The organism is Micromonospora sagamiensis (genome assembly GCF_014680085.1).
Lineage (GTDB): Bacteria > Actinomycetota > Actinomycetes > Mycobacteriales > Micromonosporaceae > Micromonospora > Micromonospora inyonensis.
In genome coordinates this window covers 6472996-6703681 of record NZ_AP023438.1, presented here as the reverse complement: position 1 = coordinate 6703681, position 230686 = coordinate 6472996, and the positions used below count along the sequence as shown (strand labels likewise).

General features: G+C 73.3%; 162 protein-coding genes, 1 tRNA gene and 3 pseudogenes (2 of these 166 running past the window's edge). 85 read left to right on the top strand and 81 right to left on the bottom strand.

Annotated elements, in window-relative coordinates; all coding sequences use genetic code 11:
* From IGA62_RS28590 to IGA62_RS28570, 5 genes are all read right to left on the bottom strand, one after another.
* Positions 1-280: the beginning of a condensation domain-containing protein gene (locus IGA62_RS28590; protein WP_145817617.1), read on the bottom strand. It extends 1190 nt beyond the left edge of the window; 280 of the gene's 1470 nt are visible here — the first part of the coding sequence; it begins with the start codon at positions 278-280; the stop codon falls past the left edge of the window.
* A complete protein-coding gene (locus IGA62_RS28585; protein WP_145817619.1) occupies positions 273-1514 on the bottom strand; it encodes a MupA/Atu3671 family FMN-dependent luciferase-like monooxygenase in 1242 nt (413 codons plus the stop codon). The genes IGA62_RS28590 and IGA62_RS28585 overlap by 8 nt, the downstream gene beginning before the upstream one ends.
* The gene (locus tag IGA62_RS28580) at positions 1507-5853 is read right to left on the bottom strand and encodes a type I polyketide synthase (protein ID WP_145817621.1); all 4347 of its coding nucleotides are present in this window, start codon (positions 5851-5853) and stop codon (positions 1507-1509) included. The genes IGA62_RS28585 and IGA62_RS28580 overlap by 8 nt, the downstream gene beginning before the upstream one ends.
* 86 nt (positions 5854-5939) lie before the next feature.
* The gene (locus IGA62_RS28575; protein WP_145817623.1) at positions 5940-12188 is read right to left on the bottom strand and encodes a non-ribosomal peptide synthetase; all 6249 of its coding nucleotides are present in this window, start codon (positions 12186-12188) and stop codon (positions 5940-5942) included.
* Between the two features lie 399 nt (positions 12189-12587).
* Positions 12588-13208 (bottom strand): TetR/AcrR family transcriptional regulator, encoded by a 621-nt coding sequence (locus tag IGA62_RS28570; protein WP_145817625.1) that lies wholly within the window; start codon positions 13206-13208, stop codon positions 12588-12590.
* Positions 13209-13277: 69 nt separating this feature from the next.
* Here IGA62_RS28570 and IGA62_RS28565 point away from each other — a divergent pair, with 69 nt between their 5' ends.
* Positions 13278-13820, top strand: coding sequence for a hypothetical protein (locus IGA62_RS28565; RefSeq protein WP_145817627.1), 543 nt, complete (start codon positions 13278-13280; stop codon positions 13818-13820).
* 129 nt (positions 13821-13949) lie between these two features.
* Here the strand turns inward: IGA62_RS28565 and IGA62_RS28560 are convergent, their stop codons facing one another.
* From IGA62_RS28560 to IGA62_RS28550, 3 genes are read right to left on the bottom strand one after another with little or no spacing between them, the layout of a single operon-like run.
* Entirely contained in the window at positions 13950-14978 is a 1029-nt protein-coding gene (locus tag IGA62_RS28560) for a methyltransferase (protein WP_145817629.1), read from the bottom strand.
* Entirely contained in the window at positions 14975-16102 is a 1128-nt protein-coding gene (locus IGA62_RS28555) for an aminotransferase class V-fold PLP-dependent enzyme (protein ID WP_232624806.1), read from the bottom strand. The genes IGA62_RS28560 and IGA62_RS28555 overlap by 4 nt, the downstream gene beginning before the upstream one ends.
* A gap of 1 nt (position 16103) precedes the next feature.
* Entirely contained in the window at positions 16104-16790 is a 687-nt protein-coding gene (locus IGA62_RS28550) for a tryptophan 2,3-dioxygenase family protein (protein WP_145817630.1), read from the bottom strand.
* Positions 16791-18058: 1268 nt separating this feature from the next.
* Here IGA62_RS28550 and IGA62_RS28545 point away from each other — a divergent pair.
* The 24 genes from IGA62_RS28545 (at position 18059) to IGA62_RS28430 (ending at position 77180) form a co-directional block, all read left to right on the top strand.
* A complete protein-coding gene (locus tag IGA62_RS28545; protein WP_145817633.1) occupies positions 18059-26128 on the top strand; it encodes a type I polyketide synthase in 8070 nt (2689 codons plus the stop codon).
* 20 nt (positions 26129-26148) lie between these two features.
* Positions 26149-32673, top strand: coding sequence for a type I polyketide synthase (locus tag IGA62_RS28540; protein ID WP_145817635.1), 6525 nt, complete (start codon positions 26149-26151; stop codon positions 32671-32673).
* Complete coding sequence (locus IGA62_RS28535; RefSeq protein ID WP_145817638.1) at positions 32666-35458, top strand: type I polyketide synthase; 2793 nt, start codon at positions 32666-32668, stop codon at positions 35456-35458. The genes IGA62_RS28540 and IGA62_RS28535 overlap by 8 nt, the downstream gene beginning before the upstream one ends.
* A 5-nt stretch (positions 35459-35463) precedes the next feature.
* Entirely contained in the window at positions 35464-36213 is a 750-nt protein-coding gene (locus IGA62_RS28530; protein WP_145817640.1) for a polyketide synthase, read from the top strand.
* A gap of 23 nt (positions 36214-36236) precedes the next feature.
* A complete protein-coding gene (locus IGA62_RS28525) occupies positions 36237-37484 on the top strand; it encodes a hydroxymethylglutaryl-CoA synthase family protein (protein ID WP_145817642.1) in 1248 nt (415 codons plus the stop codon).
* 5 nt (positions 37485-37489) lie between these two features.
* A complete protein-coding gene (locus IGA62_RS28520; RefSeq protein ID WP_145817644.1) occupies positions 37490-38299 on the top strand; it encodes an enoyl-CoA hydratase/isomerase family protein in 810 nt (269 codons plus the stop codon).
* Positions 38274-39020: a polyketide synthase gene (locus tag IGA62_RS28515; RefSeq protein ID WP_145817647.1), complete on the top strand. Its 747-nt coding sequence runs from the start codon at positions 38274-38276 to the stop codon at positions 39018-39020. The genes IGA62_RS28520 and IGA62_RS28515 overlap by 26 nt, the downstream gene beginning before the upstream one ends.
* 23 nt (positions 39021-39043) lie before the next feature.
* Positions 39044-39292 (top strand): phosphopantetheine-binding protein, encoded by a 249-nt coding sequence (locus IGA62_RS28510; protein ID WP_145817649.1) that lies wholly within the window; start codon positions 39044-39046, stop codon positions 39290-39292.
* 30 nt (positions 39293-39322) lie between these two features.
* On the top strand, positions 39323-46279 hold the full coding sequence (locus IGA62_RS28505; RefSeq protein ID WP_145817650.1) for a type I polyketide synthase: 6957 nt from the start codon (positions 39323-39325) through the stop codon (positions 46277-46279).
* Positions 46280-51883, top strand: coding sequence for a type I polyketide synthase (locus IGA62_RS28500; protein WP_145817652.1), 5604 nt, complete (start codon positions 46280-46282; stop codon positions 51881-51883).
* Positions 51880-58458: a type I polyketide synthase gene (locus IGA62_RS28495; protein ID WP_145817654.1), complete on the top strand. Its 6579-nt coding sequence runs from the start codon at positions 51880-51882 to the stop codon at positions 58456-58458. The genes IGA62_RS28500 and IGA62_RS28495 overlap by 4 nt, the downstream gene beginning before the upstream one ends.
* On the top strand, positions 58451-63484 hold the full coding sequence (locus tag IGA62_RS28490) for a type I polyketide synthase (RefSeq protein WP_145817656.1): 5034 nt from the start codon (positions 58451-58453) through the stop codon (positions 63482-63484). The genes IGA62_RS28495 and IGA62_RS28490 overlap by 8 nt, the downstream gene beginning before the upstream one ends.
* A 34-nt stretch (positions 63485-63518) precedes the next feature.
* Positions 63519-64646: a type III polyketide synthase gene (locus IGA62_RS28485; protein ID WP_145817658.1), complete on the top strand. Its 1128-nt coding sequence runs from the start codon at positions 63519-63521 to the stop codon at positions 64644-64646.
* Positions 64643-66022 carry a cytochrome P450 gene (locus IGA62_RS28480; protein ID WP_186499825.1) on the top strand — a complete coding sequence of 460 codons (1380 nt, stop codon included), beginning with the start codon at positions 64643-64645 and terminating at the stop codon, positions 66020-66022. Before IGA62_RS28485 ends, IGA62_RS28480 begins: the two co-directional genes overlap by 4 nt.
* Before the next feature lie 25 nt (positions 66023-66047).
* Positions 66048-66803: a DUF4386 family protein gene (locus tag IGA62_RS28475; protein ID WP_186499826.1), complete on the top strand. Its 756-nt coding sequence runs from the start codon at positions 66048-66050 to the stop codon at positions 66801-66803.
* Positions 66796-68139 (top strand): cytochrome P450, encoded by a 1344-nt coding sequence (locus IGA62_RS28470; RefSeq protein WP_145817664.1) that lies wholly within the window; start codon positions 66796-66798, stop codon positions 68137-68139. The genes IGA62_RS28475 and IGA62_RS28470 overlap by 8 nt, the downstream gene beginning before the upstream one ends.
* A gap of 257 nt (positions 68140-68396) precedes the next feature.
* Complete coding sequence (locus tag IGA62_RS28465) at positions 68397-69080, top strand: GntR family transcriptional regulator (protein WP_145817666.1); 684 nt, start codon at positions 68397-68399, stop codon at positions 69078-69080.
* Positions 69077-70039, top strand: coding sequence for a tripartite tricarboxylate transporter substrate binding protein (locus IGA62_RS28460; protein ID WP_145817668.1), 963 nt, complete (start codon positions 69077-69079; stop codon positions 70037-70039). The genes IGA62_RS28465 and IGA62_RS28460 overlap by 4 nt, the downstream gene beginning before the upstream one ends.
* A gap of 2 nt (positions 70040-70041) precedes the next feature.
* Positions 70042-70533 (top strand): tripartite tricarboxylate transporter TctB family protein, encoded by a 492-nt coding sequence (locus tag IGA62_RS28455; RefSeq protein ID WP_145817669.1) that lies wholly within the window; start codon positions 70042-70044, stop codon positions 70531-70533.
* Positions 70530-72059 carry a tripartite tricarboxylate transporter permease gene (locus tag IGA62_RS28450; RefSeq protein WP_145817671.1) on the top strand — a complete coding sequence of 510 codons (1530 nt, stop codon included), beginning with the start codon at positions 70530-70532 and terminating at the stop codon, positions 72057-72059. Before IGA62_RS28455 ends, IGA62_RS28450 begins: the two co-directional genes overlap by 4 nt.
* Positions 72056-73066 carry a sialidase family protein gene (locus tag IGA62_RS28445; protein ID WP_145817673.1) on the top strand — a complete coding sequence of 337 codons (1011 nt, stop codon included), beginning with the start codon at positions 72056-72058 and terminating at the stop codon, positions 73064-73066. The genes IGA62_RS28450 and IGA62_RS28445 overlap by 4 nt, the downstream gene beginning before the upstream one ends.
* Positions 73067-73082: 16 nt before the next feature.
* Entirely contained in the window at positions 73083-73961 is an 879-nt protein-coding gene (locus tag IGA62_RS28440) for a dihydrodipicolinate synthase family protein (RefSeq protein WP_145817675.1), read from the top strand.
* Between the two features lie 73 nt (positions 73962-74034).
* The gene (locus IGA62_RS28435; RefSeq protein WP_145817677.1) at positions 74035-75672 is read left to right on the top strand and encodes a fucose isomerase; all 1638 of its coding nucleotides are present in this window, start codon (positions 74035-74037) and stop codon (positions 75670-75672) included.
* Entirely contained in the window at positions 75672-77180 is a 1509-nt protein-coding gene (locus tag IGA62_RS28430; RefSeq protein WP_145817679.1) for an FGGY-family carbohydrate kinase, read from the top strand. The genes IGA62_RS28435 and IGA62_RS28430 overlap by 1 nt, the downstream gene beginning before the upstream one ends.
* A gap of 281 nt (positions 77181-77461) precedes the next feature.
* Here the strand turns inward: IGA62_RS28430 and IGA62_RS28425 are convergent, their stop codons facing one another.
* A complete protein-coding gene (locus tag IGA62_RS28425) occupies positions 77462-78082 on the bottom strand; it encodes an L-threonylcarbamoyladenylate synthase (RefSeq protein ID WP_145817681.1) in 621 nt (206 codons plus the stop codon).
* A 207-nt stretch (positions 78083-78289) separates the two neighbouring features.
* Between IGA62_RS28425 and IGA62_RS28420 the strand changes: the two genes are divergently transcribed.
* From IGA62_RS28420 to IGA62_RS30695, 3 genes are read left to right on the top strand one after another with little or no spacing between them, the layout of a single operon-like run.
* The gene (locus tag IGA62_RS28420) at positions 78290-78508 is read left to right on the top strand and encodes a hypothetical protein (protein ID WP_145817683.1); all 219 of its coding nucleotides are present in this window, start codon (positions 78290-78292) and stop codon (positions 78506-78508) included.
* The gene (locus tag IGA62_RS28415) at positions 78501-79166 is read left to right on the top strand and encodes a sigma-70 family RNA polymerase sigma factor (protein ID WP_186499827.1); all 666 of its coding nucleotides are present in this window, start codon (positions 78501-78503) and stop codon (positions 79164-79166) included. The genes IGA62_RS28420 and IGA62_RS28415 overlap by 8 nt, the downstream gene beginning before the upstream one ends.
* The gene (locus tag IGA62_RS30695; protein ID WP_186499828.1) at positions 79163-80986 is read left to right on the top strand and encodes a M48 family metallopeptidase; all 1824 of its coding nucleotides are present in this window, start codon (positions 79163-79165) and stop codon (positions 80984-80986) included. The genes IGA62_RS28415 and IGA62_RS30695 overlap by 4 nt, the downstream gene beginning before the upstream one ends.
* A gap of 67 nt (positions 80987-81053) precedes the next feature.
* On the opposite strand, the gene IGA62_RS28405 is transcribed toward IGA62_RS30695, so the two are convergent.
* A complete protein-coding gene (locus tag IGA62_RS28405; protein WP_091461389.1) occupies positions 81054-82013 on the bottom strand; it encodes a golvesin C-terminal-like domain-containing protein in 960 nt (319 codons plus the stop codon).
* On the bottom strand, positions 82013-82183 hold the full coding sequence (locus IGA62_RS28400) for a hypothetical protein (RefSeq protein ID WP_186499829.1): 171 nt from the start codon (positions 82181-82183) through the stop codon (positions 82013-82015). The genes IGA62_RS28405 and IGA62_RS28400 overlap by 1 nt, the downstream gene beginning before the upstream one ends.
* 462 nt (positions 82184-82645) lie before the next feature.
* Between IGA62_RS28400 and IGA62_RS28395 the strand changes: the two genes are divergently transcribed.
* Positions 82646-82915: a GlsB/YeaQ/YmgE family stress response membrane protein gene (locus IGA62_RS28395; protein ID WP_091461393.1), complete on the top strand. Its 270-nt coding sequence runs from the start codon at positions 82646-82648 to the stop codon at positions 82913-82915.
* A 19-nt stretch (positions 82916-82934) separates the two neighbouring features.
* Here IGA62_RS28395 and IGA62_RS28390 read toward each other — a convergent pair whose 3' ends face one another.
* Together IGA62_RS28390 and IGA62_RS28385 are read right to left on the bottom strand one after the other, a co-directional pair.
* A complete protein-coding gene (locus IGA62_RS28390) occupies positions 82935-83948 on the bottom strand; it encodes a LacI family DNA-binding transcriptional regulator (RefSeq protein WP_377465716.1) in 1014 nt (337 codons plus the stop codon).
* Between the two features lie 43 nt (positions 83949-83991).
* The gene (locus IGA62_RS28385) at positions 83992-86475 is read right to left on the bottom strand and encodes a glycoside hydrolase family 3 C-terminal domain-containing protein (protein ID WP_145817692.1); all 2484 of its coding nucleotides are present in this window, start codon (positions 86473-86475) and stop codon (positions 83992-83994) included.
* Between IGA62_RS28385 and IGA62_RS28380 the strand changes: the two genes are divergently transcribed.
* Complete coding sequence (locus IGA62_RS28380; protein WP_186499830.1) at positions 86462-86629, top strand: hypothetical protein; 168 nt, start codon at positions 86462-86464, stop codon at positions 86627-86629. The two genes, IGA62_RS28385 and IGA62_RS28380, sit on opposite strands and share 14 nt — an antisense overlap.
* Before the next feature lie 160 nt (positions 86630-86789).
* Here IGA62_RS28380 and IGA62_RS28375 read toward each other — a convergent pair whose 3' ends face one another.
* Positions 86790-88019, bottom strand: a complete 1230-nt coding sequence (locus IGA62_RS28375; protein WP_145821949.1) for an ROK family transcriptional regulator — start codon at positions 88017-88019, stop codon at positions 86790-86792.
* 276 nt (positions 88020-88295) lie between these two features.
* Between IGA62_RS28375 and IGA62_RS28370 the strand changes: the two genes are divergently transcribed.
* The 3 genes from IGA62_RS28370 to IGA62_RS28360 are packed head-to-tail and all read left to right on the top strand — an operon-like array spanning position 88296 to position 91977.
* On the top strand, positions 88296-89963 hold the full coding sequence (locus IGA62_RS28370; RefSeq protein ID WP_145817694.1) for an extracellular solute-binding protein: 1668 nt from the start codon (positions 88296-88298) through the stop codon (positions 89961-89963).
* Positions 89960-91003, top strand: a complete 1044-nt coding sequence (locus IGA62_RS28365; protein WP_145817696.1) for an ABC transporter permease — start codon at positions 89960-89962, stop codon at positions 91001-91003. The genes IGA62_RS28370 and IGA62_RS28365 overlap by 4 nt, the downstream gene beginning before the upstream one ends.
* Positions 91000-91977 carry a carbohydrate ABC transporter permease gene (locus IGA62_RS28360; RefSeq protein WP_145817698.1) on the top strand — a complete coding sequence of 326 codons (978 nt, stop codon included), beginning with the start codon at positions 91000-91002 and terminating at the stop codon, positions 91975-91977. The genes IGA62_RS28365 and IGA62_RS28360 overlap by 4 nt, the downstream gene beginning before the upstream one ends.
* A gap of 124 nt (positions 91978-92101) precedes the next feature.
* Here IGA62_RS28360 and IGA62_RS28355 read toward each other — a convergent pair whose 3' ends face one another.
* Positions 92102-94450, bottom strand: coding sequence for a TIM-barrel domain-containing protein (locus IGA62_RS28355; RefSeq protein ID WP_145817700.1), 2349 nt, complete (start codon positions 94448-94450; stop codon positions 92102-92104).
* Between the two features lie 157 nt (positions 94451-94607).
* Between IGA62_RS28355 and IGA62_RS28350 the strand changes: the two genes are divergently transcribed.
* From IGA62_RS28350 to IGA62_RS28340, 3 genes are all read left to right on the top strand, one after another.
* Positions 94608-96641 (top strand): beta-galactosidase, encoded by a 2034-nt coding sequence (locus tag IGA62_RS28350; RefSeq protein WP_145817702.1) that lies wholly within the window; start codon positions 94608-94610, stop codon positions 96639-96641.
* The gene (locus IGA62_RS28345; RefSeq protein WP_145817704.1) at positions 96634-98967 is read left to right on the top strand and encodes a glycoside hydrolase family 95 protein; all 2334 of its coding nucleotides are present in this window, start codon (positions 96634-96636) and stop codon (positions 98965-98967) included. Before IGA62_RS28350 ends, IGA62_RS28345 begins: the two co-directional genes overlap by 8 nt.
* A 174-nt stretch (positions 98968-99141) precedes the next feature.
* Positions 99142-100086: an FAD-dependent oxidoreductase gene (locus IGA62_RS28340; RefSeq protein WP_145817706.1), complete on the top strand. Its 945-nt coding sequence runs from the start codon at positions 99142-99144 to the stop codon at positions 100084-100086.
* Positions 100087-100206: 120 nt separating this feature from the next.
* Here IGA62_RS28340 and IGA62_RS28335 read toward each other — a convergent pair whose 3' ends face one another.
* Both IGA62_RS28335 and IGA62_RS28330 read right to left on the bottom strand, forming a co-directional pair.
* Positions 100207-101136 (bottom strand): diacylglycerol/lipid kinase family protein, encoded by a 930-nt coding sequence (locus IGA62_RS28335; protein ID WP_145817708.1) that lies wholly within the window; start codon positions 101134-101136, stop codon positions 100207-100209.
* 244 nt (positions 101137-101380) lie between these two features.
* Entirely contained in the window at positions 101381-104245 is a 2865-nt protein-coding gene (locus IGA62_RS28330; protein WP_145817710.1) for an AfsR/SARP family transcriptional regulator, read from the bottom strand.
* A gap of 239 nt (positions 104246-104484) precedes the next feature.
* On the opposite strand from IGA62_RS28330, the gene IGA62_RS28325 reads away from it, so the two are divergent.
* Positions 104485-104748: a LuxR C-terminal-related transcriptional regulator gene (locus IGA62_RS28325; RefSeq protein WP_145817712.1), complete on the top strand. Its 264-nt coding sequence runs from the start codon at positions 104485-104487 to the stop codon at positions 104746-104748.
* 3 nt (positions 104749-104751) lie between these two features.
* On the opposite strand, the gene IGA62_RS28320 is transcribed toward IGA62_RS28325, so the two are convergent.
* The 16 genes from IGA62_RS28320 to IGA62_RS28245 form a co-directional block, all read right to left on the bottom strand.
* The gene (locus tag IGA62_RS28320) at positions 104752-106023 is read right to left on the bottom strand and encodes an MFS transporter (protein ID WP_145817715.1); all 1272 of its coding nucleotides are present in this window, start codon (positions 106021-106023) and stop codon (positions 104752-104754) included.
* Positions 106020-106670, bottom strand: a complete 651-nt coding sequence (locus tag IGA62_RS28315; RefSeq protein WP_145817717.1) for a PadR family transcriptional regulator — start codon at positions 106668-106670, stop codon at positions 106020-106022. The genes IGA62_RS28320 and IGA62_RS28315 overlap by 4 nt, the downstream gene beginning before the upstream one ends.
* Before the next feature lie 80 nt (positions 106671-106750).
* Positions 106751-107563 carry an enoyl-CoA-hydratase DpgD gene (gene dpgD / locus IGA62_RS28310; protein WP_222433312.1) on the bottom strand — a complete coding sequence of 271 codons (813 nt, stop codon included), beginning with the start codon at positions 107561-107563 and terminating at the stop codon, positions 106751-106753.
* A gap of 25 nt (positions 107564-107588) precedes the next feature.
* Positions 107589-108914 carry a (3,5-dihydroxyphenyl)acetyl-CoA 1,2-dioxygenase DpgC gene (dpgC, locus tag IGA62_RS28305; RefSeq protein ID WP_198501140.1) on the bottom strand — a complete coding sequence of 442 codons (1326 nt, stop codon included), beginning with the start codon at positions 108912-108914 and terminating at the stop codon, positions 107589-107591.
* Entirely contained in the window at positions 108895-109563 is a 669-nt protein-coding gene (gene dpgB, locus IGA62_RS28300) for an enoyl-CoA-hydratase DpgB (RefSeq protein ID WP_145817719.1), read from the bottom strand. Before dpgB ends, dpgC begins: the two co-directional genes overlap by 20 nt.
* 47 nt (positions 109564-109610) lie before the next feature.
* Positions 109611-110750 (bottom strand): 3,5-dihydroxyphenylacetyl-CoA synthase DpgA, encoded by a 1140-nt coding sequence (gene dpgA, locus IGA62_RS28295; protein WP_222433313.1) that lies wholly within the window; start codon positions 110748-110750, stop codon positions 109611-109613.
* A 57-nt stretch (positions 110751-110807) separates the two neighbouring features.
* A complete protein-coding gene (locus tag IGA62_RS28290) occupies positions 110808-114716 on the bottom strand; it encodes a non-ribosomal peptide synthetase (protein WP_186499831.1) in 3909 nt (1302 codons plus the stop codon).
* Positions 114713-115534, bottom strand: coding sequence for a methyltransferase domain-containing protein (locus IGA62_RS28285; RefSeq protein ID WP_145817724.1), 822 nt, complete (start codon positions 115532-115534; stop codon positions 114713-114715). Before IGA62_RS28285 ends, IGA62_RS28290 begins: the two co-directional genes overlap by 4 nt.
* Positions 115535-115557: 23 nt before the next feature.
* A complete protein-coding gene (locus IGA62_RS28280) occupies positions 115558-121845 on the bottom strand; it encodes a non-ribosomal peptide synthetase (protein ID WP_145817726.1) in 6288 nt (2095 codons plus the stop codon).
* Between the two features lie 58 nt (positions 121846-121903).
* Entirely contained in the window at positions 121904-123202 is a 1299-nt protein-coding gene (locus IGA62_RS28275) for an aminotransferase-like domain-containing protein (protein ID WP_145817728.1), read from the bottom strand.
* A gap of 2 nt (positions 123203-123204) precedes the next feature.
* On the bottom strand, positions 123205-123423 hold the full coding sequence (locus IGA62_RS28270) for an MbtH family protein (protein ID WP_232624805.1): 219 nt from the start codon (positions 123421-123423) through the stop codon (positions 123205-123207).
* A gap of 143 nt (positions 123424-123566) precedes the next feature.
* Positions 123567-123992: an ATP-binding protein gene (locus IGA62_RS28265; RefSeq protein ID WP_145817732.1), complete on the bottom strand. Its 426-nt coding sequence runs from the start codon at positions 123990-123992 to the stop codon at positions 123567-123569.
* Positions 123993-124115: 123 nt separating this feature from the next.
* Positions 124116-125462, bottom strand: a complete 1347-nt coding sequence (locus tag IGA62_RS28260; protein ID WP_145817734.1) for a coiled-coil domain-containing protein — start codon at positions 125460-125462, stop codon at positions 124116-124118.
* A gap of 183 nt (positions 125463-125645) precedes the next feature.
* Positions 125646-126251, bottom strand: a complete 606-nt coding sequence (locus IGA62_RS28255; protein ID WP_145817736.1) for a DUF4291 domain-containing protein — start codon at positions 126249-126251, stop codon at positions 125646-125648.
* 91 nt (positions 126252-126342) lie between these two features.
* A complete protein-coding gene (locus IGA62_RS28250) occupies positions 126343-126867 on the bottom strand; it encodes a winged helix-turn-helix transcriptional regulator (RefSeq protein WP_145817738.1) in 525 nt (174 codons plus the stop codon).
* 194 nt (positions 126868-127061) lie between these two features.
* Entirely contained in the window at positions 127062-127715 is a 654-nt protein-coding gene (locus tag IGA62_RS28245) for a Tat pathway signal sequence domain protein (protein WP_145817740.1), read from the bottom strand.
* A gap of 454 nt (positions 127716-128169) precedes the next feature.
* Here IGA62_RS28245 and IGA62_RS28240 point away from each other — a divergent pair, with 454 nt between their 5' ends.
* Both IGA62_RS28240 and IGA62_RS28235 read left to right on the top strand, forming a co-directional pair.
* The gene (locus IGA62_RS28240) at positions 128170-128805 is read left to right on the top strand and encodes a DUF6230 family protein (protein ID WP_145817742.1); all 636 of its coding nucleotides are present in this window, start codon (positions 128170-128172) and stop codon (positions 128803-128805) included.
* Positions 128806-128807: 2 nt separating this feature from the next.
* A complete protein-coding gene (locus tag IGA62_RS28235) occupies positions 128808-129398 on the top strand; it encodes a DUF6114 domain-containing protein (RefSeq protein WP_222433314.1) in 591 nt (196 codons plus the stop codon).
* An 18-nt stretch (positions 129399-129416) separates the two neighbouring features.
* Here the strand turns inward: IGA62_RS28235 and IGA62_RS28230 are convergent, their stop codons facing one another.
* Positions 129417-130487: a GHMP family kinase ATP-binding protein gene (locus tag IGA62_RS28230; protein WP_198501139.1), complete on the bottom strand. Its 1071-nt coding sequence runs from the start codon at positions 130485-130487 to the stop codon at positions 129417-129419.
* Positions 130488-130675: 188 nt separating this feature from the next.
* Here IGA62_RS28230 and IGA62_RS28225 point away from each other — a divergent pair, with 188 nt between their 5' ends.
* Positions 130676-131740: a methyltransferase gene (locus IGA62_RS28225; protein WP_145817743.1), complete on the top strand. Its 1065-nt coding sequence runs from the start codon at positions 130676-130678 to the stop codon at positions 131738-131740.
* A gap of 56 nt (positions 131741-131796) precedes the next feature.
* Here the strand turns inward: IGA62_RS28225 and IGA62_RS28220 are convergent, their stop codons facing one another.
* Positions 131797-132795, bottom strand: a complete 999-nt coding sequence (locus IGA62_RS28220) for a methylenetetrahydrofolate reductase (protein WP_145817745.1) — start codon at positions 132793-132795, stop codon at positions 131797-131799.
* Positions 132796-132924: 129 nt separating this feature from the next.
* Between IGA62_RS28220 and IGA62_RS28215 the strand changes: the two genes are divergently transcribed.
* On the top strand, positions 132925-133467 hold the full coding sequence (locus tag IGA62_RS28215) for an RNA 2'-phosphotransferase (protein ID WP_145817747.1): 543 nt from the start codon (positions 132925-132927) through the stop codon (positions 133465-133467).
* Between the two features lie 70 nt (positions 133468-133537).
* On the opposite strand, the gene IGA62_RS28210 is transcribed toward IGA62_RS28215, so the two are convergent.
* From IGA62_RS28210 to IGA62_RS28200, 3 genes are all read right to left on the bottom strand, one after another.
* Positions 133538-134131: a nitroreductase family protein gene (locus tag IGA62_RS28210; RefSeq protein WP_145817749.1), complete on the bottom strand. Its 594-nt coding sequence runs from the start codon at positions 134129-134131 to the stop codon at positions 133538-133540.
* Positions 134132-134167: 36 nt separating this feature from the next.
* On the bottom strand, positions 134168-134932 hold the full coding sequence (locus IGA62_RS28205) for a pirin family protein (protein WP_145817751.1): 765 nt from the start codon (positions 134930-134932) through the stop codon (positions 134168-134170).
* A 73-nt stretch (positions 134933-135005) separates the two neighbouring features.
* Complete coding sequence (locus IGA62_RS28200) at positions 135006-135566, bottom strand: YceI family protein (protein ID WP_145817753.1); 561 nt, start codon at positions 135564-135566, stop codon at positions 135006-135008.
* A 110-nt stretch (positions 135567-135676) separates the two neighbouring features.
* Here IGA62_RS28200 and IGA62_RS28195 point away from each other — a divergent pair, with 110 nt between their 5' ends.
* Complete coding sequence (locus tag IGA62_RS28195) at positions 135677-136138, top strand: MarR family winged helix-turn-helix transcriptional regulator (protein ID WP_145817755.1); 462 nt, start codon at positions 135677-135679, stop codon at positions 136136-136138.
* On the opposite strand, the gene recD2 is transcribed toward IGA62_RS28195, so the two are convergent.
* The 11 genes and pseudogenes from recD2 to IGA62_RS28140 all read right to left on the bottom strand — a co-directional run bounded on the left by recD2 (position 136128) and on the right by IGA62_RS28140 (position 148078).
* Positions 136128-138359: an SF1B family DNA helicase RecD2 gene (gene recD2, locus IGA62_RS28190; RefSeq protein ID WP_145817757.1), complete on the bottom strand. Its 2232-nt coding sequence runs from the start codon at positions 138357-138359 to the stop codon at positions 136128-136130. The two genes, IGA62_RS28195 and recD2, sit on opposite strands and share 11 nt — an antisense overlap.
* Positions 138360-138464: 105 nt before the next feature.
* Positions 138465-139232 (bottom strand): GntR family transcriptional regulator, encoded by a 768-nt coding sequence (locus IGA62_RS28185; RefSeq protein ID WP_145817759.1) that lies wholly within the window; start codon positions 139230-139232, stop codon positions 138465-138467.
* Between the two features lie 79 nt (positions 139233-139311).
* A complete protein-coding gene (deoC, locus tag IGA62_RS28180) occupies positions 139312-140019 on the bottom strand; it encodes a deoxyribose-phosphate aldolase (protein WP_145817761.1) in 708 nt (235 codons plus the stop codon).
* 37 nt (positions 140020-140056) lie between these two features.
* Entirely contained in the window at positions 140057-140512 is a 456-nt protein-coding gene (gene rbsD / locus IGA62_RS28175) for a D-ribose pyranase (RefSeq protein WP_145817775.1), read from the bottom strand.
* Positions 140509-142053 carry a sugar ABC transporter ATP-binding protein gene (locus IGA62_RS28170; protein ID WP_145817776.1) on the bottom strand — a complete coding sequence of 515 codons (1545 nt, stop codon included), beginning with the start codon at positions 142051-142053 and terminating at the stop codon, positions 140509-140511. The genes rbsD and IGA62_RS28170 overlap by 4 nt, the downstream gene beginning before the upstream one ends.
* Positions 142054-142057: 4 nt before the next feature.
* Positions 142058-143080, bottom strand: a complete 1023-nt coding sequence (locus tag IGA62_RS28165; protein WP_145817778.1) for a substrate-binding domain-containing protein — start codon at positions 143078-143080, stop codon at positions 142058-142060.
* 106 nt (positions 143081-143186) lie between these two features.
* Positions 143187-144164 (bottom strand): annotated as a pseudogene (locus IGA62_RS28160) (ABC transporter permease); the annotation flags it as partial.
* Positions 144165-144169: 5 nt separating this feature from the next.
* The gene (locus IGA62_RS28155; protein WP_145817780.1) at positions 144170-145084 is read right to left on the bottom strand and encodes a ribokinase; all 915 of its coding nucleotides are present in this window, start codon (positions 145082-145084) and stop codon (positions 144170-144172) included.
* A gap of 261 nt (positions 145085-145345) precedes the next feature.
* Positions 145346-146230 (bottom strand): ABC transporter substrate-binding protein, encoded by an 885-nt coding sequence (locus IGA62_RS28150; protein WP_186500270.1) that lies wholly within the window; start codon positions 146228-146230, stop codon positions 145346-145348.
* 61 nt (positions 146231-146291) lie between these two features.
* Positions 146292-147254, bottom strand: a complete 963-nt coding sequence (locus IGA62_RS28145) for a sensor histidine kinase (RefSeq protein ID WP_145817782.1) — start codon at positions 147252-147254, stop codon at positions 146292-146294.
* Positions 147251-148078, bottom strand: coding sequence for an MEDS domain-containing protein (locus IGA62_RS28140; protein ID WP_232624804.1), 828 nt, complete (start codon positions 148076-148078; stop codon positions 147251-147253). The genes IGA62_RS28145 and IGA62_RS28140 overlap by 4 nt, the downstream gene beginning before the upstream one ends.
* 171 nt (positions 148079-148249) lie before the next feature.
* Between IGA62_RS28140 and IGA62_RS28135 the strand changes: the two genes are divergently transcribed.
* Positions 148250-149692 (top strand): M28 family peptidase, encoded by a 1443-nt coding sequence (locus IGA62_RS28135; RefSeq protein ID WP_145817785.1) that lies wholly within the window; start codon positions 148250-148252, stop codon positions 149690-149692.
* Positions 149693-149767: 75 nt separating this feature from the next.
* On the opposite strand, the gene IGA62_RS28130 is transcribed toward IGA62_RS28135, so the two are convergent.
* A complete protein-coding gene (locus IGA62_RS28130; RefSeq protein WP_145817787.1) occupies positions 149768-151342 on the bottom strand; it encodes an FMN-binding glutamate synthase family protein in 1575 nt (524 codons plus the stop codon).
* Between the two features lie 116 nt (positions 151343-151458).
* Between IGA62_RS28130 and IGA62_RS28125 the strand changes: the two genes are divergently transcribed.
* Complete coding sequence (locus IGA62_RS28125) at positions 151459-151872, top strand: type II toxin-antitoxin system Phd/YefM family antitoxin (RefSeq protein WP_145817790.1); 414 nt, start codon at positions 151459-151461, stop codon at positions 151870-151872.
* A gap of 1750 nt (positions 151873-153622) precedes the next feature.
* Positions 153623-153934: pseudogene (locus IGA62_RS30410) on the top strand (tryptophan 2,3-dioxygenase family protein); the annotation flags it as partial.
* Positions 153935-154288: 354 nt separating this feature from the next.
* Here IGA62_RS30410 and IGA62_RS28115 read toward each other — a convergent pair.
* From IGA62_RS28115 to IGA62_RS28100, 4 genes are read right to left on the bottom strand one after another with little or no spacing between them, the layout of a single operon-like run.
* On the bottom strand, positions 154289-155500 hold the full coding sequence (locus IGA62_RS28115) for a VWA domain-containing protein (protein ID WP_232624803.1): 1212 nt from the start codon (positions 155498-155500) through the stop codon (positions 154289-154291).
* Entirely contained in the window at positions 155497-157728 is a 2232-nt protein-coding gene (locus tag IGA62_RS28110; protein WP_145817792.1) for a DUF5682 family protein, read from the bottom strand. The genes IGA62_RS28115 and IGA62_RS28110 overlap by 4 nt, the downstream gene beginning before the upstream one ends.
* Entirely contained in the window at positions 157721-158782 is a 1062-nt protein-coding gene (locus tag IGA62_RS28105) for an ATP-binding protein (protein WP_145817794.1), read from the bottom strand. The genes IGA62_RS28110 and IGA62_RS28105 overlap by 8 nt, the downstream gene beginning before the upstream one ends.
* A complete protein-coding gene (locus IGA62_RS28100; protein WP_145817796.1) occupies positions 158779-161658 on the bottom strand; it encodes an SWIM zinc finger family protein in 2880 nt (959 codons plus the stop codon). Before IGA62_RS28100 ends, IGA62_RS28105 begins: the two co-directional genes overlap by 4 nt.
* 199 nt (positions 161659-161857) lie before the next feature.
* Between IGA62_RS28100 and IGA62_RS28095 the strand changes: the two genes are divergently transcribed.
* From IGA62_RS28095 to IGA62_RS28085, 3 genes are all read left to right on the top strand, one after another.
* Positions 161858-162685, top strand: coding sequence for an SAM-dependent methyltransferase (locus tag IGA62_RS28095; RefSeq protein WP_145817798.1), 828 nt, complete (start codon positions 161858-161860; stop codon positions 162683-162685).
* A 97-nt stretch (positions 162686-162782) separates the two neighbouring features.
* The gene (locus IGA62_RS28090; RefSeq protein ID WP_232624802.1) at positions 162783-163388 is read left to right on the top strand and encodes an acyl-CoA-like ligand-binding transcription factor; all 606 of its coding nucleotides are present in this window, start codon (positions 162783-162785) and stop codon (positions 163386-163388) included.
* A gap of 67 nt (positions 163389-163455) precedes the next feature.
* Positions 163456-165045: an MDR family MFS transporter gene (locus IGA62_RS28085; protein WP_145817800.1), complete on the top strand. Its 1590-nt coding sequence runs from the start codon at positions 163456-163458 to the stop codon at positions 165043-165045.
* Positions 165046-165067: 22 nt separating this feature from the next.
* Here IGA62_RS28085 and IGA62_RS28080 read toward each other — a convergent pair whose 3' ends face one another.
* From IGA62_RS28080 to IGA62_RS28050, 7 genes are all read right to left on the bottom strand, one after another.
* Positions 165068-166297 (bottom strand): DUF2786 domain-containing protein, encoded by a 1230-nt coding sequence (locus tag IGA62_RS28080; RefSeq protein WP_145817802.1) that lies wholly within the window; start codon positions 166295-166297, stop codon positions 165068-165070.
* A gap of 128 nt (positions 166298-166425) precedes the next feature.
* Positions 166426-167631: a helix-turn-helix domain-containing protein gene (locus tag IGA62_RS28075; protein ID WP_145817804.1), complete on the bottom strand. Its 1206-nt coding sequence runs from the start codon at positions 167629-167631 to the stop codon at positions 166426-166428.
* On the bottom strand, positions 167618-167788 hold the full coding sequence (locus IGA62_RS28070; protein ID WP_186499833.1) for a hypothetical protein: 171 nt from the start codon (positions 167786-167788) through the stop codon (positions 167618-167620). Before IGA62_RS28070 ends, IGA62_RS28075 begins: the two co-directional genes overlap by 14 nt.
* A gap of 176 nt (positions 167789-167964) precedes the next feature.
* Complete coding sequence (locus IGA62_RS28065) at positions 167965-169113, bottom strand: helix-turn-helix domain-containing protein (RefSeq protein ID WP_232625159.1); 1149 nt, start codon at positions 169111-169113, stop codon at positions 167965-167967.
* Positions 169114-169252: 139 nt separating this feature from the next.
* Positions 169253-169471, bottom strand: a complete 219-nt coding sequence (locus IGA62_RS28060; RefSeq protein WP_145817808.1) for a hypothetical protein — start codon at positions 169469-169471, stop codon at positions 169253-169255.
* Positions 169472-169488: 17 nt separating this feature from the next.
* Positions 169489-170070, bottom strand: coding sequence for an RNA polymerase sigma factor (locus tag IGA62_RS28055; protein ID WP_145817810.1), 582 nt, complete (start codon positions 170068-170070; stop codon positions 169489-169491).
* Complete coding sequence (locus tag IGA62_RS28050; RefSeq protein ID WP_145817813.1) at positions 170063-170299, bottom strand: hypothetical protein; 237 nt, start codon at positions 170297-170299, stop codon at positions 170063-170065. Before IGA62_RS28050 ends, IGA62_RS28055 begins: the two co-directional genes overlap by 8 nt.
* A 254-nt stretch (positions 170300-170553) precedes the next feature.
* Between IGA62_RS28050 and IGA62_RS28045 the strand changes: the two genes are divergently transcribed.
* The 8 genes from IGA62_RS28045 to IGA62_RS28010 all read left to right on the top strand — a co-directional run bounded on the left by IGA62_RS28045 (position 170554) and on the right by IGA62_RS28010 (position 177624).
* Positions 170554-170970: a TOBE domain-containing protein gene (locus tag IGA62_RS28045; RefSeq protein ID WP_145817815.1), complete on the top strand. Its 417-nt coding sequence runs from the start codon at positions 170554-170556 to the stop codon at positions 170968-170970.
* On the top strand, positions 170967-171722 hold the full coding sequence (gene modA, locus IGA62_RS28040; protein ID WP_145817817.1) for a molybdate ABC transporter substrate-binding protein: 756 nt from the start codon (positions 170967-170969) through the stop codon (positions 171720-171722). The genes IGA62_RS28045 and modA overlap by 4 nt, the downstream gene beginning before the upstream one ends.
* The gene (locus tag IGA62_RS28035; protein WP_145817819.1) at positions 171722-172537 is read left to right on the top strand and encodes an ABC transporter permease; all 816 of its coding nucleotides are present in this window, start codon (positions 171722-171724) and stop codon (positions 172535-172537) included. Before modA ends, IGA62_RS28035 begins: the two co-directional genes overlap by 1 nt.
* The gene (locus tag IGA62_RS28030; RefSeq protein WP_145817821.1) at positions 172519-173601 is read left to right on the top strand and encodes an ABC transporter ATP-binding protein; all 1083 of its coding nucleotides are present in this window, start codon (positions 172519-172521) and stop codon (positions 173599-173601) included. The genes IGA62_RS28035 and IGA62_RS28030 overlap by 19 nt, the downstream gene beginning before the upstream one ends.
* Before the next feature lie 58 nt (positions 173602-173659).
* On the top strand, positions 173660-174394 hold the full coding sequence (locus IGA62_RS28025; protein ID WP_145817823.1) for a Clp protease N-terminal domain-containing protein: 735 nt from the start codon (positions 173660-173662) through the stop codon (positions 174392-174394).
* A gap of 303 nt (positions 174395-174697) precedes the next feature.
* Positions 174698-175891, top strand: a complete 1194-nt coding sequence (locus tag IGA62_RS30405; protein ID WP_145817826.1) for a hypothetical protein — start codon at positions 174698-174700, stop codon at positions 175889-175891.
* A gap of 196 nt (positions 175892-176087) precedes the next feature.
* The gene (locus IGA62_RS30400; protein ID WP_232624801.1) at positions 176088-176702 is read left to right on the top strand and encodes a response regulator transcription factor; all 615 of its coding nucleotides are present in this window, start codon (positions 176088-176090) and stop codon (positions 176700-176702) included.
* Positions 176703-177042: 340 nt separating this feature from the next.
* Positions 177043-177624 carry a response regulator transcription factor gene (locus IGA62_RS28010; RefSeq protein WP_145817828.1) on the top strand — a complete coding sequence of 194 codons (582 nt, stop codon included), beginning with the start codon at positions 177043-177045 and terminating at the stop codon, positions 177622-177624.
* A 155-nt stretch (positions 177625-177779) separates the two neighbouring features.
* Here IGA62_RS28010 and IGA62_RS28005 read toward each other — a convergent pair whose 3' ends face one another.
* From IGA62_RS28005 to kynU, 5 genes are all read right to left on the bottom strand, one after another.
* Positions 177780-179708 carry an ATP-binding cassette domain-containing protein gene (locus IGA62_RS28005; protein ID WP_232624800.1) on the bottom strand — a complete coding sequence of 643 codons (1929 nt, stop codon included), beginning with the start codon at positions 179706-179708 and terminating at the stop codon, positions 177780-177782.
* Complete coding sequence (locus IGA62_RS28000; protein WP_145817830.1) at positions 179705-181429, bottom strand: ABC transporter ATP-binding protein; 1725 nt, start codon at positions 181427-181429, stop codon at positions 179705-179707. The genes IGA62_RS28005 and IGA62_RS28000 overlap by 4 nt, the downstream gene beginning before the upstream one ends.
* A 69-nt stretch (positions 181430-181498) precedes the next feature.
* The gene (locus tag IGA62_RS27995) at positions 181499-181612 is read right to left on the bottom strand and encodes a SapB/AmfS family lanthipeptide (RefSeq protein ID WP_145817832.1); all 114 of its coding nucleotides are present in this window, start codon (positions 181610-181612) and stop codon (positions 181499-181501) included.
* The gene (gene lanKC, locus IGA62_RS27990) at positions 181609-184272 is read right to left on the bottom strand and encodes a class III lanthionine synthetase LanKC (RefSeq protein WP_145817835.1); all 2664 of its coding nucleotides are present in this window, start codon (positions 184270-184272) and stop codon (positions 181609-181611) included. Before lanKC ends, IGA62_RS27995 begins: the two co-directional genes overlap by 4 nt.
* A gap of 217 nt (positions 184273-184489) precedes the next feature.
* Positions 184490-185752, bottom strand: coding sequence for a kynureninase (gene kynU, locus IGA62_RS27985; RefSeq protein ID WP_145817836.1), 1263 nt, complete (start codon positions 185750-185752; stop codon positions 184490-184492).
* 218 nt (positions 185753-185970) lie between these two features.
* Here kynU and IGA62_RS27980 point away from each other — a divergent pair, with 218 nt between their 5' ends.
* The 4 genes from IGA62_RS27980 to IGA62_RS27965 all read left to right on the top strand — a co-directional run bounded on the left by IGA62_RS27980 (position 185971) and on the right by IGA62_RS27965 (position 190619).
* Positions 185971-187194, top strand: coding sequence for a D-alanyl-D-alanine carboxypeptidase family protein (locus tag IGA62_RS27980; protein WP_145821960.1), 1224 nt, complete (start codon positions 185971-185973; stop codon positions 187192-187194).
* A gap of 146 nt (positions 187195-187340) precedes the next feature.
* Positions 187341-188288, top strand: coding sequence for a thiamine pyrophosphate-dependent dehydrogenase E1 component subunit alpha (locus IGA62_RS27975; RefSeq protein WP_145817838.1), 948 nt, complete (start codon positions 187341-187343; stop codon positions 188286-188288).
* Positions 188285-189274, top strand: a complete 990-nt coding sequence (locus tag IGA62_RS27970; protein ID WP_145817840.1) for an alpha-ketoacid dehydrogenase subunit beta — start codon at positions 188285-188287, stop codon at positions 189272-189274. The genes IGA62_RS27975 and IGA62_RS27970 overlap by 4 nt, the downstream gene beginning before the upstream one ends.
* 55 nt (positions 189275-189329) lie before the next feature.
* Positions 189330-190619, top strand: a complete 1290-nt coding sequence (locus tag IGA62_RS27965; protein WP_145817842.1) for an aminotransferase family protein — start codon at positions 189330-189332, stop codon at positions 190617-190619.
* Between the two features lie 64 nt (positions 190620-190683).
* Here IGA62_RS27965 and IGA62_RS27960 read toward each other — a convergent pair whose 3' ends face one another.
* The 5 genes from IGA62_RS27960 to IGA62_RS27940 form a co-directional block, all read right to left on the bottom strand.
* Positions 190684-192033, bottom strand: a complete 1350-nt coding sequence (locus IGA62_RS27960; RefSeq protein WP_190289227.1) for an MFS transporter — start codon at positions 192031-192033, stop codon at positions 190684-190686.
* 29 nt (positions 192034-192062) lie between these two features.
* Complete coding sequence (locus IGA62_RS27955) at positions 192063-193262, bottom strand: cytochrome P450 (protein WP_145821961.1); 1200 nt, start codon at positions 193260-193262, stop codon at positions 192063-192065.
* Positions 193263-193291: 29 nt separating this feature from the next.
* Positions 193292-193867, bottom strand: a complete 576-nt coding sequence (locus tag IGA62_RS27950; protein WP_145817846.1) for a DUF5825 family protein — start codon at positions 193865-193867, stop codon at positions 193292-193294.
* 2 nt (positions 193868-193869) lie between these two features.
* Positions 193870-195714 (bottom strand): RiPP maturation radical SAM C-methyltransferase, encoded by a 1845-nt coding sequence (locus IGA62_RS27945; RefSeq protein ID WP_145817848.1) that lies wholly within the window; start codon positions 195712-195714, stop codon positions 193870-193872.
* Positions 195715-196007: 293 nt separating this feature from the next.
* Positions 196008-196766 carry a ferritin-like domain-containing protein gene (locus IGA62_RS27940; RefSeq protein WP_145817850.1) on the bottom strand — a complete coding sequence of 253 codons (759 nt, stop codon included), beginning with the start codon at positions 196764-196766 and terminating at the stop codon, positions 196008-196010.
* A 493-nt stretch (positions 196767-197259) separates the two neighbouring features.
* On the opposite strand from IGA62_RS27940, the gene IGA62_RS27935 reads away from it, so the two are divergent.
* Positions 197260-200178 (top strand): ATP-binding protein, encoded by a 2919-nt coding sequence (locus IGA62_RS27935; protein WP_145817852.1) that lies wholly within the window; start codon positions 197260-197262, stop codon positions 200176-200178.
* A 27-nt stretch (positions 200179-200205) separates the two neighbouring features.
* Positions 200206-201624: an RtcB family protein gene (locus IGA62_RS27930; RefSeq protein ID WP_145817854.1), complete on the top strand. Its 1419-nt coding sequence runs from the start codon at positions 200206-200208 to the stop codon at positions 201622-201624.
* Positions 201625-201718: 94 nt separating this feature from the next.
* Here IGA62_RS27930 and IGA62_RS27925 read toward each other — a convergent pair whose 3' ends face one another.
* A complete protein-coding gene (locus IGA62_RS27925) occupies positions 201719-202141 on the bottom strand; it encodes an archease (RefSeq protein WP_145817856.1) in 423 nt (140 codons plus the stop codon).
* 121 nt (positions 202142-202262) lie between these two features.
* Here IGA62_RS27925 and IGA62_RS27920 point away from each other — a divergent pair, with 121 nt between their 5' ends.
* From IGA62_RS27920 to IGA62_RS27885, 9 genes and pseudogenes are all read left to right on the top strand, one after another.
* A complete protein-coding gene (locus tag IGA62_RS27920) occupies positions 202263-202868 on the top strand; it encodes an MBL fold metallo-hydrolase (protein WP_145817858.1) in 606 nt (201 codons plus the stop codon).
* Between the two features lie 137 nt (positions 202869-203005).
* Positions 203006-204496, top strand: a complete 1491-nt coding sequence (locus tag IGA62_RS27915) for a flavin-containing monooxygenase (protein ID WP_145817860.1) — start codon at positions 203006-203008, stop codon at positions 204494-204496.
* A complete protein-coding gene (locus tag IGA62_RS27910) occupies positions 204489-205340 on the top strand; it encodes an SDR family NAD(P)-dependent oxidoreductase (protein WP_145817862.1) in 852 nt (283 codons plus the stop codon). Before IGA62_RS27915 ends, IGA62_RS27910 begins: the two co-directional genes overlap by 8 nt.
* The gene (locus IGA62_RS27905) at positions 205337-206170 is read left to right on the top strand and encodes an alpha/beta fold hydrolase (RefSeq protein ID WP_145817864.1); all 834 of its coding nucleotides are present in this window, start codon (positions 205337-205339) and stop codon (positions 206168-206170) included. The genes IGA62_RS27910 and IGA62_RS27905 overlap by 4 nt, the downstream gene beginning before the upstream one ends.
* 197 nt (positions 206171-206367) lie before the next feature.
* A complete protein-coding gene (locus IGA62_RS27900; protein WP_145821962.1) occupies positions 206368-207453 on the top strand; it encodes an S-(hydroxymethyl)mycothiol dehydrogenase in 1086 nt (361 codons plus the stop codon).
* A complete protein-coding gene (locus IGA62_RS27895; RefSeq protein WP_091461549.1) occupies positions 207453-208082 on the top strand; it encodes an MBL fold metallo-hydrolase in 630 nt (209 codons plus the stop codon). Before IGA62_RS27900 ends, IGA62_RS27895 begins: the two co-directional genes overlap by 1 nt.
* Before the next feature lie 133 nt (positions 208083-208215).
* Positions 208216-208395: pseudogene (locus IGA62_RS30395) on the top strand (DUF3626 domain-containing protein); the annotation flags it as partial.
* 10 nt (positions 208396-208405) lie between these two features.
* A complete protein-coding gene (locus IGA62_RS30390; RefSeq protein ID WP_332838478.1) occupies positions 208406-208888 on the top strand; it encodes a DUF3626 domain-containing protein in 483 nt (160 codons plus the stop codon).
* Between the two features lie 193 nt (positions 208889-209081).
* Positions 209082-209861, top strand: a complete 780-nt coding sequence (locus IGA62_RS27885) for a hypothetical protein (RefSeq protein ID WP_145817866.1) — start codon at positions 209082-209084, stop codon at positions 209859-209861.
* 61 nt (positions 209862-209922) lie between these two features.
* On the opposite strand, the gene IGA62_RS27880 is transcribed toward IGA62_RS27885, so the two are convergent.
* The 3 genes from IGA62_RS27880 to IGA62_RS27870 form a co-directional block, all read right to left on the bottom strand.
* Positions 209923-211551, bottom strand: a complete 1629-nt coding sequence (locus IGA62_RS27880) for an alkaline phosphatase D family protein (protein WP_145817868.1) — start codon at positions 211549-211551, stop codon at positions 209923-209925.
* Positions 211552-211685: 134 nt separating this feature from the next.
* Positions 211686-213101 carry an MFS transporter gene (locus IGA62_RS27875; protein WP_232624799.1) on the bottom strand — a complete coding sequence of 472 codons (1416 nt, stop codon included), beginning with the start codon at positions 213099-213101 and terminating at the stop codon, positions 211686-211688.
* Between the two features lie 74 nt (positions 213102-213175).
* Positions 213176-213412, bottom strand: a complete 237-nt coding sequence (locus IGA62_RS27870) for a hypothetical protein (protein ID WP_091463698.1) — start codon at positions 213410-213412, stop codon at positions 213176-213178.
* Between the two features lie 134 nt (positions 213413-213546).
* Here IGA62_RS27870 and IGA62_RS27865 point away from each other — a divergent pair, with 134 nt between their 5' ends.
* The 3 genes from IGA62_RS27865 (at position 213547) to IGA62_RS27855 (ending at position 215999) form a co-directional block, all read left to right on the top strand.
* Positions 213547-214695 carry a geranylgeranyl reductase family protein gene (locus IGA62_RS27865; protein ID WP_145817869.1) on the top strand — a complete coding sequence of 383 codons (1149 nt, stop codon included), beginning with the start codon at positions 213547-213549 and terminating at the stop codon, positions 214693-214695.
* A 93-nt stretch (positions 214696-214788) separates the two neighbouring features.
* A complete protein-coding gene (locus IGA62_RS27860) occupies positions 214789-214983 on the top strand; it encodes a hypothetical protein (protein ID WP_145817871.1) in 195 nt (64 codons plus the stop codon).
* Between the two features lie 119 nt (positions 214984-215102).
* Entirely contained in the window at positions 215103-215999 is an 897-nt protein-coding gene (locus tag IGA62_RS27855) for an SDR family oxidoreductase (protein WP_145817873.1), read from the top strand.
* Positions 216000-216041: 42 nt separating this feature from the next.
* Here IGA62_RS27855 and IGA62_RS27850 read toward each other — a convergent pair whose 3' ends face one another.
* Together IGA62_RS27850 and IGA62_RS27845 are read right to left on the bottom strand one after the other, a co-directional pair.
* Entirely contained in the window at positions 216042-216701 is a 660-nt protein-coding gene (locus tag IGA62_RS27850) for a nucleotidyl transferase AbiEii/AbiGii toxin family protein (protein WP_232624798.1), read from the bottom strand.
* On the bottom strand, positions 216698-217039 hold the full coding sequence (locus IGA62_RS27845) for a hypothetical protein (RefSeq protein ID WP_145817877.1): 342 nt from the start codon (positions 217037-217039) through the stop codon (positions 216698-216700). Before IGA62_RS27845 ends, IGA62_RS27850 begins: the two co-directional genes overlap by 4 nt.
* 420 nt (positions 217040-217459) lie before the next feature.
* On the opposite strand from IGA62_RS27845, the gene IGA62_RS27840 reads away from it, so the two are divergent.
* The 10 genes from IGA62_RS27840 to IGA62_RS27795 all read left to right on the top strand — a co-directional run bounded on the left by IGA62_RS27840 (position 217460) and on the right by IGA62_RS27795 (position 228706).
* A complete protein-coding gene (locus tag IGA62_RS27840; RefSeq protein WP_145821964.1) occupies positions 217460-218053 on the top strand; it encodes a hypothetical protein in 594 nt (197 codons plus the stop codon).
* 213 nt (positions 218054-218266) lie between these two features.
* Positions 218267-221515 carry a formate dehydrogenase gene (gene fdh / locus IGA62_RS27835; RefSeq protein ID WP_190289225.1) on the top strand — a complete coding sequence of 1083 codons (3249 nt, stop codon included), beginning with the start codon at positions 218267-218269 and terminating at the stop codon, positions 221513-221515.
* Entirely contained in the window at positions 221508-222479 is a 972-nt protein-coding gene (locus tag IGA62_RS27830; protein ID WP_145817883.1) for a 4Fe-4S dicluster domain-containing protein, read from the top strand. Before fdh ends, IGA62_RS27830 begins: the two co-directional genes overlap by 8 nt.
* A 104-nt stretch (positions 222480-222583) precedes the next feature.
* Positions 222584-223576, top strand: coding sequence for an NrfD/PsrC family molybdoenzyme membrane anchor subunit (gene nrfD / locus IGA62_RS27825; RefSeq protein WP_232625156.1), 993 nt, complete (start codon positions 222584-222586; stop codon positions 223574-223576).
* 47 nt (positions 223577-223623) lie between these two features.
* Positions 223624-223716 (top strand) — tRNA-Sec (locus IGA62_RS27820).
* A 35-nt stretch (positions 223717-223751) separates the two neighbouring features.
* Positions 223752-225038 (top strand): L-seryl-tRNA(Sec) selenium transferase, encoded by a 1287-nt coding sequence (selA, locus tag IGA62_RS27815; RefSeq protein ID WP_377464303.1) that lies wholly within the window; start codon positions 223752-223754, stop codon positions 225036-225038.
* Position 225039: 1 nt separating this feature from the next.
* Complete coding sequence (selB, locus tag IGA62_RS27810; RefSeq protein WP_190289224.1) at positions 225040-226797, top strand: selenocysteine-specific translation elongation factor; 1758 nt, start codon at positions 225040-225042, stop codon at positions 226795-226797.
* Positions 226798-226860: 63 nt separating this feature from the next.
* The gene (locus tag IGA62_RS27805; RefSeq protein WP_145817887.1) at positions 226861-227058 is read left to right on the top strand and encodes a hypothetical protein; all 198 of its coding nucleotides are present in this window, start codon (positions 226861-226863) and stop codon (positions 227056-227058) included.
* A gap of 30 nt (positions 227059-227088) precedes the next feature.
* Complete coding sequence (locus IGA62_RS27800) at positions 227089-228468, top strand: hemolysin family protein (protein WP_186499835.1); 1380 nt, start codon at positions 227089-227091, stop codon at positions 228466-228468.
* A gap of 52 nt (positions 228469-228520) precedes the next feature.
* A complete protein-coding gene (locus IGA62_RS27795) occupies positions 228521-228706 on the top strand; it encodes a hypothetical protein (RefSeq protein WP_145817889.1) in 186 nt (61 codons plus the stop codon).
* Positions 228707-228757: 51 nt separating this feature from the next.
* Here the strand turns inward: IGA62_RS27795 and IGA62_RS27790 are convergent, their stop codons facing one another.
* Positions 228758-229414 carry a hypothetical protein gene (locus tag IGA62_RS27790; RefSeq protein WP_145817892.1) on the bottom strand — a complete coding sequence of 219 codons (657 nt, stop codon included), beginning with the start codon at positions 229412-229414 and terminating at the stop codon, positions 228758-228760.
* Between the two features lie 184 nt (positions 229415-229598).
* Between IGA62_RS27790 and IGA62_RS27785 the strand changes: the two genes are divergently transcribed.
* Positions 229599-229802, top strand: coding sequence for a hypothetical protein (locus IGA62_RS27785; protein ID WP_145817894.1), 204 nt, complete (start codon positions 229599-229601; stop codon positions 229800-229802).
* Here IGA62_RS27785 and IGA62_RS27780 read toward each other — a convergent pair.
* From IGA62_RS27780 to IGA62_RS27770, 3 genes are all read right to left on the bottom strand, one after another.
* Positions 229799-230266 (bottom strand): hypothetical protein, encoded by a 468-nt coding sequence (locus IGA62_RS27780; RefSeq protein ID WP_145817896.1) that lies wholly within the window; start codon positions 230264-230266, stop codon positions 229799-229801. The two genes, IGA62_RS27785 and IGA62_RS27780, sit on opposite strands and share 4 nt — an antisense overlap.
* Positions 230263-230472, bottom strand: a complete 210-nt coding sequence (locus tag IGA62_RS27775; protein ID WP_091461589.1) for a phosphatidylethanolamine-binding protein — start codon at positions 230470-230472, stop codon at positions 230263-230265. The genes IGA62_RS27780 and IGA62_RS27775 overlap by 4 nt, the downstream gene beginning before the upstream one ends.
* Positions 230473-230622: 150 nt before the next feature.
* Positions 230623-230686, bottom strand: partial view of a universal stress protein gene (locus tag IGA62_RS27770; RefSeq protein ID WP_145817898.1) — the final stretch only. It continues 818 nt past the right edge of the window; the window shows 64 of its 882 coding nt (coding positions 819-882); its start codon lies off the right edge, out of view; its stop codon occupies positions 230623-230625.

Below are 230686 nucleotides of genomic sequence, written 5' to 3'. Positions count from 1 at the left end.
GCCGGGCCATCACGGCGTGCACCGCGCGGGTGAGGGCGTCGAGGTCCAGCCGGCCGCGCAGCCGCCACGCCGACGGCACGTTGTGTGCCGGGTCGTCCGGCTGGCGCTGGCGGTGCAGCCAGATCCGCTCCTGGGCGTCGGTGAGCCGGGCCCGGTCACGCCGGGCGCGGCGGGGGATGGCACCCACCGACGTCGCGCGCTGCCGGTCGGCGAGCCGACGGTCCAGCAGGGCCCGCTGCGCGGGGGTGAGCCGCTCCAGCCGGGCCGACAGGTCAGTCATCCGTGGGTTCCTCCGAACTCTGGTAACGGTTGCGCAGGTCGTCGAGGTGGTCCAGACCGTCGCGCACGGTGTCGGGCGACAGGCCGAAGTCGACCAGGCAGGCGATCTCGTCGACGCCGACGTCGACCAGGTCCTCCACCAGGGCCTCGCACTTGTCGGGCGTGCCGAGCAGCGCCAGCGACTGGAAGTAGCGTTCGAAGGTGGCGTCGAGCATCGCCGCCCTCGCGTCGTCGTCGAGCGCGCCGAACCCGCCCTCGATGCCTTGGTGCTGCCGCAGGAACGTGCCCAGGTAGTCGATCAGCGGCTCCCGCACCAGCGCCCGGACCTCCGCGTCGCTGGGGCCGAGGAAGGTGTGCACCATGGCGGTGACCGTGCCGGCGGCCGGGTCGTGCCCACCCGCCGCGCGGGCCGCCCGGTAGGCGGTGATCTTCTCACCCAGCTCGCTGAGCCGGTGCCCGATCACGCCCGTCAGCACGTTCGCCCCGATCGCGCCGGCCCGCTCGAACGTCTCCACCGAACCCGCCGCCGAGACCCACACGGGAAGCTCCGGCTGCAACGGCCGGGGCAGCGTACGGACCGCGCGGACGCTGCCGTCCGGGCGCGACACGTCGATCGTCTCCCCGGCCCAGAGGCGCTGGATCGTCTCGATCGCCGCGAACATGGCGTCCTTGCGCCCCGGAAAGCCAGCCGGCCCGTCCGGTGCGAGGACGAAGTCGTCCGGATGCCACCCGGAGGCGGCCGAGATGGCCGCCCGCCCACCGGAGAGGTTGTCCACCACCGCCCACTCCTCGGCGACCCGCACCGGATGGTGCAGCGGCAGGACGACGCTGCCGGCCCGCAACTGCACCCGCCGGGTGGTCACCGCCAGTGCCGCCGCCAGCAGCGACGGGTTCGGGTACAGGCCACCGAAGTCGACGAAGTGCCGTTCGGGCACCCAGACCGCGGCGAAGCCCCGCTCGTCGGCGAACCGGGCGCAGTCCAGCAGGAGCCGGTACTTCTCCCCGTCCCGCGTCGAGCCGTCCCCGGAGAAGAAGAACAGGCTGAACGCCATCCGGCTGGTGGGGCGTCGCCGCCGGCCCGGCTGGGCCGCCGTCGCGCGGGTCGGTGACGCGGCCAGCTCGGGCGGCAGGCTGACGGCACGGGCCCGCATCGCCTGCTCCAGGGCCGCCCGACGCTCGGGGGAGAGGGCGGCGAGCCGCCGGTTCAGGTCCGTGACCGAGGGACGCTCAGACATGGTCGCCGCCTCCGATGCCACCCGCGGCCGGAATGGCCTCGATCTCCGCCAGCAGCGCCTCGAACTCGTCGAGTCCGATGCCCTCGCCCTGCCACGCCCGGATCGCCGCCGCCAGGCCGCTCACGGTCGGCGCCTCGAAGATGACGCTCATCGGCAGGTCGCCGAAGCGTTGCCGCAGCCGGGCGATGATCTGCATGGCGAACAGCGAGTTCCCGCCGAGTTGGTAGAAGTCGTCCTCCGGACCGAATCCCGACACGCCCAGCACCTCCTGCCACACCTCGGCGACGGACCGCTCGACCTCGTCGTCGATGTCGGCGGCGGCCAGCAGCGGTTCGTGCGGTTCCGTCCGGTCCGGTACCGGCACCGCGGCGCCGGCCACGTCCGTCGGCGGCCCGGTGACGACCACCTGCGGCACGCCGCCGCCGAGCGCCGCCCGGAGGACCGCCACCGGCCCCGCCGGGCCGTCCGGATCGGCCCCGGAGCGCAGGCGTACGGCGGTCGTGGCCGGTCCCTCGGCACAGCGCTGCTCGGCGAACGCCCCCACGGCGGTGGCGACCGCCTCCTCCACCAGCGGGTCGCCGCCGCCCGCACCGGTGACCAGCAGCAGCACGTCGAGGTCGTCACCGGCCAGCAGGTCGGCCAGGACGCGGATCCGGTCGATCGACCGACCGACCGCGACCGGCTCGGACGGTGCGTCCACGACGTGCACGACGCCACGGAGCGGACCGACCCGGTCCCGGGCCGTGTCGACCAGCCGGCGCAGCCCGTCGGCGTCGGTCGGGTCGGCCGGCACCCAGCTCACCGCCTCCGGCCGGGAGTCGAGCAGCTCTGCCAGCTCAGCGGCGAGGGGACCGGTGGCGTCCGGGCCGGTCGGATCGGGCAGTTCCGGACCGCCGGCCAGCACCACCCGGGCACCCGAGCGCGCCAGTTCCGCCCCGAGCCGCAGCCCGGTCTCCCGGTCGGCCCCGGTCACCAGGTAACCCCCGTCCGGCACCACACCGGCCGGGCCGGTCGGCGCGGGCACGAGGGCACGCCGGAACCGCCGCGTGCCCCGGTACGCCACGTGGGTGTCCGGTGTCTCCGCCGCCAGTTCGGCGAGGAGCAGGGCGCGCTGACGGTCGCGGTCCGCGTCGCCGGTCACCGCACCGACGTCCACGAAGTGGAAGCGCACCGTCGGGTACCGCCCGGCGAGCACGGCGGCGACCCCGTCCAGCGCGGCCCGGTGCGGTGCCCGGACGCGGGAGCCGACGACCTCCCGCAACTCCTCGGTCAGGACGTCCACGCGGACCGGGCGGCCCGGTGCCGCCGCGTGCAGGGCCCGCGCGAGACCCACCAGCGCCGCCACCGCGACGTCCACGTCCTCGTCCCCGCTGTCCCAGGCGTGCAGCACCCGGTCCACCGGCCCGTCGGCCGGGCGATCCCGGAAGAGGCGTTCCCAGGTCTCCGGCCGTGCCGCGTCGACGCCGTCCGGCCCGTCGGCCCGCGCGATCCGGCGCACCGGGTGGCCGGCCGCGCGCAGCGCGTCGGCGACGTCACCACCCCACCCCGGCTCGTCGCCGAGCACCAGCCAGCCGCACCGGTCCGGCACGCGGGCCCCGTCGCGGGGGAGCGCCGCCGGGAACCAGACCGGCGTCCGGGCCGGCGGGTCGGTCGGCCGCACCGTCGTCGCCCGGGGCAGCAGGAACCCGGTACGGGTGAACGGGTACGTGGGCAGCGGGGTCCGCCGCCGGGGGACACCACCGTGCAGGGCGGCCCAGTCCACCTCGACGCCGTGCTGCCACAGCTCGGCCAGGGCGGCGAGCACGCTCCGCTGCTCGTCGTGGACGCCCGTGCCGTCGGGCCGCTCCGCCGAGCCGGGCGACGGCGCCAGCATCGCCACCACCGGTGGCCGGCTGTCGTACGCGCCGGCCCGCACCAGGTTGCCGAGCCCGCGGCCCGGACCCACCTCCACGAAGAGCGGGTTCGGGCACGCCGCGGCCACCGTGACGCCGGCCGCGAACCGCACCTGCCCACGGACGTGGGCCACCCAGTACTGCGGGTCGGTGGCCTGTTCGTCGGTGATCCACGTCCCGGTCAGGTTGGACAGGAACCGGACCGTCGGCGGACGCAGCCGGACGGTGCGCAGCACGTCGGCGAACGCGCGCAGCGCCGGTTCGGTGTGGACGGTGTGGAAGGCCCGCCGGACCGGCAGGACACGGGTCACCGCGCCGACCTCGGCGAGTCGCCGCTCGACCACCGCCATCTCCGCCTCGTCACCGGCGACGACGCAGGAGGAGTGTGCGTTGACCGCCGCGATGGTGCCGTGTCCGGCCAGCACCGCCCGCAACCTGTCCTCGCCGAGGGCCACCGAGACCATCCGCCCCGGCGGCAACTCCTGCATCAACCGGGCGCGGGCCGCCACCACCCGCGCCGCGTCCGCCAGGTCGAACACCCCGGCCAGGCAGGCGGCGACCAGCTCGCCGAGGCTGTGGCCGACCATCGCGTCCGGCTCGACCCCCCAGGACCGCAGCAACTGGGCGCAGGCGTAGTCGAGGCAGAACATCGCCGGCTGCGCGTAGCCCGTCTCCGCCGACGGATCGTCGGACAGCCCCGACCCGTCCCGGCCGACGAGCAGCGCCCGCAGGTCCCAGTCCAGATGCGGGGCGAAGGCGGCGACGCACTCCTCCACCGCCGCGCGGAACACCGGCTCGCTGTCGTAGAGCCGGGCGCCGACACCGGCGAACCGGGTGCCCTGGCCGGGGAGGAGGAACACCACGTGCGGCGTCCCGTCGACGATCGTCCCGGTCGAGGTGGACCGCAGCGCCGCCACGGCGTCGACCGCGTCGGTGGCGACGACGGCCCGCCGGTGCCCGAACCGGGCCCGTCCGACCTGGAGCGTCCACGCCGTGTCGGCCAGGACGGCCGGTCCGGGTGCCGTCCGGGCCAGGTGGTCGGCCAGGCGCGCGGCGGCGGCGGTCAGCTCGTCGGCCGTCCGGGCCGCCAGGGGCAGCAGCTGGACGGGACGGTTCGGGACGGCGGCCGGGTGCGACGGGGCCGCCTCCAGGATCAGGTGCGCGTTGGTGCCGCCCATGCCGAAGGAGCTGATGCCGGCTCGGGGCGGATGGTCGGCGACCGGCCACGGTTCGCCGTCGGCGCTGATCCGGAAGGGGCTGTCGGGCTGCTCCAGCGCCGGGTTGAGGCGCTGGAAGTGCAGCGTGCCCGGGACGAACCGGTGCTCGAGCGCCAGTGTCGTCTTGATCAGGCCGGCGACCCCGGCGGCGGCGTCCAGGTGACCGATGCTGGACTTGACCGCCCCGACCCGGCAGGAGCCGGCGGGCACCGGGCCGAGCGCCTCCGCCAGCGCCCGCAGTTCGATCGGGTCGCCGAGCGCGGTTCCGGTGCCGTGTGCCTCGACGTAGTCGACGGTCTCCGGGGCGACCCCCGCGACGGCCAGCGCGTCCCGGATCACCGCCACCTGACCCGTGGTGGACGGTGCGGTGATGCCCACCTTCGCCGACCCGTCGTTGTTGACCGCCGAACCCCGGATCACCGCGTGCACGTGGTCACCGTCGGCGAGCGCGTCGGCGAGGCGCTTGAGCACCACCACCCCGACGCCGTCACCGGCCACCGTGCCGGTGGCGTCGGCGTCGAAGGGCCGGCACCGCCCGTCCCGGGACAGGATGCCGCCCTCCTCGTGCCGGTAGCCGGTGGGGTCGAGCTGCCGGACCGTCGCGCCACCGGCGAGCGCCGCGTCGCACTCGTGGGTGAGCAGGCTCTGACAGGCCAGGTGCACCGCCACCAGCGACGACGAGCAGGCCGACGAGACGGTCAGGCTCGGACCGGTGAGGTTGAGCTTGTACGAGACCCGCAACGCCAGCATGCCGGCGTCGTTGCCGACCGACATCTGCAACGGGTGGGCGATGCGCGCGGCCCGTTCGGAGGGGAGTACCCGCTCGGCGAGGTGACCGCTCGACGAGGTGGCGGCGAAGACCCCGACCCGGCCGTGGTCACCGCCCGGGGCCCGCCCGGCGTGCTCCATCGCGGTCCAGCAGCACTCCAGGAAGAGGCGGTGCTGCGGATCGGTCACCTCCGCCTCGGCCGGACCGACGTCGAAGAAATCGGCGGCGAACAGACCGGGCGCGGTGAGCGGGAAACCGGTACGCACGTACGCCGGATCGGCGAGGTCCGCCGCCGGGACGCCCGCCGCGAGCAGCTTGTCGTCCGGGTACGTGGTCGAGCCCTCGGCACCGGTCACCAGTCCCCGCCAGAACTCGTCGACGGAGTCGAATCCGGCCAGGCGGCCACTCATGCCGATGATGGCCACGCTGTCGTGGATCGTCGACTCCACGTCGTCGCTCATGTCAGGCCCCTCGTTGTGTGTGAGTAGGTGGGTGGGCCGGTGGCTGTCGACACGGTCGGTGACGGCAGGTCCGGCGGGGTGGGAGGTCAGGTGTGCGCCGGCAGCCGGGCGTCCAGGGCGGCGACGGTGGGGTTGTCGACGAGCAACTGGGCGTCCATGTCCACGCCGAGGATCGAGCGGACCCGGGTCGCCAGCCGCCCGGCGAGCCGCGCGTGACCACCGAGGTCGAAGAAGTCGTCGTCGGTGCCGACCTCGGGCAGGCCGAGGACGGCGGCGAAGAGTTCGCAGAGCACGTCCTGCCGGGCGCTGCGGGTGGAAGGGTCGGCCGGTTCCGGCAGGGCGTTGCGGTCGAGCTTGCCGTTGGCGGTGATGGGCAGGGTGTCCATGACGACGTAGGCGGTGGGGACCATGTAGTCGGGTAGCTGCGCGCCGAGGTCCTGCCGAAGGGCGGCCACATCCACGGTGGCGTCGTCGACGGGGACGAGGTAGGCGGCGAGGCGTTTGTCGCCGGGTTGGTCTTCGCGGGCGATGACGGCGGCGTGGCGGATGTCGGGTCGTGCGGTGAGGGTGGTTTCGATTTCGCCGAGTTCGATGCGGTAGCCGCGGATTTTGACCTGGTCGTCGGTGCGGCCGAGGAAGTGCAGGTTTCCGTCGGTGTCCCAGCGGGCGAGGTCGCCGGTGCGGTACATGCGGCTGCCGGGTGGGCCGTAGGGGTTGGCGACGAAGCGGCTGGCGGTGAGGTCGGGGCGGTTGACGTAGCCGCGGGCGGTGCCTGCTCCGGCGAGGTACAACTCGCCGGGTACACCGGTGGCGACGGGTTGCAGGTGTTGGTCGAGGACGTGGAGGTGGGTGTCGTGCAGCGGGTGTCCGAGGGGGACGGTGGCGTCGGCTTGTTCTCCGTGTCGCCAGGGGTACTGGGTGACGCAGAGGGTCATTTCGGTGGGGCCGTAGGTGGTGCGGACGATGGTGGTGGGGCAGTGGGCCAGGGTGTGGTTCACCGCCCGCGCGGAGATCACGTCGCCGCCGGTGGTGACCTCGGTCAGCCCGGTGAAGGCGTCCACTAGTTCGTCGGCGACGACGCGGAAGAGGCCGGCGGTGAGGCTGAGCCGCGTGACGTCGTGTTTCCTGAGGAGCATCCGGAACCCGGCGGCGTCGAGTTCGCGGGGTGGGGCGACGACGACCTGTCCGCCGGCGAGGAGTGGTCCCCAGAGTTCCCAGGTGGAGGCGTCGAAGGCGTGGGGGGAGTGGAGGAGGACGCGGTCGTCGGGGTGCATGGTCCAGCTGGGGTCGCGGACGAGGTCGACGACGCCCTGGTGGGTGATCTGGATGCCCTTCGGCTCCCCGGTCGAGCCCGAGGTGTACATCACGTAGCAGAGCTGCTGCGCATGCACCACCGGCAGCGGCACGTCGTCCGCCGTCGGATCGGCCGCGCAGCCCAGCACCCGACGCCCGGCGGCGACCTGGTCGGCGACCAGGTCGTGGTCGCGGAACGCGTCGTCGACGAGGATCACCGGAGAGCCGGACGCCGCGACCACCGCCCGCATCCGGTTCAGCGGGTAGGCGGTGTGGATGGGCAGGTAGGCGCCGCCGGCCTTGAGGACGGCGAGGATGCCGACGACGAGGTCGACCGACCGTTGCATCAGCATCGGCACCGGCGTCTCGGCGGTCACCCCGGCCGCGCACAGCGTCCGCGCCAACAGCTCGGCCCGCTCCCGCAGTTCGGCGTACGTCAGGACGGTCGACCCGTCGGTGACCGCGACGGCGTCCGGGCGGCGCGCGGCCTGGGCGTCGAACGCCTCGACGACGCTGCACACGGCGGTCTGGGCTGACACCTGCGGCAGTAGCCGTTTCCGCTCGTCGTCGACCAGGATGTCGATCCGGCTGATCGGGGTGGCGGGTTGCCGGGCGACCTGGCGCAGGATCGCGGTGAGGCGCTGCCCGATCAGCTCGACGGTCCGGTGGACGAAGAGGTCCGTGGCGTAGCCGATCGTGATGTCCAGATCCCCGTCGACCGGCTCGTCCATGATCGTGAACTCCAGGTCGAACTTCACGATTCGCAGGCGGGTCGGTTCCGGTGTGCACTCCAGCCCCGGCAGGGGAGTGGTGGTGGGGGTGCGGTCGGCGCGCGACAGGGCGATCTGGAACAGCGGGTGACGGCCGAGCGACCGGGGCGGTTGCAGGTGTGTGACGAGCCGGTCGAAGGGGAGGTCCTGGTGGTCGTAGGCGGTGAGGTCGGTGTCGCGGACGCGGTGGAGGAGTTCGTTGAAGGTGGGGTTGCCGGTGGTGTCGGTGCGGAGGACGAGGGTGTTGACGAAGAAGCCGATGAGGTGGTCGAGGGTGTCGTCGGTGCGTCCGGCGACGACGGTGCCGAGGGGGATGTCGGTGCCGGCGCCGAGTCGGGTGAGGAGGGTGGCGATGGCGGTTTGGACGACCATGAAGAGGGTGGCGTCGTTGTTGCGGGCGGCGGTGCGCAGGGCGTCGTGGGTGACCGGGTCGATGGTGAGGTCGACGCGTCCGGCCCGGTAGGACGCCTGCGGCGGCCGGGGGTGGTCGGTGGGTAGTGGCAGTTCCTCCGGTAGCCCGGCCAGGGCTTCACCCCAGTACGCGAGCTGGCGGCTGACATCGCTGTCCGGGTCGTCCTCGGAGCCGAGCAGGGTCCGCTGCCAGTGGGTGTAGTCGGCGTACTGGACGGGCAGGGGTTCCCATTCGGGTGCGTGGCCGGTGGTGCGGGTGGTGTAGGCGGTGGCGAGGTCCTGGGCGAGGGGGGCCATGGAGGCGCCGTCGCCGGCGATGTGGTGCAGGTTGACCAGGAGCAGGTGGTCCCGGTCGCCGGTGGTGATGAGGTGGACGGCGAGGGGCGCTTCGCGGGCGAGGTCGAAGGGGTGGGCCGAGGCGGTGGCGAGGATGGTTTCGGCCTGGTCGACGGGAATCTGGTGGTGGGTGAAGGTGGCGATTCCGGGGGCGGGGTCGTGGATGCGCTGGGCGGGTTCGCCGTCGATCTCGGTGTAGGTGGTGCGGAGGATCTCGTGTCGGGTGACGAGGTCGTCGACGGCGGCCCGGAGGGCGTCGACGTCGACCGTGCCGTGGAGGCGGGTGGTGACCGGCACGTTGTACGTCGCCGACGGACCCTCGATCCGGTGCAGCACCCACAGGCGGCGCTGGGCGAACGACACGGGCAGCGGATCCGGTCGGGCAGCGACGGTCAGCGCCGCGCGTGCGGTCCCCGCCGTCAGGTGGGGTTCGAGGGTGGCGACGGTGGGGTTCTCGAAGAGGTCGCGGACGCCGAGTTCGACGCCGAGGGTGGTGCGGATGCGGTTGACGAGGCGGGTGGCGAGGAGGGAGTGGCCGCCGAGGTCGAAGAAGTTGTCGCTGGTGCCGATGTCGGGGAGGCCGAGGACGGCGGCGAAGAGCCGGCAGAGGACGTCCTGGCGGGCGGTGCGGGGGGCGGCGTGCGCGCTGCTGGTGGTGTGGGCGGGGGCGGGTAGGGCCGCGCGGTCGAGCTTGCCGTTGGCGGTGATGGGCAGGGTGTCCATGACGAGGTAGGCGGTGGGGACCATGTAGTCGGGTAGCTGCGCGGTGAGGTCCCGGCGGAGGTGAGCGACGTCCACCGTGGTGTGGTCGGTGGGGACGAGGTAGGCGGTGAGTCGTTTGTCGCCGGGTTGGTCTTCGCGGGCGATGACGGCGGCGTGGCGGATGTCGTGGCGTGCGGTGAGGGTGGTTTCGATTTCGCCGAGTTCGATGCGGTAGCCGCGGATTTTGACCTGGTCGTCGGTGCGGCCGAGGAAGTGCAGCTGTCCGTCGGTGTCCCAGCGGGCGAGGTCGCCGGTGCGGTACATGCGGCTGCCGGGCGGGCCGTACGGGTCGGCGACGAAGCGGGACGCGGTCAGGTCGGGGCGACGGAGGTACCCACGGGCGAGCCCTGGGCCGGCGACGAAGAGTTCGCCCGGCACACCGACGGGAACCGGCCGAAGGAAGTCGTCGAGGACGTAGAGGTCGGTGTTGGCGACCGGGACGCCGATGGTGACCGGTTCACCGGCGGGCAGTGGTCCGCCGCTGGCGCAGACGGTGACCTCGGTGGGCCCGTAGGAGTTGACGAGGCGGTATTCGACGGACCAGGTGTCGACCAGCCACTGGGGGCAGGCCTCGCTGGCGGTGATGACCATCGCCCCGGTGGGGATGGTGCCGGCGGGCAGGGACGCCAGTAGTGACGGGGTGACGGTGACGTGGGTGGTCCGGCGGACGAGGTCGTGGCCGGTGCCGGCGGTGAGGAGTTGCTCGGGGGCGAAGGGGATGACGGTGCCGCCGGCGAGGAGGGCCATCAGCATCTCCCAGACGGAGCCGTCGAAGCCGATCGAGGCGATCTGGAGGATGTGGCTGCCGGGCCGGACCTCGAAGTCACGTTGGTAGCGGTGGGCCAGTCGGCTGATGCCCCGGTGGGTGACCGTGACGCCCTTCGGCGCGCCCGTCGACCCCGACGTGTAGATCACGTACGCCGCGTTGTCCAGAAACGGCGTCGGGAGCCGGTAGCCGGTGGGCGGGTCTGCGGGCCCCTCCCACGCCTCGCCGCCGGCCACGACGATCGCCGCCGACGTTGGTGCGGGCTGGGCTGCGGCATCGTCGACGATCAGGACGGCCGGTGCGGCGTCGCGGAGGATGAACTCCTGGCGGGCGGTCGGGTACGCCGGGTCCACCGGCACGTAGCAACCACCGGCCATGCTCACGGCGAGCAGGGCGACGACCAGGCCCGCCGACCGTCGCATGGAGACCGCCACCGGCACGTCCGGCCCGACCCCGAGCCCGATCAGGTGGTACGCCAGCCGTCCGGCCCGCCTGTTCAGCTCCCGGTACGTGATCTCCGCGCCACCGTGCACGACCGCGACGGCGTCCGGGTGCTGCCGTACCTGCCGCTCGAAGAGCGCCGGAAGGGTCTCGGACGGCACGCGGGGCGTGGCGGCGTTGAAACCGGTGAGAACCTGACGACGCTCCTCGGACGTCAGGATGTCCACCGTGCCCACCCGCAACCTGGGGTCGGCCGCGACCTGGGCGAGCAGGGCGATCAGGCGTCGCCCCAGCGCCTCTGCGCCGGTCCGGCTGAACAGGTCCTCCGCGTAGATGAGGCCCAGCGTGAGTTCCCCCGAACGGGGCTGCGGGACGAAACCGAAGTACAGGTCGAACTTCGCCGTCTCGAACGGCGGCTTCTCCGCGACGACATCCAACCCGTTCAGATCGAGCACGAGTCCGCCGTCGACCGCGAAGGCCACCTGGGCCAGCGGATTCCGACCGGGAGACCGAGCCGGTCGAAGGTGTTCGACGAGGCGTTGGAAGGGGAGGTCCTGGTGGTCGTAGGCGGTGAGGTCGGTGTCGCGGACGCGGTGGAGGAGTTCGTTGAAGGTGGGGTTGCCGGTGGTGTCGGTGCGGAGGACGAGGGTGTTGACGAAGAACCCGATCAACTGGTCGAGGGTGTCGTCGGTGCGTCCGGCGACGACCGTGCCGAGGGGGATGTCGGTGCCGGCGCCGAGTCGGGTGAGGAGGGTGGCGATGGCGGCCTGGACGACCATGAACAGGGTCGCGTCGTTGTTGCGGGCGACGACGCGCAGCGCGTCGTGGGTGACCGGGTCGATGGTGAGGTCGACGCGTCCGGCCCGGTAGGACGCCTGCGGCGGGCGGGGATGGTCGGTGGGCAGCGGCAGTTCCTCCGGCAGCCCGGCCAGGGCGGTTCCCCAGTAGGTGAGCTGACGGTTGATCTCGCTTGCCGGGTCGTCCTCCGCGCCGAGAAGTTCGTGCTCCCAGAGGGCGTAGTCGGCGTACTGGACGGGCAGGGGTTCCCACTCGGGTGCCCGGCCGGCGGTGCGGGCGGCGTAGGCGTGGGAGAGGTCCCGCGCGAGCGGGCCGAGCGACCCACCGTCCCCGGCGATGTGGTGCAGGTTCAGCACCAGCAGGTGCTCCCGCTCCCCGACGCTGAACAACCGCACCCGCAGCGGCGGCTCGGTGGCCAGGTCGAACGCGTACCGGCAGGTCTCCACCACCGCCGTGTCGACCTCGTCGGGCGCGGCCACCACGTGGGCGGCGTCAACGGGCACCCCGGCAGCCGGCAGGACACGCTGTGCCGGTTCCCCGTCGGCCTCCACGTACACGGTGCGCAGGATCTCGTGCCGGCCCACCACGTCCCGTACCGCCATGAGCAGCGCGTCTGCGTCCACCCGGTCGCGGATGCGCGTGACGATCGGGATGTTGTACGTGGCCGACGGGCCTTCCAGCCGGTACTGGAACCACAACCGACGCTGCGCCGACGACAGGGGGAACTCGGTGCTCTCGTCGGATCCAGCGGGGTCCATCGGCGGAAACACCTCGTACTCTCCGTGAGTGGCCAGCTTCACTGCGCCATCGGAGTAAGGATCGAGGTGGCCTCTCACCGGCAGCTTCCCGGATCCTTCCCGCCGAACCACTGGGCGGTCACGCCACTGGTCAGGGTGGGAGTGGTCAGCCGCCGTGCCGGTCGAGCCTCGCTCGTAACGTGCCGGCGAAACCCTCGGCGACGGCGAGCCCCGTCCGCTGGCACCCCTGATGCGTCTGAATCTTGGACACCTACCGTCCTTATCCAACGCTAAGTGTCCAAGATCCGGCCGAGCGGCGACGAGCGGTGACGGCGGGCGGGCGGTGGCGGTGAGCGGCGGGCGGTGGCGGCGGGCTGATTGTCGGGTGGGTGTAGGGCATGCGCAGGTGGGCGCAGCAGCTCAGGAGGTGTCCGCCGCTGGCGGCCGGGTCGCGCGGCGCAGGTCGTCGAGGTGGTGGGCGAGGGCGGCGCGGACCCGGTCGGGGGGCATCAGGTCGGGGTGCAGCAGGGCGTGCAGGGCGAGCCCGTCCAGCAGGGCGTGCAGCCGGGTCGCCTCGGTCGGTACGTCCCGGTCGGGCGCGACCAGTCCGGCATCGGCGAGCGCGGTGACGGCGAGTTCGGTGGCCCGCCGTACGCCGTCGTCGGCCTCGGCGACGCGGGTCCGCGCGAGCGGGTCGGCCGGGACGCGGGCGGCGAGCAGCAGCCACACCTCCATCTCCCGGACGCGCTGCTGGTCCAGGGGAAGCAGCTCCTCCAGCAGCCGCTGGACGGTGTCGCGGACCGGCCCGTTCCAGTCCCCGGCGTGAAAGCGCTCGGTCGCCTTCGCCATGACGTGTTCCAGGGCGAAGGCGAGCAACTCGGTCTGGGTGGTGAAGTAGTGCCGTAGTGCGCCGGGTGACCAGCCCGCCTCGGTCGCGATGCTACGGACGGTCGCCGCGGCGGCCCCGTCCCGGTAGACCACGCGCCACATCGCCTCGGCCAGCTCGGCGCGCCGGGCCTCGTGATCAACGATCTTGGGCAACGACCCCTCCGGCTGCGTGTGCCATGCCCTGCTACGGTTATCGCACAGCGTACTAAAAAGAGGTGGTAGATGCTCGTCGGACTGATCATCGCCTGTGAGGTGGCCTTCTGGGTCGTGCTGGCGGCCGGACTGATCGCCCGCTACCCGCTGCGCCGCCCCCGCGTCGGAGCCGCTCTGCTGCTGGCCGTACCCCTGGTCGACGTCGTGCTCCTCGTCGCCACCATGATCGACCTACGCTCCGGCGGCACGGCCACGCTCGCGCACGGCCTCGCCGCCGCGTACCTCGGCTTTTCGGTGGCCTTCGGCCACAGCATGGTGCGCTGGGCCGACCAGCGCTTCGCGCACCGGTTCGCCGGTGGCCCGCCGCCGGTGAAACCGCCCCGCTACGGCTGGGCCCGGACCCGGCACGAGTGGCGCGAGTGGGGAAAGGCCCTGCTCGGCTGGGCGGTCGCCTGCGCCCTGCTGGTCGGCGGGATCGTCCTGGTCGGCGACCCGGACCGGACGCGGGAGCTGGAGGCGTGGATCGGCCGCCTCAGCCTGGTGATCGTCGTCTGGCTGGTCTTCTGGCCGCTGTACTACACCATCTTCCCGAAGCGTGAGCCGCGTCGCTGAGACGTGGGCGCACGACGCTGGCGGTGTACCGGTACGACACGCCGGCGAAAGGACGCATGCAGCGCGCCACCGTCGCCGCGGACGCGGGGTGAGCCCTCACCCGGACCCACCCCACGGGTCACCGTCCGGTCAGTGCTCCGGCTTGTGGGCGGCGATCAGCTCCCAGCCACCGGGCAGCACCTCGATCTGCTCGAAGCCCGTCTCGGTCAGCAGGCTGGTGTAGAACTCCACCTCCCGCAGCCGGCTGACACAGCTGTCCACCCCGATCAGGAAGTACGACCAGAAGAACTGCATCGCCAGCCGGTCCGGCGTGCGGAACTCCTCGCAGATCAGCAGCATCCCGCCCGGCGGCAGGGCCGCGTACGCCTTCTCCACCAGCATCCGGGCGACGTCGTTCGGCCAGTCGTGCAGCACCCGGACGAAGGAGATCGCGTCGTACCCGGTCGGCAGCGGCTCGGCGAAGAAGTCCCCACCCACGAATCCGAGCCGCTCCGGGTCGGCGCACCCGGCCCGGGTCCGCTCGACCAGCGGCCCGACCGCCGGCAGGTTGTAGACGTCGACCCGCAGCCCCGGCGCGTCCCGCAGCACCGTCGCGGCGAGGGTGCCGTCCCCGCCGCCGACGTCGAGGAAACGGCGACGTCCCGCCCAGAGCCGGTCGGCGTGCTGGCCGAAGACCTCGATCACCGGACCGAGCCCGACCGACATGCTCTGCTCGAACGAGGCCGTCTGCTCGTCGGTCTTCGGCGGCCAGGCGAAGTCGTCGTCGGTCATGCTGACCTCACCGCGCAGGCTCTCGGCCAGCCGACCGTGCAGCTGCCGCCACGGGTACCGGTCCCGGTCCCGTTCGATGGAGCCGGGCCCGCAGACCGCGTGCACGGCGTCGCGGAGTCCGGGCACCGCACGGTAGCGGGCGTCGACGATGTCGTCGCCCTTCTCCTCCCGTTCGACGACGCCCACGCTCTCCAGGCAGTCGAGGAACTTGTAGAGCCGCAGCGGCCGTACGTCGAACCGGGTCGCCAGCTCGCCCAGGGTCACCGGACCGGGCTCCAGCGCGTCGAGCAGCCCCTCGGTGTAGGCGGTCTCCAGCACGTCCACCGCCTTGCTCGCGTTGACCAGCAGGCTCATCAGCGCGCGGGGGGACAACGACGGAGTACTCATCGGCGGGTTCCCTGCCATTCCTGTTCCAGTGCGTCCATGAACTGGTCGATCTCGTCGAGGGTGTTGTAGACGTGCGGACCGATCCGCAGCCAGCCCCGCCAGCTGCACACCATGTTCCGGGCGGCGAGCCGGTACTTGACCGCCTCCCCGTCGGGGACGTCGAGGCAGACCACGCCGCCCCGATCCGGGCCGACCGGACTGACGATCGGGATTTCGGCCGCCTGCGCCCGGTCGATGATCCGTCGCGTGCAGCGCAGCGAGTGCGCCCGGATCGCCTCGGTGCCCACCCCGGCCAGCAGGTCCAGGCCGACCTGGGAGATCAGCGACGTGAGCGGGTACGGCGTGCCACCGGCGAACCGCTGCGCGCCGTCGGCGAAGCCGGTCGACGGCTGGAACGTCAGCGCCCGGTCACCCGCCTGCCAGCCGGTCGCCGCCGGTTCGAGGCCCGGCAGCAGGTCCGGGCGTACGTAGAGGAAGGCCGTCGCCGCCCCGCACATCCACTTGTGTGCGCCGCCGAGCAGGAAGTCGACGCCGAGCGCGGTGACGTCCAGGGGCATGATCCCGACGCTCTGGAAGGCGTCCACCGCGACGAGGGCACCGACCGAGTGCGCGTGGGTCACCAGTCGGGGCAGGTCCAGGACGGCGCCGGAGGAGAAGCTCGCGTGCGGTACGCACACCAGCAGCGTCCGCTCGTCGATCGCCGCCTCCAGGGCGTCCTGGTCGAACCGGGGGCCGCCGGTGCCGACCACCTCGGGCTGCGCCCCGTAGCGGCGGAACGCGTTCCAGACGAACGGCACGGTGGGGAACTCGAGGTCGGTGGTGACCACCCGGTTGCGCGGCGGACGGTAGTCGAAACAGGAGGCCACCCGCACCAGCAGGGTGCTCAGGTTGGCGTCGGTGACCACACTGCCGGCCGGCGCGCCGATGAAGGCGGCGAGGGTGTCGGCGTACCGGTCGAGGCCCTCGTGCCACCCGCCCCAGACATCGTCCCGCCAGGTGCGCAGCGTGTCCCAGTAGCCGGCCAGGACGTCCTGCACGCCCCGGGGTACCGCTCCGGTGGAGTTGCTGTTCAGGTAGACGCAGGTGTCCAGCACCGGGAACTGCGCGCGGAGCGCGCCGTCCACGTCAGTGCTCCCCGCCGAGCTCGGTACGCACCTGCCACAGTTCGGGGAAGAACCGGTGGTCGATCAGCTTGGCGAGCCAGTTCGCCGGGCTGCCCTGGGTGCCGATGGCACCGTGACTGCCGATCCGGATGGCGATCTTGTAGTGGCGTACCCGCCACAGCGCGACCCGCTCGTCCCACTCGACCATCGCCTCGGCCAGCCGGTAGACCGGGTCGGCGGGGTTGCCCGAGTAGATCTTCCGCAGGTCGATCTGCCGGTCGGCGAGGTACGTGCTGAACGCCTGGTCGAGCCGGCGGCTCGCGGCCTGGGCCTGCTTCCAGCCCGGCGACTCGGCCCCGGAGCCGTTGCCGAGCACCGGTACGAGGGCCTGGAAGGTGGCCGGTGGCAGATACCGGAACATGTCGAGCTGGTCGGTGATCAGCCGGACGGCGAGGGCCGACCGGGCCAGCAGGAGTTCCGCCTCCGCCAGCTCGCCGTCGCCGATCCGGGCGGCAGCCTCGGTCAACTCGGCCACCGCCAGCTTGAGCCACAGCTCGGCGGACTGGTGGACCACCTGGAAGAGCAACTCGTCCCGGTGGGTCATCTCCGCCGGATCCCGTTGCAGGGCGAGCAGGGTGTCGGTACGCATGTAGCGGGCGTAGTCCGTGGCACCCTCGCCGGGGAGCACGGGCGAGAAGTCTCGCTTCACAGAATCGTCCCTTCCGTGGGTGTCGGTGTGCCCGATCCCAGGACCGGCCCGGATCAGGGCGCGGCCCATTATCCAGTGACGGCAGACAATCGGAAGATGGCCCCCCGCGCAGGGTTCGCCGTCCGACCGGACAGTGGGGCAGCCGGCGCTGCCGGTCAGTCGGTCAGCCTCCGTTCACCCGTTCGACGCTCGGATGTGGACGATCGTCGTCAGGCCGACCATAGAGGACCGCGCTGTCTTTGTCGTGAATGGATCTCCATAGCGACTGTCGGATACCCGTCCGAACAGGGCGCGCAGGGTGCGGTGTGGTGGGCTTCGACGCCGGCCGGATGCGTGGTGCGCGAGCCGATCCGGGCGGCCCGTCCGGCCCGCCGCCGCGGGAGTGCGGGTTGCCGGAGTCATGGGTGTTTCCAACTGGTGAACCGCCCGGCCGCCCCTTCTGGGCGCGCGTGATTCGGGTGATGAACGCGGACAAGGAGGGTGCGGCGTCGGTGGTGGGGGAGTGGGCGGGGCGCGGCACCGCAACTCCGGTCACCGGCCCCTCCGGGGTCTCCGAAGAATCGAAATGTGGAAGTACGTGACATTGACGACCAGCGCAATCCATCGTGGAGCTCAGGTGCCGCGTAGTGGCACCGATCGTCGGAAGCCTGTCCAAAAGCGACGTTCCGCAGGAGCTTGCGTTCGCAAGGAGAGCCGCTGCTAGCATCCCGGTGCGATCCGCTGGGGGCTACGCCGAGGCGTTGCCGGATCGATGCTGTGGCGAATTCGGTTATGACTGTTCCGGCTGTCCGGCCGGTGGCAGATCGCGTCCTTTTTCGACATGGCAGGTATTCGGTTCGACGTGTCGCTGCGTAGTGGGGTGTGTCGTGGGTGAGGTTGTCGAACGACCGATCATCGGATGGGTCGAACGGATGGGAATCGGTGTTTCCGCGGCGGGTCGCGCCACCGGCGCCACGCCGCGACCACTCACGCCCACCCGTCGCCGCAGTGGTGGTGGCATGACCGGGGGGACGCGCGGCGTCCCCGAGGCGCGCCGTACGGGACAGGTCATCGTCGCCCTGCCCGTCAGGTCGTCCGTGTCCGGCCGGTGTGCTCCACCACCCCGCTGACCTGCTGAAGACCGCGATCGTCGGGGCGGACACCGCTCCCGGCCCGAGTTCCGCATCCGCTCCCCACCGCGTCGGCGCCTCCCGACCGGTCGACCCGCCACCCGCGAGGTGTCGGTGGGTCGCCGGTCGACGGAGCAATCTCCCGTTGAGGACACGTGCATGCAGCAGCAACCCGATCAGGCGGTTCCGCCGCACCATTCGCCCAGCCCGTCCGAGGTGGAGGAGTGGCTGAGGCGGCAGTTGGCCGAACAGCTCGGTCTGGACGCCGTCGGCCTGGACGCGCATGAGCGCTTCAGCCGGTACGGCCTCAATTCGCTGCGTGCCGCGACCCTCATCGCCGGGCTTTCCCGGTTTCTCCGGCGGCCTCTTCCGGCGACCCTCGTCTGGGAACACCCGACCATCGATTCCCTGGTCCGGTTCATCACCGAAGGTGACCGCGCCGCCACGACGGGGAATGCCGGCCTGGCGATGCGCGAATCGGAACCGATCGCCGTCATCGGAATGGCGTGCCGCTTTCCCGGCGCGCCCGGCATCGAGGCCTACTGGCAATTGTTGACCGGCGGTGTCGACGCCGTCACCGAAGTCCCGCCCGGACGGTGGGACGTCGACCGGTACTACAGCCCGGCACCGGACGCGCCGGGCCGGATGAGCACCCGGTGGGGCGGATTCCTCGAGCACGTCGACCGGTTCGACGCCGAGTTCTTCGGCCTCGCGCCCCGCGAGGTGGTCCAGATGGACCCGCAGCAGCGTCTGGTCCTGGAGCTGGCGTGGGAGGCGCTGGAGGACGCCGGAATCGCCCCGAGGAGCCTGAAGGACAGCCCCACCGGCGTGTTCTGCGGCGCGATGTGGCACGACTACGGACAGCTCCTCGGCCGCAGCCCGGAGGACATCTCCCCGCACACCGCGACCGGGCAGGACCTGAGCGTCATCTCCGCCCGCGTCTCGTACCTCCTCGGCCTCCAGGGACCCAGCCTGGTGGTCAACACGGCGTGTTCGTCCGCCCTGGTCGCCGTCCACCTCGCGTGCCAGAGCCTGCGCGCCGGTGAGTCGACCGTCGCCCTCGCCGGTGGCGTCAACCTGACCATCGCCCCGGAGAGCACCGTGGCGATGTCCAAGTTCGGGGCGATGGCACCGGACGGGCGTTCGAAGGCCTTCGACGCGCGGGCCAACGGCTACGTCCGGGGCGAGGGCGCCGGCATCGTCGTGCTGAAGCCGCTCTCCCGCGCGCTCGCCGACGGCGACCCGGTCCACTGCGTGATCCGTGGCTCCACGGTCAACAACGACGGCTTCAGCAACGGGCTGACCGCGCCCAACCCGCAGGCGCAGGTGGCCATGCTCCAGGCGGCCTACCAGCGGGCCGGCGTGGCCCCCGAGCAGGTCCACTACGTCGAGACGCACGGCACCGGCACGTTCCTCGGCGACCCCATCGAGGCCACCGCCATCGGTTCGGTGCTCGGTGTGGGCCGTCCCGCCGACCGGCCCCTCGTGATCGGCTCGGTCAAGACCAACATCGGCCACCTGGAGGCCGCCGCCGGCATAGCCGGGCTGATCAAGACGGCACTCGCGATCCGGCACCAGACCATCCCGCCGAACCTGCACTTCACGCAGCCGAACCCGCACATCGCCTTCGAGCAGTTCCGGCTGCGCGTCCCGCAGACCGTCGAACCCTGGCCGTACCCGGAGGAGAAGCCCCTCGCCGGGGTCAGCGCCTTCGGCTTCGGCGGCACGAACTGCCACGTCGTCCTGGAGGGCGTGACCCCGCAACCGGCGCACCTGCTGGCCCTGTCCGCCCCGGACGGCACCGCGCTGCGTACGGTCGCCGCCGCTGTCCGGGACGCCGCCGCAACCGGTCCGGGCAGCCTGGCCGACCTGTGCTGGACCGCCGCGCGCCCGGCCACCGACCATCCGTACCGGCTCGCCCTGACCGCCCGTACCAGGGAGGAACTGGTGGCGCGGCTCGACCGCTGGCTCGACACCGCCGAACCGACCCCCGCCTCCGGGCCGTCCATCCCCCGTGTGGTGTTCGTGTTTCCGGGTCAGGGTGGTCAGTGGTGGGGGATGGGTCGGGAGTTGGCTCGTCGGGAGCCGGTGTTCCGTGGGGTGTTGGGGGAGTGTGCGGCGGCGTTCGCGGAGTTCGTGGACTGGTCGTTGGTGGAGGTGTTGGAGGGGGAGTCGGTTCCGGAGGGGATCGACGTGGTGCAGCCGGTGTTGTTCGCCGTCGAGGTGGGGTTGGCGGCGTTGTGGCGGTCGTGGGGTGTGGAGCCTGCGGCGGTGGTGGGGCATTCGATGGGGGAGGTCGCGGCGGCGTATGTGGCCGGGGCTCTGTCGTTGTCGGATGCGGCTCGGGTGATCTGTGAGCGCAGTGGTTTGTTGCGGCGGGTTTCGGGTCGTGGGGCGATGGCGGTGGTGGAGTTGGCTGCTGCCGAGGTTGAGGCGGTGGTGGCTCCGTTCGGTGGTGCGGTGGTGGTGGCGGCGCTGAACGGGCCGGTGACGACGGTGGTGGCGGGTTCGTCGGAGGCGGTGGACGCGGTGGTGGCGTCGCTGTCGGGTCGGGGGGTGTTCGCGCGGCGGGTGCAGGTGGATGTGGCGTCGCACAGTCCGCAGGTGGATGAGCTGCGGGATGAGTTGGTGGCGCGGTTGGTGGGGTTGTCGCCGCGTGTGGCGTCGGTGCCGTTGTACTCGACGGTGCGGGGTGCGGTGCTCGGTGGTGGTGAGTTGGATGCCGGGTATTGGTGGGAGAACCTGCGGGAGCCGGTGCGGTTCGCGCCGGTGGTGGATCGGTTGCTGGGTGACGGGTTGACCTGTTTCCTGGAGGTCAGTCCTCATCCGGTGCTGGGTACGGGTGTGGAGCAGAGTTGCCGTCGGCGTGGTGGTGACGCCGTCGTCCTCGCCTCCACCCGCCGCGACGAGGACGAGCGCGCCGCGATGCTCGACACGGCCGCCACGCTCCACCGCCTCGGCCACCCGCTCCACTGGCCGGCCCTCTACCCGCAGGACGTCGTGGCCGTCCCGCTGCCCGCCCTTCCGGCCGCCGACGACCCGGCCCGGCCCAACCCGGTGACCACGCCGACCATGCCCGCCGAGGCGGCTGCGCGACCGGCCGGACCCGACGCCCCGGACGCCGTCCTGGTGCCGCTGTCCGCGCACACCCCGGCCGCGTTGACCGAGCTCACCCGGCGCACCGTGGCGATGCTGCGCCGGCAGCCCAACATCGACCTGTGGGACCTCGCCCACACCGCCGCTGTCCGGCGTACCCACCACGGGGTCCGGCTCGCCGTCGCCGCCACCTCCCAGGCCGATCTCGTCGCGCAGCTCGAGACCCGGCTCACCGACGCGGAGCCGTCGGTCCCGGTACCCGCCGGACCGGCCCGCAGGGTCGTGTTCGTGTTTCCGGGTCAGGGTGGTCAGTGGTGGGGGATGGGTCGGGAGTTGGCTCGTCGGGAGCCGGTGTTCCGTGGGGTGTTGGGGGAGTGTGCGGCGGCGTTCGCGGAGTTCGTGGACTGGTCGTTGGTGGAGGTGTTGGAGGGGGAGTCGGTTCCGGAGGGGATCGACGTGGTGCAGCCGGTGTTGTTCGCCGTCGAGGTGGGGTTGGCGGCGTTGTGGCGGTCGTGGGGTGTGGAGCCTGCGGCGGTGGTGGGGCATTCGATGGGGGAGGTCGCGGCGGCGTATGTGGCCGGGGCTCTGTCGTTGTCGGATGCGGCTCGGGTGATCTGTGAGCGCAGTGGTTTGTTGCGGCGGGTTTCGGGTCGTGGGGCGATGGCGGTGGTGGAGTTGGCTGCTGCCGAGGTTGAGGCGGTGGTGGCTCCGTTCGGTGGTGCGGTGGTGGTGGCGGCGCTGAACGGGCCGGTGACGACGGTGGTGGCGGGTTCGTCGGAGGCGGTGGACGCGGTGGTGGCGTCGCTGTCGGGTCGGGGGGTGTTCGCGCGGCGGGTGCAGGTGGATGTGGCGTCGCACAGTCCGCAGGTGGATGAGCTGCGGGATGAGTTGGTGGCGCGGTTGGTGGGGTTGTCGCCGCGTGTGGCGTCGGTGCCGTTGTATTCGACGGTGCGGGGTGCGGTGCTCGGTGGTGGTGAGTTGGATGCCGGGTATTGGTGGGAGAACCTGCGGGAGCCGGTGCGGTTCGCGCCGGTGGTGGATCGGTTGCTGGGTGACGGGTTGACCTGTTTTCTGGAGGTCAGTCCTCATCCGGTGCTGGGTACGGGTGTGGAGCAGAGTTGCCGTCGGCGTGGTGGTGACGCCGTCGTCCTCGCCTCCACCCGTCGGGATACCCCGGAACGACTGGCCATGCTGGACACCGCCGCCGAGCTTTACCGCCTCGGCGTACCGGTCGACTGGGCGGCACTCGCCCCGGTCCCCGGCGCGGTCGTCCGCCTGCCCGACTACCCGTGGCAGCGCGAACGGCACTGGCCGGACGAGCCCGCGGCCGGCTCGGTCCGCCCCCGCGAGGGCCACCCGCTCCTCGGCGGACACGTCGAGTCCTCACTCGACCGGGACACGCACCTCTGGACCACCGAGATCACCGTCGACCTGCTGCCGTACCTCGCCGACCACCGGGTACGCGGCCAGGTCGTGGTCCCCGCCACGGCGTACGTCGAGATGGCCCTCGCCGCCGCGGCCGAGCTGCTCGGCACGTCGGCCGGCGTGGTCGAGAACCTCGACGTCGTGGCGCCCCTCGCGCCGCCCGACGAGCGCCCCACCACCATGCAGGTGACCCTCACCGCACACCCGTCCGGTGGGTTCGCGTTCCGCTGCGCCAGCCGCCAGCCGGACGAGGACGGACAGCTCGGCTGGCTGCTCCACGCCCGGGGCACCGTCTCCGCCGCCGTCGCACCCGAGCACGACCCCGACGGGGCCACGGCGGTCGGGCCGCTCACCGACGCCGACCACTACGCGCTGATGCGCGCCCGGGGCCTGGAGTACGGCCCCCGCTTCCAGGGCGTCCGGCAGCTCCGGCGCACCGACGGCGAGGCGTCGGCGCGGATCCGGCTCGACGGGGAACCGTCCGGCCCGTACACGGTGCACCCGGCGCTGCTGGACAGCATCCTCCAGGTGGCGGTCGCCGCCCTGCCCGGCCCGCCCGCCGACACGTACGTGCCGGTCGGCATCGCGCGGCTCGACCTGCGCGAGCGGCCCGGGTCGGCGGTCACCTGCCACGCCCGGATCCGCCCGGCGGAGCCCGGCGACACCGCGCTGCACACCGCCGACCTGGTGGTCCGCGCCGACGACGACCGGGTGCTGCTCGTCGTCACCGGCCTGCGGCTGCGTCGGCTGGACCGGAGCGCCTCCGCCGGGGCGGACCTGCTGCACGAGATCCGCTGGCAACCGGCACCCGCCCTCGCCACGCCACCCGGGGACGCCGACTGGCACGGCCGGTGGCTGCTCTTCGCCGACCGGGACACCACCCTGCACACCGCGCTGGCGGCGCGGGGCGGCACCTGCGTGCTCGTCCGGCCCGGACCGGCCTACCGGCGGCTCTCCGCCGAGGCGTACGAGGTCGACCCGACCCGACCCGAGCAGCTCCGCGACCTGCTCGCCGACCTGGTCGGCGCGGACCGGCCGTGCCGGGGGGTGATCCATCGCTGGGCGCTGGACGTCGCCGACCCGAAGCCCGACCCGGCCGCCCTGGACCGCGCCCACCGGCTGGTCGCCGAGAGCGTGCTGCACCTCGTCCGGGCGTTGCACGACCTCCCGCCGGCCGACCGGCCCCGGCTGTGGCTGGTGACCCGGGACAGCCAGGCGGTCGTCCCCGGCGACCGGGTCGGCGCGCCGTTGCAGGCCCCGCTCTGGGGACTCGGCCGGACCATCGCCCACGAACACCCCGACCTGCGCTGCACCCGCGTCGACCTCGGCGCGGACCTGGCCGACGAGGACGCGGCGCTGCTCACCGCGCTGCGCGCGCCGGTCGAGGAGCCGGACCTGGCCCTGCGCGGCGACGACGTCCTGGTCTCCCGCCTGGCCACCCTGGCCGCCGCGCCCGCCGTGGTCGCGGAGCCGGCCGGCGACCGGCCGTTCCGGCTCGGAGTCGACCGGGCCGGCACCCTCGACCAGCTCCACCTGCGTCCCTTCGCGCCGGCCCGGCCGGGCCCCGGCGAGGTGCTGATCGAGGTACGCGCCAGCGGGCTGAACTTCCGCGACGTGCTGAAGGCCCTCGGCGCGTACCCGGGCGTGGACGACACCGAGGTCACCCTCGGCGACGAGTGCGCCGGCGTGGTGACCGAGGTCGGGCCGGACGTCACCGACCTGCGGGTCGGCGACGCGGTGCTCGCCGTCGCCAGCCGCTGCATCGGCAGCCACGTGCTGGCCGACGCGCGACTCGTCGTGCCGAAGCCCGAACGGCTCGACTTCGCGCAGGCCGCCGCCGTCCCGATCGCCTTCCTCACCGCCGCGTACGCCCTGGAGCACCTGGCCAGGATCGAGCCGGGCGAGCGGGTGCTGGTGCACGCCGCGGCCGGCGGGGTCGGGCTGGCCGCCGTGCAGCTCGCCCAGGCCGTCGGGGCGGAGGTGTTCGCCACCGCCGGCAGCGAGGAGAAGCGCGCCCACCTGAGGTCGCTGGGTGTGCGGCACGTGATGGACTCCCGGTCCACGGCCTTCGCCGAGCAGGTGCGCGCCGCGACCGACGGGCGGGGCGTGGACGTGGTCCTGAACTCCCTGGCCGGCGACTTCATCGACCACGGCATCGCCTCCCTCGCCCCGTACGGGCGCTTCGTCGAGATCGGCAAGCGCGACATCTACCGCGACCGGCCCATCGGTCTCGGCGAGTTCCGTCGCAACCTGGCCTTCTTCGCCGTCGACCTGGACCGCATGTTCACCGAGCGGACCGACCTGGTCGCCGCGCTCCTGCGCCGGATCGTCGCCCGGGTCGAGGCGGGGGAGCTGCGACCGCTGCCGACGTGGCGGTTCCCGGTCGCCGAGGTCCGCGACGCGTTCCACCTGATGGAACAGGCCGGCCACATCGGCAAGATCGTGCTGACCGTGCCGGACCGGGCGACGGTGCCGGTCGTGCCGACCCCCGGTGCCGTCGGGATCCACGCCGACGCGAGCTACCTGATCACCGGTGGCTTCGGCGGGCTCGGCCTCGGCGTCGCCCGGTGGCTCGCCGACTCCGGTGCCCGCCAGCTCGTCCTGGTCGGCCGCTCGGGCGCGACGGCTGCCGTCCAGCCGGCCCTCGACGAGCTGACCCGGGCCGGCGTCCAGGTGGTCGCCCTGGCCGCCGACGTCACCGTCGCCGACGAGGTGACCCGGGTGCTGGCGCACGTCCGGGAGCACCTGGCCCCGCTGCGCGGCGTCGTGCACGCCGCCGGGGTGCTCGACGACGGCATCCTGCTCCAGCAGACCGCCGAGCGGTACCGCCGGGTCGCCCGGCCCAAGGTCGACGCCGCGTGGCACCTGCACGACCAGACCCGGACCGACACGCTGGACTTCTACGTCCTGTTCTCGTCGGTGACCTCCGTGCTCGGCTCGCCCGGTCAGGGCAGCTACGCCGCCGGGAACGCCTTCCTCGACGCGCTGGCCCACGCCCGCCGCGCCGCCGGACTGCCGGGCCTGAGCGTCAACTGGTGCCCCTGGTCGTCGGTGGGCATGGCCGCGCGACTGGAACAGGAGGGCCAGGAGGCCCTGCGCGGTCTGCGGGCGATCAGCCCCGAACAGGGCATCGCCGTCCTCGGTGGACTGTTCGGCCGGGACACCGCCCAGGTCGCGGTCATGCCGTTCGACGCGGCCGAGTGGGTGGCGGCCTACCCGACCGCCGGCCGGACCAACCAGTTCGCCCTGCTCGGCACCGACGCGGCCGAACAGCCGGCGACGGGTGGCGTCCGCGCCGGGTTCCTCGCCGTCGAGCCGGGACGCCGCCGACGCGCCGCGATGGAGACGTACGTCCGGGAACAGGCGTCCCGGGTGTTGCGGCTGGCACCGTCCCGCATAGGCGTCGGCACGCCGCTGCGCAGCGTCGGCTTCGACTCGCTGATGTCCCTGGAGCTGCGCAACCGCCTGGAGGCGGGCCTCGGCGTCGCGCTGTCGTCCACCCTGCTCTGGAACTACCCGACGATCGAGGTGCTGGTGCCCTACCTCGCCGAGCGGATGGGGATCCCGCTGGATCCGCCCGCCGAGCCGGTCGACCACGACCCCGCCGGGGTGCCGCCGGACGCCGTTGCGGACGACGACCTCGACCGGCTCTCGGTCGACGACCTGGAGGCGTTGCTCGTGCAAGAACTCAACGACCTCGACTCCTGACGGCGGACAAGGAAACGATCATGTCCTCAGCGGAACAGCCCACGGCGGCGACGCTCCAGCGTGCGTTGACCGCGGTGCGCGACCTGCGCGCCAAACTCGAGGCCAGCGAGCGCGCCCGGACCGAGCCGATCGCGATCGTCGGCATGGCCTGCCGCTTCCCGGGCGGCGCGAACAGCCCGGAGGCGTTCTGGGCGTTGCTGCGCGACGGGGTGGACGGGGTCACGGAGGTGCCCGCCGACCGGTGGGACGCCGGCGCCCTCTACCACCCGGACCCCACCGTGCCGGGCCGCGTCAGCAGCCGCTGGGGCGGCTTCCTCGACCAGGTGGACCACTTCGACGCCGCCTTCTTCGGCATCTCCCCCCGGGAGGCCGACCAGATGGACCCGCAGCAGCGGATCATGCTGGAGGTCGCCTGGGAGGCGCTGGAGAGCGCCGGCCAGACCACCGGGCGGCTCGCCGGCAGTGCCACCGGCGTCTTCGTCGGCGTGCACAGCCACAGCAACGACTACACCTGGCTCCAGTTCGCCGACCCGGAGCAGATCGACACCTACACCGGCACCGGCACCTCGCACAGCGTCGTCGCGGGACGGATCTCCTACCTGCTCGACCTCCGCGGGCCGAGCGTCGCCCTGGACACCGCCTGCTCGTCCTCGCTGGTCGCGGTCCACCTGGCCGTGCAGAGCCTGCGCAGCGGCGAGTGCCAGACCGCGCTGGCCGGCGGGGTGAACCTCGCGTGGGGGCCGCACTTCGCCATGGCCACCACCAAGATGCGCATGATGGCCGCCGACGGCCGCTGCAAGACCTTCGACGCCGACGCCGACGGCTTCGTGCGCGGCGAGGGCTGCGGCGCGGTGGTCCTCAAGCGGCTCTCCGACGCGCGACGCGACGGCGATCCGATCCTCGCGGTGATCCGCGGGTCGGCGGTCAACCAGGACGGCCGCACCAACGGTCTGACCGCGCCGAGCGGCCTGTCCCAGCGGCTGATCGTCGCGCAGGCGCTGGCCAATGCGGGCGTCGACCCGGCGGCGGTCGGCGCGGTCGAGGCCCACGGCACGGGCACGGCCCTCGGCGACCCGATCGAGATCGAGGCGCTGACCGAGGTGTTCGGCCCGGCCACCGAGGACAGCCGGCCGATCACCCTCAGCTCGGTCAAGACCAACATCGGCCACCTGGAGGCCGCCGCCGGCATCGCCGGCCTGATCAGGGTCGTGCTCTCCCTGCGGCACGAGGCGGTCCCGGCGCACCTGCACTTCCGCACCCTGAACCCGAACAGCTCCCTGACCGGGACCCGGTTCGTCATCCCGACGGCGCTGCGCCCCTGGCCCGCCGGCGACGACCCCCGGTACGCCACGGTCAGCTCGTTCGGCTGGTCCGGCACGAACGGCTGCCTGGTGGTCGGGGAGGCACCGCCGGTCGCCCCGGCCACCGCACCGTCGACCGGTGTGCCGGCCACGACGGTGACCGCCGCGCCGGTCGCCGGACCCGCCGACCGGGTCGAGCTGCTGCCGATCTCGGCGCGCAGTCCGCAGGCGCTGCGGGCGCTGGCCGAGGCGTACCGGTCGATGCTGACCACCACCGACGTGCCGCTGCGCGACCTGTGCTGGACGGCCGGCGTGCGGCGCAGCCACCACCCCTTCCGCGCGGCGGTCACCGGCCGCAGCCCCGCCGAACTGGCCGACCGGCTGGCGGCCGTCGCCGACACCCCGGCGGGGGAGGCCACCGCGCCGGGCGCCCCGGCCGGTCCGGTCTTCGTCTTCGGCGGCCAGGGCGCCCAGTGGGCCGGCATGGGTCGGGACCTGATGGCGCAGGAGCCGGTCTTCGCCGAGACCATGCGCCGCTGCGACGAGCTGCTCCGCGAGCACGCCGGCTGGTCCCTGCTGGACGAGGTCCACTCCTACGCCGGCCGGTCCCGGCTGGACCGCACCGAGATCGCCCAACCCGCGCTCGTCGCGGTGCAGGTGGCCCTCGCCGCGCTCTGGCGCTCCTGGGGCGTCGAACCCGAGACGGTGATCGGGCACAGCGTCGGCGAGGTCGCCGCCGCCCACGTCGCCGGGGTGCTCACCCTCGCCGACGCGCTGCGGGTGGCGTACCACCGGGGACGGGTGATGCAGCGGGCCCACGGCCTCGGCCGGATGGCCGCTGTGGCGTTGACGGCGGACGAGGCGGAGAAGACCGTCGCCCCCCACGCCGGCCGGCTGACCGTCGCGGCGGTCAACGGGCCCGCCACCACCGTGCTGGCCGGCGACCCGGACGCGCTGGACGAGGTCCTGGCCGCGCTCGGCGAGCGGGGCGTCTTCACCCGTCCGCTGGCCGTGGAGTACGCCTTCCACAGCCCGCAGATGGCACCGTTCCAGGCCCCGCTGGTCGAGGCGCTGCGCGGGATCACGCCCCGCCCGGCCACCGTGCCGATCATGTCCACGGTGACCGGACGCCCCGCCACCGTCGGGGACTTCGGCCCCGCCTACTGGGGCCGCAACATCCTCGAACCGGTCCGGTTCGCGGCGGCGTTGGCCCAGCTCGACGGCGAGGACGGCCCCTGCACCGTCGTCGAGGTCGGCCCGCAGCCGGTGCTCGCCCGGCCGATCGCCGAGCACTTCGCGCAGCGCGACCGGCCGGCCGTGGTGCTCGCCTCGATGCGGACCGGCGCGGACGGCCGGACCACCCTGCTGACCGCGCTCGGCGGCCTCTACCGCGCCAACCACCCCGTCGACTGGCAGCGCCTGCACCCGACGCCGGGCCGGTCCGTGCCGCTGCCCGCCTACCCGTGGCAGCGCCGCCGGCACTGGCTGCGGAGCACGCCCCGCCCGACCGGCATTCCGGCCCGGTCCTCCGCGCCCGGCGGCCACCCGCTGCTCGGGCGACGGGCCCGCACCGCCGTACCCACCTTCGACACCACCCTCGACGCGGCCGTCGGCTTCCTCGGTGACCACCGGATCCACGGCGCGGCGCTGCTGCCGATGACCGCCTACCTCGAACTGGCCCTGGCCGCCCACGGCGGCGACACCCCGGCCCAGGTCACCGACCTGGTGCTGCACGAGGCGCTGGTGCTCGGCGACGACGCGCCCCGGTCGGTCCAGGTCGTGCTGACCCCGGGCGAGGAACGCGGCACCGTGCAGGTGTTCAGCCAGCCCGTCACGGACCGGGACGACCAGCCGTGGACCCGGCACGCGACCGCCGGGGTGGGGGAGTACGCTCCGCCGCCGGCCGACCGGTGCGACCCGGCCACCCTGCGGTCCCGGCTCACCCCGGTTGACGTCGGGTCGTTCCACCGCCGGCTGGCCGCCGTCGGCATCGGGTACGGCCCGGCCTTCACCGGGCTCCGTCAGCTCTGGCGCGGCACCGACGAGGCGCTCGGCGAGGTCGTCCTCCCCGAACGCCTGCACGCCGACGCCGCCGCGTACCGGTGGCATCCGGCCCTGCTCGACGCGGCCTGCCAGGCCGCCCTGGCCGCGTTCCCCGACGACCCGACCGACGCCTGGCTGCCGATCGGCCTGGACCGGTTCGCTCCGCTCACCCCGCCCGGCCCGCGGGTGGTCAGCCACGCCCGGCTGCGCCGGCACAGCACCGACACCGCCCTCGCCGACGTCGACCTGCGCACCCCCGACGGCGACCTGGCCGCCCGGATCGAGGGACTGCTGCTCCGCCGCGCCGACCGCCACGCGCTGCGCCGGGCCACCGGCCCGGACCTGCGGTACGAGATCGCCTGGGAACCGGCGGTCCTCGACCGGACCGCCCCGTCGGCCGGGGGCGGTGCCTGGCTGGTCCTGCCCGACCGGGGCAGCGCGGGCGCGCTCCTCGCCGACCTGCTGCGCGCACGCGGCGAGCAGGTCGAACTGCCGCCCACCGACGCCGACCCGGTCGCGTGGTTGCGCCACCGGGCCACGGCGACCGGCGGCGTCTGGCGGGGCGTGGTCGACCTCGGCGGCCTCGACGGGCCGGCCGACGAGCCGACCCTCGGCGAGGTGGTGGCCGCGCACGAGCGCGCGGTCCGCCGGACGCTCGACCTGGCGTCCACCCTGACCGGCGACGACGCGCTGGCCCTCCGCCTCTGGGTGGTCACCCGGGGAGCCCGGTCCGTCACCCCCGGCGACCCGGTCACGGTGACCCAGTCACCCGCCTGGGGTCTGGCCAGCGCCGTCAACCGGGAACGGACCGACCTGCGCTGGGGCTGCGTCGACCTCGACCCGACCGACGGCCGGCCGGTGCCCCCGGAACTGCTCGACGTGCTGCTGGCAGCCGGAGGCGAGGACGAGTACGCGCTGCGCGACGGCGTCGTCCAGGTGCCCCGGCTGGTGCCCGCCGATCCGGCCGACGGGGCGACGTCGCCGGCCGGGACGCGACCGGTACGGCTGCGGATCCGCGAGCGCGGCGTCCTGGAGAACCTCACCCTCGAACCGGTGAGTCGGCGGCAGCCGCGCCCCGACGAGGTGGAGATCCTCGTGCACGCCACCGGCCTGAACTTCCGTGACGTACTCAACGCCCTCGGCATGTACCCCGGCGAGGCGGGACCGCTCGGCCTGGAGTGCGCGGGCGAGATCGTCGCGGTGGGTTCCCGGGTCGACGACCTCGCCGTCGGCGACCGGGTCGTCGCCCTGGCCCCGGCCAGCTTCGCCAGCCACGTCACCGTCGCCGCCGACCGGGTCGCCCCGATCCCCGGCTCCCTGGGCTACGCCGAGGCCGCCACCGTCCCGGTCGCGTTCTGCACCGCCGCCTACGGGCTGCGCCACCTGGCCCGGATCGGGCCCGGCGACCGGGTGCTGATCCACGCGGCGGCCGGCGGGGTCGGGCTGGCGGCGGTCCGGCTCGCCCAGGCCGCCGGGGCGGAGGTCCTCGCGACCGCGAGCCCGGCCAAGTGGCCGGTCCTCACCGAACTGGGCGTCCGGCACGTCTTCAATTCCCGCACCTTCGACTTCGCCGACGCGGTCCGCGAGTGCACCGGCGGGGCCGGCGTCGACGCCGTGCTGAACTCCCTGACCGACGAGTTCATCCCGCGCAGCCTCGGCGTGCTGCGCGCGGGCGGCACGTTCCTGGAGATCGGCAAGCGCGGCATCTGGGCTGCCGACCGGGTGGCCGACCTGCGGCCCGACGTCGCGTACCACCCGTTCGACCTGGGCGCGGTCGCCGACGACGACCCGGCCCTGGTCCGGTCGATGCTGCGGGACCTGGTCGACGCCCTCGGCGCCGGCCAGCTGTCGCCGCTGCCGCTGCGCGCCTTCCCCCTGGCCCGGGTCGTGGACGCGTTCCGCCACATGGCCCAGGCCCGGCACGTCGGCAAGGTCGTGGTCACGCACGACCAGCCGCCAGCCGTCCGCCCCGACGCGACGTACCTGGTCACCGGTGGTCTCGGCGGGGTCGGCGTGGCCGTCACCCGCTGGTTGGTCGACCGGGGCGCCCGCCACCTGGTGCTGCTCGGCCGCAGCACGCCCCCGGCGGAGGCCGCCGCCACCCTGCGTGACCTGCACCCGGACGCGCGGATCCACCTCCGGCAGGCCGACGTGGCCGACCCGCGTGCCCTGGCGGACGTGGTCGACGAGATCGGCGCCACCATGCCGCCGCTGCGCGGGATCGTGCACGCCGCCGGAGTGCTCGACGACGGCCTTCTCGCCGGGCAGACCTGGGACCGTTTCGCGGGGGTGCTCGCCCCCAAGGTGGCCGGCGGCTGGAACCTGCACCTGCTCACCCGCGACCTGCCGCTGGACTTCCTGGTGCTCTGCTCGTCGGTGGCCGCGCTGCTCGGCTCGGCCGGCCAGGGCAGCTACGTCACCGCCAACACGTTCCTCGACGCGCTCGCCCACCACCGTCGCGCCCAGGGCCTCGTCGCCACCAGCGTCAACTGGGGTCCCTGGGCCGACGGCGGGATGGCTGCGCGGATGGACGACCAGCAGCGGCACCGCCTCGCCGCGCAGGGCTACCGGCCGCTGCCGGCCGACGAGGCCACCGGGGCGCTCGGCCGGCTGCTGGACACCCCGACCGCGCAGGCCGCTCTGGTCGCCGTCGACTGGCCGACCCACCTGCGTCAGTACGGCGGCGCCCAGCCGGCGTTCCTGTCCCGGCTGCGCCGCACCGACCTGACCCCCGCCGACCCGACCCCCGCCGACCCCGCCCCGGCCGCCGGGGCCCGGGAGCGGATCGAGGCCGCGCACCCCACCGAGCGGCGCGGGCTCCTTCAGGAGTACGTGCAGCGCACCGCGGTCACCATCCTCGGCCTGCCACCCGCCCAACCGGTCAACCCGCAGCAGCCGCTGCGGGAACTCGGCCTGGACTCGCTGATGGCCGTCGAACTGCGCAACGCGCTGGGCCGGCTCGTCGGGCGCAGCCTGCCGAGCACCCTCGCGTTCGACCACCCCACCGTGACCAAGCTGACCGACCACCTGCTGGGCGAACTGTTCCCGGAGCCCACCACACCCGCCCCGGCGGCCCGGACACCGGCCTCCGACGCGCCGGACGACCTGGTGGCGCGGGTCGCCGCCCTGGACGACGCGGACGTCGAGGCGCTGCTGGCCGCGAAACTCTCCGCCCTGGAGGCAAGGAGCACCCATGAGTGACGCCGCACCGACCCCGGCGGAGCTGTCCCCGCTCAAGCGCGCCCTGGTCGCGATCGAGACCCTCCAGGCCCGTCTGGACGAGGTGGAACGGGCCCGCACCGAACCGATCGCGATCATCGGCGTGGGCTGCCGCCTGCCCGGGGGCGCGAACAGCCCGGAGGAGTTCTGGTCCCGGCTGCGCGACGGGGTGGACCTCGTCTCGGAGGTGCCCGCCGACCGCTGGGACGTCGACGCCTACCACGACCCGGACCAGGCCACCCCGGGTACGATGAGCAGCCGCGACGGCGGGTTCCTCGACCAGGTCGACCGGTTCGACCCGGGCTTCTTCGGCCTCTCCCTCGGCGAGGCGGCCAGCATGGACCCGCAGCAGCGGCTGCTGCTGGAGGTCGCCTGGGAGGCCCTCGAACACGCCGGGCAGGTGCCGTCCCGCCTGGCCGGCACGCACACCGACGTGTACGTCGGCATCAGCACCTGGGACTACTCCCTCCTGCTCGGCGGCGCACCGATCCGGGGCCTCTCCGGCACCGCGTTCAGCATCGCGGCGAACCGCCTCTCCTACGTCTTCGACCTGCACGGCGCCAGCATGGCCGTGGACACGGCCTGCTCGTCGTCGCTGGTCGCGGTCCACCTGGCCTGCCGGAGCCTGCGCGCCGGCACCGCCCGGCTCGCCCTGGCCGGCGGCGTCAACGTGATGCTCTGGCCGGAGACCACCGCCGCGTTCTCCCAGGTCGGCATGCTCTCCCCGGACGGGCGCAGCAGGACCTTCGACGCCAGCGCAAACGGCTACGTCCGGGGCGAGGGCGCCGGGATCGTCGTCCTGAAGCGGCTCTCCGACGCGCTCGCCGACGGCGACCGCGTGCTGGCCGTCGTGCGGGGTTCCGCAGTCAACCAGGACGGACACAGCAACGGCCTCACCGCCCCCAACGGCGTCGCCCAGGAGGCGGTGATCCGGGCCGCGCTCGCCGACGCCCGGACCGTCGGGCACCGCGTCGACTACGTCGAGGCGCACGGCACCGGCACCACCCTCGGCGACCCGATCGAGGTGCGCGCGCTGGCCGCCGCCCTGGGCCCCGGCCGCGACCCGGAGCACCCGCTGATCCTCGGCTCGGTCAAGACCAACACCGGGCACCTGGAGGCCGCCGCCGGCATCACCGGCCTGATCAAGGTGGCGCTGGGCCTGCACCACGGCGAGATCCCGCCGCACCTGCACCTGCGGGAGCTGAACCCGCACGTCGAGTGGAGCGAACTGCCGCTGCGGGTGGCCACCACCCGCACCGCCTGGCCGTCCCCGGCCGGGCAGCGGATCGCCGGGGTCAGCTCGTTCGGCTTCGGCGGCACCAACGCCCACATCGTGCTCGGTGACGCGCCGGCCCCCGTCGGCGCGGCCCCGGTCGACCCAGCCTCGGTCGAACAGCGCCCGGTGCGGCTGCTGACCATCTCCGGCCGTAGCGAGGACGCGCTGCGCGACCAGGCCCGCCGGTACGCCGAGCGGCTCGCCGCACCGCCCACCCCGACGCTCGCCGCGCTGTGCCACACCACGAACGCCCGGCGCACCCACTTCGCGCACCGGGCGGCGGTGCCGGTGACCGACCTGGACACCGCCCGCGCCGCGCTGACCGCGCTCGCGGCCGGCGACACCCCCGACGGGCTGCACCGGGGCACCGTCGGCACCGGCACCCGGCGTCGACTGGCGTTCGTCTTCCCCGGCCAGGGCGGCCAGCACCTCGACATGGGCCGGGAGCTGTACCGGACCGAGTCGGTGTTCCGGCGGACCATCGACCGCATCGCCGAACTCTTCGACGTCCACCACCCGTGGCGGCTGCGCGACGTCATGTACCCCGCCGAGGGCGGCCTCCGGTACCCGATCGACGAGACCGAGTACGCCCAGCCGACGCTCTTCGCGATCCAGTGCGCGCTGGCCGAGACGTGGCGCTCCTGGGGAGTCCGCCCCGACGCGGTGATGGGCCACAGCCTCGGCGAGTACGCCGCCGCCTGGGTCGCCGGGGTGTTCAGCCTGGAGACCGGGGTGCGGCTGATCGTGGAACGCGGCCGGCTCACCCAGACCCTGCCGCCGACCGGCATGATGGCCGCCTGCTCGGCCTCCGCCGAGGACGTCACCGCCCTGCTCGACGGGTACGCCGGCCAGGTGGCGATCGCCGCGGTCAACGGACCCGAGCACACCGTCATCTCCGGCGAGAAGACGGCCGTGCAGGCGGTGCTGGAACGGCTGGAGGAGGACTTCGTCCTCACCCGGCCGCTGCGGGTGTCGTACGCCTCGCACTCGCCGCTGCTGGAGCCGATCCTCGACGAGTTCGAGAAGGCCATCGCCGGGCAGGAGTTCGGCGAGCCGCGCATTCCGTTCATGTCCACCTACCGGGCGGCGATGCTCCGCTCGGGGATCTGCCACGACCCGGCGTACTGGCGGCAGCAGCTCCGTGAGCCGGTCCGGTTCCTGGAGGCCACCCGGGCACTGGCCGCCGAGGGGTACGACACCCTCCTGGAGATGGGCCCGAAGGACACCCTGATCGAGATGGGCAAGCGCTGCCTGCCCCGGGGCGCCGGCCGGTGGTTGCGCTCGCTGGACCCGGAGATTGGCAACTGGCAGACCCTGCTGGACAGCGCGGCCAGCCTGCACACCCACGGCGTCGACGTCGACTGGGACGCCTTCGAGGGCGCCGCCCACCCGCCGGTCGACCTGCCGACCTACCCCTTCCAGCGGCGCCGCTGCTGGCTGGACCCGGAGCAGATCCGGGCGCACCGCCTGACCACGGAAGACCAGAGGTGACCGCCATGCCCGACGTACTCGAGGTGACCGCCGACGGGTCGGGGATCGTCCGGCTCGCCATCTGCGACCCGGATCGGGAGAACCGGCTCAGCCACGAGCTGGTCGACCAGTTGATGACCACCCTGGATGGTCTCGCCGCCGACGAGTCGGTGAAGGTCCTGCTGGTGACCGGCACCCGGGAGATCTGGTGTGCCGGCGGCACCTACCAGCTGCTCAAGGAGATGGCCAGCGGCGCGTACGACGAGCGCCGCCTGCTCGCCCTCTCCGACCGCCTGCTGAGCTTCCCGGTGCCGGTGATCGGCGCGCTGGAGGGACACGCGGTCGGTGGGGGCCTGGCGCTCGCGCTCTGCTGCGATCTGACCGTCGCCGCCGAGAGCCGCCGCTACGCGGTCAACTCGGCGAGCATGGGGTTCGCCCCGGCGATGGGCCTGTCGGTGCTGCTGCCCGCCGCGGTCGGTCACCACGTCGCCGCCGAGATGATCTTCACGGGCCGGTACTACAAGGGCCGCGAGCTGGCCGACCGCCGGTTGTTCAACGCGGTCGTCCCCGCCGACGAGGTGCTGGCCCACGCCACCGACCTCGCCGAGCAGATCGCCGAGAAGCCGCGCTACGTGCTGGAACTGCTCAAGGAGACGCTCGCGCTGCCCAAGCGCCAGGCCCTCGGCGAGGCGATCGCCCGCGAGCCGCTGATGAACCGGATCTGCTTCGCCCAGCCCGGCAGCGACGCCCTGCTCGACCAGACGTACCTGAACTGACCCGAGACGAGGAGAACACCCCCATGCGGGTAGGCATTGAGAAGGTGAACCTGTACGGCGGTCGCGCGTATCTCACGATCGCCGACCTCGCCTCGGCGCGCGGCGGCTCCCTGGCCGAGCTGGAGCGCCGCCAGATGGTCCCGTACGAGGCACGGGCCATCGTGCCCCCCTACGAGGACCCGGTCACCCTGGCGGTCAACGCCGCCGAGCGGCTGCTCACCGACGCCGACCGGGAACAGATCGAACTGGTCGTGGTGGCCACCGAGTCCGCGGTGGACTTCGGCAAGCCCATCTCCACCTGGGTGCAGCGGTTCTGCCGGCTCCCCGCGCACAGCCGCAACTTCGAGGTCAAGCACATGTGCTACGGCGGCACCGCCGCCCTGCGGGTCGCCGCCTCCTGGGTCGCCTCCAACGTCCGCCCCGGCAAGAAGGCCCTGGTGATCAACAGTGACCTGAGCCGGACCCGCAACCACGTGCAGACCGAGGACGACGACCTCGGCGAGCTGATGGCCGGCGGCAGCGCGGTCGCCATGCTGGTCAGCGCCGAACCGCAGGTGTTCGAGCTGGAGCTGGAGAAGGCCGGCTACTGGACCAACGAGCTCTCCGACGCGCTGCGCCCCAACTCGCGTACCGAGATCATCACCGGGCAGACCAGCTTCTACTCGTACCTCGACGCGCTCGAGGAGACCTACGAGCGGTACGAGCACCTCGTCGGCGAGGTCGACTTCGAGACGTACTTCCGGAAGAACATCTACCACGCGCCGTTCCCCGGCATGACCAAGGTCGCGCACAAGACCCTGCTCAACCGTCTCGGCGTCTACGACAAGGCGGCCATCGAGGCGAGCTGGCGGGAGCGGGTCGCCGACAGCACCCACTTCGCCCGCCGCATCGGCAGCGCGTACGGCGCGTCCACCTTCATCTGCCTGCTCGGCATGCTGCACGCCGGCACCGGGTTCGCCGCCGGGGACCGGTTCTCCGTCTTCGCGTACGGCTCCGGCTGCCAGGCCGAGTTCTACAGCGGACTGGTCGGCCCGGACGCCACCACGTACGTCCGTGGCCTCGACGTCGACCAGCACCTCGACTCGCGGGTCCGGTTCACCGTCGACCAGTACGAGCAGGTCGAGAAGGCCTGCGAGGTGAACATCGACGAGCGGACGTACCACCCGCTCGGCCAGGACGTCGGCGACCTGTACGCGCAGCGCTACGACGGCCAGCGCCTGCTCGTCCTCGAAGACGTCCGCGACTACCACCGCCACTACCGGTGGAGCTGACCGGGATGACGGGCGCGGTAGGCACCGAGATCACCGACGGCGTCTGCTTCGTCACGCTGGCCGCCGCCGCCAACGGCAACGCGATCAACTTCGACCTGATCGACGGGCTGACCGCGGCGCTCGACGCCGTCGACGCCGACCCGGACTGCCGGGCGATGGTGGTCACCGCCGAGGGGCCGACCTTCTGCCGGGGACTCGACCTCGAGGCGTTCTTCGTCCACGGCACCCTGCCCGACCGCGACCGGCTCCGCCGGCTCCCGGCCTGCCTGGCCCGGATCCGGCGGGCCCGGGTCCCGGTCATCGCCGTCGCGGACGGCGAGGCGATGGGCGGCGGCGTCGGCCTCCTCGCCGCCTGCGACCTCGTGCTGGGCACGACGAACGCCCGGTTCATGCTCTCCGAGCCGATCGTCGGCCTGGTGCCGGCCACCATCGTGCCGTTCCTGCTGCTGCGCACCGGCCCGGCCCGGCTGCGGGCGATGACGCTGAGCACCCGGGGCGTCCCGGCGGCCGAGGCGCACACCTACGGCCTGGTCGACGAGCTGGTCACCGATGGCGTCGAGCCGGCCCTGCGCGCCCAGCTCCAGCGGATCTTCCGCTGCGCGCCGCAGGCCCTCGCCGAGACCAAGCGCTACTACGACCGGCTCAGCGCCGCCGACCTCGACCAGCAGATCGAGATCGGCCTCGACCAGTTCACCGGATGGCTGACCCGGCCGGACGTCGTCGAGGGGGTCACCTCCTTCGGCGAGGGCTTCGCGCCACCGTGGTTCGCACGCTATCGAGGGCGGATGGATGTTCCAGGTCATTCGGGTACGTGAGGTGGAGCCCGGCATCGCCGAGCTGACCCTCGACGACGCCGAACACGACAACCGGCTCAGCGACCGGCTCTGCGACGAGCTGTTGGCCGCCCTGGCGCAGCTCGCCCGGGACCCCCAGCTCAAGGTGCTGCTGCTGCGCGGCCGGCCGGAGGTGTTCTGCGCCGGGGCCACCATGGAGGCCCTGCAACGCGTCCTCTCCGGCACCCTGCACGTCAAGGACCTGCTGCTCTCCCGGCCGATGCTGGACTTCCCGGTGCCGATCGTCGGTGCCCTGGAGGGACACGCGGTCGGCGGCGGCCTGGTGCTGGCGCTCTGCTGCGATCTCGTCGTGGCGGCCCGCAACCGGCGGTACAGCGCGAACTTCGCGCGGATGGGCTTCACCCCGGCCATGGGCACCACCACGCTCCTGCCGGCCGCCGTCGGCGCGGCCACCGCCGCCGAGATGACCCTCACCGCCCGCTACTACAAGGGCGGCGAACTCGATGGACGCGGCCTGTTCAACGCCGTCGTCCCCGCCGACCGGGTCGTCGACACGGCGCTCGACCTGGCCCGCCAGATCGCCGAGAAACCCCGCCACGTGCTGGAGCTGACCAAGGCGAGCCTCGCCCAGCCCCGGCGGCAACTGCTCCGCGAGGCGATGTCCCGCGAGCACCTGATGCACCGGGTCTGCTTCGGCCGGCCCGAGGTCGCGGACATCGTCGCCGCGACCTACCTCACCTGATCAACCCACCAGAAGGAGAAGACATGGAACGCCAGCAGGTCGTGGACGTGGTGACCAAGCACATCCGGCTCAACGCCGAGGGCCTCGACGACGCGCCCGTCGACACGTCGAAGTCGATGAAGGACTTCGGCCTCGGCAGTCTCGACATCGTCGAGATCGTCTCGGCCTCCATGCGGGAACTGCGGATCCGCGTGCCCCGTACCGAACTGGCCAACCTGGCCAACATCGACGAACTGGTCGACCTGTTCCTCAAGGTCAAGCAGGAACAGTAGGCGACACCCCGCGAGGAGAGGTTGAGCCACATGGCTCCGGAGCGCAGCCGCCCGTCGGACCACACGTCCCCGTCCGTCGCAGCCGAACCGATCGCGGTGATCGGTCTGAGCTGCCGTTTCCCCGGCGCCGACGACGCCGACGCCTTCTGGCGTCTGCTCGTCGGCGGCGGTGACGCGATCACCGAGGTCCCCCGGGACCGCTGGGACGCCGACGCCCTCTACGACGCCGACCTCGCCGAACCCGGCACCACGAACAGCCGCTGGGGCGGCTTCGTCGAAGGAGTGGATCAATTCGATCCGCATTTCTTCGGCATCTCACCGGGCGAGGCGGCCAGCATGGACCCGCAGCACCGCATGCTGCTCGAGGTCACCTGGGAGGCGTTGGAACGGGCGGGGATCGTGCCGGCCCGACTGGGCGGCAGCGCGACCGGGGTCTACGTCGGCATCGGCACCGACGACTACGCGCAGGTCGCCTTCGCCGACCCGGCCAACCTCAACGCCTACTACGTCACCGGCAACGCGCTCAGCGTCGCGGTCAACCGGCTGTCGTACCTGCTGGACGTGCACGGTCCCAGCCTCGCCCTGGACACCGGGTGCTCGTCGTCCCTGGTCACCGTCCACCTGGCCTGCCAGAGCCTGCGCTCGGGCGAGACCTCCCTGGCGCTCGCCGGTGGCGTGAACCTGATCCTCGCCCCCAAGGCCACCATCGGGCTCTCCCAGACCTGGATGATGGCCGCCGACGGGCGTTGCAAGAGCTTCGACGCCGCCGCCGACGGTTACGTCCGCGGCGAGGGCTGCGGGATGGTCGTCCTCAAGCGGCTCGCCGACGCGCGCCGTGACGGCGATCCCGTCCTCGCCGTCATCCGTGGCACTGCCATGAACCAGAACGGACGCGGGGAGGCGCTGACCGCCCCGCACGCCGGCTCCCAGGAGGCCGTCGTCCGCGACGCCCTGCGCGACGCCGGGGTCACCCCCGACCAGGTCGACCTGATCGAGGCGCACGGGGTCGGTACCCCGCTCGCCGACGTGGTCGAGGCGACCGCCCTGACCAGCGTCTTCGGCGCGGACCGGGACGCCGATCGGCCCTGCGCGCTCGGCGCGGTCAAGACCAACATCGGTCACCTGGAGATGGCCGCCGGCATCGCCAGCCTGATCAAGGTGGTGCTCTCCCTCCAGCACGGGACCATCCCCCCGCACCTGCACCTCGACACGATCAACCCGCAGACCGGGCTGGCCGACGCGCCCTTCGTCCTCCCGGCCGCGCCGCTGCCCTGGCCGCCCGCCGAGCGCCCCCGCCTCGCCGGGGTCAACTCGTTCGGCCTCGGCGGCGTCAACGTGCACCTGGTGGTCGCCGAACCGCCGGCCGACGTTCCGACCGCGCCGGTCGGGCCCGCGTCCGCCCGGCCGGGCAGCGCCGACGGTGGCAGTGGCGGGCCGCTGGTGCTGCCGCTCTCGGCACGGAACGCCGCCGCGCTGCGCGCCCTCGCCGAGCGGTACGTCACCCTGCTGACCACCCCGGACGGGCCGGACTTCACCACCGTGTGCGCGACCGCCACCACCGGCCGCACCCATTTCGCCCACCGGCTCGCCGTCGTCGCCCCCGACGCGCCGACCGCCGCCGCCCGGCTCACGGCCTGGCTCGCTGGCACCGCCGATCCCGACGTCCACCACGGCGTGGTCGCACCGGTCGACACGGTGCCTGCGGACCCCTTCGTGCCGGAGAACGGTGGCCGGGAACCCGTGAGCGACGCGGTCAGCCAGGCGGTCCGTTACGTCCACGGCGACGACCCGACGGTCCCGGACGCCGGACGGTCGCCCCGGGTGGTCCTGCCGACCTACCCGTTCCAGCGGAAGCGGTACTGGATCGAGTCCCGCCCGGCCGACCGTGCCGAGCGGAGGGCGGAGGTGCCGGAACTGGTCCGGCTGGTCGCTGGGGCCGTACCGGCCGAACGCCGGGACCGGCTCGCCGACGCGGTCGCCGGCCTGGTGGCCGAGACGCTCGGCACCGAGTACGACACCCCGATCGACCCCCGACAGGGCTTCTTCGCCCTCGGCATGACCTCCCTGATGGCGGTGGACCTCCAGAACCGGTTGCAGCGGGCGCTCGGCGACGCGTACCGGCTGCCCCTGACCCTGGTCTTCCAGTACTCGTCGGTCGCCGCCCTGACCGACCATCTCGCCCGCGAGGTGTTCGGGCTGGACACCCCCGCGCCGGCCCGCAGCCTGCCGGCCGTCCCCGCCCTCACCGCCGATGCGCTGGCCGCCCTCTCCGAGGACGAGGCCCTGTCGCTGCTGCGCCGGCACCTGACCGACGCCGCCACCGATCTCTCCCCGGTCAAGCAGGCACTGCTGGCCCTGGGCCGGGACACCGCCACCGCCCGCCCTCCGGTCGCGGAGCCGATCGCGGTGGTGGGTGCGGGCTGTCGTTTCCCGGGTGGGGTGGACTCGCCGGCGGCGTTCTGGGACGTGTTGTCGCAGGGCATGGACACCGTCGGCGTGGTGCCGGCGGACCGGTGGGACGTGGACGGCTTCTTCGATCCGGACCCGGATGCGCCGGGTAAGTCGTACACCCGTGCCGGTCATTTCCTGGCCGGGGTGGACGGATTCGACGCCGGGTTCTTCGGGGTGTCGCCGCGTGAGGCGGTGAGTCTGGACCCGCAGCAGCGGCTGCTCCTGGAGGTCGCCTGGGAGGCCCTGGAACACGCCGGTCAGGTCCCCGACCAGCTCGCCGGTACCCGGACCGGAGTGTTCGTCGGCCTGATCAGCAACGAGTACATGCAACTCCAACTCAAGCTCGGCGACCCCACGATCATCGATACCTACTACGGCACGGGCGGCATCGGCAGCGCGGTCGCCGGACGGCTGTCGTACCTGCTCGGCCTGCACGGGCCCAGCCTGATGGTCGACACGGCATGCTCGTCGTCGCTGGTCTCGGTGCACCTGGCGTGTCGGAGCCTGCGATCCGGTGAGACGGATCTCGCGCTCGCCGGTGGCGTCAACCTCATGATCATCCCGGAGTCGCACATCTTCCTCTCCCGTGCCCGGGCGTTGTCGCCGGACGGCCGGTGCAAGACGTTCGACGCCTCCGCCGACGGTTACGGCCGGGGCGAGGGCTGCGGCGTGGTGGTGTTGAAGCGGTTGTCGGACGCCCAGCGGGACGGTGACCGGGTCCTCGCCGTGATTCGTGGTTCGGCGGTGAACCACGATGGTCCGAGTAGTGGTCTGACGGTGCCGAACGGTCTGGCGCAGCAGGAGCTGATCCGGACGGCGCTCGCCGACGCCGGGGTCGCGCCCGCCGACGTCGACTACGTCGAGGCACACGGCACGGGCACCTCGCTGGGCGACCCGATCGAGGTCGCGGCGCTCAGCGCGGTGCTCGGCGATCGCCGTACGGCCGACCGGCCGCTGCTGCTCGGCTCGGTGAAGGCCAACATCGGGCATCTGGAGGCCGCCGCCGGGGTGGCCGGCCTGATCAAGTCGGTGCTGGCCTTGCGGCACGGGCACCTGCCACCTCAGGTCAACGTCACCACCGTCAACCCGCGCATCGCGCTCACCGACATCCCGGCCGAGATCCCGGTCGCCGGCACGCCCTGGCCGCGCGGTGACCGGCCCCGTGTCGCGGGCGTGAGTTCGTTCGGGATGAGCGGGACGAACGCCCACCTGGTCCTAGGGGAGGCCCCAGAGCCGTCGGACACGTTGGGCTCGGTCGTGGAGCTCGGCCGTTCGGTGTACGTGTTGCCGTTGTCGGCGCGGGACGAGGCCGCGCTGCGGGTGGTGGCGCAGCGGTACGTGGACCTGCTGGATGGTGCCGGTGCTCCGGATTTCGGTTTGGTGTGTGCGGCGGCTGCGGTGACCCGCAGTCACTTCCCGCATCGCCTGGCGGTGGTGGCCCCGGATTCGGCTGCCGCTGTCGTTCGGTTGCGGGGTTGGCTCGCCGGCGAGGAACACCACTCGGTGAGCCACGGTACGGCGCCCACGGGTCGTCGGCCGAGGATCGGCTGGTTGTTCACGGGTCAGGGTGCGCAGTCGGTGGGGATGGCGCGGGTCCTGTACGGGTCGGAGCCGGTGTTCCGGGCGGAACTCGATCGGTGCGCGGAGTTGCTCGATGCCGAGCTTGAGTGGCCGTTGCTGGAGGTGCTCTTTCCGTCCGATGGCACCGATGTGCTGGATCGGACGGGGTTCACGCAGCCGGTGTTGTTCGCGGTGGAGTGGGCTCTTGCCGGGTTGTGGCGGCGCTGGGGTGTGGAGCCGGACGTGGTGCTGGGTCACAGCGTCGGTGAACTGGTCGCTGCCTCTGTGGCGGGGGTGCTCAGCCTGGAGGACGGGCTGCGTCTGGTGGCGGCACGCGGCCGGATGATGCAGGCCCTCCCGGCGGGCGGGTCGATGGTGGCCGTGTCGCTGCCGGAGGAGAAGGTCCGTCCGCTGCTGGACGGCACCGGCCTCGTGGTGGCGGCGGTGAACAGTCCGGTGGAGACGGTGATCGCCGGCCCGGCCGACGTGCTGGACGTGGTGCGGGAGAAGCTCGCGGTCGACGGGGTGAAGACGACGGCGTTGCACGTCTCGCACGCTTTCCACTCGCCGTTGATGGAGCCGATGGTCCCGGCGTTCCGGGAGACGGCCAAGGAGATCAGCGTTCAGGATCCGCAGTGCACGGTCGTGTCGAACGTGACCGGCGCGGTGGCTGATGCCGGCTACGGGTCGGCGGACTACTGGGTGGAGCACGTGTCGGCTCCGGTGCGTTTCGCCGACGGTATGCGGGCGGTCCTCGCGCAGGGTTGCACGGTGGTGCAGGAGGTTGGTCCGCATCCGGTGTTGTTGGCTGCTGGTCGGCAGTGTGTGGACGATGACGGTTCGGTGCGGTGGTTGCCGTCGTTGCGGCGGGGTCGGGACGACTGGCAGCAGCTGTTGACCGCTGTCGCGGGCCTGTACGCGCAGGGTGTGGACCTGGACTGGAAGGCGATCACCGACGGGATTCCGACCCGGGCGGTGGACCTGCCCACGTACCCGTTCCAGCGCCAGCGCTACTGGGTCGACACGTCCCGCCTGCCCCGGTTGCGGGGGAGCGACGACAGCGACTGGCTCTACCAGGTGGACTGGCGGCCTCAGGCGATCACCGCTGCGGAGGACGGAAGCGGTCCCGGCCAGTGGCTGGTCTTCGCGGACGCCGGTGGTGTCGCCGAGGCGGTGGTCGCTGCGCTCCGGGCCCAGGGCGACCGATGCCACCTCGTCCGCGCCGGTGACCGGTACGCTGCCCTGGGCCACGACGTCTGGCAGGTCGCACCCGGCCAGCCGGACCACTTCCGCCAGCTCCTCGGGGACACCGGCGCGATCACCGGCGTCGTCCACCTCTGGAGCCTCGACCACGCGCACGCCGTACCCGAGGACCTGACCGTGGCCCACGAGCGGATCTGCGCCAGCCTGCTGCACCTGGTGCAGGCCGTCGCCCCGCTCGACCTGGCGGTGTCCCCACGGATCTGGGTCGTCACCAGTGGCGCCCAGGCCGTGGCCGGGGAGTCCAGCCCCGCAGCCCCATACCAGGTGCCGGTCTGGGGGCTGGGGAACGTGATCGGACTCGAGCACCCCACCCTGTGGGGTGGCCTGATCGACCTGGATCCCGAGGCCGACGATCCCGCCGCTGCCCTCGTCGCCAGCCTCCGGTCGTCCGGTGGCGAGAGCCAGATCGCCTGGCGGGACGGGCGCAGCCACGTCGCCCGGGTCGTCCGTGCCGGATCCGCACCGTCGGACGACCGCCCGGAGATCAGCGCCGACGGCACCCACCTGGTCACCGGTGGTCTGGGTGCCCTCGGGCTGCTGGTCGCCCGGTGGCTGGTCGACCGGGGCGCGCGGCACGTCGTCCTCGTGGGCCGGCGGGGGCCGTCGGAGGCGGCCGAGGAGACGCTCTGCGGCCTCGCCGAGCAGGGCGCGCAGGTACGCGTGTTCCAGGGAGACATCGGCCAGGCGGACGACGTACGACGGATCCTCGCCGAGATCGAGACGTCGATGCCGCCGCTGCGGAGCGTCTTCCACGCGGCCGGCGTCCTCGACGACGGGGTCCTGCACCAGCAGAGCTGGGATCGGTTCGAGCGGGTTCTCGCGCCGAAGGTGATCGGTGCCTGGCACCTGCACCAGCTCACCCGGGAGCTTCCGCTGGACCACTTCGTGCTGTTCTCGTCGATCGCCTCCCTGCTCGGCGCACCCGGTCAGGGCAACTACGCGGCGGCGAACGCGTTCCTGGACGCACTGGCCCACCACCGGCACGCGCTGGGGCTGCCGGCACTGAGCGTCAACTGGGGCGCGTGGGGCGACTCCGGCATGGCCGCCGCCCTGACCGACCGTGACCAGCAGCGCTGGACCGCCCGAGGCATCGGCATCATCCCGCCGGAGCAGGGGATCCGGACGCTGGAGCGGATCATGGTACGGCCGGTGCCGCAGGTCGGGGTCGTACCGGTGGACTGGACCCGGTACGCCGAGCAGTACCCGCTCGGCGCGGCCCGCCCCCTGCTGGCCGAACTGGTCCGGCGGGAGCCCGCCGCCGACCGGTCGGCGGCGGTGACGGCGAGTGGGCCCCGGCTGCGCGAGCGGTACGAGGCGATGCCGGACGCGAAACGTCGGACGGCCCTCACCGACCACGTGACAGGTGAACTGGCGCGGATCCTCATGCTCGACGAGGCGTCCCTCGACCCGCAGAAGGGGTTGTTCGACCTCGGCCTGGACTCGCTGATGGCGCTGGAGTTCAAGAACCGGGTGCAGGCCACCTTCGACCACGAGATGCCCACCACGCTGCTGTTCAACTACCCGACGGTCGACGCGGTCGTCGGCTACCTCGACACGGTGCTCTTCGGGCAGCGGCAACCCGAACCCGAGAGCCCGCCCCTGACGGAACCGGGTGACGACCTCGAGGCGTTGCTCGACAACCTCGAGCAACTGTCGGACGACGAAATCGACCGGCTGTTCACGAACGGATCGATTGCGGAAGGGCAGGCGTAGATGAGCGAGCTACAGGAGAGGCTGGCCAACCTGCCGCCGAAGCGCCTCGCGCTGCTCGTCCTCGATCTGCAGAAGCGCCTCGAGGCCCAGAAGCGGTCCGCGCCCGAGCCGATCGCGGTGGTGGGTGTGGGGTGTCGTTTCCCGGGTGGGGTGGACTCGCCGGCGGAGTTCTGGGACGTGTTGTCGCAGGGTGTGGACGCGGTCGGTGAGGTGCCGGCGGACCGGTGGGACGTGGCGGCGTTCTTCGACGCGGACCCCGATGCCCCCGGGAAGATGTACACCCGTGCCGGTCATTTCCTGGCGGGTGTCGACGCATTCGACGCCGGGTTCTTCGGGGTGTCGCCGCGTGAGGCGGTGAGCCTGGATCCGCAGCAGCGGTTGCTGCTGGAGGTGGCCTGGGCGGCCCTGGAAGACGCCGGGCAGGTGCCGACCCGGTTGGCGGGTAGCCGTACCGGGGTGTTCGTCGGTATCGGCACCGACGACTACTCGCTGCTGCTGCGGTCCGCCGACCCGGCCAGCATGGACGCGTACACCGGAACCGGTAACGCCTTCAGCGTCGCCGCCGGGCGGCTGTCGTACCTGCTGGGGTTGCAGGGACCGAGCATGGCCGTGGACACGGCGTGCTCGTCGTCGCTGGTGGCGGTGCACCTGGCCTGCCGGAGCCTGCGGTCCGGCGAGTCGGATCTCGCGCTCGCCGCTGGGGTCCACCTGGTCCTGACCCCCGAGGGCACCATCTACCTCTCCCGGACGAGGGCGTTGTCGCCGGACGGTCGGTGCAAGACGTTCGACGCTTCAGCCGACGGTTACGGCCGGGGTGAGGGCTGTGGTGTGGTGGTGTTGAAGCGGTTGTCGGACGCGCGGCGTGACGGTGACCGGGTCCTCGCCGTGATTCGTGGTTCGGCGGTGAACCACGATGGTCCGAGTAGTGGTCTGACGGTGCCGAACGGTCTGGCGCAGCAGGAGCTGATCCGGACGGCGCTCGCCGACGCCGGGGTCGCGCCCGCCGACGTCGACTACGTCGAGGCCCACGGCACGGGCACCTCGCTGGGCGACCCGATCGAGGTCGACGCGTTGGCTGCCGGTCTCGGCAAGGACCGGCCGGCTGATCGTCCGCTGCTGGTGGGCTCGGTGAAGACGAACATCGGGCATCTGGAGGCCGCTGCGGGGATCGCCGGTCTGATCAAGGTGGTGTTGGCGTTGCGACACGAGCAGGTGCCGTCGCACCTGCACTTCCGTACGCCGAACCCGCACATCCCCTGGGACCGGATCCCGATCGAGGTCGCTACCGGAACCCGGGCGTGGCCGCGAGGCGGGAAGCCCCGGGTGGCGGGCGTGAGTTCGTTCGGGATGAGCGGGACGAACGCGCATCTCGTCGTGGCCGAGGCACCCGCCGTGCCCGAGGCCGCCGAAGCACGGACCCCGGGTCGTTCGGCGTACGTGTTGCCGTTGTCGGCGCGGGACGAGGCCGCGCTGCGGGTGGTGGCACAGCGGTACGTGGACCTGCTGGACGGTGCCGGCACTCCGGATTTCGGTTTGGTGTGTGCGGCGGCTGCGGTGACCCGCAGTCACTTCCCGCACCGCCTGGCGGTGGTGGCCCCGAACGCGGCCGTCGCCGTCGCCCGGTTGCGGGGCTGGCTGGCCGGTGCCGACGACCGGTCGGTGGTGCACGGTGTGGTGCCGGTGGGACGCCGTTCCCGCGTGGGGTGGTTGTTCACCGGCCAGGGTGCGCAGTTCGTCGGGATGGCCCGTGCCCTGTACGACTCCGAGCCGGTGTTCCGGGCCGAACTCGACCGGTGCGCGGAACTGCTGGTGGGTGACCTCGATCGGCCGCTGTTGGAGGTGCTCTTTCCGTCCGATGGCACCGATGTGCTGGATCGGACGGGGTTCACGCAGCCGGTGTTGTTCGCGGTGGAGTGGGCTCTTGCCGGGTTGTGGCGGCGCTGGGGTGTGGAGCCGGACGTGGTGCTGGGTCACAGCGTCGGTGAACTGGTCGCTGCCTCTGTGGCGGGGGTGCTCAGCCTGGAGGACGGGCTGCGTCTGGTGGCGGCACGCGGCCGGATGATGCAGGCCCTCCCGGCGGGCGGGTCGATGGTGGCCGTGTCGCTGCCGGAGGAGAAGGTCCGTCCGCTGCTGGATGGCACCGGCCTCGTGGTGGCGGCGGTGAACAGTCCGGTGGAGACGGTGATCGCCGGCCCGGCCGACGTGCTGGACGTGGTGCGGGAGAAGTTCGCGGTCGACGGGGTGAAGACGACGGCGTTGCACGTCTCGCACGCTTTCCACTCGCCGTTGATGGAGCCGATGGTCCCGGCGTTCCGGGAGACGGCCAAGGAGATCAGCGTTCAGGATCCGCAGTGCACGGTCGTGTCGAACGTGACCGGCGAGGTGGCCGATGCCGGCTACGGGTCGGCGGACTACTGGGTGGAGCACGTGTCGGCTCCGGTGCGTTTCGCCGACGGTATGCGGGCGGTCCTCGCGCAGGGTTGCACGGTGGTGCAGGAGGTTGGTCCGCATCCGGTGTTGTTGGCTGCTGGTCGGCAGTGTGTGGACGATGACGGTTCGGTGCGGTGGTTGCCGTCGTTGCGGCGGGGTCGGGACGACTGGCAGCAGCTGTTGACCGCTGTCGCGGGCCTGTACGCGCAGGGCGTGGACCTGGACTGGAAGGCGATCACCGACGGGATTCCGACCCGGGCGGTGGACCTGCCCACGTACCCCTTCCAGCACCAGCGCTACTGGTCGTCGGCTGCTTCCCGTCGGCCCCGGAACCTCCCCACCGAACACGACCATCCGCTGCTCGGACGGAGCCTCTCCTCGCCCGCGCTCACCGGCACGGTCTACGAGACGGTGCTCAACCCGGCGTCCCACCCCCTCCTCACCGAGCACCGCATCTACGACCAGATCGTGGTGCCCGGCGCCCACCACCTGGTGATGCTGGCCGCAGCCGTCGAGGGCCGGAACGCTGCCCCGGCCCTGACGGACGTCGTCTTCCCGCAGCCGCTGCTGCTCGGCGCGGAGGAGGACCGGGTCGTCCAGGTCGTCCTCGCCGCCTCCGCCGACCAGGACGGGCCGGTCCAACTGGTCAGCCGGAGTGCCGGCGAGCAGACGTGGACGACCCACGCCACCGGCACCGTGAGCGAGGTGCCGCAGGTCGGTGCGGAACCGCCGGAGACTCCGGCGGCGATCCGGGAGCGGTGCGTAGCCGACCCGGACTACGTCGACTGGTTCTACGACACGGGTTGGCAGGACGGCCTCGAACTGGAGGCCGGCTTCCGGTGGCAGAGCCGGATCTGGCGACGCGACGGCGAGGCCCTGTGCCAGATGCGCGCGGTGCGGGACACCGACCGTCACGAGCGGTATGCCCTCCACCCGGGCCTGGTCGACGCCAGCTTCCAGATCGTCGGCGCGACCCTGCCGACCGCCGGCCGTGAGTTCAGCGTGTACGTGCCGCTCGGTGTGGACCGGTTCCGGCTGCACCGCACCGTCGAGGGGCAGCTCTGGGGCCACGCCCGACTGCGGCCCGGCAGCGACCCGAACGACGAGACGCTCACCGCCGACGTCCGGCTCGTCGACGACGAGGGTCGCCTCGTCGCCGAGTCGTACGGGCTGCACCTGAAGCGGGCCGAACGGTCCGCGCTGCTGCGTGCCGGTCAGTCCCGCAACGCCGGGCTGTTCCACGAGGTGGTCTGGCGGCCCGAACCGTTGCCGGCCTCCGGAGCGGACGCCCCGGGCCGCTGGCTTGTCTGTGCCGACCGGCCCGGCGTCGGATCGGCCCTGGTGGAGCGACTCCGTGGTCGTGGGCAGGAGGTCGTCCTCGCCCACCCGGGTCCGTCCCCGGAGGCCCTGGACGACGGGACCTGGCAGCTCGACCCGGCCGATCCGACCCGGCTCACGGCGCTGCTCGGCACGGTCACCACCGACCGGGCCGTCCCGTTCCGGGGCGTGGTGCTGCTGTGCGGGTCCGGTACGGGTGGGGCCGAGTCGGAACTGTCCGACCTCACCGCCGACCAGGCGTCGATGTTGCGTACCGCGCTGCACCTCCTACGGGGGCTGGCGACCATCGAGGGCAGCGGTGCGCCGCCGAAGCTCCACCTGGTCACCCGGGGTGCGTGTGCGACCACCACCGCGTCGCCGGTGGCGGTGGCGCAGACACCGCTCTGGGGCCTGGGCAACGTGATCGAGCTGGAGCACCCCGAACTGTGGGGCGGACAGGTCGACCTGGATCCCGCCGCCGCCGACGCGGACGCGGCGAGTGCCCTGCTCGGCGAACTCCTCGCCCCGTCGACCGGAGACCGGGTCGCCGTACGGGGGCCGGAGCGGCTGGTCGCCCGACTCGTACCGCAGCAGAGCACGGCCCCGGCGGACGGCGCGGTGACTATCGACGCCGACGCGACGTACCTGGTCACGGGTGGTCTCGGCGCGCTCGGCCTGACCGTCGCGCGCTGGCTGGTGGCGCGCGGCGCCCGGCACCTGGTCCTCGTCGGTCGACGCGAGCCCACCGGCGACGCCGTGACCGAGCTCGACGGGCTGCGGGAGTCGGGTGCCGAGGTCACCGTCGCGTCGGCCGACGTCGCCCGACCGGACGACGTGGCCCGACTGGTCGCGGCGGTCCCGGCCGACCGACCGCTGCGCGGCGTGGTGCACGCGGCCGGCGTGCTGGCCGACGGCGTGCTGCTCCAGCAGCCCTGGGCGGACTTCGTCAGGGTGCTGGCTCCCAAGGTGGACGGTGGGTGGAACCTGCACCAGGGCACCCGGGACCTGCCGCTCGATTTCTTCGTGCTCTTCTCGTCGGCGGCGTCGCTGCTCGGCTCCACCGGGCAGGCCAACTACGCGGCAGCCAACGCGTTCCTCGACGGGTTGGCCCACCACCGCCGGTCGCAGGGCCTGCCGGCCGTCAGCGTCAACTGGGGGCCGTGGACCGAGGCCGGCATGGCGGCCCGCGCCGGCCAGGCCGAGGGACGGTGGGCCGCCCAGGGCATCGGCGGAATCACCCCCGAGCAGGGCATTGAGGCGTTGGACCAGATCCTGCGCGCCGACCCGGTCCAGGTCGGCGTCCTGCCGGTCACCTGGTCGACGTACCTGCGTCGGTTCGCACCCGACGACACACCGGCGCTGCTGCGGGAACTGGCCCGTACGACGCGTGTCCCGGAGCAGCGTACGGCCGCGTCGCCGCCGGAGGGACGGCTGCCCGAACGGCTCGCCGCGGCCCCGCCGCAGGACCGCCTCGACCTGCTGCGCGGGCACGTACGCGACCAAGTGGTGACGGTGCTCGGCCTCCCGGCGACGTACCACCTGGAGCCCCGGCAGAAGTTCTTCGAGATCGGCCTCGACTCGTTGATGGCGATCGAACTGAAGAACACGTTGCAGGGTCAGCTCGGGCGGACGCTGCCGTCCACGGTCGTCTTCGAGTACCCGACCGTCGAGGCCCTCACCGACTACCTGGCCCGGGACGTGCTCGCCCTGGAACTGGACGTGGCGGAGGAACCGGCACCGGAGCCGTCCCCCCGATCCTCGGAGACCGTCGAACGCCTCAAGGACCTCTCCGAGGACGCCCTCGAAGACCTGTTGGCGAAGAAGCTCGCATCTCTTGCTCAGCGGAGAAGGAAATGACCGAAGACCCGACGCGCGGCGAACAGTCCGCGCTCCTGCGTGCGTTCGTCGCCATCGAGGAACTGGAAGCCGAGCTGGACGAGGTCCGGCGGGTGCAGCACGAACCGATCGCCATCATCGGCGCGAGCTGCCGCTTCCCGGGCGGCGGTGACGGTCTGGCCGCCTTCTGGCGGGTGCTGCGCGACGGCGTGGACGCGGCCGGCGAGGTGCCCCCGGATCGCTGGGACCTGGCGGACTTCTACCACCCGGACCCGGCCCGGCCCGGCCGCATGTACACCCGGGAGGGGCACTTCGTCGACGGGGTCGACCGGTTCGACCCGGCCTTCTTCGGCATCGCCCCGCGCGAGGCCGCCAGCCTCGACCCGCAGCAGCGGATGCTGCTGGAGGTGTCCTGGGAGGCCCTGGAACACGCCGGTCAGGTGCCGGACCGTCTCGTCGGCACGCCGACCGGGGTCTTCGTCGGCATCATGACCAACGACTACCTCCAGTTGCAGACCGGCGCGGGCGACCCCACCCAGCTCGACCTGTACGCCGGCACCGGCAACGATCTGAGCTTCCCGGCCGGACGGCTGTCGTACCTGCTGGGGTTGCAGGGGCCGAGCATGGCGGTCACCACCGCGTGTTCGTCGTCGCTGGTGGCGCTGCACCTGGCGACCCGGAGCCTGCGCGCGGGCGAAACCGACCTGGCCCTGGTCGGCGGGGTCAACGCGATGCTCGCCCCGGACGCGTTCGTCACGCTGTCGAAGATGAAGGCCCTCGCCGTGGACGGCCGGTGCAAGACGTTCGACGCCTCCGCCGACGGTTACGGCCGGGGCGAGGGCTGCGGCGTGGTGGTGCTGAAGCGGCTGTCGGACGCCCAGCGGGACGGCGACCGGGTGCTCGGGGTCGTCCGGGGCACCGCCGTGAACCACGACGGCCCGAGCGGCGGCCTGACCGTCCCGAACGGCCTGGCGCAACAGAACCTGATCCGGACGGCCCTCGCCGACGCCGGCGTCGAGCCGGGTGACGTGGACTACGTGGAGGCGCACGGCACGGGCACCTCGCTGGGCGACCCGATCGAGGTACGCGCCCTCGCCTCGGTGCTCGGCAGGGACCGGCCGGTTGATCGTCCGCTGCTGGTGGGTTCGGTGAAGACGAACATCGGGCATCTGGAGGCCGCTGCGGGGATCGCCGGTCTGATCAAGGTGGTGTTGGCGTTGCGGCACGAGCAGGTGCCGTCGCACCTGCACTTCCGTACGCCGAACCCGCACATCGACTGGGACGGTCTCCCGGTCCGGGTCCCGGTCGCCCCGACCCCCTGGCCCCGGGGCGAGCGCCCCCGCGTCGCCGGCCTCAGCTCCTTCGGCATGAGCGGGACCAACGCCCACGTCATCGTCGGTGAGGCACCGGAGCCGGCCGGGGCGGAGGTTCCGGGTCGTTCGGCGTACGTGTTGCCGTTGTCGGCGCGGGACGAGGCCGCGCTGCGGGTGGTGGCGCAGCGGTACGCCGATCTGCTGGATGGTGCCGACGCTCCGGACTTCGGATTGGTGTGCGCGGCGGCTGCGGTGACCCGCAGTCACTTCCCGCACCGTCTGGCGGTGGTGGCTCCGGACGCGACGATGGCGGTGTCCCGTCTGCGGGGTTGGTTGGCTGGTGAGGAGGACCGGTCGGTCGTCCATGGTGTGGTGCCTGGCGGTCGTCGGCCGAGGATCGGCTGGTTGTTCACGGGTCAGGGTGCGCAGTCGGTGGGGATGGCGCGGGTCCTGTACGGGTCGGAGCCGGTGTTCCGGGCCGAGTTGGACCGGTGTGCGGATCTGCTGGTGGGTGACCTCGATCGGCCGCTGTTGGAGGTGCTCTTTCCGTCCGATGGCACCGATGTGCTGGATCGGACGGGGTTCACGCAGCCGGTGTTGTTCGCGGTGGAGTGGGCTCTTGCCCGGTTGTGGCGGCACTGGGGTGTCGAGCCGGACGTGGTGCTGGGTCACAGCGTCGGTGAGTTGGTCGCGGCGTGTGTGGCGGGGGTGTTCTCGCTGGAGGACGGGCTGCGTCTGGTGGCGGCTCGGGGTCGGTTGATGCAGGCGTTGCCGGCGGGCGGGTCGATGGTGGCGGTGTCGCTGCCGGAGGAGAGGGTCCGTCCGCTGGTGGATGGCACCGGCCTCGTGGTGGCGGCGGTGAACAGTCCGGTGGAGACGGTGATCGCCGGCCCGGTCGTGGCGTTGGACGTGGTGCGGGAGAAGTTCGCGGTTGACGGGGTGAAGACGAACGTCCTGCATGTGTCGCACGCGTTCCACTCGCCGTTGATGGAGCCGATGTTGCCGGCGTTCCGGGAGGTCGCCGCCTCGGTGGTCTTCCGTGGGCCGCAGCGGATGCTGGTGTCGAACGTTTCCGGCGAGGTGGCCGACGATCGGATCGCGTCTGCGGAGTACTGGGTGGAGCACGTGTCGGCTCCGGTGCGTTTCGCCGACGGTATGCGGGCGGTCCTCGCGCAGGGTTGCACGGTGGTGCAGGAGGTTGGTCCGCATCCGGTGTTGTTGGCTGCTGGTCGGCAGTGTGTGGACGATGACGGTTCGGTGCGGTGGTTGCCGTCGTTGCGGCGGGGTCGGGACGACTGGCAGCAGCTGTTGACCGCTGTCGCGGGCCTGTACGCGCAGGGCGTGGACCTGGACTGGACGGCGATCACCGACGGGATTCCGACCCGGGCGGTGGACCTGCCCACGTACCCGTTCCAGCGCCAGCGCTACTGGTCGGCGCCCGCACCGGGCAGCCAGAGCCGCCGCCGGGCGGGCGACCACCCGCTGCTCGGGCAGCGGCTGCGGACGCCGTCGCTGCGGGACACGGTCTTCGAGGCGTCCCTGAGCGCGGCGACCTACCCGCTCCTGGCCGAGCACACGCTGCACGACCAGCTCGTGGTGCCGGGCGCACACCACGTCGCCATGCTCCTGGCGGCGGGAGTCGAGAGCGGCACCCCCGCCCCCGGCCTGCGGGACGTCCTGTTCGCCCAACCGCTGGTGCTGCCGGACCCGGGTGAGCGTCCGGTGCAGACGGTCCTGACGGCGGCGGACGGCACCACCCGCCTGGTCACCTTCGACGACCCGGACTGGACGGAGTACGTCGCGGCCCGGCTCGACCCGGACGGCGAACCGGGACAGACGCCACCGGACCTGGACGCCATCACCTCGCGCTGCGACCGGTCGCTCGACGACATCGACACCTTCTATCGGCGGGTCACCGCCGCCGGGCTGGACCTCGGGCCGAGCTTCCGCTGGCTCGACCGGGTCCGCACCGGCGACGGGGTGGCGGTGAGCGGCATCCGGGTGCCCGGACAGCTCGACCCGACCGTGCCGTACCCGGTGCACCCCGGGCTGTTGGACGCCTGCTTCCAACTGCTGGGCCTGACCCGGCCGCAGCCGGAGGACGGCCTGGCGATCCACGTCCCGTTCCGGATGGAGCGGCTGCGGGCCGTCCCGTCCACCGACCCGGAGCTGCGGGCGTACGCCTGGAGCAGCGAGTCCACCGGAGAGGTCGTCGGGGACGTCGTGGTGGTCGACTGCGCCGGCCGGATGGTCGTGGAACTGCGGGGCCTGCGGCTGCGGCACGTCGATCCGGCCGGGCTGCGCCGCACGTCGGCCCGGACCGACGACCTGCGCTACGAGATCACCTGGCCGGTCGCCGGGCTGGCCGGGGCCGCCGAGGCTCCCGCCGCGCCGGGGGCCTGGCTGGTCTTCGCCGACGCGGGCGGGCTCGGCCGGGACGTGGCGGCACGGCTGACCGCCGAGGGCCACACCTGCACCCTCGTCCAGCCCGGTACGGCGTTCGCCCGCGACGACGCGCAGTCGTACCGGATCGACCCGGCTCGCCCGGAGGACGTCACCCGGCTGCTCGACGCGGTCGGCGCCGTCGACTGGCGGGGCGTGCTGCACCTGTGGGCGCTGGACACGCCCGCCGACCCCGACGTCGACCTGGTGACCCTCCAGGACGCCCAGCGGACCACGCTGCGCAGCACCCTGCACCTGGTCCGGGCCCTGGCGACCCGCAGCCGGTCGCCCCGCACGTACCTGGTGACCCGGGGAGCGCAGGCGGTCGGCGAGCCGGCTGGACCGCAGGCGCTGGCGCAGGCCCCGCTTTGGGGGCTGGCCGGCGCGGTCGCGCTGGAACACCCCGAGCTGCGCTGCACCAGGATCGACCTCGACCCGGCCGCCGACCCCGCCGCCGACCTGGCGTTCCTGACCGCCGAGGTGGGGGCCGACGGGCGGGACGACCAGGTCGCCCGGCGCGGCGGCCAGCGGCACGTGGCCCGACTGGCCCGCTGTGCGGCGGACGACGGCGGCCATGCGCTGGCGCTGCCCAGCGTCGAGTCGTTCCGGCTCGACGTGGCGACCCCCGGGGTGCTGGACCAGTTGGTGTTCCGGCCGGTGGCCCGGCGGGCACCGGAGGCCGGGCAGGTGGAGCTGCGGGTCCGGGCGACCGGCCTGAACTTCCGCGACGTGCTCAACGCGCTCGGCATGTACCCGGGTGAGGCGGGACCGCTCGGCCTGGAGTGCGTCGGCGAGGTGGTGGCGCTCGGCGCGGATGTCCCCGGCCTGACGGTGGGGGACCGGGTGGTGGCGCTGGCCCCGGCGAGCTTCGGCAGCTTCGTCACCGTCGACGCCGACCTGGTGGCCCCGCTGCCGGCGGCGGTCGGGGACGCCGACGGGGCGACGATCCCGGTGACCTTCCTGACCGCCCTGTACGCCCTGGAGCACATCGCCCGGCTCGGGCCGGGGCAGCGGGTGCTGATCCATGCGGCGGCCGGCGGGGTGGGCCTGGCCGCGGTGCAGCTCGCCCAGGCGGTCGGCGCCGAGGTGTACGCGACGGCGAGCCCGGCCAAGTGGCCGGTGCTGCAACGGTCGGGGGTCCGGCACCTGTCGAACTCGCGGACCCTGGCGTTCGCCGACGAGATCCGCGAGTGGACCGGCGGCGCCGGCGTCGACGTGGTCCTCAACTCGCTGACCGGGGACTTCATCGTCGAGAGCCTGCGCCTGCTCCGCCCCGGCGGACGGTTCGTCGAGATCGGCAAGCGGGAGATCTGGTCGGCCGACCAGGTGGCCCGGCTCCGGGACGACGTCACCTACACCGCGTTCGACCTGGTGGAGCTCTCCCGGGACGAGCCGGCGACGGTCCGCGCCCTGCTGGACGAGCTGATGCGGCGGTTCGCCGACGGCACGCTGCAACCGCTGCCGTGCCGGGTGTTCGGGCTGACCCGGGCCGTCGACGCGTTCCGGTACATGGCGCAGGCCCGGCACGTCGGCAAGATCGTCGTCAGCCACGACGACTCCGCCGTGCCAGCCGAGGCCGACGACCTGGTCCGCGCCGACGGGGCGTACCTGATCACGGGCGGTCTGGGCGGGCTGGGCCTGCACGTGGCGCGCTGGCTGGTCGACCGCGGTGCCCGCACCCTGGTGCTGGTGGGCCGCAGCGGCGTCACCGACGCCAACCGGGCGGACGTGGCGGCGCTGCGCGACGCCGGTGCCCGGGTCGAGGTGGTCCGCGCCGACATCGCCCACCCGGACGAGGTCGCCCGGCTGGTCGGCGAGGTCACCGCGACCCTGCCGCCGCTGCGCGGGGTGGTCCACGCGGCCGGCGTGCTGGACGACGGCATCCTGCTCCAGCAGGAGTGGCCGCGCTTCGAGCGGGTGCTCGGGCCGAAACTCGCCGGGGCGTGGAACCTGGACCGCGCCACCCGTGGCCTGGACCTGGACTTCTTCGTGCTGTTCTCGTCGGTCGCCTCGATGCTTGGCTCCGCCGGGCAGGGCAACTACGCGGCCGGCAACGCCTTCCTCGACCTGCTGGCCGCCGAGCGGCGCCGGCAGGGGCTGCCGGGGTTGAGCGTCAACTGGGGTCCGTGGCGGGGCGCGGGCATGGCCGCCGGCGTCGACGACGACCGGCAGTGGGCGCTGCGCGGCATGGGGCTGATCGAGCCGGAGCGGGGTGTCGCCGAGTTGGCGGCGGCCCTCAACCAACCCCGCGCGCAGGTGGGCGTCGTCGCCGTCGAGTGGGGCGCCTACCTGCGGCAGTACCCGACCGGGCTGCGGCCCCCGCTGCTGGACGACATGGCCGCGACCACGGCGGACGCGGGGGCCCCGGCGGCGGGCGGCGCCGACCACCGGGCGCTGCTGACCCTGCTGGCCGACGCGGCCCCCGACGACCGGCACGACCTGGTCGTGGGGCACGTGCGGGACCTGGCCGCCCGGGTCCTCGGCCTGACCGCCGCGCACACCCTGGACACCCGGCGTCCGCTCAACGAACTCGGCCTGGACTCGCTGATGGCGGTGGAACTGCGCAACGCGCTCAGCCTCAGCGTCGACCGGTCGCTGCCCGCGACGGTGCTCTTCGACTACCCGACCGTCGAGGCACTGGCCGGATTCGTCGCCGGGGAAATCCAGCCCACCGCACCGGCCGAACCGACCGCCCCGCCCCCGACCCGGGCGGCGGCACCGGCCGTCGACACGGATCGGGACGCCTGGCTGGCGGAGATCGAACAGCTCTCCGACGCCGAGGTCGAAGCCCTCCTCGAGCAGGAACTCTCCCAGTCACGGAACAGGAACCACCATGAGTGACAGCGCCGCCCGTACGGGCCATCTGACCCCGCTGCAACGGGCGCTGCTCGGCATCCGCGAACTGCGCGCCCAACTGGCCGAGGTGGAGTACGCCAGGACCGAGCCGATCGCCGTGATCGGCATGGGCTGCCGGCTGCCCGGCGGCGCGAACGACCCCGAGTCGTTCTGGCGGTTGCTGCGTGACGGCCGGGACGTGATCCGGGAGATGCCCGCCGACCGGTGGGACACCGACGCGTACTTCGACCCGGACCCGGAGGCGCCGGGGAAGATGAGCACCCGCTGGGGTGGCTTCCTCGACGGGATCGACGGCTTCGACCCGGGGTTCTTCGGCATCTCGCCGTGGGAGGCGGCGAACATGGACCCCCAGCAGCGGCTGATGCTGGAGGTGGCGCAGGAGGCGTTCGACGACGCCGGCCAGCTGCGCGACCAGTTGCAGGGCAGCCGCACCGGCGTGTTCGTCGGCCTGGCGCACAGTGAGTACGGCTGGCTGAACTTCAACAACCCCGACCTGGCGAACGTCTACACCGCCACCGGCTCGTTCGGCTCGATCGTGGCCAACCGGTTGTCGTACGTCTACGACCTGCGCGGCCCCAGCTACACCATGGACGCGGTCTGCTCGTCGTCGCTGCTGGCCGTGCACCAGGCGTGCGAGAGCCTGCGCAGCGGCGACTGCACGATGGCCCTGGCCGGCGGGGCGGGGCTGTTCCTCAAGCCGGAGGGCTTCGTCTGGTTCACCAAGCTCGGTGTGATGTCACCGGACGGCCGGTGCAAGGCGTTCGACGCCCGGGGCGACGGCATCGTGCTCGGCGAGGGCGTGGCGGCGGTGGTGCTCAAGACGCTGTCCCGGGCGATCGAGGACGGCGACCCGATCTACGCGGTGCTGCGCGGCAGCGCGGTCGTCCAGGACGGCCGCAGCAACGGCCTGACCGCGCCGAGCCGGCTGTCGCAGGAGGCGATGCTGCGCGAGGCGTACGAGCGGGCCGGCGTGGACCCGGCGGCGGTGCAGTACGTCGAGGCGCACGGCACCGGCACCATCCTCGGCGACCCGATCGAGGCGCAGGCGCTCGGCACGGTCCTCGGGGCCCGCCGGGACGCCGGGCGGCCGTTGATGATCGGCTCGGTCAAGACCAACATCGGCCACCTGCAGATGGTCGGCGGCCTGGCCGGGCTGATCAAGGTGGTGCTGGCGATGAAGCACCGGCAGTTGCCGGCCAGCCTGCACTACACCCGGGGCAACCCGCACATCCCCTTCGACGACTACCGGCTGCGGGTACAGGCCGAAGCAGGCCCGTGGCCCTACGACGGGCCGCTGCTGGCCGGGGTCACCTCGCTCAGCTTCGGTGGCACCAACGTGCACGTCGTCGTCGAGGAACCGCCACCGCCGGCCGCCGCCCCGACGTCCGGCGACGACGACCGGGCCCGGCTGCTGCCGCTGTCGGCCCACGACCCGGCCGCGCTGCGCGACCTGGCCGGCGTGGTGGGGGAGTTCGCCGCCGACCCGAGCGTCGACCTCGACGACCTCTGCCACACCGCGAGCCTGCGTCGCACCGCGTACGACGAGCGGCTGGCGGTCAGCTTCACCTCCCGTACCGACCTTCAGGGCAAGCTGGCCGCGTTCTCCGACGGTGCGGTGCGGCCCGGCCTGTCCACCGGCGACAAGTCGCAGCACGTCCGCCGTCGGTTGGTCTTCGTCTTCCCCGGCCAGGGGGGCCAGTGGGTCGGCATGGGCCGGCGGCTGCTGGACACCGAGCCGGTCTTCCGGCAGGCGATCGAGGAGTGCGCCGCCGCGCTGGCGCCGTACGTGTCGTGGTCGCTGCTGGACGAGCTGCGCGCCGACGAGGCGACCTCGCAGCTCGACCAGATCGACGTGGTCCAGCCGATGACCTGGGCGGTCCAGGTGGCCCTGGCCGCGCTCTGGCGGTCCTGGGGGATCGTCCCGGACGCCGTGGTCGGGCACTCGATGGGCGAGGTCGCGGCGGCGCACGTCGCCGGCACGCTCAGCCTCGACGACGCGGCCCGGGTGATCTGCCGGCGCAGCGCCCTGGTCCGACGGATCCGGGGCCGGGGCACGATGGCCGTGGTGGAGCTGCCGCTGGACGAGGCACGGGCCGCCATCGCCGGCCTGGAGGACCAGCTCGCCATCGCGGTCAGCAACAGCCCCACCTCGACCGTCCTGTCCGGGGACACCACCGCCATCGAGACGGTGCTGAAGACGCTCACCGAGCAGGACGTGTTCTGCCGCCAGGTCAGGGTGGACTTCGCCTCGCACAGTCCGCAGGTGGACGAGCTGCGCGACGACCTGCTCGCCGAGCTGCGCGACGTGCGGCCCCGCGCGTCGACGGTGCCGATCCACTCCACGGTCACCGGCCGGCCCACCGACGGGCGGGAGTTCACCGCCGACTACTGGGCCGACAACCTGCGCGAGCCGGTGCTCTTCTCCACCGTGCTCGGGCAGTTGCTGGAGAGCGCGCCGACGCTGGTCGTCGAGATCAGCCCGCACCCGATCCTGCTGCCCTCGGTCGAGCAGTGTGCCCGGCACGCCGACCGGCCGGTGGCGGCGCTGCCCTCGTTGCGCCGCGACGAGGACGAGCGGGCCGTGCTGCTCGGCACCCTCGGCGCGCTCTGGACCCTCGGCCACCGGGTGGACTGGCGCCGCCAGCACCCGACCGACCGGCCGGTGCTGCGCCTGCCGTACTACCCCTGGCAGCGGCAACGCTGCTGGCTGGAGTTCGCCCCGACCGGCGCGACGTCGAGCGGCCCGGCCGTGGCCACCGCACCGTCGTCGACCGAGCGGTACTTCCGGGCCGCCGCGCCCGGTGGCGAGCACTTCTGGGAGCTGCCCGTCGACCGGTCCTCCTGGCCGGATCTCGACGGCCAGCCGGTCGTGCCCGAGGCGGTCCACCTGGACCTGGCCCTCACCGCGGCCAGCTCCCTGACCGGTACGCCGGCCTGCGCGCTGACCGACGTGACGTTCGAAGCGACCCTCGCGGGACACGGGAACGTTGCCCAGGTGGCGGTCACCGGTCCGCGTGACGGCGCCGCCGGGTGGGAGGTGTTCGGCCGACCCGCCGGAGCCGACGGGCCGTGGACCCGGCACGCCCGGGGCACCCTGCGCACCGTCGCCGCCGCTGGGCGGCCGTACCTGCTGCCGCAGGAGACCCCGGACGCGATCCGGCAGCGGTGCGCCACCGAGGTGCCGGGCAGCGCGTACCGGAGCAGCCGGATCGCGGCGGGGCTGCCCGACACCGCCGGGACGCGTACCGTGCGGCGGCTGTGGCGGCGCGACGGTGAGCTGCTGGCGCTGCTCGCCGCTCCGGCCGCCGACGGTGGGTCGCCGCTGGACTGGCGGGTGCTGGACGGCGTGTTCGACCTGCTGCCGGTCGTCGCGCCGGACCCGGCCGTCGCCACTGCCGGATACCGGCCCACGGCCGTCGAGCGGCTGCGGGCGCACCGGCGGGCGACCGGCGAGCTGTGGGCGCACGTCCAACTCCGCGAGGTCGGCGACGACACGCTCACCGGCGACGTCCGGCTCCTCGACGCCGAGCTGCGCCCGGTCGCCGAGGTGACCGGACTGCGGTCCACCCTCGGCGTACGCGTGGACGCCCCGGCGGGCGAGCCCACCCCGGCGGTGCCCACGGCCGCCGTGCCCCGGCTCCGCGTCGCCCTGCCCGGCGGGTCGGTCGACGACAGCGCCCCGGCCGGCGCGGCGGGTGGAGCCGGGTCGGGCCCGGGATCCACCGGGACGGCCGACCACGCCGCCACCACGGTGCCACCGACCAGCCGGGCCGTGCTGCTGACCATCGCCCCCGCCCGGCGACGGGCGGTGCTCACCGGCTACCTGCGGGAGCAGATCGCGGCGGTGCTGGGACTCCAGCCGCAGCAACTCGAGGTGGACCAGCCTCTGCTGGCGCTCGGCCTGAACTCGCTGATGGTCTTCGAGCTGCGCAACCGCCTCCGGGTCATGTACGGCACGCAGATCGCCGCCCAGGAGTTCCTCTCCGGGATCACCGTCGACCAGATCGTCGACAACGTCCTGGCCCAGGTCGACCGTCCGGCTACTGCCGGCCCGGCTTCCGCCACCGACGGCCCGGCTTCCGCCACCGACGGCCCGGCTTCTGCCGAAGGGCCGCCGGCCTCGGCCGCCGGGACGGCTGTCCCACAGTCGGCGCGGGTGCCCCGACCGGTGGTGGCGCGCCGGTCGACCGGCCCGGCCCGGCTGGCCGTCGAGGTCAGCACCGATCCCGCGGACTGGCTGGTCCGGGGCACCCCGGACCCGGCCGCCCGGCTGCGACTGTTCTGCCTGCCGTACGCGGGCGGCAACGCGGCGCTGTTCCGCGACTGGCCCGGCGAACTGCCCGACGGGGTGGACCTGTGCCCGATCCAGCTCCCCGGTCGGGAGCAGCGGCACCGGGAACCGGCGTTCACCCAGATGTCCGCGCTGGTCCAGGCCCTCGGGGGAGTGCTGCGGCCGTACCTCGACCAGCCGTTCGCGCTGTTCGGGCACAGCATGGGCGGCCTGGTCGCGTACGAGCTGACCCGGCACCTGCGGCGGCGGGAACTGCCCGCCCCGACCCACCTGTACGTCTCGGCGGCCCGCGCCCCGCATCTGCCCGACCTGGAACCGCCGCTGCACCGGCTGCCGGAGCCCCGGCTGATCGAGAAGCTGCGGGCGATGGACGGCACCCCGGAGGAGATGCTGGGCGACCCGGAGACGATCGCGCTGTACCTGCCGGTGCTGCGCGCTGACTTCGCCCTGGTGGAGACCCGCATCCACCAGACCGAGCCGCCGCTGGACATCCCGCTGACCGCCTTCGGCGGCGAGCGGGACGACAAGGTCACCGAGGAACAGCTCGCCCCCTGGCGCGACCAGACCACGGCCGGGTTCGCCCTGGAGATGCTCCCCGGCGACCACTTCTTCGTCCAGCGGGAGCGCGCCGGGCTGCTGGCCGCGCTCTCCGCCGGACTCACGCACGACCTGGTGCGGCTCGACGCGTCAGCCGAACCGCCGCACCACGACATCCCGTAACCGAAGAAACCCGTATCTCCCAGAAGGAGGACCGGTGCCGTACATCGTCGCCACCGAGACCAGCCTGCCCACCTACTACTACGATCAGCAGACCCTCGCCACGACGCTGAAGAAGTACTGCCAGGCGATCGGGCTGGACATCGACCTGGACATCATCGACAGTCTCTTCCACAACACCCAGATCGACGGCCGCTACTTCGCGATGCCGCTGGACACCTTCTTCGACCCGCCGCCGTTCAGCACCGTCGCCGCCCGCTGCGTCGAGGAGGCCGCGGACCTCTGCGAGAAGACCGTCCAGAAGCTGCTTGCCAGCGCGGGCATCGCCTCGACGGAGATCCACCAGCTCACGTCGATGCTGAGCACCGTGGTGTCGGTGCCCACCGTCGACGCGATCCTGATCAACCGGATCGACTTCGCGCCCACCATGAAGCGGGTGCCGATCAACGGCCTCGGCTGCATGGCCGGCGTCGCCGGGCTGAGCCGGGTGGCCGACTATCTCAAGGGCCACCCCACCGAGGCGGTCATCCTGCTCACCTGCGAGCTGGGCGGCACCGCCTTCTGGCAGGGCGGGGTCCAGGGCTACCTCCAGGAGGCCCTCGACCGCGACCTGACCGAGAGTTCCTTCTACACCGACCTGGTGTCGCAGATCGTCACGGTCGCCCTCTTCGGCGACGGGGTGGCCGCCACCCTGATGGTCGGCGACGAGCACCCGCTGGCGAAGCCGGGGCTGCCCCGGGTGGTGGACACCCGGTCCGGGTTCCTGCCGGACACTTTGCACGTCGCCGGGGTGGACGTGCTGGACAACGGGTTCCGCAACCGGCTGAGCGTGGACGTGCCCGGCCTGGCGAAGACCGGCCTGCGTCCGGTGCTCGACCCGCTGCTGGCTGACCACGGACTCACCGTGGGTGACATCGGGCACTGGCTGATCCACCCCGGTGGCCCGAAGGTGCTCACCGCGACGGCGGAGGAGTTCGGCCTGACCGACGAGAACCTCAAGCTCAGCCAGCACATCCTGCGCACGGTCGGCAACGTCTCCGGGCCGACGGTGCTCTACATGATGGACGAGACCTTCGCCTCGTACGACCTGGAGCCCGGCACCTACGGGCTGGTGGTCGGGATGGGGCCTGGCTTCTCGCAAGAGGCGGTCCTGCTCCAGTGGTGACCGCGAACGAGACCGCACCGCGCCTGGCTCCCGGGCCGCGCGGCACGTTCCTCATCGGCAACCTGCTCGACCTGCGGCGCGACCTGATCGGCTTCCTCGGTCAGGTCAGCGCCGAGTACGGCGACATCGTGCGGTTCACCGTCGCCGGGTTCACCGTGCACCTGGTCACGCATCCCGACCACCTGCGCCACGTGCTCCAGGTCAACAGCCGCAACTACGACAAGCAGTCCCACGAGTACCGGCCCCTCAAGCTCGCCTTCGGCGCGGGGCTGTTCACCAACGACGGCGAGTCGTGGCTGCGGCAGCGGCGGCTGATGCAGCCGGCCTTCCACCGGCAGCGGATCCTCAAACTCGGCGAGTTCATCGTCGCCGACGTGGTCGACCGGATCGCCACCTGGCAGCCGTACGCCGAACGCGGCGAGTCCCTGGACGTCGCCGCGGAGATGGTCAACCTGTCCATGAACGTGGCCACCAAGTCGTTGTTCAGCACCGGGCTGCGCGGCGACGACGAGGTGGCCACGATCGCCCGGGACCTGGACACGGTGATCAACTACTGCCTCTACCGGACGATGGTGCCGTTCGCGCCGCCGCCGAGGGTGCCGACCCGACGCAACCGGGAGTTCACCTCGGCCATGGCCGAGCTGGACGGCATCATCTACCGCATCCTGCGGGAGCGCCGCGAGCAGCACACCGACACCTACGACCTGCTGACCATGCTGCTGGAGGCGCGGGACGAGGAGACCGGCGAGGGCATGTCGGACAAGCAGATGCGCGACGAGATCGCCACCCTGCTGCTCGGCGGCTACGAGACGACCTCCAACCAGTTGAGCTGGACCTGGTACGAGCTGTCCCGGAACCCGGAGATCGAGGCGAGGCTGCACGAGGAACTCGACCGGGTGCTCGGCGACCGGCTCCCGACCGTGGCGGACGTGCCGCAACTGGAGTACACCAACCGGGTGCTGGAGGAGACGCTGCGGCTCTACCCGGTGCCGTGGCTGGAACGGCGGGCGGCCGGTGCGGACACCATCGGCGGGTACCACGTCAAGGCCGGTTCACTGATCTACATCAGCCCGTACCTGACCCACCGGCACCCGGACTTCTGGGCGGAGCCCGAGCGGTTCGACCCCGACCGGTTCCTGCCGGAGCGGTCGGCCGACCGGCCCCGGTTCGCGTACTTCCCGTTCGGGGGCGGACCCCGGTTGTGCATCGGCAACCGGCTCGCCCAGTTGGAGGCGCAGCTGACCCTGGCGACCATCGCCCAGCGGTACCGGCTGCGCATGGTGCCGGGGCACCCGGTCGAAGCCAAGATGCAGGTCACCACCAGCCCCCGGTACGGGCTGCGGATGACCCTCGAGCCACGCCGCCCGTCGGCCTGACAGGCGGTACGAGGAGATGTCCCGTATGGACGACAACCGGATGAACCGACTCGGTGGCACCTGCGCCATCCTGGTGGGTGTCTCGTACCTCGTGGTCACCACGTTCTTCGTGCTCGACCCGACGCAGCTCATCCACGACGACAAACATGCACTGTGGACCGGGCTGGCCGAGAACGGCACGCCCCGGATCCTGTACTACTGGGGTTACGCCCTCGGCGCGGTCTTCGCGTTCGGGGCGATCCCGGCCATCGCCGACCTGGTCCGGGACCGGCACGAGGGCTGGGTGCGCTGGACCACCGGTCTGGCGTACCTCTCCTTCGGGGTGACCGCGGTCGAGACGTTCCGCCTGGTCACCGTGACGCCGCTGTGGGCGGCCGACTACGCCGGCGGCGACGAGACGGTGCGGACCGCGATCGTCACCACCGACCTGCTGCTGCGCCTGGATCCGGCCACCTGGCTGCGCTTCGGCGTGCTCGGCCCGTTCTTCCTGGTGGTGAACATCCTCGCGCTGCGGCACGGCCTGCTGCGCCCGGCGCTGACCTACGTCGGCATCGCGCTGGGCGTGCTGACCACCACGGCGGCGCTCGGAGTGGCCCTGGGGATCGGCCCGATGGTGCTGGTCTCAGCGGTGCTCGGCGGCGCCCTGGCCGCACCCGTCTGGTTCGTCTGGATCGGGGTGACCCTGCGCCGGGGCGTACCCCGGGTGGCCGGACCCGGAGCCCGGGTGCCGGTGGTCGCCACCGGGGTTGCGGCGCGGTCGGGGGAGGGCCGTGATGTCTGACCGTCACCCACCGGGACCGAAGGGCGTGCCGGTGCTCGGCAACCTGCCCGGCCTCGGCCGGGGCATGGTGGAGTTCATGATGGAGGCCGCGACGCACGGCGACATCGCGTCGTTCACCATCGGACCGACCCGCAACTACCTGATCAGTCACCCGGACCACATCCACGACGTGCTGGTGGCTCGCCGGGACAGGTTCACCAAGGACCCGCACGACCTGCGGACCCTGGGGCGCTGGATGGGCCGAGGCCTGCTGACCAGCGACGGCGAGCACCACCGCCGGCAGCGTCGGCTGGTGCAGCCGGCGTTCCGGCACCGGCGGATGACCGGGTACGGCGAGATCGCCGTGGACAGCACCCTGCGCCAGATCGAGGGCTGGCGGTCGGGCGAGGTGCACGACATGCACCACGAGATGATGAAGTTGACGCTCAACGTGGTGTCGCGGTCGATGTTCGGCAGCGGCGTCTCGGACGAGGAGGCGTACAAGGTCCAGCGGGCGGTCGCCGGGCTCCAGGACATCGCCATCAACATCAGCAAGTTCGGGATGCTGGTCTCGCCGTGGCTGCTCCTGCCGCTGCACCAGCTCCTCAAGCGCGGCACCCGGGTGCTCGACGAGGCGGTCATGCGGATCATCGCCGAGCGGCGGGCCAGCGGAGAGGACCGGGGCGACCTGCTGTCGATGTTCCTGATGGCGCAGGACGAGGTCGACGGTGGCGGTATGACCGACCAGCAGGTCCGGGACGAGGCGGTGACCATCTTCGTCGCCGGGCAGGAGACCACGGCCAACGGGCTGACCTGGGCGTGGTACCTGCTGTCCCAGCATCCGGAGGTGGCCGAGAAGCTCGGCGCCGAGCTGGACGAGGTGCTGGGGGACCGGCCGCCGACGGCGGAGGACCTGCCCCGGCTGCGCTACACCGGGATGGTCTTCAAGGAGGCGCTGCGGTTCTGCCCACCGGCCTGGACGCTCAACAAGCGCACTCCGGTGGAGGACGTCGAGCTGGGCGGGTACCGCATCCGTCGGGGCGCCGGGATCTTCATCATGCCGTACGTCATGCACCACCTGGAGCGGTACTTCCCGGAGCCGTTCCGGTTCGACCCGGAACGCTTCGCGCCGGACCGCGAGGCGACCATCCCCCGGTACGCGTTCATGCCGTTCGGTGGCGGTGAGCGGATCTGCGTGGGGGCCGGCTTCGCCGAGATGGAGGCGAAGCTGATCCTGGCGACGTTGGCCCAGCGGTTCCGGTTCACCCTCGAACCGGACCAGAAGGTCGCGCTGAAGCCGCTGGTCACCCTCGCCCCGAAGTACGGCCTGCGGATGCGGGTGAGCGAGCGGGGCTGACCGACGTCGTCCCGGTCGAGGGCCGATCCACCACTGGTGGGTCGGCCCTCGTCGTGTTGTCGGCTCCCTGCGGGGTGGGGTGCATGCAGGGGTCCCCTGTTACCGATTTCTGTACCGCAGGGGGCCCCTCCTACCACCCGGGCGGTACGGCGTGCCTCCCGGCGAACTACCGCTGAGCTGGGAAACTCGTGCTTCGTCAACCGTTGACCGTGCAGGTAACGCGGTGTTAACTGTTAACAGTTTCCAGGAGGTTAAGGGTGTTGAACGTGAGGCCCATCCGGGTGGAGTCGCTCGGCGAGAAGCTCGCCAGCGAGCTGCGTCGCCGCATCATCGTCGGCGACGTCCCGGCCGACACCCGGCTCGTCGAGGAGGAGTTGGCCGATTCGTTCCGGGTCAGCCGGGGCCCGGTCCGGGACGCCATCAAGATCCTCCGCGCGGAGGGGCTGGTCACCGGGACCGGCCGTAACGTGGTGACGCGCTCGCTGAGCAGGGCGGACATCGACGAGCTGATGGCTCTTCGGGAGTCCTTCGAACTGCTCGCCGTCGAGCGGGCCATCGACAGCAACCGGGACGACCTCACCGGCCGGTTGGCCGCCGCCCTGCTCGAGATGGACGCGGCGGCTGCCGCCCGGGACGCCACCGCGTTCACCACCGCCGACATCCGTTTCCACAGTTCCTTCTTCGAGGCCGCCGGCCTGACCCGGCTCGACGTCCTCTGGAACCAGTTCCGGCCCACCATCGAGGGCCTGCTGCACGCGTCCGGCAAGCGCATGGACGACCTCGCCCCGTCGGCGAGGGAGCACCACGACCTCGCGGCGCTCATCGCCGCCGGCAGGGTCGCCGACGTCAAGAACGAACTGCACCGACACCTGCGGAAGACCCGCACGCGGCTCCAGGCCGCGGTTTCCCCACCCCCGTCCCAGAGGAAATCAGACCTATGAAGTCACGGATGGTCCGGATCGCCAGCCTGGCGGTCGTCGGCACACTCGCGCTCGGCGCGTGCGCCAACCGCGGCGGCTCCGAGGAGTCGTCGTCGGAGAACTACCCCGAGAAGAGCCTGACCATGGTGGTCCACGCGGGTGCGGGCGGCGGTTCCGACCTCACCGCCCGTACCCTCGCCAAGGAGCTGGAGGCCGACCTCGGCCAGTCCATCGTCGTGGAGAACCGCACCGGCGGCGGTGGCCGGGTCGGTCTCACCTACCTCAAGGAGCGCCCGGCCGACGGGTACGCGATCGGTTTCATCCCGGTCGAGGTGGCGATGCTGGGCCACCAGGGCGCGGACATCAAGCCCGAGCAGTACACGATCCTCGGTCAGGTGATGAACGCCCCGGCGACGCTGTCGGTGCCGGCGAACAGCCCGTACCGGACGCTCGACCAGTTCCTCGCCGCCGCCAAGGCCAAGCCGGAGAGCATCACCGTCGCCAACTCCGGCGCGGGCGCGATCTGGGAGGCCGCCACCCTCGCCCTCGGCGAGGCGGCCGGCGCGACCTTCAAGCCCGTCCCGTACGACGGCGGTGCCCCGGCGGTCGCGGCCGGTGTCTCCGGCGAGGTCCAGGCGGTCATGGCCGGTGTCAGCGAGTCCGCCACCGCCGCCAGGGACGGCCGGCTGCGGGTCCTCGCGGTGCTCGCCCCCGAGCGGGTCACCTCGCTGCCCGACGTGCCGACCGCCAAGGAACTCGGCCAGGACGTCGTCATCGGCGGTTGGGGCCTGATCGGCGCCCCGGCCGGCCTGCCCGCCGACGTCAAGGAGAAGCTCGCCGCCGCCGTGCAGAAGGCCGCCTCCTCGACGACCTTCAAGGACGTCATGACCAAGGCCGGCAACACCCCGATGGCCACGTCGCCCGACGAGGCCACCACCTTCGCCCGGTCCGAGTACGACCGATTCGGTGAGATCTACTAGTCATGACCGCCGACCAACCGGCCCCCGTCGCGGGTGACCGCAGCGCTGCCTCGCCGTTGCGCGAGGCAGCGCTGGGCGGGATCTTCCTGCTGCTGGGGGCCGTCCTCCTCGTCCTGGCCCGCTCGATCGAGCTGCCGCAGCGGGCCCTGGCGGTCAGTCCGCGGATCTGGCCCGAGGTACTGGCCTACGGGATCATGGGCCTGTCGGTCATCCAGATCGTCAGCAGTTTCGTCCGTGCCCCCCGCGCGGACGAGGACCCGCCGGAGCCGGTCACCCGGATCGGGATCCTCCGGGTCGCCGGCTTCATCCTGGCCACCCTCGCCTTCGGCGTCCTCTGGTACTACGTCCACTTCCTGGTCTCCGCGATGATCTTCGTCGCGGCGCTGACCTGGATCGCGGGCGGCCGGGGAATCAAGGATCTCGTCCTCTTCCCGGCCGGCATCACGGTGGTGCTCTACGCCCTGTTCGCGCTCCTGTTGAAGGTGCCGGTATGAACGCAGTGGCCGAGGGCTTCGGTGCCCTCTTCACCCTCGAGATCGCATTCTGTGTCCTGATCGGCGCGGCCATCGGCATGCTCGTCGGCGCGTTCCCCGGGATCAGCGCCACCATGGCGGTCGCCCTGGCCAGCGCCTTCACGCTGACCATGGACCCGGTGCCCGGCCTGGCGGTCCTGCTGACCATCCTGGTCGCGGCGCAGTTCGGCGACCGGGTGCCGGCGATCCTGATCAACACGCCCGGCACGCCCGCCTCCATCGCGACCACCTTCGACGGGTACGCGCTGGCCCGGCAGGGCAAGGCGGGTATCGCGCTCACCGCCTCGGCGTACGCGTCGGCGATCGGCGGGTTCGTGGGCATCGCGGTGCTGGTGTTCGCGGCCGTCCCGTTGAGCAACCTGGCGGTCGAGTTCGGTTCGCCGGAGATGTTCGCCCTGGTGGTCTTCGGCCTGACCATGATGATCGAGGTGTCCGGCGGCAAGATCGTCAAGGGGCTGATCGCCGGCCTCTTCGGCCTCGCGCTGGGCGCCATCGGGCGCGACCCGCTGGACGGGTCGGACCGGTTCACCTTCGGTATCCCGCAGCTGGTCGAGGGCATTCCGTTCATCGCGGTGATCATCGGCCTCTTCGGCATCGCCGAGGTCTTCGGTCAGATGGTCGAACGTGCCCACGCCAGGGGCCGTGCGGTGGAGACGTTCGGCCGCTGGTGGCCCAACCGCGCCGAACTGCGCGGGATGATCAAGCCCGTCGCGGTCGGTTCGACCGTCGGCACGGTGGTGGGTGTGCTCCCCGCGGCCGGCGGCGACATCGGTGGCATCGTCGCCTGGAACCAGGCGAAGAAGGTCTCCCGGGAGCCGGAGCGGTTCGGCAAGGGCTCTCTGGAGGGGCTGACCGCCGCCGACTCGTCGTCCAACGCCGGGGTGGGCGGATCGGTGCTCACCACGCTCGCCCTGGGCGTGCCCGGCGACTCGGTGATGGCCGTGATGCTCGGCTCCATGATCATCTGGGGGATCCAGCCGGGTCCGATGCTCTTCGCGCAGCAGCCCGACCTGGTCTACTCAATCGCCGGCATCATGCTCTTCGCGACCGTGCTGACCCTGGGGCTCAGCCTGCTGCGCATGCGCGGTGTGGCCAAGCTGCTGGAACTGCCCGACCGGTTCCTCTGGGTGGTCATCCTGACCTTCTGCGTCGTCGGCACGTACGCGGTCAACAACAGCGTCTTCGACGTCGGCCTGATGATCCTCTTCGGTGTCGTCGGGCTGCTGTTCCGCCGCTTCGGCTTCCCGGCCGGGCCGGTGGTGCTGGGGCTGATCCTGGGCCCGCTGGCCGAGCGGAACTTCCGCCGGTCGATGGAGATCGGCGGCCTGGAGACCATCTACACCAGCCCGATCGCCGTCGGGCTCATCGTCGTCGCGATCCTGGCCGTCGCGGTGCCCCGCGTCCGGGCCCGGCTCAAGGCCCGCCGGGGGGAGCCGGCGAAGCACACCCCGGCCGACGACCGCGCCCACACCGGGGTGAACGGTTGACCCGCCGGCACTTCGTCGCACGGGACGTGCCGGGCCAGTGCCACGGCAGCACGGTCTGTGCGCTGGACGGCACCTTCGTGGTCGCCTGGTTCGAGGGCGACCACGAAGGTGCCGCGAACTCCCGGATCCGGCTGTGCGCCGGCACCGGTGACGAGTGGTCCGAGCCGGTCGTGGTCAGTGGCGACCTGGCCCCCTGCTGGAACCCGGTGCTGCACCGGCGGGTCGACGGTGACCTGCTGCTCTACTTCAAGGTCGGGACGACCATCGGCGCCTGGCGGACCTGGCTGGTCACCTCCGGTGACGGCGGGCTGACCTGGTCGACGCCGCGTCCGCTGGTCGCCGGCGGCGAGGGTGGACGCGGCCCGGTGCGCGTCCCGCCGCTCCGGCTGCCCTCCGGGCGGCTGCTCGCCGGTGCGTCCACCGAGTCGTGGGGACAGCGGCCCCGCTGGGACGCGTTCGTCGACATCAGCGACGACGACGGGCTGACCTGGCGGCGCACCCCGGACCTGTCGATCGACCACGACACGTTCCCGGGTGCCGGGGTCATCCAGCCCACACTCTGGTCGACCGGCACCGGCGAGGTGCGCCTGCTGGCCCGCAGCACCGCCGGCCGGCTGGTCGCCTCGACCAGCACCGACGACGGAGAGACCTGGTCGCCCGGCGCGCTCAGCGTGGTGCCGAACAACAACTCGGGCGTCAGCGCCTGCGCCGACGGTCGGACGGTCCACCTGGCGCACAACCCCACCACCGGCGACTGGGCCTCCCGTGCCCCGCTGGTGGTCTCGGTCTCCACCGACGACGGAGACACCTGGCGACCGTGGCTGACCCTCGAGGAGTCCACCCCCGAGTCGGCCGGCCGGGAGGGCTACCGGCCGGCCGACTCGGGGGTGCGGACCACCGGCGCGAACGAGTTCTCCTACCCCTGCCTCATCCGCACCCCCGAGGGGCTCGCGGTCACCTACACCTGGCAGCGGCGCGGCATCGTGCTCGCCCTGCTCCACCCCTGATCCCCGGAGCCGACCCATGACGGCGTACCCCGCCAGCAAACTGATCAGCGCCCTGCCCACCCTCTTCGACGTCCACGGCGAGGTCGACCTCGGTGCCAGCAAGGCCGCGTACGCGCACCTGGCCGAGACGCCCCTGGACGGGGTCTTCGTCGCCGGCACCACCGGCGAGTTCACCACCCTGACCGACGACGAGCGGCTCGCCGTCTGCGCCGTGGCCGCCGACGTCTTCGGTCCGGAACGGACGTACTGGCACGTGGGCGCGGCCTCGGCGTACCAGGCCGTCCGGCTCACCACGACCGCCGTCGACCGGGGCGCCCGCCAGTTGGCGGTGCTGACCCCGTACTACTACCCGGCGACCGAGCCGGCGCTGGTCGCGTACTACGAGGCCGTGGTCGCGGCAGCGGCCGGGGTGCCCGTCTACGGGTACCTCTTCGCGGCCCGGACCACCGTGCCGGTGTCCCCGGCGCTGCTGGCCCGGCTCACCGCGACCGGGCTCGCCGGGGTGAAGATCAGCGGCGAGAGCACCGCCCTGATCGGCGAACACGTCGCCGCGCTCGCCGGCACCGGCCTGCCGGTCTACTCCGGCGCGGACGCCGAGTTCGCCGAGGTCGTCGCGGTCGGCGGAGCCGGGGTGGTCTCCGGGGTCAGCTCGGCCCTGCCGAGGCCCTTCCTGGAGGTCCGCGACGCGCTGCGCCGGGGCGACGCCGACGCGCTCGCCGTGGCCCGCGAGCGCGCCCACCGGGCCGTCGCCGCCACCCGCCAGGGCAACCTCGCCCACCTGAAGGCGGTGCTCGAACTGCGCGGGGTGCCCGCCAGCGGGCTGCGCGCGCCACTCGACCCGATCGCACCGGAGGACCGCCGCGCCCTCGAAGCCGACGTCGCCGACCTTCTCTGACCGACCGACAACGACCCCACCCGACGACCACCCGCCCCGTTCGTCCCGTCCACCCGCGTCCCGGGAGTCCGCCATGAGCAGCACCTACACGTTCCCCGTCCTGGCCGAGCAGGCCCGCGCCGAAGACGGCGTCGTCCACACCGTCGCCAGCGGCGACCTGCGGCTGAGCGCGAACCAGACCTGCTGGCCGGTGCAGGAGGCGTTCGAGGCCGACCTGGAGCGGGCGGTCACCGCGCTGGGCCGGCGGGTCCACCGGGCCCACCCGGTCGACGCCGAGCAGGGGCACGGCTTCATCGCCAGCCAGCGGCAGGGCATCGAGGTCTTCAAGACCATCCCACCGGACGCCCCGGTGATCCTCGCCGAGGCGGTCTGGCAGTACAGCCACCACGTGCTCGCCGGGTTGCGCACCCACCGGGGGCCGATCCTGGTGGTCGCCAACTGGAGTGGCCGGTTCCCCGGCCTGGTCGGGCTGCTCGGCCTGACCGCCAGCCTGACCAAGGCCGGCGTCGCGCACTCCATCCTGTGGAGCGAGGACTTCACCGACGACTGGGCCCGCGCCGGGCTGCGCACCTGGCTGGAGACCGGCACGCTCACCCACGACCAGAGCCACGTCCGCGACCTGCCGGCCCTGCCGGAGACCGAGGAGGTGGCGCTCGGCCGGGCCCTGGCCGCCCAGCTGCAGCGGGAGAAGGCGATCATCGGCGTCTTCGACGAGGGCTGCATGGGCATGTACAACGCCATCATCGACGACGAACTGCTCAACCCGCTCGGCATCTACAAGGAGCGGCTGTCGCAGAGCGCGCTGGTCGCCGAGATGAACCGGGTGTCCGAGGCCGAGGCGCAGGCCGTCCGGGACTGGCTCGACGCCGCCGGGATGACCTTCCACACCGGCACCGACGAGGCCACCGAACTGACCGACGCCCAGCTGCTCAGCCAGTTCCGGATGTACGTCGCGGCGCTGCGCATCGCCGACGACTTCGGCCTCGACGCGGTGGGCATCCAGTACCAGCAGGGCCTGAAGGACACCGTCCCGGCCAGCGACCTGGCCGAGGGACTGCTCAACAACGCCGAGCGCCCGCCGGTACGCAGCCGCGACGGCGCCCGGGAACTCTACGCCGGACAGCCGCTGCCGCACTTCAACGAGGTCGACGAGGGCGTCGCGGTCGACTCCCTGGTGACCAACCGGATCTGGACGGCGATGGGCTTCGACCCGGCCACCACGCTGCACGACATCCGGTGGGGCGAGGAGTACGACGGCCGCTTCGTCTGGGTCATGGAGATCTCCGGCTCGGTCCCGGCCTCGCACCACGGCGGCTACGACAGGAGCTGGAGCATGCGGCAGCCGTCGATGTACTTCCCGCTCGGCGGCGGCACGCTCAGCGGGGTCTCCAAGCCCGGCGAGATCGTCTGGTCCCGGGTGTTCATCATGGACGGCGTCCTCCACGTCGACCTCGGTCGCGGCACCGCCGTCGAACTGCCCGAGGAGGAGACGCGGCGGCGGTTGGACGCCACCACCCCGGAGTGGCCGATCATGCACGCCGTCCTGCACGGCGTCGACCGGGACCAGCTCATGGCCCGGCACAAGGCCAACCACCTCAACGTCGCGTACACCCCCGACGCCGACACGGCCGACAAGGCCCTGCACGCCAAGGCGGCCATGTTCGCGTCCCTCGGCGTGGTGGTCCACCTCTGCGGGGACGTGCGGATCTGATGGGCCCGTTCCTGCTCGGCATCGACCTGGGCACCGGCAGCAGCAAGGGTGTCCTCACCGACCCGGCGGGGCGGGTGGTGGCCACCGCCGTCCGCCCCCGGCCCCGGTCGATGTCCATGCCCCGGCCCGGCTGGGCCGAGGTCGACGCGGAGGGCGTCTGGTGGGGCGACGTGGTCGCCATCGCCCGGGAGTTGGTCGACGCCGCCGGGGGCACTGAGATCGCCGGGGTCTGCGTCAGCGGTGTCGGCCCCTGCCTGGTGCTCTGCGACGCCGACGACGTGCCGGTCCGCCCGGCCATCCTCTACGGCGTCGACATGCGGGCCACCGCCGAGATCGACGAGTTGACCGCACGGTACGGCGCGGACGCGGTGCTCGACCGGTGTGCCACCCCGATCACCACCCAGGCGGTCGGCCCGAAGGCGCTCTGGGTGCGCCACCGGGAGCCGGAGGTCTGGGCGCGTGCCGCCCGCTGGTACAACTCCAGCTCCTACGTGGTCCGGCGGCTCACCGGCGAGTACGTCCTCGACCACCACACCGCCAGCCAGTCGGTGCCGTTGTACGACATCGAGGCCCGCCGGTGGCACCAGCCCTGGTACGACGACATCATGGGTGAGCTGCCCGCACCCCGGCTGACCTGGTCGGCCGAGGTGGTCGGCACGGTCACGCCGACGGCGGCCGAGGCGACCGGGCTGCCGGTGGGCACCCCGGTCTGCGCCGGCACGGTGGACGCCTGGGCCGAGGCGGTCAGCGTCGGGGTACGCCACCCCGGCGACCTGATGCTCATGTACGGCTCGACGATGTTCTTCGTCCAGATCCTGCGCGGCCTGGCCCGGCACCCGCAACTGTGGAACACCGCCGGGGTGGACGCGGACGCGTACTGCCTCGCGGCCGGCATGGCCACCTCGGGCAGCCTGACCGGCTGGCTCCGGGAACTCGTCGGCGACGTGCCCTACGAGACCCTGGTGGCGGAGGCGGCACGGGTGCCGGCCGGTGCCGACGGGCTGTTGCTGCTGCCGTACTTCGCGGGGGAGCGGACGCCGATCTTCGACCCGCACGCCCGGGGCGTGGTGGCCGGGCTGACCCTGCGGCACGGGCGCGGGCACCTGTTCCGGGCGGTGTACGAGGGCATCGCCTTCGGCATCCGGCAGATCCTGGACCTGCTCGACACCGGGGCGAACCCGGTGCGCCGGCTGGTCGCCGTGGGCGGCGGGACCCAGGGTGGGCTCTGGACCCGAGTCGTCAGCGACGTCACCGGTCGGGTGCAGGAGGTGCCGAAGGTGACCATCGGGGCCAGCTACGGCGACGCCCTCATGGCGGGTGTCGGGGTGGGCCTCGTGCCGGCGGGGACGGACTGGACGACGCCCGGGGTCACGGTGGAGCCGGATCCGACGGTGCGGGACACCTACGACCTCCTCTTCGGGCAGTACACGTCGCTCTACCGGGACACCCGGGAGCAGGTGCACGCCCTGGCCCGACTCCAGTCCGACGGGGACCCCCTGGGACGGTGACCCCCCCCGCACCGGGCCACACGGGGGGTCCGGTGCGGGACCGAGGCGACGATCGAATCGACGCCTCTCGTTGACAGGCCGGTGAACCAGGCGTTACGTTCCCGTCGGTAGGAAAGCGATTTCCCGGGCGGGTCGGCCCGGTCGCCGGGGCCGACACCATCCCCTGACGGACCCGGTCGGGGCGGCCCCGTCCCGACCGCGCACGATCCGCTGCCCGTACGTCGGAACGGGCGAGCCGCGACCGGTGCCCGGTCTCCACGACCGGGCACCGGTTCGCCGTCTCACTCGAAGCGTGTCGGGTCCCCGGCGCCCCGGCGGACGATCTCGGCCGTGCCCTGCGAGAAGTCGATGACCGTGGTGGGCTCGGTGCCGCACTCGCCGGAGTCCACCACCGCGTCGACGACGTGGTCGAGCGCCTCCTTGATCGACCAGCCCTGGGTCATCGGCTCGGTCTCGCCGGGCAGCAGCAGCGTGCTGGAGACCAGCGGCTCGCCCAACTCGGTGAGCAGTGCCTGCGCCACGGTGTGCCGGGGGATGCGCACGCCCACGGTCTTCCGCTTCGGGTGCAGCAACCGACGCGGAACCTCCCGGGTCGCCGGCAGGATGAACGTGTAGCTGCCGGGTGTCGCCGCCTTGATCGACCGGAACAGCGCGTTGCTGATCTGCACGAACTGGCCGAGCTGGGCGAAGTCCCGGCAGACCAGGGTGAAGTGGTGGTCGTCGTCCAGGTGGCGGATCTGGCGGATCCGGTCGATGCCGGCCTTGTTGCCGAGTTGGCAGCCGAGAGCGAAGCACGAGTCGGTCGGATAGGCGATCAGCCCGCCGTCGCGGACGATCCCGACCACCTGGCCGATGCTACGGGGTTGCGGATTGTCCGGGTGCACGTCGAAGTACCTCGCCATGCGCCGGAGCATAGAAGCGCACGTCGCCGTCCCGCCAACCAGCCTCGCGACGACGGGCCGCCGGGGCACCCGTGCGGTGCCGCCGACGGCCGGGACCGACCGGCCGCCGGAAAAAAGAGAGCGGAGGGCGGTGAAGAAACCGGCCCCGGGCGGGCTCTACCTGATGACCGGCGCGGCAGTGCCGGTCCGTGGAGAGCGAGGGTGCCGATGGAGAGAACGACGGTCGTCCTGGAGGTGGCCGCCGGCGCGGTGGGGTTGGCGCTGGGCGTGGCCAGGCTGGTGACGGAGACGGTGGACTGGTGGTCGGCCCGCCGCCGGGGCGCCGCTGTCGAGGAGGCGACATTCCGGTGCGGGGCGGTCGGCGATGCTGGGAGGGGCGGCTCCGGTGGGGAGCGGACCGGTACGTGGGAGGACGACGGTGCATGAGTACACCGACTTCGACGACTTCGTCGTCCGGACCCGGTCGGCGATGCTCGCCCGGGCGGTCATGTACTGCGGTCGCCGGCCGGACGCCGAGGACGCGGTGCAGGAGGCCTACCTGGCGGCGTACCTGCACTGGTCGGAGCTGCGCGAGCCACGGGCCTGGGTGGAGACGACGGTGAGGCGGCGGTTCGCCCGGGAGGCCGGACGCTGGTGGTCGCGGTGGCGGCGCACGGAGCTGGAGGTGCCGGTGTCCCCCTCGTCCAGGCCCGACGAGGAGGCTGCCGCCGTGGCCGTGCTGCGCAGCATCGGGCTGCTGCCGCCCCGGCAGCGTCAGGTCCTGATCATGGTCTGCCTGCAGGGCATGACGTACCGCCAGGTCGCCGACGAGGTGGGGATCAGCGTCGGCGCGGTCGGGGCCAACCTCGCCAAGGCCCGGGAGCGGCTGGCAGTCCTGCTCGGTCTCACCTCCGACCCGCACCCGGTGGGCGATCCGCTGGTCGCCGGGGTGCTCACCCGGCCCGGCGGCATGCCGGGACACGGCGACGACGCGCTGGCGGCGGCGTTGCGCCGGACCGAGGCGTGGCTGGTCCGTGGCTTCGACGCCGACCCGGCCCCGATGCGCCGGCTGCGCGCGGCGCTGCGTCGGCAGGAGCACCCGTGATCGCCTCGCTGCGCGCGCTGCTCGCGCTGACCCTGCTGGTCGGCGTCTATCTGTTCACCGGTCTGCTGGTGCTGCTCTGGACCGGGTTCGCGGTCGCCGGAGTCTGGCTGCTCGGCAGCCGGGAGGCCAACCCGCAGTTCAACACGACACCGTTGCTGCTGGCCGCGGCGACCTCCGTCCCGCTGGCGCTGACCGTGCGGGAACTGGTCCGGGCGAGCCGCCCGGCCGGCCCCCGGCCCGACTCCGTGCTGCTCACCCGGACCGACGGGGCCGCGTTGTGGGAGCTGGTGGAGACGTTGGCGGAACAGGTCGGCACCGCCCCGCCGCGGGAGATCCGGCTCACCGGCGAGGCCAACGCGGCGGTGACCGACGACGCCTGGCCGCTGTCCCCGACCGGCCGCCGCCGGCTCTACGTCGGGGTGCCGCTCCTGGTCGGTCTGCGCCCGGACGAGCTGCGGGCGGTCCTCGCCCACGAACTCGGCCACTACGCGCGCCAGCACGCCCGGTTCACCGAACCCGCCCACCGTGCGCACGTCGGGATGGCCATGGCCCGGCAGCGCATCCGGGAGGCGATGGTCGTCAACCATCTGGTGCGCCTCTACGCCGGGCTTCTCCTGCTCACCGTCGCCGGCTGCGCGGCGCTGACCTACCGGCTGGTGCGACCGGTCCGACGGCGACAGGAACTGGAGGCCGACCGGATCGCCGCCGAGGTCGCCGGCACCGCCGCGCTGGCGGACGGGCTGCGGTCCGTGCCGGCGGTCGCCGCCGCGTGGGCCCGGTTCGAGGAGGACCTCGTCGAGCCGGTACGCCGCGCGACCGGCACGGTCCCCGACGCCGCGTACCGGGCGTTCGCGCACCTGCTGGCGGACCCGGAGTACCAACCGGAACTGGCGGCCCTGCGTCGGGCCGCCGAGCGGCTCCCGGCGGACGGGTTCCACCCCGCCCTGCGGTGTCGCCTCGACCGGCTGGGCGGGCTCCCCGACGACCCCCGGCTGCCACCCGCGCCGGAGGTCACCGCCGCGCTCGCGCCCGGCCCGCTGCGCCGGGCGACGACATACCCGGGGCGGAAACGGCCATGGCGGACGTGGCTCGACACGCTCGCCACCCACCGGGCCGGCGAGGCTGCGGACGCGGTGGTCCGGGTGCTGCACCCCGACCCGGAGCGGCCAACCGTGGCGGAGGTGCTCCACCGGGTCGGCTCCGGCCGGGCCGACCGGATCGCCCGGACCCTCGACCCCGATCCGCAGCTGGGCCGACAGCAGCTCATCGAGGGCGTGTCCGCGCTGGTGGGGCTCTGTCTGATGCGCGCGGGCCGGGTCGGGGTGACGGCGCGCTGGACGGGTTGGGGCCGGTTCACCGGTCCGGCCGTCCGCCACGACGACATCACGGCCTGGGTCACGGCGGCCCTCGACGACCCGGACGGGGTGGTCCGACTGCTGGCGCGGCTGACCGCGCTCGGAGCCGATCCCGAGGACAGCGTGGGCGACACGCCGGTCGCCACCGTCCGGGTGCTGACCATCGCGCCCGAACTGAACGAGGACGTCCGACGCCGCCACCGCGACATCGCCAACGTGTCGCTGGCCGTGTTGGTGTGTCTGGCCGTCCTGGGGTTCGCCCGCTGGCTCGGCGACGAGCCGGAGCCACCGTACCGGCCGGGGATCGTCCCCACCCGACTGTCGGATCCGCTGGACCAACGTCCCCTGCCGGGCCTCGACACGCTGCCGGGGTATCCGCTCCGGCCCACGGGTGGCGGGCTCGTGCCGGCCTGGACACCGCCGCCGCTACCGGACCTGGTGCCCCGTCCCGCCACGGGTGGGTGACCCGGAGGCCCGACCCCGCTCGGGGCGCCGCACCCGCCCCGAGCGGGGTACGACGCCCCGGCGCGGCTCAGACCCGGGTGACCCGGATGGCGTCGGCGATGACCAGCCCGCTGGCGGTCGTCCACCGGCTGACGCCGACGCGGTTCGCGTCGCCGGCCGCCAGGTTGAACGTGCCAAGGGTGCGCCACGTGCCACCGGTGCGCTGGTCGACGACGACCGTCTTGTTGCCGGTCGTCGTCGAGACGATGTACGGCGTGGCGCTGTTGTAGCCGGAGACGCCCGGCCACCAGGCGTCCACCCGGTAGTTCGCGGTCGCCGGGATGTTCACCTTGTACCAGGCGACGTCGCTGGCCAGGACGGGGTTGGCGTACCGGTAGTCGGCACCGTACCGCTGGCCGGAGTACGTCGAGACGCCCCAGTTGGCGCTCGCGGTGAACCGGCCGGCGGTGGTGTTGTCGACGATGGTGCTCCACGTGCCACCGCCCGCCATCTTGGCGGCCACGTCGGAGCGCATGACGTTCAGGTCGATGAAGGACGGGTCGATCTTGCCGCTCGTGCTCGTCTCCCGGTGTCCCCGGGCATAGCTGGAGTCCTTGCCCAGCCGGGTGAGGACCGCGGCGGTCGCGGCGATCGAGGCGTTGTACTGCGCCGCCGTCATCTCCTGGCTCACGCCGTTGTAGTCGATCTCCCAGCCGATCAGCATGGTGTTGCCGTCCCCGGCGGGGATCGGCCCGCTGGCCCGGGCGGTGCCCGCGTGGTTGCAGCGGCCGGCCGAGATGACGTGGAAGACGCCGTGGTAGTCGACCAGCGCCTGGCAGAGCGGGCCGGGCAGGTCGGAGCGGCCGTTGATGCAGACGTTGAGCGCGGGGTGCGGGTTGGTGGCGCTGGAGGTGGCCGCGGTGTGGTGCCAGAGCACGCCGATCGGGTTGAAGTCGCCCGGTCGCATCCGGTTCAGCCAGTCGCCCTCGACGACCACCTGCACGCCGGCGGCGCGCAGCACGTCGACGAGCCAGGGAATGGTGGCCATCAGGCCTCCTCGAGGAGATCGGCCAGGCACTCCACCCGCTTGGTGCGGGTGGTGGCCGGCGCGGCGCTCGCCGGGGCGGGCAGGGCGGCGGCAGCGGACGCGGCGACCACGAGGGCCGGGATGCCGAGCAAACCTCGGCGCCGCAGTCGGATGGATCGTGAGGTGGCCACGGCGCTCCTTGGGAACGAGAGGTCCAGGGGTGGGTAACCGGTCGACGACCAGGTTGATCGGCACGCTATAACCTCATGACCATCTATGTCGATAGTCTTCGCGACTGTTTATCTACGTGAAACTCTCCGACGATCACCGGGCGGCCCGGCGGGGGCGTGCCGACTCGATCCGTTGCGTGCACCGTCCGCCGACCGGGCGTGTCCGTCCGGAGGGTCAGACGGAGCGGGATTCCGCCGGATCGACCCGGTACGCCCGGTTCCTGCGTCGCCGACCTGGCGACCGGTGACATCCTCCTGGTCCGCCCCGGTGGCGGTTGCGCCGCGCCCGGCCGGGATGACGGCCGGCAGGCGACGGCGTGACGGTCCATGACGAACCGGCCACCGGCCCTGAACCGGGGTTTCGACCGTCCGGAGCAGCGGGGATGGGTACGTTGACGACAGCCCCGGAAGGGAAGGTGCCCCGTGGAAGTGACCGGCTTCTTCACCGCCATCATCATCGGCCTGATCATCGGTGCGCTCGGCCGGCTGGTCGTGCCGGGCAAGCAGCGCATCCCGATCTGGCTCACCCTGCTCATCGGTGTGGTCGCCGCCGTCCTCGGCACGCTCGTCGCCGGGGCCCTCGGGGTCGACGACACCCGGGGGATCGACTGGATCGAACTCGCCATCCAGGTCGCCTTCGCCGCGATCGGTGTCGCCGTCGTCGCCGGCGCCTACGGCCGACGCCGGTACTGACCGGGTCCGCCGCCGCCCGTCAGCCGGGCGGCGGCGGGGGGCCCGTGCTGCCGCGCACGGTCAGCCGGGGCTCCAACAGGGTGGCGTCCGGCACCGGCTCGCCGGTGAGCTTGCGCATCAGCAGCGACACCGCCTCCCGGCCGGTCTCCTCCGCCGGCACCGGTACCGAGGTCAGCGCCGGGCTGGCCCGCTCGGCGAACTGGTCCGGGCAGACCGCCACCACCGAGACGTCCTCCGGCACCCGCCGGCCCAGGGCCGGCAGCGTGGCCAGGACCGGCCCGACCGCGGCCTCGTTCTGCACCACCAGCCCGGTCAGGTCGGGCGCGCGGGTCAGCAGGTCGACCAGCTCGTCCCGGACGGCGGCCACCTCCTCGGGGCAGGGGCGGCTCTCGGCCGCGACGCCGAGTCGGGCCGCGGCGGTGGTGAACCCGGCCCGGGTCCGGTGCGCGAACCCGGTGCCCCGCTCGTAGACCGCCGTCGGTGCGCCGAGCAGCGCGACCCGGCGGTGCCCGAGCGCGGCCAGATGCTCGACACAGACCTGTCCGGCCCGGTGGAAGTCGAGGTCCACGCAGGTCAGATCGGTCGGGTCGGCCGGAAACCCGATCAGCACGCTGGGTCGGGCCAGCTCCCGCAGCACCGGCACCCGGGTGTCGTGCATCTCGACGTCCATCAGCACGATCCCGTCGACCATCGCGCTGGCCGCGATCCGTTGCAGCCCGGCGGCCCCCTCGTCGGCGGTGAGCAGCAGCACGTCGTGGTCGTGGCGCCGGGCGGTGGTCACCACCGAGGTGGCGTACTGCATCAGCACCGGCACCTGCGCGCCGGTGCGCAGCGGCAGGACCAGCGCGATGACGTTGGCCCGGCGGCTGGCCAACGCGCGCGCCCCGGCGTTCGGGTGGTAGTCGAGCAGGCGGATGCTGGCCAGCACGCGGTTGCGGGTGGCCGCCGAGATGGCCCGCTTGCCGCTGAGCACGTACGACACGGTGCTGACCGCGACCCCGGCGTGCCGGGCCACGTCGGCGATCGTGACCAGGTCGGCCGACTTCACCGGGCGGGACGGGGAGCCGGCGGTGCGGTCACCGGGTGGCGCCGACATCGAGGGGTTCCCGCTCGGGCAGTCGCTCGGCCGCCCCACCGGCCACGGCCAGCACGCCGACCAGCCGGATGTCCCGCGACGAGCGCCCCACCAGGACGCTGTGCCGGGCGTCCTCCACCACCGGCCGCCCCTGGGACTCGTCCCAGTACGCCAGGTCGGCGACCCGCAGCCGCAGCGCCACGACCCGCCGTTCGCCGGGAGCGAGGGTGACCCGGGCGAAGTCGCGCAGTTGGCGCAGTGGCTGCTTGACCCGGGAGCGGCGCTGGCGGGTGTAGAGCTGCACCACCTCCTCGCCGGGGCGGTCGCCGCCGTTGGTCACCGTCACGCTCACCACGACCTCCTTGTCGGCGGTCACCGACGCCGCGCTCAACTGCAGGTCAGCGTAGTCGAACCGGGTGTAGCCGAGCCCGTGGCCGAACGGGTAGAGCGGGTCGCCCCGGTGGTAGAGGTAGGTGGCGTCCGCCTCGATCACGTCGTAGTCGAACAGGTCGGGCAGCTCGGCGGCGTCCCGGTACCAGGTCTGCGGCAGCCGGCCCCCCGGTTCGGCGTCGCCGGCCAGCACCGAGGCCAGCGCCGCGCCGTACTCCTGCCCGCCGTGCGCGGACCAGAGCACCGCCGGCAGGTGCGCGTCGGCCCAACCGACCGCGTACGGGTAGCTGCTGCTCAGCACCAGCACGGTACGGGGGTTCGCGGCGTGCACCGCCTCCAGCAGCCGCTGCTGCCCGGTGGGCAGGGCCAGGTCGGCGCGGTCCTCGGTCTCGCGTCCGTTGACCATCGGGTGGTTGCCCAGCACCACCACGGCCACGTCGGCGGCGGCGGCGCGGGCGGCGGCCGCGCCCACCCCGTCGACGACCAGTTCGACCCGGAACGCGGTGGCCGTGGTGGCGTCGACGGCGTCGGCCCGCAGCAGCCCGTCCGGACCGACGGTGACGTACCGGTCGGTGGCGACGTGGTGTAGCAGCACGGTGCCGGCCGGGCCGGGCCGGCAGCGGAAGGTCTCCCGGACCACCCACTCACCCGGTCCGGGCCGGTCGTTGACGAGCAGCCCCTCCTCGTCGGCGCGGACGTGCCGGCCGTTGGCGACCGCGCGCAGCGCCAGCAGGTCCGCGCCCCAGTCGAAGACGTCCAGGTGGGTCTCGTCGGTGGCGTCGGTGGCGTCGGCGGCCAGCACCGCGCCGCCCGGCGTGCCGGCGCAGCGGACGTACCGGTCACCGACCCGCAGCGCGATCCGGTCCACGCCCTCGTGGGTGGTCACGTCGGCGTACCGCTCGGTCAGCCCGCCGTACGCGGTGACCGCGTACGGCAGCGTCCCGCTGTACCAGTCCTCGTACAGGGTGTCGGCCAGCGGACCGAGCACCGCCACCCGCAGCCCCGGGTCGGGGGCCAGCGGCAGGAGCCCGTCGTTGCGCAGCAGCACGATCGACTGCCGGGCGGCCTCCCGGGCCAGCGTCCGGTGCGGGGGGCAGTTGACCACGCCCGGCGACACCTCGGCGTACGGGTCACCACCCGGTGGGTCCAGTTCGCCGAGGCGGGCCCGGACGGTGAGGACGCGCCGCACCGCGGTGTCCACGTCGGCCTCGGTGACCAGCTCTCGGCGCAGCGCCTCGGTGAGCCGGCCGACGGTCGGCGCGCTGTCCTCGCCGTCCTCGGTGAAGCTGTCGATCCCGGCGCGCAGCGCGGCGGCGAACCCGCGCACGTGGTCGGGCAGGTGGCCCTGCACGCCGGCGATGTTGGTGACCGCCCCGGCGTCGCCGACCACCATGACCCCGCCGGGCGCGTACCGGCGTAGCTCGTCGGCGATCAGTGGGCTCAGGTGCGCCGGCACCCCGTTGACCAGGTTGTACGACGCCATCACGGCGACCGCCGCGTCGGCGGCGAGGGGGGCCCGGAAGGCGGGCAGCTCGTACTCGTGCAGCACCCGGGGCGGCAGGTCGCTGGAGGTGGTGGCCCGGTCGGTCTCGTTGTTGTAGCCGAGGAAGTGCTTCAGGGTGGGTGCGGTGCGCAGCCGCCACGGGTGGTCACCGCGTAGTCCACGCGCGTACGCGGTGGCCAGGTGCCCGGTCAGCCAGGGGTCCTCGGCGAAGCCCTCCTCGTTACGTCCCCAGCGCGGGTCGCGCAGCGGGTTGACCACCGGCGCCCAGACGTTCAGTCCGACCCGCTCCGGGTCGACGTGGTGCAGGGCGCGGACCTCCTCGCCGACGGCGGTGCCGACCGCGCGGAGCAGCTCCGGGTTCCAGCTGCTGCCGAGCCCGACCGCCTGGGGGAAGACGGTGGCCGGTCCGAGCCACGCCACCCCGTGCAGCGCCTCGGTGCCGGTCCGGAACGAGCGCAGGCCGAGCCGGGGCACCGCGGCCTGGTGCTGGTGCAGCAGCCCGATCTTCTCGGTCAGGGTGAGCTGGCCCAGGAGCTGGTCGACGCGGTCGCCCAAGGCGTTCCCGGATCCGGGATCGGTGCTGTTCGTCATGGCGGTCCGTTACCTTTCCTGGCCTGCCTCGGCCCGCTCCGGCCGATCGTCGAAGCGCTTCGACGATCGGCCGGGTCAGGGCGTGCGGGATCGGGATGAAGAGGTGGCCGTCGGCCCGGTCAGCGCGAAGCGCTTCGACGGCATGCGCACGTGAACCGCCCCGGTTGCCCACGTGTTACGGGGCGGTTGTCTGAGGCTTGCACCAGCGCCGTCCTCCGGTCAAGAGGTGGATGGGATCGCTTCCACGCGATTCACCCTCGACGGCGACCCGCAGTGTGCGGCACGGGTCGGCTGCGGGCGGCCGACCGCACCGGTCAGCCGACGGCGGCGACCGCGGGGGTGGGCAGCCGGCCGGCCTCGACGGTCGCCAGAGCGGCGGTCGCGCCGCCGAGCGCCGCCGCCGCGGCGCCGAGGCTGGAGGCGTCCAGCCGGCACCCGCCGGCGTCGGGGGCGAGGGTCCGCCGGGTCAGCTCCGCCCGGGCCGCCGGCAGCAGCCAGGGTGCCAGCGCCGCGAAGTGCCCGCCGACCAGGACGGCCTCCGGGTTGAGCAGGTCGGCCAGGACGGCCACCCCGTGGCCCAGCTGTCGGCCGATCTCGGCCAGGCCGGCAAGGGTGGACCGGTCCTCGGCGCGGGCGAGGGCCCGGATCCGTTCGATCTCGGGGGCGAAGTCGACGACCGCGCCGTCGCTCTCGGCGTCGGGCAGCAGCCGGCGGACCACCGCCGGGAGTCCGACCAGCGCCTCCAGGCAGCCCCGCCGGCCGCACCGGCACGCCGGGCCGGCCGGGTCCAGCGGCAGGTGCCCGACCTGGCCGGCGAAGCCCCGCCCGCCGCGCAGCAGCCGCCCCTCGACCAGGACGCCGGCACCGATGCCGGCGCCGCCGGTGAGGTGGACGAGGTTGGCGGTCCCGGCCCGGTCCCCGTGTCGCTGCTCGGCCAGGACGGCGAGGTTGGCCTCGTTCTCCACGGCCACCGGGAAGCCCGGATCGCGCAACGCGGCCCGCAGTTCGGCGGCGACCGGTGCGTCCCGCCAGTTCAGGGTGGCGGCCAGCGGCACGGTGCCGGTGGTGTCGACCAGCCCCGGTACGCCGAGGGTGAGCCCCAGCACCGTCCGACCCCCGGCGGTGACCCGCCCGACGGCCCGGCGGGCCAGCTTCGCCACGGCGGTGACCGTCTCGGTGGGGGAGGCGTCCAACGCGCCGAAGGCGCGCCGCCAGGTGAGCAGCCGGTTCCCGCCCAGGTCGACCGCGACCACCACCAGCTCGTCGGCGTCGACCTGCATGCCCAACGCCGCGTACGGCTCGCCGTCGAGGACCAGCATGGTCGCCGGGCGGCCGACCCGGTTCTCGGTCAGCCCGGTCTCGCGCAGCAGCCGGCGCTCGATCAGCTCGGTCACCAGGCTGGAGACGGTGGCCTTGTTCAGCCCGGTGTGGGCCGCGATGTCCGCCCGGGAGCAGGGGGAGTGGGTGCGGACGTAGCGCAGCACCACGGCCCGGTTGGTGGCCCGGACGTCGCTCAGGTCGGTCGGCTGCGGCCCGGTCTGCATCGTGATCAACGTTCTCCGCTCCCTGCGCCGACGACGCCCCGACCGGTGCTGTCGTGGGCGGTGATCGCGTCCTCATCATGCCGCACCGACCCGGGCGACTCTGACCGGTGCGCCCCCTCGGTCCGGTGGCGGTCCGCCGGACCCGCTCCCTTGTGGGAGCGGTGGCAGTCGTTTAGTTTGTTCGGCTAGAAGACTAACTAATCCTAACCGGGCCGGGCCGCTTTGCAACCGTGTTCGACAGGTGTCCGGCCGGTTTCGCCATGAAGGGAGTGCGCCGTGCAGCCGTCCCTGCCGGACGTATCCACCGATCGTCGGACCCTGCTCCGCCTGGCCGGTGTCGGCGCCGCCGCGACTGTGGCCGGCGGAACCCTGGCCGGGTGCAGCAAGGAGGCGGGCAGCCAGGGCAGCGCCACCAAGGCCGACGCCATCCGCGCCGTACTGCCCACCCACAAACCCGCCGAGCTGCTCAAGCCGGACATCCCGGGGGAGGGGCCGATCCCGGACGGCTACCTCACCTACCCGCGTGAGCTGGTCGACGCGGTCACCGAGCAGCCCGGGAAGGGCGGCGCGCCGATCGGCACCATGAGCCCGTGGTGGGGCCCCGCCCCGCCGACGCTCGGCCGCAACTCGTACCTGGCCGCGGTCAACGGCAAGCTCGGCGTCGACGTCAACCCGAGCCTCCAGGACGGCAGCACCTACGCCGACAAGCTCAACGCGATGCTCGGCGCCCGCGACGTACCGGAACTGCTCAGCGTGCCGAACTGGGAGGTCGACAAGGTTGCCCGGTTCTCCGACGCGGTCAGGGCGCTCTTCGAGGACCTCACCGACCACCTGAAGGGCGACGCCGCCGCCACCTATCCGTACCTCGCCGCCCTGCCCACCGGGGCCTGGGAGTACTCGGTCTGGGGCGGACGGCTGCACGCCGTGCCGTTCCCGACCGACGGCCCGTTCGCCTACGCCCTCTTCCACCGCAGGGACCTGGCCGTCAAGGGCGGTCTGGGCACCCCGACCAGCCCCGAGGAGCTGTACGAGTTCGGGAAGAAGGCCACCGACCCGGCCCGGGGCGTGTGGGCCTTCGGCAGCGTCTTCGAGATGGTCCAGCAGTTCTTCGGCTGCCAGCAGATCTGGCGCAAGATGGCCGACGGCGGGCTGGAGCACAAGTTCGAGACCGCCGAGTTCCGGGCCGCGCTGGAGTTCACCGCCCGGCTGTTCGCCGAGGGGCTGGTCCACCCGGACACGGTGGCCAGCAAGGGCGCCGACGAGAAGCAGCTCTTCAAGGGCGGCAGGATCCTCATGTACCAGGACGGCCTCGGGGCCTGGCAGGGCATGCAGGGCGAGCAGTCCAAGGTGCTGGCCAGCTTCGACATGCAGCCGCTGCCGGTCTTCGGCGCGAACGGCAAGCCGGCGGTGATCTGGGGCAGCGAGAAGCCGGTCTTCTTCACGTTCGTCAAGAAGGGGCTGGGGGAGGAGCGGACCAGGGAGCTGCTGCGGGTGCTGAACTGGTGCGCCGCGCCGTTCGGCAGCCGCGAGTTCGAGCTGCGCGAGTACGGCGTGGAGGGCCGGCACTTCACCCGTGGCGCCGACGGCAGCCCGGTCCCCACCGACCTGGGCCGCAAGGAGCTGGGCGCGCAGTACACCCACATCGGCGGCCGGGTGCCGGTGAAGGTGCGCAGCGGTGACACCCCCGACTACGTCCGCGACTACCTCGGCTACTACCAGAAGCACATCTCGTTGATGGAGAAGGACCTCTTCGCCGGGATCAAGCTGGAGCTGCCGGCGAACTGGTCGAAGATCATCACCCCGACCGAGGACAAGATCCGGGACATCCTCCGGGGCCGTCGGCCGCTCGGCGACCTCGACCAGGTGCGCAAGGAGTTCCTGTCCACCGGTGGCGAAGAGGGGCGCGCGTTCTTCGAGAAGGCGCTCGCCGACAACGGCCGATGAGCCGGGCGGGCACGGCCGGGGCGGTGGACGTCCCGGCCGGCACCGGCCAGGAGACCACCCCGGCCGGGCGTACGTCGACGCGGGGCCGCCGTGGCGACCGGCCCCGCCCGCGACGGAACCTGCGGGCCCGATTGCGCCGGGACTGGCCGCTGCTGGTGATGACCGCCCCGGCGGCGTGCCTGCTGCTGGTCTTCCACTACCTGCCGACGCTCGGCAACGTGATCGCCTTCCAGGACTACAACCCGTTCGTCGGCGACGACCCGGTCGAGGCGTTCCTCTACAGCGAGTGGATCGGCTTCGGCAACTTCGAGGCGCTCTTCCGTGATCCGCTGTTCTGGGACGCGGTCGGCAACACCCTCACCATCACCGCGTTCCAGCTGGTGTTCTTCTTCCCGTTGCCGGTCCTGCTGGCCATCCTGCTCAACAGCGTGGTCTCCGGCCGGGTGCGCGGGTTCGTGCAGAGCGTGGTCTACCTGCCGCACTTCTTCAGCTGGGTGCTGGTGATCACCTTCTTCGTGCAGATGCTCGGCGGGGCCGGTCTGCTGGCCCAGGAGATGCGTCAGGCCGGCCTGGCGCCGTGGAACGTGATGACCAACCCGGACACGTTCATCGTGCTGGTCACCGCCGAGGCGGTCTGGAAGGACGTCGGCTGGGGCGCGATCGTGTTCCTGGCCGCGCTCGCCGCCATCGACCCCAACCTGTACGAGGCGGCGGCGGCCGACGGTGCGGGCCGCTGGCGACGGCTGTGGCACATCACCCTGCCCGGCCTGCGCCCGGTGATCGTCCTGCTGCTCATCATGCGGTTGGGCGACGCGCTCTCGGTCGGCTTCGAGCAGTTCATCCTCCAGCGTGACGCGGTCGGCCGGGAGGCCGCCGAGGTGCTGGACACCTTCGTGTACTACCAGGCGATCGCGACCCAGCAGTGGGGCCTGGGTGCCGCCGCCGGCCTGTTCAAGGCGGTCGTCGGGCTGCTCCTCATCGTCACCGCCAACCACCTGGCACACCGGATGGGCGAACAGGGGGTGTATTCGCGATCATGACCGCACAGCTCAGTGGGGCCGGACCGGTGCCGGTGGCACCGCCGCCGGCCGACGGTCACCGGAAGCGGCGGGCCCGGTCGCCACGTCCGGTCTGGGAGGAACCGCCCTCGCCGGCCGGCCAGCTCGGCAAGGGCGTGGTGCTGACCCTGATGGTGCTCGCCGTGCTCTTTCCGTTGTGGTCGGTGGTGGTGACCAGCCTCGCCTCCCGGGAGACGATCAACGAAACCGGTGGCATGGTCGTGGTGCCGCGCGAGTTCGACCCGAGCGCCTACGTGACGATCTTCAACGGCGGGCAGATCACCCAGGCGGTCTGGATCAGCACCCTGGTCACCGTGCTCGGGACGGCGGTGAGCCTGGTGCTCACCGTGCTCGCCGCGTACGGGCTCTCCCGGCCGGGCTCGGTGGCGCACCGGGGGCTGCTGTTCTTCTTCCTGCTGACGTTCCTGATCTTCCCGGGGCTGGTTCCCAGCTACCTGGTGGTGACCGGTCTGGGCCTGAAGGACAGCATCTGGTCGCTGATCCTGCCCAGCGCGATCAGCGTGTTCAACCTGGTGGTGATCCGGGCGTTCTTCATGAACGTCCCCGGCGAACTGGTCGACAGCGCCCGGATCGACGGCGCGGGCGAGTTCCGGATCCTCTGGCAGATCATGCTGCCGCTGTCGAAGGCGGTCGTCGCGGTGGTCGGCCTCTTCTACGCCGTCGGGTACTGGAACGCGTACTTCAACTCGGTGCTCTACATCGACGACAACGACAGGTTCCCGATCCAGCGGGTGTTGCAGACCTACATCCTGGGTGGCCAGTCCCCGGCGGTCTCCGGGGCGTCGGTCAACCTCCCCGGGGTGACCGCGTACCCGCCGACGCTGGCGGTCAAGATGGCGGTGGTGGTGGTGACCGTCCTTCCCGCCGTGATCATCTATCCGTTCGTCCAGCGGCACTTCACCAAGGGCGTGATCACCGGCGCGGTCAAGGGCTGACCGGTGCCGGCGTGCGCCGGCACCGGAGCCCGGCCGCCCGGTGGTCCCCGGCCTCACCGAGGAGCGTCCCTACCCGTGCGCTCCGGCGCCCCGATCGGTTCCGGTCGGGGCGCCGTTCGCGGGTTCAGCTGGCCGGGTCGAAGAGTCCGTCGAGGGGCGTCGCCGGCATCTCGGTGCCGTTGAGCAGCACCCGGGCTGGTGCGTCGGCTCCGGCCACCGGGGCGAGGGCCAGCCCGGTGACCCGCAGCGGCCCGTCGGTGGTGACCCGCAGGGTGTCGCCGTCGCGGACCGCCTCGACGACCGTGTCGCCGTCGACGTCGTGCACCACCGTGCGGCTGTCCACGCCACCCCAGCTGACCAGCGTGACGTCGGTGAACGGGCCGTCGGCGATCCGGTCGGCCGGGGGCGCGACCGGCACCAGCGCGCCGTGCCGGACGAACAGCGGGGTCCGCTCCAGCGGCACGTCGACGCGGAGGTGCCGCCCGCCGGGGTGGACCTCGCCGGTGTGCGCGTCGACCCACCGGTCGCCGTCCGGCAGGTAGACGGTGCGCCGGCCGGTCGGGTCGAGCATCGGGGCGACCAGCAGGTCCCGGCCGAGCCGGTACTCCAGGTCGCGGGTCCACGCGGTCGGGTCGTCCGGGGTGTCCACCAGCAGGGCCCGCATCATCGGCGCGCCGGTGCGGGCCGCCTCGGTCGCGGCCGAGTAGAGGTACGGCAGGAACCGGTAGCGCAGCCGCAGCGCCGCCACGGCGTCCCGCTCGGTCTCGGCCGGGAAGTCCCAGGGCAGCCGGCTGGTGGTGCCGTGCAGCCGGACCAGGGGCGAGAACGCCCCGAACTGGGTCCAGCGCACGTACAGGTCGGGTTCCGGGGTGCCGTGGAAGCCGCCGGTGTCGTGGCTCCAGAACGGGATTCCGGAGAGCCCGTGCGACAGGCCGCCGCGCAGCGTGCTGGCCAGCGCCGGCCAGGTGGCGTTGACGTCGCCGCTCCACTGGGCGGCGTGCCGCTGGCCGCCGAGGTAGGACGAGCGGGCCCAGACGGTGTCGTGCCCGGCCACCTCCCGGGTCACGGTGGAGACCGCGTCGTTGAACAGCAACGCGTACACGTTGTGCAGTTCCACGCCGGTCATCCCGTTGGCGGCGACCGCGTCGGCCGGTACCCCCTCGGCGAAGTCGGTCTTGAACACCGCCGCGCCCTGCTCCAGCAGCGGACGCAGCAGCCCGGTGAACCAGTCGGTCGCCTCCGGGTTGGTGAAGTCGACGATCGCGCTGGCCGCGTGGCTGCCGTGCCAGACGTCGGCCACGTAGGTGCCCCCGTCGGGACGGGCCAGGAAGTAGCCGGCCCCGGCCGCCTCCGGGTAGAGGGGGCTGTCGGCGGAGACGTACGGGTTGATCCAGAGGCAGACCCGGAAGCCCTGCTCGGCGAGGGTGGCCATCATGCCGGCCGGGTCGGGGAACTGGTCGGTGTCCCACTGGAGGTCCGACCATCGGCCGTCGACCTGCCAGTAGCAGTCCAGGTGCAGCACGTCGCAGGGGATGCCCCGCTCGCGGATCCGGCGTGCCCGCTCCAGCACCCGCTCCTGGCTGTCCGGGTAGAAACCGGACGAGATCCAGGCCCCGAACGCCCACTTCGGCGGCAGGTACGGCCGCCCGGTGAGCCGGTCGAACCGGTCGAGGACCTCGGTCGGCGTCGGCCCGGCCAGGACGTAGTAGTCGAGCACGTCGTCCGGGACGAGGATCTGGACGCTGCTGTGGGTGGACTGGCAGACGTCGAACTCCACCGGCAGGCCGCTGTCGACCAGTACCCCGTAGCCCCGGTTGGACAGGTAGAACGGCACACACTTGTGGGACCGGTCCGACTCGCTGCCGAAGGCGTCGAAGTTCCACATGAGCGCGCGCTGCCCCCGCTTGTCCAGCGGGGTGAACTTCTCCCCGAAGCCGACGAAGCGCTCGTCGCCGGGGGCCACGAAGCTCTCGTGGTACGCCACCGGCCGACCGTCCGAGCCGGAGCGGCCGAACGGCAGCGTGCGCCGCCGGCCGGAGATGTCCAGGGTGCCGCCGTCCTGGTCGAGCAGCACCCGGCCGTCGGGGGCGAGGAAGCGCAGGTGCCAGGGGTCGAGGTGGATCTCGGCGACGATCGCCCCGGCGTCGACCCGGACGGTGCCGGCGTCGGCGGTCACCCGGGCGGGCCGGGGCTCGGGGGTGACCAGCGGCAGGATCCGCGCGGAGCGGCTGCGGGCCTCGGGGTCCGCAGCGAGACGGACGCGGATCGCCCCGTCGCCCGCGGACTCGATCCGGACGACCAGGGAGCCGCCGTCGGAGGTGCCGCTCTTCAGGGTCACCCCGTGGTCGTCGGTCTCCACCAGCTCGGCCCGGTTGACCACGGCGGGGCCGTCGTCACCGGCGCGGCGGACCGGCAGGTCGGGCGGGTCGGCCACGAAGGTCTCGAACGGAACCAGCGGCGGACGGTACGGCATGGACGTCTCCTCGGGGGTCGGCAACCCCTCTAGTTTCTTTGGATGTCCAACAAAGTGTCAACGAGATGCGGCGCTTGTCGTAGGCGTGATGGCGTTGACATGGGTGTTCGGCGGTCATAATTTAGCTGGAGGCTAAACAAAAGTTGCGGGAGTGTGCATGGTGGTGGACGGTCGGCTCTGCTACGGCGGCGACTACAACCCGGAGCAGTGGCCGACAGAGGTCTGGAAGCAGGACGTCGAGCTGATGCGGGCGGCCCGGGTCACCCTGGTCACCGTCGGCGTCTTCGCCTGGTCCCGCCTCGAACCCGCCCCCGGCCGGTACACCTTCGACTGGCTCGACCGGGTGCTCGACCTGCTGCACGCCGGTGGCATCCGGGTTGCCCTGGCCACCCCCACCGCGTCACCCCCGCCCTGGTTCTCCCTGGCCCACCCGGACGCGCTGCCGGTCACCGCCGACGGGATCCGGCTGCACCACGGCAGCCGGGACACCTACTGCGCCGCCGCGCCGGCCTACCGCGCCGCCGCCCGCCGGATCACCGGCCTGCTCGCCGAGCGGTACGCCGACCATCCGGCGCTCGCCCTCTGGCACGTGCACAACGAGTACGGCACCACCTGCCACTGCCGCCACGCCGAGGTCGGCTTCCAACGCTGGCTGCGGCACCGCTACGGCGATCTCGACGCGCTCAACGACGCCTGGACCACCAGTTTCTGGAGCCAGCACTACTCCGACTGGGCGCAGGTGAGCACCCCCCGGGCCACCCGGTACCTACCCAACCCGGGCCAGGTGCTCGACTTCCGTCGCTACTGGTCCGACGAACTGCTCGCCGCGTACGCCGAGCAGCGGGACCTGCTCCGCGCGGCGACCCCGGCGGTGCCCGTCACCACCAACTACGTGCTCGGCGACTGGGTGCCGGTCGACCACGCCCGCTGGGCAGCCGAGGTCGACCTGGTCGCGATCGACCACTACCCCTCCGCCGCCGGCCCCGCCGCCGAGGAGCAGATCGCGCTCGCCGCCGACCTGGCCCGCGGCTGGGCCCGGCACGGCGCCCGGCACCACGCCCGCGCCACCGACGCGGACCTGCCCGGGGCCCGTGGCTCCTGGCTGCTGATGGAGAGCGCCCCCAACCTGATCTACACCCCCGGTCGGATGCACACCCGGGAGCCCGGCCGGATGACCCGGCACAGCCTGGCCTACGTGGCCCGGGGTTCCCGGGGGGCGATGTTCTTCCAGTGGCGCGCACCGCGTGGCGGCGCGGAACTCTTCCACTCCGCCCTGGTGCCGCACGCCGGACCGGAGAGCCGGATCTTCCGGGAGGCCGTCGAACTCGGCGGGATGCTGGACCGGATCGCCGAGGTCGACGCCGGCACCGTCGAGGCCCCGGTGGCGATCGCCTGGGACGCGGCCAGCGGCTGGGCGTTGCAGCAGCGTGCCCTGCCGTCGGACGGACTCGACCACCACGCCGAGGTGGCGGCCGCGCACCGGGCTCTCTGGCGGGCCGGATACGGCTGCGACCCGGTGCTCCCCGGCGACCCGCTGACCGGGTACGCCCTGCTCGTCCTGCCCGCCCTCTACCTCGCCGCCGAGACCACCGCCGCCTGGGTCCGCGACTACGTCCGGGGCGGCGGGCACGTGGTGGTCGGCTACCTCAGCGGGGTCGCCGACGAGTACGCCCGGATCCGGCTCGGCGGCTACCCCGGCGCGTACCGCGACGTGCTCGGCGTCCGGGTGGAGGAGTTCCACCCGCTCGCCGACGGCGAGGAGATCCCGCTGACCGGCGGCGGCACCGGACGGATCTGGTCCGAGACCGTCCGGCTCGCCGGGGCGGAACCGGTCGACGCGTACGCCGCCGGGGTGCTCGCCGGGCAACCGGCCGTCACCCGCCACCGGTACGGCGAGGGCCTCGCCTGGTACGTCTCCACCCGGCCCGACGGGCCCACCTACCAGCGGCTGCTCGGCGACGCGGCCCGGGCCGCCGGTGCCGCGCCGACCTGCCCGGACGCACCGCCCGGCGTCGAGGCGGTCCGCCGCCGGGGTCCACGGGCGAGCTGGCTCTTCCTGCTCAACCACACCGACGAGCCCCAGCGCGTGCCGACCGCCGGGACCGATCTGCTCACCGGCGCGGTGGTGCAGGAGGCGCTGGTCCTGCCCGCCGGAGGCGTCGCGGTGGTCCGGGAGCACACCGGTGCCTGACCCGACCGCGGCCCGACCGGGCCCCCGGATCCGCTTCCACCGTCCCGCCACGAGTTGGATGGACGCGTTGCCGCTCGGTAACGGCCGGCTCGGCGCGATGGTGCACGCCGGCCGCACGCGGGACCGGATCGCGCTCAACGTCGACACCCTCTGGTCCGGTGGACCCCGCTCGCACGGCGTACCCGACGGCCCCGCCACCCTCGCCGAGGTCCGCCGCCTCCTGCTCGACGAGGGCGATCCGGCCGCCGCCGGCACCGCCTCGCATCGGTTGCAGGGCCCGAACAGCCAGGCGTACCAGCCCCTCGGCGACCTGCTGGTCGACCTGGCCGCCCCGGCCGACGGGGACTGCCGGCGGGAGCTGGACCTGACCCGGGCGGTGGCCACCGCGCGCACCGGCGCGGGTCCGGTGCGCACCGCGTTCTGCTCCGCCCCGGACGACGTCCTGGTGCTCCGGCTGCGTGGCGACGACCCGTTCGACGTCACCGTCGGCCTGCGCCACCCGCACGCCGAGGGCTGGACCCTCCACCCCGACCCGGTGACCCTCGCCGCCGGGGGGCGCGTCCCCGCCCACGTCCCCCCGCCGCACCCGGACCGCAGCGAACCGGTGGTCTACCGGCCGGGCGAGGGCATGTGCTTCGGGTACGCGGTGCGGGTGCTGGCCGGGGCGGGCACGGTGACCGCGGACGGCGGCTCGCTGCGGATCACCGGCACCCGGGAGGCGACGCTGCTGGTGGCGGCGGAGACGGCGTACCGGGGCTGGGACCGGGTGCCGCACGACGACCGGCGACGGCTGCTCGACGCGGTCCGCGCGACCCTGGACGCGGCCGCCGCCGTCGGCCCGTACCGCCTCGCCGCCCGGCACGAGGCCGACCACCGGGCGCTCTTCGGCCGGGTCCAGCTCGACCTGCCGGGCGACCCGGCCCTGGACGCCGTGCCCACCGACGACCGCCTCGCCCGGGTCCGGGCCGGGCAACCCGATCCGGGCCTGGCCGCGACGCTCTTCGCCTACGGCCGTTACCTGCTCATCGCCGCGTCGCGACCGGGCAGCCAGCCGGCCACCCTCCAGGGCGTCTGGTGCGAGGACGTGCAACCGGCCTGGAGCAGCAACCACACCACCAACATCAACGTGCAGATGACCTACTGGGCGGCGGAGACGACCAACCTCCCCGAGTGTCATCAGCCCCTGCTGGACATGCTCGACGAGCTGGCCGTCTCCGGGACGCGTACCGCCCGGTCGCTCTACGACTGCGCCGGCTGGACCGCCCACCACAACGTCGACCTGTGGCGGACGAGCTGGCCGGTGGGGGAGGGCCGGGACGACCCGATGTGGGCGATGTGGCCGATGGGCGGGGTGTGGCTCACCCGGCACCTGGTCGACCACGCCGCGTTCGCCGGGGACGACGACGTCCTGGCCCGCCGGGCCTGGCCACTGCTGCGCGGTCTGGCCGCGTTCTTTCTCGACTACCTCGTCCCGGACCGGACCGGCCGGCTGGTGAGCGCTCCGTCGACCTCGCCGGAGAACACCTACCGGGACCCCTCCGGCCGGGAGGTCTCGCTCGACGTGATGGCCACCATGGACGTCTGGCTGCTGCGCGACCTGTTCCGCGCCACTCTCGCCGCCGCCGACCGCGCCGGCCACGCCGACGACGACCTGATCCGGCGCGTGCGCGCCGTCCGGGAGCGGCTGCCCGCACCGCTGGTGGCCCCGGACGGGCGGCTGTGCGAGTGGTCCGCACCGGTGCCCGAGGCCGATCCCGGACACCGGCACCTGTCCCACCTCTACGGTCTCTACCCCGGGACCGCCGTGGACCCGGTCGACACCCCGGTGTGGGCGGCGGCGGCCCGCCGCTCCCTGCGCGCCCGACTGGACGCCGGCGGCGGCAGCACCGGCTGGAGCCGGGCCTGGACGATCGGCCTGTGGGCCCGGCTCGGTGACGGCGCCGCCGCCGCCGAGGGCCTGCGCGAGCTGTTCACCCACCACACCGCCCCGAACCTGCTCAACCTGCAACCGCCGGCGACCTTCCAGATCGACGGCACCCTCGGCGTCACCGCCGCCATCGCCGAACTGCTGGTGCAGAGCCACAACGGTCGCCTGCGACTGTTGCCCGCACTGCCACCGGACTGGCCCGACGGGGCGGTTCGTGGGCTGCGCGCCCGGGGCCCGGTGCTGGTCGACCTGACCTGGCGGGCGGGGCGGCTCACCTCGGCCACCGTGACCGCCGCCCACGACCGCACGCTCGTGCTGACCCTCCCACCCGGCGTCCCCGGCCCACCGCGCGTACACGTGCGTGCGCACATCCCGACCACCCTGACCTTCCCGCACTGACCCGGGTACGCCGCCACGCACCGGGTCACCGCTTCGTCGGATCCCGGACCGAAGGCTGCGGTGCGGCGGTCGGAGCGACCAGCATGGACCGGCACGGGTGTCGACCGTCGCCGGCGGGTGGCGACCGTGCCCGACGGCAGGGCACGATGCCGGGTGGAAAGAGGGAGGCACATCGTGACGGACGTCATCGTCGTCGGCGGCGGCATCATCGGGTTGACCACGGCCGTCCGGTTGCAGGAGCGGGGCGCGCGGGTCACCGTACTCACCGCCCACGCGCCGGAGCAGCTGGTCTCGACGGTCGCGGCGGCGGTCTGGTATCCCACCCACACCGATCCCGATCCGCGCGTGCTGGCCTGGGCGACCACCACCTACCAGGAGTTCCGCCGGCAGGCCGCCGACGGGGTGCCCGGTGTGCTCCTGCGTCGTACCCGGATGTTCCAGCGTCAGGCCGCCGACGAACTGCCCTGGTGGGCGGTGGCGGCCGGCGAGGTGCAGGCGGTCGGCGCGCCCGCGCCGTATCACCGTGAGCTGCGTTTCGTGGCGCCGTTGGCGGAGATGGCCACGTACCTCGACTGGCTGCGGGACCGGGTGGTCGGCGGCGGCGGCCAGGTGGTGCGGCGGCGGGTGGAACGGCTCGACGACCTCTTCGCCGAGGCGCCGGTCGTGGTCAACGCCACGGGCCTGGCCGCTGGCGCGCTCTGCGGCGACCCGACGGTGTTTCCGGCGCGCGGCCAGGTCGTGCTGGTCGCCAACCCCGGCCTGGACGTGTCGTTCCGCGACGAGGAGAACCCGGACGGCACCACCTACGTGCATCCGCGCAGCCGGGACGTGGTGCTCGGCGGCACCTACGAGTCCGGCCGGGCCGATCTGGAGCCCGACCCGGAGGTGCGGGCCGGAATCCTCGGCCGGGCGGTGGCACTGGTACCCGAACTCGCCGCCGCGCCGGTCGTCGGGGAACGGGTCGGTCTGCGTCCGGCCCGCCAGGGTGGCCCCCGGGTCGAGGCGGAACGCCGTGCCGGGGGACTGCTGGTGCACGCCTACGGCCACGCTGGGGCGGGGATGACCCTGTCCTGGGGCAGCGCCGACGAGGTCTGCGCGCTGGTGCACGCCGGACGGTAGAGCGGCACGGGCGTCCTCAGCCCGGGAAGAGGCGTACCGGCAGGGTCCGGTGTCCGTTGGAGATGAAGGAGCCGTCGGGCGTGGCGCGGGTGTGGTGCCGGGCCGGAGCCGTCGACGGGGTCAGCGGTCCGGGCTGTCGGCGGGGGCCATCACCCGCAGCGCGTTGGCGGCCAGACCGAGCCGGATCGGGGTCCGGCCGTACAGTTCCCCGTCGACCTCGACCCGCGCCGGGCGGTCGGTCTCCAGCCACAGTTCACGGACCGCGAGGAACGGCTCGTCGCCGAGCGTGCGGCGATGCCCGGTGGCCGCGTTGCGCGCGGTGTCGCGCAGCAGGCCACGCCGGGTCGGCCCGCCCACCGGGTACGCGACCAGCAGCCGGTCGTCGGCGTCGGCGTCGGCGGTGATCCGCCGCCCGGCGTGGAACCCGCCGTTGGCCACGTACAGCTGGTGGGTGACGAACTCGTGGTCCACCCCGGCGGCCCGGACGGTGGTCCGCATCGGTCGGTGCCGGGCGAGCAACGCCAACGCGGTCAGCGGGTACGCCAGTCGGCCGGTGATCCGCTTCAACCGGGGCGGGGTGCGGAGCATGATGTCGGCGGAGAGTCCGATCCCGACGTGGTTGGCGAACGGCACGTCCCCGGCCAGGCCGAGGTCGACGTCGATGACCTTGCCGTCGGTGAGGACCGTGACGGCGCCGTCGAGGTCGAGTGGTACGCCGACCGTCCGGGCGAAGTTGTTGGTGGTGCCGAGCGGCAGCAGGCCGAGGGCCATGTCCCGGTGGGCGAGCAGCCGCGCGGCGGCGCTGAGCGTGCCGTCCCCGCCGCCGGCCACGAGCAGGTCCGGTGCCAGGGCGGCGGCGGTGGTGAGGGCCTCCTCGAGCTGGCCGGGGCGGTCGACCGGATACGTGCCGAGCAGGTCGAAACCGGCCGCCCGCAGTCGCGACCGCGTGTGGTCGTAGCGGCGGCGACCCCGCCGGGACCGGGCGTTGACGACCAGTACGGCGCGGCGGTCCCGCCGGATGGCCTCACCCAGTTCCTGCTTGCTCCGCATGGGAACCGACCCTATCGCCCGCCCGCCTAATCGACGTGGTCGGTGCCGCACGGTCGTCCGGGGCCGAGGGCTGGCGGAACCACCGGAATCATGAATCGGTAAGACCGAGATCTGGTTCCGGTGTCCGACCGTCGCGGCGTCTCGCGCACCGACTCAGTGCCACTCCCAATCGTTGCGGTAGGAGGTGGCCTGCGCCGTGAATACCTGCATCGTGACTTCCTTTCGCGTTCTGACGTCATCGACGTTAGTCCACGCGAGGAAGAGTGTCTGCACCACTGTGAACTGTTGACCGGTTCCGGCCACCGGTCGCCGATTCCAGCTCCTCGAGAGCGCGCCGGATGGTGCCCTCCAGCAGCGTCGGGCGCGGCTGCCGGCAGAGCACGAGGGCGGTGTGCAGGGTGGCGCGGGCGCGTTCTGCCTGGCCAAGGCCCTGGTAGCAGAGGCTGAGCCCGTGCAGGGCCTGTCCTTCGCCGGTGAGGTCGCCGAGTTGTCGGCTAGCCGACAGTACCCGGGAGAACAGCGGTTCGGCTTCGGTGAACCGCTCCTGGCGTACCCGGAGCATTCCCTGCCAGAACAGCACCTGCGCTTCCAGCCTTGTCGATCCACCAAGTCGGCACATGTCCAGGGCCTGGCCGAAATAGTGGTCGGCCGTCGAATGATCCTGCTGATTCAGATGTATTTGTCCGATACCTCGGAGTGCGAGCGCGGCGGAACTCCAGTCCCGCGCATCGACCAATTCCGGTAGTACCTCCTTGTACCGGACGAGCGCCTCCCGTTCGTGACCCTTGATACGGCTCAACGACGCGGCAAAGGCATTCACGAGCGCACGTCCGTGCAGGCTGCCCGTGGTGGCGAAGATCTCCAGCGACCGGGCGATGTACTCCTCCGCCCGGCTGAACTCGCGGCGGTCGGTGCTGTGCATGGCGAGGCGGTAGAGCATCGTCGCCTCGCCGAGCCGGTCGCCGGCCGTACGCGCCGCGTCGAGCGCCAGGACGAGCAGGTCGTGCCACTCGGTGAAGTAGCGCCGCATCTGGAACAGCGGCGAGGTGATGTTGACCAGTTCCCAGCACGCCGCCGCGTGTCCCTCCTCGGCGGCCCGCCGGGCGACGACGGCCAGCGCGGCCCGTTCCCCCTCGAACCAGGTGACCGGTTCCTCGGCGGGACGGATCCGCTGGGCGTCGTCGACCGCGTACCGCTCGACGGAGACGCGGACCGTCTGGTACGGCCCACCGTGTATCGCCCGGTAGGCGCCGTCCGCCATGGACAGCCACGCGCCGAACACCCGGGTGCGCGCCGCCGCCAGCTCGCGGCGGTCGTCCTCGGCGTCGGCCCGCTCGCGCGCGAAGAGGCGTACGAGGTGGTGCAGGCGGAACCGGGAGCCGCTCGCCGGATCGGCCTCGGCGACGTCCACCAGTTGTCCGTCGAACAGCTCCTCCAGCAGCGTCTCGCCCCGCGTGGCGCTGACGTCCAGCAGTGCCGCCGCGATCCAGGAGTCGGTGTAGGCCAGGTCGACGTGACCGGTCAGGCGCAGCAGCCGCTGCGCGGCCGGGGAGAGCCCGGCGTAGCTGATCGCCAGGCTCGCCCGCACGTCCAGCTCGTGGTAGCTGAACTGGTCGAGCCGTCCGCTCTCGTCGCGCAGCATCCCGCTCAGCTTCGCCACGCTCCAGTGCGGCTTGGCCGCGAGCCGGGCACCGAGCACGCGCAGTGCCAGCGGGAGGAATCCGCACTGGCGGCATAGCTCGGCCGCGGCCTCCGGCTCGGCCCGCAGCCGGGCGGTGCCGGCTACGTGCCCCAGCAGCTCCACCGCCTGCCCCGGTTCGAAGATCTCCAGCCGTAGCGCGGGTGCGCCGAAGGTCGAGCCGAGGTGGGTACGACCGTTGATGATGACCGCGCACCGGCGTCCGGCCGGCACGAGCGGGGCGATCTGGTCGTCGGAGGCCGCGTTGTCGAGCACCACCAGCACCCGGCGCTCGGCGAGCAGGTCGCGGTAGAGTTCGGCCCGCTCCTCGATGGTCTCCGGCACCGCCGCGCCGTCGACGCCGAGCGCCCGCAGGAAGCGGCCGAGCACCTCGGACGGGTCGATCGGTGTGCGGTGGTCGGGCCCGCGCAGGTTGGCGTACATCTGCCCGTCCGGGAAGTCCGCCTGGAGGGTGTGCGCGACGTGCACCGACAGGGCCGTCTTGCCCACCCCGCCGGGGCCGATCACGGCCACCACCGCCACCCCGGTGCGGGTCGGCGCGGTGAGCAACCGGCGGATCCGGTCGATCTCGGCCGTACGCCCGGTGAAATCGCTCACGTCCGGCGGCAGCAGCCGGGGTACGCCGCCACGGAAGGCCACCCCCGACTGGTCGGCGACGCCTGCCGGCAGGACCTCGTCCGGAGGCTCGACCGGCTCGCCCTCACCCTCGCGCAGGATGGACAGGTGCAGCCGCTGGACGTCCGGCTGCGGGTCGACCCCGAACTCGTCGGCCAGCCAGCGGCGCCACTCGTCGTAGTAGCTGAGTGCCTCCGCGCTGCGGCCGACCCGGGTCAGGGCGAGCATGAGCTGGCCGACGAGCCGCTCCCGGGCGGGATTGACCCGGGCGGTCGCAAGGAGTTCGTCCACGATCCGCTGCTGGTTTCCGAGCCCCAGTTCCAGGTCGAACAGTTCCTCGGTGGCGGTCAGGCGCGCGGACTCCAGCCCCTGGCAGAGGGTCGCGCAGAGGGCGTTGGGCACGTCCCCGCCCAGCACCGGCCCGCGCCACAGGTCCAGCGCCCGCCGCAGGGTCCCGATGGCGGTCGTGCCGTCCCGTTCGGCGCGGGAGGCCCGGACCAGGGTGAGGAAGTGCTGCGCGTCGATCGCCTCGGGCGCGGACTCCAGCAGGTAACCGCTGCTACGGGTGCGCAGGCGCACCGCCGCGTCGACGGGTCCGTTGAGGACGGCACGCAGCTCGCTGACCCGGGTCTGCACGACGGCCCGCGCCTGGCGGGGCGGCGAGTCGCCCCAGAGCAGGTCGATCAGCTGACTGGCCGAGACCAGTTCGTTGGCGCGGAGCGCGAGGATGCCGAGGATCAGACGCTGCTGACGCCGGGCGAGCCGCACCGGGGCGCCGGCGTGCCACACCTCCACCGGCCCCAGTATGCGAACTTCCACGACACACCCCCCACGTTGGAGTTTCCGCGACGATACTCCTCGCGACGGCGTCCCCGCCCTACGTGTCGGGTAGCCGCGCAGTGGGGACCGCTTCCAGCCGGCGTTCGTGAGGTTCGATGGAAGCGGGCGGGAAGCGTTTGGGAAGACCGGCCTTGCGACACTGTGCGCGCCGGCCCCGACGCGCCGGTCCACTGTGATGTCAGGAGGAACGACCCATGCCCGTCCACGACGGACTCGCCACCGCCCCGCCCGCTGGCGATTCCCTGCCCACCCTCGAGGTCAGCAAGCTGGACCGGGACATCCTGCGTCAACTGGCCGCGGGCCATACCGACGAGGCGACGGCGGTGCGGCTGAACGTGAGCCCGCGCACGGTCCGTCGCCGGGTGGCCCTGATCGGCGAGCAGTTGGGGGTGCAGGGCCGGTTCGGCCTCGGCGTCGCCGCCGCCCAGCTCGGACTCGTGTCGGTCCGTCGGCGCTGACCGCTACCGGGACTCCTCCGGCCACCGGGCCTCGCGGATGCGCCGGTCGGTGAAGGCCCATCCGACGGCGAGCGCCAGGACGCCGGCCAGGGTGAGGATCGCGTACGCGGCCGGGAGCCGCTCCAGCAGCTGGCCGGAGGCGAAGAGACCGAGCGACGCCCCGGCCCCGAGCACCGTCATGAACGCGGTGAACGTCCGGCCGCGCTGCTCGTCGGGCACCTGCCGGAAGATCAGGATGTCGACGAGCACCCGCATCGACGGCCCGCCGAGGCCCAGCAGGAACAGCGCGGACGCCAGCCACCAGGCTCCCCAGGGCAGGGCCAGCGCACTGATGAACGCCACCGCCGTTCCGCCGAGAACCAGCATCAGCGTGCCCGGGGAGAACGCGCGGTGCAGCGGGCGGACCAGCAGGGTGCCGGCGAGCCCGCCGACCGCCAACCCGGCCGAGGTCAATCCGATCATGGTGGGGGAGGTCCCGGCGCGGTCCAGCATCACCAGCACGATGAGGAAGAGCGGCGCGGTGACCATGTTCAGCGCCATGGCGAAGAGCGTGCTGTGCCGCAGGGTCGGCACCCGCCAGAGCAGGACGAGTCCGGTGAGGGCCCGGCGGACCGTCCCGCCCTCCTCGACCGGTGCGGCCGGGGTGTCGTCGCGCCGGGGCACCCGGACGAAGACGGCGCAGATCAACGACACCGTGAACGACACCGCGGTCGCGACGAAGGGCAGCAGGGTGGCGACGCTGTAGAGCAGGCCGCCCAGCGGTGGTCCGCCGAGGGCCGCCGCGTGGGTGCGCACCTCCTCCTGGGTCAGCGCGGCGGTGAGCTGCCGGGGTGGCACGACCGCCCGGACCAGGAGCATCCGCGCCGATCCGCCGAGCGGCCCCACCGTACCGACGACGACGGCCACCCCCAGCAGGTGCGGCAGGGTGACGGCGTCGAGGAGGACCGCCGCCAGGACGCTCGCCGAGGCGGTCGCCCGAGCGGTCTCCATCACGATGAGCAGCTTCCGCCGGTCGTAGGTGTCGGCGACGCTGCCGGCGGGGATCCCGACCAGCAGGGCCATGAACAGCTGCACGCCGCCGAAAGCGCCCGCCCAACCGGGGGAGCCGGTGATGGCCAGGACCATCAGGGGGTAGACGAGGTCGGTGATCTCCCGACCGAGGAAGGCGAAGGCCGAGCCGCTCCACAGCAGCTGGAAGTCGCGGTTGCGACGCAACGGACGCTCCGCGGCCACCGCCTCGTCGAGCGCGCCCGACATGCCGGGGTGGACACTCATCGCGGGTCTCCTGTCGGGTCGGGACGGGTTCCGGCGTCGGGGGCGTGGTCGTCGGCGAGGATCCGGTACAGGTCACGTCGGGCCGTGTCCAGCACCCGGACGGCCCGGGTCAGCTGGTCGTCGGTGCCGGTGGAACCGACCTGGGCGACCGCCGAGGTCAGTCCGTCGAGGGCGTGGCGTACGTCGGCCACCCGCTCGGGCAGCAGCCGGGCCGCCGCGCGCCACGGCTCGTGGACGCGGTCCCGGTGGGCGGCGACGAAGGCCCGGCCGGCCTCGGTGAGGTGGCAGCGGCGGTCCGAGCCGGTGCCGGTGACGGCCACCAGGCCCTCCTCCTCCAATTGGGACAGTGCCGGGTAGACGGCACCGGGGCTGGGCCGCCACCGGCCGCCGCTGCGTTCCGCGACGGCCTGGATGAGCTGGTAGCCGTTGCGGGGCTGCTCGTCGAGCAGGGCCAGCAGGGCCGCCCGGACGTCGCCCCGGCGCATCCGGCCCGACCGCCCGCCCGGCGGGACCGGGGCGGCCGGCGGCGGTGGCGGGGCCGGTGGAGGCGGCGGCACCGGCTTCGGCGGCAGCGGCGGGAACGCGGGCAGGTGGTCCGGGTCCCCGCCCGGTCCCACGTGGACGTGGTGCGAAGGGTGCTCGGGCATCGGTCGACCTCCGTCGGGTGTGGACGTACCGCTAACGATATATCGCGATAGCTCGTTAGCGGTACCCCGGGGAGGAAGACTCACCGCCCCCGCCAGACCGGATCACGCTTCTCCGCGAACGCCCGCGGCCCCTCCACCGCGTCCTCGCTGGCCGACCGGAGCTGTTCCCACTCGTACGGCTCGGTGAAGGCCCGCTCCAGCGGCATGTCCACCGACCGCATCGCCGCCTGCTTGATCGCGCGTACCGCCAGGGGAGCGCTCCGCAGCAGGTCGTCGACCCAGCCCGCCACGCAGTCGTCGAGATCGTCGGCGGGCACCACCTCGTTGACCAGCCCGAGCTGCCACGCCCGTCGCGCGTCGAGCCGGCGACCGGTCAGCAGGTGACCCATCGCCGTCTTCAGCGGCAGCTGCCGGGCCAGCCGGAACACCCCGCCCGCGCCGGGAACCAGGCCGAGCCGGGCCTCCGGCAACGCGAACACCGCGTCCTCGGCGGCCACGACGACGTCACAGGCCAGCGCCAGCTCGAAGCCACCGCCCAGGGCGTAGCCGCGCACCCGCGCGACGACCGGCTTGGACAGCTCGAACCGCTCGGTCAGTCGGGGCCAGCCGGGCTGCCCCCGACTGCCGAACGTGGTGGGGCCGGCACCGGAGCGGTCCCGATGGGCCCGCTCCTTCAGGTCCTGCCCGGTGGAGAAGGCGCGCGTCCCGGCGCCGGTCAGCACGGCCACCCACAGCTCGTCGTCGGCCTCGAAATCGTCCCAGACCCGACCGAGCTCCTCGTGCATCCGCAGGTCCATGGCGTTGAGCACGTGTGGCCGGTTCATGGTCACGTACGCGACCCGGCCCCGCTTCTCGTACCGGACCCGGGGCTCGTCGCCGCCGTCCTGTGCCACCGTCGCGCGCTCCTTCTCCGACACGTCAGCCCGTCACCGCCGCCGCCCGGGGGGCCGCGGCGAACCGGGTGACCTTGTGCATGACGTCCTCGCTGTAGAGCCGCCGGGCCTGCTGGACGGCGAACTCCGCGAGGTACGCCCGGAACCACTCCTGCGGCTCCTCGGCGAGGTTGAGCATCCGCCGGTTCGCCACCACCGCCGGGGCGTCCATCCGGGCCACCTCGGCCGCGACCGCCGCGTCCATCTCCTCGGCCCCGACGACCTCGTCGAAGAACAGCTTCCCGTCCGGCTCGCTCGCCGACACCCGCCGCCCGGCGAGGATCACCTGCCGGGACAGCCGGCCGTTGGCGACCCGCCCGAGGCGCAGGTTCCCCACCCCCGGCACGATCCCCTCCTGGGCGGCCGGCAGGCTGAAGAAGGCGTCCCGTTCGGCCACCACCCGGTCGCAGGCCAGCACGAGCTGCGCGCCGCCGCCGATGGCGAAGGAGTCCACCGCCGCGATCCACGGCTTCTGCACCACGTCGCCGTCCCAGGCCCGGTCCCGCTCACCGGTCAACCCGTGGACGATCTTGGCGATGTAGCCCAGCTCCCGCCGGAGCAGGAAGTCCACGTAGGAGATCTGCCCGGCCTGCAGGCAGCGCAGGTTGATGCCCGCGCTGAACACCCGGCGCCCGGCGTACCGGGGATGGGTCATCACCCCGCCGCGCAGCACGCCCACCCGCACCGACGGCGCGAGCAGGGCCAGGTCGACGGCGGTCTCCATGTCCTCGACCTGCGCGTTGTCCTCGGCGTTGAGACAGTCGTCCCGCTGCATGGTCAGGTGGGCCGCGCCGTCGCGGACCTCGATCCGCACCGCGTCCAGCGTCATCACGCCGGTGCGCGCGAACTCCGGCAGCAGGGACAGCGCCCGCGCGGTGGGCCGGCGCATCGCCTCCAGCAGGTGCGGGCCGGCGGTGTCCGACCGGAGCAGGTGGCTGACCAGGATGCTCTGGTCGATGTCCAGGCCCTCCTTCTCCACCGCCGGCAGCCGCAGCTCCGCGTCGACCTGGGCCCGGGTGGGCACGAGACCGGGCACCGCCTCGGCGACGGCGGCGCAGATCTCGTCGAGCCGCAGGAACCGGGAACGGTCCGCGGTCACCTCGTCGTAGAGGCGGTCGACGTGCGAGCGCAGGAACGCGTCGGCGAGATCACGGGCGTGGCGGCGGGCCTCGGTGACGGCCGTCCGCTGCTCCGGCGAGCGCTCCGCCGCTCCGGGCAGGGTGGCGACCAGGTCCTCGACCCGTGCCGCAGCGGCGCTGACCTCGCGGGCGGCGGGCAGCACCGCCATCGGCTCAGACGAGAGCTGCGACATCGCGCACGTCCTCGGTGGTGGTGCGGCGCAGAAGCCGGTCGCAGGCGGCGAGGTGACGGCCGAGCGCCTCCTCGAACGGGGTGGTCGTCGCATCGAGCATCAACTGACGGCGTACGGCGACGTCCGGTCCCACGGTGGCGGTGAGCGCGGCGACCGTGTCCGCGACGGCGTTCGCGACGTCGTCGACGACCTCGTCCACCATGTCCAGGGTGACCGCCCGGTCGGCGGGGATCGGGTCGGGGCGGAGCACCGCGCGCCGCAGGCGGGCGTAGCCGACCTGGTTCGCCAGCCGGTAGAGGCCCATGCCCGGCCAGACGCCGCCGGTGGTGACCGGCAGGTGCAGGCGGGCGTCGGCGGCGGCGATCCGCAGGTCGGTCACGAGCAGAGCCTCGACGGCGATGCCGCCGCAGTCGCCGCGCACCACGGCGACCGTCGTGGTGCTGACCCGTTCCAGACGTCGCAGGACCCGCTCCCACCGGTTCACCACGGCCAGCGGCGGCCGCTCGGTGTCGGTCGGGACGCCGGTGAGTTCGAGGAGCGCCACCGCACCGGCAGGGGCGTCCTCGACCGTGTCGATGAAGGCGTCGAGCGCCGCGACGGTCGCCGGACCGAGCGGCTGGCTGCCGTCGATGGAGTGCTGGAGCTGCATGTCTTCTCCCGTGTGGGGTGGCAGGGGCGGAGGGGACGCCGGGCGGGTCACCAGCGGACCAGGGCGGTCTCGATGGTGGAACCGGGCCCCATCGTCATGAGGACGCCGTACTCGCCGGGGCGGACGGTGCCCTCCTGGAGCAGACGTTCGTAGGAGAAGAGGAACGACCCGCTCGACAGGTTGCCGTAGTCGCGCAGGACACCGGTGGTGTGCCGCAGGTCGTAACGGGTCAGGCCGAGGTTCACGCCGACGGCGTCGATGACCTTCTTGCCACCGGAGTGCACGAGCCAGTGCGCGATGTCGGACTGGCGCAGGCCGGCACGACCCAGCAGCCGGTCCACGGTCATCCGGGCGTGGGCCCCCACGACGTACGGGATGTCGGGGTCGAGGAAGAAGCTGAACGCCCGCTGCGAACTGTCCCAGTCGTAGCGCATCGCGTCCACCGCCTCGGGGATGATGCAGCTGGTGAAGTCGATGACGCGCGGCGTCGGAGGCTGGTCGGTCGCCGCGTCCGGCTCGGTCCCGGCGACCATCGCGATGGCCGCCGAGCCGTCACCGAAGAGGCTGTTCACCACCGTGGTCCGCATGGTGCCGTCGAACACGTACGCGGCCGAGCACGCCTCGATGCAGACCATCAGCGCCAGCTCGCCGGGGTGCGCGCGGGCCCAGCCCGACACCACGTTGAGGCTGTTCAGGCCGGCGTTGCAGCCCATGCCGACGATGTCGGCGCGGCTGGTGTGCCGGTCGAGCCCGAGCTCCCGGATCAGCAGGGCGCTGAACCCCGGGGTGAGGAAGCCGGTGGAGGTGACGCAGCACAGGTAGCGGACGTCGGAGAGGTCCGCCCCGGCCTGCTTGAGGCACTCCTGCACCGCGCGGGTGCCCATCGCGATGCCCTGCGTCTTGTGCTTGGCCAGCAGCTGACCGGTGTCCTCCCGAGGGGGGACACCGCTGCCGTCCGGCTGGGGGAGGGTCAGGAACCGCCGCTCGATGGCGCTGTTGAGGTAGATGCCGGCGATCCTCGGGTCCTGGATGCCGAGGATCTCGACGAGTTCCCGCTGGCTGTAGGCCGTCTCCGGGGTCGCCGTGCCGACGGCCAGGATCCGGGGCATGGCCGTCGATTCGAGCGCTGGCGGCGGTGTGGTGCGCATCAGCCCCGGGTGGGGCAACGGTGCGGTGACTGTCATCATCGGTAGGTCCAACCCCACATCCGTTTGCGGCTCCTGGTCAACCTCTTGACCGTTCGCTCAGTCAACGTCGTGCATCCTTTCCGCGATCATCGGGCCGATCCGGGACATGGCGGTCGCCTTGACGATGTCGAGGTGGCCGCAGTCCACGTCGTGGAACTCCGCCGGCCCGCCGAGGAACGGCTGCCAGAGCAGGTCGGAGTCCTTGTTGTGCCGGGTCGCGACGAATCCGAGGGTCGGACCGTCGAAGTGGCCCGGCGAGTGGACGGACATCGCCCGCACGTTCGCCGCGGTCACCGCGACCAGCCGGTCCAGCGTCGGGTCGTCCAGCGAGGCCAGCGGGCTCTGCGCCGCGACGAGCTGCTCCCGCCGGGCCGGACCCGCGTCGGTGGTCACCCCGTCCAGGGCGACGTAGCGGGCCTCCTCCTCGGTCGCCTCGTACGGGCCGTCGCCACCCGGGCGGGCGTCGAGCAGGACGAGCAGTGCCACCTCCGCGCCACCGGCCCGCAGCGCCACCGCCACCTGGTGCGCCAGGGTGCCCCCGAACGACCAGCCGGCGAGCAGGTGGGGACCGGTGGGCTGGATCGCGGTGATCTGGTCGCGGTACTCGGCGGCCAGGTCGGCCACGGACCGGGGTTCCACCGGCCCACCGGCCAGCCGGGGATCCTGGAGGGCGTGGATCGGGTGGCCCGACGGGACGTGCCGGGGCAGGGCCGAGTAGCCCCAGCCGAGCCCGTTCGCGGGCGGCAGCACGAACACCGGGGTCCGCTCGCCCGAACGGCGGTAGGTCAGCACCGGTTCCAGCCCGGTCGGCTGCTCCTGGTCGAGGAGGCGGTCGAGTTGCGCCACGGTCGGCGCGGCGAACACCGTCCGGACGCCGACGTCGACGCCGAGCACCGCCCTGATCCGGTTCACCAGGCGGGGCGTGAGCAGCGAGTGGCCACCCAGGTCGAAGAAGCTCTCGTCGACCCCCGGGTTGGTCACCCCCAGCACCTCGGCGAACAGGTCGGCGAGGACCTGCTGACGCGGCGTGGCCGGCGGCCTCCCGCCCGTGGGCTTCCGCGGCTCCGGCAGCGCCGCCCGGTCCACCTTGCCGTTGGCGTTCAGCGGCAGCGCGTCCAGCACGACCAACGACGGAGGCACCATGTAGTCGGGCAGCCGGGTGGCCAGGTGCGCCCGGACCTCGTCGAGGTCCGGTTCCGTTCCGGGCCGTCGGGCGAGGTAGCCGACCAGGGAACGGTCACCGTTGCCGCCGGTGTGGACGGTGACCACCGAGGCGGCCACGTCCGGGTGCGCGTCGAGCGCCGCGACGATCTCGCCCAACTCGATCCGGAAACCGCGGATCTTCACCTGGTCGTCGGTGCGGCCCAGGTACTCCAGGTGCCCGTCGCGCGCCCACCGGACCAGGTCTCCGGTGTGGTACATCCGCGCGCCGGGCTCGCCGTACGGGTCGGCGACGAACCGGCTGGCGGTCAACCCCGGCCGTCCCAGGTAGCCGCGGGTCACGCCGGCGCCACCGATGTACAGGTCACCGGCCGTGCCCTCGGGCACCGGGCGGAGGCGCTCGTCGAGGACGTACGCCCGGGTGTTGGCGACGGCATGTCCGATCGACGGCCCTCCGGGCCGGTCGTCGATCACCGCGTCCGTGCAGCTGACGGTCGTCTCGGTCGGGCCGTATCCGTTGATCACCCGGCGTCCGACGGCGCGCATCCGGTCGGCGAGCTGGCGGGACAGGGCCTCGCCCCCGGTGATCAACATGAGGCCCCGCATGGCGTCCGGCGTGGTCGTCAGGAGCACCTGCCAGAGGCTCGGCGTGGTCTGCATGACGGTGACGCCCCGGCTGCGGACCACCTCCGCCAGCGCGGCCGGGTCCGGCACCACCTCCCGGCGGACCAGCACCACCGTGGCCCCGGCGACCAGCGGGGCGAACAGGTCGAGGATCGACATGTCGAACGCCGCCGTGGTGATCGCGGCGAGCCGGTCCGCTTCGGTCAGGCACAGGAAATCGGCGATGGCGATCTGGTAGTTGACCAGGTTGGCGTGGGTCGCGACGACCCCCTTGGGGCGTCCCGTCGACCCGGACGTGTAGATCACGTAGGCGGCGTTGCCGGGTGCCACCGCAGGGCGGACGGCGTCGGCCGCCTGCGGCAGGAGCCCGGTCGCGGCTGCCTCGTCCAGCACGATCCGGGGACACCCGTCGACGTCGGGCAGCGCGTCCGCGGACTCCCGGTCGGTCAGCAGCAGCACCGGCCGGGCGTCGTCGAGCATGAAGGAGATCCGCTCCGCCGGGTGGTCGGTGTCGATCGGCAGGTACGCCCCACCGGCCTTCCAGACCGCCAGGATCGCCACGAGCAGCTGCTCCGACCGGGCCAGGGGAAGGGCGACGAACCGCTCCGGGCCCACCCCGCACCGCCGGAGGATGCCGGCCAGCCGGTCGGCCCGCTCGTCGAGTTCCCGGTAGGTCAGCTCCCGGTCCCCGGCGATCACCGCGACCGCCTCCGGCCGCCGCGCGACCTGCGCGGCGATCAGGTCCAGGATCGAACCGTCCGGCAGCGGACGGGCGGTGGAGTTGGCGGTGTCGAGCAGCCGGTTCCGGGTGGCCTCGTCCAGCAGGTCGATCTCACTGATCGGCTGTCCCGGCGAGGCCGCCACCGTTGCCAGCACGCGGACCAGCTGTGCGACGACGGCCTGCGCCGAGTCCCGGTGGAACAGGTCCTCGGCGTACTCGACGAGGCCCTTGATCCCCGCCGGTTCCCCGGCCGCGTCCCGCTGCTCGGCGAGGACGAAGGAGAGGTCGAACTTGGCCACGTCGTGGGCGGACCGTTGCGGCGCCCCGGCCAACCCGAGCAGCGGCACGTCCTCGGTGCCGCCGCTGGCCAGCATGAAGAAGACCTGGAACAGCGGGTGCCGGGCCAGGGAGCGGGTCGGCTGAAGCTCCTCGATGAGGCGCTCGAACGGCAGGTCCTGGTGGTCGAAGGCGGCCAGGTCCAGCGCCCGGACCCGGTGCAGCAGCTCGACGAAGGTCGGGTCACCGGAGGTGTCGGTGCGCAGCACCAGCGAGTTGACGAAGAATCCGACCAGGTCGTCCAGGGCCTCGTCCGACCGGCCGGACACCACGGTCCCCAGCGGGACGTCGGTGCCGGCGCCGAGGCGGGTGAGCAGGGTGGCGATGGCCGCCTGGACGACCATGTACACGGTCACCTGTTCCGCCTGGGCCAGGTCCCGCAGCCGCCGGTGGGTCTCCGCCTCGACGGTGAACTCGACCGTGCCCCCACGGTGGGACGAGCGGGCCGGGCGGGGGAAGTCCGTCGGCAGCGTCAGCTCCTCCGGCAGCCCTCGCAGGTTGCCCCGCCAGAAGTCCAACTGCCGGTTGAGCTCGCTGGCCGGGTCGTCGTCGGTCCCGAGCAGTTCCCGCTGCCAGAGCGTGTAGTCGCCGTACTGCACCGGCAGCGGCTCCCACCCCGGGGCCGTGCCGGCCACTCGGGCGGCGTACGCCTGCGACAGATCCCGGCCCAGCGGCCCCATCGACGCGCCGTCGGCCGCGATGTGGTGCAGGACCAGCACCAGCACACAGTCGTCCTCGGCGACGGTGAACAGCCGTACCGCCAGCGGAAGTTCCGTGGACAGGTCGAACGTGCGCGCGCAGACCTGGGCCACCCGCGCGTCCACCTCGTGGGCGGACACCGTCTCGTGCGCGATGTCGATCCGCGCCTCGGACGGGGACAGGACCCGCTGCGCCGGCTCGCCGTCGATCTCGACGTAGAGCGTCCGCAGCACCTCGTGCCGGGCGACCACGTCGGCCACCGCCGCCCGCAGCGCGTCCGGATCGACCCGATCGCTGAAGCGGTTGATCAGCGGAACGTTGTACGTCGCCGAGGGGCCGTCCAGTTTGTACAGGAACCAGAGCCGGCGCTGGGCGTACGACAGCGGGAGCACCGTTCCGTCCACCGTGGTCGGGGATGCGGTCACCGCTTGCGCCAGACGGTGACGTGTGACTCGAACCAGTCGTACTCGCGGGGGTTCTGCCGCAGCACACCGGGTTCGTCGACCTCGTCGATGAGCTCGAAACCGTCCCGCAGCAGGGCCTTGAGGGCCTCCTCGCTCGGCGTGGCGGTCGCCGCCGAGCCCAGCCACTCGCTCGGGGCGCTGTACTCGGGGTACCACGACCAGGGGCAGGCGACCATCATCAGGCCACCACTGCGGAGGATGTCCGCCGAGGCGGAGAACTGCTCCAGGCAGGCGGCCGGCTGCTCCACCCGGTCCAGGACGTTGGAGAGGACGACCGCGTCGAACGCCTCCTCACGGGCCCGCAGCGCGTTCGCGTCGCCGACCTCGAAGGTCAGCCCGGCGCGCCGGCCGGGCTCGGCGACCCGGAACGCGACCTCGCGGTAGAAGGGTCCCTGCTCGATGACGCAGAAGGTCCCGCCGCCGTGTTCGGTCAACGTCTGGGCGATCTCGATCGAGCGCTGGCTGACGTCCACGCCGACCACCTCGTCGCGCACCCAGCCGCTGAGCGCGTGCGTCACGCCGCCCACGCTGCACCCGATGTCGAGGGCCCGCGTCACCGTCGTCCCGGTCCGCTCCGCGCACGAGCGCAGCAGGTCGGAGAGGCGCTGACAGTAGCCGTGCGCCATCGCCAGCGGATGCTGGCCACGGTTGAACAGGTCCTGGAGGCTGCCGTAGTGCATCAGCAGGTACTTGGAGAGGTCACGGGAGGCGTCGTAGGGAGCACTGGCGTCGTGCTCGAACAGTTCGTCGCCCTTGAGCAGGGCCGGGGGCAGCGTCACGGGTGTTCCTTCCGCTTGTGGCTTCAGCGGTTGCCCGTCGACCGCGCACGAAGCGTGGGACGGGCAGGCCGAGCCGAGGTCAGGTGGGGTTCGAGAGCGGCGACGGTGGGGTTCTCGAACAGTTGGCGGACGCCGACTTCGACGCCGAGGGTGGTACGGATGCGGTTGACGAGGCGGGTGGCGAGGAGGGAGTGGCCGCCGAGGTCGAAGAAGTTGTCGTTCGTGCCGACGTCCGGGAGGCCGAGCACGTCGGCGAAGAGCCGGCAGAGCACGTCCTGGCGGGCGGTGCGGGGGGTGTCCTGGGCGGTGGTGGTCTGCCGTTCGGGTGCGGGCAGGGCGTTGCGGTCGAGCTTGCCGTTGGCGGTGATGGGCAGGGCGTCCATGACCACGTAGGCGGTGGGGACCATGTAGTCGGGTAGCTGCGCGCCGAGGTCCTGCCGCAGGGCGGCCACATCCACGGTGGCGTCGTCGACGGGGACGAGGTAGGCGGCGAGGCGTTTGTCGCCGGGTTGGTCTTCGCGGGCGATGACGGCGGCGTGGCGGATGTCGGGTCGTGCGGTGAGGGTGGTTTCGATTTCGCCGAGTTCGATGCGGTAGCCGCGGATTTTGACCTGGTCGTCGGTGCGGCCGAGGAAGTGCAGGTTTCCGTCGGTGTCCCAGCGGGCGAGGTCGCCGGTGCGGTACATGCGGCTGCCGGGTGGGCCGTAGGGGTTGGCGACGAAGCGGCTGGCGGTGAGGTCGGGGCGGTTGACGTAGCCGCGGGCGGTGCCGGCTCCGGCGAGGTAGAGCTCGCCGGGTACACCGGTGGCGACGGGTTGCAGGAAAGGGTCCAGCACGTACAGGTGGGTGTCGTGCAGTGGGTGTCCGAGGGGGACGGTGGCGTCGGCTTGTTCTCCGTGTCGCCAGGGGTACTGGGTGACGCAGAGGGTCATTTCGGTGGGGCCGTAGGTGGTGCGGACGATGGTGGTGGGGCAGTGGGCCAGGGTGTGGTTGACGGCTTGGGCGGAGATCACGTCGCCGCCGGTGGTGACCTCGGTGAGGGTGGTGAAGGCGTCGACGAGTTCGTCGGCGACGACGCGGAAGAGGCCGGCGGTGAGGCTGAGCCGCGTGATCTTGTGTTCGTGGATGAGGTTCTGGAGGGCGGCGGCGTCGAGGTTGCCGGGTGGGGCGACGACGACCTGTCCGCCGGCGAGGAGTGGTCCCCAGAGTTCCCAGGTGGAGGCGTCGAAGGCGTGGGGGGAGTGGAGGAGGACGCGGTCGTCGGGGTGCATGGTCCAGCTGGGGTCGCGGACGAGGTCGACGACGCCCTGGTGGGTGATCTGGATGCCCTTCGGTTCCCCGGTCGAGCCCGACGTGTACATCACGTAGCAGAGTTGGTCCGGGTGCACGTCCGGTAGGTCGGTGGTCCCGGCGGTCGGGTCCGGTTCGCAGGTCAGCACCCGCCGGCCGGCGGCCCGCTCCTGGGTGACCAGGTCGTGGTCGCGGAACGCCGCGTCCACCAGGAGGACCGGTGAGGTGCTGTCCGCGGCCACGGCCTGCATCCGGTTCAGCGGGTAGGCGGTGTGGATGGGCAGGTAGGCGCCGCCGGCCTTGAGGACGGCGAGGATGCCGACGACGAGGTCGACCGACCGTTGCATCAGCATCGGCACCGGCGTCTCGGCGGTCACCCCGGCCGCGCGCAGCGTCCGGGCCAGCAGCTCGGCGCGTTGCCGTAGGTCCGTGTAGGTCAGGGCGACCTGTCCGTCCGTGACCGCGACGTGGTGCGGGGTGCGTTCCGCCTGCTCGTCGAAGGCCCGCACCACGCTGCACGCCACGGCCGGGGCGGCGGTGGCGGCGGCCTCGGCCAGCAACTGCCGCCGCTCCGAGGCGGTGAGGATGTCGATCCGGCTGATCGGGGTGGCGGGTTGCCGGGCGACCTGGCGCAGGATCGCGGCGAGGCGCTGCCCGATCAGCTCGACGGTCCGGTGGACGAAGAGGTCCGTGGCGTAGGTGATCGTGATGTCGAGGTCCGCGTCGACCGGCTCGTCCGCCACGGTGATGTCGAGGTCGAACTTCGCGATGGACAGGCGGGTCGGTTCCGGTGTGCACTCCAGCCCCGGCAGGGGAGTGGTGGTGGGGGTGCGGTCGGCTCGGGACAACGCGATCTGGAACAGCGGGTGCCGGCCGGGCGTACGGGCCGGTCGAAGGTGTTCGACGAGGCGTTGGAAGGGGAGGTCCTGGTGGTCGTAGGCGGTGAGGTCGGTGTCGCGGACGCGGTGGAGGAGGTCGTTGAAGGTGGGGTTGCCGGTGGTGTCGGTGCGGAGGACGAGGGTGTTGACGAAGAAGCCGATCAGGTGGTCGAGGGTGTCGTCGGTGCGTCCGGCGACGACGGTGCCGAGGGGGATGTCGGTGCCGGCGCCGAGTCGGGTGAGGAGGGTGGCGATGGCGGCCTGGACGACCATGAACAGGGTCGCGTCGTTGTTGCGGGCGACGACGCGCAGCGCGTCGTGGGTGGTGGGGTCGATGGTGAGGTCGACGCGTCCGGCCCGGTAGGACGCCTGCGGCGGGCGGGGGTGGTCGGTGGGCAGCGGCAGTTCCTCGGGCAGCCCGGCCAGGGCGGTTCCCCAGTAGGTGAGCTGACGGTTGATCTCGCTTGCCGGGTCGTCGTCGGTGCCGAGGAGTTGCTGTTGCCAGAGGGTGTAGTCGGCGTACTGGACGGGCAGGGGTTCCCATTCGGGTGCGTGGCCGGTGGTGCGGGTGGTGTAGGCGGTGGCGAGGTCCTGGGCGAGGGGGGCCATGGAGGCGCCGTCGCCGGCGATGTGGTGCAGGTTGACCAGGAGCAGGTGGTCCCGGTCGCCGGTGGAGATCAGGTGGACGGCGAGGGGCGCTTCGCGGGCCAGGTCGAACGGGTGGGCGGAGAGAGCGGCGAGGAGGGGCTCGGCCTGCTCCGGGGTGACGGTGTGGTGAGCGAAGGTGGCGACGCCGGGGGCGGGGTCGTGGATGCGCTGGGCGGGTTCGCCGTCGATCTCGGTGTAGGTGGTGCGGAGGATCTCGTGTCGGGCGACGAGGTCGCCGACGGCGGCCCGGAGGGCGTCGACGTCGACCGTGCCGTGGAGGCGGGTGGTGACCGGCACGTTGTACGTCGCCGACGGACCCTCCACCCCGTGCAGGAACCACAGCCGGCGCTGGGCCGAGGAGAGCGGCAGCGGATCCGGGCGGTCGGTCACCGCGCCGAGCGGGGGACGCGACGAGCCGGTGTTCAGGTGGGGTTCGAGGGTGGCGACGGTGGGGTTCTCGAAGAGGTCGCGGACGCCGAGTTCGACGCCGAGGGTGGTGCGGATGCGGTTGACGAGGCGGGTGGCGAGGAGGGAGTGGCCGCCGAGGTCGAAGAAGTTGTCGCTGGTGCCGATGTCGGGGAGGCCGAGGACGGCGGCGAAGAGCCGGCAGAGGACGTCCTGGCGGGCGGTGCGGGGGGCGGCGTGCGCGCTGGTGGTGTGGGCCGGCACCGGCAGGGCTTTACGGTCGAGTTTCCCGTTGGCGGTGATGGGCAGGGCGTCCATGACGACGTAGGCGGTGGGGACCATGTAGTCGGGCAGCTGCGCGCCGAGGTCCTGCCGCAGGGTGGCCACGTCGATGGTGGTGTTGTCGGTGGGGACGAGGTAGGCGGCGAGGCGTTTGTCGCCGGGTTGGTCTTCGCGGGCGATGACGGCGGCGTGGCGGATGTCGGGTCGTGCGGTGAGGGTGGTCTCGATCTCGCCCAGTTCGATGCGGAAGCCGCGGATCTTTACCTGGTCGTCGGTGCGGCCGAGGAAGTGCAGCCGTCCGTCGGCGTCCCAGCGGACGAGGTCGCCGGTGCGGTACATGCGGCTGCCGGCCGGGCCGTACGGGTCGGCGACGAAGCGGGACGCGGTCATGGCGGCTCGCTTGACGTATCCCCGGGCCAGGCCCGGACCGGCGACGTACAGTTCGCCGGGTACCCCGACAGGGGTGGGCTGGAGGGATCCGTCGAGGACGTACAGGTCGGTGTTGGCGACCGGGACGCCGATGGTGACCGGTTCACCGGCGGGCAGCGGTCCACCGCTCGCGCAGACGGTGACCTCGGTGGGCCCGTAGGAGTTGACGAGGCGGTATTCGACGGACCAGGTGTCGACGAGCCACTGGGGGCAGGCCTCGCTGGCGGTGATGACCATCGCCCCGGTGGGGATGGTGCCGGCGGGCAGGGACGCCAGTAGTGACGGGGTGACGGTGACGTGGGTGGTCCGGCGGACGAGGTCGTGGCCGGTGCCGGCGGTGAGGAGTTGCTCGGGGGCGAAGGGGATGACGGTGCCGCCGGCGAGGAGGGCCATCAGCATCTCCCAGACGGAGCCGTCGAAGCCGATCGAGGCGATCTGGAGGATGTGGCTGCCGGGCCGGACCTCGAAGTCACGTTGGTAGCGGTGGGCCAGTCGGCTGATGCCCCGGTGGGTGACCGTGACGCCCTTCGGCGCGCCCGTCGACCCCGACGTGTAGATCACGTACGCCGCGTTGTCCAGGTGGAGCGGCGGCCGCGGGTCGGTGTCGGGCAGGGTGGCGACCTCACGCCACAGCTCCTCACCGACGACCAGCACCTTCGTTGCCGGGACCTCGGGCAGGAGACCGGGGTCGTCGACGAGGATCACCGGCGGTGCCGTGTCCCGCAGCACGTACTCCTTGCGGGCCGTCGGGTACGCCGGGTCCAGCGGCACGTAGCAGCCGCCCGCCTTGCTGATCGCCAGCAGGACGGTGACCAGGTCCGCCGACCGGCTCATCGACACGGTCACCGGAACGTCCGGTCCGACCCCCTGACCCGCCAGGTGGTGGGCGAGCCGGCTGGCCCGTGCGTTCAGTTCCCGGTACGTGATCTCCGCGCCGCCGTGCACGACCGCGACGGCGTCCGGGTGCTGCCGTACCTGCCGCTCGAAGAGCGCCGGAAGGGTCTCGGACGGCACGCGGGGCGTGGCGGCGTTGAAACCGGCGAGAACCTGACGACGCTCCTCGGACGTCAGGATGTCCGTGGACCCCAGCCGTCGCCCGGGGTCGGCGGCGACCTGCTCCAGCACGCTGACCAGCCGCCGCCCCAGCGCCTCCGCGCCGGCCCGGGTGAAGAGGTCCTTCGCGTACGTGACGGTCAGCTCGAGCTCGCTGGTCCCCTCCCGCGAGACGAACCCGAAGAACACGTCGAACTTCGCCGTCTCGAACGGCGCCTTCTCCGCCACCACGTCCAACCCGTCCATTTCCAGGACGAGCCCCCGGTCCACCGCGAAGGCGATCTGGAACAGCGGGTGCCGGGCGAGGGAGCGGGCGGGGTGGAGGTGTTCGACGAGGCGTTGGAAGGGAAGGTCCTGGTGGTCGTAGGCGGTGAGGTCGGTGTCGCGGACGCGGTGGAGGAGTTCGTCGAAGGTGGGGTTGCCGGTGGTGTCGGTGCGCAGGACGAGGGTGTTGACGAAGAACCCGATCAACTGGTCGAGGGTGTCGTCGGTGCGTCCGGCGACGACGGTGCCCAGCGGGACGTCGGTGCCGCAGCCGAGTCGGGTGAGGAGGGTGGCGATGGCGGCCTGGACGACCATGAACAGGGTCGCGTCGTTGTTGCGGGCCACGACGCGCAGCGCGTCGTGGGTGGCGGGGTCGATGGTGAGGTCGACGCGTCCGGCCCGGTAGGAGGCTTGCGGTGGGCGGGGGTGGTCGGTGGGCAGCGGCAGTTCCTCCGGCAGCCCGGCGAGGGCCTCACCCCAGTACGCGAGCTGACGGCTGATCTTGCTGTCCGGGTCGTCTTCGGAGCCGAGCAGGGCTCGCTGCCACTGGCTGTAGTCGGCGTACTGGACGGGCAGCGGTTCCCACTCGGGGGCGCGACCGGCGGTGCGGGCGGCGTAGGCGGTGGAGAGGTCCTGGCTGAGCGGCCCCATCGACGTGCCGTCCCCGGCGATGTGGTGCAACGAGATCACGAGCAGGTGGTCCCGCTCCCCGACGGTGAACAACCGCACCCGCAGCGGCAGCTCGGTGGCCAGGTCGAACGGTCGCGCGCACGTCTCGGTCACCGCCGCGTCGGCCTCGTCCGCCGAGAGCACCACGTGGGCGAAGTCCACCCGGGTCCCGGCCAGGGGCAGCACCCGCTGGACCGGCTCCCCGTCGACCTCCACGTAGACCGTCCGCAGGATGTCGTGGCGGCCCACCACGTCGGTGACGGCGGCCTCCAGCGCAGCGGCGTCGATCCGGTCCCGGACGCGGGTCACCACCGGGATGTTGTACGTCGCGGACGGGCCCTCCAGCCGGTCCAGGAACCACAACCGACGCTGCGCGAACGACAACGGGACCATCAGACTGCTCTCTTTCGGGTGTGCGGAGGTGCGGGGAGACGCGCGAGGACGCCGCAGGTCAGGACCGGACGAAGCCGGCGAGCCGGCGCAGGCCCTCGTCGATCTCGGCCGGGCTCAGGTGACTGAAGGACAGCCGGATCTGCCGGCGTGGTCGCCCGTCGCCGTAGAAGTGGTGGATCGGGGTCCACAGCACCCCGTGTTCCCGCGCGGACCGTTCCAGGACGTCGTCACCGGCCTCGAAGGGCACGTTCAGCAGCAGGAAGAACCCGCCGTCCGGGGAGTTCCAGGTGACCTCCGGCTGGCTGCCGGCCGGGAAGTGGGCGGCGAGACCGTCGAGGAGCTGCCGGAGGTTGCGCTGGTAGACGTCGATTTCCCGCTTGTTGGCGGCGCGCATGCTGAACCCGTTCTCCAGCAGCTTTCCGCCGATCACGGCCTGCCCGATCGGAGAGGTGTTGACCGTCAGCATGCTCTTGATCCGGGCGAGCTGGTCGGCCAGCGACTCGTGCCGTCCGTCCCGGTCGACCCGCTGGTCGGCGACGACGTACCCGACCCGCGCTCCGGGGAAGCCGGACTTGGCGAACGAGCCCACGTACACCACCCGGCGGGAGCGGTCCAGCGCCTTCAGCGTGGGCGGGTTCTCCCGCTCCGGGCCGAAGATGCCGTACGGGTTGTCCTCGATCAGGAGGATCCCGGAGTCCTCGGCGGCGCGCAGTAGTTCCTCGCGGGCCGCCCGGCTCAGGCTGTGGCCGGTGGGGTTGGCGAAGTCGGTGTTCAGGTACAGGGCCCGCGGGTTCAGTCCGTCGGTCCGCGCCCGGCGCAGCGTGTCGCCCAGGTCGGTCAGGTCCACGCCCCCGGGGCCGCCGCGCACCGGCAGAACCGGCATGTCCACCAGTTCCGCGGCACCGGTGAGCCCGACGTAACCGGGCTGTACCGCCAGGATCGCGTCTCCAGCCGTCCGGCGCAGGGCGCGCAGCACCAGGTAGAGCCCCTCCTGGGCGCCCACGGTGACCACGATGGAGTCCGGGTCGACCTCGATGCCCTCGTCGACGGAGAGGCTCTTCGCGACCAGGTCGTGGATGAGGCCCTTGGTCCGGCCGTACTGGAGCAGGTCCTGGCACACCCGGGTCTCGTCCCGGTCGTACTCGCGCAGCAGGTGCTCGGTGTACGTGTCGAGGTACCGCCGGATCAGGTCGACGCTGAAGAAGCCCTCGTGCGGCCGGCCGGCGGCGAACGAGACGGCGTCGGGGAACCGCAGCGCGATCTCGTTGAGGAAGTTCATGGTGTCGGCCTGCGGTGAGCTCAGGAACGCGAAGAGCTCGCCGCCGCGCAGGTCGACGTCGGCGGCCGGAGGGCTCATCGTCACCGCGCGTCGCCCGCCCGCATCGCCTCGACCAGGCTACGGGGCCGCATGTCGACCCAGTTCGCCTCCACGTAGGCCAGGCACTCGCTGCGGGGCGAGTCGGCCAGGCACACCGTCCACCCGGCGGGAACCTCCGCGAACGCCGGCCAGACGGAGTACTGACCCTCGTCGTTCACCAGAACCTTGAATGGGGCGTTCTCGTCGTCGAAGGGGTTCACCGGGAGCGCTCCTCGTGTCGTCCGACCCTGTGCAGCCGCCTCCACGAGGCGCCGGGACAAGACTGACGGTCGCCACTCACCGGTCGCTTCCCGCATTCTTACCGTCACCCGTCGCGCCCGGTTCCCACGTCCGCAGCGAGGGTTCAGCGGTCGAACGACGCCCAGATGTGCTTGGCGGTGTCGGTGGCGTACCAGCCGACGTCCAGGGAGAGGGCGAGTGCGATCTGGAGGCCACGGCCGCCCGAGCCGATCGGCTGGAAGTCGGCCAGCTCCGGCACCGTGCTCAGGTCGTGGTCGGCCACGTCCAGGTAGAAGAGGCGCTCCGACGCCGAGAGGGTGACGATCGTCGGCGGCAGCCCGTGCCGTAGCGCGTTGGTCGCCAGTTCGGTGGCGACCAGCACCACCAGCTCCGGTACCTCGTCGAGACGCGCCCCGTCGACCAGGTCGTCACCGGTCAGCGTCTCGTGCAGCGCCGCCCGGAGGACACGCAGGTCCTCCGGGCGGCGCAGCATCCAACGCCGGAGCTCGACCGCCCGGGGCGGTGGTGGTGACGTCCGCAGCGTTCCCATGCCCCAGGTCTACCCACGTCAGGCGTGGTCGAAGCGGATCACCGCCGGTCTGCTGCCCGAGGGGCGGCCCGCCTGGTGACGCGGGACGTGGTGCACGGCGGTCAGGCCGTCCACCACGTTCGCTCAGGCGTCCGCGCCCACCCTGCCGCCGGCCGGTTCGGTGGCCTGGTGGGCGCCGTTGGCCCCCGCCGGGCGGGGTGCCACCTGCGGGTACTCGCTGGTCGGGGCACCGCCCGCGGCGGCTGCCATCACCGCCGCCGCGGCCAGGTCGGCGACCCGCTTCGCCTCGCGCTGTACCCGGGCCCGGACGTCCTTGGCGTGCCGTTCGGCGGACTCAGCCGCCCGCCGCACCTCGTCCAAGCGGGTCAGCTCGCCGGCGAGTTCCTGGCGGGTCTCGGTGAGTCGCTGCTGGAGCTGGGCCATCTCCCGCTCCACCCCACCGGCCTCCTGGCGCGACTGCGCCAGGTGCTGCTGGGCGGCGTCCAGCTCGTTCTGGAGCTGGGCCACGGCCTGTCGCCGCTCGCGGATCTCCTGTTGCACGGCGGTGAGCTGCTGCTGGTGGACGCCGGCCTGCTCGTCGGCGTGCTGGCGCAGCTTGGTCGAGTACTGCTGCGCCTCGGTGACCAGCGTGGCGATCTTCTGCTCGGCGGTGCTCCGCTGGCGGGTGAGCTCCTGCTCGGCCGCCGAGCGGTATTCGGTGAGTTCCTGCTCCGCGGCGGCGCGCCGTTCCTCGATCTCCCGTTCCACGCCGGCCTGCCACTGGGCCAGTTCCTGCTGGGTCTGTGCACGGGCCGCGTGTACCTCCTGCTGGATCTGCGCGCGGGCGGCCTCCAGCAGCGCCTCGGCCTCGGCCCGGGTCCGCTCGACCTGCTGCGCGGTCTGCTCGTTGATCCGCTGGGCCTCCTGCTGGGCGCGTTCGTGTGCGGCCTCGCCCTCCGCGCGCAGGCGTTGTGCCACTTCGCGGGTCTCGGTGAGTTCGGCCTGGGCGGCGGCCCGCAGCTCCTCGTGGGCCTTCTCCTGCTCGGCCCGCCGGGTGGACAGGTCCTCCTCCAGCTCGCGCAGCCGCTGGGTCGCCTGCTCCCGGGCCTCGGTGAGCACCCGCTCCGCCTCGGTCTCCAGCCCGGACACCCGCGCGGTGGCGGCCTCGGTGATCGCCGCGGCCTGCTTCTCCGCCAGGGCCAGGATCTGGTCGACCATCGGACCCAGGTCGCGGAAGGAGGCGCGGTCCACCTGCGCCGGCCGCTGGCGCAGCTCGACCAGCTCCGTCTGGACCTTCTGGAGCTGCGCCGCCAGGGACTGGAGCTGACCGGAGGCCCGGTCCCGCGCGCCCGTCAGCGCCGTGATCTCGGCGTCGACCTGTTCGACGTACCGGTCCACCTGTCGTTTGTCGTAGCCACGCAGCGCGAGTTCGAAACTCGGTCGCGAGATCATGACATCGCGTAGTGCGAACGGCTCCTCGCCGTGGGACATGCGCCACCCTCCGTACGATCGCGGGCGTCACGCCGGTGGATGACCCACGGCATGACGCGGCGCAAGGCTACCGTCGGCCGGGTCAGGGGTCGTCACCGAGCCCCGTACCGGGTCGGGGACGTTCCGGCCGCCGGGTGCGACCGTCGGTACCGGGTGTCGGGGGCGGGTCTCCGGTCCGGCTCCTCAGCGAACCCCCGATGCTCCGATGTGGGCGGCCACGTCGGACGGGAGCGGGTACGGGCGCTCCTCGGGCAGCAGCGCCAGCGCCCCCGCGCGGTCTCTCTCGGCCAGCCGGGCGCGCACGGCGTGGGCGGTGGGCGTGACGTCGTGGACGGCCACGATCCAGTCGTCGACGTAGCGGTCGACGGCCTCACCGGAGAGACCGACCTGGAGCGAGCGGTACGGCAGCGGCCGAAGGTCGAGGTCGCGTTCCGGGTCCCACTGCACCCGCACGGGGCTGCGCCGGAGCCGGTGGGACCAGGCCGCGCGGTCGGCGTACCGGTCGGGGTCGTGGTGGCTCAGGCAGGAGTTGGCCAGCGCCCACTCGAACCCGGTGCGACTGATCTCGATCGCGAGCACGCACTCCTGGTCCGGCTTGGTGCCCCAACCACAGCGGTACATCATCCAGAGGAAGGACGGTTTCACCCAGGTCATCCGGTCGCGCTTGAACGGTGCGACGAACCGGCCGTGGCGCAGCGCCGGTGCGGCGATCGCCGGGGCGTACGCCTGGTAGACGGTGATCGTGTCGGCACCGTACCCGGCCCGGATCTCGCGGAGCGGACGTTCCATGGCGCCGATCATCACCGACCGGTCCGGTCCGGGCGACCGTTTTACCGGGTGCCCGTCCGGCCACCTCGTCGCCACCGGCCCCCACGTCGGCTCACCGGACGCTTGCCGGGGACCGCCACCGGTTGCGGGTGTCCCGGCCGGCCTCCTGCTCCTGCGGGTGGCGGGCAGCGAGGCGGGGGGAGGGATCGCTGCTCACCTCGGTCGGTGCCAGCGGCCGATCGCAGTCGGCGCAGAGGACGGTCGCCCGGACCGGTCCGCCGCACCCCTCGTGTTCGACGAGCCGGGCCGGGTTCTGCGGGCCGGCGAGGTGCCGGTCGCCCCACTGCGTCACGGCCAGCACCACCGGGACCAGTTCCCGGCCCCGGTCGGTGAGGTGGTACTCGTGCCGCACCGGCCGGTCCTGATAGGGCACCCGGTCGAGCACACCGGCTCCGACCAGGGTGTTGAGCCGGTCGGTCAGGATGTTGCGGGAGATGCCGAGGCTGCGGAGGAAGCCGTCGAAGCGGGTGACGCCCAGCAGCGCGTCCCGGACGATGAGCAGCGTCCACCGTTCACCGATGACGTCGAGGGCGCGGGCGAGCGAGCATGCCTGGACCGAACTGAGGCGGTACTGCATCCGCTCAGTCTAGGCACTACAACGTTGGAAATCGATACTCGTCGAAGTTTCGGTGTCTCCGGCCGTCCCGGGTGGACCCCGCCAGCGGACTGGTCGCCCGGTCCGGGTGCCCGCACCGGTTCCCGGCCGGTGCCGACACGTCGCGCGGGTCGACACCGGCCGGGAGGGGGATCACCGCCGGTCGGGCGGGATCGTCAGTTCACGAACACCGTTCCGCCCGGGCCGGTGACCGGAGCGTAGGTCACGCTGAAGTAACCGGTGGCGAAGCAGGTGCCGGGCCCGGAGACCTTGGTGAACGGCTGGTTGACGAAGGTGATGGACGCGTCGGCGTTGTTCGCCGTGCCCACCAGGCGGTTGTTGACGGCCTGGTAGACACAGGTGATCGCGCCGAGCAGGGTGCTGAGCGAGGCGGTCGTCTGGATCGGTCCGGCTGCGCCGCCGGTGATGGTGACGACCTTGCCGCTGGTGACCGAGGCGTTGAAGGGCAGGTTGTTCACGGTGATGCCCCGGACGCCGATCACCCCGATGACGTTGCTCGTGCAGCTGGCGACCGTCTGCGAAGTGACGCTCTCGGTGGCCGTGCCCGGAGCGGCCGGGTTGGTGAGGACCTTCGCCTCGAACCTGGCCTGGCTGCACTTCACGCCGGTGGTGCCGGTGGTGGAGTTGTAGAGGTTGACCGTGGTGCCGGTCTTGTTGGGGGCGTACAGCAGATCGCCGGCGCCGGCCGACGGTCCGGTCGCGCTGTTGTAGGTGAGTACGGTGCCCGCCGCGGCGGCCGGCCCGGCGCTGGCGAGCACTGCCAGCATCGCCGAGGCCGCGGCGAGGGTGAGGTACGCGTACCTGCGCATGACGTCTCCCTGGGTGTGGTGGTGGGGGGGGTGGGGGTGCGGGTGGGAACGGACGGGGTGGTCCGGGCCTCCCTTCTCGGGCGTACGGCACCGTCGACCCGGCCGGCGCGGCGGTGCGGGGCGGGGCGGCGGTGGTGGAGGCGCGACGTGGCCGTCCGCTGGTCGGCCCGGGACGGGGTCGACGCGTGGCGGTCGTCGCGTCGGTGTGGGTCGGACGGATCGCAGAAGGCGACGTCACGACGAGAAGCAATGAATTCTGCCGATGTTATATGCCCATCGCGGTCGCGCCGTCAAGAAACAATTCTGCGGCCCTGTCGCCGGGGTTTTTGACTCTTTTGCCATTGTGAAGACGCAGCTGGCAGACGCCTTGACCGCGAACCGTACCCGGCGGTAACTTGTGCCATCTCCACCGTCGACAGTCCGCCGCGACACCATTCGATCAAGGGAGTCGTTCATGTCGTCCGTCGATATCCCGACCGCCTCCGCAAGTGGGCCCGAAGAAGGCGCGGTCCGCTGGCGCCGGTTCTTTCCGGCGCTTCTCGGCACCGGTGTGCTCAGCGCCGCCATGGTGCTGCTCACCGCCCAGGGCGTCCTGGCGGCACAGTTCTCCATCTCCGGTCTGCCCTTCACGGTGACCGCCGACCGGCTCGACGGCACCGGCTTCGAGCAGTTCGCCGCACTGGACCACATGGTCGAGGGCAGCCCCAACGAGGGGGACACCGGCGGGCAGGTCGTGGTGATCGTCTCGGCCATCGACCGGGCCGAGCTGACCAACCTCTGCCAGAGCGTCGACATGGGCGGAATGGTGTTGAAGATCACCGCCGGTAACGCGGGCAAGCCGGTCAAGGCCCGCACCCTCGTCGTCGACTCCGACAGCATCACCGGTGACGCCGACTTCTCCAAGATTGACATCGGGCAGGACGCCAGCACCCTCGACAAGGTTCCCGGCGTCAAGGGCGGTATCGGCATCTTCGCCCAGCAGGCCGACACCGTCGTCATCGAGAAGCTCCGGCAGAACAACTGGGCCACCACCGCATCCGCCTTCACGCTGCCCAATCTGCGGATGAGCTTCGCGTCGGAGGGTTGCTGACGATGGCCGACGCGGTCCCCGGGCCCGTCGCGACGTCCCGCCGGAACCGGCCCGGCCGGTTCCGGCGCTGGCGTCGGACCCGTCCGTTCTGGGGGGCGCTCCTGGTGATCCTCGGCGGGGCCGAGATCCTGGCCTCGGTCCGTGCGCCTCTGCCGGTCATCCTGCACATCGGACTCCAGGGGATGGCCGGCTACCTCGTTCCGCTGCTGCTGGTGACCTGCGGCGTGCTCCTGCTCGCCACGCCCGCGCAGCGGGCCTTCTACGCCATCGTGTCGATCATCCTGGCGCTGGCGTCCTGGCTCACCTCGAACCTCGGCGGCTTCCTGATCGGCATGCTGCTCGCCCTGGTCGGCGGCTGCCTGGCGCTGGCCTGGACACCGCGCCACCGCCTCCCGGCCGGAGTCGCCCCCGCGCCGGCCGACCCGGAGGCGGCAACCCCCGCACCGGCTGATCCGGCCGACGCAACCCCCGCCGGCGTGGAGTCCGCCGCGCCGACGGCGGTGTCCGGGCCCGCCACGGACTCCACCACCACCGTCGAGACGGCCGTGCGGTCCGAGACCGTCGCCCCGTCGGACGCGAAGCACGCCCGCTGAGGCCGGCCGGTCCCTCGGTCAGATCCCGAAGGACCGGCCGACCCGCAGGCCGTGTGCCGCAAGACCTCCGGCGGCACGGCGCAGCCGGTCGGGCAGGTCGGGAGTGGCCGGGTCGAAGAGCAGCCCGGCCACGTTGCCGCTGTGCGCGACCTGGACACCGGCCGCGCCGGCCCGTCCCGCCACCCGCTCCAGGACGTCCAGTTCCGGTTTGGGCAGCAGGGGCTGGTTGCGTCGGGCGCTCTCACTGCTGACCCGGGCCAGCAGCCCGACGTCGGCGGTGACGATCGCCTGCCGCAGCGCGGCCCGTAGCTCCTCGTACGCCGGCACCGCCCGCACGGGCGGCGCGGGCAGGGCGAGCGTGTCCACCGGGCGCCCCGCGCCGGTGGTGCAGGAGAGGACGACGACGCTGGGCAGCGGGCCGCCGAAGTCCTCCAGCACGCGGGCTTCCCGGGAGGCGAACAGGGCCGCGCTGGTCCCCAGCATCAGCGGGTCGGACGCCTGCTCGGCCCGGACCGCGATCCGGGCCACCGTCTCCGGGGGCAGCCGGACGCCGAAGCTGGCTGCGACCGCGCGTGCCGTGGCGATGACGTCGCTGGTGGAGGAGCCCATTCCGATTCCGACCGGAACCCGGCCGTGCAGCGCCAGCCGCCCACCGCAGGGTTGCTCCCCGGTCCGGCGCGCGCACTCGGCGACCGCCAGGGCGGCGGCGCGCCGGGCCTTGTCCCGGTCGGCGGGGCGGACCGTCAGGTGGCCGGCGGGGCTCTCCAGGTGGCGGACGAAGGTGGCGGTGGTGCCCGTACCGGGAACGGGAAGGGTGACCAGGCCCCGGCACGGGCGTCCGGCGGAGTCCAGGAAGATGCCCTGGAGGATCTCGCCGTGGTGGCACGGGGCGTGCCCGACCCCGGCCGGCCCGTCGCCTCCCACCGGCCCCGGTGGGGCGTCCGACCGGTCGACCCGTGTCCGGGCGTCGACGTCGCGGGGCCCGGCCACCACCCCGGGCGGATGGTCGACGGGCTGGTCGAGGAGGACGTCCGGCTGCGGCGCGGCTGCGCGGCTGCCCTGGCCGACCGTGGGCGGGGTGCGGGTCACGTCGTCGAGTCTGACCCCTGCCGAGATCGGCGGCCGGTCCGCCGTCCGGGCTCGGCGGCCGACCTGCCGGTGTTGTCGCCTTGACCAGGGCGAAGTCCGACTTGCCGCAATAGGCCGTTTGGCTGGTTACTTCGTCCCGTAAGGCGGCTAACGTGCGATTCGTGGCGAAGAAACCATCAGCTCCCCCCATGGTGTTGGTCGATGCGGTTCGCGCGGTCGGCTCCGCCCTGAACGGCACGTCGCGGCGGCTCGCGCCACCACCCGCGAGCCTGCTCGACGCCGCGTCCGGCTTCTGGCGTACGCACGCGCTCGGCGCGGTCGCCCGGCTGGGGGTGGCCGATCAGCTCACCGACGGTCCCCGGGACGTGGCGACGCTCGCCGCCGCCACGGCCGCCGACGAGGACAGCCTCTTCCGGGTGCTGCGGGCGCTGGCCGCCGACGGCATCTTCCGCCGGACCGGGCCCCGCACCTTCGCACTGAACGCGCTCGCCGAACCGCTGCGCAGCGACCATCCGCGCTCGGTCCGGCACACGTTGATCCAGATCAGCTCCGGCTGGAACCAGCGGATCTGGTCCGACCTGACCGCCACGGTCACCGAGGGGCGCCCGGCGTTCCCCCGACAGTACGGCGGGTTCCTCTGGGACTACTTCGCCGAGCACCCCGACGAGGGGGAGCACTTCCATCGCTCGATGCGCGAGCTGAGCCGGCTCGACATGCCGCAGATCCTGGCCGCGCACGACTTCGGCCGGTACGAGCGGATCGCCGACGTCGGCGGTGGCTCGGGGCAGCTGCTGGCCGGGATCCTGGCCGCGCACCCGCACCTGCGCGGGGTGCTCTACGACCTGCCGGCCGCCACCGCCGACGCACCGGCCGTGCTCGGGGCCGCCGGAGTCGCCGAACGGGTGGAGCTGGTCAACGGCAGCTTCTACGATCACGTGCCGCCCGGCTGTGACGCGTACCTGATGCGCAACATCGTGCACGGGCTCACCGACGAACAGGCCCGCCCGGTCCTCGACCGGCTGCGGCCGGCGTTCACCCCACGCGCCCGGCTGCTGGTGCTGGACTGCCTGGTGCCGGAGGGATCGGGCGGCAACCATCCCGGCTTCCTCGACCTGCAGATGATGGTCGGCAGCGGCGGCCGGGAGCGTAGCGCGGCGGAGATGGCGGCGCTGTTCGCCGCGAACGGTTTCCACCTGGTCGAGGTGCGGCGTACCCCCGGGCCGACCGCGATCTTCGTGGGCCGCCTCGCCTGACCCGGCCGCCACGCCCGGGGGAACCGGCGACCGCAGCCCCTGACCGGTGCGCCGGATCAGGCGGACGGCCGGCCGAGCAGGTCGCGGACCCGGGCGGCCAGGGCGACCGACGCGTCGATCTCCAGCTTCCGGTTCGACACGCTCTCCACGTTGAACCCGAACGGCATCCCGAGCCGTCGGCAGAAGGTGACCAGCTCGCGGGCGGTGGCCAGGCACTGCTCGTACGACTCGGCGAGCGGGTCGTCGGCGTGCCGCAGCGCGTTCTCCAGCCAGCGCGGGACGCGGACACCGAGCCACTGGAGGAACGCGAGGGTCCTGAGCGAGCCGCAGACCGAGAGGGTGAAGACCACCGGTCGTGGGGTGACCCCCCGCTCCCGGCAGGCGTAGTGGTAGTCCGACACCATGCTCTTGGACGCGTCGACGTCGTAGATCACCTGGGAGACGAAGAATCCGCAGCCGCGTTCCTGTTTGGTCAGCATCCGCCGGTGCTCGTCCAGGTCACGGGTGTGTCGTTCGGGGATGGCGACGCCACCGACGGCCAGGTCGGGCCGGGTCTCCCGGCGCAGGGCGTGGGCCCGGGGCAGGGTGGTGCGCACCTGCTTGCTGCTGGAGGAGGCACCCACGAAGACGCTGCCCACCCGGCCGGTGTCCACCGCGCGCAGCCAGTCGCGCAGCTCCGGCTCCGGGTACTTGCCGACGCAGCGGTAGACGATCGCCGGGCGACGCCAGCCGGCCAGGTGCGCGGCGTGGAAGACGGCCGGATCCATCGTCGGCAGGTACGGGAAGGGCCGCTCGTCCGGATTGCGGTCGCTCTCGTCGTCGATGTCGTAGAGCACCAGCGCGTCCACGTCCAGCGGGTCGAGTCGGGCCCGGGTCAACCGGGCGATCTCCTGGGCCTGTTCGGCGGTGGCGCTGGCCCGCGGTGGGGTGATCCCGAACAGCAGCAGACCGCGCGTCGCCCCGGCGAGCACGTGCCGCAGCGAGGGACCGGCGCTGGGTGAGCCGGTCGGGGTGGCCGGACCGTCCACAGGGGAGAGCGGGGGAGGGGCCGACATGCGTACCAGGGTAGTCGGGCCCCGGGGCCGGGGCATCCATTGCCGGCGTCGGTCCGCCTGCCGGGACGCGGACCCGGCGCACCGCCGGCCGGTGCCAACCGGCGGGGACCGGTCGGTCACAATGCCGGCATGGATCAGCGGGCCCTGGTGCGGTTGAGTAAACGGATGTCCCTGGCGTTGCGGCACCAGCCCGACCAGTTCGGCCTCACCCTTGACCGGGGCGGGTGGGTGCCGGTCGACGACCTGCTGACGGGGCTCGGGATCGACCGGGCGGCGCTGGAGGCGGTGGTCGCCGACAACGACAAGCAGCGGTTCGCCGTCGAACGGGGCGACGACGGCGTGGAACGGATCCGGGCCAGCCAGGGGCACTCGATCCCGGTCGACCTGGGCCTGACTCCGGCCGTTCCCCCCGACCGGCTCTACCACGGCACGAGCCGGGACGCCCTGGACTCCATCCTGGACACCGGCCTGCACCGGGGGGCCAGGCACCACGTGCACCTCTCGGCGGACGTGCCGACCGCCCGCCGGGTCGGCTCCCGCCGGGGCGGCGAGGTGGTGGTCCTCACCGTGGACGCCGCCGGGATGGCCGGCGACGGGCACGTGTTCTACCGCAGCGCCAACGGGGTGTGGCTGACCGACGCCGTTCCGACCGCCTACCTGACCGGGCCGTGACCGCTGACGGCGGCCACGGCCCGGCCCGGTGGGCGCATGCCCGGACGGCTCGGCCGGGCGGAGGTCCGGCTCAGCCCGTCGCGACCCGGGCCGGTGACAGCAGCAGCGCGTCCAGCGGCTGCCGGACCCGGGGTGCCTCCTCCCGGGCGGCCAGCGGGGCGGGCAGCCGGGTCGCCGCGTCCGCACGGCCGACGGCGAGCACCACCACCGGCTGGAGGTCCCCGTCGAGATCGAAGGCGGCCCGGACGGCGGTGGCGTCGAAACCGCCCATCTGATGGGTGGCCAGGCCGTGCGCCTGGGCCTGGAGGACCAGGTGGGCGACGGCCTGACCGGTGTCGTAGAGAGCGAACGGCCGCTGCTGTCCGGTGTCGTCCACCGTCCGCGCCGCCACCAGGAGCAGGGCGCTGGCCGCGTCGGCCCACACCTGGTTGCCGGGGTTGAGCGTCGCGTGCAGCCGGGTGAAGGCGTCCTCGTCCCGTCGGGTGACCAGGAAACGCCAGGGTTGGCTGTTGTTGGCCGACGGCGCCCAGCGGGCCGCCTCCAGCAGCGGGCGCAGCACCGCGTCGTCGAGGTGGTGCGTGGGGTCGAAGCTGCGGGGGCTCCACCGCCCGGCGAGCAGCGGGTGCAACGGTGCCGGGGTGTCGGCGGACTTGGCGTACGTCATGGTGCGTTTCCTCGCGGGGTGGGGATCCGGTCCGGGTCAGCCGGCGATGGTGGCGTGCATCTCCCAGACCAGGATCTCGGCGGGTTCGGTGGCGGTGACCCGGTGGCCGCCGCCGGCCGTGAACCGGACGGCGTCGCCGGTGCCCAGCGGGCCGGAGCCCTCCAGCTCGACCGCGCCTCGGGCCACGAACAGGTGCAGGAAGGGCGCGTCCGGCAGCGGCACGCTCCGGCCGGGTTCGAGCCGGGCCGCGTACAGGGCGGCGTACCGGTTACGGATCCGGATGGCGGCCTCCCCGTCGTGCCGGTCCATCCCGGACGCGACCGGGACCAGACCGCCACCGAGCAGTTCGTCGTCGATCTCGAGCTGTTCGTAGCCGGGGGCCAGGCCGGTCTCGTCGGGCACCACCCACATCTGGACGAAGTGCACCGGCTCGGCATGCCGTTCGCCCTCGATGCGCCAGGAGTCGTTCTTCTCCGAGTGCAGGATGCCGCGACCGGCGGTCATCCGCTGGGCCAGCCCCGGGTAGATGACCCCGGAGTGGCCGGTGGAGTCCTGGTGGACCAGGGAACCCCGCAGCACCCAGGTGACGATCTCCATGTCCCGGTGCGGGTGGGTCTCGAAGCCGGTGCCCGGCGTGACGATGTCGTCGTTGTTGACCAGGAGCAGCCCGTGGTGGGTGTTGGCCGCGTCGCGGTGCCGGCCGAACGAGAACGAGTGCTTCGAGTCGAGCCAGCCGATGTCGGTGACGAACCGCTCGTCGGCCCGGCGGATGTCGACGCGGGGGGTCAGCAGGGTGCTCACGGGAGGTCCTCTCCACGGGAAGGCGGTCGGTGGGGGAGCGGGGGCGCACCGTCGGCGCGGCGCGCCCCACGGGTCAGGACTGCTTGATCGCGGAGACCTCGAACTCGAGGACGATCTTGTCGCTGACCAGGACACCGCCGGTCTCCAGGGCGGCGTTCCAGGTGACCCCGTAGTCGCGACGGTTGATGGTCACCGCGCCCTCGAAGCCGACCCGCAGGTTGCCGAACGGGTCGGTGGCCGAGCCCTCGTAGGTGAAGGGGATGGTCACCGGGTGGGTGACGCCCCGGACGGTGAGGTCACCGGTCAGGTCGAAGGTGTCCGCGCCGGTCTGCCGGAACGCGGTGGAGACGAAGGTGATCTCCGGGTGGGTCTCCATGGCGAGGAAGTCGTTGCTGCGCAGGTGCTCGTCGCGCTGCGCGTTGCGGGTGTCGATGCTGGCCGCCCTGATGGTGACGGTCACCGCGGTCGCGCTCGGGTCGTCGCCGTCGAAGACCACCCGGCCCTCGAAGTCGTTGAACGCCCCCCGGACCTTGGTCACCATCGCGTGGCGGGCGACGAAGCCGATCCGGCTGTGGCTCGGGTCGATCGTGTAGACGCCGGTGAGCTGGGCGAGTTCGGCGGTCGGTGCGGTCATGACGTCCTCCAGGTGATTTCGATGATGTGTCATTTACGTCTGCCTCAACCTACATGACCCGTCATCCATTCCCTACATGATGTGTCATCGATCACTGGTAGGGTGGAGTCATGACCCGATGGCTCGACGACGACGAACAGCGCGCCTGGCGGGCCTACCTCCAGATGCAGAACCGGCTCACCGCCCGACTGGGGCGGCAGTTGCAGCAGGACTCCGGCCTGTCCCTCGCCGACTACGAGGTCCTCGTGGCGCTCACCGAGGCGGACGGGGGACGACTGCGCCCCTTCGCGCTCCAGGAGCAACTGGAGTGGGAGCAGAGCCGCCTGTCCCACCACCTCAGCCGGATGCAGCGCCGGGGCCTGGTCGACCGCGAGGGCTGCCCCGGCGACCGCCGCGGGGCCTTCGTGGTGCTCACCCCTGCCGGACGGGAGGCCATCGAGGGGGCCGCCCCGGGGCACGTGGCGGCCGTCCGGGAGTTCTTCCTCGACCAGTTCGACCGGGACGGGGTGGCCGCCCTGGAACGTCTCGCCACCCGGGTGCTGCGCCGGCTGGACGCCGACGCTAGCCGGTGATCCGGTGGGTGAGCGCGGTGTGCCGGCGGCCGGTGCCCGCCGTCCGCACGGCGATCGCTAGGGCCCGGCGGGAGCCGGCCAGCACGACCAGCTTCCGGGCCCGGGTGACGGCCGTGTAGAGCAGGTTGCGCTGCAACATCATGTACGACCCCATGGTCACCGGCACCACCACCGCCGGGTACTCGCTGCCCTGTGAACGGTGCACCGTGATCGCGTACGCGTGCTGCAACTCGTCCAGCTCGTGGAAGTCGTACCCGACGTCCTCGTCCTCGTCGGTGCGGACGGTCAGCGTCTGCTCGTCGGGGTCGATCGCGGTGACCATGCCGACCGTGCCGTTGAAGACGCCCGCCGCGCCCTTCTCGTAGTTGTTCCGGATCTGGATGACCTTGTCGCCGACCCGGAACACCCGCGATCCGTGCCGCCGCTCCGGCGCGCCCTCCCGGTGCGGCGCGAGCGCCTGTTGCAGCAACGCGTTGAGGTTGCCCGCACCGGCCGGTCCCCGGTGCATCGGGGTGAGCACCTGGATGTCGCGGGGATGCAGACCGAAGCGGCGGGGAATCCGCCGGGCGACGATCTCCACCACCTGCTCGGCGGTGGCCTCCGGCTCGTCGCTGGGGAAGAGGAAGAAGTCCGGGTACCCCTCGAACGCCGGGGGCTGGCCCGCGTTGATCCGGTGCGCGTTGACCACCACGCCGGACTCCTGCGCCTGCCGGAAGATCCGGGTCAGCCGGACCCGGGGGACGGTCGCGGCGGCCAGGACGTCGCGCAGCACCTCGCCCGCGCCCACCGAGGGCAACTGGTCGACGTCGCCGACCAGCAGCAGGTGCGCCCCCGGCGGTACCGCCTTGACCAGCTTGTTGGCCAGGATCAGGTCGAGCATCGACGCCTCGTCCACCACCACCAGGTCGGCGTCGAGCGGGTTGTCCCGGTCGTGGGCGGCGTCCCCGCCCGGCCGCAGTTGGAGCAGCCGGTGCACGGTGGTCGCCGGCTGCCCGGTCAGCTCGGTCAGCCGCTTCGCGGCGCGCCCGGTCGGCGCGGCCAGCACGATCTTCGCCTTCTTCGCGGTGGCCAGCTCGATCACCGACCGGACCGTGAACGACTTGCCGCAGCCCGGACCGCCGGTGAGCACGGCGACCTTCGAGGTGAGCGCGAGCCGTACCGCCTGCTCCTGCTCCGGGGCCAGGTCCGCCCCGGTCCGGGCCCGCAGCCAGGCCAGCGCCCGGCCCCAGTCCACGCCCGCGAAGGCCGGCATCCGGTCGGCCGGCTCGCGCAGCAGCCGGACCAGGCTCGCCGCGAGCGCCGACTCGGCCCGGTGGAACGGCACCAGGTACACCGCCGGGATGGTGCCCCCGTCGCCGCTCGGGTTCGGCACCGGCTCCCGGACCACCCCCTCGTCGGCGGCGAGCGAGGTCAGGCACTCGGCGACCAGTGGCGCCGGCACGCCCAGGATCGCGGCGGCGTCGGCGAGCAGGTTCGGTTCCGGCAGGTAGCAGTGCCCGTTGTCGGCGGCCTCGGAGAGGGTGTACCGGATGCCCGCCTGCACCCGCTGCGGACTGTCGTGCGGGATGCCCACCGCCTGCGCGATGCTGTCGGCCGTCCGGAAGCCGATGCCCCACACGTCGGCGGCCAGCCGGTACGGCTCGTTGCGCACCACCGAGATCGCGTTGTCGCCGTACTCCTTGTAGATGCGCACGGCGTGCGAGGTGGAGACGCCGACGCCCTGGAGGAAGACCATCACCTCCTTGATGGCCTTCTGCTCCTGCCAGGCGGTGCCGATCGCCGCGGTGCGCTTGCGGCCGAGGCCGTGGACCTCGATCAGCCGGCCCGGCTCGTTCTCGATGACGTCCAGGGTCTGCGCGCCGAACGCGGCGACGATCCGGGCGGCCATCTTCGGCCCGATCCCCTTGATCAGCCCCGAGCCGAGGTAGCGCTCGATGCCCTGCACCGTGGCGGGCAGCACGCTGGTGCAGCTGTGCACCTCGAACTGGCGGCCGTACTTCGGGTGCGACCCCCAGCGGCCGACCATCCGCAGCCGCTCCCCGGGCTGCACGCCGGGCAGGGCGCCGATCACGGTGAGCAGGTCGGTGCCGGAACGGTCGGTGGCGACCCGGGCGATCGTGTACCCGGTCTCCTCGTTGACGTACGTGATCCGTTCCAGCACCGCCTCCAGCGTCGCGCCCCGGGCGGGGGCGGCGGCCGGGGCGGGCGGTACGGCGGTCATCGCAGACGATGATGGCAGACCCGTCCGACACACCGGTGGGCACGGCGCGCCGTCCGCGTCCGCCGTCGCGGGGCCGACCCCGGCAGGTGCGTCCGCCGCCGGGGCTCAGCGACGGCTGAGCAGGGAGGTGACCCGCATCCGCTCGCTGTGGATCCACACGTCGGAGTACTCGATCGCACGGCCGTCGTGGAGGTAGGTGATCTGCTCCAGGTACAGCAGCGGGAAACCCTCGGGCACACCGAGCGCGGTGGCGATCCGGTCGGTGGCGGCGGTCGCGGTGAACGTCCGCCGACCGGTGGTGATCTTCAACCCGTACTCGTTCTCGAGCAGGCCGAACAGGGAACGGTTGGCCAGGTCCGCCTGCTCCAGTCCGGGTGTCAGGTCGGTACGGACGTAGTTGACCAGCCAGGCCACCGGCCCGGTGGAGGCGGAACGGAGTCGTTCCAGGCGCAGCACCGACTGGCCGGGACTCAGGTCGAGCAGGGTGGCCAGCGGTGGCGGGGCGGCCATCACCCGCTGGGAGACCACCTCGGTGGTGTAGGAGACACCCTGCCGGGCGAAGTCCTCGGAGAGGGTGGTCAGCTTCTGCGCGATGGACGGCTCGATGGTGGTGGACGTGACGAACGTGCCCCGCCCGCGTACCTGCACCAGCAGGCCGTCGCGGATCAGCGTCGCCAGCGCCCGCCGTAGCGTGCCCCGCGAGATGCCCAGGTCGGCGGCGAGTTCCGGCTCGCTGCGCAGCCGGTAGTGCGGTGGCCACTCGGCCGACAGGATCTTCGCCCGGATCTGCTCGGACACCTGCGCGTGCAGCGGGGCCGGCGCGTCCCGGTCGAGTTGCTCGGTCACCCCGTCGGGGTGTGGTCGGTCGGACATGGCACCTTCCGTGGGGGCCGTCGCCCCCCGACCGGCGCCGGCCACCGGCCGGGCACGCGTGTCGAGGGGCGACAGACGGTCAGTAGCTCGTCGTGTGTTCGGTGACGTTGTCAGTGACGATAGCCACCCCGGCGCTGGTGCCGAGCAGCACCGCCCCCGCGCGCAGCAGGGACAGCGCCTGCGCGAAGGACTTGATGCTGCCCGACGCCTTGACCTGCACGCCCTCCGGGGCGCGGGCCACCAGGTAGGCGATGCTGTCCGGGTTGGCCACCTCGACCTGGCCGCTGCTGGCGTTCTTCAGGAACGCCGCACCGGCCTCGATGGACAGTGCCACGGCGGCCTCCCGCTCGGCGGGGGTGAGCAGCGGCAGTTCGAGCATCACCTTGACCGGTACGCCGGACGCCTTCACCACGCCGGCGATGTCGTCGCGGAAGGCGTCGAACCGGCCGCTCTTGAGCCAGCCGATCTGCACGCCGATGTCGATCTGGGTGGCGCCGGCCCGGACCAGGCTCTCCGCCTCGGCGGCCTTGCCGGCGCTGGTGGTCACCCCCACCGTCGGGAAGTCCAGGGCCGAGGCGACCTCGACACCGGTGCCGCGCAGCACCTCGGCCACCTCGGCGACCCAGGAGCCGGGCACCATCGCGGCGTTGAAGCCGTACCGGGCGGTCTCCTCGGCGTGGGCGACGATCCGGTCGTAGGTGACGCCGACGTCGATCAGCGTGTGCTGGATGTAGGGAGCCAACGTCGCGGGGCGGAGGTCGACGTCGGTCAGGAAGGCAGTGCTCACGGTTCTCTCCAAATCGGGTTACGTCGCGGCGATGCCGCTACATCCGGTCCCGGTAGTAGTCGGGGACGATCACGCCGGGCTCGTCGAACCAGCGCGGCACGTCCACGCCGCAGACCAGACCGACGTTGCCCCACGGGTTGAACGCGCCGGTCCGGACGATCGCCTTGGCCTGGTGGGCCAGTTCGCCGAGCATCTCGGCGTGCGGGCGGGTGGTCAGCGGTACGCCCGGGAAGCGCTGCCCCAGCCACTGCGCCAGCGGCGTGTTGTGCGTGGTGACGTCCTCGGCGACCACCACGCCCTCGACGATGATCTCGTCGGCGACGAGCGCCAGCACGGTGGTCAGGTCGGGCAGGTCCTCCGCGAGGGCCAGGTCGACGCGGTGGGCCGTACGCGGGATGGGGAACCCGGCGTCGACGACGAGCAGCAGGTCGGTGTGGCCGAGCGTGGCGAGCACCCCGGACAGCTCCGCGTTGAGCAGACCTCGACGTTTCATGCGTTCTCCTTCATGGTGTGGGCGCCGGTGGCCAGGGCCATCACCGTCTCCTCGGTGGCGTCGGCCGCGTCGAGCACACCGACCAGGCGGCCGGCCGCCATGACGGCGATCCGGTCGCTGACGGTGAGCAGTTCGGGCAGGTCCGACGAGGAGACGACGATGGACACACCGGCGCCGGTGAGGCTGCGGAACAGCCGGTAGATCTCCGCCTTGGCGCCGACGTCGACGCCACGGGTGGGTTCGTCGAGCAGCATCAGCCGGGGCTCGATCGACAGCCAGCGGGCGAGCAGGGCCTTCTGCTGGTTGCCGCCGGAGAGCTGGGTGATGCCCTGGGCGGTGGTGGCGGTCTTCACCGTCAGCTCGCGGGCGCGGTCCTCGGCATCGCGCCGCAGGGCCCGCCGCCGCAGCACCCCGAACCGTTGCCGCCGGCCCAGGGTCAGCACGGTGACGTTGTCGGCGACGCTCATCGTCGGCAGGATGCCCTGTTGCCGGCGTTCCCCGGGCAGGTAGGCGATCCGGGCGCGGATGGCGTCGCGCGGGGACCGGGCGGTGAACCGTTCCCCGTCGAGGGCCAGTTCGCCGTCGCGCACCGGGTCGGCGCCGAAGACACCGCGCAGCAGCTCGATCCGGCCGCTGTCGGGCAGGCCGGCCACGCCGACCACCTCACCCGGGGCGACGTCGAGGTCGACGCCGGTGAACCCGGTGCCGGAGACGCCGCGCAGGCGCAGCCGGGGGGTGGCCGTGGCCGCCGGTGGGGGAGTGTCGTGCCGGGCGAACTCGGCGGCGAGTTCCCGCCCGACCATCGCCGCGACCACCTGGTCCGGGGTGACCTGCGCGGTGGGCCAGTGCCCGACGTGTCGACCGTCGCGCAGCACGTGGATGTGCTGGGACAGGGCGAAGACCTCGGGCATCCGGTGCGAGACGTAGAGGAGCGTGACGCCGTCGGCCTGCAACGAGCGGATCACCCCGAAGAGCCGCTCGGACTCCGCCGGGGACAGGATCGAGGTCGGCTCGTCGAGAATGACCACCCGGGCCCGGCGGGCCAGCGAGCGGGCGATGACCACCAGCTGCTGGGACGCCGCGTCGAGGTGCCGTACGGCGCGACGCGGGTCGACCCGCAGGCCGAGCCGGTCCAGCAGGTGCGCGGCCTGCTCCTCCATCCGGCGGCGGTGCGGGAAGGGCCGGGAGCCGGGCTCGGCGCCGAGCAGGATGTTCTCCGCGACGGTGCGGTCCTGGGCGAGGGAGAGTTCCTGCGGCACCAGCGCGACCTGGTGCCGGCTGAGCAGGGTGGCCGGGTGGAAGCGGCGGACCTCCTCGCCGGCCACCCGTACGGTGCCGGTGGTGGGCGTGTCCAGCCCGGCCAGGATCTTCATCAGCGTCGACTTGCCGGCGCCGTTCTCCCCCATGACGGCGGTGAGACTGCCGGTGGGGACGCTCAGGCTGACGTCCTGCAACGCGCGGACGGCGCCGAAGTGCTTCGACAGGCCGGACACCTCGACGGCGGCCGTGGCGGGGGCGAGGATCGTGGCCGGGCTGGTCATCGGCTCAGCCCTCCACCGGCACGGTGGCCACGTTGTCGCGGGTGACCACGAGCGCGCCCGTGTCCACGTTCTTGATCTCGGTGCCGTTCTTCAGGTAGGCGGCGAGCAGCTTGACCGCCTGGTAGCCCTGCTCGGCCGGCCCCTGGCTGATGGTCAGGTCGACCACGCCGCCCTTGAGGTAGTCGACGGTCTGCGGCTGCACGTCGAAGCCCACCGAGTGGATCTTCCCGGTCTTGCCGGACTGCTGGAGCCACTTGGCCCCGGCGGTGAAGCTGCAGCAGTCGAGGGAGACCAGGGCGACCGCGTCGCCCTGCGCGGCCATCGTCGACTCGATGGTGTTGTACGCCGCGCTCGGCTCGTTGCCGGTGTTGACCGGGCCGACGATCTGGAGGCCGGAGTCCTTCAGGCCGGTCTGGAAGCCGGTGAAGCGGTCGTTGGACCAGCCGGCGCCGGAGTCGACCGACACCACCACGACCTTGCCCTTCTTGCCCTTCAGCACGCCGAGCAGTTCCTTGGCGAGCGACTCACCGGAGGCGACGAGGTCCTGCCCGACGAAGCCCATCTGCTTGGACTCCGGGTTGTTCGTGTTGAACGAGATGATCGGGATGCCCGCGTCGTACGCCTGCGCGATGACCGGCTTGAGCGCGTCGTTGCTGGCCGAGGAGACCGCCAGGCCGTGGATCTGCTTCTGGTTGATCAGCGTCTGCAACTCGGCGACCTGGTCGGCGGCGTTGCCGCCGGTCGGGCCGATCATCTGCGCCTCGACGCCGAGTTCCTTCGCGCCGCGCTCCATGCCCTGCCGGATCGGGACGGCGAAGGCCAGCGACGGGTCGTGGTAGCTGAGCCGGATCTTGAGCGGTTGTCCCTTGTCGACGGCTTCCTTGATGTAGTCGGCGAGCTGGAAGGCGCCACTGTCACCGCTGGAGGAGGTGCTGGCCGGAGTGACCGCGCCGCAGGCGCTGCCGGCCAGCAGCGTGAGGCCGAGGGTGGCGGCGACCGCGATCCGGCGCCGGAGGGTGAGCTTCATCGGGGGGTGCTCCTTGGATGTGGGGATGGGGGTGTGGTGCGGGTCGGGGCGGTCAGCGCCGCCCGGAGCGTCGGCGTAGCCAGGTGTCGGCGGCCACGGCCAGGATGATCACCGCGCCGGTCGCCACGGTCTGCCAGAACGAGGAGATGCCGCGCAGGTTCAGGATGTTCTGCAGGACGCCGATGAAGGCGACGCCGATGACGGTGCCGAGCATGGTGCCGGAGCCGCCGAACAGGGCCGCGCCACCGATGATCACGGCGGAGATGGCGGTCAGTTCCATGCCGGTGCCGGTGACGCCCTGCACGTAGGACAGGAAGGAGAGGCCGAGCACGCCGGCCAGGCCGGCGAGCGTTCCGGAGAGCGTGAACGCGGCGACCTTGACCCGGCCGGTGTTGATCCCGCACAGCCGGGCGGCCTCGGCGCTGCCGCCCACGGCGTAGGTGTTGAAGCCGTAGCGGGAACGGGACAGCACGACCATGCCGAGGACGGCGACGAGCGCGAAGATGACCAGCTGCATCGGGAGGAGACCGAACAGCTTGCCCTGACCGAGCAGGTTGAACTCGGCCACGTTCGCCTCGTTGGACGACAGGGAGATCGGTGAGCCGCCGCTGAGCAGCAGCGTGACGCCCCGGTAGACGCTCAGCGTGCCCAGGGTGACGATGAACGAGGGGATGCCGAAGCCCACCGTCATCAGGCCGTTGAGCAGGCCGGCGACCGCACCTGCGGCGATCCCGCCGAGGGCGGCGAGCGGCCAGGCCACGTCGGAGGTCATCAGCAGTCCGCAGACGACCGCGCCGAGGCCGTAGATCGAACCCACCGAGAGGTCGATCTCGGCGTTGATGATGACGAAGGTGACCCCGACGGCCATGATGCCGATCTGCGCGATCTGCTGGCCGACGGTGAGGAAGTTGTCGGTGCCGACGAAGCCCGGGGCGATCAGCGTGCCCAGGCTGAAGAGCACGACGAGGGCGAGGAAGGTGCTGGCCTCGCGGGCGTGCAGGAAACGCTGGAACGGGGAGCGGGTGCGGGGGACGGCGGTCTTCTCCACCGGTGCCGCCGCCGGGGCGGTGGTCATCTGGGCCATTGGTGTCATCTCCTCAGCAGGGCCGCGACGTCGTCCGGGTAGGGCAGGGCGGGGATCACCTCGGCGACTCCGACGGCGTGCGCGCCGGCCGCGGCGGCGAAACGGACCGCATCGGTGAGGGCGTCGCCCCGGGCGAGGGCGACGGCGAGCGCGCCGGTGAAGGCGTCCCCGGCGCCGGTGGTGTCGACCACGCGCGGCACCCGGACCGGGTCGACCCGGACCCGCTGCCCGTCGTGGTCGATCAGCGCACCCTCGGCGCCGAGGGTGAGCACGATCGTGCCGGCGTGACGGGTGCGGATCAGGTCGACCAGCTCGTCGCCGGTGGCCGGGTCCTCCGGGTCGCGGCCGGTGAGCACCCGGGCCTCGCTGGCGTTCGGCGTCACGACGTCGATCCAGCCCCACGCCTCGTCCGGCAGCCGGACGGCCGGCGCGGGGTTGAGCAGCGTCCGGACGCCGTGTTCGTGGGCGGTGCGCAGCGCCGCGACGGCGACCTCCAGCGGAATCTCCAGCGAGACCACCACCAGGTCGGCGGCGGCGATGCGATCGGCGAAGCCGTCGACGTCGGCCGGGGTCAGCTCGTCGAGCGCGCCGGGCGCGATGGCGATCCGGTTCTCGCCCTGCTGGTCGACGAGGATGACGCCGACCATGGTGGCGGCGGCCCCGATCGTCCGGACGCCGGTGGCGTCGATCCCCTCCTCGGCCCAGAGCTGTCGGGCGCCGGTGCCGAACTGGTCCGCGCCGACGGCGGTCAGCAGGCTGACCTCGGCACCGAGCCGGGCGGCGGCCACCGCCTGGTTCGAGCCCTTGCCTCCGTGCCCGGAGGCGAACCGACCCCCGGAGAGGGTCTCCCCGGCGACCGGCACCCGGGGCACCCGCATGGTGAGCCCGGCGCCGTAGCTGCCGATCACTGCAATCTTCATCCTGGGCCTCATGTTCATGGACAACCATGTACAACTGAGGGGACCATAGGGAGCGCGTCAGGGCGGTGTCAATAGCGGCAGGGGTGGTCGCCGGAAACAATCCGGAAATCCCGGGGCCACCGCCGCGTCACCCGGCGTGCTGCTGGCGGACGTCAGCGCGGCGCTGCGCCCACCTCCGGTCGCGGGGCCCGGGGCGCGGGAACAGACGCAGGTCAGGCGGGGGTCACGGCACCCGTGTGGGGGACGGGCGTCGGCCGGGGGTCACGCCACCCGGGCGGTCGCGCCGACGGGGGCGGGCGGTACGGCCTCCGGGTGCAGGATCGCGGCGATCGCCGCGACGCCGTCCACCAGCCGGGGACCGGGGCGCACCACGAGGGCGTCGGCGTCGACGGCCCACACCGTCGCCCCGGGGAAGCGGGAGGCGACCTGTTCCGCCTGTCGGGTAGCGCCGGTCAGGTCGAAGCCGCACGGCGCGACGAGCACGACCTCCGGTGCGGCGTCGGCCAGCCTCGCCCAGGTGGTCGGTGCCGACCGGGCCCCCGGGTGCGCGGTCACCGGTTCGCCCCCGGCGGCGGAGACGAGGTCGGGAATCCAGTGCCCGGCCGCGAACGGCGGGTCGACCCACTCCACCACCACGACCCGGGGGCGGGGCCGCCCGGCGACCGCTGCCGACACCGCCGCGAGCCGGTCGCGCAGCGCGGCCACCAGGGACGATGCCCGATCCGGTACGCCCGCCCGCTGCCCGACCGCGAGGATCGTGTCGAGCACGTCGTCCAGTGTGTACGGGTCCAGCGACAGCACGTCGGCGCGGCAGCCCAGGTGGTCCAGGGCGTCGGTGAGCTGCCCCGACGGGAGTGCGCAGACCCGGCACAGGTCCTGGGTGAGGATGAGGTCCGGGTCCAGCCCGGCCAGTGCGTCGGCGTGCAGGGTGTACAGGTCCGCTCCGGCCGCCCGTTGCGCCCGGACGTAGGCGTCGATCTCGCCCGGGCTCATGCCACGGGTGTCCCGGCCGCCCACCACCACGAGCTTGCCGGCCCGGTCGGCCGGGGGGACGTCGCACTCGAAGGTCACCCCGACCAGGTCGTCGCCGAGGCCGAGCGCGTAGACGATGTCCGTGGCCGAGGGGAGCAGGGAGACGAGGCGCATGAACGCCATCATGCCCGGTGCCGGGACGCCGTACGAGGTGTCGGCGGGTGCGCTGCGCGCCTCAGCTGGTGACGTGTGCGTTTCCACCGGTCAGGCGGACGGTGAAGCCGTCCGTCCCCCGGTGCATCGTCACGTGGTTGCAGGACTGGTGGGTGATCCACAGCCCGAGACCGCCGTTCGCACCGTTGCCGGTGGGCAGCAGACCGGCGAACGGGTCCTTCGGGCCGTCACCGCCGTCGTGGACGGTGACCACAATGCGGTCCGGCCCGCTCCAGAGCCGCAGCGCCACCGGTCGGCGTCCGTGCCGCAGCGCGTTGGTCACCGTCTCGCTCACCGCCACGACCAGGTCCTCGACGTCGTCGGGTGGCAGATGGCCCCGGTCGGCGTCGTACACCGCCGCGCGGGCCCGCGCCGGGCTCGGCTCGACCAGCTCCACCAGGGGCGGCGTGTACTGGATCGGATCGGGCAGCACCGGTCGGGGCTCGGTGAGATAGACCAGCGGATCGGTGTACGTCTCGCTCGGCAGGTGCCGGCCGTCGGGCAGCGCGACCCGCGGGTGGGTCCGCAGCACGTCCGCCAGCACCGGAGCCGGCGTGACCCGCCGGTCGTAGGCGCACATGCTCCACAGGGGGAACTCGTCGTAGGCATGGTTGATCGCCGACTCGTACCGGGCCCACCAGTCCCAGGTCGTGCCGAGGGCGGCCGGGGCCAGCTCACCGACGATCCGGATCTGCCCGGCTCCGGCGGCGACGTGCTCGGCCAGCAGCCGCCGGTACGACCGGATCGCGGCCGTCGGCCGGGCGTAGACGTCGCCGCCGGCGAGGAACTGCACCCCCGAGTCGGCCGGCAACGCCGACCGGACCAGTGCCGCGTGGCGCTCGCCGAAGGAGACCAGCGTCGGCTCGCCCGCCTCGACTCCGCCGAGCAGGAAGGGCAGCACCACGGCGAGCAGCTCCTCGTCGGAGTCGTAGCAGATCGCCTCGTGGAAGTAGCCGACGTGACCGGCGGCGGCACCTGTCCTCAACGGGTCACCTCGACGTCCAGCCCGGGAAGGTCGAGCAACTCGGCGACCCGGGCGGCGGCGGACCGGGAGGTTCGCAGGACGGCCACGGCGCCCCGCGCGCGGGCGTGGTCCCGCAGCTGGATCAGGTTGCGGTGGTCGATGAAGCGCAGGTCGGTCGCCTCCACCACCAGCCGACCGGCGGCCGGACGCGGGTCGGCGCGCTCGAGTGCGGCCCGGAACAGCTCGTGGTTCGAGGCGTCCAGTTCGCCGACGAGTGCCGCGTGACCGTCGCCCGGCGTCTCGGCGTAGAGCCGGAAGAGGACGTCGTCGGCGTTGTTGCCCGGATGCAGGCAGGCCAGTTCCCGGACGGCCTCGTCGCCCAACAGCCGCCGGTCGTAGGCGCACATGGCCGACATCGGTCGGACGCGCATGTACCGGTCGATGAGGTGTTCGTACCGGGCGAAGGCGTCCCGCTGCGCCGGGGTGCGCACCAGCGCGGTGGCGTCGGCGGCCACCCGCAGTCCGGTGTGGCCGGCGGCCAGGGCGTCCTCCGTCGCGGTCGCGTAGGCCCGCACCTGGTCGGCGGGGTCGACGATGTGGTCGTGGGCGTAGGCCGAGCCCAACGGGACGATCCGGGCGGCTTCCCGGCGGATGGCGTCCCGGATCAGGGGCTCCTCCCGCAGCTGGTCGGCGACCGGGTCCGGTTCGGACGTGACGTACCAGATCTGCTCCCCGAGGGCGAGGCCCTCCAGGAGGAAGGTCCGTGCCTGGGCGTGCAGGGCCGCGCGGTCGTCGTACCGCCAGCACACGTGCCGGTACGCCGCCTGCCGCGATCGACCGTTCACCCCGGACACCCCATGGCGACAGTGTAGGCCGGTTCGGAGGCGGGTCATCCTGCCGGGCGGATGCCGCCGGCAGCATCTCCGCCGGACCGGGGGTGGGCCCGTCCGGATCGCCGATTGACCCAATAATCGACGGATGTCATTGTCTGGACACATCCCCACCCAGGAGGCTCCATGAGAGGCAGAACGCTGACCGCAGCCCTGGCGCTCGCCGTCGCGACCGCGCTGACGGTGACGCCCGTCGCGTCGCCGGCCTCCCCGTCCGCGCCCACGCGGACGGTCGTCCCGGCTCCCGTCGTCACCCTCGCCGCCCCGGACATCGCGGTGGCCAACGTCCAGGCCCATCTGACCCAGTTCCAGACCATCGCCCAGCAGAACGGCGGCCACCGCCGGGCCGGGTCCGCCGGCTACACCGCCTCGGTCGCGTACGTCAGGGCCAAGCTCCAGGCGGCCGGCTACACGGTCACCGAGCAGGTCTGCACGACCTGCGTGTACCGCTCCAACAACCTGATCGCCGAGTGGCCGGCCGGTCCCACCGACCAGGTGGTGATGTTCGGCGCCCACCTCGACGGCGTGTCCGCCGGCCCCGGCATCAACGACAACGCCTCCGGCTCGTCCGTCCTGTTGGAGAACGCGCTGGTGCTCGCGCAGCAGCGGCCGACGATGACCAAGCGGGTCCGGTTCGCCTGGTGGACCGACGAGGAACAGGGGCTCAACGGCTCCGAGTTCTACGTCAACTCGCTCAGCGCCACCCAGCGCGGCCACATCAAGGGCTACTACAACTTCGACATGGTCGGCTCGCTGAACGCCGGCTACTTCATCAACCGGATCACCTCGACCACCGCCGCGCCGCTCAAGGCGTACTGGGACTCGCTCGGGCTCCAGCCGGAGGAGAACGTCGAGGGTCAGGGCCGCTCCGACGACTACCCGTTCCAGCAGGCCGGCATCCCCACCTCCGGCTACGCCGCCGGCGCGAGCGCCCGCAAGACCAGCACCCAGGCCGCCAAGTGGGGCGGCACCGCCGGTTCGTCGTACGACCCGTGCTACCACCGTTCCTGCGACACCACCAGCAACGTCAGCGCGACGGTGCTGAACCGCAACGCCGACGGGGTCGCGTACGCCATCTGGCAGCTCGCGGTGGGCAGCGGCACGCCCGGTCCCTGCACCGGCGGAGAGTCGGTCGGCAACGGCTCGTTCGAGAACGGCACCGCGCCGTGGACCGGCTCCACCGGCGTGATCACCAACTCCACCGGGCAGCCGGCGCGGACCGGCGCGTACAAGGCGTGGCTGAACGGGGACGGCACCACCCGGACCGAGACGCTGTCCCAGTCGGTCACCCTGCCGGCCGGGTGTACGAGCTACACCCTCACCTTCCACCTGCACATCGACACGGCCGAGACCACCAGCATCCGGGTCTACGACCGGCTCACCGTGCAGCTCGGCGGGGCCACGCTGGCCACGTACTCCAACCTGAACGCCGCCGCCGGCTACGTCGCCCGCACCTTCGACGTCGCCGCGTACGCCGGGCAGACGGTGACGCTCACCTTCACCGGCACCGAGGACGCCAGCCTCCAGACCAGCTTCGTCGTCGACGACGTGACCCTGCAGGCCAGCTGACCGAGTCGGGGTCTCCCGCCGTCGGGGCGGGAGACCCCCGCTCGTCGCACGACGCCCCGGCCGCCGGCGGTGCGGTCAGTGCTGCGCGGTCGCCGAGGGCGGGGCGCTGCCGCCCTGCGGGACCTCCGCCGTCATCAACCGGATGATCTCCTCGCGGTCGGCCGCCGACGGCAGCCCCCACTCCGGCCGGTAGCCGTGCACCTCGGCCAGGGGCGTGGAGGCGGTCCGGCCGTCGAGCATCTCCACCGCGTCGGTGGCGATCAGCCCCGGGTGTTCGACCCCGCACGCCTCGGCCACCTTCATCAGGTCGCGCCGCAGCGTCCGGATGTAGTTCGCCGCCCGGACCGACTTGAGCGTGGGGTCCAGCCCTCGTGCCAGCCAGGGGTTCTGGGTGGCGACGCCGGTCGGGCAGGTGTCGGTGTGGCACTTCTGGGCCTGGATACAGCCGATCGCCAGCATCGCCTCGCGGCCGACGTTGACCAGGTCGCAGCCGAGCGCGAAGGCCACGATCGCGTTGTCCGGCAACCCGAGCTTCCCCGCCCCGACGAAGACGACCTGCTCGTGCAGGCCCCGCTCGGCGAAGGTCCGGTAGACCCGGGCGAAGCCCTGCTGGAAGGGGAGCGAGACCGAGTCGGTGAAGATCAGGGGTGCCGCCCCGGTCCCGGCCTCGCCACCGTCGACGGTGACGAAGTCGACGCCCCGCCCGGTGTCCCGCATGAGGTCGGCCAGCTCCTCCCAGAAGGTGAGGTCACCGACGGCGGACTTGATCCCGACCGGCAGCCCGGTCTCGGCGGCGAGCAGCTCGACCCAGTCGAGGAGACTGTCGCAGTCGGAGAATTCGGCGTGCCGGGACGGGCTCACGCAGTCGCGGCCCGGCGGGATGCCCCGGGTCTCGGCGATCTCCGCCGACACCTTCGCCCCCGGCAGCAGCCCGCCGAGGCTGGGCTTCGCGCCCTGGCTGAGCTTGATCTCCAGCGCGCGTACCGGTGCGCCCGCCACCACCTCCCGGAGCCGGTCCAGGCTGAACCGGCCGTGCTCGTCCCGGCAGCCGAAGTAGGCGGTGCCGAGCTGGAAGACCAGCTCCCCGCCCCGGCGGTGGTACGGCGACAGCCCGCCCTCTCCGGTGTTCTGGAGGCAGCCGGCCAGCGCCGCGCCCCGGTTCAGTGCCTCGACGGCGTTGCCGGAGAGCGAGCCGAAGCTCATTCCGGAGATGTTCACCACCGAGTCGGGGCGGAAGGCCTTCGGCCGTCCCCGGGCCGCCCCGAGCACCTTCGCGCACGGCAGCCACACCTCGTGTCCGGCCGCCGGGGACGACGGTGGCACGGCCCGACCGAAGGTGCGGTGCTTGATGATCGGATACCCGGGGGTGTACTCGATGTCGTTGTCGGTGCCGAACCCGAAGTAGTTGTTCTCCTTCTTCGCCGACGCGTACACCCAGCGTCGCTGGTCGCGGGTGAAGGGTCGTTCCTCGTTGTTGCCCGCCACGATGTACTGGCGCAGCTCCGGCCCGATGGATTCGAGCAGGTACCGGGCGCGGCCCAGCACCGGAAAGTTGCGCAGCAGGGCGTGGTTGCGTTGGAGGAGGTCGTGTGCGGCGAGGGCCGCCAGCGCTGCTGCGGCGGCGGGTACGGCTCGACGTGCCCAGGTCATGCCGGTCACTCTTTCCGCGATCGGTCGCGCTCAAACTGGGCCGGATTCCCGTCCTCGTTCCGGCACGGCACACAGTCACCGCGTTAAATGTCGTACCCCGGTTGCAGCATGTCCCCATGGCTGTTCCCGCTCTGGCACCTGGCCACGACCGGCCCCGCTCGCTGCCGCTGCGCGAGGTCCGTACCCGGCTGACCCAAGTGGTCGCGATGGCCGAACTGACCGACACGGTCACTCTGGTCACCCGCGACGGCGACCCCCGACCCATCGCCGCGATCGTACCGGCGACCGCCGCCCGGAGTGCCGCCCAAGCCCGGGCCGACGCCGACCGGGTCGCGGCGGTCACCGCCGGCTGGGCCCGTCGCCTCGACGAGACGCACCGGCAGAGTGCCCGCCGGCACGCCGCCGAGCTGCGGGCGGTCACCGACGCGCTCGCCGAGGTGTGGGCCGAACTCGACCGGCGGGTCACGCCGGGCAGCGACCCGATGCTCGCCCGGCTCCGCGCCGCGCACGCCGACCTCCTGCGCGACTGATCACCGCTCCCGCCCGGGACGGGGGCGGCGGGTCCGCCGTGCCCGTCGGCCCGACCCGGTCCGTGGTGTGCGGTCCGGCCCGGAGGCGCACGGTGTGCGGTCCGGCCCGGAGGCGCGCGGTCCGATCGTGGCGCGATCTCCCGGCCGTGGCCTACGCGGGCCCGCGTGTGCCCGCGCGTGGCGTGCGGCTCCCTGCCGGAGCCTGCGGTCGGTCGTGGCGTGCGGTGGCCGCCTCGCGTTCGGTCCTGGCGTGCGGTCCGCGCGTGTGGTCCGGGCGTGCGGCCCTGGCGTGCGGTCCGGTAGTGCCTTCGGCGTGTCGTGGACGGGCAAGGGTGAGGCGTTCCGCTGCCTGTCGAGCTGCCCCGCTTGTGCTACCGCGCCCGCGGACCGGCGATCCCACCGGCGGCATCAAGAAGCTCGGCTGGAACGGCGACGCTCTGGCGTGTGGGCGTGTGGGCGTGTGGGCGCGTGGGCGCGTGGGCGCGTGGACGGGGCAGCTCGACACTGTCCGACCGCCAACTCTGTCCCCCCGCGGCCAGCCGTTCGCCCCGCCAACCGTTCGCCCCGCCAACTCCGTCCGCCCCCTGCCCTCTCCGTGCCCGGTCCACCAGGCCGGTCCGCCCGTCGGCTCTGCCCGCGTCGGCCCGGTCCGCCGGGCGGTGCTGGGCCCGCCGCGACGCCCCGTTCCGTGCAATGGGGTGAATCGCCGGGCGACCACGGGTGAAGTATTCATAACGGACTTAATGATCCACCAAATCGATTGACGTTCTTGCGCGGAGTTCTATTGCTCGGTAAGTTGTCTCGTCGTTGGATCCTGGGCTCCGTGCCGCGTTTTTTCCGGTTCGCGGATGTCCCGGTCTTCGACCCGGTCGGGACGTGTCCCCTGTCACAGAAAGTGGGATCTGTGAAGAGGAAGCACTCGGTCCCCGTGGTGCCCGGTGACGCCCACCACAGTCGTATCCGGTCGTGCCCGGATCCGCTGACCGGTAAGGAATGCGGACGTTCGGCCGGGCCGCCCGCGCCGGGATCCGTGACGGGTCGGGAGGTATTCCCGCTCCGTTGACCGGTGGCCGCTTCTCCGGCCGGTGTTCACGTCTCCGTCGATTCGTGGGCATACGCCTGCCCGGCCGCCGTCCGACTGTCCCTGTCGATTGCTGAGGTGACGTTCGTGCGCGACGTGGAATGCTGGTTGTCCGCAGGGGCCGATCCGGTGGAATTCCCCTATCCGGCGGTCACCAGCGAATATCTGCGGGTCGGTAAACACTTCGTCGACCGGGACGTCCTGCGCTGCCTCGACCGCGCCCGCGCGGCGCTGCCCATCGACCCGCGCCCCGGCGTGACGCGGTTGCGCCGCTTCCTCGACTGCGCCCTGGACAAGTGGGACGGCCGGTACGACTACCACACCTACCTGGCCCTTCCCGTGCTGTCGCTGGCCATCGAGGGGACCGGCGAGATCACCCCGGGCCGGGCCCGGCGGCACCGCGACCGGCGGTACCTGCACCTGTTGGCGGACCTGCTGCGGTTCGAGCTCGACGTCGAGGCGGGTCACACCGACGTGCTGCCCGGGCAGCGTCCGGACCGCGACCGGCTGACCAAACGATTGCGGCTGGCGGTCCGCGCCGCCCAGCCCGCCCTGGCCCGGCTCAGCCCGCTCACCACCATCACTGCCGCCGACCCGCTGGCCGCCGCAGCCGAGGTGTGCGCGGCTGTGGACGCCACCACCGCCGAACGGCGCGACCTGCGACTGTCCATGCTGCCGGTGTACGTGGTCCACGACGAGTACCTCTTCCTCCGGGTGCTCCAGTCGTACGAGACCACCTTCGCCCTGCTCGTCGTGCTGCTGCGCGCCGCTCGGGACGCGCTCGTCCGGGGCACCGCCGAGCCCGCCGCCGCGCACCTCGCCACGGCGACCGAGGCGCTGGCCGGCTCCGGGCTGCTGTTCTCCCTGCTGGCCACCATGCAGCCCGAGTCCTTCCGGACGTTCCGGGCGTACACCGAGGGTGCCAGCGCCATCCAGTCGCACAGTTACAAGCTGGTCGAGTCGCTCTGCCGTACGCCCGACCAGGAACGGCTGGACAGCGCGGCCTACCGGTCCACCCCGGAGGTCCGGCAGCGGGTCCTGGCCGGGCAACCGACCCTCGACCAGGCGTACCGGAGCGCGGTGGAGCGGGGCCTGCTCGACCCGGCCGAGCGCGCGCAGGTCGCCGACCGGATGCGCGCCTTCGCCGGGGCGCTGCTCACCTGGCGGCGCACACACCACCGACTGGCGGTGCGGATGCTCGGAGAGCGTTCCGGCACCGGCTACACCGAGGGCACGCCCTACCTGGCGGCCGTCCGCGCGGTGCCGGTCTTCCGGACGGTGGACGTCGCACCGGCCAGCGCGGAGGTCACCGCGCCGGCCGGCCCGACGTTCGCGTCACCGGTCGGCGAACCGTTCGGCGAAGGCCACCAGATCGCGACGTTCGATGGCGGCGGCCATCAGATCGGGAAAGGCGTCCGGCGTGCAGGCGAAGGCCGGTACCCCGAGGGCGGCCAGCGCGGCGGCGTTCTGCCGGTCGTACGCCGGGGCACCCTCGTCGGAGAGCGCCAGCAGGACGACCACCTGGACCCCGGCGGCGGTCATCTCCGCCACCCGGCGCAGCATCTGCTCCCGTACTCCGCCCTCGTAGAGGTCGCTGATCAGGACGAAGATGCTGTCCCGGGGACGGGTGATCAACTGCTGGCTGTAGCCGATCGCCCGGTTGATGTCGGTGCCCCCGCCCAACTGCGTGCCGAACAGCACCTCCACCGGGTCGCTGAGCTGGTCGGTGAGGTCCACGACCGCGGTGTCGAACACCACCAGTGAGGTCCGTAGCGACCGCATCGAGGCGAGCACCGCGGCGAACACCCCGGAGTAGACCACCGAGGCGGCCATCGACCCGGACTGGTCGACGCAGAGCACCACGTCCCGCTGCACCGCCGTGGTGCGCCGCCCGTACCCCACCAGCCGCTCGGGGATGATCGTGCGGTGCTCCTGCTGGTAGTGCTTGAGGTTGGCGCGGATGGTGCGGTCCCAGTCGATGTCGGCGTGCCGGGGACGGTTGATCCGGGTGGCCCGGTTCAGCGCCCCGGTCACCGCCGCCCTGGTCTGCTGGGCGATCCGCCGCTCCAGCTCCTCGACGACCCGGCGGACCACCTGCCGGGCCGCCTCCTTGGTCTGGTCCGGCATCACCCGGTTGAGGGAGAGCAGCGTGCCGACCAGGTGTACGTCCGGCTCGACCGCGGACAGCATCTCCGGCTCCAGCAGGAGTCGGGTGAGGTTGAGCCGCTCGATCGCGTCGGCCTGCATGACCTGCACGACCGTCGACGGGAAGTACTGGCGGATGTCGCCCAGCCAGCGGGCCACCCGGGGCGCGGAGCCGCCGAGCCCGGCCGAGCGCCGGGACGAGCCGCCGTCGCCGTCGGCGTCGTACAGGGCGGCCAGTGCCCCGTCCATCGCGGCGTCACCGCCGGAGAGACGGCCGCAGGCACCCTCGGCGGGCCCGCCCAGCACCATCCGCCAGCGGCGCAGCCGCTCCCGGTCCGCGTCCGCGTCCGACTGGGGGGAGGGCACGCCGCCCTGCGCGGCGGTGTCCGTGGAGGTGGTCAATGGATCTCCCGTCCGAGCAGGATGCCGAGCGTGGGCAGGACCGCCGTCGCCCGGTCGTGGTCGAGGCCGGCCGCCGGTGCCCGGTGCACCGGCTGGCCACGGTGGGCCACCCGGTCGCCGATGGACCGGCGCTCGCCGGCGGCGAAGCTGCCGAAGGTCCGCCGCAACAGTGGCAGGACCTCGGTGAACGAGTCGGCGGGGATGCCGGTCAGCCACTCGTCCACCAGGGACAGCAACGCGTCGTCGTGCACCAGCAGCAGCCCGCCACCGCCGAGGAAACCCTCCACCCAGGCGGCCCCGTCGGCCGGGGCGACCCCGGTGGTCAACGGCAGGCCCATCCGTCGGCGCACCTCGGCGCGCTCCAGCCGGCCCGCGTCGTGCAGCAGCCGGACCAGTCGGCCGGCGAGCAGGCCGTGCAGGTCCTCCCGGTCGGCGAGCGAGGCGAGGGTGTCCAGCCACGGCTCCCGCGCGCCCTCGTCGAGGAGGTTGACCGCCGCGTGCACCTCGTCGAGATGTCCGCGCAGTTCCCGGGCCGCCTGGTCGGCCAGGCCGACGACCGCGGCGGGCAGGCCGGCGCGGACCCGGGCCAGCAGCCCGGTGGTCACCTCGGCCAGTCCGCCCAGCTCGCTGCGTCGGACGTCGCCGTAGCGCAGCGTGCGGACCAGCGGCGGGATGGCCGCCATCAGGTGCGCCACGTCGGCGTCGAGGGCCGCCCGGGTGTCCAGCGACCGCAGCACCGGGGGGTAGGCGTCGGGCAGGTCCGCCAGCAGGCAGACCTCGACCAGGGCGGTGACCTCGGCGAGGCTGTCCGCGTCCCGGGCGGCGGTGGCCACCGCGCCGGTGGCCGCCGACACCACGGTGGTGCCGTACGCGCTGGCTTCGACCAGCCGCACCGCGAACTCCGGCTGCCAGCGCAGCCGCCACTGTTCCCGGAAGGTGCCGCTGCTCCGCCCGCGCCGGTCCGACTCGCCCCACGGCACGCCCAGCACCCGCAGGCGGTGCAGCAGTCGGCTGCGGGCCAGGTCGTTGTCGCGGCGCAGGTCGAGGTCGAGCGGGCGTTCCAGGGCCTCCGGCTTGAGCCGTAGGCTGCGCTGCTGCGTGGCGAGGTCGCGGGCCAGCGGCACCGCGGGCATGTCCTCGGGTACGCCGCCGAGCCGTTCGCCCACCACCAGCCGCCGACCGATCAGCTCCAGCCGCAGCGGGTCGCCCTCGCAGAGCACCGCCCCGCTGGCGTCGGTCAGCTCGGTCAGCCCGGCCAGCGGCCGGCCGCGCATTGTGGCCAGCGTCTCGGCCAGCCGGGCTGCCTCGATGACGTGCGCGGAGGAGGCGGGCACCCCCTCGTCGCGGAGCACCCCGGCGGCGGCGACCAGCCACCGGGCGACCACCTCGTTCTCCGAGGTGAACAGGTGGTGGTACCAGCCGGGGGAGCGGACCCCCGCCGCGTAGCCCTGCCAGGAGGCCAGCCGCCCGTACGTCCAGGGCACCCAGGTGAAGGTCACCTTCGCCTTCCGGCGTCCCTTGAGCAGGGCGGTGTCGGCGCTGGCCGGCACCTTACGGGTCAGCGCGGGCACGTGCCAGGCGCCGCAGACCACGGCGATGTTGTCGTGGCTGCGCCGCACCTGCCGCAGGACGGTGCGCATGTGCGCCTCGCGGAGCAGGTCGTCGGGATCGTCCGGCACCCCGTCGCGGATCGCGGCCATCGCCTCGGCGATCGCCGGGAACGCCGGGGCGCCCCGGTGCTCGACCACGTCCTCCCACCAGCGTTCCGGGTCGTCGTACCCGGCTGCGGCGGCGAGCTCCCCGATCGGGTCGACCGGACGGCGGGGCTGCGGGACGTCGGTGCCCGCCCCGGCCTCCGCCTCCGGAGCGTCGGTGCCCGCCCCGGCCTCCACCCCCGGGGCGTCGTCCGGCTCGGCGAGGCGGTAGGCGTACGGCAGGTCGAAGAAACGCACCGGCACGTCGTGCGCGACCGCCCAGCGGATCGCCTGCCACTCCGGCGAGAAGACGGCGAACGGCCAGAACCCGGCGCGGCGCGGGTCGTCGGTGGCGTACCCGAGCAGGGCGACCGGCGGCTCCAGCCGCTCGTCGGCCACCCAGCGCAGCAGCTCGTCCGCCTCCGGCGGACCCTCCACCAGCAGGATGTCGGGGCGTTGCTCGGCCAGGGCCGCCACCACCGCCCGAGCGGACCCCGGACCGTGGTGACGGATGCCGTAGAGCTGCTCAGGCATCGCGGGCGGCGCGGTAGAAGGGGCGCCACTCCTCGCGCTCGCGGACCACCGTCTCCAGGTACTCCCGCCACACCACGGCGTCGGAGACCGGGTCCTTGATGACCGCACCGACGATGCCGGCGGCCACGTCGCTCGGCCGCAGCACGCCGTCGCCGAAGTGCGCCGCCAGGGCCAGCCCGTTGGTGAGCACCGAGATCGCCTCGGCGGTGGAGAGGGTGCCGGTGGGGGACTTGAGTTTGGTCCGGCCGTCCTCGGTCAGCCCGGTCCGCAGTTCCCGGAAGATCGTCACGACCCGGCGGATCTCCTCGACGGCGGCCGGCACCTCCGGCAGGTCGAGCGAGCGGCCGAGCTGCGCCACCCGTCGGGTGACGATGTCCACCTCCTCCTCGGCGGAGGCCGGCACCGGCAGCACCACGGTGTTGAACCGGCGACGCAGCGCGCTGGACAGCTCGTTGACGCCCCGGTCCCGGTCGTTGGCGGTGGCGATGATGTTGAAACCGCGCTGGGCCTGCACCTCGCTGGTCAGCTCCGGCACCGGCAGGGTCTTCTCGGACAGGATGGTGATGAGCGTGTCCTGCACGTCGGACGGGACCCGGGTCAGCTCCTCGACCCGGGCGATCGCGCCGGTCTCCATCGCCCGCATCACCGGGCTCGGCACCAGGGCGGCCGGGGAGGGACCCTCGGCGAGCAGCCGGGCGTAGTTCCAGCCGTACCGGATCGCCTCCTCGGCGGTGCCTGCGGTGCCCTGCACCAGCAGCGTGGAGTCACCGCTGATCGCCGCGGCCAGGTGCTCGGAGACCCAGGTCTTCGCGGTGCCGGGCACCCCGAGCAGCAGCAGCGCGCGGTCGGTGGCCAGGGTCGACACCGCGATCTCCATCAGCCGGCGCGGCCCGACGTACTTCGGCGTGATCTTGGCGCCGTCGCCGAGCAGGTAGGTCACCACCGCCTGCGGGGAGAGCCGCCAGCCGGGCGGGCGGGGCCGGTCGTCGGTGGCGGCCAGCTCGGCCAGCTCGTCGGCGTACTGCTGCTCGGCGTGCGGACGTAGCGCGGTCATCGGAACTCCTTGTGCATGTCGGAACGGAAGGCGAGGACGGCGGCCAGCTGCCCGACGGCACGGACCCGGCTGGGATCGACGCCGTCCCGGGCGAGCTCGTCGGTGAGGCGGTGGAACCGGTCGGCCAGGGCGGGCGTCGCGGCGGTGCCGGCCATCCGGCAGAGTTCGGAGAGGTACCAGCCGTTCTGCCCGTTGGTGCGGGACCAGACCCCGACGGCGTCGGCGACCGCGCCGGAGAGTTCGGGGGACCAGTCGTGGGAGAGCATGCCCAGCAGGCGGGTCGCCCGGCCCGAATCGGTGCGCAGGGCGTCGGCGACCAGATCACCGAGACGGTCGGCGGGCAGCACCTCGTGGAGCTGCCAGAGCAGGTGGTCCGGCAGCCTGTCCCGGCGTTGCCGGCCGGCCTGCCGGGAGACGGTGACCAGGGCGTCGGCCCAGTCGGCGGCCCGCTCCTCGGCGGCGGCCCGGGCCCAGCCCCGGTACAGCACCGGACCCCAGTCGTCGGCGGCGGCCAGCGCCACGACCTCGGCCGGAGTCCGGGCGAACGCGGTGGTCCAGGCGGCCAGGGGGGTGCCGGCGACCACCTCTTCGAGCAGCCAGGCTCCCACTCCCGTCCCGCGTGGCGGCTGCGGGTCCACCCCGTCCCGCCGCATCGCCGGGTCGCATTCGCGCGGTGGGTCGACCGTCAGCTCCGTCCCGCCCGGGGCGAGGCGGATGCAGGCCGTGGCCCGCTCGGCCATCCGTCGACGCAGCCCGGACCCGGGCAGCTGGCGCAGCAGGGCGACGGCGGCCTGGCGGACCTCCTTGCGCCGGTCGTCCAGCACACCGTCGAGGAAGGCGTCGTCGGCGGGGGAGAGCCCCACCTCGAGTGCCTCGACGAACCGGGCCCGGTCGGGGGCGCTCTCCGCGGCGAACCCGGCCGCCAGCAGCTCGCGGGCCGCGTCCGGGTCGCGCGACCGCAGGCGGGTCAGGTACGTGAGCCGCTGACCGGCGGTGCCGGTCTCCCAGTCGTCGCTGCCGACCTGCCCGGCCGTCGGGACGGTGTGGTCGAGGGCCTGGTAGAGCAGGTAGCCCCACTCGGAGCACAGACCGGCCAGCCACCGTCCCCGGCGGCCACCGAGCCGGTTGAGCCGGGGGCGCAGCGCCCGGTGACGTCGGCCGACGTCCAGCAACGCCGGCAGCGTGTCGGCCGGGACCAGCCCGCCGTGCCGGTCGGCCAGGCGTAGCCACTCGTCGAGCAGTTCCTGCTGGATCTGGCTGCCGCCGGGCGCACCCCCGTCGGTGAGCAGCGTGCGCAGCCGGACGGTCGCCGCGGTGGGCAGGGGCGGGGCCGACTCGGCGGGCGCGGCGGGCACCGGTCCGAGCCCGGTCGACGGGGTGATCCCGGCCCGCCGGTACGTCAGGGCCACCGCCGCGGCCTCCAGTACGCCGGCCGCGCCCTCCCCGCCCGCGCCGAGGGGCTGGCCGGCCACCGCCACGGCACCGTCCCAGGGGCGGCGGGCGGTGCCGACCAGCGCGGCGGAGAGCAGTTCGGTGGGGAGTTCGGCAGTGTGCCCGTCCGGGCCGACCGGTGCGCCCGCCGGAGCGGTCAGGTAGCGCCCGTCCGACCAGGCGGCCAGCGGCCGCAGTCCGGCCGGGCCGAGCTCGGCGGCGAGATCGACCGGCTGGCCGCCGGCCCCGGCGAGCAGCCACCACGGCTGGTCGTGCCCGACGAGCAGCGGCAACGCGTCCCCGGCCTGGTCGACCAGGTGACCCTCCCGGGTGGGCACGACCCCGGCGAGCAGCACCGGCACGGACTCCCGCCAGGGGTCGGCGGCGAGCCCGGCCGAGTATTCGGCCAGGGCGGTGCGGATGTCGACCGCACCGGTCGGGGCGGTCAGCGGCACCGGGGCGCCGTGCCGGGTGGACACCAGCGCCCGCAGCGGCCGGGAGCCCGGGTAGAAGCACAGGTCCGCGTCGACCTCGGTGCCGGGCACCAGGTCGGCGGGGAACGTCTGCCCGGGTGCGGCGAACGCCAGCACCAGCGCGAACCGGCCGGTGCCCGCCCCGCGTAGCCAGATCCGGCGGGTGGTCACCTTGTCGTCGGCGGAGTCGACCTGCCCGAGAACCTGCCACCGGTCCCGCACCGGCGGGGTGGCCAGCACCTCGTCGGTGGCGACCGGGTAGCCGACCCGGGACCGGACGGTGGCCGCCAGGTCGTCCGGGAGCGCGTCGAGCCGGTCGTGGGCGGTGACCAGCAGCCGGATCAGGCCGAGCTCACCGAGGAGACGGTCGGCCCAGTGCGCGCCGATGCCGGCCGTGCGACCCGCCCGGCGCAGCGTGCCGGCCACCGTCGGGGCCTGCGCGTCGACCAGCCGCGCGGCCACCGTCTCGAACGGCGCCGGTCCGGCCTGCTCGGCCCCGGCGAGCCCCTGGTCCACCTGGTCGTCCAGCCACCGCCGCAGTTCGTCCAGGCCGGCGGCCACCCGGGCGGCGCGCTGCTCGACCCGCTTGGCGGCGGCGGCCGGGTCCGCCGGGCCGGTGGTGGCCGGCGGTTTCGCGGCGCGTTTCGCCCGTCCGGCCTGCCACTCGACGACCCAGTCCGGGGCCTCGGCGTCGCCGGCTCCGGACTCGGCCCAGAGCAGCAGCAGCCCCAGGGCGTGTTTGCAGGGGAACTTGCGGCTCGGGCAGGAGCAGCGGTACGCGGGCCCGGACAGGTCGACGCAGACCTGGTACGGGTTCTTCCCACTGCCCTTGCACAGCCCCCAGAGCACCTCGCCGGTCAGCCCGGAGGCCGACCACTTGGCGGCACCGCTGACACTGCGGGCGGTGCGGGCGGCGGCGGCGTCGGGCGCGACGGCGAGGACCTGCGCGGTGGACCAACGATCAACTGGCACCGGCGCACTGTAGGAGACCTGTACGACACGACCGCCGCCGGCACCCGTCGGCGACGGCGGCGGTGGCGCAGGGCGATCGGGCGGTGACCCGCAGGTGAGGGCCGGTTCGGCCGGTCCGGCGGGGCCCGGTCGGTGCCGGGCGGCACGCGAAGCATCCTCTAGTCTCCTTAGGTCGGACCCGAGACCAGGGGAGGCGACCGTGTCGCACAGTGACGCCGTAACGCGGACCGGCTCCGCGCCGTCCGGAGTGGACACGTCGGTGCCGCACTCCGCCCGGATCTACGACTGGTGGCTCGGCGGCAAGGACAACTTCGCCGTGGACCGGGCCACCGGCGCGGCGATGCTGGAGGCGATCCCCACCCTGCGGATGATGGCCGCCGAGAACCGCCGCTTCGTCCACCGGATGGCCCGCTACCTGGTCACCCACGCCGGTGTCCGGCAGTTCCTCGACGTCGGCACCGGCATTCCCACCCGTCCCAACCTGCACGAGGTCGCCCAGGCCGTCGCCCCGGAGACCCGCGTGGTGTACGTCGACAACGACCCGATCGTGCTGGCGCACGCCCGGGCGCTGATGATCAGCAGCCCGCAGGGGCGCAGCGAGTACATCCACGCCGATCTGCGCCACCCGGAGCGCATCCTGGAGGAGGTGTCCCGACGCGACACCCTCGACCTGACGAAGCCGGTGGCGCTCACCCTGATCGCGATCCTGATGCTGCTCGGCGACGCCGACGACCCGATCGGTCGGGTCCGTGCGCTCACCGACGCGCTGCCGTCGGGCAGCTACCTGGCGATCACCCACCCGACGCCGGACTTCAACCCGGAGGCGGTCGACGCGGCGGTGGCCGCCGCGACCGGCAACGGGATGACCCTGGTGCCGCGTACCCGGGCCGAGGTCGCGCGGTTCTTCGACGGATGGGAACTGGTCGAGCCGGGCATCGTGCCGGTGCCGGCGTGGCGGCCCGACGGGGCGGCGCCGACCGACCCCGAGGCGGTCTACTACTGGGCCGGGGTCGCCCGCAAGCCCTGACCGTGCGCCCGGCCGGGCGCAGGCCACCGACAGGTGGGATGGCGGTCACACGAAACTACGTTGCAGTCTCTGCAAGTTTGCTCGTACCGTCTTCGCCGTGACCATCACGGAGGGGCGTCGTGACCGTCGGAAACGACAGACCCGGGCGACGCTGAGCCTGACCGCGTTGCGCATGGTCGCCGAACACGGCCTCGACCACGTCACCGTGGACGAGATCAGCGAGGCCGCCGGCGTCTCGCCGCGCACCTTCTTCAACTACTTCACCTGCAAGGACGCGGCGGTCATCGGCGACGTGATGGTCGACGAGGAACGGCTCGTGGCGCGGCTGACCGCCGTCCCCGCCGACCTGCCGGTGGTGGCGGTCCTGCGGGCCGCCTTCGCCGAGCTGGTCGAGGACGTCCAAGCCGACCGGGACCTGTGGTGCCTGCGCATGCAGGTCGTCGAACGGAACCCGGCGCTGCTGTCCCGCCTGGTCACCATCGGGGTGCGGAACGAGCGGACGATCACCGCGGCGATCGCCGCCCGGCTCGGCCTTCCCGACGACCATCCCTACCCGTCGCTCGTCGCCGCCGTCACCGGGGCCGCCCTGCGGGCCTGCCTGGGCCAGTGGGCCCGTGGCGACGGCGCGCGTCCCCTCACCACCCTCGTCGACGAGGCGTTCGCCGCCCTCGCCGCCGGCCTTCCGGAACCGCGCCGCCCGTGACCCACCGCTTCCCCCGGCGTTGTCCGACCCGGGGAGACTCTCCCACAACCAGAGTGAGGAAAACTCCATGACCGCTTCCGCCCCGCCAGCCGGCGTCGCCGACGCCGTCGCCGGGCGTATGTCCCGCCGTGAGGTGCTCCAGGCTCTCTCCGGCCTGATGGTCGGCCTCTTCGTGTCGATCCTCGCTTCCACGGTCGTGGCCAACGCGCTGCCCCGGATCATCGCGGATCTCCACGGCAGCCAGACGGTCTACACCTGGATCGTCACCACCGAGCTGCTCGCCATGACGGCGACCGTGCCGCTCTGGGGCAAGATGGCCGACCTCTACAGCCGCAAGCTGCTGATCCAGCTCTCGCTGGGGCTGTTCGTGGCGGGCTCGCTGATCGCCGGTCTCACCCCGAACGTGGAGATCCTGCTGGTCAGCCGGATCGTCCAGGGCGTCGGCGCCGGTGGGATGACCGCGCTGGCCACGATCGTCATGGCGGCGATGATCCCGCCCCGGGAGATGGGCCGCTACGCCGGCATCTTCGGCGCGGTCTTCGGCGTCGGCACCATCGCGGGCCCGCTGATCGGTGGCGTGCTGGTGGACACCTCCTGGCTGGGCTGGCGCTGGTGCTTCCTGATCGGGGTGCCGTTCAGCATCCTGTCGATCGTCCTGCTCCAGCGGACGCTGCACCTGCCGGTGGTCCGGCGTGAGGTCCGCATCGACTGGGCCGGCGCGTTCCTGATCACCACCGGTGTCTCCACCCTGCTGGTCTGGTCCTCGCTGGCCGGTCACAAGTTCGCCTGGGCGTCCGGCTGGACCGCGCTGATGGTGATCAGCGGGCTGGTGCTGCTCGCGGCGGCGGTCTGGGTGGAGTCCCGGGCCTCCGAGCCGATCATCCCGCTGGACCTCTTCCGCAACCGGACCGTCGCGCTCACCACCGTGGCGAGCGTGCTGGTCGGTGTGGCGATGTTCGGCGGCACGGTCTTCCTGTCGCAGTACTTCCAGATCTCGCTGGGCAAGTCCCCCACGGTCGCGGGTCTGATGAGCCTGCCGATGATCTTCGGTCTGCTGGTGTCGTCGACGGTCGCCGGACAGCTCATCACCAAGTACGGCCGGTGGAAGGGTTACCTGGTGGGCGGGGGCACCACGATGACCATCGGGATGCTGCTGCTCGGCACCATCGACGCGCACACCAACATCCTGCTGCTGTCGGTCTTCATGGCGGTGCTCGGCATCGGTGTCGGCATGCTCATGCAGAACCTGGTGCTGGCCGCGCAGAACGACGTGCCCGCGCACGAACTCGGTGCCGCCACCTCCGCGCTGACCTTCTTCCGCAGCATGGGTGGGGCGATCGGGGTGAGCGCCCTCGGCGCCGTCCTGGCGAGCCGGATCACCACCCTGATGACCGAGAAGCTCGGCCCGCTCGCCGCTGGCGGTGCCGACGGCGGGGGCCAGGAGGTGCCGGACATGTCCGCCCTACCCGGCCCGGTCCGGCAGATCGTGCAGGAGGTCTACGGCACCGCCACCGCCGAGCTGTTCCTGGTCGGCGCGCCGATCGCGCTGCTCGCGCTGGTCGCCGTGCTGTTCATCAAGGAGAAGCCGCTGCACAACCTCAGCGGTGACGAGCGGCGCGTCCAGGAGGAGGCGGCCGGGCTCAAGTCCCTGCACTGACCGGGTTGCCGCCGGAGGGCGGTCAGCGTGCTGACCGCCCTCCGGGCCGCCGGCCGTCGCGCAGCCGCCGGGGCGACCCGCCCGCGGCGTCCAGTACGGCCCGGTCGGCGGCGGCGGTGCCGGAGGACCAGCCCTCGGCGTCCCGGACGGTCAGCCGGCCCCGGGTGACGCCGGGGAAGAGCGCCTCCGCCCGCTGCCGGACCGCGTCGGAGCGGCTGGCCAGCACCGGCAGCAGGCGGTCACCGCCGTCGGCCCGCGCCGCCTCCCGGCTGGTGCGTTCGGTGGCCGCCCGCAGCCGTTCCCCGATCCGCAGCGCGTACGCCTGGAGGAACGACTCGTCGTACTCGCGGGTGCGCCGGCTGCTCGTCGCCCGCCGCTCGGCCCGGCCGCGCAGCATCGCCGAGGTCGCCTGCACCAGCAGCGAGGTGTAGAGCACCTCCACCGCGTCGAGGTCGGCCGGGAAGCCCAGCACGGTGCTGAAGCCGAGGTCGTCGGACCAGACCGCCTCGCACCGGTTCGCCGCGGCCACCTCCTGCACCAGCAGTGCCTTCGCCCCCGCGTACGGCGGGTCGGTGCCGAGCCGGACACCGCCCGGCTGGTCGGCCGGCCCGGTGTCGAGCAGTACCCGGTCGATGCTGTGCCGGGCCATCAGCTCCTGGGCCTTCGCGGTCAGCGCCTCCGCCTCGGCCGGGAAGCCGGTCGACTCCGCCTTGGCCAGCAGGGCACGGACCCGGTCGAGCATCCGCGACCCGCGGGGCCCCGGCCCGGCGGTGACCTGGCCTGCGCCGGGCGGCGGGCGCAGCACCGCGACCGGCGGCAGCCCGTCGAGCACCGCCAGCACCTCGACCGCCTCACGCAGCGCGGTCACCCGGTCCAGCCGTTCCCGGGCCATCCAGTCGGCCAGGTGACGGCCGTCGTCGTCCCACCACACCCGGGCGTCCAGGGCGGCGAGCTGCTCGTCCCACCAGGCCGGCGCGGTGGCGTGGCCGCGCCGGTCGGCGGCGAGCACGTCGGTCAGCAGCCGGGCCGGTCGGGCGCCCGCGCGCCGGGCCACGATCCGGGCCACGTCGACCGGCTGCCATCCCCGGGGCCAGAGCCGCCCCACGGCCCGCACCAACCGGGCGACGAGGGCCGCGTCCACCACCGCCGGGTCGCCCACCACCAGCCGGTCGAGCTGCCGCTCCGCGAGGCGTACGTCGGTGCCCCGCGCGGCCGTGAGCGCGTCGCCGATCAGCGCGTCGACGTCCGACACCGCGGGCTCCCTCCGGTACGACCACTTCCGGTCGGCCGGGCCGGCCGTCCCCCCGACACGCTACTGTCGCCCACCAGCCCCACCTGCGGGCGGGCCCTGCGGGGCGAGGCGGGGGACTCGAAGGCCGGTCACCGGGTCAGGCCGACCGCCGCCGCGAGGCGGGCGACGCCGGCCGCTTCCGGGCCGCTCCGGTACACCTCGGCGAGCACCGTACGGGCCACCGGCCGGCACCGGACCTCGGCCGGTGCGGTGCGGTCCGCCTCGACCAGCAGGCGTCCCGCCCCGGGCAGGTCGCCGAGCCGGAGGTACGCGCGGGCGGTGTCGATCAGGTGCGCGGCCCGGTACTCGGCCGGCAGTCGTCGCCACGAGTCCCGTCTCGTGACCGAAGCATGGCGGCGCAGGGCGTCGGCGGTGTCGCCCAACTCAGCGGCCGTCAGCACCCGGGCCAGCTCGATCACGGTGGGCCCGAAGCTGGTCTGGTGGTGGTCGTGTCCGTCGCCGACCCGGTCGGCGAGGTCGGCGGCCCGGTCGAGCAACTCGGCGACGCTGCGGTCGTCACCGCAGTCGACGGCGGCGAGGGCGGCCTGGAGCAGAAGCGCCCCGCACACCACCGACTCTCCCGGCGGCACCTCCCGCGGCACGGCTGGCGCGATCCGGTTCGCGGCGGCGAGGGCCGCGGTCATCGCCAAGCGCCCTCGGCCGAGCGCACGTAGCGCCTGCCCGAGCGGCACCGCTGCGGTGGCCGCCACCACGGGGTCCTCGGCGGCCACCGCCATCGCCCGGTCGGCGGCCAGCCAGGCGAGGCCGGCGTCACCGAGCTTGACCAGGACCGACGAGGTGAGCCGGTACGCCTGCACCAGCAACTCCGCACTCCGCTCCGCGCGTGGGGTGTGGCAGCGTCGGGCGGTGTCGAGCAGGTCGGGCAGCATCCGCACCAACTGCGGGTAGTGGGCGTGCTGGTAGGCCAGCCAGCCGTGACCCACCAGGCGTGCCACCTCGTCCACCGGTGGCAGCGGCGGAGCCTCGACGCCCGTACGGAACACGTCGTGGCGGGCCAGCGCCGCCCGGACACCGTCCACCCCGTCGACCAGACCGGACGTGGTCGCCGCTGCTGGTGGGGTGTCCCGGCCGAGCAGCACCACCGGATCGATCCGGAGCACCTCGGCGATCTCCTCGATCACCGACAACCTGTCCAACGCCCGGACCCCCCGCTCGACCTTGTCCACCCAGCTCTTGGACTTGCCGAGCCGGTCGGCGAAGACCTGTTGGGACATCCGCCGCTGCACCCGCCACTGCGCCACCCGACGACCGATCGGCAGCTCACCCACGGTCACGGCGCCACCGCCGGTCGGGCACCGCGCGTGTGGTCTCCTCGACCGGTATCCGCTCCGCGTCGGCCTGCGCCAGGAGCCGGTCCTTCGCCGCCTCCCGTTCGGCCTGCTCGACCTGTTCGCCCCGGCTCTGTGCCGGATCGCGCCGCGTACCGTCCATCCGCAACCTTTCGGAGGGGGCGCGGCGATGGTTCCTGCGGGGATCGAGACCGCCGCGCCGGTGGAGAGCGCGGCCAGCCCCACCGGTGTCGATGCGTCGTGCCGTCACGCCCGTGGTCAGGACGCTACGGAGCACACCGGTACCTGCTGGAACAGTTACGCACCACTACCGTACGGCTACCCGGAGGTGATGCTCATGCGTTCGCAGAGGCCCCGCAGCTCTGATGAGGTCGCGCCCCTGCGGAGCAGCGATCGCACGGTCTCTCGGGCCGAGATCGACGAGCGGGTGTGCTGCGGGCCGACCCGCTCCGCGGCGAGGAGCATCCGTACGGCGTCCCGGTCCCGACCGGTCCCTTCGGCCGCGCGGCTCATGTCGAGCCAGAAGTACACCTGCCGCACTGCCGGCAACCCGGTCACGTCCACGCCCGCCGCTGTCCCCATGGCCGCCTCGGGACGACCGGTGTCGAGCTGGTACGCCATCCGCCACAGGGCCACGTTCCGTGGCCCCCAGGCGAGGTCCCAGCTCGTGGTTTCGCCGGTGTGCGCGGCGATGCGGGCGGCCTCGGCCAGGTGATCCTCAGCCCTCGCATGGTCCCGCAGGCCGGCGAGGTGGTGGGCCCGCGCGAGGTGGAGGAAGCCGAGCACGTCCAGGGCGCTGTCCGCGCTGCTGCCCTGGAGGTCGGCGCTTGCCGCGTCGCAGAGGGCGCGCGCCGGACCGTACGCACCGGAGTAGGCGGACACCCGCGCCCGGTTGGCGGCAGCCACCCCCGCTGCCACGGGGTCATCCAGCAGCCCCGCTGCCTCGGAGCAGCGCTCCGCCGCGAGCCAGGCATGTGCGGGGTAACCGACGTTGAGCAGGGCACCCATCGCCACCCCGTACACCGGCACCATCTCCACCAGCGCCGTGCGCCGGTCGGTCAGGTCGTGCAGCGCCGGCACCAGGTCCACGAGCCGACGCAGGGCACCGGCGTAGTCGCACCGGCCGTAGAGGTCCCGTACGAGCGCGGCCTCCCGACGAATCTGCTCGGCCGTCACCCCGGCACCGGGTGAGGTGGTCAGCGGCGTGTCCATCATGATCCGCCACACGCGTTCGGCATCGATACGAGCCGCGTCCAGCTGCCGGTCGGCCGGTGTGTACGCCTGCCCGGTCAGGTCGAACACCGAACATTCGAGCGCTGCGGCCAGGTCGACGACCATGTACCGGTCGGTGCGCTGCTGTCCACGCTCGATCCGTGACCACGAGGTGTGGGAGATGCCGGCACGACTGGCGGCGTGTCGGACACTCCACCCGCGCAGTTCCCGGCGGGCACGGATGCGGTCACCGATCGTCGGATCGGCCGGTATGGGGCGACGAGGCATGGGTGGGCGCTCCCCGACAGCGGGACTGGTCGGCGGACACCGAGGGCTGCTGACACGGCAGACCGCCACTTCGGACAGTACACGGACGGCTACCGCGCCACGTCGGTCAGGCGACGTCGACGACATCGGTGCCCACCAGATCCGCCAGGCCGGCCCGGATGTCGACCAGGTCGGCCAGGGCGCCGGCCAGGTCGTCGTACCGGATGGGAAGCAGGATGTCGCGCAGCCCGGCCTCGACGTCGAGCAACGCCGCGACATCCTGTTCGATCGCGCGCAGGCCGATGGGGAACGTGTCGGGCGTGTCCACCGGTACCGTCCGGTCCATGTTTCCTCCCCCACCGGTCATCGCCGGTCCGGCTCCCCGCGCAGCAGCGTGGCCAGCGCCCGCCGGGCCTTCAGCAGGCTGCTCCTGACCGCCTCCGGAGTCATGTTCAGCTGTTCGGCGATCTCGCCCGGTTGGTAGCCCTCCAAGGTCCAGGCCATCACCTGACGCTGCCGGGAGGGCAGGTGACCGAGCAGGCGGAGTTCCTCCTGCCCGGCCTCCCAGGCGGCGATCTCGGAGACGGACGCCCGCAGCAGGGGAGTGCGGTCCGCGAGGTCGTCGGTGGGCAACTCCACCAGCCCGGCCATGCGTCGGGCGTACTCCCGGGAGGCGACCCGGCGGGTCCACGGCCCCGGGCTGCGGATGGTGTCCCACTGCTCCAGGGCCCGGCGCATGGTCTCCTGGGCGACGTCCGCCGCGTCCGCGACGGACGCGCCCTGCCACACCAGGAACGCCACCAGTCTGCCCACCTCGTTGCGGTAGAAGGCGCTGAACGCCGCGACGGTCGCCGGCGACAGGACGTCCCGGTGCCGCTGCGGTGTGGTGCCCGGCGTTGCTCGGTGCTCCGTGGGCCTGGTCGATCCCCCGGGGCGCTCATCCACGACGCTCGTCGTCCTTCCGGGACGGCACGGTCAGGGTGCAGCAGGAGCCGTCGGCCCGCCGCTCACGTACCTGTCCACCGGCGGGTAGTGCCGAGACCAGCGCCACCAGGGTCTCCCCGCGCGCCTGCTCCTGGCGCACCCGCCACTGGAGCCGGATCCACAGCGCAGAAACTGTGCTGGCCTTGGCAACGACCGCCAGACCGATCCACCCCCAGGTCACCATGTCCACCGCACGTCACTCCGTTCGTCCGCGAGGGTTGCGCGTCGTCGTAGTGAAGAGCGACGGCGGGTGGCGTCCGTGAACCGCCGGGCCGGTCTTTTTTCGGGGACGGCCGAGTTGTCTCCCGGACGGGCCGGTGACCGTGGACCGGGCAGACGAGCCCACACCGTGGCGCTTCTGCGAGGACGAGGGCGGAATCATGGTGGCTTCCGCAAGGGGTGACTGGCATGTGGGCTGGTGGATGCGGGCGCTAGGGTGTCCCGGTGACGAGTTACCGGATCGGGGAGGCCGCCGAGCTGCTCGGGGTGAGCGCCGACACCGTACGCCGTTGGGTCGACGGTGGCCGGCTGCCGGCCGGGCGGGACACGCACGGCCACCGGATGATCGACGGGGTCGAGCTGGCCGGGTTCGTCCGGGCCCAGGCCGCCGAGCCCGACGACCGCTCGGAGTTCTCCTCCGCGCGCAACCGGCTGCGGGGCATCGTCACCGCCGTGATCAAGGACGCGGTCATGGCGCAGGTCGACATCCAGGCCGGCCCGTTCCGGATCGTGTCGCTGATGAGCCGGGAGGCGGTCGACGAGCTGGATCTGCGGGTCGGTGCGGTGGCGGTGGCGGTGATCAAGTCGACCACGGTGGTGGTGGAGCGTCCGTCGGCGACGCGGGGGAGGGCGGGATCGTGAGGGTACGCGGCGTCCTGGCCGCTCTGGTGGCGTCGGCCGTGCTGTCCGGGTGCGGCGGCCCCGGCTCCGCCGACGGGGGCACGGAGACGGTCACCGTCTTCGCGGCGGCGTCCCTGACCGACGCGTTCACCACGCTCGCCCGGGACTTCGAGGCCGACCGGTCGGGGACCCGGCTGCGTCTCACCTTCGCCGGCAGTTCGGCGCTGGCCACCCAGATCAACCAGGGTGCCCCGGCCGACGTGTTCGCCTCGGCCGCGCCCGCCCCGATGCGGGCGGTCACCGATGCGGGCAACGGCGACGGCACACCGGTCACCTTCGCCCGCAACCAGCTGGTCATCGCGGTGCCGAAGGGCAACCCGGCCGGGGTCACCGGGCTGGCCGATCTGACCGGGCCCGGGGTGAAGGTCGCGCTCTGTGCCGAGCAGGTGCCCTGCGGCACGGCGGCGCGTACCGCGCTCGACGCCGCCGGGGTGACGCTCACCCCGGTCACCCTCGAACAGGACGTCCGGGGCGCGCTCGCCAAGGTGACCCTCGGCGAGGTGGACGCCGCCCTGGTCTACCGCACCGACGTCCGGGGCGCGGACGACGTGCAGGGAGTCGAGTTCCCCGAGTCGTCCCGCGCGGTCAACGACTACCCGATCGTCGTGCTCACCGACGCGGCGAACCGGTCCGGCGCGCGGGCCTTCGTCGACCACGTACGGTCCGAGCGGGGCCGGGCGGTGCTCGCCGCTGCCGGCTTCCAGTCCCCGTAGTGCCGGCGCGCATCCGTACCCCCGGGGTGGCCACGCGACGGCAGGTGCCGATCGCGCTGCTCGTGCCGGCCGCCCTCGGGTTGCTCTTCCTGGTGTTGCCGCTGGTCGGGCTCCTGGCCCGCGCGCCCTGGGCGGACCTGCCCCGGCGGCTCGCCGAGCCCGGCGTGCTCACCGCGCTGCGGCTCTCGCTGGTCTCGGCGACCCTGGCCACCCTGCTCTGTCTCCTGCTCGGCGTGCCGTTGGCCTGGCTGCTCGCCCGGGTGGAGTTTCCCGGCCGGCGGCTGGTCCGCGCCCTGGTCACCGTGCCGCTGGTGCTGCCGCCGGTGGTCGGCGGCGTGGCGCTGCTGCTGGTCTTCGGCCGGCGTGGCCTGCTCGGCGGCTGGCTCGACGCGACGTTCGGCGTCTCGCTGCCGTTCACCACCGCCGGTGTCGTGCTCGCCGAGTCCTTCGTGGCGATGCCCTTCCTGATCATCGCGGTGGAGGGTGCCCTGCGCGGTGCGGACCGCCGCTACGAGGAGGCGGCCGCGACCCTCGGGGCCAGCCGGTGGACCACCTTCACCCACGTCACCCTGCCGCTGGTGGCGCCGGGGGTGACCGCCGGGGCGGTGCTCTGCTGGGCCCGCGCTCTCGGCGAGTTCGGCGCGACGATCACCTTCGCCGGCAACTACCCCGGCACCACGCAGACCATGCCGCTGGCGGTGTACCTGGCCCTGGAGACCGACCTGGAGGCGGCCATCGTGCTGAGCCTCGTGCTGCTGGCCGTCTCCGTCACCATCCTCGCCGTGCTGCGTGACCACTGGACGGTCGGCCGGTGACCGGGGGACTGGCCGCGCACCTGGTCGTCGAGCGGGTCGACTTCCGGCTGGACGTCCGGCTGCGGGTCGCCGCCGGGGAGGTCGTCGCCCTGCTCGGTCCGAACGGGTCCGGCAAGACCACCGCCCTGCGCGCACTGGCCGGACTGCAACCGCTCACCGCCGGACACGTCACCCTCGACGGTCGGGACCTCGACCGGCCCGCCACCCGGTCGTGGACCCCGCCGGAGCGCCGCCGGGTCGGCGTGGTCTTCCAGGACCACCTGCTCTTTCCCCACCTGAGCGCGGTGGAGAACGTGGCGTTCGGGCCGCGCCGGCAGGGGCTCGACCGGCGGGCGGCCCGCGCGCTGGCCCGGGACTGGCTCGACCGGGTCGGCCTGGCCGACCACGCCGCCCGCCGCCCCCGGCAACTCTCCGGCGGGCAGGCGCAGCGGGTCGCGGTGGCCCGGGCGCTGGCGGTCGGGCCAGCGCTGCTCCTGCTCGACGAGCCGCTCGCCGCGCTCGACGCCCGGACCCGCCTGGACATCCGGGCCGAACTCCAACGGCACCTGGCCGCCCACTGCGGAGCGGTCCTGCTGGTCACCCACGACCCGCTGGACGCCCTGGTGCTCGCCGACCGACTGGTCGTCGTCGAGGCGGGACGTGTGGTGCAGGAGGGCGACGCGACCACCGTCACCGCCCGCCCCCGCACCGACTACGTGGCCCGGCTGGTCGGGCTCAACCTGCACCGCGGGCACGCCACCGGTCACCGGGTCCGGCTCTCCGACGGGCTGGTGCTGGCCACCGCCGACCGGGGCGACGGGGACTCCTTCGTCGCCTTCCCGCCGTCGGCGGTCGCGCTCCATCCCGACCGACCGGGGGAGGGCCGGTGCAACACCTGGGCGGCCACCGTCGCTGGCGTCGAGCGCCACGGCGACAACCTCCGGGTACGCCTGGACGGCGTGCTCCCGGTGGCTGCCGACGTCCCCCCGGTCGACGCCGCCGGGCTGCGACTCTCCACCGGCCAGCCGGTCTGGGCCGCCGTCGAGCCCACCGCGATCCGGGTGTACCCGGCGGCGGTGACCTGACGTCGCGCTTCGTCAACCTCAGGTTGACTTTTGCTGTGCGTCAACCTATGGTTGACGCATGACGAATCCCGTCCAGATGAACAACCCGGTACGCCTCGACGACCTGATCGAGGCGATCAAGCTCGTGCACAGCGACACCCTCGACCAGCTTGCCAGCGCGGTGGTCGCCGCCGACCACCTCGGCGAGGTCGCCGACCACCTGATCGGCCACTTCGTCGACCAGGCCCGGCGCTCGGGTGCCTCCTGGACCGACATCGGCCGGAGTATGGGTGTCAGCAAGCAGGCCGCCCAGAAGCGCTTCGTGTCGAAGGGAGGAGACGCGCCGATGGACCCGAGCGAGGGCTTCAGCCGATTCACCCCGCGTGCCCGCAACGTCGTGATGGCCTCGCAGAACGAGGCCCGTGCCGCCGGCAACCCGCAGATCGGCCCGGAACACCTGGTCCTCGGGCTGCTCGCCGAGCCGGAGGCGGTGGCGGCCAAGGCGATCACCGCGCAGGGGGTCACCCCGGAGGCGCTCCGGGAGGCGGTGACCGCGACGCTGCCGGCGGCGGTGCCGGACGTGCCGGACCTGATCCCCTACAACGCCGAGGGCAAGAAGGCCCTGGAGTTGACCTTCCGGGAGGCGCTGCGGCTGGGGCACAACTACATCGGCACCGAGCACATCCTGCTCGCCCTCCTCGAACAGGAGGCCGGCAGCGGCGTGCTCACCCGCCTCGGGATCGACAAGGCGGCGGTGGAGGCCACCGTCGCGGCGGTCATCGAGGCCATCGTGCGGGCCAGGTCCACCGACTGAGCCGACCCGGCGCGGGCGTCCCCGACCGGGGGACCGGGACGTCCGCGCCGGGTCGCACCGCGAACGCTCCATTACCGGTAAGCGGCAGCGTGCGGGAGGCGGTGGTCGACTTTCCGTCACGTGGCACATCGCTGTGTGCGAGTGCCCGAACACGCCGTTACGATGTGCGGACGTACCCGCCGAAAGGGCCGTCCCCTGTTGCGCCGTGCCGCGATCGTCTCCCCCTCGGCCCCGACCCCGGGGCGTTCCGCCCTGCCCGGGTCGGCGGGGTGGACCCGCCTGGCTCGCGCGGTTGTTCTCGCCGTGGCCGGGGTCGGCGCCGCCCTGCTCGCCGTGGCACTCTTCGACACCCCGGCCCGCGCCGAGACGCGTGCCGGTGGCGGTGACACCGGACGCACCGCCGACCTGATCGCCCACCTGGGCCACCCCGGACGCCTCACGACGTCGGCCCCGTTACGCGAGCCCGCTGCCGCGCCGGCCCACGTTCCGCTGCCGGCGGCTCGCTCCGCCGTCACCGGCCGGAGCCGGCTGCCCGTGGCTCCGGACCGGCCGGGTCCGCAGGCGCCGTCCACCGGCGAGACGCCGTCGCTCCGGCCGCTGGACCGGGAGGGCGCGACGCGGCCCCGAACGGAGCCCCTCGTGCCCCGGGTCGTCGAGCGGGTCCTGCCGTCGCGCCCCGCTCCGCCGGTGCCGGACTCGCCGGTCGTACCGGCCGACGGGCCGCTGCGGCCTCCGGTGGCCGCCCCGCCGGGCACCCCGGGCGGGGTCGTGCCCGCCCCGCCGGGCACCCCGGGCGGGGTCGCGCCCGCCCCGGTTACCACACTGCCCCGGCCGTCCGTCCCCGTCGTGCCGCCCCGGCCCGACGCCGGTCCCGACGGCCCGGTGGAGATTCCCGCCGTGCGTCCCGCGCCGGACCCCGCGTCGCCACCCGGTCGGATCCCGCTGCCACCCCGGCTGGTCGGCGTGGTGGACGGTGCGCTGCGGCCGATCCTCGACCTGCTCACCGACCTGGTCGGCGGGGTGCTCCCGCCGATCCTCGACCTGCCCGGTGGCGTGATCGGCCCGCTGCTCCCGCCGGATTCGGCGACCCCGGCCGTGCCGGTGCCGACGCCCGTCCCCGTGGACCGGGCGGAACAACCGCCGGTCACGGATCCGCAGGTCGATCCCCCCTGGGTCCACAATGGAGTTCCGCTGCCGCCGGGCCTGGCCGGAGGCGGGGGAGCCGGAGGGCCCGTGGCGCCGCCGGTCGTCCCCGTCTGCCGGTCGGCCGCGCCGGCCGCGTCGACCGTTCATTCCGGGCCAGCCCCCGGTGAGGCCCCGGAGGCGCCGGTGGCACCCGGCGAGGACCGGGCCACCGGGGACACTGGCCCCCGCAGCGGTGCGGCCCTGTCGCCGGAGACGTCCGGCCTGGACCGCTCCGACCGTCACGCCCGTGCGGAGGTTCCGCCGGCACCCGCCCGGGGTCGCTCTCCCGCGGTGGCCGCCCGCCCCGGCTGAGTACGCCCTCCCGCCGTCCGCCCCGGCTCCACGAGCCGTCCGGGCGACGACGGGTCACGCGGGCACGCCCGTCCGTCCCGGACATGGCGGAGCCCGAGGGCCGTACCCCTTCCGCGTGCGTACCGGCCCCGCCCTCCCGTACCGGGAGCCGGCCGGGTGGCCGTCGCGACGCGTACCCGAGATCGGAGAGTACGTAGTGATTCGTGTAGTCGTGGTGGAGGAGATGGGACTGTTGCGCGGTGCGCTCTGCGCCGTGCTGTCCCACGAGGAGGACATGGAGATCGCCGCGGCGGTCGCGGACGTCCGTGAGGTGTCCGCGGTGGTGCGTCGCACCCAGCCGGACGTCGTCGTGCTGGATGTGGTGCCGGAGTCCCCCCAGTCGTGTGGCCCGGTCCGAACCATCGAGGAGATCGGCGTGCACGTGCCCAAGGCGGCTGTACTGGCGATGAGCTACCGGTGGAGCCCTGCGGTCCTCGAGGCGGCGGTGTCGGCCGGGGCGCGCGGGTTCATTGGCAAGGACGGCCCGTTGGAGGAACTGGTTCGGATGGTCCGGTCGCTGGCCGCCGGGGAACGGGTCATCGACCCCACGGCGGCGGTCGCCGTGTTGAGCCCGCCGAAGAGCCCGTTCACGCCCCGGGAGCTGGACGTGCTGCGCGCCGCCGCCGAGGGGCTGCCGCTCAAGGAGATCGCCCGTCGCCTCTTCCTGGCGCACGGGACGGTGCGCAACCACCTGTCGGCGATCCTGCGCAAGACCGGGTCCCGTAACCGGATGGAGGCGATCCGCCGCGCCCAGCGCGACGGGTGGCTGTAGACCCTGCCGTCGGTGGGGTCGGCCGGTCGGTGCCGGTCGACTCCAGGCTCCGGCCGGTCGCCGGCCGGTGCTCCGTCCACCGACGGATGTCCGTCAGTCCCGTGCAAGCGACTTTCCGGCCGCATCGGTCATCGCGGAACTCATCCGACTGATCAGCGGTACCGGCCGAACGACCGATTCGGTATTGTCCATTCGGGAGTGACGGTGATCCGTCCGGGGGAATTCATCGATGCTAAACATCCGTCGGCGTGGATTCGTCATGCCGGCCGGACGTTACATCGGTGTAAGGAAACGTCAACCTCTCTGCTTTCCGGTTGGTGTCCAATTCGGGAGGAAATTCGTGATCCGTACCCTGCTTGCCCTCGACGGCACGCTGATCCGCGGCGCGTTGGCTCTGGTGCTCGCCGCTGAGCAGGACATCAGCGTGGTGGCCGAGGTGGATCGCGGCGACGAGGTCCAGCCGATGCTCTGGACGAAGCTGCCCGACGTGGCGGTGGTCGACCTCGACCTGATCGACGACGGGGCCGGTCCCGTCGGACCGTGCCCGATGCTGGTGCTGGCCGACCGGCGCCGGGTCCGGGGACTGCACCACGTGCTCGCCGGCGGGCGCACCGTCGGCGTGCTCGCCAACGATGTCTCACCTCACCGGGTGGTCGACGGCGTCCGTCGGCTCGCCCGGGGAGAGACGGTGGTCGACGCGGAGCTGGTGCTCGCCGCGCTGACCGCCACCAGCCCGCTGACCGGCCGGGAGACCGAGATCCTGGAACTCACGGCGGCGGGAGCGACGGTCGCGGAGGTGGCCGGCTCGCTGGGACTCTCACCGGGCACGGTGCGCAACCACCTTGGCCGGATCACCCGGAAGGCGGGTGCCCGCACCCGGGTGGAGGCGGTCCGCCTCGCACGCGACGCCGGCTGGATCTGACGCTCCGCGCCGGCCGGATCGGCACGGATCCGGCCGGTACGCAGCCGACGATCAACCCGCCCGTCGACCGCTGTCCCGTACCTCGCCGTCGACCGCTGTCCCGTACCTCGCCGGAGGAGGTGCCGCGAGCCGTCGGGGAAGGAGCTGGTCGGGCGTCAGGCCGATCCGCTCCGCGCCGGAGAGCCGGCCGCCGGAGGGGACGCCGGAACGTCGTCCCAGTACCCGACCAGCTCCCGGTAGGTGGCGGACCGGCCGAGCAGGTCCCGGTGCTCGCCGAGCATCGGCCGCTCGCCGTCCAGGACCAGCACCCGGTCGGCCCGTAGCGCGGACGTGATCCGGTGGGCGACCACGATCAGGGCACCGGGCCGTCGGCCGAAGGCCTCCTCGACCAGCGCCTCGGCGGGCGGGTCCAGGTGGCAGGTCGCCTCGTCCAGGATGGCCAGCGGGGCGGGTGCCAGCCAGGCCCGGACCGCCGCGATCACCTGCCGCTCCCCGGCGGAGAGCGTCGTCGGTGCCACCGGCGCGGCCAGCCCGCCCAACCGGTCGGCCAGCGGCCGGGCACCCAGCGCGTCCAGCGCTGCGGTCAGGGCCGCGTCGTCGGCGTCCGGACGCAGGTAGCGCAGGTTGTCCGCCAGGGAGCCGCTGAAGACGTACGCCTCCTGCGGCACCAGCACCCGCAGCCGGGCCAGCTGTTCCGCGGGGAGCTCGCCGACCGGCGTACCGGCGATCTCCACCGAGCCGGACTCCGGCCGCACCAGCCCGGAGGCCAGGGCCGCGAGGGTGGACTTGCCCGCCCCGCTCGGCCCGACCACCGCGAGGTGCTCGCCGGGAGCGAGGGTCAGCGAGAAGTCCGCGAGCACGGGCCGGGCGCGGGGGCCGTACCGGAAGGTCAGCCCGCGGACGCGTAGCGCCGCATCACCGTGTGCCGTATCGCCGTGCGCCGCGTCGTCGGGCATCCCGCGTGACGGGCGGGAGCCGCGTGTCGGGCCGGCGTCGCCGGAGGTGGCCGGCGCGTCACGGGCCACCGCTGACCGGCCGGCGTCGGCCGGCGCACCGGTCCGGTCCGCCGATTCGTCCGACGGGCTGGTCAGCAGGATCCGCTCCAGCGTCACCACGTACCGCAGACCGCCCCCGCCCACCCCCTGCACCAGGGCCCGCAGCGCCGGTTGCAGCCCGGTCGAGATGTAGACCAGCGCACCGAGCACCGCCCCGGCGGTCACTCCCCGCGCCACCAGCCACGGCGCGGCGAGCATCAGCACCGCCAGTGGCGCCCAGCCGCCCAGGCCGAGACTGAGGCTGCGCAACGCGGTCATCCGGGCCACCGTCCGCTCGGCGTCGGCCTGCGCGGTGATCCGGCTACCGACCTCGGCCACGACCCGGTCCTGCGCGCCGCAGGCGAGCACGTCCCGGTGGCCGGCCAGTGCGGTCGCCGCCGCCTCGCCGAGCGCCTCGCCGGCCCGGACGTACCGGCGTTGGTGGGCGACCATCGCCGGCAGCCCGGCGGCGAAGACCGCCAACCCGGCCAGCAGCGGCGCGGCGACCAGGGCGGCGACCAGTGGGGCCAACGCCACCAGGCCGACCAGCGCCGAGACGGCGGCGAAGAGGAACCCGCGGACGACCATCAGCAGGCCGCCGAAGGAGTCCCGGACCACCTCCACCTGCTGGGTCAGCCGGGCCACCGCCGCGCTCTCCGGCCGGGTGCCGCCGGTGGTCGCCGCGCGCAGCGCGCCGCGCACCACCCGGTCGGTCAGCTCGTCGCGGAACGGTTCGACCACCGTGCCGAGCGCCCGGTACACCTGGCCGGTGGCCACCGCGCCGACCAGTACGGCCAGCGCCAGCCCGCCGAGCCAGGCCAGGCCGGTGCCGAACCGCCCGGCCAGGAAACCCTCGTCCACGGCACCGGCGACCAGGTAACCGGAGAGCAGCGCCGGCAGCGACTCGGCGGCCGACCAGCCGGCGAGCCGGCCGAGTTGCCACCGCCGGGCACGCAGCGCCCGCCCGGTCTCCCGGAGCACCCCGACGGGCCGCCGGTTCACCCCGTCCGTCGGTCGCGCGCCGTCGTCGCCGACGGGGGAGGCGGTCACCGCGAACCGTCCCCGGCCTCGAAGACCGCCCGGTAGGCAGGATCCGACCAGAGCTGGCGGTGCGGCGCGAGGGCCCGCAGCCGCCCGTCGTCGAGCCAGGCCACCAGGTCGGCCGCCGCCGCCGTCGCCGCGCGGTGGGTGACCACCAGCCGGGTACGCTCACCGGGCCGTCCGGCCACCGCCCGGGCGATCCGGTGCTCGGTGGCGGTGTCCAGGCTGGACGTCGCGTCGTCGAGGACGAGCAGCCGTTCGGCGGTCAACGCGCGGGCCAGCCCCAACCGCTGGGCCTCGCCGCCGGAGAGCGGCGTCCGGGCCAGCGGGGTGCGGAAGCCCTCCGGCAGGCGGCTGACGCAGTCGTCCACCGCCGCGGCGCGGGTCGCCGCGAGCACCGGGGTGGTGGCCGGGGCGCCGGCCGGCGGGGTCGCCACGTCGGCGGGGAGCGCCAGGGCGACCGCCTCGTGCACGGTCGCGCCGACCAGCACCGGCCGTTCGAAGGCGTACCCGACCGCGCGACGCAACGCCGCCGGGGCAACCCGGTGCAGTGGCACCCCGTCCAGCAGCACCTCACCGGCGTCCGGGTCGTGCAGCCGGCCGGCCAACGCCGCGAGCGTGGACTTCCCGGACCCGGAGACACCCACCACCGCGACCGTGTCGCCGGCCGGCACGGTCAGGTCGACCCGGTCCAGGATCGGGCGGCCGTCGTCGGCGTGGACCGTCGCCCCGCGCAGGGTCAGCACACCCCGCCCGGGCGGCAGGGGCAGCTCGCCGGCCGGGACGACCGGCAGGTCGGTCAGCTCGGCGAGGCGGAGGGCCCCGGCGCGGACGCGGACCAGCCGGTTGAGGGCGGCCACCGCCGCGCCGAGTCCCGCGCCGAGGGCCGCGTACCGGACGGCGGCGACCAGTTCCCCGGGGGTGAGCCAGCCGGCGGTCAGCCCGTACCCGCCGACGGCGATCACGGCCAGGTTCAGCAGTGGCGCCACGGCGGCGGTCCGGGCACCCGCGCGGGCCAGCAGCTCCCAGCCGCGCCGGCCGTGTCCGCCCAGCTCGGGCAGGAGTTCGAGGATCCGGTCGGTTTCCCGGTCGGCGGTGGCGGCAGCGGCGATCGTGCGCGCCCCGCCCATCGACTCCAGCAACCGGCCGGCGATCGTGCCGAGGGCCCGCTGGTAGGCGGTGGTCACCGTGGAGGCGTCGGTGACGAAGGCACGCAGCAGTACGGCCAGCAGGATCAGCCCGGCGAGCAGGGTCGCGCCGAGCAACGGTTCCAGGAGGACCAGCGCGACCACGCTGCCCAGCGGGGGGATCAGCGCGACCACGCCGAGGACCACCGCGTTGCCGGCCTGCCCGGCGTCGGCCGCCTGACCGACCAGCCGGGCGACCAGGTCGCCCACCGGGTGTCGGCGGGCCTGCCGGACGTCCAGACGAAACAGGTGGCGCAGCAGATGGTCGCGGAGCCTGGAGGTGGCCCGGGCCGCGCCGTACCCGGTGGCCAGGTCGCCCAGGGTGTCGGTGGCGATCAGTACCGCCACCAGTGCGCAGGCGACCAGTGTCCACCAGCGGGGGCCGTCGCCGAGCGCGGCGTCGACAGCTGAGCCGAGAGCTGCGGGGAGGAGGAGTCCGGCGGCCGCGCCGAGCAGCGCGACAGCGGCCAGCGTGACGGTCCACCGCCCGCCGTACCGCACCGACCGGCGCACCAGCCGGTCCCCGGCCGATCGCGTCCCCATTCGTCCTCCCGACACGCGCGCGCCCCGGGCGGGTACGTCTACCCGCCCGGGGCGCGCTTGGCGAACTGATCAGTCGCAGCTCGTGACGGACAGCGAGCTGCCGTCGCACATGAGCACGCTCAGGCCGCTGGTGTCGTGGGTACGGTCGGCCATCTCCAGGCCCTGCAGGTCCAGAAGAGTCATGTCAAGTCACCTCCTTCCACGGTCTCGGTCGTCAGGCTCGCCCCGTTGGCCCGGGGGAGATCGGGAGCGCCGGCCAGCGGCGCGAGGAAGGGCAGCGTCAGCGGCTCGTCGTGCCGCGCCGTGCCCAGGGCGAACAGCACCCCGGCGGTGCCGGTGCCGAGGTCCATCGAGAGGCGCAGCAGCTTCTCGCCCGGGAAGGCCACCCCGCCCCCGTACGGCATCACGTGCCAGGCCAGCCGGCGTAGCTGTGCGTCGAGTTCCTGCCGTTGTTCGGGCGTCCGGGCGGTCGCCGCCAGGTAGGCGACGATCCCGGCCCGGCCCACGAAGAGGCCGCTCTGCGCGTACAACGGGGAGCGGGCTGCCCGGTACGCCGCGGCGCTCGCCCGGGCGAACCCGTCGTCGTGCCGGTGGGCGAGGTACTGGTCGAGGACCAGCCCCACGCCGACGCCGCCTTGCCCGAGGTAGGGCATGGTCCGCCAGCCCTCGTTGACCTCCAGCGCGCCGGTCGGGCGTACCACGCACCGACGCAGGTCCTGGCGCAGTGCCGTGGCGGCGTGCTCCAGCAGCGTCGCATCCCCGGTCAGTTCGGAGAGGCGCACCAGCAGCAGTGCCGGTCCGCTCCGGCCGCGCAGCAGCCCGGCGTACGGGTGCGTGCCGCCGCTGATGTCCGGCCCGGGGTCGTCGGCGAGTTGGTCGACCACCCGCTCGGCGGCCCGCCACGCGGCGTCGCGCAGCGCCGACTCGCCGGTGCGCCCGGCCAGGTCGAACAGGTTGAGCGCCACTCCCGACAGCCCGCTGCGCAGGCTGTGGTCCAGCCGGTCCCAGGACTCCCGGAGGCAGATGTCGATGACGTCCAGCGCATCCTGTCGGCGGCCCAGCCGCTCCAGTGCGTACGCCACCCCGTGCAGTCCGTCGTAGAAGCCCAGCCGGGTCCCGGACAGCGGGTTCGTCGCCCGCCGGACCAGCCACTCCTCGTGTTCCGGGAAGCGGCCCGCCCCGGTCTGCGCCAGGGTGTGCAGCACTCCGGCCGCGCCGTGCGCGAGATTGAGCCCACCGCAGCGGAACTGCTCGATGTCACCCGGGAAGAGCCGGTCGTCGCGTTCGGGGGTGGCGCTGGCGAGGATCGCCTTGGCGAGTCGGTCCCGCAGGGCCGGCCAGTCGTCGGCGGCCAGGTCCGGCACCGGCGTGACGGCCGCTGAGGAGCCGGCACCCGTGCCGGACCCGCCCGTCGTGTCGGTCCCCGCGGTTTCCGCGTCGAACGCGGCGGTGATCTCGGCGACCGCCGGGTCGACGAAGGACCGGGGGACCGGGAAGTGCTCCACGATGACGTCGGCCAGGTGCGCCGCCTTCGTCGGGGAGAGCCGGATGAGTTGGGTCAACGGGAGGAACAGCGCCAGGCGGAGACAGGCCAGGGCGTACCGGTCGGCGGCCCTGCCCCGGACGTGGCGGGGTGCGGCGAAGCCCTGGTTGCGCAGGCCCGGCCGCTGGCTCTCGTCATCGGCGACGGCGACCTCGAAGTCGACAAGCGTGATCCGGTCGTCCGGCCGCACCATGATGTTGGCCATGTGCAGGTCGCCGTAGACCACGCCCCGGTCGTGGATCGCCCGCACGGCCGCCTCGACCTGGTCGAAGACGTCCCGTGCCCACCGGGCGTACGCTGCCCGGTCCGCCTCGGTGGCGTCGGCGTCCACCAGCGGGTGCCGGTTGGCCAGCACCTTGTTCAGTGACCGGCCCTCGATGAACTCCAGCGCGATGAACCTGTGCTCGCCGAGGGTGAACTCGTCGTGCAGCCGGGGCACCTGCGGCAGGTCGGCGAGCCGGCGCAGCATCGCCGCCTCCCGCTCCAGCCGGGTGACCGCGTCGGCGCCGTCGGAGTCCAGGCCGGCCAGGGGGCGGGCCTCCTTGAGCACCACCTGCGTGTCGTCGCGGGTGTCCCGCCCCACGTAGAGGCCGCCGCCGTTGGAGAAGTGGATGACCTTCTCGATCCGGTACGGCACCTCGTTCGTGCTGGTCGCGTTCCGGGCGGCCAGGTGGGGGGCGAGGAAGTCGGGCAGGGTCACCCAGGACGGCACGTGGAAGACCGGGTCACGCCGGTCCGGCACCAGCGTGCCGGTGCCGTCGGCGATCGCCGGGACGGTCTGCCCGTCCGGGGTGACACAGTATCGGGCGGTGAAGCTGCCGTAGCGGACGTACACCGGCCCGGCACCGTAGCGCAGGTCGCTGAGGATGTACGGACCGGACTCACCGGCGAGCAACTCGTCCAGCTCCTTGCAGGCGAGCTCCAGCTCCGCCTCGTCCCGCGGGTAGATGGTGACGAACTTGCCGCTCCCGCCGCGGTGGGCGTACTTGGAGTTGCGCAGCAGCACGATGCGTGGGCTGCGGAGGAACTTGAACGCCAGACCGCGCGGCACGCAGTAGGACCAGACCGCGTCGAGCACCCGCTCGGCGTTCTCGACGCCGGCCGAGACGTGGATCTTCCAGCCCTGCGGGGGCAGCGAAGCACCCTCCGGGGCGTAGTTCATCCAGTCGCTGGTCGCCTCGGACGTCCAGCCGGCCGGGGCGGGACGCCCGGCGGCGAAGGTGTGCCCGTCGGTGGCGTTGCCGAGGGAGTCGTAGAACAACCGGTTCGTCACGCAGAAGCTGTCGTAGCCCTCGTCCACCGTCTGGCCTCCCTCCGCGTCCCGGGCCGGTCCTCGTTCCCGGCGATGCAATGAGTCTCGTGGACGGGACGGTGTCGGCTCCAGTGCGCTTAGTCACGACGGTGTATGCGCAGCGCACGGGTACTCATGACAAAAGTCAGCCCGAGGCCGTGCGGACATGCGCGAGCCGCCCGGCGCGGACGCCGGGCGGCTCGGTCGATCGGGGTGTATCCGCAGGTCAGGTGACTCGCGGGGTCTCCTGCGGAAGCTGCTCGTGCCCGCCGCGCGCCACCAGGTCGCGCAGTCGCGCCATACCGTCCCAGACGTCGACGTAGCGGGTGTAGAGGGGCGCCGGGCCGAGCCGCAACCGGTCCGGTACCCGGAAGTCACCCACCACCTTCGCCTCGCTGATCAGCGCCCGGGAGATCCGCAGCGCGTCCGGGTGGGCCAGGCAGATGTGGCTGCCCCGGCGGTGCGCCTCGCGCGGCGAGGCGAGCGTGAAGCCGAGCGGGGTGAGCCAGGCGTCGGCGAGGTCGACCATCAGCTCACCGAGGCCGACGCCCTTGGCGCGCAGCCGGTCGATGCCCGCCTCGGCGAGCACGTCCAGCGCCGGGTCGAGGGCGGCCAGCGACAGGATCGGCGGGGTGCCGACGAGGAACCGGTCGATGTCCGGGGCGGGGTCGTACTCCGGTCCCATCCGGAACTGGTCGCGCTGGCCGAACCAGCCCCAGATCGGCTGGCGCAGCCGGGCCTGCAACTCCTGCCGGACGTAGAGGAAGGCCGGCGCGCCCGGCCCGCCGTTGAGGTACTTGTAGGTGCAGCCGACGGCGAGGTCCGCGCCGGAGGCGGTCAGCTCCACCGGCACCGACCCGGCCGCGTGCGACAGGTCCCACAGCACGTACGCCCCGACCTCGCGGGCCGCCGCGTTCACCGCGGCGAGGTCGAGCAGGGTGCCCGAGCGGTAGGAGACGGCCGAGAGCACCACCAGCGCCACCTGGTCGTCCAGGGACTGCCGTACGTCGGCCGCGCTGAGGCCCTCGTCCAGGTCGGAGGGGAGAGGCCGCACGGTCAGGCCGCGCTGCGCGGCGAGCCCCTGGAGGAGGTAGCGGTCGGTGGGGAACTCCTCCGCGTCGACCAGGATGACGCGCCGGCCGGGGTTGGCGTCCAGGGCGGCGGCGGCCAGCTTGTACAGGTTCACCGAGGTCGAGTCGGAGACCACCACCTCACCGGGGCGTGCGCCGAGCGCGTGCGCGGCGAGCCGGTCGCCGAGGCGACGGCCCCAGTCGATCCAGGACGACCAGGAACGCACCAGGTCGGTGCCCCACTCCTGCCGCACCAGCCGGTCCAGCGCCTGCGGCGTCGCCGCCGGGAGCCGACCCAACGAGTTGCCGTCGAGGTAGATCAGCTCCGGGTCGGTGATCACGAAGCGGTCGCGCAGCCCGGCGAGGGGGTCGGCCGCGTCCCGTTCCTCCGCCGCCTGACGGGAAAGGTCCCCGCGCATCGTCCGCTCCTTTCGTCCACGCCCACGAGCGGGGCCAACATAGCCGATCGACCAGCCCCTCCGTCCAGGCCACCCGCCCCGGGTGGCGGTTCGTGGGGCGGCCGGTGAGTACCCGCCCGTGGGCCACCGGCGTCCCGGTAACGTGGTGCTCCGTGACCGGATGCGTGCTGCGGGGCGCGGCGACCGTCGCCGGGGCCGTCGTCCTCGCCGGGGCCGCGGTGGGCCCCGTGTCGGCCGTGGCCGGGCCGGTTCCCACGCCGGCCACCTCCGTGCCGAGCGCCGCCGGGGTTCCCGCCCCGGTGTCGTCGCCGGTCGGGCCGCCCTGCCCGCGGCAGCCGGCCCCGGCGGTGTCCCGTCCGCCCCGGCCGTCGCCGCCGCCGGTCGGGCCGGGCGAGCGGGCGGTGGGCGGGCCGGCACTGGCCACCCCCGGGCTGGTCGTGCCACCCGGGTCGCCACCACCACCGGCGTTGACCGCCACCTCCTGGCTGGTCGCGGACCTGGACACCGGGGCGGTCCTGGGCGGATGCGGCCCGCACGAGCCGGGCACCCCGGCCAGCGTGCAGAAGCTGCTGCTCGCGGCGACGCTGCTGCCCACCCTCGACCCGCGCCAGGTGGTCACGGTGACCCGCGCCGACCTCGACATCGAGCCGGGTAGCTCCGCCGTCGGGCTGGTCGAGGGCGGCCGGTACCCGGTGGAGCTGCTCTGGCTGGGGTTGCTGCTCCAGTCCGGCAACGACGCCGCCAACGTGCTCGCCCGGCTCGGCGGCGGCGCGCAGGGAGCGGCCGGCGGGGTGCAGGCGATGAACGAGCGGGCCCGCCAGCTCGGGGCGTACCAGACCCACGCGGTGACGCCGTCCGGCCTGGACGGCCCGGGCCAGTTCACCAGCGCGTACGACCTGGCGCTGATCGCCCGGGTCTGCTTCGCCGACCCGACGTTCCGGCGGTACGCGCTCACCGGAGCGGCTCAGGTCCCGGCCCAGGGACGCCTGGCGCGGGGCTTCCAGATCCAGAACGAGAACCCGCTCGTGGGTCGGTATCCCGGTGCGCTCGGCGGCAAGACCGGCTTCACCGACCTGGCCCGGCACACCTACGTCGGCGCGGCCGAACGCGACGGGCGGCGGCTGGTCGTGACGCTGCTGGGGGCCGAACCCCGGCCCCGGCGCGGCTGGGAGCAGGGGGCCGCGTTGCTCGACTGGGGGTTCTCGCTGCCCCGGGACGCCACGGTGGGCCGGCTGGTCGACCCGGGCGAACCGGTGCCCGGTACGCCGCCGACCGGTGTCCCGGCGGCCGCCCCGGCCGTCGTGGCCGCTCCCGCCCCGGCTTCCCGGACCGGCACCCGGTGGTGGGGCATGGCGGGTGCCGGCGTGGTGGTGCTCGGAGCGGCCCTCGCCGTCGTGCTGCTGCGCCGCCGTCGGGGCGGCCGGACGACGCGGCGTCCGTAACGCCCCTGTGGGTGACCCGCGCTTGCCGCCGGCGGATCTTCTATTGACATGTGTCACTGTCGTGGCAGGATTGCAGATCCACGCCGAACAGGCTCCACCACCCGGGGAAACCCGACGGTCCGGCGAAGGCGGAAACGGTTGTGCAGGTGACGACGGCGTACCGGACGATGCTGCGGATCCGGGTCCTCGAGGAGCGGATCATCGAGTCCGCCAACCGGGACGAGATCGCGGGTTTCGTGCACCCGTACACCGGCCAGGAGGCGGTCGCGGTCGGCGTACTCTCGGCCCGCCACCCGGACGAGTGGGTGGTCAGCTTCTACCGCTGCCACGGGCACGCGGTGGCCGCCGGCCTCCCGGTGGACGGGATCGTCCGGGAGATCCTCGGCCGCTCCGGCGGGCTCTGCGGAGGCAAGGGCGGCTCGATGCACCTGGCCGACCGGACCCGGCACTTCCTCGGCGCCAGCTCGATCGTCGGCAGTCAGCTCTCCATCGCCGCGGGCGTGGCGATGGCGGAGAAGGCCACCGCCTCCGGTCGGGCCACGGTCGTCTTCTGCGGTGACGGCGCGCTCGGCACCGGGGTCAGCTTCGAGACGCTCACCATCGCCGCCACCATCGGCCTGCCCCTGGTGCTGGTCTGTGAGGACAACGGCTGGCAGGACCAGACCCGCAGCGACTTGGTCCGGCACCGTACCCCGACGGAACTGGTGGCCGGGCTGGGCATCGACCACCTCGAGGTCGACGGCAACGACGTCGAGGCGGTCCACCGGGCCGCCGGTGAGCTGCTGGCCCGGTGCCGGCGTGACCGCCGTCCCCAGGTGCTGGTGGCCCGCACCTACCTGCGCCACTACCACGCGCAGGTGGGCGGTGCCCGGCCCGCCGAGTACCGGCCCGCCGACGAGGTCGCCTACTGGCTGGCCCGCGACCCGCTCGACATCGCCGCCGCCAGCGCCGGCCTCACCGACGCCTGGCGGGCCGCGCGGCACGCCGAGACGGTACGGGAGATCGACGAGGTCTTCGCCGTCGCCCGGGCGGCCCCGCCGCCGGACCCGGTCACGGCAGCCGGGAACGTCACCACCGTGGCGGTGCCCCGGTGACCCGGCGGCACCCGGTGGGCGCGGCCGTCCGCGCGGCGCTGACCGACCAGCCCGACCTGCACATGTTCTGCACCTACCAGCAGCCCGACCTGATCGAGCTCTTCGGGGGCGACCGGATGGTCCGGTTGCCGATCGCGGAGAACGCGATGGTGGGCATGGCCGTGGGCATGGCGCTGGTCGGGCGGCGCGTGCTGGTCAGCATCGCCCGGGTCGCGTTCCTCTTCACCGCCTTCGACCCCCTGGTCAACCAGGCCACCAAGTGGCGGTACATGTCCGACGGGCAGTTCTCCGTGCCGCTGGTGATCCGGGGGCTGACCCGGGGCGACGAGCACCTCGGTGCCCAGCACGAGCACACCGCCCACTCGATGCTCAGTCAGATCCCCGGTCTGGTCGTCGCCGTCCCGAGTTCGCCCAACACGGCGGCCGGACTGCTCAGCACCGCGCTGCGCCACCCCGACCCGGTGGTGGTGCTCGAGTCACCCCGGCTGTACACGCCGGACTGGGCGGACCTGCCCGAGCCGGAGGCCACGCCGGCGCCCCTGCCGTTCGGGGTGGCCGGCCGGGCCCTGGCCGGACGCGACCTGACCCTGGTGGGTATCGGCAACACGGTCGCGCTCTGCCTCCGTGCCGCCCGTCGGCTCGCCGACCACGGGCTGCGCTGCCAGGTGGTCGACCTGCGTACCGCCGCGCCGCTGGACCGGGACGGCACCGCCGGGCTGGTGGCCGGCGCGGGTCCGGTGGTGCTGGTGGACGAGGAACCACGCGCCTCCTCCCTCCTGTGTGACCTCGGCCTGCACCTGGTCCAGGTGGGGGCGGTCGACCCGGACCGGCTGGCCGTCGTCACCGGCGCGCCGGTGCCCGCTCCCGCGAGCCCGGTGCTGCTGGCACCGCTGCTGCCCACGGTCGACGACGTGATCGGGGCAGCCCTCGCCCTCACCCGGCGGCGGTACGTGGCCACCGGGGGGACGTCCGCCGGGCAGCACTGACCGGCGTCGATCGAATGGCGGCCCACCGGGGCCGGCACCGACTGGGAGGGCTCGGATGGCTTCGGATTTCCCCGCGGACTACGCGGTGTGGCACGGCCTGTCGCCGATGACGGACTTCTTCCGTGACGGGGATCCGGGTCTGTTCCTGGTCTCGGGCTCCGGCAATCACGTCACCGACGCGGCCGGGCGCCGCTACCTCGACGCGCGGTCGTCCATGTGGAACCTCACCCTGGGGCACTCCTGCGAGCCGGTGAAGGAGGCGATGCGACGGCAGCTCGACACGCTCCCCTCGGGCACCGTGATGCGGTACGAGCACCCGCCCGTGGTGGCCGTCGAGTACGCCGCCCGCCTGGCCGCGCTGATGCCGGCGCCGCTGCGGCACGTCCGGTTCGGCAACACCGGCAGCCAGATGACCGAGTCGGCGGCGATGCTCTCCCGCTTCCACCGGCGGATGACCGGAGCTCCGGAGCGGCGGTACGTCGTCGCGGTCCACAACGGCTACCACGGCACCGGGCCGCTGGCCACCGCGCTGACCGGCGAGCCGATCCTGCACGAGTGGTCGGCCCCGGTCGACGACTACGTCCGGCACGTCACCGCGCCCACGGTGCCGGAGATCCTCGCCCTCGTCGACGGGATCGGGGTGGACCGGGTCACCGCGGTCATGGTGGAACCGGTGCTCGGCAGCGCCATCGGCGCGGTCTCGCTGCCGTTCCTGGAGTCGCTGATCGCCGAGTGCCGGGCCCGGGACGTCCACGTGATCGTGGACGAGGTGACCACCGGCGCCGGTCGTACCGGGACCATGACGGTGAGCGAACGGCTCCCGGAGGCCCCGGACATGGTCGTGCTCGGCAAGGGGTTGAGCGCCGGCTACTTCCCGCTGGCCGCGCTGGTGGTGGCCACGCCGATCTTCGACGCGCTCGCCGACCCGCCGCTGCGGCTCGGTTTTCCGAACGGCTCCACCACCGACGGGCACCCGATCGGGATGGCCGCCGGGCTCGCCGTCCTGGACGTGCTCACCGCCGACGGGTTCCTGGCGGGGGTCCGCCGGACCGGGCGGCACCTGGTCGAGCTGATCACCGGGTCGTTGGCCGGCGAGCCGGGGGTCGGGCCGGTGGTGGGCGAGGGCATGATGCTCGGCCTGGAATTGGTCCACGACGACGGCGAACCCTGGTCGGTCGCGGAGGTGAACCGGTTCCGGTTGACCTGCCGTGACCACGGCCTGCTGACCAGCTACGCGCCCGGCTTCCTGCCGCTGATGCCGCCGCTGACCCTGTCCCGTGCCGAGTGCGCCGAACTCGTCGACCGGCTCCGGGCCGCGCTGCGCGCCCACAAGGTCGAGCGCTGAGGGCGGACGGCCCGGTCGAGGTCAGTGCCGGACGGCCTGGTCGCCCGTCGGCTCTCCGGCGAGGTCAGTGCTTGGCGGCCTGGTCGCCCGTCGGCTCTCCGGCGACCGGTCCGGCGGCGGGGTCACCGGTGGGCCCGCCGTCCGGTCCGGTCCGCCGGCGGATCCGTCCGGTGACCGTGGCCGTGCCGGCGAGGGCGACCAGGGCGAAGCCGGTGAGGGTCCCCGGCAGCCCCCAGACGTCGGCGGCGACGCCACCGACGAGCGCCCCCACCGGTACGGCCAGGATCGACACCGTCCGGCTGAACGCGATGACCCGCCCGAGCCGTTCGGCCGGCACCAGCTGTTGCTGGAGGGAGGCCGACGCCACCGACCAGACCGTCGCGCAGTACCCGAAGATCAGCTCGTAGACGACGAAGAGCAGCAGCGGGGCGGCCAGCGACGCGGCCGGGATGAGCAGCAGTGACCCGGCCGCGACCGGGGCGAACAGGGCGATCGAGCGGTCCAGCCCGAACCGGCCGACCACCCGTCGGGCGGTGGCCACGGCGGCCAGCGCCGCCGCGCTGTTCACCCCCCACAGGGCCCCGACCTGGAGCGGGCTCAGCTCCAGCGTCCGGTAGGCGTAGAGGGTGTAGAGGGCCCCGAGACCGGCGCCGCCGACGTTCAGCGCGGCGGTGGCGAGGGCCAGCCGCCCCAGCAGCGGGACCTCCCGGAAGGTGCCCAGGCCCTCCCGCAGCGAGGTCCGCAGGCCAGCCGCCGAGCGGCGCAGCGCGGCGCTTCGGGACACCGGCGCGGTGGCCGCCGGTCGCTCGGGGGTGCGGCGGTGCGCCCCGCGTAGCCGGCTGAACACGACCGCCGAGGCCAGGTAGCTGACCGTGTCGACGGCGATGGCCAGCGCCGCGCCGAGGGCCTGCACCAGCAGCCCGCCGACGGCGGGCCCGGCGATCTGCCCGGCGGCGCGGGCCCCGGCGAGGGCGGCGTTCGCGCCGACCAGCCGGTCGGCGGGCACCAGCCGGGGCAGCACCGCGTTGATCGAGATGTCGGTGACCCCGGAGAGGATGCCGGAGCACGCGGCGACCACCACCAGGTACGGCAGGGAGAGCACGTCGAGCAGGTACATCGCCGGCACCGACGCGACGACGAGCGCGTGGAGCAGGTCGTTGGCGACCAGCAGGCGGCGTGGTGAGCGGACGTGGTCGACGAGGACGCCGACCAGTGGCGCGGTCAGCCCCCGGGCCCCGTACTCGAGGGCGAAGATCAACGCCGCGGCGACCGGCCCGGCGTCCAGCAGCAGAATGGCCAGGGTGGGCAGGGCCAGCGCGGTGACGTGGGTGCCGGTGAGGCTGATGAGCTGGGCGAACACCAGCGGCCGCAGGGGGGACCGGTCGGGCGGCGGGGTCGTCGACGCGGGACGCACCGGACCTCCCGAAGCGGTGGCGGACCCGGTCACCAGGTGACCGGCAGCTCGCGGGGCCCACGCAGGATGGTGCCGGTCTTCCAGTCCACGCTATCGGGTGGTACCGCCAACCGGAGTGTCGGCACGCGCTCCCGCAGCACGGCGATCGCCTCGTGCAGCTCCATCGTGGCCAGTCGGGCACCCAGGCAGCGGTGCGGACCCCAACCGAAGGCCAGGTGGGGCTCCGGCTCCCGGTCCAGCCGGAAGGTGTCGGCGTCCGGGAACGCCTCCTCGTCCCGGTTGGCGGAGATGGTGGAGACGAAGACCGCCTCGCCCGCGCGGACCGTCACCCCGTCGAACTCCACGTCCTCGACCGCGACCCGGGCCAGCCCGGTGCCGCCGTTGAGCGGGACGAACCGCAGCAGCTCCTCGACCGTGGTGGCCATCCGGTCCGCGTCGGTGACCAGGCCCGTCCAGAGTCCGGGCCGGGTCAGCAGCAGGTACGTCGAACTGGCGATGTGGCTGGCGGTGGTCTCGAACCCGGCGGCCAGCAGGGTCACCCCGAAGGAGAGCAGCTCCTGCTCGCTCAGCCGGCTGCCCTCGTCCCGGGCCTGGACCAGGGCGCTGAGAAGGTCGTCGGTGGGCTGTGCGCGGCGCTGCCGGATCAGGTCCCGCAGGTACGCCTCCAGCGCGTCGACCACCGCCCGGAACTCCTCCGCGGTGATCCTGCGCAGTGCGACGAGGGACTCGGTCCACCGGCGGAACTCGGCCCGGTCGGCCAGCGGCACGCCCAGTGTCCGGCAGATCACCGTCATCGGCAGCGGCAGGGCGAGGGCCTGGGTGAGGTCCGTCGGCGGCCCCTGCCGGAGCATGTCGTCGACGAGCCGGTGGGCCACCTCGCGCACGTACGGTCGCAGCCCGTCGATGCGCCGCTCGGTGAACGCCACCGCCACCAGCCGACGCAGTCGTCCGTGTTCCGGCCGGTCGACGTCCATGATGGTGCTGACGAAGGGCGGGTCCGGGGTCTGCCGGGGCACGTCCGGCCCCATCGCCGCCGCCCGGCTGAACCGGGGGTCGGTCAGGACCTTCCGGACGTCGCGGTAGCGGGTGGCCAGCCACGCCTCGCCCGCGTACGGCAGCCGGACCCGGGTCAGCGCGCCGCTGCGCCGCGCCTCGTCCAGCCGGGGGTCGAGGCGCAGCTCGGCGTAGTCGAGGAACGGGTAGGCGGGCACCGGTTCCGTGGTACGCACCACGCTGCTCCTTCGGGGTCGCGGACCGGTCAGATGGCCAGGTACGGAACGGGCCAGTGCCGCAGCCGGTACGGCAGGACCAGCAGTCGCTGGTCGACCCGGAGCAGCAGGCCGGCCCCGGAGACCGTGTCGACCAGCTCCTGCGCGGCCGGCTCCAGGTCCGCCAGGGTGTGCGCCTCGGCCATGGCGAGGAAGTGCTCGGCGCCCTCGTCGATGGTGAGCCGGGCGTCCTCGCTCTCCGGACGGACGTCCTTGATGGCGACGAACCCGGGACCACGCCGGTAGAAGAAGCTGCCGTACCGGTAGTCGGCGGCCCAGGCCGTGGCGTGGGCGGTGCTGTCCGCGTCCACCCCGCCGGAGGGCGCCACCAGGTGCACGTGGGTGTGCAGCGGGAAGCACGGCAGCCCGGCGAGCCGCCACCGCAGCCGTACCGCGTGGCTGGTGACGTCGCGCAGGTAGCGCAGCAGCGCGAGGTCCTCGCCGGGGGAGCGCCCGAAGTGGAGCACGGTGCCGACGTCGACGGGATGGTAGGTGAGGTCCGGGGTGATCGGCGGGAGGCCCTGGGCCGCGACGACGTCGACGGCGGGCGGATTCGAGGTCAGCATGGTCATCCCACCTTGATCGGAATGGCGCTGGTGGCGAGGCCGATCCACTGTCCGTTCTCGACGAAGACCAGCCCCCGGGCGACGAAGCCGGCCAGGATTTCGCGCAGCTCCTCCTCGCCGACCGGGAACCCGGCGGCGGTCACGTCCCGCAGGAGCGCGGCCAGGGACCGCCCCGGTTCCGTGGCCCGGTACACCGCCCGGTGCGACGGTTCGGTGATCCGGTGGTCGGTGGCCGGCCACCCCACCCGGCGGTCGACGAGGACGGTGGCATCCGGTTCGTCGACGCGGACCAGGGTGCTGTCCGGGTAGCCGGCGATCCACGCGTCGAGCAGGTCACGCAGCTCCTTGGCCTCGGCGTCGGAGATGCCGACGGGGTCGGTGTCGAAGAGGTAGACCATGTCGCGCACGTCCTCCTCCGGCAGGGCGTACACGTGTCGGTACGCCCGGGCGGTGCGGCGGTGCGGGAAGCCCAGCGCGGGGTTCTCGAAGTACGGGCTGAAGCGCTCCAGCAGGATCCGGGACGCACCGGCCGGAGGTTGCAGGTGCACCAACGCCGGGACCTGCCGCAGCACGGGCTCGTAGTCCTCGGCGCGTTCCTCCGGGAAGCCGTAGAGCCAGTTCCAGGTGACGGTGAGACCGGCGGACTCGCAGTCGCGCAGGGTCCGCACGTTGCGGGTCCCGGCCACGCCCTTGTCCATGATCTTGAGCACCGGTGACACCAGGCTCTCGATGCCGGGCTGGACGTGGCTGACCCGGGCGGCCCGGAAGATGTCGATCTCGGCGGGCTTCAGGTTGGACTTCACCTCGTAGTGCAGCCGCAGGTCCCAGTCGAGTTCGGCGAGCCGGGGCAGCACGGTGGTGAAGAAGCTGTTGGCGATGATGTTGTCGACCATGATCACGTCGAGGGTCCGGTGCCGACTCGTCAGCTCGCCGAGTTCCCGGATCACCGCGTCCGGATCCTTCGCCCGGAACGTCATCAGCGTGCCGTTGAGCCCGCAGAAGGTGCAGTGGTGCTTCTCGCCCCACCAGCAGCCCCGGGCGGTCTCCAGCACGAGCTTCGGCTCGACGTGGATGTTGACCGGGGAGGTTTCCATCCGGGCGAACCAGTCGTCGAAGTCGGGGACGGGTACCTGCGGCATCGGCAGCGGTGACGACTGCGGGTTCTGGTGCGCGACCCCGGCGTCGTCCCGCCAGCAGAGCCCCGGGACGGTCCGCAGGGCCTCCGGCGTGGCCCCGTCGGCCAGGACGCGCAGCAGCGCCGGGAAGGACTTCTCGCCCTCGCCGCGGAGCACCAGGTCGACGAAGGGGTAGTTCCGGTGCAGGGCGACGCCCATCGGTCCGTCGCAGTTGCCTCCACCGAAGACGATCGTCACGTCCGGGTCGCGGGCCTTGATCCGTCGGGCCACCGCCAGGCTCGGCACGTTCTGCATGAAGGTGGTGCTGAACCCCACGATCCGGGGTCCGCGCGCCAGCAGCTCGTCGGTCACCAGTTCGACGAAGTCCTCGGCGTGTGCGCGCATCCGGGTGACCGGCCCGATGTCCAGGTCCGCTTCCGCCGCGTACGCCCGCAGCGTCTCCACCCCGAACTCGGGGTCGTCGTGCAGGACGCCGGTGAAGACCCAGTCGCCCAGCCCGTCGAAGAGGCCCTCCTCGGCGACCGCCGTGTACTCCCGGGGACCCAGCTCCTCGCCGGTGCGGGCCATCAGGAACTCCGCCCAGCGCAGGTTCGCGTGGTAGGTCTCCGGCGTGGGCAGCCCGGCCCGGGTCACCGCGGCGCGCAGCAGGCCGAGCGGCAGTGAGGGCGACTCCAGCGACTGCCACGGCATCGCGACGAGGCACACGGACACGTCATCGTCCCTTTCTCGTACAGCGGGGTCGGGCAGGCCCGGGTGGGCCGGCTTCCACCCGGGCCGCTCGGTCACTTCTGCGACTCGGTCTGGGGCCGGTTCAGCGGCACCAGGTACTTGCAGACGCCGTGCGTCGGCGCCTTGACCTTGACAACAGTGATCTTCATTTGAATCACCTCCCTCCTCGGTCTCCCTCCGTCACTTGGCCGCGCGGGCGTGCCGGGTCTGGATGGAGTGCGTGGAGACGCCGTGCGTCGACGCCTTCACCTTCACGACGGTGATCTTCATCGGGATCACCTCCCTTCCTCGATCTCGATGTGGATGCCGGCGGCGGCGAGCCGGGCCCGGTGCCGCCGGAGGAACCAGGCCCGGACCACCGCGGGGTCCCGGCCGGTGTGGGTGGCCAGCGCGACCGCGACCTCGTCCAGTCCGGTCAGGCCGATGCCGGTGTCGTGCCACTCGCGGGCGTGTTCGGCCCACTCCTGGCGTCCCCGTGGGGTCCGGGTCTCGCGGGCCAGGAAGTTCAGGCCGATCGCGATGTGCCGGATCTCGTCGCGGCGGACGTGGTGGTACAGCCGCCCCAGCGGGTCGCCGGCGAAGACCTCGCCGAGCAGGATGAACTCGTCGGCGGCCAGCCCTTCCAGCAGCGTGTGCACCAGGGCCCGGCCCAGGTACGGCAGGGCGGCCAGTCCGTCGTCGAGGGGTTGCAGCACCTCGCGGCAGGGCTCCGGCTCACCGCCGACGGCCTTGGCGTACCGGTAGAAGGCGTCGGCGTGCCGGGCCTCGTCGGCGGTGGCGAGGGCGAGGCTGAACCGCAGCGGGGCGTCCTCGGTCTCGGCGGCGAGGGTCGCCGCGGCGACCAGTCCCGCCTGCTCGGCGTAGTAGCCCCGGGAGGCCACCCGCCACGCGCGTTCGGCGCGGACCGGGTCGTCGCTGAACCGTCCCTCGCGGAGCACGTCGTCGATGCGCCAGGGGGTCCGGTCCCGGGTGACCTGGAAGATCCGGTACGCCACCTCGTCGGCGTCGAGGTCGTCCGGTCGCAACAGGCTCATGAACGCCCCCGCGTGGTGCCGGGCGGGCCGGCCGGTCCACCGTGGGCGCCCGCCGGCGCTGCGATGGGGTACGGGCGGACCGGGAGCCGGTGCCGCCGGTCAGGTGGGTCTCCGGTCACCGAGGTCCGCCCCCTTGGGTCGATCGAGCCGGTCCGGATCGTGCGGGCCGGTGGGCGGTCGCTACGTCCTGCCCGTGAGCTTCATCGCTGGGCGCAGGTGGTGGCAGGGCAGCCGGCCACCCATATTCCGGCCCCTTCCGCCGCCGAGGGGGACCGGTGGGACGGCGCGGGCCGGCGGCCCGGCGGGCGTCCGGCCCGAAACCCTGGTGGCCGGCGCTGCCGCGGTGCCGTGGCCGGGTGTCCTCCGGGACGCACAATCTGGGTGGTCACCACCCACCGTCAATCACCGGTCGCCCTCTGCTGTCGCCTGTCGCGGGCGGCTCGTCGCCCGCCGTCCGTGGACGCACCCGAGCAAGATTGATATTTTTCTATCCATGTCGGTGGGGGTGACGCGACTGGTGGGCCGCACCGACGAGCTGCGCACCCTGGCCCGGACGTTGACGGCCACCCGCGACGGGGGTGGCCGGGCGGTGTTCCTGGTCGGTGAACCGGGCATCGGCAAGTCCCGGTTGGTCGCCGCGGCCCGCGACCTCGCCGCCGCGGTCGGCACGGTGGTGCTGCACGGCCGCTCCGGCGTGGTCGGCCCGGCCATCCCGCTGCGACCGTTGCGCGAGGCGCTGCTCTCGGTCACCGGTGTCCTCCCGCCGGACGACCTCACCGCGCTCGGTCCGTACCGGCCGGCGCTGGCCCGGCTGGTGCCGGACTGGGCCGTCGTCGACCCGCCCGGGAATCCACCCGACCACGACCTGCTGGCCCTCGCCGAAGGGGTCCTCCGCCTCACCGGGCTGGCCGGCCGGGACCGGGGATCCCTGCTCGTCCTGGAGGACCTGCACGACGCCGACGGCGGCACCCTGGCCGTGCTCGACTACCTCGTCGACAACGTCGGCCGGCAGCCGACCACGCTGCTCGGCACGCTGCGCGCCGAGGCGGGACCGGCCCTGGACCTGGTCCGTGCCGCGGCCCGCCGAGGCGCCTGCCGCCTCGTCGAACTGGGCCCCCTCGACCCGGACGACGTGCGCCGACTGGCCGGCGCACGTCTGGACGCCCACCCCGACGAGCTGCCACAGCCCGCCCTCGACCTGCTCTGGGCGGGCAGCGGAGGCAACCCGGGGTCCGCCGAGGACACCCTCGACGAACTGGTCGGGGCCGGTGTGCTGCGGTCCACCCCCACCGGATGGCGGGTCGGGCGTGGAGACGCCGACGGTCCGGCGGCCCTGCCCGCCCTGACCCGCCCGGTCGACCGCCTCGACCCGCCCGAGCGCGAGTCGCTGCTGCTGGGGGCCACCATCGGACCGGTCTTCCCGCTCGCCGTGCTGCGACAGGCCACCGGTCGGTCCCACCGGGAGATCCACGACGACCTGGGTGACGCGACGGCCGCCCGGTTCGTCCGGCCGGACGGCCCGGAGCCGGACCGGTACCGCTTCGTCCACCCGCTGCTCGCCGGGGCGCTGCTCGCCCGGCTCGAACCGGCCGAGCGGCGCCGGCTCGCCCGGCGGGCCGCCGACGCGGTGACGGCCGCCCACCCGGGACTGCCCGGTCCGCACTGCCGGACGGCCGCCGACCTGTGGCTCCGGGCGGGGGACCCGGCCGCCGCCGGCCATCTCCTCGCCGAGGCCGGGCGGCGCGCCGTCGACCAGGGTGCCGCCGGCGAGGCCGTGGACCTGCTCGACCGGGCCCGCGACCTGCTCGCCGACGCGGACGCCGTCCGCCGTGCCACCGTGCTGGAGACCCTGATCCGAGCGCTGACCGAGGCCGGGGCCGTCGACCGGGCCCTCGGCCACGCCGCCGCGCTCGCCGACCTCGCCGACCAGCTCGACCCGCGGCACCGGGCCCGCCTGCACACCGCCCTCGCCTGGGCGGCGACCACCGCCGGTCTGACCGGCGACGCCGCGCGCCACGTCGACCTGGCCCGCGCGCTGCTCGGCCCCGACGCCACCGCGCCGGACACCGCCCCGGTCGACGTCGTCGCCGCCCACCTGACGGCCGGCAGCGGCGGGGCGGACCATGTCACCCGTGCCGAGGCCGCCGCCCGGCAGGCCGAGACGGCGGCCGTCGCCGCCGGCCTGCCGGCCGTCGCCTGGCGAGCCGGTCTCCTGCTCGGCGAGCTGACCCGGCCCCGGGACCCGGCCGAGGCCACCGCCCACCTGAACCGGGCCTGGTCGGTCGCGGTCCGGCAGCACGTCCCGGTCTGGGAGATCCACTCCCTGGTCCGGCTCGGCGACGACGACGCGCTGCGCACCGGGGACCTGGAACGGCTGGAGCGGGCCCACCGGACGGCGGCCCGCGCCGGTGCCCAGCACGCCCGGCACGAGGCGGAGACGCGACTCGCCCTGCACGCCGTCCTCCAGGGGCAGTTCGCCGCCGCGGACCTGCTCACCGAGCGGGTGCTCACGGCCGCCAGCCGGCACCGGCTGCCCCGCGCGGCCCGGTACGCCCTGCTGCTGCGCGCCACCGCCGCCGCGCACCAGGGCCGGCACCGGGCGATGACCGACGCGCTCATCGAGTTCCGCCGGCACGGCGGTGACGCCGACCGGTACGCCTCCTGGATACACGGGCTGGCCCGGGTCTTCGCCGCCCTGCTCCGCGAGGACCGCCCCCGGGCGTCGCACGAGTCCCACCGCGCGACCCGGGCCGACCGGGAGCACCCGACGGTCTGCCCGATCGCCGGTCGGCACGGTCTGGACCTGCTGTTGCGGGCGCTCACCGGTGCCGACGACGACGCGCATGCCCCGGACCAGGCGGGCCGGCTCCGCTGGAACGAGCAGTTCCGGCTGTTCGCCCGGGCGGTGCGGCAGGGCCGGGCCGGACGCGGCGACGAGGCGACGGACGCGGTCCGCCAGGCGCTCCGGGTCGCCGCGCCCTACCCGGTGGCCCGGCACCTCGGTCTGCGCCTGGTCGGCGAGGCCGCCCTGACCGACGGCTGGGGCGAGCCGGCCGAGTGGCTGCGCGCCGCCGAGGACCACTTCCACGGCAGCGACGTGCCGGCCGTGGCCGCCGCCTGCCGGAGCCTGCTGCGCCGGGCCGGCTCCCGGCCGTTGCAGCGCCGGGCCGGCGTCGAGGAGATCCCCGCCGCGCTGCGCGTCGCCGGTGTGACCCCCCGCGAGTACGAGGTGCTCCTGCTGCTCGCCGGGCGGCTCAGCAACCGGGAGATCGCCGACCGGCTGCACCTGTCCGCCCGCACGGTGGAGAAGCACGTGGCGAGCCTGATCGCCAAGACCGGCCAGCCGGACCGGATCGCCGTGGGGCGGCTCGCCGCGACCGGCGTTCCGCCGGGCGCCGCCGCCCAGGTGTAGCCGTCGTCCGCGTGGGTAGCCCGGGGCGTGGAACTGGTGGAGGAGTCGCCGTACCGGTTCCGGATCGACCGGCACGGTCCGATGCGGGTGCCCGGGGTGGTCTTCGCCGCGCGGGCGCTCCTGCCCGACCTGGGCGAGGACCGGTCCCTGGACCAGGTGGCGAACGTGGCCACCCTGCCCGGCATCGTCGGTGCCGCCTACGCCATGCCCGACGTGCACTGGGGGTACGGCTTCCCGATCGGCGGCGTGGCCGCCACCGACGTGGCCGCCGGTGGGGTGGTCTCCCCGGGCGGCGTCGGCTTCGACATCTCCTGCGGCGTGCGGCTGCTCGCCGCCGACCTGACCCGCGCCGACCTGCCCCGGCTGCGGGAGGCGCTGCTGGACGGTCTGGACGCGGCGGTTCCCCGGGGCATGGGCCGGGGCGAGGTGTGGCAGCTCACCGACCGCGCCGAACTGGACGCGGTGCTGCGCGGCGGCTCCCGGTATGCCGTGGAGCGGGGCCACGGCGTCGCGGCGGACCTGGACCGCTGCGAGGACCAGGGTGCGGTCGGCGACGCCGACCCGGCCCAGGTCAGCGACCGGGCGGTGCAGCGGGGGCAGGGCCAGGTGGGCAGCCTCGGCTCCGGCAACCACTTCCTCGAGGTGCAGGCGGTCGACGAGGTGTACGACGAGCCGACGGCCACGGCGTTCGGGCTGCGGACCGGCCAGGTCTGCGTGATGGTGCACAGCGGCTCCCGAGGACTGGGCCACCAGGTCTGCACCGACCACGTCCGGGCCATGGAGCGGGTCATGCCCCGTTACGGCATCGAGGTGCCGGACCGGCAACTCGCCTGCGCGCCGGTGGACTCCCCGGCGGGGCGGGCGTACCTGGGGGCGATGGCCGCCGCCGCCAACTACGCGCGCGCCAACCGGCAACTGCTCGCCGAGGCGGCCCGGCGGGTCTTCGCGCGGGTCGCCGGCGCCCGCCTCGACCTGGTCTACGACGTCTCGCACAACCTCGCCAAGCTCGAAACGCATCCGGTCGACGGGTCGCCCCGCCGGCTCTGCGTGCACCGCAAGGGGGCCACCCGGGCGTTCCCGCCGGGGCACCCGGACCTCCCCGCCGACCTGCGCCCGGTGGGTCAGCCGGTGCTGATTCCCGGCTCGATGGGCACCTCGTCGTACGTGCTGACCGGGGTGGCCGGCGCGCCGGCGTTCGCCTCCACCTGCCACGGGGCGGGCCGGGTGCGCAGCCGGCGGCAGGCCACGCGGACGGTCCGGGGCCAGGACCTGCGCCGTGACCTGGCGGCCCGGGGCGTCGCCGTGCGTGGTACCTCCTGGCGGGGCCTGGCCGAGGAGATGCCGGAGGCGTACAAGGACGTCACCGCGGTGGTCGACGCCGCCGAGGGGGCCGGGCTGTGCCGTCGCGTGGCCCGGCTGGTGCCGCTCGGCGTGGTCAAGGGCTGACCCGCCCACCGGCTCACGGTCCCCGGGGAGTGCCCCGGACGGCGTGCACGCTGGCGGTCCCCGGGAGTGCCCCGGACGGCGCGCACCGGGCCGGTCAGACGTCCAGGGTCACCGCGCAGGACCAGCCCGTCGCGTCCCGGTCGAACCGCAGCCCGTGCAGCGACACCGCCTTCGGCACCGCGCCGACCAGCTCCACGGCGTCCGTGCCGACCGTCCGCCACCGCACCCGCAGGCCGCCGTCGCCGGACACCTCGGTCGCCACCGGCAGCGTCCCCTCGGTCTCCAGCCGGAAGACCACCTCGTCGAGGACGCCCACCAGCAGGTCCTCGTCGCGTCCCGCCGGCACGTCGAACCCGCCGGTGCCGGTCGGCGCGGCCCCGCCGGGGTCGGCGAAGCACTCGACCAGCGCGGCGACCGCCTCGGCCACGCACTCCTCCCGGGTCGGCGCCCACGCCTCCACCCGCACGTCGGCGGTGTGCGGCACCCGCCGGTGTCCCCGCGCCGGTCCTGCGTCCATGCCCCGATCATGCCCGGACTCCTCGCCCCGCGCGGCGCACCCGCCGTTCCGGCGCCCACCAACCGCCCGCGCGGCTCCGGCCGGGACACCGGGCCCGACCCGGGCCACGTACGGTGCCCCGGTGAAGGTCACCAAGTTCACCCACGCCTGCGTCCGGATCGAACACGAGGGGCGGGTGCTGGTCATCGACCCGGGCACCTGGAGCGAACCGCGCGCCCTGGCCGGCGCGGACGCCGTCCTGGTCACCCACGAGCACACCGACCACGTCGACGTGCTCCGGCTGGCCGGGCTGGGCGTCCCGGTGCACGTGCCGTCCGAGGCCCGGCTGGGCGACCTCGCCCCGCTGCCGGTGATCCGGGTCCACCCGGGGGAACGCTTCACCGCCGCCGGGTTCACGGTGACCGCCGTCGGTGGCCGGCACGCTCCCATCCACGCCGGGCAGCCCGACTGCGCCAACCTCGGCTACCTCGTCGACGACCGCCTCTACCACCCGGGCGACGCGCTGCACGTCCCGGACGTCCCGGTGGAGACCCTGCTGGTGCCGGCGCAGGCGTCCTGGCTGAAGCTGACCGAGGCGATCGACTTCGCCCGCGCGGTGGACCCGGCGCGGGTCTTCCCGATCCACGACGCCCAGCTCAACGAACGCGGCATGGCCAGCGTCAACGGCTGGTTCGGCGAGATCCTCGGCGGGCGTTACCGCCACCTCGCGCCCGGCGAGACCGCCTGACCGTCCCCGCCACGGTCCATGACGATGTCGTGACGGGGGGTGTCGGTCCGGCGTTGACCCGGCCCGTCCACGCTGGTTACTGTCCGGTAGTGCCGGTCCGTCGACCGGGGGTCACGTCTCGTGGGAACGGAGCGGGCATGGCAGTGGACCACGTCGACGTGCTCATCGTCGGTGCCGGCCTCTCCGGGGTCGGAGCCGCCTGCCATCTGCGCCGCAGCTGTCCGGAGAAGACCGTCGCGATCCTCGAGGGCCGGGACGCCGTCGGCGGCACCTGGGACCTCTTCCGCTATCCCGGCGTCCGCTCCGACTCCGACATGTTCACCCTCGGCTACTCGTTCCGCCCCTGGACCGACCCGAAGGCCATCGCCGACGGCGACTCGATCCGCCGCTACGTCCGCGAGACCGCCCGCGAGTACGGCGTCGACGCGCTGATCCGGTTCCGGCACCGCGTGGTGGCCGCGGAGTGGTCCAGCGCCGACGCCCGCTGGACGGTCCGCGCGCAACGCGCCGACACCGCGGAGACGGTGGTCCTGACCTGCGGCTTCCTCTACGCGTGTGCCGGCTACTACCGGTACGACGAGGGGTGGACCCCGCACTTCCCCGGTGCCGACCGCTTCACCGGCCGGATCGTGCACCCCCAGCACTGGCCCGACGACCTCGACCACACCGGGCGGCGGGTGGTGGTGATCGGCAGCGGCGCGACCGCGGTCACCCTCGTCCCGGCACTGGCCGACCGCGCCGCCCACGTCACCATGCTGCAACGCTCACCCGGCTACGTGGTCTCGCTGCCGTCCCGGGACCGGCTCGCCGACACGCTGCGCCGCCGGCTGCCCGCCCACGTCGCCTATCCGCTGGTGCGGTGGAAGAACGTCCTCGTCACCACGGCGATGTTCCAGTTCAGCCGCCGCGCGCCCCGGTTGGCGCGGTCCCTGCTGCGTCGCGGTGTGCGCCGTCAACTGCCCGCCGGCTACGACGTCGACACGCACTTCTCACCCCGGTACGACCCCTGGGACGAGCGTCTCTGCGTGGTCCCCGACGGCGACCTGTTCGCCGCCGTCCGGTCCGGCCGCGCCGAGGTGGTCACCGACACCGTCGAGACGTTCACCGAGACCGGCATCCGTCTGGCCTCCGGCCGGGACCTGCCGGCGGACGTCATCGTCACCGCCACCGGCCTGAACCTGCTCGCCGTCGGCGGCGTCGAGCTGACCGTCGACGGCGACCGGGTCGACCTGGCCCACACCGTCGCCTACAAGGGCATGATGCTCTCCGGCGTGCCGAACTTCGCGATGACCCTCGGCTACACCAACGCCTCGTGGACGCTCAAGGCCGACCTCGTCGCCGGGTACGTCTGCCGGCTGCTGCACCACCTGGACCGGCACGGCCACCAGGTGTGCACCCCGCTCGCCCCGGACACCGACCGGCTGGACCCGATCATCGACCTGCGCTCCGGCTACGTGCGACGCAGCGTCGACGCCCTGCCCAAGCAGGGCCCCGCCGCGCCGTGGCGGCTGCACCAGAACTATCCCCGGGACGTGTGGACGATGCGGCACGGCCCGGTCGACGACGGGGTGCGGTTCTCCCGGGCCGCCGCGCCGGTCACCACCGGGGGAGGAGCCTCCCATGCGTGACCTGGTCTTCACCGACGGCACCGCCGTGGTCACCGGCGCGGCCGGGGGCATCGGCGAAGCCCTCGCCCACGGCCTGGCCCACCGGGGCAGCCACCTCGTCCTGCTCGACCGGGACGCCGAGCGGCTCACGCAGGTGGCCGCCGCGGTGGGAGCAGCGCACCCCGCCCTCCGGGTCGACACCCACGTGGTCGACCTGGCCGACGCCGGGGCCACCGCGCGGGTCGCCGAGACGGTACGCGCCGCGCATCCGGCGATCCGGCTGCTGGTCAACAACGCCGGAGTCGCCCTGGGCGGCCGGTTCGACGAGGTCACCCTGGAGGAGTTCTCCTGGGTGATCGACATCAACTTCCGGGCGGTGGTGCAGCTGACCCACGCGCTGCTGCCCGCCCTGAAGGCGGAACCCGGTTCGCACCTGGTCAACCTCTCCAGCCTCTTCGGCCTCATCGCCCCACCCGGCCAGGCGGCCTACTCGGCCAGCAAGTTCGCCGTCCGGGGGTTCACCGAGGCGCTGCGGCACGAACTGGCCGGCGACGGCGTCGGCGTCACCTGCGTACACCCCGGCGGCATCCGTACCCGGATCGCCGAGAGCGCCCGGGTCGGCAGCGGCGTCGACCCCGACGAGTACGAGGCCGGCCGCCGCCAGTTCGAGAAACTGCTCACCATCGACCCGGCCCGGGCCGCCGAGGTCATCCTCGACGGCGTACGCCGCCGCCGGGGCCGGGTGCTCATCGGCTGGTCGGCGACCCTGCCCGACCTGTTGGCCCGGCTCCTGCCCGGCTCCTACGGCCGGCTGCTCGCCCTCGGCAACGGGCGTTCCGTCCGGCCCGCGAAGGACCGGGCATGAGCGACAGCTGGCTCACCGTCGCCGGTCGACGGGTCCGCTACCGGGTCGACGGGTCCGGGCCGCCGGTGGTGCTGCTGCACGGCATCGGCCGCAGCCTGGAGGACTGGGCCGAGCAACACGACCTGCTCCGCGCCCGGTTCCGTGTCCACTCCCTCGACCTGCCCGGTTACGGCCGCAGCGCGCCGCTGCCCGTACCGCACACCCTGCCGGCGCTGGCCGACGCGGTGGCGCAGTTCTGCGACGAGGTCGGGATCACCGGCCCGGCGCACCTGGCCGGCAACTCCCTCGGCGGGGCCGTGGCCATGCAGTTGGCCGTCCGCGACCCGGCCCGGGTGGCCAGCCTGGTGCTGGTCAACAGCGCCGGCTTCGGCCGGGAGGTGGCCCTCGCGCTGCGGATCCTGGCGATCCGCCCGCTCGGGTGGATGCTGCTGCGGCCCAGCCACCTCGCCGCCCGCCGGGTCACCCGGTCGCTGTTCCACGACCCGACCCACGTCACCGAGGCCCGGGTCGCGCACGCCCTCGCCCTGGCCCGCGAGCCGCACGCCGCCCGGGTGATGCTGGAGACCCTGCGCAGCCTCGGCGGGGTGCGCGGCGTCCACCCGCAGTGGCGGACCGCCCTGCTCGACGCGGTGGCCGTGCTGCCGGTGCCCGTCCTGGTCACCTGGGGCGACCGCGACCTGATCCTGCCCGTCACCCACCTCGCGGCGGCCCGCGCCCGGCTGCCCCACGCCCGTACCCACCTCTTCCGCGGCTGCGGCCACCTGCCCCAGGTGGAGTGCGCCGAGGAGTTCAGCCGGGTCGTCACCGACTTCTGGGCCACCCCCGACTGACCGGCCGGCGTCCTGCCGTCTCGGCCGAGGCTCGTCTGCCGGGCGCCCTGCCCGATTCGGCCGAGAGTCGTCTGCCGGGCGTCCGGGAGCCGTCCACGGGTGATCCGGGCCGGGGCGGGAATACCGGAGTAGGTTGCCAGGTGGACATGATCCACGAACCGTGGCGCGGCGACGCGGCGGAGAACGAGGGGGAGAGCATGAGCCAGGAAGTGCGGGGAGTGATCTCCCGACGCAAGGGCGCACCGGTCGAGGTCACCACGGTCGTCGTGCCGGATCCGGGGCCCGGGGAGGCCGTCGTCCGCGTCCAGTCCTGCGGGGTGTGCCACACCGACCTGCACTACCGCGAGGGTGGCATCAGCGACGACTACCCGTTCCTGCTCGGTCACGAGGCCGCCGGCATCGTCGAGCAGGTGGGGGAGGGGGTCACCGGGGTCGCCCCCGGCGACTTCGTGGTGCTCAACTGGCGGGCGGTCTGCGGCGACTGCCGCGCCTGCCGGCGGGGCCGCCCCTGGTACTGCTTCAACACCCACAACGCGGCCCGGAAGATGACCCTCACCGACGGCACCGAACTCACCCCGGCGCTGGGCATCGGCGCGTTCGCGGAGAAGACCCTCGTCCACGCGGGACAGTGCACCAAGGTCGACCCGGCGGCCCGACCCGCCGCCGTCGGCCTGCTCGGCTGCGGGGTGATGGCCGGGCTCGGCGCGGCGATGAACACCGGCGGGGTCGGCCGGGGCGACTCGGTCGCGGTGATCGGCTGCGGCGGCGTGGGTGACGCGGCGGTCGCCGGTGCGGTGCTGGCCGGCGCGACCACGATCGTCGCCGTCGACCGGGACCCCCGCAAGCTCGACTGGGCCCGGAAGTTCGGGGCCACGCACACCGTCGACGCCTCCGCGGAGGACCCGGTGGAGGCGATCCGCGCGGCCACCGGCGGCTTCGGCGCCGACGTGGTGATCGACGCGGTGGGTCGCCCGGAAACCTGGAAGCAGGCTTTCTACGCCCGCGACCTCGCCGGCACGGTCGTGCTGGTCGGGGTGCCCACTCCCGAGATGACCGTCGACCTGCCGCTGCTGGACGTCTTCGGCCGGGGTGGAGCGCTCAAGTCGAGCTGGTACGGCGACTGCCTGCCCAGCCGGGACTTCCCGCTGCTGACCGAGCTCTACCTCCAGGGCCGCCTCGACCTCGACGCGTTCGTCACCGAGGAGATCGGCCTGGACCAGGTCGAGGACGCCTTCGGCCGGATGCACGCCGGCGACGTGCTCCGCTCGGTGGTGGTCCTCTGATGCCGGCCCGGATCGATCACGCCGTCACCAGCGGCACCTTCTCCCTCGACGGCCAGACCTTCGACGTGGACAACAACGTCTGGGTGGTCGGCGACGACACCGAGTGTGTCGTCCTGGACGCCCCGCACGACGTCGAGGCGATCCTGCGAACCGTCGCCGGTCGGCGGGTCCGGGCGATCCTGGCCACCCACGCCCACGACGACCACGTCCGGGTGGCCCCGGAGCTGAGTCGGGCCACGGGTGCGCCGGTGCTGCTGCACCCCGCCGACCGCGTGCTCTGGGACATGGTCCACCCGGAGGTGCCGCCCGGCGGTGAGCTGCGTGACGGCGACACGATCGAGGTCGCCGGCACCGCCCTGCGGGTGCTGCACACCCCGGGCCACAGCCCGGGCGCGTGCAGCTTCCACGCCCCCGGTCTCGGTGCGGTCTTCACCGGCGACACCCTGTTCGCCGGAGGTCCCGGCGCGACGGGGCGGTCGTTCAGCGATTTCGGCACGATCGTCGACTCCATCCGGGAGCGGTTGCTGACCCTCCCGCCGGAGACGGTCGTGCACACCGGTCACGGCGACAGCACCAGCATCGGCGCCGAGGCACCGCACCTGCCCGACTGGCTGGCCCGCGGCCACTGATCCCCTCTTCCCGCTCCGCCGAGGTGGTAGCAGGGGCCCCTTGTTACCGCTTTTTGTCCTGCAAGGGGCCCCTGCTACCACCTCACCCCCCCCACGCCGCCCGACAGGCACACCGGCGGAAACCGAGGCGCGGGTGGGCCGCCTGGCCGAGGAGGGCGTCTACCGCAGCCAGTTCGAGACCGGCATCTCCAACGGCGGGTTGACCGCGTACCCGGGCGGCGACCGGGACCGCTGGGAGGCGGCGCTCTTCGGCGGCGCGTACCAGACGCTCGGCGTGCGGCTCGCCGAGCGCCCGACGTACGGCGGTCTCGACCTGCTCGGGCATCCGGAGGGAGCCTGCTCCCGGTTCGGCTCCTGCCACCTCAGGCTGCGGCTGGACGCCGGGGGAGCCGGCCCGGTCCCTCGACGACTACGTCGAGGCGCAGATCCACGGCGGCGTCGACCTGGGCCGCGACGTCGAGGCGCTGGTGGCCGACCCGTCCTTCCGGGGCACCGCGTGTGGGGCGGCTCTGGTGGGGCTCGCCCGCCGCTACGGGTTCCCCCTGCACTGGCACCGAGGGTTCGTGCTGCCCGTCGACCGGATCGACCCGGAGTTCCGGGGGCCGGCGATCCCACCGCTGGCCGCCCGGGTGCTCGCCGGGTTCGGCCGGCCGGGGGCGCGCGTCGACGCGGCGCTGATCGGCCGGGCCGCCGCCTCGGTGGTCACCGAACCCGGACGGTGGGCCGACCGGGGACCGGCGGCGGTCACTCTCCAGCACCTCAAGCAGCTCTGGCACGTCCTCGTGCGGTTCGGGGAGGCGTACTGACCGGTGTGGCCGTCGCCGGCCCCGGTGTCCGGATTCTCGGGGTGACCCGGCCCGCACCCTGAGCGGCAGGCGACATATCCGGAATGCCTGACCCGGCAGCCTGGTTGTGTCCCCCGTACCCCCGGATCCAAACCCCCGTCGGGTACGGCAGGACCCCCGTCCGGCACGTCCACCGATCGAAAGGGCAACCATCGTGAAGTCACACTTCACCCGATGGCTCCCCGCCATCGCGAAGACCACGCACCGCAGGACCGTCCTCAGCGTCGCCGGTGTCGTCGCACTGGGCGGCCTGGCCCTCGCCCCGGCCGCGTACGCCGACCCGCTCACCGGCGAGCCCCACCCGGACGCGGTGGCCGCCATCGACCTGGCCACCGGCAAGGACCGTGTCCCGCAGAACGCGGACGGCCCGAGGAGCACCGGCGGCACCGTCACCCCGACGGAGGCCGTCCGGTCCGACACCGCCGAGCCGACCGAGCCGGCGGAGTCGCCCGAGTCGACCGAGTCGGCGGAGTCGACCACGTCGGCCGGGAAGCCGCACATCGACCGCCTCATCCCGTACGGCGTGCAGGGCGCGCAGTCGCGCATCCCGCTCGACGACGCGCAGCTCGCCAACGCCAGGGCCATCGTCGAGACGGCCCGGGAGACCGGCGTGGGTGAGCGGGGCGCCGTGATCGGCGTGGCCACCGCGCTACAGGAGTCGAAGCTCTACAACCTCGGCCACCTCGGCGCGATCAACGACCACGACTCGCAGGGCCTGTTCCAGCAGCGTCCGTCGAGCGGTTGGGGCACACCCGAGCAGATCACCGACCCCGAGTACGCCTCGACCGCGTTCTTCGAGGCGCTCAAGGGCGTCGGCGGCTGGCGGCAGGCCCCGCTGACCGTGTCCGCGCAGACCGTGCAGGTCTCGGCCTACCCGTTCGCGTACGCGCAGTGGGAGGAGCAGGCGGCGGACATCGTCCAGCAGGTCTGGTGATCTGACCTGACACCCCCGCTCCGGCCGGGCCCCGTCACCCGGGGCCCGGCCGGACGTGTCCTCAGAGCAACGGGCCGTACTCCTGACGCAGCCGCGCCGAACCGGGCGCCACCGACCATCCCGCGACCCAGGCGCTGCCGCTGGTCGGACTGGTCCGCTCGGTCACGTGGTACCAGTCCATCCGGCAGTGCTGCGGGGTCACCTCCAGCACGCCGTAGCCGTGGCCGTCCAGCTCCGTCCAGCGCACGTGCGGATTGGTCGAGCGGATCAGCGACGCCCCGAGCGCGCTGAGCGAGTTGTTCGCCGGCAGGCCCAGGAAGTCGTTGATGTTGTCGCTGGTGACCGATGGGACGACGAACTCCGCGGCGGCCGGGCCGGTCAGCGCGGTCGACCGGGTGGTCACCTCGTTCGCCCACGAGAAGTGGATGTCCCCGGTCAGGAACACGACGTCCCGCGTGCCGGTGGCCCGCAGGTGGTCGACCAGCTCGTTGCGGTCGGCGTTGTAGCCGTCCCACTGGTCCGGGTTGAGCGCCGCGCCGTTCTCCGGGATGCCGAGCAGCTCCCGCAGCGGGCCGAGCAGCCAGGCCGGCAGCGCGCCCAGGTTGAGCCGGGCCATCATCACCGGGTTGCCGACCAGTTTCCAGCGGGCCGTCGAACCGGCCAAACCCGCCTTCAACCAGGCCATCTGCGGGTCCCCGGTGATCGTGCGCGCCGGGTCGTCCACCGCCGTGCCGGAGGTCTGCCGCGACCGGTACGACCGCAGGTCCAGCATGGACAACTCGGCGAGCTGCCCGAACCGCAACCGGCGGTGGATGGCCCCGTCCGCGCCGGCCCGCACCGGCATCCACTCGAAGTACGCCTGCCGGGCGGCGGCCAGCCGCGTCGCGTAGTCCCCCTCCGTGTCCGGGGAGTGGTTCTCCGCCCCGCCGGACCACTGGTCGTTGGCGACCTCGTGGTCGTCCCAGGTGATCACCCAGGGCACCGCGGCGTGCAGCGCCTGGAGGTCCGGGTCGGTCTTGTAGAGGGCGTGCCGGATCCGGTAGTCGGCGAGGGTCAACGTCTCGTGCGGCGGCTGCACCGGGCGGACCACCGTACCGCCCGCGTCGAACTGGCCGGTGCCGTACTCGTACAGGTAGTCGCCGAGGTGGACGACGAGGTGCAGGTCGTCCCGGGCGGCCAGGTGCCGGTACGCCGAGAACCAGCCGGCCTCCCAGTTGGCGCAGGAGACGACACCGAGGCGCAGCCGGTCCACCGCCGCGTCCACCGGGGGCGCGGTCATCGTCCGGCCGACCGGGGACCAGGTGCCGGCGTAGCCGAAGCGGTACCAGTAGGTCGAAGCCGGGCTCAGGCCGGTGACCTCCACCTTGACCGTGTGGTCCCTCCCCGGCCCGGTGGACGTCACTCCCTGGGCCGTCACCGCGTGGAAGTCCGGGTCGGTGGCGACCTGCCAGGACACCGCGACGTCGGGTCCCCGCCCGGAGCCCGGTAGCGCCTCGTCGGTGGGGGTCAGCCGGGTCCAGAGCAGGATGCCGTCGGGGAACGGATCACCGGAGGCGACCCCGTGCCGGAAGGCGCCGCCGGCCGCGTGGGCGGGAACGGTCGCGGCCAGCACCGCCCCGGCGAGGACGGCGGTACCGGTGGAGGCGCCGGCGACGCGCAGCAGCGTACGACGGTCGAGGGTGTTCGTCATGGTCTATGTCCTACTGGTCACCCCCTCGACTCCGCTGCCCCTGGAGTCAACGTTCGTCTATTTTTGGGCGGGGGTTCCCCTTTGCGTCGTCTGGCAGGACGGCGCGGCGAGGGCGGCCACACGTGATCCCGGTGTCAGCGACGGGTGTCGAACAGGGCGGCGAGGAGGGCCAGGGCGATCACGCCGATGGCGAGCAGCAGCGAGTCCTGGAACGCCACCGACCACTGACCGCCACTGTCCGACAGCGACGAGAAGAACGCGGCACCCACCGCGGCGATGCCGGCCGCCGAGCCGAGCCGCTGCCCCGTCTGGAGCATGCCGGCGGCGCTGCCCGCCTCCCGCACCGGGACCTCGGAGAGGGTGAGGGTCTGGTTCGGCGTGATCACCAGACCACTGCCCAGGCCGGCGACGAGCAACGGCAGAGCGGTCACCAGGGGTGCCGGGGCATCCGGCGCGAACCGGAGGACGGCCACCACCCCGCCCAACCCGACGACGACGGTGAACAGTCCGACGGTGACCAGCGGACGTCCGTACCGGTTCACCACCCGGCCGCCGAACGCGGACGCGGCGGCCGACCCGAGCGCGAACGGTGTGATCGCCAGACCGGCCAGCAGCGCGGAGTAGCCCAGCCCGTTCTGGAGGAAGAGCGTGAAGACGAAGAACAACGCGGTGAAGCCGCCGAAGTAGACCAGCGCGATCACCGACCCCAGGGTGTACGACCGCCGCCGGAACAGGTTCAGGTCGAACAGCGGCTCCCCGTGGCGGGCGTACCGGCGCTCCCAGAAGCCGAACGCGGCCAGCGTGGCCAGCCCGGCCGCCACGAGCAGCCACCGACCCGCACCGTGCCATCGCTCCCGCTGCACCAGCGGCAGCAGCACCAGGACGACCCCGGCGCCGAGCAGCAGGACGCCCACCGGATCCAGCCGCCGACGCCCGGCCGGGCCGCGTCGGGCCGGCGCGGGCAGCAGCCGCCAGCCCAGCACCACCGCGACGACGCCGACCGGCACGTTGACGAAGAAGACCCAACGCCAGCCGTGGTCCGCGCCGCCGACGGCGATGAGCAGCCCGCCCAGCAGCGGGCCGATCGCGGTGGAGATCCCGATCGTCGCGCCGAGCAGCCCGAACGGCCGGCCCCGTTCGGGACCGTGGAACAACTCCTGGATCAGCCCGGTGACCTGCGGATTGACCAGCCCGGCGGCGGCGCCCTGGAACAGTCGGGCGGCGATCAGCCAGCCGGGCGAGGTGGCGAACCCGGCCACGGCGCTGGTCACCGTGAACAGGGCGATGCCGACGACGAAGGCGGTCCGCCGGCCCCGGGCGTCCCCGAGCCGTCCCGCCGGCACCAGGACCAGACCGAAGGTCAGCGCGTACCCGGACAGGACCCACTGGAGGTCGCTGGAGCTCGCGCCGAGCGTCCGGTCGATCGACGGGACGGCGACGTTGACGATGCTGACGTCGAGCAGGGTCATGAACACCGCGACCAGCCCGACCGCCAGGGCGTGCCACCGCCGCCGGTTCTCGCCCTGCGCCCGTGCCCCGGACCGGCTCACGCCGGACCCCGCCGACAGTGGACCGCGCACCCTCGGCCGCTACCCGGCACCGCACCGGGCGGACGGACGACCGGTCACGCCATCTGCCGCGCGCACCAGCGCGGACCGAAGTCGAGACCGGCCATCGGCGAGTCCTCCCGGTGCACCAGGTTCTTCTCCGACAGCATCCGCAGCGGCGCGACGATCTCCTCCTCGGTCAGCCCGGACTCCTCGGCGATGACCGCCGGGTACGGCACCTGCCCCCGCGCCTCCAGCGCGTAGACCGCCTGGTAGACCCGTTCCTCCAGATCCGAGAGCGGGACCTGCTGCATGACGTCCTCCTTCGACCGCACGCCCGACGGGCCGTGCACGCACCCGGGGTTACCCCCCACCGGGTCGTTGAAGCCCACCCGTCCGGGCGGTTCCTCCGCGTCCGGTGGGGTGGCGGTGCCCTAGGCTGCCTGACGTGACCGTCTGGGACTGTGCTGTCATCGGGGCCGGCCCGGCCGGGCTCTCCGCCGCCTACGCCGCCGCCCGGGCCGGCGTCCGCACCGTCGTCGTCGAACGGGCCACCCACCCCCGTTACAAGACCTGCGGCGGAGGACTGATCGGCACCTCCCTCGCCGCCGTCGCCGGGCGGATCGAGGTGCCCGCCGACGACCGCGTCGACCGGGTCACCTTCACCCGGGACGGCCGTCGGGAGTTCACCCGCCGGCACTCCGGGCCACTGGTGACGATGGTCCGCCGGGAGGAGTTCGACCTGCGGCTGCGCCAGGCCGCCGTCGAGGCGGGGGCCGAGCTGCGGGAACGCGCCCCGGTCCGCGCCCTCGAACAGGACCCCGACCGGGTACGGGTCCGCCTGGCCGACGGGGAGACCGTCACCGCCCGGGTCGTCATCGGTGCCGACGGCTCCTCCGGGGTCACCGCCCGCCACGTCGGCGTCCGCCACCAGCAGGTCGACCTGGGGCTGGAACTGGAACTGCCGGTGCCGGCCGAGGAGCAGACGCGCTGGCGCGGGCGGGTCCTCCTGGACTGGGGAGCGATCCCCGGCTCGTACGCCTGGGTCTTCCCGAAGGGGGACCGCCTCACCGTCGGCGTGATCGCCTCCCGCGGCGAGGGCGAGCGGACCCGCGCCTACCTGCGGGCCTTCGTCGACCGGCTGGGCCTGACCGGGCTGGAACCGGCCCACGACTCGGGGCACCTGACCCGCTGCCGCGCCGACGACTCCCCACTGCGGCGGGGCCGGGTGCTGGTCGCCGGGGACGCCGCCGGCCTGCTGGAACCGTGGAGCCGGGAGGGGATCAGCTATGCGCTGCGCTCCGGCGCGCAGGCCGGCGCCGCGGTCGCCGCCGGTGACCTCGACGGGTACGCCCGTGCGGTGCACGCCGACCTGGTGCCGTCGATGCGTGCCGGCCACCGGCTGCTGGACGTCTTCGCCCGCCGGCCCGACGTGTTCCACGCCCTGCTGGCCACCCCACCGGGATGGCGGATGTTCGTCCGGTTCTGCCAGGGCCGGACCAGCTTCGACGAGACGCTGACCCGCGCGCCGGTCCGGGCCGCGCTGGCCCTCCTGGACCGGCTCCCGCCGGCCCGGTCACCGGCCCGCGCCGGTTGACCGCCCACTGGCAGACCCGTGGCCCGCTGCCCGTGGCTTGTCCCGGTCCCGGCGACGACGCGATGATGAACTCCCCGCGCCGAGGAGGACATCATGGCCGACGACCACTCCGCCGAGTCGTTCAGCGACGCCGACTTCGCGTTCCTGCGGTACGCCCGCTTCGGTGAGCTGCCGTCGCCGGTGCGGCCGGACGATCGCGTCGAGCTGACCGAGACCGGGCAGCTCCGCGACGGACCGACGGTCAACCCCGACGAGTGGCAGCTCCGCCTCGGTCCCGGCATCGCCTGACGCGCCCGGCCAACCGGTCCCGATCGGGCGTGTCGACCGGGACAGGGATCTCGTTTCCGCGTTCCCCCGTCGGGTAGGGCAGGAAGGACCCGCCGGTGACGTGCGCGAGGAGACCCAGCGTGAGCGAAGACCAGTACACCCCGCAGGACCCCACCCGCCAGTACGGCCAGGGCCAGCCGGAGCAGCAGCAGACCCCGCCGGGCACCACGCGCGAGATGCGCCCGAAGCCCGACCACGGCGAGGAGTCGTACCGGGGCAGCGGCCGACTCGAGGGCAAGCGGGCCCTGATCACCGGCGGTGACTCCGGTATCGGCCGCGCGGTCGCCATCGCCTTCGCCCGCGAGGGCGCCGACGTGCTCATCTCCTACCTCGGCGAGGAGGAGGACGCCGACGCCCGCGACACGGTCCGCCTGATCGAGGAGGCCGGGCGGCGGGGCATCGCTGTGCGGGGCGACATCACCGACGAGAGCCACTGCCAGTCGCTGGTCGACCGGGCCGTGCGCGACCTCGGCGGGCTGGACATCCTGGTGAACAACGCCGCCTACCAGATGGCGCAGGACAAGGGCATCGCCGGAATCAGCAGCGAGCAGTTCGACCGGGTGCTCAAGACGAACCTGTACGCGATGTTCTGGCTCTGCAAGGCCGCCGTCCCACACCTGCCGGAGGGCGGGACGATCATCAACACCTCCTCGATCCAGACGTACCAGCCGTCGCCGCAGCTGCTGGACTACGCGACGACCAAGGCGGGCATCGCCAACTTCACCAAGGCGCTCGCCGAGGACCTCGCCGAGCAGGGGATCCGGGTGAACGCGGTGGCCCCCGGTCCGATCTGGACGCCGCTGATCCCGGCCACCATGCCGGAGAAGAAGGTCGAGTCCTTCGGTGAGGACACCCCCATCGGTCGCGCCGGCCAGCCCGCCGAACTCGCCCCCTCCTACGTGTTCTTCGCCTCCCAGGAATCGAGCTACATCACCGGCGAGGTGCTCGGCGTCACCGGCGGCAAGCCGATCAGCTGACGACCGACGTCCCGGTGTCCGCCGGATGGTCGTGCGTGTTTCTCACCGCGGCCACCCGGCGAGGCGTTCCCGGACCCGGCGTACCTGCTCGGCGTCCAGGCCGTACCGGGCGAACCGCCGCTCGGGCAGCCGGTCCAGATAGCGGCCGGCGGCGGCCACGTCCTCCGGGTCCAACGCCGGGTCGAGCTGCCGGGCCAACGCCAGCAGTTCCGCCACCGGGTAGTGGTCCAGCGCGGCGGCGACGTCGATGTAGTCGCGTACCTCCCGGCGGTTGACCAGCGCGGCCGTCTTGCTCGCCACCAGGTCACGGACGTCCATCACCGGACCCAGGTCCATCACCACCGGGCTGCGGTACCGGTCGAGCCGGGCCAGGGTCAGCCGGAGCTGACGCCCGTCCCGGGTCACCACGAAGTCCTTCATGTCCTGGTCGAAGCCGGCGAACAGGTCGGCCAGCTCGCTGTCCGGGTCGGCGTCGGCCACCGCGAAACCAGCCCTCTCCAGCGCGGTGCGGACCTCCACCGCCGCCGCGGCCGCCGCGCCCTCGACGTCGGCGAACAGGTCGACGTCCTCGGTCGGCCGGGTGACCAGGCCGTGCGCCGCCCAGGCGACCCCGCCGCCGAGGACGAACCGGTGCGGGCCGGCCGCCGAGAGGGCCACCCTCGCCACCTCGCGGTAGAACTCGTTGAGGTGGGTGGTGCTCACGCGGTACGCAGACAGCGGTGGCGGCTCTCCCACGCCTGCCGGACGCCCCGGGGAAGGTTCAGCCGACGCCAGACCCGCCGCAGCGTCCGGCCGTCGATGAGTTGCCGCAGGTCCTCACAACGGGTGGTCTCCCGCAGGACGTTCTCGTACATCCAGAGCAGGTCGTCCGGGTCGCCGAGGTCGAAGGTGCGCTCGGTGTTCCACATCAGCCGTACCGGCAGCTCGACCACACCGTGGCGCGGGCCGGTCAGCTCGGCGAGGGTGCGCGCGACCACGGCCGGGCGTCCCGGACGGGCCAGGAACGCCACGTCGGCCGAGGTGGGGGAGAGGCCCTGCATGGACTCAGGGTAACCCCCGCGCCGGGCGCCGCGCGGAAAACCGACGGCGGATCGCCCCTGCCCGGAGTGTCCGTCCGCCACCGCCGGTGGTGTCGGTGGGCGATCCCGACGCCGCCGACACGCCGCAGAACGCGATTCAGACCTGGTGGTACGTGCCTATCGGTGGACGTGTGTCCGGGGTTGCCGCCGCCAGCGGGCTTGCGGTCGGGCCCCGGCCCCCGGAATGCCGGCGGGTGGCGGGTCGTTGTACATGGTTCACCGGCGTGGACGGGCGTGCAGCCTTCCGCCGGTGGAGAGTCTTCCCCCTGCTGTTCTTGTGTGCGGGTGCCGTGACGGTGCTCGTACCCCCTGGCCCCATTTCCCCCTGGGGTGCCGGGGTGTCGACCCCCTGATGGGAGTTCCCCCATGAACACGAACACGATGGATCTGTCGATGCTGCGTAAGGGTGTGCTGGGTGTGGCCGGTGTGGCGTTCGCCGCCGGTGTGGTCGCCGGTCCGGTCGCTGCGGCGACGGTGGAGTCCCCGGCGCAGGCCGCCCCGGTGGCGGTGGCGGTGCAGGGCGACAAGCCGGACACGGGCAGGTTGATGCCGCATGGTGTGCGGGGTGAGCAGTCCCGGATTCCTCTGGATGCCGAGCAGACCGGCAACGTGAAGGCGATCATCGCGGCGACGAAGAAGGCCGGCATGGACGAGCGGGCCGCCGTGGTCGCGATCGCCACCAGCTTGCAGGAGTCGAAGCTGGAGAACCTGGGTCATCTGGGTGACCGCAACGACCACGACTCGCAGGGCCTGTTCCAGCAGCGCCCGTCGAGCGGGTGGGGCACGGTCGAACAGATCACCGACCCGGAGTACTCCACCACCGCGTTCCTCAAGGGCCTGAAGCAGGTCGACGGGTGGCAGGACATGCCCCTGACGAAGGCCGCCCAGACCGTGCAGGTGTCGGCGTACCCCGACCACTACGCCCAGTGGGAGACCCAGGCCGCCGACCTGGTCGCCGAGCACTGGACCAGCTGACCCACACGTTGGGCCGGCACCCCGAACCCGGGGTGCCGGCCCACACGCGTCTCCGGTGGCTTGGCTATCCCGAGCCTGCCACCTATCTTCCTAGGATGCCTTACGGGTGGTGCCGTCGCCCACACGGAGAAAACCCACCCGCACCGGGTCGCCGGACCAGCCCGGTTGCCCTAGGGTCGGCAGAGAAGCGTGACGGAGGGGAGGTGGCGGTCGGTGGGACTGCGAACCTTCCTGGAAGGCTGGCCGGTGTACCGGCAGCTCACCGGCACCGATCCGCTCGGTCGGGGAGCCGCCGCCCAGTCGGCCCGTTCCCGGGCGCTCACCCCGCGTACCGAGACGGCCGACCGGGTGGCCCGGTCGGTGTGTCCGTACTGCGCGGTGGGATGCGGTCAGCGGGTGTTCGTCAAGGACGGGCAGGTGACCCAGATCGAGGGTGACCCGGACAGCCCGATCTCACGGGGACGGTTGTGCCCGAAGGGTTCGGCCAGCAGGTCGCTGGTGACCAGCCCGCTGCGGCAGACCAAGGTCCGGTACCGGCGTCCGTACGGCACCGAGTGGGAGGACCTGGAACTCGACACCGCGTTGGACATGATCGCCGACCGGATCCTCGCCGCGCGTGCCGAGACGTGGGAGGACGCCGACGCCGAGGGGCGCCCGTTGAACCGGACGCTGGGCATCTCCAGCCTGGGCGGGGCGACGCTGGACAACGAGGAGAACTACCTCATCAAGAAGTTGTTCACCGCGATGGGGGCGCTCCAGATCGAGAACCAGGCGCGTATTTGACACTCCGCCACCGTCCCCGGTCTGGGGGCCAGCTTCGGTCGCGGTGGTGCGACGGATTTCCAGCAGGACGTCGCCAACGCTGACGTCATCGTCATCCAGGGCTCGAACATGGCCGAGGCCCACCCGGTGGGTTTCCAGTGGGTGATGGAGGCGAAGCGGCGGGGCGCGCGGGTGTTCCACGTCGATCCCCGGTTCACCCGGACCAGTGCGCTCGCGGACACGTACCTGCCGATCCGGGCGGGGACGGACATCGCGCTGCTCGGTGGGGTGGTCCGGTACATCCTGGAGAACGAGCTGGACTTCCGGGAGTACGTGTTGGCGTACACCAACGCGGCGACGATCGTCAGTGCGGACTTCGTCGATGCCGAGGACGGTGACGGGTTCTTCTCCGGGTTCGATCCGGAGACCGCCTGCTATGTGCAGGACAGCTGGCAGTACGCCGGGCACGAGGGCGACTCGGGTGCGGGGCACACCGGCGGCGAGCGGGACAGTGCGGCGGGGCTCCAGCACGAGGCGCACGGCGCGCGGGTGCACGGTCAGGTCCAGCGGGACGAGACGTTGCGGCATCCGCGCTGCGTGTACCAGATCCTGCGGCGGCACTTCGCGCGGTACACGCCGGAGATGGTGGAGCGGGTCTGCGGTATTCCGCAGGAGCGGTTCCTGGAGTTGGCGCGGGCGTGGACGGAGAACTCGGGTCGGGAGCGGACCGGGTGTCTGATCTATTCGGTGGGGTGGACGCAGCACAGCGTGGGGGTGCAGTACATCCGGACCGGGGCGATCATCCAGTTGTTGCTGGGGAACGTGGGTCGTCCGGGTGGTGGGGTGCTGGCGTTGCGGGGGCACGCGAGTATCCAGGGGTCGACGGACATTCCGACGTTGTTCAATCTGTTGCCGGGTTATCTGCCGATGCCGCGGCACGACGTGCATGTGACGTTCGACGACTGGGTGCGGAGCATGGCGCATCCGGGGCAGAAGGGGTTCTGGGGTAACGCGCGGGCGTACGCGGCGAGTTTGTTGAAGGCGTACTGGGGGGACGCGGCGACGCCGGAGAACGACTTCTGTTACGGGTACCTGCCGCGGCTGACTGGTGACCATGGGACGTACCAGCAGGTGTTGAACATGATCGACGGGAAGGTGAAGGGGTACTTCCTGTTGGGTCAGAATCCGGCGGTGGGTTCGGCGCACGGGCGGGCGCAGCGGTTGGGGATGGCGAATCTGGACTGGTTGGTGGTCCGGGATCTGTTCATGATCGAGAGTGCGACGTTCTGGCGGAACGGTCCGGAGGTGGAGACCGGGGAGATCGTGCCGGAGGAGTGCCGGACGGAGGTGTTCTTCCTGCCGGCGGCGTCGCATGTGGAGAAGGAGGGCACGTTCACCCAGACGCAGCGGTTGTTGCAGTGGCGGGAGAAGGCGGTGGATCCGCCGGGTGACTGCCGGTCGGAGTTGTGGTTCTTCTACCACCTGGGGCGGAGGCTGCGGGAGAAGCTGGCCGGCTCGACGTTGCCCCGGGACCGGGCGTTGCTGGATTTGACCTGGGATTATCCGACGCACGGTCCGGATGGGGAGCCGAGTGCGGAGGCGGTGCTGCGGGAGATCAACGGCTACGAGGTGGGGTCGGGTCGGTTGTTGTCGTCGTTCGCGGAGGCGGCGGATGACGGGTCGACGGCGGTGGGTTGCTGGATCTACAGCGGGGTGTTCGCCGACGGGGTGAACCAGGCGGCGCGGCGGCGGTCGCGGCACGAGCAGGACTGGGTGGCGGCCGAGTGGGGTTGGGCGTGGCCGGCGAATCGGCGGACGTTGTACAACCGGGCTTCGGCGGATCCGGAGGGTCGGCCGTGGAGTGAGCGGAAGCGGTACGTCTGGTGGGACGCGGAGGCGGGGGAGTGGACGGGGTACGACGTGCCGGACTTCGAGCGGACGAAGCCGCCGTCGTATCGGCCGCCGGAGGGTGCGAGTGGTACGGCGGGGATCGCGGGTGATGATCCGTTCGTGATGCAGGGTGACGGTAAGGGGTGGTTGTACGCGCCGAGTGGGGTGGTGGATGGGCCGTTGCCGACGCATTTCGAGCCGGCGGAGTCGCCGGTGCGGAATGCGTTGTACGGGCAGCAGGCGAATCCGATGCGGAAGGTGTACGGGCATCCGGTGAATTCGGTGAATCCGTCGCCGCCGGAGGCGCATGCGGGGGTGTTTCCGTATGTGTTCACGGTGAGCCGGTTGACGGAGCATCACACGGCGGGTGGGATGAGCCGGACGGTGGGGCCGTTGGCGGAGTTGCAGCCGGAGATGTTCGTGGAGGTGTCGCCGGAGTTGGCGGCCGAGCGGGGGCTGGCGCATCTGGGGTGGGCGCATCTGGTGTCGGGGCGGGCGGTGATCGAGGCGCGGGTGTTGGTGACGGATCGGTTGACGCCGTTGCGGGTGGAGGGCCGGGTGGTGCACCAGGTGTGGTTGCCGTATCACTTCGGTTCGGAGGGCCTGGTGACGGGGGATTCGGCGAACGACCTGTTCGGGATCACGTTGGATCCGAATGTGCTGATCCAGGAGAGCAAGGTCGGTACGTGTGACGTGCGGGCGGGGCGGCGGCCGAGGGGTGCGGCGTTGCGGGGCCTGGTGGAGGAGTACCGGCGGCGGGCGGGGTTGACGTCGGAGGCCGTGGTCGCGGACGGGGAGTGTGATGGTTGACGGGAACAGCCTGTTCGGGCCGGTGGATCCGGCGTCGGATGCGGGTTGGACGGACGCTCCGCCGCGGATGGGTTTCTTCACCGATACGAGCGTGTGTATCGGGTGCAAGGCGTGTGAGGTGGCCTGCAAGGAGTGGAACGGGGTGCCGGGGTCGGGTTTCGATCTGCTGGGTTTGTCGTATGACAACACGGGGGCGTTGACGGCGAACTCGTGGCGGCATGTGGCGTTCGTGGAGCAGCCGGGGCGGGTGGGCGGTGAGGGTCTTCCGGCTGGGCCGCACGGCGGGTCGTCGGGTTCGGCGTCGGCGGCGGGGCACGGGTCGGCGGGTGGGCCGCAGTTCCTGGGGATGCCGGGTTCGCAGCCGCCGGGGCGGGCCGGTGCGGGTGGGGGGCGGTCGGATTTCCGCTGGTTGATGATGTCGGACGTGTGTAAGCACTGCACTCATGCGGCGTGTCTGGACGTGTGTCCGACGGGGTCGTTGTTCCGGACGGAGTTCGGGACGGTGGTGGTGCAGGAGGACATCTGCAACGGGTGTGGGTACTGCGTTCCGGCGTGTCCGTACGGGGTGATCGATCAGCGTCGGGGTGATGGTCGGGCGTGGAAGTGCACGTTGTGTTACGACCGGGTGGGTGCGGGGGCGGTGCCGGCGTGTGCGCAGGCGTGTCCGACGGAGTCGATCCAGTACGGGCCGTTGGAGGAGTTGCGGGGGCGGGCGGCGGCGCGGGTGGCGGTGTTGCACGAGCGGGGGGTGCCGGAGGCGCGGTTGTACGGGCACGATCCGGGTGACGGGGTGGGTGGTGATGGTGCGTTCTTCCTGTTGCTGGATGAGCCGGAGGTGTATGGCCTGCCGCCGGATCCGGTGGTGACGACGCGGGATCTGCCGCGGATGTGGGGGCGGGCGGGGGTGGCGGCGTTGGCGATGGCGGCGGCGGTGGTGGCGGCGTTCGTGGGGCGTTCGTCGTGACCGGGGTGTCGCGGGGTGGTAGCCGGTCCGGGGGCGGTGTGGAGGGGCGGTCGGTGGGGGCGTTGTTCCGGCGGTTCCGGGAGCGGGTGGTCGACGGGGATGGGGTGGGTCCGGCGCCGGTGGGGGGTGGTCGGGGGCGGCGGGGCGGTGAGGAGGTGGCGGTGCCGCCGGTGGAGTTCACCTCGTACTACGGGCGGCCGATCGTGAAGGCGCCGGTGTGGCGGTGGGACATTCCGGCGTATCTGTTCACCGGGGGGTTGGCGGCGGGGTCGTCGTTGCTGGCGGTGGGGGGTCAGGTGACGGGCCGGCCGGTGTTGCGGCGGGCGGGTCGGTTGGTGGCGTTGGGTGCGGTGGGGGCGAGCGCGGTTTTTCTGGTGCACGATCTGGGTCGGCCGGAGCGGTTCCATCACATGTTGCGGGTGGCGAAGGTGACGTCGCCGATGTCGGTGGGGACGTGGATCCTGGCGGTGTTCGGGCCGGCGGCGGGGGTGGCGGCGGTGGCGGAGGCCGCGTCGTGGTTGCCGTCGCGTGGGGTGTGGCGGTTGGCGCGTGGGGTGTTGCCGCCGGTGGGTCGGGGTGCCGGGTGGGTGGCGGCGGTGACGGCGCCGGCGTTGGCGACGTACACGGGGGTGTTGTTGGCGAACACGGCGGTGCCGTCGTGGCATGAGGCGTATCCGGAGTTGCCGGTGGTTTTCGCGGGGAGCGCGTTGGCCAGTGGCGCGGGGGTGGGGTTGTTGGCGGCGCCGGTGGGTCAGGCGGGTCCGGCGCGGCGGTTGGCGGTGGCGGGTGCGGCGTTGGAGTTGGTGGGCGCGCATCGGGTGGAGACGCGGTTGGGGTTGTTGAGTGAGCCGTACCGGGTGGGTGTGGCGGGCCGGTTGCTGCGGGCGGGGCGGGCGTTGACCGCGGTGGGGGTGGTGGGGGCGTTGCTGGGGCGGCGGTCTCGGGTGGTGTCGGCGGTGTCGGGGGCTGCGCTGGTGGCGGCGTCGGTGGCGACGCGGTTCGGGATCTTCCATGGTGGGGTGGCGTCGGCGCGGGATCCGAAGTACACGGTGGTGCCGCAGCGGGAGCGGTTGGCGCGGCGGGCGGCGGGCGGGTAGGCGACCTTGCCGCGTGGCCGGTGGGGTGTTTGTGGTTTAGTGCGGGTGGAGGCGTTCAGGCGGCTGGTGCCCCTCCCGGTCTTCAAAACCGGTGTGGTCCGGGATCCGGGCCAGGCGGGTTCGATTCCCGTCCGTCTCCGTCAGCGTGCGCGGGGGTCGGGTGGTGGGTGTGGGGGTGGACGATCCGCGGCGGCGGGTGCCGCGTACGGATGTGGTGCTGGCGGATCCTCGGGTGGCCGCGGCGGTCGGGGTGTGGGGCCGGGAGCGGGTCAAGGCGGCGGTGGTCGCCGCGCAGCAGCGGGCCCGGGTCGGTGAGATCGCGCCGGAGGAGGTGCCGGCGGTGGCGGTGGCGTCGTTGCCGGTGGGTGTGCCGCGGCGGGTGGTGAACGCGACCGGGGTGGTGCTGCACACGAATCTGGGCCGGGCGGCGTTGGGTGCGCCGGCGGTGGAGGCGGTGGTGGCCGCGGCGGGGCACACGGACGTGGAGTTGGATCTGCGGACGGGTCGGCGGGCGCGGCGGGGCCGGGACGCGGTGGAGGCGTTGGCGGCGGCGGTGCCGGCGGCCGGGGCGGTGCATGTGGTGAACAACGGTGCGGCGGCGTTGGTGTTGGCGGCGACGGCGTTGGCGGCGGGCCGGGAGATCGTGGTCAGCCGGGGTGAGCTGGTGGAGATCGGTGACGGGTTCCGGTTGCCGGATCTGCTGGTGAGTACGGGGGCGCGGTTGCGGGAGGTGGGGACCACCAACCGGACGTCGGTGGCGGACTACGCGGCGGCGGTGGGCCCGGAGACGGGTTTCGTGTTGAAGGTGCATCCGTCGAATTTCGTGGTGTCGGGGTTCACGGCGTCGGTGCCGGTGGCGGAGCTGGTGTCGTTGGGTGCGCCGGTGGTGGTGGACATCGGGTCGGGGTTGTTGGCGCCGGATCCGTTGTTGCCGGCGGAGCCGGACGCGGCGTCCGCGTTGCGGGCGGGGGCGGCGTTGGTGACGGCCAGTGGGGACAAGTTGTTGGGTGGGCCGCAGGCGGGTTTGTTGTGGGGTGCGGTCGAGGTGGTGGAGCGGCTGCGGCGGCATCCGTTGGCGCGGGCGTTGCGGGTGGACAAGTTGACGTTGGCGGCGTTGGCGGCGACGGTGCGGGATCCGGTGACGCCGACGTGGCGGGCGTTGCGGGCGGACGCGGGGGAGCTGCGGGTGCGGGCGGTCCGGTTGCGGGACCGGTTGCTGGCCGGGGGGTGTCCGGCCGAGGTGGTGTCGTGCGTGTCGGTGGTCGGTGGGGGTGGTGCTCCGGGGGTGGAGTTGCCGTCGTGGGCGGTGGCGTTGCCGGAGGGGTTCGCGGAGCCGTTGCGGGTGGGTGATCCGCCGGTGCTGGGTCGGGTGGTGCGGGGCCGGTTGTTGTTGGATCTGCGGTGTGTGCCGGGGTCGGCGGACGAGGTGCTGTGGGCTGCGGTGGCGCGGGTGGCCGGCTGACATGTTCGTGGTGGCGACGGCCGGGCACGTGGATCACGGCAAGTCGACGTTGGTGCGGGCGTTGACGGGGATGGAGCCGGACCGGTGGGCCGAGGAGCGGCGCCGGGGCATGACGATCGATCTGGGTTTCGCGTGGACGTCGTTGCCGTCGGGGGCGACGGTGGCGTTCGTGGACGTGCCGGGGCATGAGCGGTTCGTGCCGAACATGCTGGCCGGGGTGGGGCCGGTGCCGGCGGCGTTGCTGGTGGTGGCGGCGGACGAGGGGTGGATGCCGCAGTCGGCGGAGCATCTGGCGGTGTTGGACGCGCTGGGGGTGGCGTACGGGTTGGTGGCGGTGACCCGTGCGGATCTGGCGGATCCGGGTGTGGTGGTGGCGCGGGTGCGTGCGGAGGTGGCCGGTACGTCGTTGGGTGCGGTGGAGGTGGTGCCGGTCAGTGCGGTGACCGGGGTGGGGTTGCCGGAGTTGCGGGCGGCGTTGGACCGGTTGGGGGGACGGTTGCCGGCGCCGGTGGTGGACGCGCCGGTGCGGCTGTGGGTGGATCGGTGTTTCACGGTGCGGGGCAGTGGCACGGTGGTGACGGGCACGCTCGGGGCGGGGCGGCTGCGGGTCGGTGACGAGTTGGAGGTGTCCGCGGACGGCTCTCGGGTGCGGGTGCGGGGTCTGCACCGGCTGGGGGTGGCCGGGGACGAGGTGTCGGCGGTGTCGCGGGTGGCGGTGAACCTGCGGGGGGTGGCGCGGGAGCGGGTGGCGCGGGGGGACGCGTTGGTGTCGCCGGGCGGGTTCGGTCGGGTCGATGTGGTGGACGTGCGGGTTGCCGGGGAGCCGGTGGCGGGGCTGCCGGGGTCGGTGATGCTGCACGTCGGGTCGGCGGCGGTGCCGGTGCGGGTGCGGCCGTTGGGGCGGGACACGGCGCGGTTGCGGTTGGCCCGGCCGGTGCCGTTGCGGGTGGGGGACCGGGCGGTGCTGCGGGATCCGGGGCGGCGGTTGGTGGCCGGTGGGGTGACGGTGCTGGATGTGGCGCCGCCGCCGTTGGCGCGTCGGGGTGCGGCGGCGGCGCGGGCGCGGGTGTTGGCGGGTCTGGACGGGCGGGCCGATGCGGTGGGGGAGGTGCGGCGGCGGGGGTTGGTGCGGGCGTCGGACCTGGCGCGGATGGGGGTGCCGTCGGCGGTGGCGCCGGTGGTGGGGGACTGGCTGGTCGACCCGGAGCGCTGGGCCGGGTGGGGTGCGCGGCTGGTGGCGGAGGTGTCCCGGTACGCGGGGGAGCATCCGTTGGAGCCGGGGGTGCCGGTGGAGGTGCTGCGGCAGCGGTTGGGGTTGCCGGACCGGTCGTTGGTGGAGGCGCTGGTGCGGGCTCCGCTGCGGGTGCACGGCGGTCGGGTGGGTGTGGGGCCGGTGTCGGGGTTGCCGGAGCCGGTGGTGCGGGCGGTGGACCGGTTGCGGGGGGAGTTGCGGTCGCGGCCGTTCCGGGCGCCGGAGGCGGACCGGCTTGCCGCGTTGGGCTTGGGGCCGCGGGAGGTCGGGGCGGCGGTGCGGGCGGGGGTGCTGCTGCGGTTGGCGGGGAACGTGGTGTTGCTGCCGGGGGCGGTGGAGGAGGCGGTGCGGGTGTTGGCGGGGTTACCGCAGCCGTTCACGCTCAGTGCGGCCCGGCAGGCGTTGGACACGACCCGTCGGGTGGCGGTGCCGTTGTTGGAGTTGTTGGACAGTCGGGGTGTGACGCGCCGGTGGCCGGGGGACACGCGGTCGGTGGTGGCGCGCTGACCGGCGGGTCGGGTTGGTCGATTCCCGGGGTGGGTGGCCGGGGCCGGTGGTTACGGTGGGCGCATGGACCCTTCGGCGGTCTGGCGGGACCGGCTGCACCGGTGGCGGATCGAGGCGTATCGGGTTCCTGATCTGCGGTTCGCGATCGTGGCGACGAACGGGCCGACCGAGTCGGCGCCGGTGTGGTTGTTCGGGATGTCGGCGTTGGCGCGCTGGTTGATGACCCATTCGATCGAGTTGGACGACCTGGTGCGGGACTGACCGGCTGCGGCGCGGACCGGAGGTTGGCGGGTGGGGGGTCTGCTGGGGCAGGTGGCGCTGGTGGTGGTGCTGGTGCTGGTCAACGCCGCGCTGGCGGGCAGTGAGATGGCGTTGGTGTCGTTGCGGGAGGGCCAGTTGCGGCGGCTGGCGCAGGCCGGGGGGCGGGGTGCCCGCCTGGCGCGGCTGGCCCGGGATCCGAACCGGTATCTGGCGACGATCCAGTTGGGTATCACCCTTGCGGGTTTCCTGGCGTCGGCTGCGGCGGCGGTGTCGTTGGCGCGTCCGCTGGTGGGTCCGTTGGGGTTTCTGGGGCGTGCGGCGGAGCCGGTGGCGGTGGTGGCGGTGACGATGGTGTTGACGTTCGTCACGCTGGTGGTGGGGGAGTTGGCGCCGAAGCGGCTGGCGATGCAGCGGGCGGAGCGGTGGGGGCTGCGGGGTGCGGTGGTGGTGGACGCGGTGGCGTGGGTGGCGCGGCCGGCGGTGTGGTTGTTGAGTGTGGCCACCGACGCGGTGGTGCGGGTGGTGGGTGGGGATCCGCGGGCGCGGCGGGAGGAGGTGTCCGAGGAGGAGTTGCGGGAGATGCTGGTCAGCCAGCGTGGCCTGTCGGCGCAGCAGCGGGAGATCCTCACCGGGGCGTTCGACATCGCCGGTCGGACGGTGCGGCAGGTGCTGGTGGCCCGGCGGGACGTGACGGTGCTGCCGGGTGGCCTGTCGCCGGGGGAGGGGATGCGCCGGTTGGCGGAGGCGGGCCGGTCGCGGGCGCCGGTGGTCGGTGGTGGCGGGTTGGACGACGTGGTGGGGGTGGTGCACATCCGGGATCTGGTGGGGGCGGGTGCGTCGACGGTGGCGGGTCGGGCCCGGCCGCCGTTGCTGCTGCCGGGGTCGGTGCCGGTGTCGGAGGCGATGCGCCGGTTGCGGGTGGAGCGGGAGCGGTTGGCGTTGGTGGTCGACGAGTGGGGTGGCGTCGACGGGATCGTCACGATGGAGGACCTGCTGGAGGAGGTCGTCGGGGAGTTGTACGACGAGACGGACCGGGATGTGCGGGCGGTGGTGCGGGAACCGGACGGGGCGTTGCTGCTGCCGGGTGATTTTCCGTTGCACGACCTGCCGGACGTGGGGGTGGCGGTGGGGTTCGCGGTGTCGGGGGAGTACACGACGGTGGCGGGTCTGGTGCTCGCCGGTCTGGGTTACGTGCCCCGGGGGGTGGGGGAGACGGTGTGCCTGCCGGGGTTGACGGTGCAGGTGGTGCGGGTGGTGGACCGGGCGGTGCGGCAGGTGCGGGTGCGGCCGGCGGCGGACGGGTCGTCGGGTTGCCGGGACGGTGCCGGTCCGTTCCGGGCGGCGCCCCGCCGGGTGGCGCCGGTCGCGCCGGAGGATGCTCCGCCGGGTCGCCGCCACCCGGACGAATGACCCCCGACGATATGCACTTTCTGTGGCTTTTCGGCGGTTTAGTGTCGGTGGGGTGAAGGACCGAGGACTGCGCAGTTTCGTCACCGTGCTGACCGGCCTGGTGGTGCTCTACTTCGGCAGCGCGGGCCGGGATCCGGGCGAGGACGGCCGGGTCTCCAACGGGGTGATCGTCCTGGCGTTGGCCGCCGCGCTGCTGGTGTGGAACCTGACCAGGCCGGGCGACTCCGCGGCCAAGTGAGCCGTCACCGGCCGTCACCGGCCGGCCGCGCCACCCACCGGCCCCGTGCCGTCACCGGCCGCCGGTGGCCGCCCTCGTCACCTCGGCGGCGGACTCCTCACCGAGGGCCACCCGCACCAGCGCGGAGGTGAGCCGACCGACGTCGGCCGGGGCGACCAGCGCCGCCAGGTCCTTCGCCGACCCGGGCAGGTCCAGCCGGGCCGCGCCCGCCAGGGCCCGCCGGTCGGCGAAGGGCCGCACGTCCGCCCACACCGTCTGCACCTCCCGCAGGAAGATATCCGCGCCGGTGGGGCCGATCCCCGGGAACGCGGTGAGCAGCCGCCGCAACCCTGCCGGGTCGCCGCCGGCGGCGGCGTGCAGCCGCCGCAGGTCGCCCCGCCACCGGTCCAGGCACAGCCGCGCCCCGGTGCCGAGCATCGTGGCGGTCCGTTCGTCGTAGCGGCGGTAGTGGCCGCGGCCCAACGCGTCGACCCGGTCCTGCCAGGCGGCGGCCTCCATCCGCTGCGGGGTCCGCAGGCCGGCGGCGAACAGTTCCCGGGCGGCGGCCACCGCCACCTGCGCCCGGATCCGGGTGCTCAACAGGGTGGCCAGCACCAGCAGCTGGTACAGGGCGGCGGGCTGGTCGGTCAGGCGGATCCCGGCCTGCTCGGCGTAGGTGTGCGGCTGGCGGCGCAGCAGGGTGCGCGCCACCGCGCGTTCGTCGCTCACCGGCGGGATGTACCCCCGGCGCCGCCGATCAGCCCCGCCCGGCGGGGTCGATCCGTCACCCGGCGGGGATCCCCGCCGGCCGCGGTGACCGTGGGTGGGACGGTCGCATGGGCCCGCCGGGCCCGGGTAACCGGCCGGTGGCGGCATCCCGCCGTGTACCAGCCGACGAGTGAGGAGAACAGCCGTGTCCAACCCACAGCAGCCGGAGTTGCGGCGCAACGCCCGTAACGACGCGGTGCAGGACGCCAAGGGTCCCGGCGTGGCCGGGCACCCGCAGGGCGGTTCCCGCACCGGCGACCGGGGCCGACCGGTGCCGCGCGGGCAGACCTCACCGTACGGGCCGGCCGGCGAGCCGGTCGCCGACGACGAGAGCGACGCGCGGGGCTAACCCCGGCAGGGCGGCCGCAGCCGGTACCAGGTGGCGGCGGCCGCCGCCCCGTACGCCAGGTGCGGCACGATGTCGGCCAGCCAGTCGGTGCGGCTCCACCGGCGGGGGTCGGTCACGCCCACGGCGGTCATCGTCGCGTCGGACAGCGCCATCACGGCCGCGCCGAGCAGCCCCACGGCCAGCGGCGGCGCCAGCAGGCGGCGGTGGGTCGCCACCGCGAACACCGCGCCGACGCCGACGCCGAGCCCGTAGCCGAGCAGCGGCCCGAGGCCGGCGCGGCGGTTGGCGGCCGGCTCACCCGTACCCAGGTCGAGGTGGGCGGTGTCGGCCAGCCGGCCGGCGGTCTTGTCCGGGGTGCTGCTGGCCGGGCGGCCCCGGACCGTCATGTCCAGGTAGCTGACCATGTTCAGCGCGGCACTGCCGACCGCGCCCGCGAGCATCCCGTCGACTGCCACGCCGGTCATCGGGGATCACCCGGTTCCCGCTCGGCCTTCGGGCCGTAGGTGCGGTCGCCGCGCACGACGCCCCGCTGTCCCCGGTCCTCCCGCAGGATCCGGTTGGCGACGTCGTTGGCTTCGTCGTCGGCGGCCCGCCCCGAGTTCTCGACCAGCTTGCGCAGTCGGGCCCGTTCCTTGTCGTACGCGTTGCTGCCCGGTCGTGGTCCCGGCATGCCTGCCGCCTCCCTGTGCGTCGTCGTGGCCGTTGGCGTACGCCGTGTACCCGCCGCGTCCCCGGCCATGCCGTCGGGGCGCGGCGGGCGGATCGGCGTGCCGGCGGCGGCCGTCCGGTCACGCACCGACCGGCCGGCGACCGGGACGGGTCAGTGCGGGCCCCGGACCACGGCCACCGGGCAGTCGCTGTGGTGCAGCACCGACTGGCTCACC

What these genes read in the sequence shown, in the direction of transcription:
- IGA62_RS28155 (WP_145817780.1), bottom strand. Translation starts at nt 145,084, where the DNA reads ATGAAGATTGCAGTGATCGGCAGCTACGGCGCCGGGCTCACCATGCGG.
- IGA62_RS28515 (WP_145817647.1), top strand. Translation starts at nt 38,274, where the DNA reads ATGTTCCAGGTCATTCGGGTACGTGAGGTGGAGCCCGGCATCGCCGAG.
- IGA62_RS28210 (WP_145817749.1), bottom strand. Translation starts at nt 134,131, where the DNA reads ATGACGTACGCCAAGTCCGCCGACACCCCGGCACCGTTGCACCCGCTG.
- IGA62_RS27950 (WP_145817846.1), bottom strand. Translation starts at nt 193,867, where the DNA reads ATGCTGACCTCGAATCCGCCCGCCGTCGACGTCGTCGCGGCCCAGGGC.
- IGA62_RS28200 (WP_145817753.1), bottom strand. Translation starts at nt 135,566, where the DNA reads ATGACCGCACCGACCGCCGAACTCGCCCAGCTCACCGGCGTCTACACG.
- IGA62_RS28350 (WP_145817702.1), top strand. Translation starts at nt 94,608, where the DNA reads ATGGTGGTGGACGGTCGGCTCTGCTACGGCGGCGACTACAACCCGGAG.
- IGA62_RS28585 (WP_145817619.1), bottom strand. Translation starts at nt 1,514, where the DNA reads ATGTCTGAGCGTCCCTCGGTCACGGACCTGAACCGGCGGCTCGCCGCC.
- IGA62_RS27900 (WP_145821962.1), top strand. Translation starts at nt 206,368, where the DNA reads ATGAGCCAGGAAGTGCGGGGAGTGATCTCCCGACGCAAGGGCGCACCG.
- dpgB (WP_145817719.1), bottom strand. Translation starts at nt 109,563, where the DNA reads ATGCAGCTCCAGCACTCCATCGACGGCAGCCAGCCGCTCGGTCCGGCG.
- IGA62_RS28420 (WP_145817683.1), top strand. Translation starts at nt 78,290, where the DNA reads ATGGAGAGAACGACGGTCGTCCTGGAGGTGGCCGCCGGCGCGGTGGGG.
- IGA62_RS28235 (WP_222433314.1), top strand. Translation starts at nt 128,808, where the DNA reads ATGGCCGACGCGGTCCCCGGGCCCGTCGCGACGTCCCGCCGGAACCGG.
- IGA62_RS28575 (WP_145817623.1), bottom strand. Translation starts at nt 12,188, where the DNA reads ATGGACCCCGCTGGATCCGACGAGAGCACCGAGTTCCCCCTGTCGTCG.
- IGA62_RS28335 (WP_145817708.1), bottom strand. Translation starts at nt 101,136, where the DNA reads ATGCGGAGCAAGCAGGAACTGGGTGAGGCCATCCGGCGGGACCGCCGC.
- IGA62_RS28490 (WP_145817656.1), top strand. Translation starts at nt 58,451, where the DNA reads ATGAGTGACAGCGCCGCCCGTACGGGCCATCTGACCCCGCTGCAACGG.
- IGA62_RS27860 (WP_145817871.1), top strand. Translation starts at nt 214,789, where the DNA reads ATGGCCGACGACCACTCCGCCGAGTCGTTCAGCGACGCCGACTTCGCG.
- IGA62_RS28470 (WP_145817664.1), top strand. Translation starts at nt 66,796, where the DNA reads ATGTCTGACCGTCACCCACCGGGACCGAAGGGCGTGCCGGTGCTCGGC.
- IGA62_RS28505 (WP_145817650.1), top strand. Translation starts at nt 39,323, where the DNA reads ATGGCTCCGGAGCGCAGCCGCCCGTCGGACCACACGTCCCCGTCCGTC.
- dpgA (WP_222433313.1), bottom strand. Translation starts at nt 110,750, where the DNA reads ATGATGACAGTCACCGCACCGTTGCCCCACCCGGGGCTGATGCGCACC.
- IGA62_RS28240 (WP_145817742.1), top strand. Translation starts at nt 128,170, where the DNA reads ATGTCGTCCGTCGATATCCCGACCGCCTCCGCAAGTGGGCCCGAAGAA.
- IGA62_RS28150 (WP_186500270.1), bottom strand. Translation starts at nt 146,230, where the DNA reads ATGCGCCTCGTCTCCCTGCTCCCCTCGGCCACGGACATCGTCTACGCG.
- IGA62_RS28135 (WP_145817785.1), top strand. Translation starts at nt 148,250, where the DNA reads ATGAGAGGCAGAACGCTGACCGCAGCCCTGGCGCTCGCCGTCGCGACC.
- IGA62_RS27805 (WP_145817887.1), top strand. Translation starts at nt 226,861, where the DNA reads ATGGACCCTTCGGCGGTCTGGCGGGACCGGCTGCACCGGTGGCGGATC.
- IGA62_RS28455 (WP_145817669.1), top strand. Translation starts at nt 70,042, where the DNA reads ATGACCGCCGACCAACCGGCCCCCGTCGCGGGTGACCGCAGCGCTGCC.
- IGA62_RS28430 (WP_145817679.1), top strand. Translation starts at nt 75,672, where the DNA reads ATGGGCCCGTTCCTGCTCGGCATCGACCTGGGCACCGGCAGCAGCAAG.
- IGA62_RS28565 (WP_145817627.1), top strand. Translation starts at nt 13,278, where the DNA reads ATGCTCGTCGGACTGATCATCGCCTGTGAGGTGGCCTTCTGGGTCGTG.
- IGA62_RS28405 (WP_091461389.1), bottom strand. Translation starts at nt 82,013, where the DNA reads ATGGCCACCATTCCCTGGCTCGTCGACGTGCTGCGCGCCGCCGGCGTG.
- IGA62_RS28495 (WP_145817654.1), top strand. Translation starts at nt 51,880, where the DNA reads ATGACCGAAGACCCGACGCGCGGCGAACAGTCCGCGCTCCTGCGTGCG.
- IGA62_RS27840 (WP_145821964.1), top strand. Translation starts at nt 217,460, where the DNA reads ATGGATCTGTCGATGCTGCGTAAGGGTGTGCTGGGTGTGGCCGGTGTG.
- IGA62_RS28355 (WP_145817700.1), bottom strand. Translation starts at nt 94,450, where the DNA reads ATGCCGTACCGTCCGCCGCTGGTTCCGTTCGAGACCTTCGTGGCCGAC.
- IGA62_RS28260 (WP_145817734.1), bottom strand. Translation starts at nt 125,462, where the DNA reads ATGTCCCACGGCGAGGAGCCGTTCGCACTACGCGATGTCATGATCTCG.
- IGA62_RS27935 (WP_145817852.1), top strand. Translation starts at nt 197,260, where the DNA reads ATGTCGGTGGGGGTGACGCGACTGGTGGGCCGCACCGACGAGCTGCGC.
- IGA62_RS28165 (WP_145817778.1), bottom strand. Translation starts at nt 143,080, where the DNA reads ATGAAGCTCACCCTCCGGCGCCGGATCGCGGTCGCCGCCACCCTCGGC.
- IGA62_RS28025 (WP_145817823.1), top strand. Translation starts at nt 173,660, where the DNA reads ATGACGAATCCCGTCCAGATGAACAACCCGGTACGCCTCGACGACCTG.
- selB (WP_190289224.1), top strand. Translation starts at nt 225,040, where the DNA reads ATGTTCGTGGTGGCGACGGCCGGGCACGTGGATCACGGCAAGTCGACG.
- IGA62_RS28185 (WP_145817759.1), bottom strand. Translation starts at nt 139,232, where the DNA reads ATGTCCGACCGACCACACCCCGACGGGGTGACCGAGCAACTCGACCGG.
- IGA62_RS28195 (WP_145817755.1), top strand. Translation starts at nt 135,677, where the DNA reads ATGACCCGATGGCTCGACGACGACGAACAGCGCGCCTGGCGGGCCTAC.
- IGA62_RS27915 (WP_145817860.1), top strand. Translation starts at nt 203,006, where the DNA reads ATGGCAGTGGACCACGTCGACGTGCTCATCGTCGGTGCCGGCCTCTCC.
- IGA62_RS28360 (WP_145817698.1), top strand. Translation starts at nt 91,000, where the DNA reads ATGACCGCACAGCTCAGTGGGGCCGGACCGGTGCCGGTGGCACCGCCG.
- IGA62_RS28170 (WP_145817776.1), bottom strand. Translation starts at nt 142,053, where the DNA reads ATGACCAGCCCGGCCACGATCCTCGCCCCCGCCACGGCCGCCGTCGAG.
- IGA62_RS28280 (WP_145817726.1), bottom strand. Translation starts at nt 121,845, where the DNA reads ATGGTCCCGTTGTCGTTCGCGCAGCGTCGGTTGTGGTTCCTGGACCGG.
- dpgC (WP_198501140.1), bottom strand. Translation starts at nt 108,914, where the DNA reads ATGTCGCAGCTCTCGTCTGAGCCGATGGCGGTGCTGCCCGCCGCCCGC.
- IGA62_RS28225 (WP_145817743.1), top strand. Translation starts at nt 130,676, where the DNA reads ATGGTGTTGGTCGATGCGGTTCGCGCGGTCGGCTCCGCCCTGAACGGC.
- IGA62_RS28105 (WP_145817794.1), bottom strand. Translation starts at nt 158,782, where the DNA reads ATGACCGCGCTACGTCCGCACGCCGAGCAGCAGTACGCCGACGAGCTG.
- IGA62_RS28220 (WP_145817745.1), bottom strand. Translation starts at nt 132,795, where the DNA reads ATGTCGGCCCCTCCCCCGCTCTCCCCTGTGGACGGTCCGGCCACCCCG.
- IGA62_RS28510 (WP_145817649.1), top strand. Translation starts at nt 39,044, where the DNA reads ATGGAACGCCAGCAGGTCGTGGACGTGGTGACCAAGCACATCCGGCTC.
- IGA62_RS28320 (WP_145817715.1), bottom strand. Translation starts at nt 106,023, where the DNA reads ATGAGTGTCCACCCCGGCATGTCGGGCGCGCTCGACGAGGCGGTGGCC.
- IGA62_RS28315 (WP_145817717.1), bottom strand. Translation starts at nt 106,670, where the DNA reads ATGCCCGAGCACCCTTCGCACCACGTCCACGTGGGACCGGGCGGGGAC.
- IGA62_RS28520 (WP_145817644.1), top strand. Translation starts at nt 37,490, where the DNA reads ATGACGGGCGCGGTAGGCACCGAGATCACCGACGGCGTCTGCTTCGTC.
- IGA62_RS27925 (WP_145817856.1), bottom strand. Translation starts at nt 202,141, where the DNA reads ATGGACGCAGGACCGGCGCGGGGACACCGGCGGGTGCCGCACACCGCC.
- IGA62_RS27895 (WP_091461549.1), top strand. Translation starts at nt 207,453, where the DNA reads ATGCCGGCCCGGATCGATCACGCCGTCACCAGCGGCACCTTCTCCCTC.
- IGA62_RS27965 (WP_145817842.1), top strand. Translation starts at nt 189,330, where the DNA reads ATGGCTTCGGATTTCCCCGCGGACTACGCGGTGTGGCACGGCCTGTCG.
- rbsD (WP_145817775.1), bottom strand. Translation starts at nt 140,512, where the DNA reads ATGAAACGTCGAGGTCTGCTCAACGCGGAGCTGTCCGGGGTGCTCGCC.
- IGA62_RS28460 (WP_145817668.1), top strand. Translation starts at nt 69,077, where the DNA reads ATGAAGTCACGGATGGTCCGGATCGCCAGCCTGGCGGTCGTCGGCACA.
- IGA62_RS28580 (WP_145817621.1), bottom strand. Translation starts at nt 5,853, where the DNA reads ATGAGCGACGACGTGGAGTCGACGATCCACGACAGCGTGGCCATCATC.
- IGA62_RS28560 (WP_145817629.1), bottom strand. Translation starts at nt 14,978, where the DNA reads ATGAGTACTCCGTCGTTGTCCCCCCGCGCGCTGATGAGCCTGCTGGTC.
- IGA62_RS28000 (WP_145817830.1), bottom strand. Translation starts at nt 181,429, where the DNA reads ATGGGGACGCGATCGGCCGGGGACCGGCTGGTGCGCCGGTCGGTGCGG.
- recD2 (WP_145817757.1), bottom strand. Translation starts at nt 138,359, where the DNA reads ATGACCGCCGTACCGCCCGCCCCGGCCGCCGCCCCCGCCCGGGGCGCG.
- IGA62_RS28540 (WP_145817635.1), top strand. Translation starts at nt 26,149, where the DNA reads ATGTCCTCAGCGGAACAGCCCACGGCGGCGACGCTCCAGCGTGCGTTG.
- kynU (WP_145817836.1), bottom strand. Translation starts at nt 185,752, where the DNA reads ATGCGCGGGGACCTTTCCCGTCAGGCGGCGGAGGAACGGGACGCGGCC.
- IGA62_RS28070 (WP_186499833.1), bottom strand. Translation starts at nt 167,788, where the DNA reads ATGGACGGTACGCGGCGCGATCCGGCACAGAGCCGGGGCGAACAGGTC.
- IGA62_RS28535 (WP_145817638.1), top strand. Translation starts at nt 32,666, where the DNA reads ATGAGTGACGCCGCACCGACCCCGGCGGAGCTGTCCCCGCTCAAGCGC.
- IGA62_RS28435 (WP_145817677.1), top strand. Translation starts at nt 74,035, where the DNA reads ATGAGCAGCACCTACACGTTCCCCGTCCTGGCCGAGCAGGCCCGCGCC.
- IGA62_RS28545 (WP_145817633.1), top strand. Translation starts at nt 18,059, where the DNA reads ATGCAGCAGCAACCCGATCAGGCGGTTCCGCCGCACCATTCGCCCAGC.
- IGA62_RS27845 (WP_145817877.1), bottom strand. Translation starts at nt 217,039, where the DNA reads ATGCAGGGCCTCTCCCCCACCTCGGCCGACGTGGCGTTCCTGGCCCGT.
- IGA62_RS27940 (WP_145817850.1), bottom strand. Translation starts at nt 196,766, where the DNA reads ATGAGCCTGTTGCGACCGGACGACCTCGACGCCGACGAGGTGGCGTAC.
- IGA62_RS27780 (WP_145817896.1), bottom strand. Translation starts at nt 230,266, where the DNA reads ATGACCGGCGTGGCAGTCGACGGGATGCTCGCGGGCGCGGTCGGCAGT.
- IGA62_RS28125 (WP_145817790.1), top strand. Translation starts at nt 151,459, where the DNA reads ATGGCTGTTCCCGCTCTGGCACCTGGCCACGACCGGCCCCGCTCGCTG.
- IGA62_RS28215 (WP_145817747.1), top strand. Translation starts at nt 132,925, where the DNA reads ATGGATCAGCGGGCCCTGGTGCGGTTGAGTAAACGGATGTCCCTGGCG.
- IGA62_RS27775 (WP_091461589.1), bottom strand. Translation starts at nt 230,472, where the DNA reads ATGCCGGGACCACGACCGGGCAGCAACGCGTACGACAAGGAACGGGCC.
- IGA62_RS28255 (WP_145817736.1), bottom strand. Translation starts at nt 126,251, where the DNA reads ATGGAACGTCCGCTCCGCGAGATCCGGGCCGGGTACGGTGCCGACACG.
- IGA62_RS28365 (WP_145817696.1), top strand. Translation starts at nt 89,960, where the DNA reads ATGAGCCGGGCGGGCACGGCCGGGGCGGTGGACGTCCCGGCCGGCACC.
- IGA62_RS28375 (WP_145821949.1), bottom strand. Translation starts at nt 88,019, where the DNA reads ATGCAGACCGGGCCGCAGCCGACCGACCTGAGCGACGTCCGGGCCACC.
- IGA62_RS28250 (WP_145817738.1), bottom strand. Translation starts at nt 126,867, where the DNA reads ATGCAGTACCGCCTCAGTTCGGTCCAGGCATGCTCGCTCGCCCGCGCC.
- IGA62_RS27830 (WP_145817883.1), top strand. Translation starts at nt 221,508, where the DNA reads ATGGTTGACGGGAACAGCCTGTTCGGGCCGGTGGATCCGGCGTCGGAT.
- IGA62_RS27905 (WP_145817864.1), top strand. Translation starts at nt 205,337, where the DNA reads ATGAGCGACAGCTGGCTCACCGTCGCCGGTCGACGGGTCCGCTACCGG.
- IGA62_RS27880 (WP_145817868.1), bottom strand. Translation starts at nt 211,551, where the DNA reads ATGACGAACACCCTCGACCGTCGTACGCTGCTGCGCGTCGCCGGCGCC.
- IGA62_RS28475 (WP_186499826.1), top strand. Translation starts at nt 66,048, where the DNA reads ATGGACGACAACCGGATGAACCGACTCGGTGGCACCTGCGCCATCCTG.
- IGA62_RS28130 (WP_145817787.1), bottom strand. Translation starts at nt 151,342, where the DNA reads ATGACCTGGGCACGTCGAGCCGTACCCGCCGCCGCAGCAGCGCTGGCG.
- IGA62_RS28500 (WP_145817652.1), top strand. Translation starts at nt 46,280, where the DNA reads ATGAGCGAGCTACAGGAGAGGCTGGCCAACCTGCCGCCGAAGCGCCTC.
- IGA62_RS28385 (WP_145817692.1), bottom strand. Translation starts at nt 86,475, where the DNA reads ATGACGAACAGCACCGATCCCGGATCCGGGAACGCCTTGGGCGACCGC.
- IGA62_RS28425 (WP_145817681.1), bottom strand. Translation starts at nt 78,082, where the DNA reads ATGGCGAGGTACTTCGACGTGCACCCGGACAATCCGCAACCCCGTAGC.
- IGA62_RS28530 (WP_145817640.1), top strand. Translation starts at nt 35,464, where the DNA reads ATGCCCGACGTACTCGAGGTGACCGCCGACGGGTCGGGGATCGTCCGG.
- IGA62_RS28275 (WP_145817728.1), bottom strand. Translation starts at nt 123,202, where the DNA reads ATGAGCCCTCCGGCCGCCGACGTCGACCTGCGCGGCGGCGAGCTCTTC.
- IGA62_RS28245 (WP_145817740.1), bottom strand. Translation starts at nt 127,715, where the DNA reads ATGCGCAGGTACGCGTACCTCACCCTCGCCGCGGCCTCGGCGATGCTG.
- IGA62_RS28525 (WP_145817642.1), top strand. Translation starts at nt 36,237, where the DNA reads ATGCGGGTAGGCATTGAGAAGGTGAACCTGTACGGCGGTCGCGCGTAT.
- IGA62_RS28085 (WP_145817800.1), top strand. Translation starts at nt 163,456, where the DNA reads ATGACCGCTTCCGCCCCGCCAGCCGGCGTCGCCGACGCCGTCGCCGGG.
- IGA62_RS28450 (WP_145817671.1), top strand. Translation starts at nt 70,530, where the DNA reads ATGAACGCAGTGGCCGAGGGCTTCGGTGCCCTCTTCACCCTCGAGATC.
- IGA62_RS28440 (WP_145817675.1), top strand. Translation starts at nt 73,083, where the DNA reads ATGACGGCGTACCCCGCCAGCAAACTGATCAGCGCCCTGCCCACCCTC.
- IGA62_RS28325 (WP_145817712.1), top strand. Translation starts at nt 104,485, where the DNA reads ATGCCCGTCCACGACGGACTCGCCACCGCCCCGCCCGCTGGCGATTCC.
- IGA62_RS27910 (WP_145817862.1), top strand. Translation starts at nt 204,489, where the DNA reads ATGCGTGACCTGGTCTTCACCGACGGCACCGCCGTGGTCACCGGCGCG.
- IGA62_RS27870 (WP_091463698.1), bottom strand. Translation starts at nt 213,412, where the DNA reads ATGCAGCAGGTCCCGCTCTCGGATCTGGAGGAACGGGTCTACCAGGCG.
- IGA62_RS28265 (WP_145817732.1), bottom strand. Translation starts at nt 123,992, where the DNA reads ATGGGAACGCTGCGGACGTCACCACCACCGCCCCGGGCGGTCGAGCTC.
- IGA62_RS28060 (WP_145817808.1), bottom strand. Translation starts at nt 169,471, where the DNA reads ATGGACCGGACGGTACCGGTGGACACGCCCGACACGTTCCCCATCGGC.
- IGA62_RS27995 (WP_145817832.1), bottom strand. Translation starts at nt 181,612, where the DNA reads ATGACTCTTCTGGACCTGCAGGGCCTGGAGATGGCCGACCGTACCCAC.
- IGA62_RS28110 (WP_145817792.1), bottom strand. Translation starts at nt 157,728, where the DNA reads ATGCCTGAGCAGCTCTACGGCATCCGTCACCACGGTCCGGGGTCCGCT.